Genomic DNA, 165,491 nt, shown 5'->3' on the forward strand with positions numbered 1-165,491 from the left:
CCCCGCTTTTCTATTTCTCGGACGCAACTCCCCTCGCCTCCGGCCGAACGGAGACACGCCATGTCTGTTTCTCGCGTACTTCTAGCCTTTCGCTTGATCACGCTCTGCTCGGCAGGGCCGGGTTAAAGTGCGACGAGGCCTTCGCTGATCGTCGGATGCGTCAGAACCATATCGCGGAGGTTCGTACAGGACGGCCTCGGGGTCATTGCGGTTTGCATGAGGGCCATCACCTCGCCGGCCCCACACCGAACGTCGTGAAGCCGAGAATGCGACTACCGTCGGTCGCGACCAGCGCTTTGAGGGACCCGCGTTCTTCGGAACGTGTTCGGCTGCGCGGCACGGCCGTCATAGGAATCTTTGCGAGTCGGTCGTCGAACCCGCGTTCCTTCGCCGCGTGCCCGTTCAGAGCGATCCGAGCCAGTTCGGGATCGGTGCACATGCACGACGGCACCTGCCGCCCGGTTGTGGTGCGATTGCCGCCGGGGATGTTGTCGCGGACGATGCGGAAGTCATCGAACGCGATGTGCGTGAACTGCGGGCGACCCGCGCAGCCGCTCGCCCACGCACCTTCGGCCTTGGATTGGAGGCGCTCGTTCACCGTCACGAAGTCGCGCGCGTCGCGTTCGATGCCTGCGGTTTCGAGGCCGAAGCCGTCCGTGTTCGGCGTGCGCCCGGCCGCGACCAGCAAATGCGAGCCTTCGATCTCGACCGCCGAACCGACCTGCCTCCCCCGCAGACGCACCGACTCGCCCGAGGTGCCCGATCGAGGACCGTGCCGGTCAAAACACCATTGCCCTCACCCGCGAGCAGCTGCGCTATCGCTTCGGACACGTCCGGGCCTTCGCGGTGAACGAGCGATTGGTTCCGCTCGACGACCGTGACGCGAGTCCCGAACCGCGGAACGCCTGCACCAGTTCCAACCCGATGTACCCGCCACCGAGCTCTCACTCGTGGCCGCGTGAAGTACAGAAAGGTGCTGCCAGTCGCGCCACACCCGATGGCGCGTCGCCGGGGCGAGTGGTTCCAGTGCAAGCGAAGGCTCCAGAAGCGGTCTCTGTGATCCGATGGAACTGACTCTAAATGAAACTCCTTGCAAAAACGCAAAAGCTGACCGATACTCCTTTTGTCAGGGAATCCCGACATAAGCCTGCATCATACCTTGACTTGCCGGCAGTAAGATAATGTCGCAAAAGTTAACTGTTAAGTGATAGTGATTATGATTAAATATTATTTTACTGTATAATTAATGTAAGAAAAAAGTTTTTGTTAATTTAATTTTGCGATATGGCGTGCGTGTTCCGCTCTGCAGGGCCTATCGGGGCAACCGCCGATTTTGTCGCTATCGTTTTGTTTCTTGTGTTTGGGCAAAAAAATACTAATGTTTCAGTCGTTTGCGGTTGAAACCCGTTTTGATTTGAGGCGAGGTCGCGTATGAAATCGCCCCTGTGTGAGCCAAATTCGATACTGGTTCGGCTGAGGGAGGAGACGCGTGCCGAGCACAGCGCCGCGGCGCGCGCGATCGACCTTCTCAATGCAACACTAGATATCGTCTATTATCGGAAAGTTCTAGATATTTTTTACGGATACTATCGTTCGCTCGAAAATGTGATCTGCGAGTTCGGCGACTGGTCAGAACCTAGTCTGTCACCGCACGACAGGACCAAATCGCACCTACTCGCGGAAGATATCAGCGCGCTCGGGGGCGCAAGTGCCGAACTGCCTCTGTGTGCCGACGTACCACACATCGCGCACACGGCAGACGGGCTGGGGTGCCTGTATGTGCTTGAGGGGGCAACCCTCGGCGGTCAAATCATTTGCCGGCACGCACGCGACGTACTCAGGCTGACCCCTGCGACCGGGTGCCGGTTCTTCCACGGGTACGGCGAGCGGACCGGCGATATGTGGCGCGCGTTCGGCACCACTCTGACTGGGTACGCGCGGGATGGAGCGACCCAGGACCGAGTCGTTGCTGCTGCGCGCGACACGTTCGTCACGTTGCGGCAGTGGTGCGAGCGAGGAGGCATAGTGTGAGTCCGTACCACTCGCCCGAATCGTTACCGTGGGCCGGCCAGCCGTACAGCATCAAGCGGCACGGGGTGACCGTCCAGAACTGCGACAGCGAGCCGGTCCAGACCCCCGGGTGCATCCAAGGTCACGGCGCGCTTCTGGCGCTGCGCCCGACGGACCTCACGGTCCTCCAGGCGAGTGAGAACACGGATCGGATCCTCGGGCGCTCGGCGGGGAATCTGATCGGGCTTCCGGTGAGCGACCTAATCGGCGCACCGGCCGAAGCCGCGGTCCGAGCGACACTGGCGAACGAATCGACCGAGCGTAGCCCTCACTTCGTGTTTACGCACCCCGCGCCGGCGGGGGCGCTCGACGCCACCGTGCACACCGCCGGTGGGGTGGCCGTGATCGAGTTCGAGGCCACCGGCCGCTCCGCGGGGGCGGAACCGGACTACGTCGCCGCGATCAAAAAAGCGCTGACCTTGTTCCAATCGGCTCCGACGCTGAAAGCGTTCGGCGATCTGGTGGCCGAGGAGGTGCGCCGGCTCACCAAGTTCGATCGGGTGATGGTGTACCGATTCCATTCCGACGGCAACGGCGAGGTACTGGCCGAGAGCCGCCGGGCCGACCTGACCGCTTGGCTCGGGCTCCACTTCCCGGCGAGCGACTTCCCACGGCCCGCCCGCGAGGTGTTCCGCAAGTTGTGGGTGCGCCCGATCTCGGACGTTTCCGAGCCGCTCGCCGAGATGGTACCGTTGACGAACCCGCACGGCGGCGGGCCTTTAGACATGACCGCGTGCGCGCTCCGCGGCGTGTCCTTGATGCACACCGAGTACCTGCGCAATATGGGGGTGACGGCGACCCTGACGATGCCGATCCGGAGCGGCCCGGACGTGTGGGGCTTGATCGCCTGCCACCACTACACCGGGCCGCACCATGTGTCGGCCCGGTGCCGGGACGCGTGCGCGTTCTTGGCCCAAGTGGTCTCCCTCCAGCACACCGCCGTCGGCGAGTGGGAGTACCTGGGGTACCGACTGGCTATCGATCGAGCGCACGAGCATTTGATAGCATGCGCTGTTGCGGTCGAGAGCTTGTCGCCCCTCACCGAGGGCTCCCCGAACCTGCTCGACGGGATCAGCTCGGACGGGGCGGCGGTGTTCCACCAGGGGCGCTGGTGGCGTGTTGGGGACACCCCGACGGAGCGCGAGCTCGACGAGCTCGACGACTGGCTGTCCGGGCGTGAGGAGCTCGAGTCCCTCACCCACCCGCTATTCGCCACGGACTGCCTGCCCCACGAGTACCCGCCGGCGGCGGGGTTCTCCCGGGTCGCCAGCGGCGTGCTGGTGGTGCCGCTGTCGCGGGCCGGGCTGCGGAACCGGATGTACTGGTTCCGGTCCGAGCGGGTGCGCACCGTCGAGTGGGCCGGGAATCCGTACGAAAAGCCGACGGTGGTCGGCCCGCACGGCCCGCGGCTCACGCCGCGGGCCAGTTTCGAGCTCTTCAAGGAGTCGGTCCGGGGGCGGTCCGCGCCGTGGCTCGCGGCCGAGATGGCCGCCGCGGCCCAGTTCCGGCTCATGGTGATGGAGCTCCTGGCCAGCGGGGCCGCGCGCCTGGCCGAGGAGAACGCGGAACTCAACCGCTCGATCCGCGAGCGCGAACGTGCCGAGAACCGGCTCCGGACCCAGTACGCTGTCGGCTGCGCGTTGGACTCGTCGGCGAGCCTGGCCGAGGCCGCGCAAAAGTTGCTCCGCCCGATCTGCGAGTTCAACGGGTGGGACCTCGGGGTGTTCTGGGAGCCGACCCGCGGCGGTCACGAGTTGACTTGCCTGGGCGTCTGGCACCGGGCCGGGCCGGACCTAGCCGCTCTCGCCCAGGAGGTGAGGGCGACCCTCCCGGCGCGCGGGCGCGGGCTCCCCGGGGTGGTGTGGGCCACCGGCCGGGCGTACTGGTCCCGGCCGGCGTCGGAAGACACGCCGCACGTGCGCGGGAAGCTGGCGGTCCCGTTCCGGCTCGGGGTCGAGGTGCTCGGGCTGGTGGAGCTCATGCGTCGCGCCGAGTGCGAGCCCGACCCCGAGATGGTGCGCCTGCTTGACACGGTCGGAGGGCAGGTCGCCCTGTTCGTCCAGCGGAAACGCGCCGAGGAACAGTTGATCGCCTCGCACCGCGAGAACAACCGGCTGCTCGACGCGATCTCCTCGATCCTGATCTCGGTCGACTTGGCCGGCCGGGTGACCCGGTGGAACGACACCGCGGCCGCGGTGTTCGGGGCGACCGCCGGCCAGGTGGTCGGCCGGGCCCTCGAGGCGTGCCCGTTCCGGTGGGCCCGCGACGGGGACCGCGAGCGGTTCCTCCAAGGGTGCCGCGGCTCGACCGAGCACAAGCTCGAAGACCTGCTGCTCGCCGCCAACGGGCGGGAGCGGGTGCTGTCGCTGACCGCCTACCCGATCACCGAGCGCAACGAGCACTGCGGGTGCCTCGTGCTGGGTCAGGACGTGACCGAGCGGAAGATGCTCGAGGAGGAGCTGCGGCGGGCGCACAAGCTCGAGTCGGTGGGCCAACTCGCGGCCGGGATCGCGCACGAGATCAACACCCCGATTCAGTACATCGGCGACAACACCGGGTTCATCGGCGACGCGCTCCGCGACCTGAGCCGGGTGATCGTCGCGTACCGGAGCGCCGGCGACGACCCGGGGGCGCGGGCGCTCGCCGACGCCGCCGCCGCGGACGCCGACCTGGACTACCTGCTGACCGAGGCACCGCGTGCCCTGGGGCAGACCCTGGAAGGGATCCGGCACGTGGCCCGGATCGTTAAGGCGATGAAGGAGTTCGCTCACCCCGGGGCGGTCGAGAAGGTGCCCCTGGACCTGAACCGGGCGCTCGAGACGGTCATCACCGTGGCCCGCAACGAGTGGAAGTACGTGGCCGAAGTGGAGACCCGCCTGGCCCCCGATTTGCCCCCAGTCCACGGGCTCCCCGGGGAGCTGAATCAGGTGTTTTTGAACCTCCTGGTGAACGCCGCGCACGCGGTCAAGGATGCGCACGGGGGGAGCGGTCGGAAGGGGCTCGTCACCGTCAGCACGCGGGCCGTGGGCAACGTGGTCGAGGTGCGCATCTCCGACACCGGGTGCGGGATCCCCGAGGGCATCCGGAACCGGGTCTTCGACCCGTTCTTCACCACCAAGCCGGTGGGACAGGGCACCGGGCAGGGGCTGAGCATCGCACACGCGGTGGTGGTGAAGCAGCACGGCGGGGCGGTCACGTTCGAGACCGAGGCGGGCAAGGGCACCACGTTCATCGTGCAGCTCCCGCGGGACGGCACCCGCCTGACTTCGGCCGAGCTGCTCGGCACGCGCGACGGGGGCCGCTCGCCCAGCGCATCGGGGGGGGGCACATGAGCTTGCAGGTTCTGTTCGTGGACGACGAGCCGAACGTGTTGGACGGGCTGCGGCGCACGCTCCGCGAGTTCCGCCGCGAGTGGGACATGCGGTTCGCCACCGGCGGCCCGGCCGCGCTGGCGGCCCTGGATCAGGCGCCGGCGGACGTGGTGGTGTCCGACATGCGGATGCCCGGCATGAACGGCGACGAACTGCTCGCCGAGGTCCGCGCCCGGCACCCGCAGACGGTCCGGATCGTGCTCAGCGGGGAGTGCACACGGGAGGCCATGGTTCGGGTCACCTCGCTCGCGCACCGGGTGCTCACCAAGCCGTGCGACCCGGTCGAGCTGCGGGTCGCCATCCAGCAGGCGTTCGCCCTCCGCGGGCTGCTACTGAGCCCCCGGCTGAGCGCCCTGGCCGGCCGGCTCCAGAGCGTGCCGAGCCGGCCCGACCTGTACGCCCGGATCCGTGCGGTGCTGGAGCAGCCGAACTACTCGCTCTCCGAACTGGCCGACATCTGTGCCCGGGACGCGGGGGTGTCCGCGAAGCTGATCCAGCTCGCCAACTCGGCCCTGTTCGGGAGCACCCGGCCCACCCACTGCGCGTTCGAGGCGGTGTCCCGGATCGGGGCCGAGATGGTCCGCGCGCTGATCCTCGCGGAGGGGGTACTGACCGCGTTCGACGCGCGCTCGATCCACCCGTTCAGCGTGAGCGACGTGTGGCCGCACAGCGAGTCGGTGGCGCTGCTCGCGGCCCGGATCGTGAACCGCGAGGCGCCCCGCGCGGCGTGGGGCGGGCTAGCCCCCGCGGCCGGCACGCTCCACGACATCGGGCGCCTGATCCTGGCCTGCGTCGAGCCGGCGGCGTACGTGGAGGTGCTCCGCCGGGTCCAGGCCGGGGCCATGCTGGTGTCGGCCGAGGCCGACGCGTTCGGGGCCACCCACGCGACCGTCGGGGCGTACCTGCTCGGGCTCTGGGGGGTGCCGTCGTCGATTGTCGAGGCGGTCGCCTGGCACCACAACCCGGGGGGGAGGCCGGCGGACCGGTTCGGGCTGGTCACCGCGGTACACGCCGCCGCGTCGCTGCTGTACCCGGATGATGGTGGCGGGCCGGACCTCGCGTACCTGAACCGGCTGGAGCTCGGCGACCGGCTCCCGGCGTGGGCGACCCTCTCCGCGGACTTGGGGGGGGGGCTGTGAGCGAAAAGATTCTGTTCGTGGACGACGAGCCGAACGTGCTGGCCGGTTTCACGCGCCAGTTGCGCAAGGCGTACTCGGTCGAGACCGCGGGCGGCGGGGCCGAGGGGCTCGACGTGCTCGCGGCGCGCGGCCCGTTCGCGGTCGTGGTGTCCGACATGCGGATGCCGAACATGGACGGGGCGCAGTTCCTCGCGCGGGTGCGGGAGCGCCACCCCGACACGGTGCGCGTGCTGCTCACCGGCTACGCCGACCTCCATAGCGCGATCGAGGCGGTGAACCGCGGAGGTATCTTCAGGTTTCTCACGAAGCCATGCCCGACCGACGCGCTCACCGGCGCCTTGGACAGCGCGACGGCCCAATACCGCCTGGTTACCGCGGAGCGGGAGCTGCTCGAGCGCACCCTGCGCGGGAGCGTGCAGGTGCTCGGCGAGGTGCTAGCGCTGGCGAATCCACTTGCGTTTGGGCGTGCCGTGCGGGTCCAGGGTCTTGTGCGCCGGCTCGCTGGCGAGATGCCCGAGGCCGGGAGCTGGCAGGTGGACGTGGCCGCGGTCCTGTCTCAGCTTGGGTGCGTCGCGGTGCCCGAAGCCGTGCTGAGCGCCGCCAGCCGGGGCGCATCACTCCCGCCGGAGGCTCAGAGCCAACTTGACGCGGTTCCAGAAACGACCCGACATCTTTTAAGGCACATCCCACGCTTGGACGTAGTCCAGGAGATCATCGCATACCTCGACAAAGAGTTCGATGCCCCGCCTGGGCCGACGTTGGAGAAGTGCGGGCCGGCGATCCCGTTCGGCGCGCGGATACTCACGGCTGCGTTTCAGCTCGACACGCTTCTGGGGCGGGGGCTGCCTGAGCGCGAAGCGATAGGCCATCTAGGCGCCGCGCCTGGGCGGTACGACCCCGAGGTGCTGTCTGCATTCCGAACTGTACTGTGTCGGACTGTGTGCCCGGAGGTGCGCGAGGTGCATGTGGGCGAGTTGATCGTGGGTGATGTTTTGGCCGAGGACCTGCACAGCAACGCGGGCGTCCTTCTGCTCAGCCGCGGGAATCCGATCACGGAGCCGCTCCGACACCGGCTCGCAGCGTCAGTGGCGTGCGGACACATCGCGAGCCGGCTCCGCGTGTTTACGTCCCTCAGCAGGCCCTGTTGATTCTCGAAAACGTTTTTGGAACAGGCCTCAAGAGCACAACTCGCCACTTAACCAGCCCTGCTGGGCAAGCAGGTGTGGGGCGCGAATCTTTCGGCACGCGAGCTGGCGGAGCGGCCCCGGGCCGTGCCGGTGTGGGCGAGGTGCTCGTCAGGTCGGCTGACCAGCGCCTGGAACGGGCGCCCGATAGCCCCGGCGCACATCATGACCAACTTGCTTCCCTACTTGGGCCGCCGACCGGGTAAAACTCTCATCAAAAAGGGGCCATTCACCCTGTAACGAAACGGCGCAAGTCAATCTCATATTCCCGCAATCCACGCGCCGGAACAGTTAACACATCTCTCACGTCACCGGATGTTCGACAGGAACCACCGCCCCACGGCCGCAAACGCCATCCGGCACCGCGATTGCTCCTATTGCTTATTCCGCACCACGGGGCACCGCCTTCACACACGGGAGAATCATCATGGCAGCCGCAACAGTTAATTACCCAACCGGCCGTGTCCAGACCCGTGGGGCCGAGAAGCAGTCCGAGGGCCGTGTAGCCCGCGGGATTGAGCATTATGCCGCGCAAGCGCCCTCCGACTGGTTTCTCTGGGCGGCCGGCGCGTCGGTCGTCGGGGCGCTCACGCTCCGCTGCCTCAGGCGCAAGGAGGGGGCGCAGTTCGTGAGCCAGTGGGTGGCCCCGTTCATGCTCCTCGGGGGCTACAACAAGATCGTTAAAGTCGCGGGCTCTGACCGCGTGCACTCCTCCTGACCGCCTCCCGGTCCGGTGCCGCTGTACCGGGCTTTTTACTTCTACCCACCCTGCAATGTCAGACACTCCCGATTACGACGCCTACCAGTCATCGTTTCATGAAGCGTTCCGCGCCGAACTGTACGGCATCGTGGACGCGCTCCCCGCCGGGGGGCGCGCGCTCGACGTGCCCTGCGGCAACGGGTTCTACTCGCGCCGGCTCGTGGAGCACTTCCGCGGGCGGTTGACGGCCGTTGATTCCAACGACGAGTACCTCCAGAGTACCCGAAACGCTGTCGGCGTCGGGGCCGAGGTGCTCAAGGCGGACGCTTACCAGCTCCCATTCGGGCGAGCCACGTTCGACTTGATATGGTGCGCGCAAAGCCTCATCAGTTTGGACCCCGAGCGTGCCGTCCGGGAGATGTTCCGGGTGGTCAAGCCCGGCGGGGTGGTGGCGATTCTGGAAGTGGACGAGTTCCATCGTGTGCTGCTGCCCTGGCCCGTCGAACTGGAAGCGGCGCTCCCGCTGGCGGTCCGCGCGGCGACCGAGCAGGAGTACGGCGACGCGGTGAAGATGTCCCCGGCCCGGCGGCTCCGCGGAGTGCTCAAAGAGGCCGGGTTCAAGTCGGTCCGGCGGGTCACGTACCCGTTCGACCGGACGGCAACTTTCGACTCGTCCACGGCCGCTTTTCTTACCCATCACTTCGGGTACCTGAGATCCTTCGTGCGCTCACACCTGCCACGCGATTTGCAAAAAGTGTTCGATCGGGTGACCAGCCCTGACAGCGATGATTCGCTGTACCGGGAGGATGTTGAGTTGGTTTGCCTGAATGCGGTCTATTTGGCCCGTCCGTCCGAGACAGCCTCACCGGTCGCGACGTAGAGTTCGGCCCCCGGCCGTGAATCGGATCGTCACCGCCGGAGCACCGGCCGCAAGGGCAACGTGGAGAAGCCCCGCGCTCAGCCGCGGTCGATCGAGCCGCCGGATCTCGGTCCGGCCCCTTGCAGCCGGTTCCGCCCCCGCCGATACCATTCCCCTTATATCGCGTTCCGTTGTAACGAAGCCTGCATGATCGGTCCGTAACGTTCGGTGCCGCCCGGCGCCGTCGGGAGATGTCGATGGGAAAAGTCCTGGTGCTGTACCACTCGGCCAGCGGGAACACGGCGGCAATGGCCCGCTTGGTTGCGGACGGGGCGGCCCTGATCCCCGGGACGGAGGTCCGGCTGCGCGAGGTGGACGCCGCCGCTCCGGAAGATGTGTACTGGTGCGACGGACTGGCCGTCGGCAGTCCGACCAACATGGGCGTGCTGTCGTGGAAGATGAAGCGGTTCTGGGACGAGACCATGTTCGACCACTGGGGCAAGGTCGACGGCAAGGTGGCGTGCGCGTTCTCGTCCAGCGGCGGGTGGGGCGGCGGGGCCGAGATCGCGTGCCAGTCGCTCCAGATGGTGCTGATGAACTTCGGCTTCCTCGTGTTCGGCGTTACCGACTACGCGGGGAAGATCACCACCTGCCACTACGGGGCGGTGGCCGCCCGCGAGCCGCGGGACGAAGAGGTGAAGAGCGGCTGCGTGCTGCTGGGGCGGCGGCTGGCCGAGTGGGTTGCGGTGGTGGCCGACGGGCGCAAAGAGCAGCACCCGCTCGCCAAGCCGGAATCACGGACGCTGCCGGGGTGAGCCCGGCAGCGTCGCGGGTCACTTCGTCGGTTGGAACAGCCGCGGGGCGAACTCGTGGAAGGCGTACCGCCACGTCTGCCACTCGTGCCCCAGGCCCTTCTTGTCGCCGAACGCCACGTTCTTGGCCCCGGCCGTCCGGAGGCCCTCGTACAGCGCCTCGGCGTTCTTGTGGATGCCCTCGTCCAGGCCGACGTCTCCCGAGTGGAGGTACAGCAGGGCGACCTTCTTGTCGAACGCGGCGGGGTCGGCGAACACGCCGCCGAACGATGTCTTGAGGTCCACCTTACCGACCCCACTGAACGCGCCGACTGCGGAGAACGTGTCGAGGTGCGTCAGGCCGGTCCGTAAGGCCTGCCCGGCGCCCATCGACAGCCCCGCGATGGCCCGCGACTCGCGCTCGGTTTTGGTGCGGTACGTCGCGTCGATCATCGGGACCAGGTCCTTCGTCACCACGTCGTCGAACACCCCGGGGTCGCCCTTGCCGGGGCCGGCCGGCTGGGGCGCGCCCGCCGCGCGGGTGGCGTACCCCTTTTCCATGACCACGATCATCGGCACGGCCTTCTTCTCGGCGATCAGGTTGTCCAGGATGAAGTTCATGTGCCCCTGCCTGACCCAGCCCGTTTCGTCCTCGCCGCCCCCGTGCTGGAGGTACAGCACCGGGTACCGCGTCTTCGCGTCGGCGTCGTAGCCGGGCGGGGTGTACACCAGGATGTGCCGCGTCTGGCCGGTGACCTTGGACGTGTACCAGCGCGAGCGGACCTCGCCGTGCGGCACGTCCTTGGCGTGGTAGAAGTCGACGCCCGCCTCCGGGATCTCGATCCCGCTCGTCGGCCGGCCGGTGCCGAAGAAGGTGTCGCTGCCGGGGTCGTTCACCCGCACGCCGTCCACGACGAGCGCGTAGTAGTGGAACCCGGGGACGACCGGGGGCGAGGTCAGCGCCCAGACCCCGTCGGCGCCGCGGGTCATGTCCCACGGCCCGCCGCTGCCCAGCCCGTAGCCGGTGAACACCTGGACCTTCTTGGCGTCCGGCGCCCTCAACTGGAACGTCACCCGCCCGTCGGCGTGGACCCGCGGGTAGGCGGCGTTGCCGGTGTTGGTGGCGGCGGGCCGCCCCTCGCCCGGCGCCTTCTTCTCGGGCTGCGGCTCCTTCTTCTCCTGCCCGCGGAACACCAGTTGCGCGAAGCGATACAGGTCGCTCTTCCACACCTTGAAGTCGTGCGCGCCGCCGGGGATCACGTGGTAGACGTGCGGCACCTTGTTCTCGTCGAGCATCTTGTGGACGCCCTCGCTCACCCGCAAGAGCCCGTCCTTGTCGCCGCACGCCACGTACAGCAGCTTCAGCTTCTTGGCCGCGTCGGCGGGGTCCTTGAGGAGGTCGCCCGGCTTCTTCGTGTTCGGCGCCGAGGAGAACCCGCCGACCCACGCGAACGTGTCCAGGTTGCCCAGCCCGAAGTTCAGCGACTGCCCGCCGCCCATCGACAGCCCGGCCAGCGCGCGGCCCTCCCGGTCCTTCTTCACCGGGTACGTCCTCTCGACGAACGGGATCACGTCCTTGAGCAGGTCGCCCTCGAAGGCCTCGAACGCCTTGGCGTGGGCGAACACGTTCCCCTCCGCCCGGTCGTTCGGCTGGGCCCGGCCGTTGGGCATGACGACGATCATGGGCGTCGCCTTTTTGTCCGCGTACAGGTTGTCGAGGATGACTTCCGGCGCGCCGCCCCGCTTCCACTCCGTCTCGTCGCCGCCGATGCCGTGCAGCAGGTACAGCACCGGGTACGAGCCGTCCTTTTTGTACCCGGGCGGGGTGTACACCAGCATCTTCCGCTTGTTGCCCACGGTCTTCGAGTCGTACTCGACCGTTTCCACCTTGCCCCGCTCGATCCCGTCCCGCTTCTTGTCGTACCCCTCCGGCGGCGCCAGGAGCTTCTCCGCGGCTGCGTCCCGCTTGCCATCGGGCGGCTGCGCCAGTGCCGGCACGGCCGCGCACGCCACTGCGGCCCACGCCGCGAGTGCCCAGATCCGTTCGTTCATTGTTGGTCCTCGGGAGAGTGAGAGATCGGGGGGCCGGGTGCCGCTTCGGGGGTCAGCCCCCGGGCGGCGCGGGTCAAGAATGCGACGAGTGTGCTCGCCTCTTCGGGCCGCAGCCCGCCGAGCATCTGCGCCCGGATCGACTCGCCCGCGGCCCAGAGCTGCCGGAGCACACTCTTCCCCTCCGCCGTGAGGGCCACCGTCCGCGCGCGAGCGTCGGTCGGGTGCGCGTCCCGTCCGACCAGCCCGCGCTGTTCCAGCAGCACGAGCATGGCCCGCACGGTGCTCGGGTCGGACGACATGCGGCGCGCCAGCTCCCGCTGGGTGAGGGCGTCCCCCCGGTCGAGCGCGGCCAGCAGGACGAACTGGTCGGCGGTGACGCCGAGTGCCGCAAACGCCGCCTCCGACCGACGGTGGAGGGCCAAGTACGCCGCGCGGAGAGCGATGGCGAGTTCGTGTCCGTCGGTCATGGTGACGACGAGGTTGAGAAACCGAATCCCGGGCGAACTCGGAGACCATTCCCCGTTTCTAAAGATTGAAACAGGGGAGAAGTCCGACTTCGTGCGTTTACGCACGATTGTGGGGATGTTAATTGGCTGCCAGAGGTCGCCGCCAATGAGAAAAAAGTGAGAGCGCGCCCCCGACGACTGCTGAACGGTCGCGTGCTGATGCTTCGGGTGCTTGCGCTGGTAGCTCCGGCTACAAATTTTCGCGCAGAAGATGGGACGCCCGGCTGCGGCTGCCTCCGCATTTCACTTCACCCCCGCGGGTAGGGCACCGTGAGCACACGGTTGCCGCCGGGGTTCAGCAGCACCACGGCGGCCCCGTCCGGCCACGTCACGGTCACGCGCTCCGCGGCGGTCGCGTCCCCCAACCCGAAGTGGGCGACCGGTTCCATCTGACACAAGTAGCCGCTCCCGCCGCAGATCCCCTTCACCCGCACGCGGCCGGCGTACTCCGCACGCACGACCGCCCCGCGGGCCGGCGCCCCGAACCGCGTTAACGGCCGCACCCGCAGCCAGTTCGGGTGCGCCGCCCGGGCTTTGAACACGCCCAGCGGCTGTGCGGCCTTTTCGCCGCGTGAAACGAGCAGTTCCAGCACCCCGTCCCCGTCGATGTCGGCAACGGCCGCCCCGGTGCCGTACCCGTCGGGGTCCAGGGCGGCGCCGGCGTCGAGCATCGTGACGCCGGGCGCCGGTCCGGATTCGGGTTGTGCCCACCCGCTCGCCACCCGGAACACGCGGTTCGGCTCGCACAGGTGGTTCATGAAGATCTCGTCGTTGCCGTCGTTGTCGAAATCGGCCGCGACCACCGTGCGCACCGCCGACGGGAACGCGAACCCGGGGGTGGCGAAGTCCTTCCAGTGGTCGCCGGCTCGCGCCATCAGGCGGTGCGGGCCGTCCCAGTTGCCCCAGGCGAGGCCGAACTCGCCGCCAGCGTCGAACGCGGTGAGCCCGCGGGCGTGCTCTTCGCAGTCGCGCAAGCGGAGCGGCGCCGCGAGCTCCTCGAACGTGCCGCCGCCCAGGTTGCGGAAGGCGAAGTTGGGGCCGCGCTCGTTCGCACAGAAGAGATCGACGTGGGGGCCGAAGAGGGGCAACGCTAGCGCCCCGCGCCCGCCCCCGATGCGCGCCAGCCCCAGCGCCGGCGCGAGATCGACCAGTGTGCCGGCGGGGTTCAGCTCGTACAGGCGCATCGGCCGCCCGTGGCTCGCCACGAAGAACCCGTACCGGCCCACCCCGCGCCGGTCCAGCACCGCGACGCTCCGGCCCGACGACAGGTTCCGCGTCGCCCGGTTCGCGGGCCAATCGAACAGGTCCTCCCAGGTGCCGTCCGGGCCGCGCTTGAACAGCCGGTCGGCGACCGCCTTGGCTCCGGAGAACGAATCGCAGTTGAGGACGTACAGCTCCTCCCGCCCGTCGCCGTCGAGGTCGCCGGCCGCCACCCCCACGGCCGGCCCGTCCGGGTCGGCCAGCTCGGCCGGAGCGGCGTCGCGCAGCGCCCCTCCGGACCACGAGAGCAACCGGTTCGGCCCCGCGAACCCCGCGACGACGAAGGAGAGCCGTCCGCGGTCGAGGTCCGCCACGGCCGCGCCGTAGTGGAACCCCGGCGGATTGTCGGCGATCAGGTGGGACACGTCCTCGAACATCGGAACCCGCGCGACGGAGTACGCAACACTTGTAACCGTAACTCATGAACTGCAAAGCGCAAGTGGGAAACGGGTTCTGGGGCGAACTGCGCCTCTCCGTTGGACTGCCGTCGCCCGTCGCCGGGCCGTTGCGGGTCGCTAAAACGTGAGAACCTCTCCCGGCCCTCCGCGACAGCTCGCGGTTCGGTACACTTCTCAGCACGCACCAGTCGGGAGAACGTTTCAATGACCCGGACCCTCGCCTTGCTGGCCGCACTCGCGGCGCCGGCGGCTGCCCGCGCGCAGGCGCTACAAACGGTCGCGGAGAAGACCGATTACAAGGCCACCTCGCGCGGCGCGGACGTGGTGGCCTTCTGCGAAGCGGTCGCGGCGCGCGGCCCGGTCGCCCGGCTCGGCTACTTCGGCGCCTCGCACGAGGGCCGCAAGCTGCCGTACCTCGTGCTGTCCGACACGCGGGTCGCGACCCCCGAGGACGCGAAGAAGTCGGGCAAGCTGGTCGCGCTGGCGTTCGCCAACATTCACGCCGGCGAGGTGGACGGCAAAGAGGCGCTACTCGCCCTCGCCCGCGACCTCACGGACCGCACCGACCACCCGCTGCTGAAGAACCTGGTGCTCGTGCTCGTCCCGAACCTGAACGCCGACGGGAACGAGAAGATCGACCCCAAGAACCGCCTGGGCGACAACGGCCCCATTGAGGGCGCGGGTACCCGGGCCAACGCACAAAAGCTCGACCTCAACCGGGACTTCGTGAAGCTGGAGTCGCCCGAGATCCGGGCGCTCATCAAGCTGGTGAACGAGTGGAACCCGGCGGTGGTGATCGACTGCCACACCACCAACGGCAGCAAGCACCGGTTCAAACTCACCTACGACGGCCCGCGCTACCCCTCGTCGTCCGACCTCGCGAAGTGGGCCGATGGCACCCTGTTCCCGGAAGTGACGAAGAAGGTGAAGGACGCGACCGGGTTCGACATCGCGCCCTACGGCAACTTCAGTCCCGACCGCACCCGCTGGGAGACGTACCCGGCCACGCCGCGGTACAGCATCCAGTACTTCGCGCTGTGCGGGCGGCTCGGCATCCTGAGCGAGTCCTACAGTTACGCCACGTTCAAGGAGCGCATCGACGCGACGCGGGCGTTCGTGACCGCGTGCCTGGAGGTGGTGGCCGAGAACCGCAAGGGCGTGGCGAAACTCGTCGCGCTCGAAAAGCCCGCCCGGGTCGCCGTGCGGACGAAGACCGAAGCGTTCCCGGAAAAGTTGCAGGTTCTGGGCTTCGAGGAAATCGAGAAGGACGGTAAGCGCGTGGCGACGGCCGCGCACAAAGCGTACCACCTCGACTACGCCGGCCGCGTGGAGCCGACCGAGTTTACGGACCTGCCGTTCGCGTACCTCGTGCCCGCGGACTGCGCCGCGGCGGTCGAGACGCTCCAGCGGCACGGCATTCAGGTCGAAGAGCTGCGCGAGGACGTGGACCTGGACGCGGAGCGGATGCTGGTCACGAGCGTCGAGAAGACGGGCCAACCGCAGTCCGCGACCGTGGCCAGTGTGAGCGGTCGGTGGGACCGCGAGACGCACCGGGTTCCGGCGGGCACGATCGTCGTGAAGACGGGGCAACCGCTCGGCGCGCTGGCCGGGTACCTGCTCGACCCGCGCTCCGAGGACGGCCTGACCACCTGGGGGCAACTGCCGGTCGGCGGCGCCCAGACGCACTTCCCGGTGCTGCGCCTCCCCGCCGCCGTTCCGCTCGCCCTGGGCGCCGCGCCGAAGCTGCCGGAGGCGCGCCGCACGAACCAGCCGATCACCGACGCCCAACTGACGGGGCGCGGCGGGATGTCCGCGTTCGGGTTCTCCGGCACGCCGCTCACCACCGGGGCGTGGATCGACGGTGAACACTTCTTACAGGTCAAGGACGGGGTGCTTCTGAAGGTGAAGGCGCGGACGGGCAAGGGTGAGCCGTTCACCGACCCGGCGAAGATCAAGAGTTCGCTCGACGCGGTCAAAGGGCTCGACAACGCCACCCGCGACCGGCTCGCGAAGGGCACCTCGTTCCGCACCAGCCCGGACCGGGCCGCGTTCCTGTTCGACATCGGGCCGGACATCGGGATCGGGTACTTTGACGGCAACCCGGGGGCGCGGCTCACCAAGAGCGACGGCGCGAAGGAGCACGTGACGTTCTCTCCGGACGGGAAGCGGGTGGCGTTCGTTCGCGGGGCGAACCTCTTCGCGGTGAGCGTGGAGAAGCCGCTCGAAGAGCACAAACTCACCGCCGACGGCGGCGGCGAGGTGTTCAACGCCAAAGGCGACTGGGTGTATGAGGAGGAGATCTTCAACCGCAACGGGAAGGCCTACTGGTGGTCGCCGGACGGTAAACAGCTCGCGTTCCTGCGGTTCGACGACGCCCCGGTGAAGAAGTTCAACCTCGTGGACCTGCAACCGGTCGGCGGGCGGCTGGAGAGCTATGCGTACCCGAAGCCCGGCGACCCGAACCCGCTGGTGAAGGTCGGTGTGGTGAGTGCCGACGGCGGGAAGCCGACCTTCCTCGACCTGGGCACCTACAAGCCCGAAGAGACGCTGATCTCCCGCGTGGGCTGGGGCGGCAAGTCGGGCACGGTGTTCGCCTACGTTCAGAACCGCACGCAGACGTGGCTCGACTTCGTGGTGTGGGAGTCGCCGACCGCGAAGCCCAAAACGCTCTTCCGCGAGACGACGCAAGCGTGGGTGGACGACGCGGGCGAGCCGCGCTGGCTGCCGGACGGCACCTTCCTGTTCCTCAGCGAGCGGACCGGCTGGAAGCACGTGTATCACTACTCCGCCGAGGGTAAACTGCTCGCGGCGGTCACCCAGGGCGACTGGGAGGTGAAGGACGTTCTGCGCGTGGACCCGAAGGAGAAAACGGTCTACTTCAGCGCGGCGCTCACCAGCCCCACCGGCACCGACCTGTGCCGCGTGACGTTCGGCTCCGACACCGAGTTGCTCACGGAGAAGGGCAAAACGCACCGCGTCGCGCTCGCACCGGAGGGGGCGCTCTTCGTGGACCGGTTCAGCGACCCGATGACGCCGACCCAGTCGAACCTGTGCGAGGTGGGGAAGGGCGTGGTGCGCAAACTCGACACCAACCCGGTGCGCGAGCGCGGCGAGTTCAAGTTCGGCAAGTACGAGCGGGTGAAGATCGCGCTGAAGGACGGGTTCGTGCTGGAAGGCGCGATCACCTACCCGCCGGACTTCGACCCGAAGAAGAAGTACCCGGTCTGGCTGTTCACCTACGCCGGCCCGCACAGCCCCACGCTGCGCGACGAGTTCGGCGGCGGGCGCGTCATGGAGCAGTCCCTCGGCACCTCCGGCATCATCACCTTCCGGGTGGACCCGCGGAGCGCGAGCGGGAAGGGGGCGAAGTCGGCGTGGGCGTGCTACAAGCAGCTCGGGGTGCAGGAGCTCAAAGACCTGGAAGAGGCGGTGGCGTGGCTCGCGGAGAAGCCGTACATCGACGCCAAGCGGGTCGGCATCAGCGGGCACAGCTACGGCGGGTTCATGGCCGCGTACGCGCTGACGCACTCCAAAACGTTTAGTGCCGGGACCGCGTCGGGGCCGGTGACGGACTGGAAGCTGTACGACTCCATCTACACCGAGCGCTACATGCTCACCCCGAAGGAGAACCCGGAGGGGTACGCGAAGTCGAGTTGTGTGGCCGCGGCGAAGAACCTCGCCGGGAAGCTCCTCATCGTTCACGGGATGATGGACGACAACGTCCATATGCAGAACAGCGTGCAACTCGTGGACGCGCTTCAGCGGGCCGGGAAGGACTTCGAGCTGATGCTGTACCCACAAGCCCGTCACGGGATCGGCGGCGGGCACTACTCGCGGCTGCAACTCGACTTCATCCGCCGCACGATGAAGGAGAAGTAATGCCGGTGGTTTAGGTCGTATGGACATCAGGTAGGTGGGTGGTTCGGGTAGTCGGCGGGCCACGTGTTAAACCATGCGGGCCGCCGGCGCTCCCGCGCCAAGCGATCTCGGACAGGTGCTTGGTTCGGTCCGTTGGCTGAAGGCGGGCACTTCGCGCGTGGCCGCCACATCCGCGCAAGTCGTTGGGGCGAAACGCCGCTGCGACTGAACCGCGAATAAGTGAAGACAGAGGGCCGCCGGCGCACATGCACCCGGTAAGGAAACCGTGCGCAGGGAGGATGCCAAGAGGGTGAGCCGAACCGTCTTGTTGGGCCGGGCGGCCGTGGGGGCGGATTGCGAGGCTGACACCGACCGCGAGTTACTCCGCCGGTTTGCGCGCGACGGCGACCAAACGGCGTTCGAGGCGCTCGTGAGGCGGCACGCCGGCATGGCGCTGGGCGTGTGCCGGACGGGATCAACAGGATTGAACAGGATCGAAGAGACAATTATCAATCGTGCTTGCTGCGATTGTTTGCCGTCCTGTCTGATCCTGTCAAACCCTGCTTCATAGCGTACACAGCCTGGCAGGCGTTTCTACACACGAAGCTCACCGAGCCGCCCTGCGATAAGAGGCACGCCGCGCCGTCCCGCCTCCCCGTGGTCGACTTGACACTCTCTGACGCAGGGAGGTAAAAGCCGTCGGGACCACTCCCTTCACGGTCCGAGCGCGTCTGCGCCCCTCTGTCGCTTCACCCAGGAAACCGATGCTCAGGACGCCCGCACTCGTGTTTGCCGTGTCAGCGCTCTGCGTGGCCGCGACGGCGCGTGCCGACGAGGCCGAGGACAAGGCCGCGAAGTACTTCGAAAAGATCGGTGCAAAGGTCGAACGCACCAGGACCGCGCCAAGTCAGGTCGTCGGTGTCGATTTAAGTTTTCGGAGGGTAACGGACGCGGATCTGAAAGGGCTGGCCGAGATCAAGACGCTCCGCCACGTCGGCATCAGCTCGTCGAAGGTGACAAGTGTCGGGATCAAGGAACTGGGGAAGCTCAAGAACCTCAGCAGCCTTTCCCTGCGTGTCCCGAAGTTAACGGGGGCGGATCTGAAAGAGTTGGGGGGCCTCAAGGACCTGGACATGCTGATGCTGTCCGGCGTGGATCTGACCAAGGAAGGGGTGAGGGAGCTGGCCGCGCTCAAGAACCTCACCACTCTCCTGCTACACGACGTGGACATAACGGACGCCGGGCTGAAGGAACTTGCAGCATTCAAGAGCCTTAACACCCTCGATTTGAGTAACACGAATGTGACGGACGCCGGGCTCAAAGAGCTGACAGGGATCAATAATCTTACCAAGATCGTTTTGGACTACACGGACGTGACGGACGCCGGGCTGAAGCAGCTCGCAAAACTCAAGAATCTCACCGCCATCTGGCTGCGCGGGACGAAGGTAACGGACGAGGGGGTGGCGAAGCTCCATGAGGCCCTGCCAATGTGCAATATCGACACGTGACAGCGGGTAGGACGACCCAGTCGTTTCAAGCTCAAGGCGAGAACAGGTGCGCGGTTGGTGAGTGCCTCCCTGGGGCCGCAGACGTTTCGTCCGTTGCTCTGGGGGTGAGAACGCTTAGCGGGCAGCCGCCACGCGACCCCCGGCGCCAACCGGCGGACGGGACGTCCGCGGTCCCAGGGAAGCAACCGTTCGATTTCCGCCGCCAGCTTGAAGCTACTGAAGTCCGATTGAAGAGTGCGGCCCGCGCTACGAAAACACACACACGCCGTCGCGCCAGTCGGCTGCGATCACCTTCCCGTCTGTGATCGGGTTCGCGAGCAGCCATCAATCCGGAACGCCCGCTACCTCACCACCGGCGCGGGTTGCGAGTGCCGGGAGCACGTTGTTGGCCGAGTACGAGAGGAACCGCACGCTGCCGTCCGCGAACGCGAAGTTCGCGCCCCCGTCGTGGAGCGACCAGAACTGGAGCACCGCACAATCGGGCTGCGCGTTCAGGTTCGGTTGCTGATATCGAAATGGCCCAGGTCCGCAGGCAAACTCGGGAAACCCCTTTTTAAACGGGTTCAAATCCGACACCCCGACCACGGAATCCAGCGCCCCGAACCCACCGACCCCCCACCCGACGTACAGCCAGCCGTGCAGCATGTTCGTGGGCGGCGGTCGCTCACCGAACGCAAGGGTATTCGAAGTCCCGTCCGCGATCCCGACCAGCGTCACCCCGCCCTCGGAGACCATCACTCCATCCCGTTGCTTGGCGCTTCCCCCCGCGCACCCCAGGTACGAGTTCAGCGCGAGCCGCTGGGTCATCTGCACGGCATACGGCCTGGCCAGGGAGTACCGGAACGTCACGTCCCACGGGACGGTGACGCGCGGATCGGCCGGGCACATGAACGGCTTCAGCGGTAGCGCCGCCCCGCGGTGCGCGGACGGCTGGAAGGGATCGGACGATCGGCCGAAGTCCTCGTCCGCCATCCGCTTGTTCGCGTCCAGTTCGAGGTACGAGGCGATCAGCAGGGGCCACTGGAGGTACGGAGCGGCGACGCCCGCTCCCTTCGAGCGGAACGCGGGCGGCAACTGGCCCGTCGTCGATTCATAGTTGTGAGCCGCGATCACTACCTGGCGCAAGTTCGATTGGCAGGAGGTGCGGGCTGCCGCCGCCCGCACCTTCTGGACGGCGGGCAGCAGCAACCCCAGGAGCAGGGCGCAAATGCTCACGACCACGAGCAGTTCCAACAGCCCGAACCCCGGGCGACGAGGGCATCGCATGATTATCCCTTCCGCCGTCGATAAATGGCCGCGAGGCCGAGGGCGGTCACGGACATGCCGCCGGACACAAGGCCCACGATCAGTGGCGTGCTACTTTGGACCGGGTACGCGGCCACGGGCGCGATCGGTTCCGGCTCCACGACCCCATTCTGAGCCGCACTGGCGGCTTGTGCTTGTGCAAACGCGCTCAGTGAAGGATCGGCGCGGCCACCCTTCCAAATCGGCCACTTGCCCGGTGTCAGGTCCGGGTAGCCGATCGGCTGGTTCTCGTTGAGATCCAGCCCAGCTAATGTAAAGATCGTGGGATCAATTTTGGTGTCAAAATCTGCATGCTGGACGGTGATAATTTCTTCGTAAGTGAGCGCGCCGTCCGTGTGCTCCGTATGCTTGATCTTTTCGGGGTACATGTTGCCCCCGGCAGTCTTCTGCCAACTCACCTCGGTAACGTGTTTCATCGCGCCTTTTTTTGATGCGTCCCCGGTGAACGTGTGGAGCACGGGACCGCTCTGCGTGCGAGCGTCGAACCAGATGCTACCCTCGTTCTTGTTTTTCTCAATCGTTGTCACCAAGTACGGCGTGCCGTTACGCTTCTGCTCGGACGTTTTCAGCAACGGGTCTGCCACCAACTGGCGGTAAGATTGCGCGATCGGGATCTTGGAGTAAACTGCCAGTCTCGCATTGCAAAAGCCGAGAAGTCGCCAGTCCATATCGTTTACAAAATAGTCCGTCGGCTGTGTCTTCGGGTCATGGAACTCAACCTGGTGCGTCACCTTGGGCGCACCAGGTAGCACAGTCGTAACGAGCAGGTAGTTCTGGCGCTCGCAGTTCCGACAGGTGACGTGCCGTCCGCGGGTGCTCGATTCATCACCGGCCGGGTCGGCTTCCCGGTCGAATACGTCCACCCGCAACTTGTCGCCGGAGCGCCAAATCGCTGCCGTGTAGGCCCACTTGCGGCGCGAACCCTCCGGCGCGGATGGCATCCGGGACTCGAAGCGGAAGCGGAGGGCGTAATCGCTCTTCATTTCCAGCTTCTGAGCGAGCATTTTTTCGATGTCGCCCAAGTCCTGTTGATGCAAAACCACCGTCAGGATTGGCAGCGCAAGCGTCGCTAACATTAACGCCTCTCCTCAAAAAAAAATGTGCTCGATTAATTTTATTAGATCCTGTTTCCGATAACGGAACTGCTTGTCGCCACTGGGCTTGTGGCGGCCTCGTTTATACGCCGTAAAGCCCTTGTTCAGGATGACTTAAGCGTAATTTCGTTATCGTGAACGGGATCTCTTCTTTACTATGGAACCACAGCTATACCAATGGCCACGCAGTCTGGAGCGTACATGTCAACTTTGAGCATCTTGGATAATATGGTAGGGTCGCCGCTACAGGTTACTCCTTCAGTGAGATCTGGTTTGATGAACCGAGTGGGTAGGCAAGCTCTCGTTATCGCGCATTGTGCGAGGTAACTCCCTTGTTCAGTACATAGCGACCGGTAGCTGTTGCCGCCGGAAGGAGAGGGCATGACGAAAGTGCCGGCCGGATAGCAGTCAAAATAAGCAATATTATAAGCAACTACATTGAGGCAGTTACCGCTTGCATCGGGAGTGTTGTCGCACGATGTGGCTTGTTTGACGGTCGGATACAGCGTGGAGATGGGGCACTGAACTTTGGTGCTCATCGACCCGTCGCAAACGGGGATCGGGGTAGGTGGGGCCGTTCCCGAGCCGGCTCGTAGTGTCATCCGCCCCGAAACACTTAATACCAGAACCGCAGCGAATAACGCCACCGCAAAACAGCTCTTGCGCATCAAAGATACCTCTTCGTTGTAACACGTACGAAATTACTCGACGCCTTTATTTTCGAACTCGCACGCCCACGCGAATGAACTCCTCGCCGATCACGGTTGTGTAGATGGAGCACTCCGTATTCAGCACCGATTCGTTCATCTGGTCGTTTAATTCCAACGTCACAACCGGCAATCGGCTGCCGTCAACCGTGATTCCTGGGTGCCTTGATTCGGCGCGGAGTACCTTTTTCAGCGCCTCTGGGTCTTCGGACCGCACGGTCACGGTGGCCCGCGGGTTGTCCTTTGTCAGAACCACATCGGAGGGGTCAACGTCGAGCAGCCCGGCGGGCGAAAAGAACACCTTAGCCACGATCGGACCACAGATCTCCCCTTCGCCGTTCAGAAATGTTACCCCGATGCTCTCCACACGTGGTCCGCGCAACCCGCTCGCGCGGACCGAAAACTTCACTTCCGTTCGGCCCCCTGCCGGAATCTCGCGTTTGCCGAGTTCCGCGGACGTGCATCCGCAGCTTTTCACGAGCTGATCAAGGGTTATGGTCCGATCGCTTTCGTTAATCACAAAGAATGAACCGGATGGGGTGTCGTGTAGTCCGATCCGACCATAGTTAATGATCTGTTCTGAAATGTACACCTGCCCGCGTCGGTCCGCCTGTGTGCGCGGGTTGATGGCAACGGGTGCCGGCTCTTCGACGGACTGGGGCGCAGGGCTTGCGGACGTTCGAGCCAGCGCCCAGTACCCCAGTGACCCGAGGGAAACGATCGCGCCCGTGAGCGCGGCGGCGATAAGTGACTTCACTCTCGCTGAAACGCCCTCTTACAAGGGCGCAACCCTGAGGGTTGAAGGCGGAGCCTTCGTGATGAACTGGCTTTTGCTAGACTAAAGTTTGAGTACTTTACTTGGTTCCGTTGGGGAAAGCAATGCAGCTGTTCAGAAAAACAAGCCCGGGGCTTGGCTCTCACATTCTGGGCGTGGTTTGCCACGTGCCACGATCCATTACGGGGCTTTACCCTCTCCGGGGTGAAACGAATGCTCCGGGCTGAGCGGACATATTTGTCAGAACCATCGCGGTGCTTACGAAAACACACACACGCCGTCGCGCCAGTCGGCTGCGATCGCTTTCCCGTCTGTGATCGGGTTCGCGAGCAGCCACCGGGCGAGCGGGGCGACTATCTCGCGCTCGATCGCGCGCTGGAGCGGTCGTGCCCCGTACCGCGGATCAAATCCCACCTCGGCAAGGCGCTCCACCAGTCGCTCCGACCACCGCACCGCGGTTCCGCTGCGCACCAGCCCCTCGCGGGCGGCAATGGACTCCAGTTCGCGCCGGGTGATGGCCCGCACGGACGCCGGGAGCAGCGACCGGAACGTCACCACGGCGTCCATCCGGTTGAAGAACTCCGGGCGGAAGAACTTCATTGCGGCGTCCTGGTACCGCACCCCCGAATCCGCACCGAACCCCACCGCGCGCGACTGCCCGGCCCCGAGGTTCGAGGTCATGATGATGATCGTGCTGCGGAAGTTGGTGACGCGGCCGTACTGGTCCGTCAGCCGGCCTTCATCGAACACGCCCATGAGCGTGTCGAACACGTCCGCAGCCGCCTTCTCGATCTCGTCCAGCAGCAGCACGCTGAACGGCTGCTGGCGCACCCGCTTCACCAGCTCGCCGGGCTCGCCGCGGGGCGGCCCGAGCAGCCGGTACACCGCGTCGAACCCGCCGTACTCGCTCATGTCCAGCCGGATCAACCGCCGATCCCGTGCGGAATGCGGAGTTCTGGGTTCGGAATGCGGAGAGGCGGTACCGCTGCTTCGTTGGTTTTCCTGCTGCAATTCCGCATTCCGAATTCCGCGTTCCGAATTACTTCCCCCGTGTCCGAAGAAGTAGTCGGCGAGCGCCTGAGCCATGTGCGTTTTGCCGACCCCCGTCGGGCCGCAGAACAGCATCACCGCGGGCGGCCGGTTCGGGTCGTTCAGCCCCGCCTTCACGGTCATCACGACGTTGGTGGCGGCCTCGCACGCCTCGGGCTGGTCGATGACGCGCGCCCGGAACCAGTTCCGCACGTCGTCGCGCTGGAGCGTGATCTCGTCGCGCAGGAACAGCTCCGGCAGCCCGGTCTGCCGGCGGAACCGGTCCACCACCGCGGTCGGGGTGACCGGCTTCTTGCCCTCCCGGACGTGTTCGTCCACGAGCTGCCGCGCGAACCCGGACGCCGGTCCCGGGAACGCGGCGTAGGGCATGAACCGCCGGAACAGTCGGACGATGCGCTCGCCGGTCCCGCGCTCGACCTCTACCCCGGGGCCGCTCGCGGACGCGTCGAGCTGCCGGTCGATGACCGACAGCGCCGTGGCACGGTCGAACGGTTCGACGCGGACGATCTGGAACAGGTCGGGAAGGCCCGGCATGAGCCGCCGGCACGCGTCCAGTTCGGCGGGCGTGACTTCGGCGATCATCCGCAGCTCGCCGCGGGCGAGGTACGGGACCAGGAACGCCGCGATGCTGTCGGTGGGGCCGAGTCCGCCCGTTCGCACGAGTTCCAGCAGCCGTTCCGCGCACAGTACGCCGTTGATTTCGCCGAGTTCCCCGATCACCGCCTCGACGCGCTCCTCCCACTGCCCGAGGTACCGCATCCCGGCGATGATCCGCCCCGCAGAGGTGAGCCAGAACTTTCGCTTCTGCTCCCGCGGCTCGTCGGCGTCGAGGCGTGCGCGGGTGGCCTCCGCGAGCGCCTTCTTTTCGGCCTCCCGGACCGCATCGACCATGAGGGTCGTTTTGCCCACCCCGGCGTCGCCCACGAGCAGCACGTTGGCCTTCTCGTGGTGCAGCTTCCGGACGAGCGCGGCGAGGTCGGCTTCGCGGCCCCAGGCGCGGGCGTAGCCCTTGCGCACCGCGCGGTCGCCGACCGGTTCGGCCACCTTCGCCAGCGTGGGCGGCGGGGGGACCGTGAGCGGCCCGCCCGGCGGTTCCTTCGGAACGGGAACGACCAGTTCGAGCAGCTCGGCCTCGACCGGCGGCAGGTACGCGCCCACTTCTTCCGGCGTTAGCCCTTCGAGCTTCTGTGAGACGTACCGCTCGACGAGCTTCTCGAGTTCGGTCCCGTTGGGGTAGTCGAACCGGAGCCCGAGCAGCGGCAGGTCCGCGGCGAACTGACCGCTCTTGCGGGTGCCGACGACGCACGGCACCCGCACCGGCACCTCGGCGTCCGTGGGGTAGAGCCGGTTCTTCCCCTTGTACTCGGGCCGCACGCTGACGGTGAACCAGCGCAGCTCGGGCTCGCCGAAGTCCGGCGCCTCGACATCCTGGTCCTTGCGGTGGAGCCAGCGCAGGTACTCCTTGAGGTCGTCGCGGGCGTCGTTGGCGGTCTTGCCGAACCCGGTGGTGCCGAGGTCCAGCGCGATCGCGGAGTGCCCGCCGGCGGCGTCGCGACAGAGCAGGGCGTGGTAGCGTGCGGTGGGCATGGCGATAAGGCAAAAGTGTGAAGGCAAAAGGCAAAACGAAAGGCGGGCTGCCTCACGAGTTGCTTCTTTTTGCCTTTTAACTTGCTCCTTTTTACTTGGTTGCCCGCGGCAGCGCGGCGAGGGCGAACGTTCGGAACACGTCGGCGAACTCGGCCCGCGACGGCAGCGGCGAGATGAGCCCGGTCCGCAGGTCCGCGACCGGTTGGCCGTCGGCGTACACGCGCAGGATCGGGCCGAACGCGAACGGGTCCGGCACCGCGCTGGGCCACTCGTCGAGCACGTCCACGCGCACCGGCACCGGCCCGCCGTGCTTCGGCAGGAACAGGTGCGTTCCGGCCTCGACCTGTGCCAGCGCGCGAGCGTGCAAGCCTTTCAGCCGCAGACCGAACGTTCCGCGCTGTTCCGGCGCGACTGGAACGTTCTCCAGTTCCAGCCCCAGGCCTTCCGCCCAGGTGCGCAGGTACCAGCCGTGCAGCGCGAACGCTCCGGGGCACGGCTCGCCCTCCGGGAACCCGCGGACCAGCAGGTACACCGGCCTCTCATCGACCGGCGCCGACACCATCAGGTTCAGCAGCGCGAGCCGGTTCTCCAGGTCGAACACGTCCTGGTCGTCGGGCAGCGGCTCGGCCGTCTCGAACAGCTCGCGCAGGGCACTCTCCATGTCTTCGGCCGAGGCCAGCGACCGCAGCGGCTGGGTGAGGTCGTGGTCCCGGCGGACGAGCTGGGGCTTCAGCGACCGGTACCGCGCGCGGCGCCCGGTCGATTCCGGGTGGGCCGCTTCGAGGTACGAGTTGCGCCGGGCTTCGAGCCGGGCCTCGTAGGCGTCGAGTGTGCCGGCGATGGCGTCCGCAAGCTCCTTCAGCGCGAAGTATCGCTCGTGGTCGCGCGTGACCCGCCCGGCGGTCAGAACGGTCCCGGGGCGGATGGCGTCGAGCACTTCGTCCACCTTGTCGAGCGCGTCCCATGCGGCCGAAATGCGGTCCCGGAGCGGCCGGGCGGCGCGCTCGTCGAGCGGGAGCTTGGCCGCCCATTCCGGTGCTTGCACATTAACGGCCAGTGTGCCGGCCGCGGCGCGCACTGTTACGATGGTGAGGTCGTTCACCGCGAGCGCCGCGAGCCGCGCGGCCGCGGGCTGCGTCAGTTCCCGCTCCACCGCGCGTTTCATGGCGCGGGCGCCGAGTGCGGGATCGTAGCCCGCCTGGATGACGCGGTCCAGCGCGTCGGGGGCGACGTTCAGCACACACTTCCGCTGGCTAAAGCCCTCGCGGGCGAGCACCTCACCCACCAGCCGCCGGGCGATCCGCGCCATCTCCTCGCGCGACAGCTTGCGGAACGGGATCACCCGGTCCAGGCGGTTGAAGAACTCGGGCCGGAAGAACTTCTCCGCCGCCCGCGTGTACGCGAACGACCGGTCCGCCTCGGTCACGAACCCGAGGTTCCCTTCGGCGTCGCGCACGCCCAGGTTCGAGGTCATGAGGACGAGCGCGGAGGTGAAGTCCGCGGTGCGGCCGAGCGAGTCCGTCAGCCGCCCCTCGCCCAGCAGTTGCAGGAGCAGGTCGAACACCTCGGGATCGGCCTTCTCGATCTCGTCCAGCAGCACCACCGCGAACGGCTGGCGGCGGATCGCGCTCGTGAGCAGCCCCTCGGGCTGCTGGAACGTGCCGACCAGTCGCGCCGCGGCGCCGGGCTGGTTGTACTCGTTCAGGTCGAAGCGCAGCAGCCGATCGGAATCGCCGAACAGCGTGCGGGCGATGGCCTTGGCGCACTCCGTCTTGCCGACGCCCGTGGGGCCGAGGAACAGGAACGCCGCGAGCGGCCGGTCCGGGTCGTTCAGCCGCGCCTTGGCGACGCTCACCACGTCGGCGAGGGCGTCCACCGCGTCGGGCTGGCCGATCACCTGTTCCTGGAGCTTGTCCCGGACGGCGTCGCGGTCCAGCCGCTGCTTCGGGTCGAGGAACGCGAGCGACAGCCCGCTCCGGGCGGCGAAGTCGTTCAGCACGTCGTCGCGGGTGATCTCGGGGCGCGGCGGGAACTCGTACCCGTCGGCCGGGCGCGTCGCGGTGCCCCCCACCTCCGCCGCGAGTTCGTCGGGGTTCGTGGTGGCGCGCACCGCCAGGCGCGTCAGCACCGCGGCGGCCTTGCCCGGGAACGCCGCGGTGCGGTCGTAGCGGCGCTGCTGGTCGATGACCGCGGGCAGCACGTCGAGCCCGAACACGCAGGCGTGCTTGCCTTCGAGCCGGCGCTGCTGGTCCACCAGGACGCGGAGCGTGTCGGCGTCGGTCGGCTGGCGCACCGGGATGATGTGGAACAGGTCGCTGAACCCGCGGTCCCGCTCCTGGAGCACGCGCAGGCTTTCGGGGGTGATCTCGGCGAGCACCCGCACGTCGCGCCGCTCGAGGTACGGCTTCAGGACCACCGCGGCGCTGAGCGACGACTGGCTCGTGACGCCCGCGAGGAACAGGCCGAGCAGGTCGTCGAAGTAGAGCACGTGGTCGCGCTTCTTGGCGTGCTTCAGGATCGCGAGCAGCCGGCCCTCCCACTGGCCCACGTATGACATGCCCGAGATGAGCCGCTGCGGCGACACCAGCCACGTGTTGAACCACTGCCGCTGGTTCGCCTTGCGCTCCGCGACGCGGCGGTACACGCACTCGTGGACGATGGCGGATTTGCCGACCAAACGGGGGCCGCACAGCAGCACCGGGCGCCGGTCGCTCAGCTCCAGGAGCCGGTGGAGTTCGTTCACCTCGCGGTCGCGCAGGACGGCGCGGTCGAGTTCGTCGGGGTACAGCCAGTCGAGGCACCGGCCGACGCGGCGCAGCTCGGTGGCGCCGTCCCCCGTTTCCCCGCCGCCGAGCGACAGGAAGTTGGCGGGCGGCTTCTTTGGCACCACCGCGGGCACGCTGGCGCTCAGGTCCAGCACCTGGACCCACGCCTTGCCCGACAGCGAGCCGAGTTCGGGGCGCACCTCCTCGTCAACGTCGGCGTCGCGCTCGACCCCGCGCCAGTGCTCCGTGTAAACCGCCTGTGCGCGGTCCTCCAGGGGCTCGCCGCGGGGCACCTCGAACCACAACTCGGGCACCGCGGGCGTGAACGCGAGCCGGCGGCCGAGGTGGTCGAACGCCAGCACGAGGTACTTGGTGCGCGCGACCCGGCGACGCAACTCGACATCGACGGTGGTGCGGTGCGCGGTGACGGCCGGGCAGAACGCCCAGGCCGCGAGTTCGTCGTGCCGCTCCTTGCGGCCGAGCGCTTCGAGGTGCTCGACCAGCTCCCGGGTGAGCTTCGTGAGCAGCCGGTTGAGGTTCCCGTCGGTGCGCTCGGGGCCGCCGAAGAACAGCGGGCGCGCGGTGTACCCGTTCTTGTGCTGGAAGACGTAAATCGGGACGCGGAAGTTCATGGCGAAAAAGGCCCATTCCCGATGCGAAAGACAACCCACCCCAACCCCTCCCGGCAGGGAGGGGCTTCAAACCACCACGCACCGATTTCGTGCCCGGGCGCGCGGGCGCGCTTTACTGCCCTTTCTCCAGGGAAAGGTTCTGCCCCGGCGCGCGCGACTTGCTACGGGACCAAAGCTTCCGGCGCCACCCCTCCCTGCAGGGAGGGGCCGGGGGTGGGTTGCTTTCCCCCCTATTCCGAGATCATCTTGAGCAGCGTGGACCGCACGTTCGCCGCCAGCGCCGGCGCCAGCCACCGGTCGAAGCTGCCGTACACGTTCGACCACACGCGCTCGACCACCGCGTCGTGCATCTCGTTGGTGCCGAAGTCGTACTGCCGGCGCACCGGCTCGTCGCTGAACCAGCCGCGCCGCACGACCGTCTCCGGCGGCAGGTACTCGCGCGCGGGGACGCTGCTCGTCCGCACCATTACGTCCGGGCTATCGCCGCTTTTGTCGTCGGGCCGTTTGATCTCGTGCCGCCCGGTTTCGCCCCAGAACCGCAGGTGCGCGCCCACGCCACTGATTTCCAGAACGAGGCCGATGGTGCCGGCGGTTGTGCCGGGGGCGTGTTCTGCCGGCGCCACCGCGACCCGCTTGAACAACAGCTTCTCCGGGTCCCTGAAAAAGTAGTTGTCGCTCACCCACACCGTTTTCGCCGCGTTCGGGTCCGCTGCACGGCCGAGTGGGGCGCGCTCGGGCGGCGTCGCGGGCGGGTCGTTCGGGGCCGGCAACGCGTAGCGGAACACGCGCACCGTCATCCCGTGTTCGTGCGCGATCGCGCGGTAGGCGGCGGCCACCTCCGCGAGGTGCCCGCGGTGCTCGGAGAACAGCGCGAGCGTGACGCGGTCCCCTTCTGGCGCGCTCAGGGCGTACAACCGAAGGAGCAACTTGTCCCAGTCGCGGTTCGCTTCGTCGAGCCGCTCCTGAATCTCCCGGGCGGGCGGTTCCGCCGTCTCGTGGAACGCGATCACTGTAGCGTCCTCGAGCGCGAACGCGGCGTCTCGCTGGCGCGCGACCTCGTCGGCCAGTTCCCGGAGCCGGCCGAGCTTCGCCAGCGCCTCGGCCTCCGCGGCGGTGATCTTCTTCTTGGCGGCCTGCCTCTTGAGGATGCGGACCTCTTGCTGCGCGAGCTGGTACACCTCGTTGTTCAGCTCGCGCACCGCGGACGACGCGGCCAGCACCTGGTGCCACCGGCGCATCACCTGCGCCCCGGCCGCGAGCTTCCCGCTCGGCCCGGACGGCTCACGCGCCGATTTCGCCCGCGCCCCCTGAAGGGCGCGCACGGCGACGGTCGGCGCGCCGCCGGCCACGCCCACCTCAACGGCCAGCGGCACGTCGCCGGCGTGCCGGTTCATCTGCCGGGCGAGCGGCGCGAGCAGCTCGCGCTCCATCGCCCGCTTCAGCGGGCGCGCGCCGTACCGCGGGTCGTAACCGACCGCCGCCAGGTGGTCCAGTAGCGCCGGGTCCGTCGCGAGCGACAGGTCACGGAACCGCACCCCGTCGCGGCTTTGCACTTTGTGCCACTCGCGGTCCGTGATGCCGCGGATCACCTCCGGCCCGAGCGGCGCGAAGGGCACGATCCGGTCGAGCCGGTTGAACATCTCGGGCCGCAGGAACTGCTCCACCGCCCGCGCGAAGTGCTCCTGCGATTCGGTTTTCCCCACGGCCCCCGTGAGGAACCCGGACGAGCCGCGGCGGAACGAGTCCGCGCCCAGGTTCGAGGTGAGGATGACGACGGTGTTGCGGAAGTCCGCGAGCCGGCCGCCGGCGTCCGTGAGGCGGGCCTCGCCGAGCGCCTGGAGCAAGAGGTCGAAGAACGAGTGGTCCGCCTTTTCCACCTCGTCGAGGAGCAGCACCGCGAACGGCTGCTCGCGCACCTTCGCGGTGAGCAGCCCCTCGCCCCCGAACGCGCCGCCGACGAGCCGGCGCACCGACACCGGGTCGGCGTACTCGCTCATGTCGAACCGCGTGAGCCGGTCCTTCGAGCCGAACAGGAACTCCGCCACCGCCTTCGCCATCTCGGTCTTGCCGACGCCCGTCGGGCCGATGAACAGCAGCGACGCGATGGGCCGGTTGGGGCGCGTCAGCCCCGCCTTCACGGTGGCGAGCAGGTCCGTCACCAGGCTCACGGCGTCGGGCTGGCCGATCACGCGCCGGGCGAACCAGTCGTGCGTGGCCGCCAGATCGAGCGGCACCGACGGGTCCAGGACGGCGCGCGGCAGCCCGGTTTCGCGCGTGAAGGTGTCGTACACCTCGGTTTCGGTGATCGGCGCGCCCTTGGCGCCGTCGCGGATCAGGTTTTCGAGGAACCGGAGCGGCCGGCCCGGGTACGCGGAGTACGTCGCGTACCGGCGGTGGAGGCGGTCCGTTGCGGCGAGCGCGGCCGGCTCGGTCACGCGGCGAGCGTTGTCGCGCGCGAAGCTCGCGAGGATCGCGCGCCCCTTGGCGGTGCCGGGCTCCTCGACCGTGATGTGCCGGAACGCGTCGAGCAACTGCGGGTCGAGCTTCTCAATGAGCGGCAGTTGCTCCGGGGTGCATTCCGCGATGCACAGCAGCTCGCCGCGGCCGATCGCCGGGCGCAGGAACGTGGCGAGTCCGGACGAGTTGTGCTCGCTCTTCCCCACCTCGAGCAGTTCCACCAGGGGGCCGAAGTGGATCACGGCCTTGCGCTTCGTCGCGTCCTTGATGAGGTCCTGACACCGCTCCTGCCACATGCCGAACCCGGTCTGGCCGGCGACGACGCGCGCGCCGCTGGTCTGGAAGACTGGGGCACGCGCCGACGCGCGCCAGCGGCGTGCGAGTTCGCGCACCGCGGCCGTCTTGCCGACCCCGCTCGGGCCGATCAGCAGAACGCTTTGCGTCGGGTTGCCCGTCAGCGCGCGGGTGAGTTCCGAGACCGTCTCGTCGGCCTCGTAGGTCTTTTCGTCGTCGCGCCCAAGAAGCGTGGCGATCTGTTGCAGGAGCGTGAGCTTTCCGTCCTGCTGATCGGTTTCGGCGCGGATCGCGCGGTCTTTGAGCGTCGGGATGCGAACAGCGAGCGCATGGGACTCCACGGCGAACCCGAGCGTGGTCTGAACGCCGGCGACCGACTTCAGGTTCACCGACAGGTTCAACCGCCGCAACGCCGCCAGTGTGTCCTTCTGAAGCAACCGCACCAGGTCGTCGGCCGGGTCCGCGATGACCTCGATCCCGAGTTCCAGAACACGGGCCAGGGTGTAGCCCTTGAATTGGGGCGCGCTGTGGCTCGCCGGGGCCGCGTCCGGGTCGGAGGGGCTATCCGAGACGCTTTGGTCCCACACCGCGGCGTGGAACGTGAGCACCAGCGGGTCGCGCCAGGCTTCGTTCGTGCGCGGCGGGGACAGTTCCAGCGTGAACGTGAGCTCTCGTGCCGCCCGGGAGCGGCGCCGCCGGAGCAGCGTTTCGGGATCGAGTTTGGGAATCAGTTCAGTGAGGTTTCGCCGCGCGGCCGTACCCGCAAGGGCGCGGTTCGCCCCGAGGCGAGCGAGTTCGGGGAAGAACAGCGGTTCCGCCAGCACCGCCCCGGGGCCGAGCTTGCGCAGGGCCAGGGAAACGGGGAACTCGATCTCAACCGCCATGAACGCTCCCGGAACAGGATCGCACAGTGTGACGCATCGGGACAGAGGGGGCAAGTGGGTGCCCGGTTCGGTGCGCCGGATCGGAACAAACGCGCGCCGAATTTGTTCCAATTCGTGTATGTGGTACGGGCCGAGCGGCTACTGAATGGGTAGGAGGGGGCCATGTCGCACCGCACCGCCCGTTTCGTCGCAGCACTCGTTCCCGAGCGCGAATTGCCGACCGATGCGGAACTGCTCGCTCGGTTCGCCGCCGGGCGCGACGCCGGCGCGTTCGAACTGTTGGTCTGGCGCCACGCCGGGCTTGTGCTTCGCGTGTGCCGCGCGGCCCTCCGCGACCGGCACGCCGCGGAGGACGCCGCTCAAGCCGTGTTTCTGGCCCTGGCCCGTCAGGCCGGCTCGGTCGGTCGGTCCGGGACCGCTGCCGGCTGGCTGTTTCGGGTGTCGCGTCGGGTGTCTGCCCGGGCGGCGCGGCGCCGAGTCGCGGTTCCTGTGCCAGCTTCCGATCTCGACGCGCTCCCCGCGCCTGACGCTCCTGAGCCGGACCGTGACGCCGAACGCGCGGTTCAGGAGGAGGTCGCGCGGCTGCCGGAATCGCATCGGGCGCCGGTGCTTCTGTGCTTCTTTGAAGGGCTGACCCACGCCGAAGCGGCCCGGCGGCTCGGTGTTCCCGTCGGCACCGTGGCGGGGCGGATCGCGCGGGCCAAAGAGGTTCTGGCCGTCCGGCTGACGCGGCGCGGCCTCTCGCTCGCCGTTCTCCCTTCAGCCGGTGTTCTGATCGTTCCGGCGTTCGTGTCGGCCACCGCCCACATCGCAGTCACCTTTGCGGCGGAAGGCCGCGTCGGTGTGCCCGGCCCCGTTCTCGAACTCGTCAATCAGGAGTTGCGCGTGATGGCCCTCAAGAGAGTGCTCGGCGGCGCTGCCGCGCTCGTGCTGGTCGTGGCTGGTGCGTGCCTGAGCTTCGGGATGAGCGGACCGCCCGAACCACCCGCCGCGACTACCCCGGCCCCGCACGTGGCGGCCGAAAAGCCGCCTGCTCCGAAGGTGCCGGCTCCGGTGATCGGCAAGGCGTTCGCTATCGCCCCGATCACCACCGACCTCCAGCGTCAGCTCATTCGCGGCGCCGGGGCCGACTCCGCGGTGCTTCTGATTGTGGACTCGCAAACGCTGCTAAAGGACGATAAGACACTCGATGTCGGCGCCCTTCAGATCGCCGAGATGCGGAAGGGCCTACGAGCATTCCGGCGAGCGAAAGGCCAATCTGTCGCCCACAGCGCGGTTCACTACCCGTTCGGTCGCGATATATCAGGTGACAGCGCGGACGCGCTCGATTTCGTGCTTGCCGGTGCGGCCCGGGCCGAAGAGTTCGCTCCGGTTACGCCGCTCGGGTATCACACTACACACAATCGGGCGTTCGATTTTGCCAAGTACATCGATCCGCTGAACGATGTGAAGGAAGCAGACGCGCCCGAGGTTGGCGTGGGAGATGAGCGGGTAGTTGCCTATCCGGTGCGCACGCCGCTCAGTAAAGTGCTGACCGATTCAGTCGGCGGGGTGTTCATCGTCAAAACGCCCATCATGTGTCACGGAGACGCGTGGCAGGCGGAGGGCTTGGAGGCATCGGTCCGGGCGGCACTCGCGAAGCTGAAATTGGCCAAGGGCAGCCGGGTCAATTTCTCGCTGAACGTGCGAGGCCGGAACGCCAAGGCGTTCGGACAATTGCGGCTCGACTGTGCGGCTTGGGCGAAAGACGCTGGGCTGGAGTTGTGGCAGACCAGCTACTGAGTGACCGTCCGGCTGGTTGCATTTGTCTTTGTGGCACAGACATTCCTGTCTGTGTGGATGCGACGTGTAAAGCCGCACAGACAGGAATGTCTGTGCCACAAGAACCAAAGCCAAATGGAGTTCGGCCCGCCTCAGGTGTATCGACCGGTCCACCGGTCCAATCCGTAACGACCGCTCGTTCGTCGTAACCGTGTGGCGCGTTTCACCTCACGGGAGTCGTCTCCGATGAACAAGCTCCTGCTGGCCGCTGCGGTCGCGGCGCTGGTCGGCGTGTGGGCGGTGCCCGCACCGGCCGCGGACGAGAAGAAGCCGCTCAAGCACCTCGAAGGGCAGATCTTCGACCAGATCCTGGCCAAGTACCAGGACCTGACGTTCGATCAACTCAAGGGCCGGGCGGTCAAACCGCGCGCGTATTCGGGGATCGATTTCGACCCGACCAAGACTGCGCACTTCGACACGGTGAAAACCAAACTCGGCCTGACCGACGACGAACTCGCTCTCTTCCAGAAAACCGGCTTCGTGTCGGTCGATCAGAACCGCCGGCACTCGTTCGCGTCCGCGTACTTCCAGATCTACTCGGCCGACCTGCCGGTGCTGGTCACCACGGATTCCGTTCTGCACGCTCTGCACAAGTCCTACGACGACATCCTGATGGAGATGGAACGCACCGTTTTCGTGCCGACGGTTCGCCAGATTCTGGCCGACACGCACGCGAAGCTCAGCGCGCCATACGCGGGCGGCGCGGCTCCCGAGGGCGTGGGGGACGTGGACCTGTACCTGACCGTCGCGCGGAACCTGCTCGAAGGCGCCGGGGCGCCGGCCGACGAGGTCGATTACGCCAAAAAACCGACGTGGGATGGCAAGCTGAAAGTCCGCTCGAACCACGGTCAGGACGAGGCCGTTCAGGCGCTGCTGGGCGAGGTGCGGGAACTCAAGCTCAAAGACCCCTACTCGGGCTCGGCGCCGACGAAGATTTACGGCGGCGAGCGGTATCCGGACTTCTCGCAGTTCCGGCCGCGCGGGCACTACACGAAGGCCCAGGAGCTGAAGAACTACTTCCGCTGCATGATGTGGCTCGGGCGGGTCGATTGCGGCTGGAACGTGCTCCCCACGGACGACACGCCGGGCGTCAAAGCGAACAGTGACCGCGAGCTGACCGCCGCCATCCTGTTCTGCGAGGCGCTGAAAGAGTCGGGGAGCCTGAAGGCGCTCAAGTCACTCGACGACATCATCGGGTTCATGGTCGGGCGCAGCGACAACCTCACCGTGTTCGCGCTGCTCGACGTTTGCGCGAAGCTGGAAACCGCTTCAGCGAAGGGAGCAGTGAAGGACCTCGACAAGGTGAAGGCGGAGCTGAAGAGCGGTAAGCTCGCGGCGCAGATGATTCGGTCGCAACTCGTGATTTCGGACATCGGTAGTACGATCAAGGTCCCGCCGCCGGCGGTGTTCCAGGTGTTCGGTCAGCGGTTCATCCTCGACTCGTTCGTGCTGTCGCAGGTCGTGTTCGACAGCATCCTTTTCAAAAATCAGAAGATGCGGCGGATGATGCCGACCGGGCTCGATGCCCTGGCCGCGCTCGGTAGCGACGAGGCCGTGCTGCTGCTCGAACCCGAACTGAAGCGGTGGAACTACTCGGCGAACCTGCTCGCGTGCCGCGACTTCGTGAACCTGCACCCGGAGATGTACTGGAAGAGCAACCTGTACGTTTTGTGGCTCGATTGCCTCCGCGCGCTGAACGCCGACATGACCGGGCACAAGCGGTTCCCGCAGGCGATGCGGTCGAAGGGGTGGGCCATGAAGCAACTCAACACCCAGCTCGGTTCCTGGGCGGAACTGCGCCACGACACGATCCTGTACGCGAAGCAGTCGTACACCGCGCGGCCCTCGTGCGAGTACCCGGCCGGGTACGTCGAGCCGTATCCCGAGTTCTACGCGAAGGTGAAGTTCTTCGCGGACGAGGCCGGCAAGCTGTTCACCGCGGCCGAGTTCCCCGGCGAGAACGCCGAAGCGAAGAAGCACTACGTTACGTTCTTCCAGCAGTTCAGCGCGACGGTGGGGCAACTGGAAACGCTCGCGAAGAAAGAACTGGCGGGCGAGGCGTTCACCGACGCCGAGAAGGCGTTCATCAAGAAAACGGTGGACGCCCGCGGCGGTGGGAGCGGCCCGCCGCGGTACGACGGCTGGTACCCGAACCTGTTCTTCAACCGCGGCGAGTGTGCGGAATGGGCGCCGGTGGTGGCCGACGTTCACACCGATCCCGAGTCGCAGAGCTGCCTGGAAGTGGCCGTGGGCGACACCATGTTCGGGGTGATCGCGGTCGATAACGACACGGACCGCATGACCTACGTCGGCCCGCTGTACTCGTACTACGAGTTCCGGCAGCCGGCCGAGAAGCGGCTCACCGACCCCGAGTGGCACCAGATGATCGCTCAGGGCAAGGTGCCCGCACGCCCGGAGTGGACCCGGGAGTTCGTGGCGCCTACCCGTAAGGCCAGGACGGGCCGGTGAGCGTCGCCGGCTACCGCAGGAAGAGGCGGTAGACGGGGTTCTCGGTTTCGTCGACCCACGGGTACCCCAGCGTGTCGGCGAACGCGCGGAACGCGGTCGCGTCGGGCACCTGGACGCCGACCAGGATGCGGCCGTAATCCGCCCCCTGGTTGCGGTAGTGGAACAGGCTGATGTTCCAGTCCGTGTGCATGCTCGTCAGGAACTTGACGAGGGCGCCGGGCCGCTCCGGGAACTGGAACCGGTACAGCCGCTCGCCGCTGGCCAGCGGGCTGGGGCCGCCGACCATGTGCCGGATGTGGTCCTTGGCCAGGTCGTCGTCCAGCAGGTCGAGGGCGGCGAAGCCGCTCTCGGTGAACGCCCGGCCGGTGGCCGCCGCTTCTCCCCGGTCCGTCACCGCCAGGCCGACGAACACGTGCGCCACCCGCTCGTCGGAGATGCGGTAGTTGAACTCGGTCACGTTCCGCCGCCCGATCACCTCACACAGCCGTCGGAAGCTCCCCCGCTCTTCCGGGATGGTGACCGCGAACAGCGCCTCCCGCCCCTCGCCCGCTTCGGCCCGCTCGGCCACGAACCGCAGGCGGTCGAAGTTCATGTTCGCCCCGCAGGTGACCGCCACCAGTGAGCCGGCGTGCGGGCCGCGGTCGGCCGCGTACTGCTTGACGGCGGCCACACCCATCGCCCCTGCCGGTTCGAGCACGGTGCGGGTGTCCTCGAACACGTCCTTGATCGCCGCACACACCGCGTCGGTGTCGACCTCGATGAACCCGTCGGCCAGTTCGCGGGCCAGCCGGAACGTCTCCTCGCCCACCTGCTTGACGGCCGTGCCGTCGGAGAACAGCCCCACGTCATGGAGCCGCACCCGCTCCCCCGAGCGGACGGAGCGGGCCATCGCGTCGGAGTCGGTCATCTGCACCCCGATCACCTTGATCTCGGGGCGCACCGCCTTGACGTAGGCCGCCACCCCGGCGAGCAGCCCGCCGCCGCCGACCGCGACGAAGATCGCGTGGATCGGGTCCTGGTGCTGGCGGAGGATTTCCATCCCGACGGTGCCCTGGCCGGCGATCACGTCCGGGTCGTCGAAGGGGTGGACAAAGGTGAGCCCGTTGGCGGCGCCCAGTTCGGCCGCGTGCTGGTAGGCGTCGGAGTAGCTGTCGCCGTGCAGCACGACCTCGGCCCCGAGCGCGCGGACGGCGTCGGATTTCAGCCGCGGGGTGGTGACCGGCATGACCACCACGGCCCGGCAGCCGAGCCGGCGGGCGCTCAGTGCGACGCCCTGGGCGTGGTTCCCGGCGGACGCGCAGACGACCCCGCGGGCCAACTGGTCGGCGGGCAGCCGAACCATCTTGTTGTACGCCCCGCGCAGCTTGAAGCTGAACACCGGCTGTGTGTCTTCCCGCTTGAGCCAGACGGGGGAGCCGAGCCGGGCCGAGAGCTTCTCCGCGCGCTCCAAAGGGGTCTCGACCGCGACATCGTACACGCGCGCGGTCAGAATCCGCTGCAAGTATTCCCAGAGGCGAACGTCCATCCCAGCTCTTCCGAAAGAGGCCCCGTCATCGCGGCGAGCGCCGCGTTCTGACCTAATAGGAAGGGCCGCGCTACGAACCACCCGCAAAGTCACTCGGCGGCAAAATAACGGGCCGGAGAGCCAGCACATAGCACGTTCGGCCCGTTCGCGCGGGGCGAACTGGCCGAGTCGTTGTTCACACGGGCGAGACGGCTTCAAACGTGGGCGCGAGGTATTCGGTCTCGGCTACCGCTGCGGCCCGCACGGAAGAGAACCGTGCTTCGGTGCCCGTTTTGGATTTGCCTTTGTGGCACAGACATTCCTGTCTGTGCGGCCTTCTCGCGCCGCACAGACAGGAATGTCTGTGCCACAAGAAACAGACACAACCAGCCGGACCGTGAATGAGGAGAACTGCGCTTCGGTGCCGGTGGCTACTTCTTCTTCTTGAGCGTGTCTACCTTCTTGTCGGCGTCTTCGAGTTCCAGCCCGTCTTCGCCCTTGAAGGTGACGGTCAGGTCCTGCTCGATCTTCTGCTCGTTCAGCGACAGCTTCAGGGCGATTTTTTTGCCCGTGAGCTTGTAGGTGCCGTCGAGCTTCAGGTCCTTGCCCTCGTTGTTGATCGTCACCAACAGCTTCCCGTCCTTGGCGAACTCGATCACCGTTCCGACGGGCGTGTCACTGGCGGATTTCGTCACCTCCCACTTGCCGAGCAGCTTGGGGGTGTCGTCGGCTTTCGCCGGGGCGGTCCCGGCGAGTCCGAGGGCCGCGAATGCGAACACGGCGGCCAGAAGGGTCTTCATTGTGGTCGTTCCTTGAGCACTGCGTTTGGCCCGCCCGGGCGCCGGATGCGGCCCGGGCGCGTTATGCTACGCGGCGGGTCAATGGCGCGTCATGATGAACGTGCGTGGTTACGCGGCCCGCGCCCGGCCGAGCATGAACTGAACCGCGTTCGCGATATCCGCGACCTCGGCCAGCGCGCCGGGGCCGGTGTCCCCGCAGGCGAGCTGCTTCGTCACCGGGGCCACCACCCGGAGCGTCGGGCTGCGGTCGTTGATCTGCTGGATCAGCGCGTCGTCGGCGAGGTGTGCCGGGATGTGGCCGGCGCCGGCATCGGCCGCGATGGCGCGCAGGTGCCGCCGCGTGAACGGGTGCTGCCACATGAGGGTGTTCATCGCCGGGGCCATGACCACCGGGCGGGCGAGGTCCCACGCGCGCCACACGCACGTCAGGCAGTTGTCGCACAGCCCGACCGCCAGCTTCGCCAAGGTGTTGGCGTCCAGCGGCGCGAGGGCGAAGACGTCCGCCCACTTCCGCAGCTCGATGTGTTGCACCGCGTCGCCGCGCTGGTAGAGCCGCCCTTCGTCGCGCCCCGGCCACTCGTCCTCGTCCAGGGACAGCACGCCCGCGGCGCGGAACGGGGCGGGGTCGAAGAAGTACGTTGCGGCGCTCGTGGCCACGATCTTGACCGCGTGCCCGGCGCCGGTGAGGGCGTCGTAAAGGGCGGGCACGCGCACCGCCGCCACGCTGCCGGTCGCCCCGAGGAGTACGTTCGCCATGTTGCTACGTCCGCTTCTGGTAAAGGTCTTCCAGGGCCAGCACCAGCCGGTCCGGCAGCTCGCGCCGCGTGACCCGCTCGTACCGGTCGCCGACCGGCCCCAGGTACGCCCAGTGCGCCTCCCCCTCGACCGTGTTGGCGACGATCACGTCGGCCGCGGACTGCTGCCGCGACGCTTCCGCGGCGTCCACGAGCTGCTGCTCGCTCAGCCCGGCCTCGGTCTCGCACTTGACCAGCAGCCCGGCGAAGCCCCACGGGTGCCGGATGCGGTCCGCCAGCTTGGGGGCGCGCAGGAGGCGGACCCACAGCTCCGGCTCCGCGCTGTTAATTTTATCGGCCGCCTGTTTCGCGAGGGTCGGCGCGCCGGTGCGGGCCTCCCACTGCCCGGTCCGGGCGTTGAAGAACGTCCCGGACGCCGGCGTGAACGCGCCCCCCGAAAGGTAGTCGCCGACCGACGCGGCATGACATACCACGTCGAAGGCGGTGACGCGAAGTTGGTTCTGCAAAATCGAGGTCAGTTCGTCGTAGGTGTGGTAGGGCAACACGGAGAACCGCTCGCCCGGGTCGCGCGGGTTGATCCCGTGCTCGAGGAGGGCGTCGGGCCGCGAGGTGACGAGCGTGACCGTGTGCCCGCGGCCCCACGCGGTGCGGGCGACCACGGTGCCGGCCCGCCCGGGGTGCGAGTTGGTGACGCAGCGGACCCGGTCGACGGGCGCGTGCGTGCTGCCGGCGGTGACGAGGAAGTTCATGGCGGGCGGCGCCGTGGGTGGGGGCGACACCGTTAGGTTAGCGGATTCGCCGCGCGAGCGCTAAGCGGCCCGGCGCACTTCGGCCGCGCCCTCCAGCCACCGCACCGTTTCGCGAACGCCGTCTTCCAGCGCGGTCGAGGGGGCGTCCCACCCGGCGCCCCGCAACTTCGACATGTCGGCCTGCGTGAAGTTCTGGTACTTGCCCGCGAGGTCGGCCGGCATGTCGATGAAGCCGATCCGCGGCGCCAGCCCCAGCGCGACGAACACCGCGTGGGCGAGGTCGTAGAAGGTCCGCGCCGCGCCGCTGCCGGAGTTGTACACCCCGCCGGGCGCCGCGTGCCGCCACAGCCACAGCATGTGGTTCACGCAGTCGCCCACGAACACGAAGTCGCGGCGCTGGCCGCCGTCGGTGAACGCCGGGTCGGTGGAGCGGAACAGCTTCATCTCGCCGGTCGCCTTCACCTGCTTGTGCGTCTGGAACACGACGCTGGCCATCCGGCCCTTGTGCGGCTCGCGCGGCCCGTACACGTTGAAGAACTTCAGCCCGGCCCACTGCGGGGGGGCCGCGCGCCCGGCGGCCACCTCCGCGAGCGCCCAGATGTCGAAGTCGTTCTTGCTCTTGCCGTAGAGGTTGAGCGGGCGGAGTTCGTGCGGCGGGGTGCGGTCGTTGAACCCGAGCGCGCCGTCGCCGTAGGTCGCGGCGCTCGAGGCGTAGAAGAACGGCCTCCGCCGTTCCGCGCACCAATTCCAGAGGTGCCGGGTGTACTCGACGTTGTTGCGGGACAGGTAGTCCCAGCTCGTCTCCGTTGTGGAGCTGCACGCGCCGAGGTGGAACACCGCGTCCGGCGCGACGCGCCCTGCGCTCAGGTCGTCCAGAAAGTGGTCGTGCCGGCTGAACCGGAACCGCGACAGCCCGGCCAGATTTGCGGCCTTCGCGGGCGTCAGCTCGTGATCGACGAGCAGGAGCGCGTGCCCTTCGGCCGCGAGCGCGTGCGCGAGGTTCGAGCCGATGAACCCGGCCGCGCCGGTGACGGCGATCATGGTGCCCCTCCGTGGTGCTTGAAAGAACCGGAGAGCGGCCACAAAAACGCACAAGACGCACAAAAAGAAACTAAGAGTAACTAACCCGTCTTTGGTTTCTTTTTGTGCGTCTTGTGCGTTTTTGCGGCCATTCTTGTATTCGGACTCACTTCGGCGCGCCGGCGCGTGCCCGGGTGCGCATCTTGGGTGCCTCCACCGTCCCCAGGTGGTCGGCCAGGGCCTGTTCCGGCACGTCCATCACCTCACGCAGCTTCGGCAGCAGCGGCCCGGGGGTCGGGTCGGCGCGTAGGGCCTGGAGGTAGTCGTGGAGCACCTTCTTGGGTCCGGGGCCGGACCGCAGCATCAGATGGACCCACGCCCATGCCTCCCGGTACTCGGGCTTCTGCATCTCGGCCACGTCCTTCAGCTTTTCCAGCCGCGCGAGGTCCGGCTGGAACGGTCCGCGCCGCAGTGTATCCAGGTGCTGGGTGTTCACGCCATCCTGATTCGGCGGCAGCTCGAAGTACCCGGCCAGACCCTCGTCGAGCCACAACGGCACGTCCTTCAGCACGCTCCGCAGGAGGGCGTGTGTCAGCTCGTGCCGCAGGTCGGTGCTGAGGTGGTCGCCGAGCCAAGTGAAGATCTTCAGCTCGTCGGCCCCGCCGGCCCGGGGCTCGGCGATGAAGTACGCGCGCCGCGGCGGCAGGTTCCGGTACTTGGCCCGCATGTACCGCTCGTACCGCTCCTGCGTGTCGAACAGGAACACCTGCACGATGCCGCTGCTCGGGGGCAGCCGCAGCTCCCCGAAGACCTGATCGGGTAGCGCTTCGAGTTCCGCGAACAGCGGGTCGGTCTTGTCGATCTCGAAGTCGTGGTACAGGACGTAGTAGCCGGCGCGGGTGTGCTTCTTGCCCGGCGGCGCGGTGGGCGCGGGTGCGGGCGGCGGCGCGGGCGGGACCGGAGCGACTTCGGCGTTCCGCGTGCTGTTGGTGCCCGGGTCGGTGCGCATCGTTTCGCACCCCGCGAGCACCCCGATCAGGGTCGCGAGAGTTGCGAAAGCAGAGAGGCGCAGCGGCGAACTCGGCATACACATCGCCCTGCGTGGCGTGAGACCGACGCGCCGGGTGGCGCGACCTGACAGTATTCGGCCGCGGGGCGGCCGGCACTTCACATTTCGCGGGTAATATCGATTATCCGATCGGGCGCCCGCGGCGCGCGTTCTTGGCCACCTTCGCTCGCGTCGCGCGGCAGATCGCGCCCCACCAGGTTTTCCAGCCCCGGCCGCCGGCCCCGGCGCCGAGGTACGCGCGCAGGAACCGCAGGCACTCGGTGCGCGTGACGTGCCGCACGGCCAGGAAGCTCGCGTTCAGTCGCGCGAGTTCTTTGGCGCACCGGGCGAAGGGCACCGCCCCCGTGCCGGCCCGCACGCCCACGAGGTCGATCAGAACGGGCGTCGCGGTCGCCGGGTCGCGGGCGGCCCCGGCGAGCATGATGTTGGGCGCCTTGAGGTCGCGGTGCGAGACGCCCCGGTCGTGCATCGCACGCACCACGCGGGCCAGTTTGTCCATCCACGCGCGGAGGACGGGCGCCTCGCGACACGCTTTCACCGCTTCCGGTAGTCCGACGGCATCGGGAACCTTCGCCGTGAGCAGATAGCCCTCGGCGGGAAGAAACCCGGCGCGGTACCGGTGAAACACCGCCAGCGGGCGCGGGGTCGGCAGGTGCCGCTCGCACAGCCCGTGCCCCAGCAGCCACGACCGCCGCACGCCTGACGCGCGGAACAGGTTTTTGAGCGCGCCGAACGTGTCCCGCGTGTTGACCCGCTTCAGAATGACGGCCCGTGTCCCGTCGGGCGTCGGAAGCTCGAGTTCCGCGACGGTCGAGCCGGCGCACTCTTTGAGCAACCGGGCGCCCGGCCGGGTGAACGCGGCGTCGGGGTCGGCGAGCAGCGTGCGGAGGAACTCGTCGGGCAGGTCGCGCACCGCGAGGCCGCGAACGTGACCCGCTCGCACCTTGCGGACGGTCCGGTGGGTGCCCTTGTACCGAGCGGTGCGGGCCACCCAGAACCGCCGGTTCGAGGCGAGCGTGGCCCGCTCCAAGTGTTTCGGGCCTTCGGGGCACACCAGCCCCGCGCGGGCCGTGCGGTAACTGAGCCAGAACCGCAACCGGTCCGCGCGGCTGGCGCGGAGCTGGAACCAGCGGTTGAACAGGACGAGGTTCTCGCGGCTCGCGGCCCAGGGAAGGGGAGGGCCGAACCGGATCGCGTGGACGTCGAGAAGGGCGAAGCGGAAGCCGTTCCGCACTGTTCCTCTCTCGGCGCGAGAACGGTCCTCTCCCTCCCACGCGACGAGCAGGTTCCCGGGGTGCGGGTCCGGGTGGGCGACGCCGTTCTCGTGGAGCTTCGCCAGGAACGTCCCGAGGTCGCGCGCGAGCACCTGCCGCTGGGACGCGGTGAGCGGGTGCGCTTCGAGGAAATCGGGAAGCGGCACCGCGGGGGCCAGATCGCGCGTGACGAGGTAGCTCTGCCCGGGCCACCGGGAGTCGGACGTGCCCCAGGCGAGGGGGGCCGCGGCCCCGATGCCCAGCGCGCGGAGCCGTGCGGCGTTCTCGAACTCCAGTTGCGCTTTCGGGAGCCGGAGCACCTCGCGCGCCCACGCCCGCGGGCCGTTGATCCGGCAGTGCTTCACGTAGATCGTGCCCGACGCCAGATCGACGCGGTAGACCGTCCGGTGCGGGCCGTGCTTCACCACCGCCGCCGAGCCGCCGGCAAGCCATTCGTCGAGCGCGGGGCCGGCCGCCCCGAACAGTGCCACGCCCTCGGGGGACAGGCGCCAGACGCGGCCGTTCGCGCGCACGCTTGAACCCGCCGCCGGGGCGACGAGCGAACCGCACTTGCGCAGAACGTCCGCGAGCATGGTTACTCCTAACCGGCCTTTCGTGTCGATGCGAGCCGTTCGAGCGCCTCGATCCACTGCCACGCCCCGGCCGCGACGCTGTACCGCGCCTGGACCTCGCGCCGGCCCGTTTCGCCCAACTGCTTCCGAAGCGCGGCGGCGCCGGCCAGCGCGCGCACGGCCCCGACCCACTCGTCGGTGGTGCTCGCGCAGAAGCCCGTTTCGTTGTCCCGCACGAAGTCGGCCTGCACGCCGACTGGGTTCGCCACCACCGGGAGCCCGGCGGCCTGGTACTGGAGCACCTTCAGCGCGCACTTGCCGCGGCTCCACGGGTCGTCGGGGACCCAGCCGATGCCGATGTCCGCGGCGGCGATCTCTTCCGCCTCGCGCGGCTCCGACCACACGCACCGCTCGACCGGCAGCGCCGGGAACTCCGTGAACCGGTCGCAGATGAGCTTGAGCCGCACGCCAGGGACGGCGCGCCCGATCGCGCTGAGGGTGGGGGCGAACCGCTCCAGGCCCTTCAGCGTGCTCGACGACCCGACCCACACGAGCCTGACGGCCCCGGTCGCGCGGTGCTCTGCGACCGGGTACCGGTCCACGTTAACGCACGTCGGGATCACGGTGACGCGATCGGCCGGGACGTACTTCTGTGCTTCTTCGGCGAGGAAGCGGTTGCCGGCGACGACGAGGTCACAGGCTTCCACGGTGGCGCGGAACCGGGCGGTCCGCTTGGGGTCGTTGAAGCCCTTCGCGGAGTACGAGTCGCGGAGGTAGACGGCGTCGTCGAAGTCGAACAGGAGCCGCCGGACCCGGTGGCGCAGGAGGGTGATGGTCCAGTGCGGGAGCAGCTTGCGCTGGAGAATGACGGCGTCGTATGAGGTGAGGTCGCGGCCCAGCGCGAGGCGCCCGGCCAGCGAATGTGGCAGCGCGCGGAATTCGAGGGAGTGGCCGACATCGGCCAGCGCGCGCTGGAACGCGGTGAGCCGGTACCGACAGCACACGTGTGACTCGGACTCCACCAGCGCAACCAGCCGCACCGCGACCCTCCTTGGCCGGGGTAAAAAAACTCACCACAAAGGCACCGCGATCGACACAACGGAGCACAGAGAAGACAGAGGCAACGGCAAGAGGGCGTTTTGATTGTTTTCTCTATATCTTTGCTTTCTCTGCGTTTCTTGGTGTTGATCTCGGTGCCTTTGTGGTGAACGCCTTTATCGTTTCCGCCGCGACGCCAGCGCCCGATCGATGTCGCGTTTCGCGTCGGCGGTCTTCATCGACTGCCGCTTGTCGTGGGCCTGCTTGCCCTTCGCCACCGCGATCTCCACCTTCGCCTTGCCGTCCCGGAAGTACATCTGAAGGGGCACGAGTGTGAGGCCCTTGTCGTCCGCTTTGGCCGCGAACTTCGTGATCTCCCGGCGGTGGAGCAGCAACTTCCGCGTGCGCTTCGGCTTGTGGTTCAGACGGTTCCCGTACAGGTACTCCGGGATCTCCGCGCCGATGAGCCACAACTCGTCGCCGTCGATGCGGGCGTAAGCGTCCTCGAGGTTCGCGTGCCCGTCGCGGAGGCTCTTCACCTCGGTGCCGACGAGTACGATGCCGCATTCGAGCCGGTCCGAGATTTCGTACTCGTGGAGCGCGCGCCGGTTCCGGCAAATGTTGACCGTGCCGTCCGCCGCCTCCTTCTTGTCTTTCTTGCCCGACTTCGCCATGATGTCCGTCTCAATGCGGTATCGCCCGGGGCATTCTACCGTTGCGCACCCACAGTTCGTAGGCCGATTTCCGTGACCCGGTTCGTCGTCCTCACCCACGATTGGCCCGAGCCGCACTTCGACCTGCTCGTTGAAGAGGCCGGCCGGCTCCGGGCGTGGCGGTTGTTGTGCGAACCGCAGGCCGGGTGCGACGTTCCGGCCGAGCCGAATTTCCCGCACCGGCTCGTGTATCTCGAATACGAGGGGCCGCTTTCAGGCGGTCGCGGGAGCGTATCGCGATGGGACGTGGGGACTTGCGTCTGGGAGGCGGACGAGCCACACCGCGTCCAGCTCTCGATTCGGGGAACCCGGTTGAGCGGCCGGGCCGTGATCGCTCGGCGCGGGGACACGTGGTTCTTTCGGCTCACGGGAGCTGGGCAACCGGGTTGACCCCGGCCGGCACCGCCGGTGCCGTCTCGAGGAACGACCGCCCCGCGATCGCCAGTTTGCCGTCTTTGACTTCGAGCGTGAGAATCTGGGACGTGGGCCGCGGTTGCTTCGCGAAGAACTTGAACACTCCCACCGGGTTGCTCTTGTTGCGGTACCACGTCACGCTCATGCTCGACTCACGGGCCACGTCGCCGATGCGGTCGAGGATGGACTGTGAGCCGAACGGTATCGCGCCGGCCTTTAGGTCGCACACCTCAACGGCCGCAACGTTCACCTGATCCGCCACCAGCCAGATTTTCGCTTCCAGCCAGATGACCCCGCTCCAGAACCCCTCGCGGTAACGCACGCCGATTTTGAGGCGGTCACCGTCAATAGCGATTCGCGGGGAGTGGAAGCCCTTCGGGAGCAACTCGCACAACCCGTCCTTCGCCCCCATGTTCTCGGCGAAGAAACAGTTCAGCTCCTCCGCGGTGAACGTGTCGCCCCAGGTCTCTTTCGCCCGAATATCGTTCTGAAGGTCGAGGACGCGGGTGAGGAGCTTCGCGGCCTTTTCGTGCGAGTCGTAATCGATCGGGCGGCTCGCGGCGGCGGTGTAGAAGGCCGGGTCGCGCTTTGCGGCGAAAAGGAGGGCGCTGGTCGCCAGGGCCGCGAACGCGGCCAGCATTGCCAGCGCCAGGAACATCGGCCGACGACGCCTCATGACTGATCCCTCCGGGCAGCGGGATACACGGGACGCGGAAACTGGTCAACTCCGACCGTCGGGCGCGGTTGCGCCGCGCCCGGCCGGTTGTGCGGGGGCGTAAAGGAAAATGGGAACTTGGCAAACGCCGATGTCCTGCGTTACGTTGGGGATGTGACAGTCAATTCGTGCTTTAGTATGAAGGGGCCGAGCATGACGCGCTTCCGGTACTGCCGCGAGCTTGGTGCGGGGGTGGTGGCTCTCGGGATGCTCACCCCTCCTGCCGCAGCCCAACCGACTCCGCCACCGGGGCCGCTCGAATCCAAACTCGCCGAGCAGAAAGCGAAAGCGAACGAGCAGAACGCTGAGCGCAACCTTGCCGAAGCGTTCAAGATCGCGGATTCCCAGTTGCGGCTCGGACAGCGGTCAAAGGCCACTGAGACGTTGAAGAAGGCCAAACAAGACATCCCGTCGGTCGGAATCACAGAGGCGACCCGAACCTATCTCACGAACCGGGTCGATGCCAAACTCGACGAGCTTGAAGGCCGGCGTTCGGCGGTAGCGAATCCCGCAACGGGCGTTAAACTCGATCCGAAGAGCCCCGAAGTCATTGCAGCCCAAAAGGCCGCTTTGGAGAAGGCCGCGCTCGAGTACAAGGACGTGGTCGAGGGGCTGAAGTCGATTCAGCGGGCCAACGATTCCAAGGATACGACCGTCGCCAGCGCCGAAATCGCGCGGCTCACGAAACTGTACCCGACCAACCCGTCCGTGCAGGCGCTGGGGTACACCGGGAGCATCGCCACCCGGCTCGAAGAGGCCATCGCGATTCAGGTGCAGATGCGTGCCCGGTGGGTCAAGAGCCAGCAGGATCTGACCCGGTCCGCGATGCCGGCGATCATGGACGTGGAGTACCCCTCGAACTGGAGGGAGATCTCGGCGCGCCGCCTGAAGCCGGTCGAGATGACCGCCAAAGAGAAGAAGATCCTCGAGGCGCTGGACAAGCCGGTCAGCGTGAACTTCCGCGAGCGGCCCTTCGAGGAAGCGCTGCAAGACCTGTCGAACATGCTCGACCAACCGCTGCTGCTCGACAAACAGTCCCTGCAAGACCTGGAAACGGACCTCAAGAAAGGGGCAACCCTCGAAGCCAAGGGGCTCGCGGGCCGCACCGTGCTGCGGTCGATACTCGCGGCTCAGGGGCTCACGTTCGTGGTGAAGGACGAGACGATTCAGATCGTCACCGTCGAACGCGCCCGCAACCTGCTGACCACGCGCGTGTACTACATCGGCGACCTGACCCTGGGTAAGGGGCCGTTCAGCGGTCCGGAGTGGGGGCCGGCGTTGAACGCGGACCAAGCGGCCCTGAACGCGCTGAACATCACCTCCATGATTACGAAGTCGATCGACCCGTTGTCGTGGCGCGATAATGGCAGCGGCCCGGGGACAGTAACGTACCATGCTCCGAGCGCCGCGATCATCGTGCGGGCGTCGGCGGAGGTCCATTTCTCATTGAGTCGCACGTTTGGCCCCGGGCGGTGATCGACCGTGCCCGCAGGGCTGCGGGCCATTAACGCCAGCGGCGGCCCGATGGGTGTTCTCACCCGTCGGGCCGCTAAAGTTTGAGCCGCGCGTCGTCGTTCTGGCCGTTGAGTGTGGTCCGCTCACTCCGTGAGCGGTCGCTGCGGGTATCGGATGAGCATTGCGGGCGGGTGGGGCCTGTCATTGCACGCCACACGTACCCGACACCCGGAGCGACCGCTCACGGAGTGAGCGGACCACACTCACCACGGCACGGGCGCCGTCGCTACCGCGTACCAACTCGAAACGACTTGACTTGGTATGATGCCCCAACGTGTTCGGGGCTCCCGCCCGGTCGCTCCGGCTACGCACACTTGAAACGACTGGTGCTGTTGAGCCAGACGCACATTCCCTGGGAGCGCCCCGTTTTCACCCTGTGGCCTGAACCGACCGGACCCGACATCAGCCGTGACGCGCCTAACGCGACTTCGATTCGTTGATCCGAGTCACCGCCGCGGCTGCGGCGTCTGATAGTACCGTTCCGGGTGCGTCGGCCGCCCACCGCTTGAGCAACTCGACCGCCGCGGGTGTTCCGGCCAGTTCCATCGCCACCACCGCCCGGCGACGGCGCCAGCTTTCGGGTGAGGTCGCCGCCTCGGTCCAACTCCGGATCAGGGCGTCCAGTCGGGTCCGGACCTCGGGCGATTCCGCGCCCGCGCGGGCGGTTCGGGCGAGGGCCAGCGCGGGCGGGCCGAATCGCGTCAGTTCCGCCTCGGCGGCCTCTCGGGTTTTGAAGTCTTCATCGGCCAACTGCCCCACGAGTTTCTGGAACCGCTTGGGGTCGGGCTTTCGGGGCGAGGGGAGCTTCTCGCCGAACACCGCCGGCGCCTTCGGGTCCGCCGCCGCGAGCCACACCGCCCGGAACGCCCCCTCCGGTTCGCCGAGCAAGTCGTCCCACAATTGGGCCGTTGTTCGGGGTGCCCCCGGAGCGGGTGCCGGGCGCACGTCCCAGACGTAACCGGTCAGATCCATAGAAGACGACAGAACGGTGCGGCCGTCCGGTGCAAAATCGACCGAGTACGCCCGGCTGGTGTGCCCCTCGAACCGGCGGAGCAGGGTGCCGGTGGCCACGTCCCAGATCGCCACGGTCCGGTCGCCCGCGGTCGCCAGCCAGATGCCCCCGGGGCCGAACGACGCGCCCCAGGCGACGTGCCCGTGCGTGTGCGCCTGCCACTCCTTCTGAACCGCGCCGGTAGCCGGGTTGCATAGGTAGACGATACCTTGGTGGCCAACCGTCGCCAGAACGCGACCGTCCGGCGAAACGACGATGTCGTCTACCACATCCGGCGAGGGCGCCGATACGCGCGATTTGCCGGTCGCCGCGTTCAGGAGGTGGAGCTGGCGGTCCCAACCTCCTACGGCGAGCGTTTGACCGTCGCCGTGGAACGCCACGGCCCCGTGTTTCGCCTCGGCCCAGAGACGCTTGCCGGTTGTCGTGTCGAACGCGACGGTTCCGAGCGATTGGCACGAACTGATTAACGTGCGCCCGTTCGGCGCAAACTTCAGGCCCGAGAACCAGACCGGTTGCTCCTTTGGGGCCGGGGCGAGTTCGATTTCTCGGGCGAGGCGACCGCTCTCAAGCTCCCAGATTCGGATCTTGGCGTCCCCGTGGGCCGCTGCGACGCTCTTCCCGTCCGGCCCGAACGCCAACCGGCTGGCCGCCGGACCCGTTGACTGAAGGGTTCGGACCAACTGCCCGGTCGCCGCGTCGAGCAGTTCCACACGGCCGCTGTCGTCTGCGGCGGCGATCCATTTTCCGTTGTGTGAGCGGTCTAATCTTAGATGTCCCGAATACCCGCCCGGATCACGGAGCGGTTGACCCGTCGCCAGATCGCAACGACCGATCCGGTGGTCCCAGCTCGTTGAGACCAGTGTTCGTCCCTCGTCGCTGAAGGCAAGGCCGGTTATCCAGCCCGTGTGCTGCCGGATGGGCGTGAGCGGTTTCCCGGCGCCGATATCGAACCGGTCGACGCTACCCCGTTTCGTGCCCACCAGAAGCGTCTTGCGGTCCGGGGTGATAACCAGGACGGTGATCGTGGTGTCTTCTTTATTCTTGCCGGCCACGGTGACGTTGTTGAGCACTTGACCGGTTGCCACGTCCCATACGCGGATATGACCTTTTGAACTGTCCGCTGCGGCCAGCGTCGTGCCCGCAGGGTCGAGCCCGATCGTCTCGGGCGGGGCTGTGTGCTCGAACTGGCGTACTTGTTTACCGTCCGCGTCGTAGGCCGTGATCGTGTTATTCGAGACTTCGTACAGGCGGAGCCCGTTCGGCGACGGCGACGCCACCTCCGCGGCGAACTCCAACGATCGAATTTCTTTTCCCGTGGATGGATCGATCAGGACAGTGCATTTTTGACGCACTGCGACCAGATGGGCCGAGCCGGTCGGGAACCACAGCCGGGTGTAGCCGTAGTCGAAGGCCTGGTTCGGGCCGCGGGGCGCGGGCGGCGGTTTGAAGGTGACGAGCTGTTTGCCGCTGGTCGGGTCGAACCCGGCAATCGAGCCGGTCGCCGCAACCGCTATTGCGCCACCGCCAGGGGCGTGGAGGGCATAGAGCGTCTTGCCGTCGGGTGCAAAGGCGACCAGCGAGCCGTTCGACTGGAACCCGTTTGGCACCCCGGAATCGCCGATCCAGAGGGTTCGGCGGCCGGTCGCGAGGTCGAAAAGGGTTGTGCCGGATTCGGACGTGGTAACAACGGTCTTTCCATCGGGTGACAGGGTGGCGTTGTTGGTGCCCCCGCCGTCCCGGTAGCGTAACGTGCCGATTCGCAGCCGCGCGCCGGCCGGCAGTGCGTCTCCGTGGGCGTCCGCGCTGGCCGTCGGGTTGGCACCCGGTTCGCGGTCTTTCGGTGCCGGGACGCCCGGCGTGGGTGGGTCCGCCGACACGCTGGCCCCAAGGGCCAGTGCGGCAGCCACGACGGCCGCGACCGCACACGCGCCGGCGCCGACCTTCGCGACCGGCCCGCTCGCGATCGGTCCTCGCGCGAGCGCGGCGACGGCGGTACGTGGGGGGCCGGCTACTGCCGCCAGGATTGCTTCGCACATCTGTGAGGCGATCGCGCCGGCCGGGTGCGCGGTTGCGACGGCGAGAATCGCGCCGCTCAGCGCCAGCCCGCGCCGGGTGAGGGCGGCGCGAAGTCGCGCGCGGCCGCGCTCGAGCCGAGTTTTGACGGTCGCAGTTGGGACACCAAGCCGGACCGCGATCTCGTCGCGGGTCAACTCCTCCAGGTGGTACAGCACGAGCGGCTCACGATACCGCGGCGGGAGCCGTTCCAGCTCTTCGTCCAGCGCCAGCAGGAATTCCCGGGCGCTGAGTTGGTCGAGCGCCGGGACCGCCTCCGGGACGGCCGAGCGGCGCTCCCGGCGGGTCCGCCGCTCGGCCGCCCTCCGGGCGTCCCTCGCGACTCGGCGGGCGGTGACGAAGAGCCAGTCCGCGACCGACTCGTGCCACCGCTCGGCCGCCCGCCGGGCCAGAACCAGGAACGTCGCCTGGCAGGCGTCTTCGGCGTCCTGCGCGGTCGGCAGCGCGCGCCGGCAAACCCGGAACACCATGCCCGCGTGCCGGCGGACCAACGCGGCGAAGGCGTCCTGAGTCCCTTCGGTCGCGAACCGGTGGAGGAGTTGCCGGTCCGTGTCGACTGCCCGCGGTATGAGAATGAGCCGGTTCGCAATGTGTGGCATTGCTGCGCCTCCCGCTTTCGGATCTTGCGTCCGTGACACCCTTGTACCCGAGTTATGGCCGCCGCGGAACGAGTGGCCTCACCGGGCCGGAGAAATGACAAAACGGTAATGCGAAGTGGAACTGTAACGGGAGGATCGGAGAGCCGTTAGCTTGGGCCGAAGCCTCCGAGTGGGTGGCGTTCGATTCGCTGCGGTATTGATGCGCGATCTATTTGCTGGTGTCTGCTTTGGTTTTGTCTTTGTGGCACAGACATTCCTGTCTGTGCGGCCTTCTCGCGCCGCACAGACAGGAATGTCTGTGCCACAAGAAGAAAACACCACCCGGACCGTGAACGAGGTTGAAAGAGATGGGCGCCAATTAGAGTGCTTCACGCGCCTGTCGGTCGACACCTGACGAGTCCAAGAGCGGTACTCACCGCGCCCAGACCGATACCACTTTCGAGCGGGCGATTCGAGACTATTGGACCCGGCACTGGGTGCGCAACGCGCCCGCTCGCGCGACCGGCACGGAACTCATACCCGGCTGAACGCCGGCTTTTTCTCTTCCGACTGTTCTTTTTCCTTCACAGCGGTTTCACTGGTCTCTTCTGTCTTCGGCGCCGGTACTTCCGGCTTTCGGAGCCGTTCCACGAACGCGGCCATGCGGTTCAGCCCCTCGCGCAACCGGCCGTCGTCCGTCGCGAAGCTCACGCGAACGTGACCGACTCCGCTCGGCCCGAACGCGACTCCGGGGCCGACCTGCACGCGCTCCTCGCGCAGCAGGCGCTCGGCGAAGGCGCGCCCGTCGAGGTTCAACCCGGTCACCGGGACCCACGTAAAGTAGCCGCCGCTCGGCGCTTCCGGTTCGAGCCCCATCGCCCGGAGCCGGTCGAGCGTGTACTGCCGCTTGGACCGAAACCGCTGCGCGGCTTCCGGTGCCATCGGTTCTGTAAGGAGCTTTGCGGCGGCCTGCTGGCACACGGGCGGTACGTAAGGCGCGCTGAGGTTCGCGGTGAGCTGGCAGGCGCGGACGAGGTGCCGCGGCCCGGCGAGCCAGCCCACCCGCATCCCGGCCTGTCCGAACTCTTGCGACACCGACCCGGCGGTGATCGTGACCCGGTCCGCACCGGGCATGGCGGCGAACGTGCGGGTCCGCTCGCCCCGGAACGCCGCGAACGACTCGTCCAGGTACACGAGGATGCCGTACCCGCCGGCGATCCAGGCGATGTGTTCGAGGTCTTCGTTCGCGAGGCTGGCGCCGGTCGGGTTGTTCGGGTCGCTGAGGACCAGCATCTTGGCGCCGCGCATCGCCCGCTCGAAGTCGCGTGCGATGTACCGGAGCCGGCCGTCCTCGACCCACGTCGGCACCCGGCTCACGTTCGCGTGCCGCGACCGCACGCCCAGGTTGAACAGCGACGAGCACGGGTCGAACAGCACCACCCGGTCGCCGGGGTTCACGAACGCATCAAGCGCCGCGGCCAGTGCGCTTGTTGCGCCGTGGGTGGCGAGAATATCGGTTGCCGGGTTTACGGTCCGCCCGGCCTGTTTGTAGCGGTCCGCGATAGCCTTACTCAGTTCGGGAAGCGTGACGGGAACGCGCCCGGGGGCACAGAGGGCGTCAGTGCGGCCGACGCTGACCGCACCGCGGGCCGCGGGCGCGTCGGGGGTGGGCTGGTTCAGATCGAGAACATCGAAGTTCGGCGCCGCGGGCACGAACGCCGGGTCGAGTAGTTCCTCCACCGGCGCGGCGAGGACACGGTCGGAGTAGTATTTGAGGTACGCGGCGCCGCCGTCGGTGAGGCGCCGGGCGCGCGGGGTGAACCGGGCGAGCCGGGTGCGGACGAGTAGCTTCGTGAGCCAGAAGGGAATCGCCACGCTGTTGCCTCCGTGCAGGGCGCGTTTTGCGGATTGTCGCAGAACGAACTGCGCCGTGTAAAGCCCGACTGAGCGGCGCAACGCTCTGTCATTCGGGTGCCACGGCTTCCAAGAGCTTGCGAACAGTTCCGCTCGCGAGTGTTGTGATCGCCGCAGCTTCGATTTGTCGCACACGCTCTCTTGTTAAATCGTATCGACTTGCGATCGCTTGAAGTGTTTCCGGTGGCAGGCCACCGAGGCCGAATCTTCTCCGCAGGATGTCTGCTTGGCGCTCGGTAATCTCCTGAAAAGCGATACGCAGCCTCGCGCCGCATGACCTGTCGGTCTCGGCGTTGCTGACGGCGTGAACGGGGTCCGGGCTTCGCGGGTCCGGAAGTGACTCTAGGTCTGGCGCATTCGGATCGGAAAAGTAGATAATCTGAGTTAGGCGCCGGTACTCAGTTGGGTGAAGCGATCGACCGTTGCGACAATGAGCCGGAAGACGGATCAAACGGTCTGTAAATGAGCGAGAGCGACCTACTGCTTGGCGAATCCACTGAAAAGCGTAAGTGGCAAGGGCTGTTCCGTGTGCTGGTTCAAACAGTTCAATTGCACGATCTAGCCCAAGTATGGCTTCGCCGAAAAGGTCTTCTTCTGTCATTGATAGGCAACGCTGCGGCCAGTTTCCTTCGCGCACCCAATGCAAACACAACCGCCAGTGGCCGAGAATGATTGCGTTCCGGAGATAGTGGTAGCGGTCCGCTTCCGCGGCCGAGCCGAACTGACGTTCACGTCGAGCCTTGCGCCCGTCGGATACTTCAACAACGGAGCCGAGAGTGGCGATTTCGGCGAGGAAGAGATTGGTCACTTCGGCCGGAAGTTGCGGGTGCCGCGCGAGGTCGCGTAAAAAAAGTTGCTTACATTCCAGCAATGGTTCATCTGGAAGCGGTTCGTCTCGTTCGTCCGGTTCGAGTTCCGTACCGCTCGTCCGCAAACGCTCAGCCAAACCGGGCGGAGCACTCAGCCGTCCACCAAACCAAGTTGTGGGTATAAGGCAAATGTGTGCGGTGGCGCCAAAGACCAGAATTGTAACGGGTTCGAATGGCTTCGCGATCACCGCGGAGCGGACCGCGGGGCGCAACGCCAAATTCGGTCCGACTTGAGCGGAAGGAAGGAGATTGGCGCTGGGCGCTGCCCCAGCTAAGGCGACAGGCATCGGTCCTGTGCGGACGGATACCGGGGTGAAACGGGCGAATAACTGGGCGACAGACCACACGGCTACACCGCCTTTGCGCGAGTTTCGTCCTGATGCACGTCCTGAATCGCGGTGAATACGCGCTGAAACGGTTCAAGAGGCGCGAGGATGGCAGCGAGTGGCGACATGACCGGCATGGCGAGGTCGAGATCCTCCGTGTGTTCGCGCGATGCACAGAGATAATGAGCCGGAGAAGAGGGCAACAGTCGGTGTTCCAGTTCGGGTTTGGGACTAACTAGGACTGTCGGTGCACCCGTGACAGCGCGGATGCCAAGGAGTTGCGAAACTCTCGCGAGTACAAGGTCAGGACGTGGATTCAGGCACTCGATAAGCGGTTTGCCGAACACGTGGCAGAATAAGTGGGCGGTCAGCCGCCTGCCCCAAAGGATCTTTTGGAGGGCGGTCGGTCGTACCGGGCTGGAGCAGCGGAACTCGATCGGATCAGTAAAGCGGTCCGTGACGAGGATTCCTGCTCGGTAATGGTCGGAATCGAATTTACAGATGTCGATGAAGGCGAGGCGATTCACGGTCGTCACATGACACGCATGGTGTGGTTGAGGATGTGGGATAGTGTAACGACCCTGGTCAATGGCCTCAAGCGCCGAGACATCTGGTTAATAGAGCGGTGCCGGCATCGCGCCGCGCAGTCACAGCAAAGAGGCGTACCGACATTGAGTCTCAACGCTTGGAACGCGCACAAATCCGGCGACATGACACGTGAGTTGGGGCGTTTCTGTCTGCAGCAGATTCGCTGATCGTTCCCAGCTTGCGTGACGCTGTAACGGCTGCCAAGGTGTCACGCCGATTCTGCCCGACGGGTGCGGCGACTGGCCATTCGCTACCAATCGACTGGTCGGGAGCTGGCGGTTCGCTGGGGGCGGCTACCACGCGAATCGCGTCCCAAACGCCCAATTTTGAAGCCGAATCACGGGAATTGCGTGCGGTGACATCAGAAGGGTAGGGGCGTTTTCGAGTCCGTTGCGACCGGCGGCAGTTTGAAAACGGTGTTAAGAACTCGCCGCTGTCGCGTGCCCCGCTACCATCGGCTCAGTCGCTCACCCGCTACCACGAGGCCGTCCATGTTCACTGCCACCATTGCGACCCTGTGCATGATGACTCACGCGCCCGACGCAACGCCGAAAGTCGAAATCGTCGCCCACCGCGGCGCGTCCTACGACGCGCCCGAAAACACCGTGGCCGCCCTCCGGCTGGCGTGGGACCAGAAGGCGGACGGGTCCGAGTTCGACATCTACCTGACGAAGGACGGAAAGCTTGCCGTCATTCACGACAAGGACACCAAGCGCACCGCTGGGGTGAGCAAGTCGGTCGCGGACAGCACCTTCGACGAATTGCACGCCCTCGACGTGGGCTCGTGGAAGGGGGCCAAGTTCAAGGGCGAGCCGCTGCCGTCGCTCGGCGACATGCTGGCCGTTGTGCCGGACGGCAAGCGGGTGTTCGTCGAGGTGAAGTGCGGCCCCGAGGCGGTGCCCGAACTGGTTCGCGCGCTGACGGCGTCGAAGCTGCTGCCCGAGCAGACCCCGGTGATCGCGTTCGACGCCGCGGTCGTCGCGGCACTGAAGAAGGCCCGGCCCGAGGTTCCGGCGTACTGGCTCGTCAGCCTAGCGCCGAGGAAGGGGGCGAAAGCGCCGACCGCCGCCGAGGTGATCGCCAAGGCGAAGGAGATCAAGGCGGACGGGGTGGACCTGTCCGCCTCCGCGGCTCTGGACGAGGCGTTCGCGAAGGCGGTGCGTGAGGCGGGGCTGAAGCTGTACGTGTGGACGGTGAACGACGTTGAAGTGGCGAAGCGGATGGTGCGGCTCGGGGTCGATGGGATCACCACCGACCGGCCGGGCTGGCTCCGCGAGCAACTCGCGAAGTGAGCCCGGCCCGCGGTCAAGCAGCGGCGCGACCGCTCAGCGGCTCAGTGTGGCGGTCACCGGGAAGTGGTCCGACGGCGTGCGGCCGGCCTTCTCGGTGCGGTCGATCTCGGCACCGATGACGGTCCAGTCCCGGGACACGCCGATCCAGTCGATCCGGTCGCCCTTGACCGGACCGGCTTTGAAGTCGGTGAACGTGCCTTCGTTCGGCTCGCGCTTCGGGTGCGCGGCGCGGAAGCTGTCCACCACCGGCGACTCATTCTTGTCGCGCGCGGCGAACAGTGCCCGGTACGGCTCGCTGTCCTCGCCGGAGTTGAAGTCGCCGGTCACGACCACCGAGCAACCGGCCCCGAGCGCTCCGATCCGGTCGCGGATCAGCTTGGCCCCTTCGATCCGGGCCTTCTTTCCGATGTGGTCGAAGTGCGTGTTCACGAACAGAACGGGTTTGGCGTCCGGCTTCGCAAGGTCCTTCAGCTTTACCCACGTCGCCATGCGCGGGAGCGAACTGTCCCAGCTCTTGCTGCCCGCCACGTTCGGGGTTTCGCTGAGCCAGAAGTGCCCGCCGTCGGTCTTCTCGAACCGCGCTTTGCGCCAGTACAGAGCCGTCGTCTCGCCCTTCTCCTTGCCGTCTTCCCGGCCGACCCCGAGGCCCTCGTACCCGGTCAGCTTTTGGCTCAGGAAGTCGCGCTGGAAGATGAGGGTTTCCTGGGTGCCGAGCAGGTCCGGGCCGAACGCCTTGACCGTGTCCGCGAGGAACTCCTTCCGCTTGTCCCAGTGGTTCTCGCCGTCCTTGGCGGTCCCGTAGCGGATGTTGAAGCTCATGACCCGCACTTCGCCTTTCGGGGGCTGTGCGTTGACTGCCGGGGCCAGACCGATGGCGGCGAGCAAGAGGTAAAGGAAGCGGGGCATCACTGGTTCCTGGCGGTGAGAGGTTCCCGTCCCTCGTAGCGTATGGGAAGCGGCCGGGGCGCCTCGTGTTCGGCGTGTGCGTGGAGGAGTGAATGGACGCGGACGAACGAGCGCTCCTCGACGCGATCATCGCCGAACCGGACGAAGACACGCCGCGCCTCGTGTACGCCGACTGGCTGGACGAGCACGGCGGGCACGAGCGGGCGGAACTGATCCGCGCACAAATTGGTTTGCTTCGCTCGAAAGATGACGGTGCCGCGATTCAGCAGCGGAACGCTTGGCAGGCTTGCGTTCGCGTTTTGCTCCGGGCGCATTCTGAGCGGTGGCGCAAAGAACTGCCGAAGGTACCGCGAGCCAGGTGGGGACCCTTCGAGCGCGGGATGGTCGAGTCGGTTACTCTGGCCATTAACTCCTGGTATTCGGATGCGGACCAGGTTTTCATGAGCCTGTTCGGGCACGCGCCTTTACGCACGCTTCGCGCCGATTTCTCTGGGTTTTCACCGCCGACGCCGGGAACTTGTGCCGGTCTGCTCGGCTGGAAGGGGCTAAGGCGATTCGCCGAACTGCGATTGGCCGTCCAATTCCATCCGTTCAACTTACGGTCTGGGGAAGATCCGATTAGCGTGTTTCTCGCGCCCCTGTGGACCCATGCCTGGGCCGACCGACCGCAGGTGATCGATCTGCGTGAGTGCGATTTGCGCGATGACGCCGTTCAGCCGCTGATGGCCGGTCCGCTCCATCGCCTCCCCGCGCTTGTGTTCGCCCAGAGGTCGTTCGGTGAGTCGGTGCGGGCGGTGCTGACCGCACGGCTCAAACACGGAGTGCGGTTTGTGTGACCGCTGGTGGTGGCGCGCAACCTTTCCTCCTGCAAGCGTTCAACAACAGTCCCGCTGCCTAAAATGACGCGCATGACCGACACCGTACTTATCGTTGACGACGAGGAATCCGTCCGCCGGACGTTCCGCGAGTGGCTCACCGGCGCCATGCCGGACGCCCGCGTGTTCGCCGTGGCGGACTCGGAGTCGGCGCTCCAGATCGCCAACGAGCAGCCGGTCGATCTCGCCATTCTCGACTGGAACCTCGGGTCGGGCAGCGACGGGCTGCGGCTCCTCGAAGACCTCGTGGAGTTCCGGCCGGATGTGGTCGCGATCCTCGTAACGGGCTTCGCTCACCAAGCGACGCCGCTCGACGCGCTCCGCATGGGCGTGCGCGACTACATCGACAAGAACCAGGACCTGAACCGCGACACGTTCGTCGCAGCCATCCGGCGGCAACTGGACCGCATCCGCCCCGCGAAGCAGCAGCGCGAAATCAACCAGCGCCTGGCGGCGTTCCGCGAGGCGGTCGAGAAGGTGCTGCCGATCGTGCAGACCTCGGCGGCGTTCAACGACCCGGTGCCGCTGCCCGCGGCGGTGAAGTCGCTGCTCCGGTTCGTGGTCCGCGGGACCCGCGCCGCCGACGGCGCGCTGATCGTCCGGCACACCGCCGCCGACGGGACCGAATCGACCGTCGCCTACGGCGCGGAGGGGCAACCGCTGCCCACGCCGACGGTGCCGTTCGCGCGGTCGCTCGCGGCCAGCGTCATCAGCTTTCAAGAGCCGGTCGCGATCAACGATTTCGACCCCCGCGCGCTCGGCCCGCTGGAACTCCTGCCGTTCGAGGCGAACCGCGCCTGCATCCTCGCGGCGCCGCTCCGGGTGGCCCCGGACACGGTCGTCGTGGTAGAACTGTTCGACAAAGCCGCGCCCGGCTTCACCGACGAAGACCGGCGGCTTGTAACGTCGGCGGCCGAGGTCGGTACGGACCTGTTGCGGCAGGCGGTCGCGGAGCGGCAAACGCACAAGCTGCTGTTCGACGCCGTCGGCGCCGCGCTCCAGGCGACGGCGCAACTCGGCGAGGCATCGGCGGCACCGGAGCCCGGACCGCCGCCGTCGGTCCTGGCGCGACTAAAGGAAGGGCTGAGTGCCGACTCGAACGCGATCGCCGACCCTGATACCACGTTGCGCCTGGTCGAAGCGGTTCGTGCCCTGGCCGTGAAGCACGGCCCGAGTGCGGTGAACCACTGCGTGAAGGTGGTCAACGACCTGCACAAACTGCTCGACGAACTCACCGGCCTGTGACGCCACCCGTTCGCAGGCGCGGACGGCGCAGAGGCCCCGTGATGCGCGCCCGCGTGCGGCAGCGCCCGTTGCTTCCCCCCGCACCCGCAGCGGTATTTTTCTGGGACTCAGATGACCGAGACGGCCTCGACGGTGTTCGACGAGATCTTCGCCCGGCTCACGCCGGACAGCATCCTTCGTGACCCCCGCGCGACCGGCGAAGGGATCGCGGTCGCGGTGATCGACTCCGGCGTCGAGCGGTCCGTGCTGGAAACGAAGTTCGCCGGCGCCGGCACGTCCATCAACACGATCGAGGGGGCGGTGTTCCGGCCCAGCGGCCCGCCGCTGCCGTACACCGGCCACCAGTCGTCGCCCCACGGCACCACCGTGGCGGACATCGTGCTCACGATCGCCCCGCGGGTGAAGCTCTACTCCGCCGATGTGTTCGGCCCGACCGGGTCGTGCGAGGTGGAAACGGTGATCGCGGCCCTGCGCCACGCGATCGACGTGTGGAAGGTGAAGGTGGTGAACCTGTCGCTCGGGGTGCCGGAGCACAAGCTCCAGCAGTTGCCCCGGCGGCACCAGTTGCAGCGGGCGATCGAGGAGGCGTACTTCCGCGACGTGCTGGTGTTCGCGGCGGCGCACAACGAGCACCCGCTGACGCGGAGCTACCCCGCCGCGTTCGCCCCGCCGCTCATCTCGGTCGATAAGGGGCTGTTTGACGACCCGCTACGCTTCGCGTACAAGCTGAGCGAACAGGTGGAATTTCAGGCGCACAGCCGGGGCTACCTGGGACCGTTCGCGCGCGAACCGGCCACGAGCTGGGCGACGCCGCACCTGGCCGGGATCGCGGCCCGCGTCCTGTCACTGAAGCCGGACCTGAAGCCGTTCGAGATCAAGACGATCCTGTACTGGCTGTTCCGCAGCGGGGCGCGGTGAGTGCCGGTGCGGCAAGCGCCTAGCGACGATAGGTCTCCGGAAACCGCTGGTAGAACCGCTCCTGTAGGTCCGTGCCTCGTGCGCGCCAGAGGAGGGGCCAGTCGATTCCGTCCACCGCAGCGAGCCTCGGCAGAGCAGGGGCGTTGATCAGATCGGCCAGCCCGTTTACCGTCAACCCGCCGGTGTTGATCTCCAGTTCCAGCCGGCGCAGGTTTGTGAGGCTCGTGGCGGTTGCGAGTGCCTGCACACCGGCATCCGTTGGGCGGGCGACGCTGAGGTCCAGGCGCTCTAATCGGCCGAGCGCGTCGGTGCGGGCCAGTGCCTCCATTCCGGACGTCCCGACTTCGCCCCACAGGCTCAGCCCTGCCAGCCGCCGTACCCACGGCCGCGTCAGCAGTGCCTCGACCATGAAGGGCCGCAACCCTTTTACCTGCACCCAATCAACAGGGGCCGCGGCCGTTACCATTTCCTCGAACGTCAGGACGGTGTGCATGCTCGCAAAGACGACCCCGTTGCGGAACCCGCGATGGTATCCCGCGGTCCACTCGACACCTTCGAGCACCGGAAGGTCCTTCGACCACCGTTTGACGCGTTTCCCGCGCCCGGCTTTCACCTCGCCCTTGCCCGGGTCGCCTTGCTTTCGCAACTCGGCAGCCCGTGCGGCCAGCGGATGGAGCCACTGCTCGGCGGGTGGAAGTTGCGCTAATGCCACCTGCACGCGAATGAACTCGGCGCGCACCGGGTTGCCGTTTTCTTCGAGCCAGTCGGCGTAAACGAGGCGCGGGGTGTCTTCCCACGGTTGTTCGCAGACCGCCCGAAATAGTGCCTGGCCATCGCTGCTCATGTCCGCACCACGCCGAGTAGACTCGGACCGCGTCCCAGCATACCAGAGGCGAAACATGAACCCAACCCGACGCGACGCCCTTGCCACGGCGCTGGCTGTGGCTGCAAACTCCGGCGGCTCGTACCTTCAGCCCGCTCGTGGCGAGGAGCGTAAGCTCACACTCGCGACGTTCGAAACCGATGTTACCATCCCCCTCGGGCACCCGTGCATGGGCGGCGGGATCGCGCCCGCGAAGGAGGTTCTCGACCCGCTGCTCGCCCACGGGTTCGTTCTGCTCGGCGCCGGGAAGCCGGTCGTGTTCGTCACCCTCGACTGGTGTGAGGTCCGGAACGGTGCTTATGAGATGTTCCGCGAAGTGATCGCGAAGGCCGTCGGCACGGAACCGGTGCGCGTGATGCTGTGCGCGGTTCACCAGCACGACGCGCCCGTCGCGGATCTCGAAGCACAACAATTGTTAGAGCGGTACAAGGCGAAAGGCGCGATTTGCGACCTGGCGTTTCTGGAGAAAGCCGTCGGGCGCGTTGCCGGTGCGGCGAAAGCGTGCCTCAAAGAGGCGAAGCCCGTCACACATCTTGGGACCGGAGAGGCGAAGGTCGAGAAGGTCGCGTCCAACCGCCGCTACCTCGATGCGGATGGCAAGGTTCGCTACGACCGCATGTCCGCGACGCGCGATCCGAAGATTCGCGACGCCGACGAGGGCACCGTGGACCCGCTGCTGAAGACGATCAGCTTTTGGAACGGCGATACGCCGCTCTGCGCGCTGTCCGCTTACGCCACACATCCCATGAGCTACTACGGGCGGGGCGGCGTCACCGCGGACTTCGTCGGGATCGCACGCCGTAAGCGGCAGGGCGAGACGAAGGGTGCGTTCCAGATGTACGCGAGTGGGTGCAGCGGGAACGTCACCGCCGGCAAGTACAACGACGGTTCCACCGACAACCGCGGGGCGCTCGCCGCTCGCATTCACGCCGCAATGGCCGCCGTGTGGCGGGCCACCAAAAAGGCTCCGGTGAAGGGGGCGAGCTTTCGGTCGGTGCCGCTGGTGCTGGAGCCGCGCTCGTCCGAAGGATTCTCCGAGGAGGCGCTGCTGAAGAAACTGAAGGACGACCCCAAGCCGTTCGGTCAGTGCCTCGCGGCTCTGGGCCTGAGCTGGAAAAGGCGGTGTGATTCCGGGAAACCGATCGACCTTCCCGTTCTGGATTTCGGCGGCGCTGCGGTCACGCTGCTCCCGGCGGAAAGCTACGTCGAGTACCAACTCGCGGCGCAAGAGGCGCGCCCGAACGGGTTCGTGTTGGTCGCGGGTTACGGCGAGTGCGGCCCGGGGTACATTCCGATTGAGCGGGCGTGGAAGGAAAACGACGGGAACCTCGCCGACTGGTGCTGGGTGAACCCCGGCAGCGAGAAACGCATGCGCGAGGCCATCAGCAAAGCCCTAGAACTGTGAAGGCTCTCACCGCACAGGCGCAAAGACCGATACGAAGGAGTACTGAAGAGGCGACATCGGTCATCACCCGGCCTCGTGCCCGGTGTCTTCAACTCCGGCTCTTGCGTGTTCGTTGTGCTCCTTCGTGTTGACGTTTGCACCTGTGCGATGGCGCCTTTTGCTACGCGACAACCACATGCGGCTTGCGGTCCTCGGGCACGTTAGCGCGGCGGATCAGCGTGTACACCATCCACGGTACGTTGCCGATGCCGAACAGCACGAAATGCAGGTTCGCCGTCACCGGGTTTTCGAGCGACCATCCGAAGTGGATCTCCGGCACCCCGCCGGTCTTTGACAACTCGAGTGCCGCCGCCGCCAGCGCGTGGGGGACCGAACAGCACCGGGTGATGTGGATCACTATCCGTCCGCTCTCGCGGGCGATGCGCACCAGCGGGCGCTGCTGGAAATTGCTCGGGTCCCCGAGTTCCGCGAGGATGAACAGCACCGGCAACGCGCCAGGGATTCGGTGCCGGGTGCGGATCTCGATCTCCTTATCGCGCAGGTCGTGTCGCCCGGGGCGCAGCGGGACGAGGACGGCGAGGTCCGAGGCCGCCAGATGACGCCACTCTCGTTCGCTCGATTCGTCGGCGAAGTCGAACGACTCGAACCGGAACTCGGTGCTCCGCCACGCCCGACTGAGCACGGACACCGCTAGCACCACCAGCACGAACGCGCCGGCGATCACGGCGCCGACGGGCCGGTTCCACGCGACCGATACCGCGCACGCGGTGAACGTCGCGAGCGCGAGCAGGAACAGTGGCGGGACACGAAACACTTTGCCCCAGTTGCGCTCGGCGCGCCGGTGCCACACGTCCACTGTTGCCGCGAGTGCGGCGAACGCGAACAGTGCCAGCACTGCGGTCAGGTACGCGGCCCGGTGCGCGTCCACGTCGGCCCCGTAGTAGGCCGTCACAGCGAACTTCGCGGCTAAAAACAGGTACGCCAGCACGCCGAGCTTCACGGACCAGTTGAACTCCATCCCGAGCCGGTTCAGGTACGGCGGTATCCACGACGCCAGCGTGAGTGCGAAGCTGAGCCCGGCGAGGGCCAAAATGGAGACCGTGGCCAGGTCATAGGCGGTGCCGAACGTCAGCCCGAAGTTCGGGTTCAGTGCGGTCGCCGGGCGGCCGTCGGCGAGCGTGCCGCCGTGGGCGAGGTACGCGAGCGCGCGGTACTTGGCCGCGCCACTCGCCTCCTGGGCGCCCGGCGGGATCAGAACGGTGGTCACGACCGTTGACGTGAGCAGGTACGCCGACATGGAACTCGCCGCGAGCGTCAGAAGAACGCGGGTGTTGCGGATCACGGCCCGCGGGCGGTTCGGGTCGTCGGTCGCTTCCCCGCGCACGAGCGGCATTGCCATGAGCGTCAGCTCGAACCCGCTCAGCCCCAAACACAGCGCCGGGACCAGCGGCACGCACAAGCCCAGCAGCGCGCCCCACGACCCCGCGGGGCGGGCAACGGCGTCGGGCTTCCAGTTCCCGGCCCACACGTCGCGCCACCATTCTTCCAGCAGTTGGGGGCGTTCGATCAGGTACGCGACCCCGCTGCCGACCACAACCAGGGTCAGCGCGAGGTACACCAGAACCGTGAGAGCGGCGAGCCGGACGAAGTTCCGGGTGTAACCCTTGAAGAAGATCAGCCCCGCGACCGTGCTGACCACCAGTAGCACCAGCGACACGGCGGTGGCACGGTTCCACACCCCCTCAGTGCGCCGCTTGGTCGCCTCCGGGAGCCGGTCGCGCAGTTGGTCGCCCTGTCGGGTGGCGTCGTCGAGCGCCTGCTGCCATTGGGGGTGCGGGTTGTGCGTCAGGTGCTCGGCGGCCGACGCGGTTGAGAAGGTGCGCGTGAACATGAGGTCCACGGCGCCGAAGGCGAGGAGCACCAAGAGGAGCAACTTCCCGAACCACCCGGGGACGACCCGTTCAAGTAACGCCGCGGACCCGCCTCCGAGCGGCGAGCGGCCGGCGATATAGCAGTAAACCGGTAAGGCAAAGAAAAATGTGACGAGGGCAATTAACACGGTCACGAGCGGCGCGAGCCGACCGGCGGCTCCGAACGCGACCGACGGCTGGTACGCCAGGGTGCTGAGGTAGTCCAAGCCGATGACGCACAGGACCCAGGGCCACGCCGCTCTGAACGGGGGCGGCGTCGCGGGGCTGCTGAGTTGTGGGGGAGTTCCGTGTTTCGGCTCCCCCGGCCTCGATGGAGGTTCGACGGACGTGTCGGACGGGGACTCGGGCGCGGGCATCTGCGGGCACTCCAAGACGGCCGGACTCGGCCGACTCGGGACATTTTATGTACTGACGGCCGCGACCTCTGATTCGCCGAGGTCGATTCGTGCCGTGCCGCACCGGCGTCCGCTGGAGGCGCGACCGCGACCGTGTGGGCCAGAAGACCGAACCCGCACGCGCGGTCGCGTGTCGTTTGTGCTCAGCCTTGGGGGAGCAGGCGACGGTTCGGGTCCACTTCGATCGGGCCGTAGGCCTGTTCGTGGCGCGCGACCACGACCCGCATGACATCGGCCAACTTTTTGGCTGTCACGAAGTTAATCACCGCCCGGTGGGTCAGGTTCACCGGTTCGGGGCCGGTGGGCGTCACGACCTGCGAGAACATCCCCAGGTCGAGCAGCACTTCGTCCGCGTTGCCGGTCACGCGGAAAAAGTTCACGTACATGACCTCAAGGTCGGTGTCACGGATCGTGACCTGGGTCGGCTGCGCGGGCGCCGGGGGGACGACTTCGGTGGACGGAACATCGGACATCGGAGCGCTCCACAAGGAGTGAATGGGGACTGTCTGGTGGCCGAACGGTCGGCGCGGACAGCGTGGGGGCCAGTTACGGCCAGGACAACAACTAAAATACCGATTAAGAGGACGTGAAAGAAGGTCGGGGTGAGAAGACATCATGAAATTGACGACGGTGCGGTACCGGTTTGCGCCGGCCAAAACTTGTGTTTCGACGGCGCCAGAACGTGTGGGGAGGGCCTTTCGATAGGGCGGCCGCGCGGGCGAACCGTCAGTAGATATTCATTCGATCAGCGCGCGGCGGCTGGGCATCGCTTATAATTGGAACCGGGTTTCCCGCGGAACCGATGTGTCGGCACGTACTGATACGTCGGCGAGCACCACGAGACAGCAGCTATGGCTTCGCCGATCCTGACGGGGCAGTCGCAAACCGTGTTCAGCCGGGCGTGGGATTCCGTCCGGCGCTGGTGGCTCGGGCGCGACTGGCGGGCGTTCCGGCCCGCTGCGCCCGCTGCGATTGTTGCGCTGGGCATCCTGTTCGTCGTGGTCGTGTGCGCCACACAGTCGCCCCGGGAACTCGAGGCCCGTTATCTCGCGCAGGGCAAGGCGGCGCTACAGGCCAAGGACTATCCACGCGCGCTGACGTGTTTCGAGAGGGTGTCGCCGACCGCCAACGACCCGGACGCGCATTACCGGCTGGCGCTCGCCGCCGCCGCCACCGGCGACTACGGCCGTGCGAGCGCGCTGATACACGGTCTCGCTCCCGACGGCCGGCCCGGGTACGCGCCCGCGCACTACTGGCGGGCGCGCCAACTGCTCGCCTCGTCGCCCGAACCGAACTTAGAAAAGATGTCACCCGCGCTCCGGGCGCGAGCCGAATCGCATTTGGTGCGCGCTCTCGACGGCGATCTCGGAGCGGATCGCCCAGCGGCCCTCGGACTGATGGGACAGTTGCACCTCGTTGCCGGGCGGCTTGAAGCTGCCGAACAGTGCCTCGTTTCGGCTGCGTCCGCTACCCCGATGAACCGGTTGTACCTCGCGCAGCTATACCTCAAGAAGACGCCACCCGATCTCGTTCGTGCTCGGAAAGAGGCCGACTTGGCCGTCGGCTACTTCCGCGACCGGACGAAAGACGATCTGAACAACTACCCCGCCCGGCTCTCGTGGGCCGCCGCGACAGCGTTCCTTGAAGACTTTTCAAGCGCGGTCGCCATCCTCGAAGAAGGCTTGAGTGCGACCGGCGCGCCGATTTTTCGTGCTGCGATCGCGAAGACGTATGTTGGATGGTACGACGTGCGCAAAAAGCAGAACGCGCCCGCCAACGAACTCATCGCGTTGCTCGCAAAAGGGATCGGCCATGAGCCCGGCAGCCGCGAGCTGCTGGACCGCATCTTGTATCATTTGCAGGTCGGTGGGGCGGACGCGGACCAAGCGCGTGGGGCGTTGCGCGACCTGCTCGCAAGCGGTACCCAAGCACTGGCGCACGTTCACTTCGCGCTGGCGGTCGACGCCCGAATGCGGAACGATCACGCCGCAGAAAAGATGCACCTCGAGTTGGCACTCGCCGCGGACCCGCAGGCGGCGGTCGTAGCGAACAATTTGGCCTGTGCCCTCATGGAGCCGCCTCACTCCGATCTGCCCCGTGCGCTGGCGACAGTGAACGTCGCGCTAGGGCGTGAGCCGGGTAACCCCGTGTTTCTCGATACTCGCGGCCGCATTTACCTGGGGCTGAAGCGCTGGCAGGATGCGATAACCGACCTTGATGCCGTCCTCACCCGCGCGCCCGGTACAGAAGGGGTCCACGCTGCCCTCGCAACAGCCTACGATGGGCTCGGCCAGACCGATTTGGCAGAGAAATATCGACGGCAGGTTCCTAATAAGTCGGCTCCAAAGCCCTAACCGTTTATTCTGGCCGTGTGTGTATGGGTTGATACTCGGGTCTATTACAAGTTCTGCCTTCACATTGAAGGCGAGGGCTTCTCTCGTTTAAATGGCAAGCCACAGCGGTTTCGTTTTCGTGCCGTATGTGGTCGTTCAGTAAATACTTATGATGAAATTTAATGCGATTTGTGTCACGCGCGGTCGCTACCCGGGATTAGCGGATCGAGTGGATGCTGGAAATTCGTAAACCGTCTCCTGGATGTGGCTTGCAGCAACTACTAACGGTTTTATCTCCGGTGCTTCATAAACGTAGCGGTTCACAGGGGATAATGTCCTGATTTCTAAAGAACTGGCGAGTTGATGATGACTGAAGTTTGGAGACACTCCATGCCACAGCAGCCTTGCTTTTTCAGCGCCTGGTAGCGTGAAAGGTTACATTTGGTTGAGATGTGCGCGTATTTTGAGCAATTCGCGGAACTAATACAGGTGAGATGCCATCTAACCGGGCGTTTCAACTGGGTAAACATACACAGATACCATCTGCCATTTGTTTCATATCTTCGGTGAAGCGTCATCGCTCTTTATTTTCCTTTGTCGAGCTACGCCTATGCTGACTGCGCCGCCTACCGCGACCATTTCTACCGGCCGGGCTCCTGCCTCAAGCTGGGCCGCAGCGGCGGCTGTGGCGGCGGTCGCTGCGGCGGTCGCGCCGTTTCTGGGGTGGCACGTGCGCTGGATGTCGGTTCGCGCGCACTACGAGGCGTTCCCGCTCGTTGTGCTCGGTGCCGCGGTGCTTGCGTGGGTCCGGTTCCGGGGCGCACCGGCCCGCGCGGGAAGCGGGCCGGCGGAGTCGTGGGCCGTGTGGGCCGGGCTGGCGGCCGGTTGGGCCGGGTTGGTTGCGGCCGAAGTGCTGAGCTCTTCGTGGCTGGCATGCGTGTCCGTAATGGTACTGATCCCTGCACTGGCGTACGGGATCGGGGGGCGCGAGGTGCTGCGACGGGTCCTCCCCGCGTGGGGGATGCTGTGGCTGCTCGTCCCGCCCCCAATGGACCTCGACCGGCTCTTGATTCTTCAGCTTCAAGGCCTCACGACCGCCTGGAGCAGTGCGGTTCTGGACGCGCTGGACGTGTTCCACTTGGCCGCCGGGAACGTGATCGAGATCGACGGGCGGTCGTTACTGGTCGAGCAGGCGTGCAGCGGCATCAATTCGTTGTTCTCACTGTTGGCCTGCACGCTGTTTCTCGTTTTGTTGACCCGGCGCGGGTGGGGGCGCGGGGTGTTTCTGATGCTTGCGGCCGTCGGTTGGGTGCTGGCGGCCAACGTGGCCCGTGTGGTGCTGGTCGCTCTGCTCGAGACTCGTTGGGGGGTCACCGCTGCGACCGGTTGGCGGCACGAGGCCATCGGGGTGGTGCTGTTCGTGCTGGCTGTTGGGCTCTTGCTGAGCACCGACAGGTTGCTTGAGTTCCTGACCCGCTCGGGCGCGGTTGGGGGCGACGTGCCGCGCCCGGTGTCGGGCGGGAACCCGGAACAGGGGCCGGCGCGCCCGAGTCGTGTCGGGCGGTTCGCAGCAATTGTTGTGCCCGCGTTCCTTGCGCTTGTTGGCTTGCACTGGGCGGCCCGGGGCGATCAACCGGTCCTCCCGGTGGCATCACCGTTACCACTCGCGACGAACCCTGAGTTGCTTCCGGTAAAAGTGGGGGCGTGGGAGCGGCGCGAGTTCGGGACTGAAACACGCGAGACGCACAGCTTCTTTGGTGAGTACTCGCAAAACTGGCTTTATGCGCTCCCGGAATTGGCAGTCAAGGCGTCCCTGGCCTATCCATTCCCCGGCTGGCACGACTTGACGTGGTGCTACCGCAGCACCGGTTGGCAAATCGACGGTCAGGAAGTAGTGGCTCCAGCCACGGTGCCGGGTGGGTTCGTGCAAGTGCGGATGTCGAAACCGGGTTTCCGTCACGGGTTTCTGGTGTTTTGCGAGTTCGACCGTTCGGGACGCCCGTTCATCGCGCGTCCAGGTGGGGCGCGCGAGCCGTTGTTTCGACACGAGGCCGCACTCGAGCGGTTCCGAAGCCGGCTCGAAGGGCGACCGGCCCCGCCTCTTGATCCAACCGGGGCCGCTTACCAGTTCCAGGTTTTCGTCGAAGGCGCGAGCGTGCTCACGCCTGAAGGCGAGGAGGCGGTACGGCAGTTGTTCGTGTCGCTTCAGTCGGCGGTGCGTGAGCGGTGGGCGGCGGAGCACGCCGTGAAGCCGTAAATCGTTACTGAGGATTGGCAGGCGGGATGTATTAGGCGAATTTCTTGCTTGGGAGCCGTAACCCGACGGCAGTAACTGCTGTTAATGTCATGGGGTTCTCAGCTAACCGTCGGGAGCCGCTTACAATCCCTCGTCGCGCGATGAGTGCCACTCATACACAGCAGGACAATGGAAGCCAATGTCGGTAATCGCGATTATGCTGCTACTGCAAATTGCGTTGATTCCATGAGAAAAATAAATTTTCCACATGCAATTTACTCATATATTGAGTAACTTGAGTCAAGCCCAAAGGCGGCTTGAACCGGACTCCTCCCGGCCCACCGAAACGCCGCAGCCCTGAGCTGTGCTTCTCGTTCGGGTAATTTCGAACGTCCGGTCCGGATCGGGGTTTCGCCGCGTATCGATCCGCTGCGGGCTTTACCTCTCCGCTGATGTGTACCGGGACGATCGTCTACCCCGGTTTGCGCCGCCCGACTCGACGAAGAGGGTGCCCATGGATTCGCCTGTCGGTTTCTTGGCTATGCTTTTTGCCCTGGGGCTCGTATGCTCCGTTACTTTCACAGGTTTGGCCCGCATCGCGGCTCACCGGATCGGGTTGGTGGATAAACCGGATGGCCGACGAAAGATGCACGGGCGTGTGGTGCCCGTGGCGGGCGGTATTGCCGTGTTCACTTCTACGGTGCTCGTGCTGGCTCCAGCGTCGCTGCTGCCAGGGCCAGTGGCGGAAGCGGTCGCCGGACACCTCGACGCGCTCCTGTCACTGTTAATCGCTTCTGCGATGATCTGCTTTGTCGGCGTTGTTGACGACGCACGCGGATTGCGTGGGCGTTACAAGCTTTGTGGTCAAATCGTTGCAGTTATGGTGGTTGTGGCGACCGGGCCGCAAATCACCTCGGTTTCTCTGTTCGGTTGGACCGTTGAACTGGGGTATTTAGCGATCCCTCTGACTGCGTTCTGGCTGCTTGGGGCGATCAACTCGCTCAACTTGTTGGACGGCATGGACGGGCTTCTGGGCACGGTCGGCACGATCATCTGCTTGGCCATTGCGGGGATGGCCGCGATGCACGGGCAGTACGTCGAAGCGTGCGTGGCAGTGACCTTGGCTGGTGCGCTCGTCGGTTTCCTGCGATACAACCTTCCGCCGGCAACCATTTTCTTGGGTGACGCGGGCAGCATGTTGATCGGCTTGGTGATCGGTGTGCTCGCCATTCGCTGCTCACTCAAGGGGCCGACGACCGTAGCTCTCGCGGCACCCGCCGCGCTGTTGGTGCTGCCCATTTTCGATACGCTTGCGGCCGTGGTTCGCCGCAAGCTCACCGGTCGCAGTATCTTCAGTACCGACCGCGGTCACCTGCACCACTGCCTGCTGCGCGGCGGCCTATCCCGCCCCCGGGTGTTGCTGTTGGTCGCCAGCTTGTGTTCGGTGGCGGTGCTCGGGGTGCTTGGCAGTATCGCGTGCCGAAACGAGATGTTGGCGGTCGCATCGGCCCTGACAGTCGTGGCGATCCTGGTCACGACCCGGCTGTTCGGGCACGCCGAGTTCGTGTTGCTCTTGCAATCCGCTCGCGCTCTGTCTCGCTCGGTCTTGGGAGGGGCGCCGCCGTGCGGCAAGCGACTGGAGGTGCGGCTCCAGGGGACTGCTCAATGGGGCGAGCTGTGGACGCGGCTCACCGATTGTGCCGGGCGACTTAACTTGCGCAGCGTGGCGCTCGATGTGAACGCGCCCGCGCACCACGAGGCGTACCACGCGCGCTGGTCTCGTCCGTTGGAGACTCGCGGCGAGGAGCCCGTCTGTTGGTCGGCGGTGCTGCTGCTGACGGCGTGGGGGCAAACGGTTGGGCAGGTAACGGTGAGCGGTCTGCCCGACGGTGAACCGGTGTGGCAAAAGCTGGCCGCGCTCGCGCGCGTGACCGATGCGGCCGAAACGGTTCTCGCGGAAGCCGCGCGGCCGGCTATTGTGGTGCCGGTTGTGGCAGCCGAAACCGTTTCTGCTTGAGCCACACTCCCCTTTTTCTTCGCCCCGCCCGAGCGCGCGCCATGGACGATCTCCTGCAGCAGCCCGATGCGCCTCCTGAAGCCTCTTCCGCCCGGAGTGGGCGGAACATGTTCCAGGTGTTTTGGCAGCACCGCGGGTTGCTGCTTCTGGGCCTTGTGGCTGGTTTGGTGCTCGGCGGGCTGAGCTTCTCCCGGCGGCAGCCGGTGTACCGCGCGTACGCGCAAGTTCTCGTCGTCAAAAAGCAATCGATCGGCTCCCTGATCGGCGATCGGAACGACCCGAACCGAACTCTTGTCGATGATTACATCGGCTCGCACCTGCTGGTGATTCGCAGCCCCCTCTTGATTGAAGAGGCGGTGCGGAAGCGAGACCTGGGTTCCCTTCGGTCGCTCCAGGGCGGGCACGCAGCCGTGATCATTCAGGCCGGGTTGCGGGCCGAGCGTGAGGTGAACAAGGACGCCCCCGTCGGCGCAAGTAGTAACATCATCAACTTGTCGTACAGTGGCAGCGATCCGGGCGATTGTGAGATCGTTATTAACGCGATCATCGAGAGCTATAAAGACTTTCTCGATCGCACGTACAAGACGACTGCTGAGAGCACGTTTGAGTTGGTTCAGGAGGAGGCGCGGAAGCTCACCAAGCAACTGAAAGAAAAGGATGACGCTTATGCCAAATTCCGCCAGGACAAGAACCTGCTGACGACCGCCGACGGGCTGCCGTTCAACGAGACTAAGATCCAGGAGTACGTGCGGCGGGAGGCGGTGAAGCGCGACGACGCGAAGGAGTTGCGCGACCGGCTCGCGTCGGTGCGAAAAGCGATTAGCGAGAACAAGCCGCTCCCGCTCATCTTGGCCTTGGCGGAAAAGAAGTACGACCGCGACGCGCCGGTGGCGAAAGCCAACGTGGCCGGGGCGGCGGCGCTAGAGGCGGCATTGTTCCCCCTTCAACAGCAAGAGTCCGACCTGACACAGTTTTACGGCGAAGATCACCCGGACGTTCAGCGAATCCGCCGAAAAATCGAAGCGACAAAAGTGTTTTACAAGGGCCTCGACGCCATCGTGGCGGAAGTGAAGGGGCCGAACGAGCAGAGCCCGGCGCAGGCGGCGGTCAACGCGCTCGAGATCGAACTGGTGCTCGCCGAAGGCAACCACCAGTACGCCAAATCCGTACTGGAAGAGGAGGTCAAACAGGCGAAGTCGCAGGAAGGGCTGCACGCGACCGACAAGCAATACCGTGAAGACATCAAACGCACCACAGTGTGGCTTGACGGGATCCTGAAGCGGCTTCAAGAGGTCGACACGAGCCGCGGTTCCGGCGGGTTCAACGCGCAGGCGATCGCGCCGCCCGGTCCCGGGCTGAAGGTGTCCCCGGTGTTGTGGCAGTTCATTTTTATCGGGTCGGCACTGGGTCTGGCTCTGGGGGCGGGTGGTGCGTACCTGCTGGACATGGCGGACAAGAGCTTCCGCACGCCGGAAGAGATCCGCCGGCGGCTGGGGCTGGCGCTGATCGGTCACGTGCCGTTCGTCCACAAACCCTCGTCCCCGGTGACCGTAACCGACGCGGCCGGTAACTCCGTCGAGTTGGACTCGGGCCTGGCGACGGTTCACAGCGCCACGTCGCCCGAGGCCGAGGCCTACCGCGGGGTCCGTACCGCACTCTTTTTCAGCACCCACGGCGAGCGGCACAAGGTCATTCAGGTGACCAGTCCTCACATGGGTGATGGCAAAACGACCCTGATCATTAATCTCGCCGTGTCGATCGCGCAGGCGGGGCGCAAGGTGCTGCTCTTGGACGCCGACCTGCGGCGCCCGCGGGTCCACCGCGCGTTCGGGCTAACCAGCCGAGTCGGGCTCGCGGAGGTGTTAACCGGCGCCGCCGAGTTGGACGAGGCGGTGCAAGTGACTGCGATCCCGAACCTATCCGTGCTGCCCTGCGGGCGGCGCCCCGGTAACCCGGCAGAACTGCTCACGTCGCCAGCGTTTGAGGACGTGCTCGACGACCTTCGCGCGGCTTACGACTACGTGCTGGTTGACAGCCCGCCGCTTCTGGCCGTGAGCGACCCGTGTGTCGTGGCCCCGCGGGTCGACGGGTTGATCCTGACCCTGCGGGTGACCAAGAACGGGCGCCCGGCGGCTGAACGTGCCCGCGACCTGCTCATCCGGTTGAAGGTGAATTGCTTGGGTGTGGTGGTGAACGGGGTCGGCAAACAAGGGGCGATGGCCGGGTACGGGTACGATTATTACAGACACGCGGACGACTACAGCTCGCCGTACACCACCGCCGACCACGATGCGCACGAGGAGCAAGGGGCGGACGGTGGCCTCCCGGCCCTTTCACCGGCGCCGCGGCCTGCCGGGCAAGGGGGTGGCCCTGTCGCGAGTGGCGGGCCGGTCGCGGGTGCTAACGGGCATTCCCGGCCCGCGGACGAATGACACGGGCACATTATGTCGCTTCGGCGGCTGCGTGCGGTGCGGCCCGCACGTAGTCGCGGTGCCGTGTAACGCGTTCCGAGGTGACGCCGTTCGGTTTCGATGGACGGGGCTGAAATCGTGTTTTCACTCGCTGACCTGCACGTTCATTTGCTCGCGGGTCTTGACGATGGTCCGCGCACTTGGGAAGACTCCCTGGCGATGTGCCGGATCGCGGTCAGCGAAGGCGTTCGGCACACGATCGCCCTTTCGCACCAGAGCGAACGCTGGCAAATCACGCCGTGTCAGATTCGCGCGGCGGCCGCGGAACTGCAAGGGCTGCTGGTTGAAAATGACATCCCGCTCGAGGTGTTTGCTGGCGCGGAGGTGATGGCCGCCCCGGACCTGATCGAGGCGTGGGACGCCGGGCGACTCCTGAGTGTCGGAGACCACCGGAAGTACATCCTGATCGAGATGCCGCACCGGCTGTTTGTCGACCTGCGGTCTGTGGTGCGGCAGTTCGCCGCTCGTGGCGTGCGCGTCATTTTAGCGCACCCCGAGCAGCATCCCGAGCTGCTCCACGAGCCAAAACGGCTCGAAGAGTTAATCGGGCTCGGGTGCTTGGTTCAGGTGTCGTCCGGCAACATCACGGGGCCGAAAACGCCCGCCGATGAGGCGGCACTCCAAGGCTGGTTCCGGCGGGGCTGTGTCCACCTTCTCGGCTCGGATGGGCACTCGCCGCGGAAACGCCGCCCGCTCGTTGCTACCGCCGCGGTCAAAGTACGGGAATGGGTCGGACGCGAGACCGCTGAACTCATTTGCGGGCGCAACGGTGAAACGGTGCTGCGGGGCGGGGTGCTAACCCCCGACCCGCCGCGGGTGGAGCGGCGCTGGTGGCCGCTCCGGGCGCTCTTTGGTAACTGAACTGACGCGACCGCGGTAAGGTGGTGCGCTCGTGGCCTCAACCGGCTGGACGACTACGGTAAGGTCACGGTACCGACACTGTTAAAGAACCGGCTCCGGATCGCTTGGTACGCCGAGTTGAACCGGAAGTTTGAGGTCAGGTACTGGGCGCCGGCCTCGCCGACAGTGGATTGGAGCAGCATGACGTCGCCCGCGCGCAGTGCGATTCGCTCTCGCGGGTCTTTCATCGCCCGGTTCAAGCTTACAATGATCGGTATTTGAGCACCCGATTTGAGGCGGCGCAGAATGGTCACTTGGCTCGGGGACGGGAACCCGAGACCGGTTTGCACGATCTGACCGGACAAGTTGTTGGTGTTCAACCCGCCGTTGATCAGTGGCCCGCCGACGAGAATGACCGCCTCAATCACATCGAGGTCGCGGTCCGCCGGGAGCGGGAACGCGCGTGGCGGCAGCAACCCGCCGGTGTAGAAGAGCTCTCCGGAACGAGCCTTGACTTGAACGATGTCGCCGTTCTGAAGCACGAGGTCTTCCGGACGGACGTTCAGAGGTTCGCCGGGGCGCAGACGAAGGGGAACGCGGATCGTCAGTGCCTTCTCCGTGCCGGCGGGCAGGGCGTCGGGCACTTGCCCGCCGGCTGCGGGTTGGTACGCCCCTCGGAGGATGAGTACCTCGTCCTGCGCTTCAGCGCCGGGCAACCCCCCCGAGCGCGTGAGCGCGTTCAAGAGGTTGTTTTCGTAAGCCGGCAGGTCGAGCGGGTAGCCGGCGGCGCGCCGGGTTTGCGAGAACGTGGCGCCGGTGCTGCCGAACCCGCCGAGCCCGCCGGCCGAGCCGAACGTGGTCCCGCCCGCGTCCTCACGAAGCACGAGCACGTGATACTGCCGGGGGCGGAGCAACGTAACGATGATTCGCGCCTTGTCCGAATCGGCGAGCAGTTTTTTGGGCTTGAGGTACGCCTCTCGCACGCGATCCTGAGCTTGTGGTAGTGTGAGGCCTTCGAGCTTGAGGGGGTCAATGAGGGGCAACGGGGCCGTCCCGTCCTCGCGGATCGGAATGGGGAAACCGATGCCTGGTGGCGCGCTGCCTTGCTCGGGAATGCGGACCGGCGGTTGACCGCCGCGCTCGCCGAGGACCCCCTCAATGAACACGCCGAGGGTGTCCCCGGGGCCGATCAGGTGGGCGGGCGGAGCGGGAGGCGTGAGCGCCGCTAACGGCACGGCGCTGAGGTCCGCTTTGCTCTCTCCGAACGCTTCCGGCGGGAGCCGGCGGACGGGGATGCCATCGGCCACCGGGTTGGTGACCGCGGCGCACCCGCTCGTCAGCGCGGTCACAAGGGCCGCCACGGCGGCGGCGATTCGGAGCGGGGAGCCGGGGCGGTTCATTGGTCGCTATCCTTTAGGTGTTCGAGGGGCGCCACCGGCGCCGGAATCGGGGTGGGGCGCAGACGAACTGCGGTTACGGGGCGGTTGCGCGTTCGATTCCGCCGGGCGCCACCAACCGAAGTCGCCTTCAGGTGCCGATCGGGCCGATGCGACAAATGCCGCTGTGCGTCCCGGTCACGGTGCAGCCGTCCCGAATTTAGACGGGGGCGGGACCGGTGATGGCATTTGCGGGGTGCGGTCCGGTACTTGACGTGGGACCGGCAGGGGCTCTGGTTTCAGGTCCGGCCCGGTTGACGTTGGCGGGGCCGCGATAACGGCCGGAGGCGCCAAAGGCGTTGGGAGCGCGGAGCCGCGCGTGTCGATCGGGATGGGCGGGCCGGGTAGCGGGATGCAGTTGAGCTCCCGCAACCCGCTCCCGCGGGCGACCGCGGCGCCGTGCCGGAACCCGGCGTACCACTCCTCGACCGCCCGGATGCCTTCGGGGGTGCGGTACTTGGTAAGGCGGTAGCGGAACGGGGGCAGGTAGGGCGGTTCGCCCGTCCCGCCCGCTTCGACGTAGTCGACGAAGCCCTCGCGGAACCCGTGCCCGTACGGGCCGCTGTGCCGCCACCCCGACGAGCCGCACACCTGCTCCCAGGCGTCCTTCGCGCGGCCCTCGACCATCCGGGTGAACTGGCGCTCGTCGTGGTTGGCGATCGGTTTCTCGGTCAGGTTGCGTGCCGCGTGGTGGTAGAACCAATCCGGGCCGGATAGTCGCGCGGTGAAGCACCCCGACCCGGTGAGCGTTGCGAGCCCGAGCAGTGCGGCGCGAACTGGGTTCATTGGGGCAGACCCGCGAACAAGTGAAACGGCTCGCGTGACGCGCGAGCGGACGGTTGCAACGAATATCGGCTGCCGAGGCGCCGAACTTGACGACGGGATCGGTTGTGCCGGCTGGGCGATTTGAGTGCCGCAATCGGGAGGTGCGTCGTGTTGGTGTGCTTCGTTGCGGTTGTGCTCGCGGGCGGTACCGGCGCGGAACCTACGGGTCCGTTCCCGGCCGCCGCTCGCGAGCGTGGGGTGAGCGCCACGGTTAAGGTGACCAGCGCGGCCGACGATAAGACCGGTAGCGGGGTGGTGATCCGGCGCACCAAGACACAAGCGTTCGTGCTGACGGCGGCCCACGTCGTCGAGAAGGCGAAGGTGGTGGAGGTGCAAGTAGCCGGAACGAAAGATAAACCCGGAACGACTCTCAAGGCCGAGGTGCTCGAACGGGGGGCGGCGGCTGACCTGGCGGTTCTGCGGTTGACCGCAGACGGGGTTCCTGAGGCCGTGCCGCTCGCGCCGGTTGGGGGCAAGCCGAAGCTGGTGCTGAGCGTCGGGTGGGAGAAGGGGGCCGCACCAGGGGCGCTCGACGAAGTGCTTAAAGGGCAAGTGCGTTTACGCAAGCCCGGCGCGGCGAACGTGGTCACGTGCTTCGAAACGGTTCGCAAACAGGCCGAGGGGCGTTCGGGCGGGCCGTTGCTGGACGAGTGCGGGCGGGTAATCGGGGTCGCGACCGGGCACGACGGCAAAACCGGTTATTATGTACACGCGGACGAGGTGCGGTCGTTCCTGAAGGCGAACGCGCTGGGGTGGATCATCGAAGAGGACCGGTGAACGCGGGCGGGCTGGTACGCCCCGTCGGCGGCCTTGCGATCGTTTCGCGGGCCGTACGGTTTGGCGAGTCTTTAATTCGGAGGGCTTGAACTGATGAACGCAGTGTCGAAGCTCGCAGGGGGGCCGTCGCGACGGGCCTCCTTGGGAGCGGTGCTCGTGCTGCTGGTGGCGCCGCTGGGCGCCGCGGTCGCACTGAACCCGTGGACGGGGGCCTCGGCCGCGCCGGCCGTCGCGCCGGCCGATGCTTTTGGTCTCAACGTGACCGAGCCGGCGGACAAGGCCAACGCGCCGGTGGCTCCGGTGGCGATGAGCAAGGCGGACGCCGAGCGCGCGGTTAGCGAGTGGAACCCGACCGGCGGTGGGAAGGGCGGCGGCGGCTCGCCCAAGGGGTAAACGTACCGGCGCCCCCGCACCGTCTCGTGCGGGGGCGCCTCTTTGAGGTTGAACTCCGAATGCCCCGGTTCCGGGTGCGATCGGGGTGGGCGACCGTTGTGCTACGGCGGGACTCGGATACGCCTGGGTGCAGACTGAGAACTTCTTGTGGCGCACTGATGTTTCGGAGCGAGATGACCTTACCGACCGACCAGTCCCTTTCCCCCGAACCGCGAACCCGGCTCCTGCGCGCGGCCATCGAAGTGGTTGTGCTGAGCGGGGCGGTGCTGTCCCCGTGGGCGTTCGCGGCCGTTCACCCGGTAGCCGTGTTCGGTCTGTTCGTTTTAGTTGCGCTCGCCCTCACGCTTTGGGCGCTGGCGCTACTGACCGAGCAGCGGTTTGCTGGCCGGGTGTGCCCTGTGCTCGTCTGCTTGGCCGGGCTCGTGGCGGTCGGCGTGTGGCAACTCGTTCCCTTGGGGCCTGCGGTTCTTTCGGCCCTCGCGCCGGCGACTGCCGATGCCCGTGCGGCGTTAGTCCCCGCAGAACCCGAATCACTGACCGGCGAGGCGCCGGTGGTCGAACCCGCCCGGATCAGCTTCGACCCCGGGGCGACCCGGCGGGAGGTCGCGAAGCTGCTCGCCGTGATGGCCCTGTTCGCGGTGGTTCGGTACGCCGTCGCCACTCCCTCGAGTTACCGCCGATTTGCGGTGGTGTGCGTGGCCAACGGGGTGGCACTGTCGGTGTTCGCGCTCGCCCAGCGGTTCAGTTCAGGGCCGCAAACCGTTTATTGGAGTTTCGAGACGCAAGGCAGCGTGTTCGGGCCGTTCGTGTGCAAAAACCACTTCCCGTATTACGTCAACGTGTGCTTCGGGCTGGGCCTGGGGCTGCTGCTGGGCGGGCGCGCGTTCCGCGAGCGGACCGTTGGCCTCTCGGAACGGCTTGCCGCGCTCGGGCGAGAGCCCAAGACGCTGTGGCTGCTGGCCGCCTTGGGGCTCATGCTGGCCGCGAACCTGTACAGCCTCTCACGGGGCGGGGTTGTCGCGCTGGTTGGTGCCGGGGTTGTGTGTGCCGCACTGGCCGCGCTAACCGGCCGGCGGGGCGGCGGGGCGGGCGGTGCGGTCCCCGTCGTCGCCCTGATCGCGTTATGCGCAGCAGGGCTGGTCGGGTGGTTCGGAACGGACGCGGTGAGTAAGCGGCTCGGTACCTTGGACGGGACGGACGCACTCGACGCCGGGCGCCGCGACCTGTGGTCACGCGCCGTGCCGCTGGCGGCGAAGTACCCGGTTTGGGGCACCGGTCAGGGGACGTTCGTATCGGTGGAGCCACAGCAGCGGCACCCGGGCGATACGCAACTGGTCACCTGGGAGCACGCGCACAACGATTACCTCGAAGCCCTCGTCGAGGGCGGTCTCGTTCAGTTCGTTTTGGTGCTGCTCGTGGCCGCGCTGGTGTTTCGCGCTGGTGTGCGTGCGGTCCGTTCAGCGGGCACCCGAGCGGACGCGGCGCTGCGGCTCGGCGGGCTGTTCGGGATCACCGCGGTTGCGCTCCACAGCCTCGCGGACTTCGGGCTCCATATGCCCGCGATCGTTCTGTTGGTGACGGTGTTGGCCGCGCATCTGACCGCCGCAGAGTCGCTCGGCGCGACTCGTGCGGACGGACCCGCGCCGCCGCGCTGGGTGGTTTTGCCGATCGCGGCGTGGTGCGTCCTCGTGGCGGTGGTGCTTCCGGCCGAAGGGTGGCGCCGGGCGCGGGCCGAGTATTACCGCCTCGCGGCGATCCGTGCTGAAAAGCGGCTTCCGGCGGGCGAGCGCGGGGTAGTGGTCGGGTACCTCGGCGCGGCGGTTGCATACTCCCCGGACGACGCGGACCTGTGGCTTCGCCTCGCGGACGTGCGGTACGAAGAGTACTTGGCGCTGCGGGATCGCGTGCCGGACGCCGAACGGGAGTACCTGCGGCCGGCGCTTCGGGACTACCTGCGGGTGCGGGCGCTGAACCCGCTGCTGGAGCGGCCGCACGTGCGGCTCGCCGGAGGCCGCGCGCACCTGACGAACGCGGCACCGACCGCGGTTTACCTGGACCGGGCGGCGGCCCTCCGTCCCTCCGACGCGGGGCTGTGGTACCTTGCGGGCCTCGCGCACCTCAACGCGGGTGAGGACGACCGCGCGTGGGAGTGCTGGGGCCGGTCGCTGGTGTGTTCGGACGCACAATTAGAAGGGATCGTCACGGCCGCGGCGCCGCGGCTCGGCGGGGCCGGGCTGCTCGATCGAGTTCTCCCACCTGATCCGAAATTACTGGTCGCCGCGTCACGCCTCCCGGTGCTGGCCGAGCGGCCGGCGGATCGGGTGGCGCTTCTGGATCGGGCGGGGCAATTGCTCGAGGCGGCCGGCGATCCGGAGGGGGCGTACCTGCGCGCCCGGGTGCTGCTCGATGCCGGGCGCCCGGCGGACGCGCTGCGGGCTTACGAGCGAGCGGTGCTGAAGGCCCCCGGCCGGGTCGGCTGGCGGTTCGAGCTGGCCGAGTTGTGCTTCGAGCAGGGTCAACTCGAGCCGGCCGCGGAGCACCTGCGACAGGTGCTCCGGGATCAACCGGACTGGCCCGGGGCGCGCGACCTGAGTGCGGCCGTTGTTCGTGCCCGAGCGGGGCTGCGGTGACCGGCCGGTCGTTGCCACGCCGGAGCGCGTCGAGTAATGGTGTAAGGCCTCGTGTTATTGGGGGCGCAAGATTTCTTGTGCCCCAGATTGTTCGCGCTTCATGGCGCGAGGCCGTCCGCTGGCGCGAGCCCGCCGCGGGCGGAGGCGAGCGGTTCCGGGATGGGACCGTTCGCCGCCCGTTCCTTCCCCCTCGGAGGATTTTGCCGATGTTGCGTTCCGCTCTGAAGAAGCTGTTGAGTCCGAAGCCGTGTGCCCCGGTCCGCTCTGCTCCGGCGGGGGCGCTGCGGGTCGAGGCGCTGGAAGACCGGAGCGTGCCCGCGACCTTCACGGTCGGCAACGGGTACGCCACCATCCAGGCGGCCCTCAACGCGGCGGCCGCGCGCACCGGGGCCGACACGGTGGTGGTGCCGGCCGGCACGTACACCGAGTCCGTGGTGATCAACGACACCTTCGGGGTGACGCTGCGGGCGAGCGGGAACGCGATCATCAAGGCCCCCACGACCGTCACGGCCCCGAGCGATCTGGCCGCCCTTGGTGGCGCGGTGATCGACGTGTACTCGAAGAACGTGACGATCACCGGGCTGACGGTGAACGCTGCCGGGAGCGACGTGAGCGCCGGCATTCGGGTGATCAAAGGCGGCGACGCGACCATCCGGAACAACACCGTAACCGGGGTTAAAGCTCCGGCCGATCCGGCGTTCGGGGTCGGGATCCAAGTCGGCTCCCGGCGGGTCGGAGCTGCTGGTGCGGGGAACGCGGTTCTGGAAAAGAACACGATCACCGATTACTTTGCGGCGGGCGTGCTGGTGGACGGGGCCAGTGCCTCGGCGACCGTCACCGGGAACACGATCATCGGCCGCCGGGGGCTGAACGGCGGGGTCACGCAGTACGGCGTGCAGATGAGCTTTGGGGCCTTCGGCAGCGTCGAGGACAACCGGATCAGCGGCAACGACACGGGCAACGCCGGTCAGGGCAGCGTGTCCGCCGGGGTGTTCCTGTACCAAGTCGGGGCGAAGGACGTTCTGGTCGACGCGAACAGGGTGTTCGGCAACGAGGACGGCATCCTCGTCCAGTCGAGCGCGGGCGGTCCGAGCAGCATCGTGCTCTCGGGCAATAAAGTGTACGCCAACACCGGGTTCGCCGGGATCACCGTCATCGATTCGTCTGACGTTTCGGTCCTGGACAACGATGTGTATAGCAACGACACGTCGAACGGAATTGCTCTGCTGGAATCGAGCCAGATCACGGTCGACGGAAACACCGTTTACGACAACGCGCTGGCGGACGGCATCTATGTGCAAGGCGGGAGCGGTAACGCGATCAGTAACAACGTTTCGCGCAACAACGGGTACAACGGCATTTTCCTCGACGGTTCGAGCGGTAACACCGTGACGAACAACACGACTCGCACGAACGGTGGTAACGGCGTCAAGGTGTTCGGCGGCGGTAGCAACATACTGACATCGGGCACCAGCAATTCGAATGCGTTCGATGGCATCCTTCTCGAAGAGACCGTCGGTAACACGGTGTCCAACTACACGCTCAAGAACAACGACGGTTACGGGCTCCACCTGTTGTCCGCGACCGGCACGGTGACCTCGAACAACACGTTCGGTGGGAACGACCGGGGCAGCGTTGGCTAATGAGCGCGGGGGCAGACTCTTGAGACCTTAACTCGACTCGCCGCCTTGTTCGGTTCCTGCTGAAGTCGCCCCGGTCGGATCGGTCCGACCGGGGCGACGCCTAGCGTTGCGGTGTTGTGGTTGTGGGGTAACGGCGCCGGACGCAAGGCGGTCGTTGCGCCGGGTTGCGAAGAGTCGTTGAACGATGTCGGATCATTTGCCGGCGCGACGCGGGCGGCTGCGGAGTGACCTTACGGTCTGCTAAACGCTGCCGAACGTGTATCGTTGCGTTATTGTAACCCGCAACCGCCTTACCGGATTCGCAAGCGTTCGTCGGTCTCACCGCGAAAAGTTTGTAAATTTTGCCTCAATTATGAAGACGACCCCGATGTCTCCGCTAAGATCACGGGCGGACGTGGCTTCGATCGGGTCGAACGGAATTCATTGAAGACTTGTGTCGGGCGCCCGACATAAGGCTCGCGGAGCGTTGCCCTGGACCAACTTGCCCCCCGTGCGGATCGGCTGCGGGTGATCCACCTCGGAAAGTATTACCCACCGTCGCCCGGTGGGATCGAGGGCCACACCCAATCTCTCGCCCGTGCCCAGGCGACGCTCGGGGCCGATGTGCGTGTGGTGGTGGTGAACCACGCGGCGCGCGACGGTCGCGACGCGACCTTTGAAAAATGGACCCGCACCCCCAAAGCCGAAACCACCGACGGCCCCGTGTCCGTCACGCGCGTCGGGCGACTGGCGAACGTGGCGAAGCTGGACGTGGCCCCGGGGCTGTCGGCCCGGCTCAACGAGCTGGCCCGGAACCCGCCGGACGTGTGGCACCTGCACACGCCGAACATTACGATGATGCTCGCGGTGCTCCGGTGCCCCCGGGTCGCGCCGCTGGTCATCACTCACCACAGCGACATTGTGCGGCAGAAGGTGCTGAAGCACCTCGTCCGGCCGCTGGAAGTGGCCGCGTACCGCCGGGCTGCACGCATCCTTCCCACCAGTGCCCCGTACGTTGACGGCTCCGACCTGCTCAAGCGGTTCGCGGACAAACTTACGCCGGTTCCGCTCGGGATGGACCTGTCGCCGTTTCAGACCCCCTCGGCCGCGGCCCGGGCCTGCGCCGAGCGGTTCCGGGAGCGGTTCACGGGTCCGGTGTGGCTCTGCGTCGGCCGGCTGATTTACTACAAGGGGCTGCATGTCGCCCTTGAGGCGCTGAAAGCGGTGCCGGGCACTTTGGTGGTCATCGGCACCGGCCCGCTCGGGGCCGAGCTCAAACGTAAATCGCAGGAGCTGGGCGTCGCGGACCGGGTCGCATGGTACGGGCATGCTTCGGCGGACGAACTGGTGGGCGCGTACCTCGCGGCTGCCGGGCTGTGGTTCCCGAGCGTGGCGCGGAGCGAGGGGTTCGGGTTGGTGCAGGTGGAGGCAATGGCGGCCGGGTGCCCTGTGATCAACACCGCCGTGCCGGCGAGCGGGGTCGCGTGGGTCGCGCGGCACGAGCGGGAGGCGCTCACGGTTCCTGTGGGCGACGCGCCGGCCCTGGCTGCGGCGGCGAACCGCTTGCTGACGGAGGCGGGGTTAAAGGAACGGCTCGTGGCGGCGGCACGCACTCGCGCGGCCGCCGAGTTCGACTGGCTGGTGATGGGCGGGCGGTGCCTGGACGTGTATCGCGGGGTTGTCGGTCGGTCGTAGCGGCTTGCGTCGGGCGGTCCGACGGCTTAAATTGGTCAGATCGAAAATCGCGGGTAACAGCCCGCGGAGCGGACTGACCAACGCGAGTGGCGGAACCGTCAACCGGGCCGACACGGGAGCTTGTTGGTCCGTTCGGGGGTGTCAGGCGTTTCGCTGAGGTGCCTTCTTCCGTTCCCCACGGAGTCCGCAATGCCGCCCTTTTTTCGCAACCCGTGGACATTCATTCTGTTGATGGCCTGCGCGACGGCCGCGGTCGCGGTCGCAGCGGACCCGACGCCGGAAGAGATCAAAGAAGGGGAGCGGCTTTTCCGCGACGTGTACGGCAAAGAGTACGATCGGGTCGGTAAGGGTAAGGCGGCCCTTCCCGCTGACCGGGTCGCGTTCGGGAAGAAGTTGTGGGACGCCGCCTGTGATTCCCGGAGCAACCCGGGACTGTTTCGGGTGTTGTTGAACAAATCGCTGCCGCTGACGCTGGCCGATCCGATCGGTTACCCGACCGCGATCAAAATCCGGCGGACGCAACTGACGGAGGGCAAAGAGCGGCCGGAACAGCTCGCCGCGCTCGCCACGGTCCTCGATCGTGCGGCCCGCGCCGAAAAGCCCGAGCAGCGGGCGAAGTACGGGGCGGAACTGGTGGAGGTGTATCGAGAAGCCGCGGACGCCTGCTACGATTTGGGGCGCGATGCCGATGCCGTCACGTTTTGGGGCAAGGCGAAAGCCGCAGCCGGCGCCCACTTGCCGCCTGCCGTGGCCGCCCCGCTCGTGAAAGAGATTGCGACCGACCAAGCCGAGTGCGAATCGCATCGCAAACACGCCGCCGACCTCAAACGCTTCACGCAGGCGCTTCAGGACCGGGCGGACGATCCGAAGGCGAACTTGGGAATGGGCCTCCTCCTCCTGCGGGACGGAAAAGAGGCGGCTGCCGCAAAGCACTTGGCCCTGGCGACGATACCGGACCTGAAAACCGCGGGTGAGCTGCTGACGGCACAGCCGGTTCCATTTGTGAAAGTGGGCGACGCGTTCCGGTCCGCTGGGGAGAACGTTGCCGGCGAGCGCGCGCTGCTCCTCGGCTGGGCGCGGCGCTGTTACGAGGCCGCGCTCGCGAGCGACCCGAGGCACCCTGATGCGGCCCGGCTGAAGCTCCTGATCAAGGAGCTCCCTTCGCTCAGGTCATTCACGCCAACCGGTATCGTTGCTGTTCTTGATGAAGAGAAGAGCGTCGCCGATGCGCTCGGGAAAAGCGAAGGGGTGGCAAAAATCCTCTGGAGCGGGAGCGGGTACGCCGGGAGCGGTTGCCTGGAGGTGCGGTCCGGAGTGCCGAAGCAGGCCGAGCAGCGGGGCGGGGCGGTGGAGGGGTGGAAGTTCGCGCTCGCCGAGTGGCCGAATCCCGGAGAGTACCGGTACCTGCGGTTCGCGATCCGGGTGACGGACGGAACCCACGCGTTCGTCAACTTCGGTCGCGTAACGTATACCGTTGGAAAGAGCGACCTTAATAACAGGGCTGCTTTCAGCGTCGCTGAAAAAGTTCCGGACACGTGGTTGGTCGTGACCCGTGACTTGGTGTTGGACGTAGGGGAGAGTTTTCCGCTGAGCGAGCTGCGCGTTGGCACCGACGGCGTGGTGCAAATCGACGCAGTGTACCTCGGCCGGACGCGGCGAGAGCTGGGCCGATACTACCCCAAGCCGGTCGAGCGAAAGTAAGACAGGCGGCCTGCCGAAAGGCACAACGGAACCGCCGCTCGTGGCGTAACGGGGTATCCATTGTGCCGTTGGCACTCACGGGCCGAGCGAGTATCGCCGAGTGCGGGCCGCGCCTGTAACCGCGGACGTGGCGGACGTGGGCGGACGTAGGACGTTCGGAGCCGTTCCGACCGGTGCGATTGCGGGCGCTGAAGTTAGATATTCTTAAAGGGCCAGTGATATCGTGCGGGTGCTTCACATTTACGCGGGCAACCTGTACGGCGGCATCGAGCGGCTGCTCGCCACGTTCGCCCGTGAGCGCCGTCTGGCGACCCAGATGGAGCCGGCGTTTGCCCTGTGCTTTCCCGGCCGTCTCGCCGACGAACTCACCGCCGCGGGCACCCCGGCGACCCTTATGGGCGGCGTCCGGTTCAGCCGCCCGTGGACCCTGTGGCGGGCACGCTGGCGGCTCGCCCGGTTGCTTCGGCGCCAAAAGTTCGATGTGGCCGTCACGCACGCCGCCTGGCCGCACGCCGCGTTCGCCGGCACGGTCCGGCGCTGCGGGGTGCCGCTCGTCTTCTGGGCGCACGACCCGCTGACCGGTGGTGCGGACGCGTTCGAGTCCCGTGCCGCGGCCGTCCCGCCGGCGCTGGTGATCGCCAACAGTCAGTTCACCGCGGCCACCTGCCCGAACGTGTTTCCGAAAACACGCACGGAAGTGGTCTACCTGCCCGTGTCGCCACACGAGCCGGTCGAGCCCACGGCCGCCCGTGCGGTTCGGGCCGAGCTGAACACCCCGGCCCAGGATGTGGTGTTTCTCCAGGCGTGCCGGCTGGAGCGCTGGAAGGGGCATTCGGTCCTGATCGAAGCGCTTGGGCGCTTGAAGCACGTCCCGGGTTGGACGGCGTGGGTCGCGGGCGGGGCTCAAAAGGCCGGCGAGGCCGAGTACCTCGCCGAACTGAGCGCCCGGGCGGCGGAGTTGGGGATCGCGGACCGCGTCCGCTTCCTCGGTCAGCGGTCCGACGTGCCGCGACTCCTCGCCGCCGCGGACGTGCTGTGCCAGCCGAACAGCGGGCCGGAGCCGTTCGGGATCGCGTTTGTGGAAGCCCTGTACGCCGGCCGGCCGGTTGTGACGTCCGACCTGGGTGGCGGGCGCGAGGTGGTCGATCCGAGCTGCGGGGTGCTCGTCCCGCCGGGCGAGCCTGCCGCGGTTGCTGCCGCGCTGGCGGAACTGATCTCCGACCCGGCCCGCCGCGCCGCCCTTGGTGCCGGCGGACCGAAGCGGGCTGAGGCGTTGTGTGCTCCGGCCCGGCAACTGGACCGAGTCGCGAATCTGTTACAGAAGGTGGTGTTGTGACGACTCTTGCCCGAGCCGAGCAAACACACGGCACCAGCGGTGCCGCCATTTACCAACTGGTCGCGCGGGTTCTGGCCGCGCGGCACTCCGGAGGGGGTACGGTCGTCGATGTGGGGTGCGGACGCGGGGAACTGTACGCGTACATCAAGGACCGGTTCGGGGCTTATGCCGGGACCGACGTGCTCCGCTACGACGGGTTCCCCGACGGGGCCGCGTTTCACCTCACCGATCTGGACAGCGGTCGCGTTGCGCTCCCGGACGCCGCCGCCGATTGCGTCGTCGCGGTCGAAACGATCGAGCACCTCGAGAACCCGCGGGCCTTCGCCCGCGAACTGGTGCGGCTGGTGAAGCCCGGCGGCTGGGTGGCCGTCACAACCCCGAACCAGTTGAGCCTGCTGAGCCTGATGACGCTGCTCGTTTTGGGGGAGTTCAACGGTTTCCGCGAGCGCCCGGGCTTGTACCCCGCGCACATCACGGCGCTTCTCGAGATCGACCTGCGGCGCATTTTCCGCGAGTGCGGGCTGGTGGACGTCGCGGTCGAGTACACCCAGAGCGGGCGCATCCCGGGGACCCGCTGGCACTGGCCCAAGTGGGCTTCGCGGTTGCTCCCGCGGCGGCTGTCGGACAACGTTTTGGTAGTGGGGCGCAGGCCGGCCGAGAACGGAGGGGGCACTTGAGCGACGACCGGATCGTTATTGTGAGCGGCGCCGATGAAGCCTACGCGCTGCCGCTCGCGGTCACACTCTTTTCTGTAGCCGAACGGCTGCGGCCGACGGAAGCGGCCGACATTTACGTCCTCGATGGCGGGTTCACGGAACGCTCGCGGGATCGGTTCCGGCGGGTGCTTGCTGCGACTGGCCGTGATGTGACGATAAAATTCTTGCAGCCACAGTTGAAATTGCTCGAAGGTGTGCCCCCAGGCCGAATGGGAGCGATGGCTTACCTCCGCGTTCTAATTCCGGACAGCTTGCCTCCGGAAATCACGCACGCCATTTATCTCGACAGTGACCTCCTCGTTCAAGACAGCCTCGCCGACCTTTGGCACGAGCGGTCGGAGGCGCACGCGATCGCCGCGGTGCCGGACTACGGTGGCCCTCAAGTATCTTCGCCGGCGTGCCTTCCCAACTGGTCGGAACTTGGTCTGCCGCCTGACGCCCCTTATATCAACACCGGGGTGCTCGTCATGAACTTAAAGTGGTGGCGGAGCGAAAACGTCGGTCGACGGATTTTGGACCACAGCATCCGTTTCCGAGAGCTCAACCGCTACGCCGATCAAGACGGGGTGAATGCCGTCCTCTGCCGGGAGTGCAAAACAATCGATTTGCGATGGAATGTTCCTGCGTACCTCGAGTTCGATTCCGTTTTTGCGATTACGGACGCGAGTTGGGTGAAAGATCTCGTCGCACCGCAACGGGAAGAGCGATTGGATCGTGGCGCAATTGTTCACTTCATCGGCAACCGTAAGCCGTGGAAACGCGGGTTGGCGTCCCGCATGCAGCGGCGGTGGCTCGCCGCGATGGCGAGAAGCGGTTGGTTCGCCGGCGATCCGTTCGGCCGGTTGCGGCTGTCGTTACCGATCTGGGCGGATTACCGGTTGCGTGGAGCTGTGCGACTGGCCCGCCGGCTTCGTCGCTAACCCGCGATCGCGTCGCCTTTCTCGCGCGGTGGGAAAATCATCGAATCGCGCTGTCGATCAATCAGTGAGATTTTGGAGTCGCCTGAGTGAACGTGGACGCCAGCCTCGCACCTTCAGCGCAGCCGACGCCGAGTCGCCCGGTTTCGGCGCACCTCGCTCCCCTGGACGGAATCCGGGCCGCCGCTGTCATACTGGTTCTGTTTTCGCATAGTGTCATTTTTGGCGAGTTCCCCGCTCTTCATGAGGTCGGCCTCATGAGCGGATACAACGGGATCTGCCTGTTCTTTGTTCTGAGCGGGTATCTGATTACGCGGTTGCTGATTCGGGAGGAGGACCGTTTCGGTGACGTGTCTCTAAAACTGTTCTACCTGCGCCGAGCGGTTCGCTTGTTTCCGGCTCTTTGGCTGTACTTGGCAGTCGTTGTGGTCATTTGGTCGCAAGGTCATATTCCTGATCATCCGGGCTATAGCTTTTTATCGTCGCTCTTGTATTTGCGGAACATCGTGGGCCGGGGCGTCGAGACGCACCACCTCTGGTCGCTCTCCGTCGAGGAGCAGTTTTATCTCCTCTGGCCGATCGTGTTCATCGCGCTAGCGCGGAAGCACTTGGCGCGGCTGGCGGTTTGTTTCGCCGTTGTGGTCCTGGTCGTGACGTGGCGGTGGTACGCGTGGCGGGAGCAGATGGCGAATGCCGGTCAGTTGTACATCCGAAGCGATTTCAGATTTGACTCCCCGCTCATCGGTTGCGCGATCGCACTCGTGGAGCGCGTGCGCCCGCGTGTCACCGCGGCCTTCAACAGCTCCCGCTGGCGCAGCGACATCTTTTGCTTACTTGGAGGTGCCGGGATTGCCGTGTGGACCGCCTACCAACTGCACTACGGACAGGTGCTGAGCGTGGACTCGACAATCGTGTCGCTGCTGAGTGGTATCATCGTCTGTTCGCAAATCGGCCCGGCCCGAGGGTGGGCGGGGCGCCTGCTGAGCTGCCGCCCGCTCGTGTTCCTCGGCAAGATTTCTTACGGCGTGTATCTGTGGCAGGGGCTGTTCGTGGGGCACGCGACGGGCATTTTTGCCCAGATACGGGTGCTCCCCTGGAACCTGACGGCGACATTTGCCGTCGCTCTCCTGTCTTATTACCTACTGGAACGGCCGCTGCTGCGTTACAAGGACCGCTCGCTGCACCGCCGGACGACGAATACGCCGGTGGGTGCGGGTTGATTTCTGTCGTTTTCTCCGACCAGTGTTAAACTGGTCGATGGCTCCCAAGTTGGTAGGTAACGAATCGGAGCCTGGAGGCCGCTCAAGCGGACGGGGCTGTAGGAGCCACTTGAGCAAAATTAGTTCGGCTTGGCGTGCCGCAGGGGGTAGTCGTTTCGGTGCCGTGCCGGAATCACGCGGCGACGCGTTCAAACGAGGGAAGGGAGTTGTGAAAAAGCTGCCTGCGCCGAAACGCACCAACGCGTCCGCCCGGCCGGCTACGGCCCAAAAGCCGACCGAGGAGGCTCAGGCTGGCCCCGGTTCTGCTATTTGGTTGCACGGGTTTCTGATTTTTCAGTTCGTTTGCCAGGTCGCGCTTATCGCACCACTTGGCCCGGCCCGGATCGGATTTCGGGTCGCCACGTTCGGCAGCAGCCTGCTCATGCTGGCGCTACTGCCGCGGCGCGGGCCGACGCTCCCGAACGCCCCTTGGGTGTGGTTGGTGATCGGCGCGACCGGACTCGGGGTTGCCCACCCGGAAACGAATTCGCGCCTCGCAGCCGTTGCGCAACTCACACTGACCATTGCGATTTGGGGACCCGTTTTTTGGGCCACGCGGTTTCGCCTTTCAAGGCAAGATTTCCGCATCGCAATGCTACTATTGTGGGGGTTTCAAACAATCGGCTCGGTCGTTGGGGTGTTGCAGGTAATGTACCCGGATCAATTCTCGCCGGACCCTCAGTTCGTTCAATCGATGCTCGGCGAGATGGCGGAAGGACTGAAAATTGAACTCGCCAACGGTGAGCGCGTGTGGCGGCCGTTCGGGCTGACCGATACGCCGGGCGGTGCCGCCAACTCCGGAATGTTTGCCGTGCTGGCCGGGCTGGTCATGATAACCACTGAACGTAGTCTAGCCCTCCGGCTAGCCGGTATCGTAGGTGCTGTTGTTGGCATGTTTTGCTTGTACCTTTGTCAGATTCGATCCTTGGTCGTTCTCACTGCTGTCGGTGTTGTCGTGTCCCTGGTTCTCGCCGTGGTCCGGGGGCGAATGGTTCAAGCGGCCTGGATCGGTGGTGGGGCCGCGGTGGTGGTCGTAGGCGGTTTCGCGTGGGCAACGACCGTCGGCGGCGCGGCTGTAACGGACCGGCTGGAGACGCTGACGGAGGACCGGGCCGATCAGGTCTATTACTCCAACCGTGGGCACTTTCTGGAGAGAACGTTTGAGGAGGTTCCCGAGTACCCACTTGGGGCGGGCGCCGGGCGCTGGGGAATGATGATGGGCTACTTCGGCGACCCGATGAACATTGCGTCCCCCGGCTTGTGGGCCGAAATTCAGCCGACGGGGTGGCTCTACGACGGTGGCCCGCTTCTCATCTTCGCAGGATACGGGGCCGCGCTCGCCGGGTGCTGGGCGTCGGTCCGGGTGGTGCTCCGGGCGAAGGAGCGGCTCGTCAGCGAGTGGGGCGGGCTGATCGTTGCCCTCAACGTCGCGGCCCTCGTGAACACGTTATCTTATCCGGTTTTTGCCAGCCAATCGGGAATGATGTGCTGGGTGCTCACGGGCGTGTTGTACGCCCGTGCGTTCCCGGGCGCACCGGACCGGTCAACGCCAGGGTGGCCCGCAGCGTGACATCATCCGACTCATTTGCAATCGTCACCGGCGACTTCGTTCCGACGGGCGGGATGGACCGGGCGAACTACGCCCTGGCGTCCTATCTGGCGCGGTCCGGTCACCCCGTCGAACTGGTCACGCACCGGGCGAGTCCGGAACTCTCCGCCCTGGCCGGGGTGCGCGTCCGCGCCGCCCGCAAGCCGCTCGGGTCGTACTTCCTTGGCCGCTGGCCGCTGCGGTGGGAGGCCGCCCGCTGCGCACGGGAGGCGCCGAAGCGAGTCGTGGCGAACGGCGGGAACTTTACGTCGAACGATGTCAACTGGGTCCATTACGTTCACGCGGCGTTCCGGCCGACCGCGTCGGCGTCGCTCGCCCGGCGGCTCAAGGGGCGGGTCGAGCGGTTCATCGAACTGCGGGCCGAGCGGGCCGCGTTGCACGCGGCGCGAATCGTGGTCTGCAACTCGGAGCGGACCCGGTCCGACGTGATCAACCTGTGCGGCGTCGACCCCGCGCGGGCGGTGGTCGTCTATTACGGCACCGACCCGGACCAGTTCCGGCCCGCACCGGAACACGAGCGAACCGAGCTGCGGGCCAAATTCGGCTGGCCGGCCGACCGGCCGGTGGTAATGTTCATCGGCGCCCTCGGTGACAGACGGAAGGGATTCGATACTCTCTTCACCGCGTGGTCGGCGCTGTGCCAGGAGCCGGGGTGGGACCCGGTGCTGGCCGTCGTCGGTCGCGGGGCGGAACTGCCCGCCTGGGAGGAACGCGTGCGAGAGGCCGGGTTGGTCGATCGCGTGCGGTTCCTGGGGTTCCGCAGCGACGTGCCGGAACTGCTCCGGGCCGCGGACGCGCTCGTCGCCCCGACGCGGTACGAGGCGTACGGCCTGGGGGTTCACGAGGCGCTGTGCTGCGGCCTGCCGGCGATCGTGTCGGCTTCCGCGGGCGTGGCCGAGCGGTACCCGCAAGGGCTGGCCGATCTACTGCTGCCCGACGCGGACGATGCGGCCGATCTCGCCGGCCGGCTGCGGCGGTGGCGGGCCGACCCGGCCGCCGTCCGAGACCGCGTGCGGGCGGTTTCGGACGCGCTCCGGGCGATCACCTGGGACGAAATGGGACGACGATTCCTCCAGGCGGTCAAGGTTGATCGCGCGTGAATGAGACCGCAAGGCCCAGAGATCGTATGGTCGCTGACCATGTGTTGTTTGTTGACGTGCCTTGCTCATCGAGTGTGGGCCGTCACAATTGACTTTAGATGTCAGTCCTGAATCGGCTTGGCGTGTGCTGCAATGATCGCCAAGTTTTATTCGTCGCAATCGTGTGTTTTTGATTTGCGAGTTGGCTTTCTAATATGTCTGGCGGTTTGTTGGTTATGTGTGCGGCGTAGATATGTTCGTAGCGTTCAAGAGTATCACGTGAAAATGGATCGAGTGAACGAGGATCGATCGAGGGAAAGGGGCCTTGCAACCCTGATGTCGTGCGCGGCGGCACCCGTTGACGAAATAACTGACACGGTACCGGAGCAGCGGAAATGAGTCGGGCGAGTCGAATTGCCCGCGCGCTGGCGCTCGGGACGGGCTTTCAGGCCCTCGTCATGGTCGTGGGGCTCGTGTTGACCCCGGTCCTGTTAGCGCGACTTGGTGGGGTGTGTTACGGGGAGTGGCTCATCGTCGGGCAAGCGCTCGCCCTCCTCGCCCTCCTCGATCTGGGGATCATCTCGCTGCTGCCGCGTGAGGTCGCTACGGCCGTTGGCGGGGACGCATCTGACCGAGGCGCGGCCGAGGTCGTCCGCCGGGCGACGTGGCTGGTTTGGCTCCAGACGCCGGTGGTGGCCGCTGTCACATTCGGTTCCTGGCTTGCGTTCACAAGTGCCCGCCCGGACTTGGCCGGGCCGCTCGGCGTCAGTCTGGGCGGGTTCGTCGCGTTGTTCCCGCTCCGGGTGTTTGGTGCCATCCTGACCGGGCTCCAAGACCTCGTGTTCGCCACCGGTCTGAACGCCTTGGGGTGGGCAATAACGACCGTCCTGTCGGTCGTGCTCGCGTTTTCGGACTGGGGGCTGTACGCCCTCGTGGTGGCGACGTTGGCCGGGCAACTGGTTGGGGCCGCTGTCGCGTACGTTCGGCTGCGGGTCCGCTTTCCGGAGGTACGCGCTTGGTCAGGGCGGCCCGACCGGCGAGACCTGTGGGCTTTACTCAAACCGAGCTTGTGGGCGAGCGTGTACCGACTGGCCTCGCTGCTCGGTTCCGGGAGCGATCTGATGGTGGTGGGGTGGTTTTCGGGGGCCGAGGCCGTTGTCGTGTACAGCTGTACGACGAAGCTGCCCGCGGTTATTCTGCAACCGCTCACCACCATCATGTTGACCTCGTTCCCGGCACTGGCCGAGTTGCGCACGAAGGACCGCGCGGGCTTCTGGCGGGCCGCTCGGGCCGTCGGCCTGTTCCTGGTCATAGCCGGCGGCTTGGCGGGGGTGGGGGTCGCGGCGCTGAACGCCGCATTCGTAACGAGTTGGGTGGGCGCGGACCGGTTCGGAGGGCAGGCCCTCTCGCTGATGGCCGCCGCCGTGTTGACCGTCCGGCTTGCCGTACTGAGCGTTTCGGGGCCGGCTTATACCCTCGGCTGGGAGCGCCGGCTCGCCGGCGCGTCGATCGCCGAGGGCGTTGTGATGCTGGCGACCGGCGTGGCCGGGACGGCCCTGTTCGGCCCGGTCGGGGTGATGTTTGGGGTGCTTGCCGGCCAGTTGCTCGTGTTGGGGCCGCTCAGCGTGATGATCCTGGCGCGCGAGGCCGGCGTACGCTACTGGGTGGTGCTCGGGTGGTTCGCCGGCTGGGGGGCGCGGTTCGCGGTGTCGTTCGCCGCGGTCGCGGTGGCGGCTGTCGCCTTGCCCGTTACCGACCGCTTGGTTGCGGCCGGGGTCGGGACCGCCGGCCTCGGTTTGTATGCCGTGCTGACGGCTCCGATGCTGTTCCGTGATCCGCTCCGCACCTACCAGCCTGCCGCACTGACCGCGCTGATCCGCCGGTTGCGCCGGAGCCGACCCCAACCGCACACGCTCCCGCCATCGTAAGATAGAAGCGTAACGGTCGGCAAATGGTCCGATGTCGGCAAACGTAGCCGCTTTCTTTGTCCCCATTGTCACCTATCCCGGTTTGGCATGCTTGACTTCGTCGCGCTCTGCTACGAGTTCCCGCCGTGGCTGCTGGCCGGAGCCATCTGGACCGAAAAACTGCTCGCCGGGCTTCGCGACCGTGGGTGGAAGTTCGAGGTCATCACCGCCGCCCCGAACGCGATGATGGACGGGGTGACCGTCCACCACGTGCCCAACCCCGGTCGGCCGGGCTGGGTCCGCGCGCTGAGCCGCATCAAGGCGGACAAGTTTGCGGGCTGGGCGGTGTGGCCCGACGATGCGATTTACTGGAACAACGGGGCCGTTCAGCGCGCCCGCGAACTGATCCGCGAGCGCAAGCCGCGCATGATCGTCAACTTCGTCATGCCCTACGGGGCCGGGATCGTCGGCGAGCGGCTCCGGGCGGAGACCGGGTTGCCGCTCGTCTACTGCTTCAGCGATTCGCACAGCTGCACCGACATGCACGAGCGGTTCCCGACCTACTTCCACTACCGTTACGCCCGGCGGCTGGAGGACCGTTGCGTTCGGGCCGCTGACGCCGCGATCTACGTGTCCCAGTTCAACGCCGACTTGGTTCGCCGCCGGCAACCGGCCGACCAGCGCGACAAGTTCCACACGGTCCGGCTCGGGGCCGAGTCGTCCGAGTTCGCCCCGGTCCCCGGCGTTGCCCCGGACCCCGACGGCCCCGTGCGGGTCGTCTACATCGGATCGATGGGCGGGTGGTACGAGTGGTACAATCGCCGGCCGACGCTCAGCCGGTTAAAGCGCACCTGGGACACGCTGGGCGAATACCGGGTGACGCGACTCGATCACCGCACGCACACGCCGGTGTTCGTCGGGCGGGCGGTCCAGAAAGTGCTTGCCGCACGCCCGGACTGGCGGGGGCGGGTGTTCGTGGATGTGTACGGCGGCCGGGTGGCCACCGAGGAACAGATCCGCAAGGTGCTCGAGGTGACCGCGCTGACCGACGTGGTGCGCGTTCACGGGCCGCAGGCCCGCGACGAGATCGCGCGCCAGACGCGGACCGCCGACCTCCTGTTCCAGTGCGTCCAGAACCGCACCGACGGCACCCCGGGCGGCCGGATCGCGTCGAAAACGTACGAGTACCTGATGACGGACCGGCCGATCCTGGCGGCGGTGCCGCGGGGCGAGAACTGGGACTACTACGCCGACAAGCCCGGCGTGTTCCTCGTCGCCCCGGACGACGCCGACGGGATGGCGCGGGCGATCACCGAGGTGTGCGAGGCCAAGTTCGACCGGCGCGCCCCGCTCGCCGCCGACCGCTCGGGGCTGCGGGCCGAGCTGAGCTACACGCACCGGGCCGAGGAACTCGACGCGGTGCTCCGCGGAGTGCTCCGCACCCGAGAGGGCGCCGCCCGATGATCGCCACCGTGTTCGCCGCCCGGGCGGGGGCCGGGGGGTTGGGGCTTCAAGCCGCGACCGCGGCCGTCGGCCTGAGCCTCGCGGGCCGAGAGGTTGTTGCCCTGGGGCCGGGGCGCGCCGCCGGGTGGCCGCTCACGCTCGCCGCGCCGTCCCTCCGCTGGGAGGACACGCCGGCCCGAGCCCCGTCGTGGTTCGCGCGCCAGATCGTCCGCCGGCTCCGCCCCGGGCGCCTCATCTGGGCCCACGACCGGTACATCGGGGCGTGGGCCGGCGCGCGGGTTGCAGACCTGCGCCCGAACTTGGTGTACGCGTTCACGCAGGTCGGGTTGGAGTCCCTCGAGTGGGCAAAGCGGCACGGCGTGCCGACCGTGCTCGATAACCCGAACGGGCACATCCGCGGGTTCGCCGAGGTGTACCGCGCCGAGTGGGCCAAGTGGGTCGGGGGGGCCTATCGCGGGCACCCGACCGAGGGCATGGTCCGGCGCGTCGAACGCGAGTACGAACTGGCCGACCGCATCCGGGTTTCGTCCGACTGGGCCAAGCGATCGATGGTGGCGCGAGGGGTGCCGGCCGACAAGGTGTTCGTTTGCCCGCAACCGATCGACACGGACCGGTTCCGCCCCCCGGCCGCCCGGCCGGCCCCGGCCGGGGCGCTGCGCGTCGTGTACGTCGGCTCGCTCGACGTGCGGAAGGGGTTCGCGTACCTGCTGCGAGCGGTTCGGCAGGTCGGCCCGGGCCGGGTCCAAATGGAACTCGTCGGCGGGACCGGTGACCGCGGCTCGCGCCGGCTGCTCGACCGCGAGCGCTCGGGGTTGAACGTGACCCTGAGACCCGGCGACCCGGTGCCCGCGTACCACCGGGCCGAGCTGTTCGTCCTGCCGTCGCTCGAAGACGGCTTCGGGTTTGTTGCCGCCGAGGCGCTCGCCTGCGGTTTGCCGGTTGTCGTGACGGACCAGTGCGGTGCGGCCGAATGGGTGCGGCCGGGCGAAACGGGGTGGGTCACGCCCGCGGGCTCGACGGACGCCCTCGCCACGGCGCTCAATGAGGCGCTGGCCCGGCGCGATCGGCTCGCCGAAATGGGGCGAGAGGCGCGACGAGCGATCGACGCGCGTGACCCAATGGCCGCATTTCGGCAACTAGCCGAGAAAGTAAGTTCTGCGCCGTGCGGATCCTAATTGCGACCAGCCACCGTGCCGTCGTTGGCGGCGTTGAAACCTACCTCCGGGCGGCGCTCCCGCTCCTCCGCGGCCGGGGCCACGAGGTCGGGCTGCTGTGCGCGAACCCGGCTCCCGCCGATGCGCCGGTGATCGACGCGGCTTGTCCCGGGCTTGTGGTTCAGTTCGCCCCGGACCCGGGGCGGGCGGTGGCGGTTGCCGCGGGCTGGCGGCCGGACGTGGTGTTTACCCATGAGCTGCCGGACCCGGCCGCCGACGCCGCGCTGGCCGAACGGTTCCCGACCGTGTACTTCGCCCACAACTACGCCGGGGCTTGCGTGAGCGGTACCAAGTGCCACGCCGCGCCGGCCCCGCAGCCGTGCGCCCGGGCGTTGGGGCCGATGTGCCTGGCGCTGTACGGCCCGCGTCGGTGCGGCGGCTTGAACCCGCTCACGGCGGTGCGGCTGTACCGCACGAACCGCCGGCGCCAGGCGACCTTCCCGCGCTACCGCGCCGTTCTGGTGGCCAGCGAGCACATGGCCCGCGAAGTCGTTCGCAACGGGGCGCCGACGGAGCGGGTCCATCTGGTGCCGCTGTTCCCGACCGGCACCTCTCCCGACGCGCGCCCGCCGGTCCCGAAGCCTCGAACCGGGCGGGTGCTGTTCGTCGGGCGCATCACGCGGCTGAAAGGCTGGAACGAACTTCTCGCCGCGGTGCCGGCGGCGTCCGCCCAACTCGGGCGCCCGCTCACCCTGGTGGTTGCCGGTGACGGGCCGGATCGCGCCGCTTTCGAGGCCGGCGCGCGGGCGCGGGGCGTTCCGGCCGAGTTCCTCGGGTGGGTCGGTCCCGAGCGACGCGAGGCGGAGATGCGGGCGGCAGACGTCCTCGCGGCCCCGAGCATCTGGCCCGAGCCGTTCGGCCTGGTGGGAATCGAAGCGGGGTGCGTCGGGCTCCCGGCGGTCGCCTTTGCCACGGGCGGGATCCCGGACTGGCTCCGGGCCGGGGTTTCCGGTGAGTTGGCGCCGAGCAGCCCGAACTCTGAAGCGCTCGCTGCGGCACTCGTTCGGGCCCTTTCCGACGAGGGCCACTGGCAGCGGTTGCGGATCGGGGCTTGGGAAGCCGCGAAGCGGTTCACCCCCGAAGCGCACCAGGAAAAACTCGTCACGATTTTGGAAGCCGCTGCGCAACGAGTCGCGCTGGAGCGGCTGAGGCCGGAACCGTGAGCGTCCTGCTGGGTGCGCCCGGGGCGCACGGCACAGCGGATAGTAGCAGGCGGCCGTCAGGCGAACCGGTGGAAGGCGCGGCCGGTCTCGTACAATGCTCGCGGCCACCCGAAGGGCGGGCCGGGGGCGAACGGACACTCGGCTTCGGCACTCGAAACGACGGCCCGCGATCCAACAAACCACAACCCGTTCATGACTCACTGGGCGATTTTAACGGGCGAGTACCCGCCGCAGTTCGGCGGGGTCGCGGATTACACCCAACTGGTGGCCCGCGGGCTGGCCGCGGCCGGGGATGCCGTGACCGTGTTCGCGCCGCGGTGCTCGGAGCGGGCGGCCGCGGACCCGGGGGTGGAGGTGGTGCGGCTGCCGGATCACTTCGGCCCGCGCGGGCTGCCCGCACTCGATGGGCTCCTGGCGCGGGCGCGACCGGATCGGATCCTGGTTCAGTACGTTCCCCACGCGTTCGGGTACAAAGCGCTGAACCTGCCGTTCGCGGCGTGGGTGGCGCTCCGGGCGCGCCGGGTGGCGCCCGTGTGGGTGATGTTTCACGAGGTCGCGTTCCCGTTCGCGTGGCGCTACCCGCACCTGATCCTCGGCACCGCGAACGCGGCTATGGCCCGGCTCGTCGCCGGCGCAGCGGACCGCGTGCTCGTGTCGGTGCCGCAGTGGGCCGGCCTGCTGCGGCGGCTGTGCCCGCGGGCGCGACCCGCCGAGTGGGTGCCGGTACCGAGCAACGTTCCGCAGGTTCCGGGGGAGCGGAAGCGAGGGGCCGACGGGCGCGTCACCGTCGGACACTTCGGGACGTACGGCCCGGCCGTTGCCCCGCTGCTCGAACCGGCCCTGGCGCGGCTGCTGGCGCCGCCGGGGCGGGCGGCGCTACTGCTCGGGCGCGGGGCCGGGGCGTTCGCCCGCGCCTTCGGAGAGCGGCACCCGGCTCTCGCCGGGCAGGTCGTTGCGCTTGGGGAGCTGCCGGGCCGCGAGGTCGCGGAGCAATTCTGCCGCTGTGACGTGCTGCTCCAGCCGTACATGGACGGATTGAGTTGCCGGCGCGGGAGCGTCATGGCCGGGCTCGCCAACGGGGTACCTGTCGTGTCAAACTGGGGAGAGGGCTCGGAGCCCCTTTGGGCGGCCGAAGGCGCGGGATGTGTCGCGCTTGCACCTTCTGCCAGTCCTGACGCCCTTGTCGTCGAGACGGAAGCCCTGCTCGCTCTGCCCACCGGCGCGCGGGAAGAGATCGGTCGCCGCGGCGCGGAACTGTATCGCAAGCGGTTCAGTTTAGCGAACACGCTCGAGGTGCTTCGCGCTCGCTGAACGGCGAGGCGGGATCCGGTTCGCTGTTGCCCAGTCCCGCCTTGCGAGACGGGCGCTGGTACCGCGGCTGGCCGCGGGCTGGCATCCCGCTGGTACGTCGCTACCCATAAGCAGCAGGGCTTTTTCACAGACTTTTCGCGCGAACACTTCTAAACCAGCCGCGTGACATCTGACGGGTGTGAGCGAACGCCCCGGGCGTGACTGCCAGTGAGCCGCCGCTGTTCGTAACATCGACAGTAGCGGTTAGAAGACCCGCGAGCGCCCCTGGTTGGCGCCGGATGGAGAGAGCATGAAGGTTCGGCGCCTGTTAACGATGGGTCACTCGTATGTGGTGGCGCTGAACCGCCGGCTAGCGCACGAGATGGCCCGTGCCGGGGGCGGGGCGTGGGAGGTGACCGCGGTCGCCCCGACGTTCGTGCACGGCGACCTTCGGCCGATCGAACTCGAACCCCATCCGGGTGAGGCGTGCCGGCTGGAACCGGTCCGCGCGTACCTGTCGCGGCGGGTTCATGTGATGGCCTACGGGCGGCGGGCGCGGGCGCTGTTCCGGGACCGCTGGGATTTGGTTCACTGCTGGGCGGAGCCGTACACGTTCTCCGGGTTCCAGGTGGCCCGCTGGACCCCCGCCGGGGTGCCGTTCGTGTTTTGGACCGCCCAGAACTTGGTAAAACGGTACCCGCCGCCGTTCGGGTGGATGGAGCGGTCCGTGCTGCGCCGGGCGAACGGCTGGCTCGCGTGCGGCCAGACGACCGTCGAGGCGCAGTTGGGCCGCGGCTACGGCGACAAGCCGTACCGGGTGATGCCGCTGGGCGTCGATCTCGACATGTTCCGGCCCGACCCCGCGTCCGGGGCGGCGGTCCGCCGACAGCTCGGCTGGGAGCCGGACGGCCCGCCGGTGGTCGGGTATCTGGGGCGGTTCGTCGCGGAGAAAGGGTTCCCGCTCCTGACCCGTGCGCTCGACGCGGTTGCGGCGCCGTGGCGGGCGCTGTTCGTCGGCGGCGGCCCGCTCGAGGGCGAACTCCGTGCCTGGGGGCAGAAGCACGGCGATCGGGTTCGTGTGGTGACCGGGGTGGCTCACGACCAGGTGCCGGCGCACCTGGCGGCGATGGACGTGCTCGCCGCGCCGAGCCAGACCACGCCGCGGTGGAAGGAGCAGCTCGGGCGGATGCTGCTGGAGGCGTTCGCGTGCGGTGTTGCGGTCGTCGGCAGTGACTCGGGGGAGATCCCCCACGTGATCGGCGACGCCGGCCGCGTGGTCCCCGAGTCCGATGAACGAGCTTGGACGACCGCCCTGGCCGAACTCATCGAGAACCGCGCCGCACGCGCCGAGCTGGCGGAACGCGGGCTGGGCCGGGTTCGGGCCGTTTTCGCCTGGCCGGTCATCGCCGGTCAGCACCTGGCTTTTTTCGACGAACTGATCGACCGCGCCGGGGCCGAACGCGGGTGACCGGTCGAGACGGGCTCGCACCGCTCGGGTGTTCGACGGATCAGGAAAGGCTGGGGCACGCGGCATGACCGACCGGACCGTTCGACTCGCCATCGTTCGCGACTTTCGCGCCGAGAAGTGGGCCAGCATGGACCTGTGCGCGGACCAGCTGGTGGCGCACCTGCCGGTTGGGGCGGTCGCGGCGACCGACCTCGACGTCCCGTTCCGGCGGCGCTTTCAGAAGCTGCCGGTGGTGGGCCGTAAGAACGCCGCGTTCAACGCGGACCGGCTCCTGAACCGGCACGTCACGATTCCGCGGGTTTTGCGGACGCGCGCCCGCGAGTTCGATTTTTTCCACATTGTCGATCACAGCTACGCGCACGCCGCGCTGGCGGTCCCGCCCGGCCGCGCCGGCGTGTACTGCCACGACCTCGACGCGTTCCGGTCGCTGCTCGAACCGGAGCGGGACCCGCGCCCGTGGTGGTTCCGGCGGCTGGCCCGGCGCACGCTGCGCGGGATGCAGGCCGCGGCGGTGGTGTTCCACAACTCGCGCGAGGTGGGGCGGCAGCTCGCCGACGCCGGCCTCGTGCCCGCGGACAAGCTGGTACACGCGCCCCTGGGCGTGTCGCACGAGTTCGTGCCCGGCGCGGGACCGGTCGAACTGCCCGCGCCCGGGGCTCCGCCCGCACCGTACCTGTTGCACGTCGGCAGTCACATCCCGCGGAAGCGCATCGACGTGCTGCTGGACGTGTTCGCGGCGGTGCTGAAGCGGCTCCCGGAGGTGCGGCTGGTGCAGGTCGGGCCGCCGTGGGCGCCGCCGCTCGCGGAGCGGATCGAGCGGCTCGGCGTCGCGGGCCGCATCGTGCGGTTCGCGAGCCTGTCGCGCGAGCAACTCGCCGAACTGTACCGGCGCGCGGGCGCGGTGCTGGTGCCGAGCGAGGCGGAAGGGTTCGGCCTGCCCGTGATCGAGGCGCTCGCCTGCGGCGCGGCGGTGGTGGCCAGCGACCTGCCGGTCCTGCGCGAGGTCGGCGGGGAAGCGGTGGTGTACCGGCCGGTCGCGGATGTGCCGGCGTGGGCCGATGCGGTGTCGCGCGTGCTGAGCGGTGCGGACTTAGCCCCGTCGCGCGAGGCCCGGCTGACGCGCGCGGCGTTGTATTCGTGGCGCGAACACGCGCGGGTCATCGCGGACGCGTACCTGCGCCTTGCGGGGGCGGGCTGATGCGGGTGCTCTTTTTGAGTCCGGTGGGGACGCTCGGCGGGGCCGAGCGGGTCCTCATCACGGCCGTCGCCGGCATCCGCCGGGCCGATCCGTCAGCGACGGTGGGCGTGCTGGCCTCGGGCGACGGCCCGCTGCTCGCCCAGGCGCACGCCCTCGGCGCAGAAGTTGTGGCGGTTCCGGTCCCCGGCGCCTTGGCCCAGCTCGGCGACAGCCAGTTGCGGTCGGGCGGGAAATGGGCCGGGCGGGTGGCACTGCTCGGGCGGGCCGCGCTGGCCGCACCGGCCGGTGCGGGGTACGTCGCGGCCCTCCGCGCGGCGGTTACAAAGTTCCGGCCCGATGTCGTCCACTCGAACGGCATCAAGACGCACCTGCTGTCCCGGTTCGCGGTCCCGCGCCGGGTGCCGGTGGTGTGGCACCTGCACGACTTCTACGGGTTGCGTCCGCTGGCCGCGCGGCTGCTGCGGTACGCGAGCGGGCGGGTGCGTGCCGGGGTGGCGATTTCCGAGGCCGTGGCCGCCGACACCGCGAAGGTGCTTCCGGGGGTGCCGCTTCGCACGGTGCTGAACGCGGTGGACCTGGCCCGGTTCGAGCCGACTGGCCGGAGCGCCGATCTCGACGCCTTGGCGGGAGTCGCGCCGGCGCCGGCGGGCACGGTGCGGGTGGGGCTGGTGGCGGCGTACGCGCGCTGGAAGGGGCACCTCGCGTTCCTCGACGCGGCGCAGCGGCTCGCACGCGAGGCGCCGCACCTGCCGGTGCGCTGGTACATCGTCGGGGGGCCGATCTACGCGACCGCGGCGCAGTTCTCGGAGCCGGAGCTGCGCGCCGCCGCCGCCGAGCGCGGGCTGGCAGACCGGGTCGCGTTCGTGCCGTTCCAGCCCGATCCGTCGGGCGTCTATCGGGCGCTCGATGTCATGGTCCACGCGTCCACGCTGCCCGAACCGTTCGGGCTAACGATCGCTGAAGCAATGGCGTGCGGCCGCGCGGTTGTCGTGTCTGCGGCGGGGGGAGCGGCCGAACTGTTTACCGACGGTGAGGACGCACTGGGCGCCGCCCCGGGCGACGTGCCGGCCATTGCCGGGGCGGTGAAGCGGCTCGCCGAGAGCGCGGACCTGCGATCGCGCCTCGGCGGGAACGCGCGGCGGACGGCCGAAGCGAAGTTTGACTCGCTCCGCTACGGGCCGCAGTTCTTGCAAATATACCGCGAGGTGCTCGCCCCGCGGTGATCGCGCGGCCGGTGCGCAACTCAACCCACAACCGGGCGGCAGGCGCGGCCCCGTGCCCGGCCGCCCTATCCCTCAACCCCCTTCGGCAGTTCGCCGCTGTAGCTGGCCCAGAGCGCGTCGACCGGGTGGGCGCACCACACGCCGGGTTCGAGCGCCTTCAGGTGCCGCGTGATCTGCATCAGGCACCCGACGTTGCCCGTGAACAGCGCCTTCGCGCCGGTCGCCGCGATGTTGGCCGTCTTGCGCTTCCCGAGCCGGTCGGCCATTTCGGGCTGCGTCAGGTTGTAGCTGCCCGCAGCGCCGCAGCACAGCTCGCTCTCCGCCAGCGGCACCAGCTCCAGACCCGGGATCATCTCCAGCAACTGCCGCGGCTGCTTGAAAATCTGCTGCGCGTGCCGGAGGTGGCAGGCGTCGTGGTACGTGGCCCGGATGTTGAGCGGGTGCTTGGGCCGCACCGGGCCGAGTTCCACGAGGAACTCGCTGATGTCGCGGACCTTGCCCTGGAGCCGCGCCGCCGCTTCCGCGTGCGGCGTGGCGTGCATCATGTGGGCGTAGTCCTTGAGCTGGTACCCGCACCCGGCCGCGTTGGTGATGATCGCATCGACATCTTTGAACGTCTCGGGGTTGGTCGCGCCGAAGGTATCGCAGTTCTGTGCCGCGAACTCCCGCGCCGGCCCTTCCTGTGCGGCGTGGTAGTGCAGCGCGCCGCAGCACCCCTGGTTCCGGGGGATCCACACCTCGCACCCGTTCGCCTGGAGCACCTTGGCCGTGGCGTAGTTCGTTTCGGGGTAGAGCGCGTCCGCGACGCAGCCCAGGAACAGCGCCACCCGCGCGCGCTTCGGGCCGATCGGCTCGAGTACCTCGGGGAGCTGTCCGTAGTGCGGCTTTAGGTCCGGGAGCATCCGCTTCATGTTGCGGAGCGACCCGGGCACCAGCTCCATGAGCCCGGTCTTTTCGGTGAGCCAGTCCAGTCCGGTCCACTGCATTAGCCGGGCCGGGGCCAGCGACGCCCGGTTGCGCCACCGGTACGGGAACACGTGGAACAGCAGGAACTTCTGGACCGCGTTGAGCGACTGCACCTGCCGCTCGGGTTCGAGCTCGTTCATGAACTCGCGGAACGGCTCGATGAGGCGCCCGTACTGCACGCCCGACGGGCACGCGGTCTCGCACGCCCGGCAGTTGAGGCACAGGTCGAGGTGCTGCTTCACGTCGTTGTCGAGCGCGAGCGTGCCGTCGATGACGCCCCGCATGAGGTAGATGCGCCCGCGGGGCGAGTCTGCCTCGTTCGCGGTTTCCATGTACGTGGGGCAGCTCGCGGTGCAAAGGCCGCAGTGGACGCAGTCGAGAACGAGCTCGTAATCGACGCGCGGGCCGTGCGAGCCGGTGCCGTGACCGTGCGGCGGGGCGGGGAGGGGAGCGCCGGTCGCGGTCGGGGCGGCGACGTTCGCGGAGAGGACCGGCAGCGCGGTCCGCTGCGCCTCGGAATCGGCCAGATTGGGAGTGGGTGTGGCCATGTCGTTCCGTGCGGGCTGGAGGGGCTTTGAGGCCGGGGCGCCGGGCCGTGAAAACCGTTACCGACTCGGCCGCGGAGCGCCCGCGGTTTGCGGCGCAAGCGATTGGGCCGTGGGCGTCATCATGGCAGGCCGGTTACGTGCCGGGTGTGAGAGAGCGAGCTCACGCGGGAGGGCGTCACACGTCGCCAAACAGGTGGCCGGGGTTGAACACGTTATCCGGGTCGAGTGTCTTCTTGATGTGCCGCATCAGCTCCCACCCGGGTGGCACGGCGCCCCAGATCGGGAGCCCCTTTTTCCGCTCCGGCGGGCACCGGTGCAGCACCGCCCCGTCGGGCCGCGCCTCGTCCGAATGAACCCAGATCACGCCCGACAGCGCGTGCGCGTGAACGGCCGCTCCGGCGGGCTGCCGCGCCAACGCCTCCGCGACCTTGCTCGGCAAGACCGAGAGCTTCGCGAGGAACCGCGACCCAGGGCGGCCTTGCAGTGCCGTCAGCGCGTCGAGAGCCGAGGTGTCGGGTAGCTCGGTCACGTGACGGATGGGGGCGGACTTCAGCTCGTTTAACAGCGCCGCCGCCTGCCACCGCACCGTGACCCCTTTCTCCTCGAAGCCGACAACGAACACCCAGGCGGCATCCGGTCCGGAGCTTGTGGCGCCGATCCCCGCCACCCGCCACGCGGCTTGGTTCAACAGCTCGACCGCCGCCGGTCGCGTCTTGCTCGCGGCAATCGTGTCGAGAACGCTCGCAAGCGCGTCGGTCGCGCAGCCGAACACAACGGCCGCACTCGCCTCGGGCTTCGGTTTCACCTTCAAGGTCAGTTGTGTCACCACGCCGAGCGTGCCGAGCGCGCCGATCTGCAGCTTCATCAGATCGTAGCCGGCCACGTTCTTCACGACGCGACCGCCGGCCTTCACCTCCACCCCGTCGTCCGTTACGAACGAGATGCCGATGACGTAGTCGCGGAGCGTGCCGTGCCCGAGCCGGCGCGGGCCGCTTGCGTTGACCGCCACCGCGCCGCCCAGCGTCGCCGTTTCGGGCGAGTGAACGTCGATCGGGAGCCACTGACCCTCTTTGGCCAGTTCCGCCCGAAGCGCCGCGAAGGTGGTGCCGGCGCGCGCGGTGATGGTCATGTCGCGGGCCGGGTAGTCGATCACGCCCGAAAGGGCCGTGGTGTCGCACGCGGCCCCGGGTTTGATCGGCGGCAGGCCGAAGTCGAGGGCGGTGCGCCCGCCGACCGGGTACAGGCCGTGCTTCCGAGCGCGGGTGCGGGTGACCAGCGCGCCGAGTTCGGCGACGGTGCCGGGCCGTTCGACCGGGAGCGGATCGAACTCATCAATGCGGATGAAGTCGGCCACGGTTGCGGGGGGAGGGTGGTGGGGTGCAACCGTGGTGTTGTATGGACCGCGCGCCGGGAAGTCGCCCCGGCCCGCCGGATCAGCCCCGGTTCGCGCCGGCCTTTTCGTGGACCGCGTCGCGGAGCGCGGCGAGCGCCGCGCCGGCCAGCGCCGCCCGCTCGCGGTCCAGCTCCTGGCGCGTGAGCGTGTGGAGCCCGGCTTCGGCGTCCCGCCGCTCCCGCGCCTCGCGCTCCAGGAGCGCTTCCAACTGGGGCCGGATGCGCGTGAACGCCTCCACGCACGCCGGGTCGAAGTGGGTGCCGGCCCCGGCCTGCAACTCGGCGAACGCTCGCGCGGCCGGCATGCCGGCCCGGTACGGGCGGTCCGATGTCATCGCGTCGAACGCGTCCGCCACCGCCACCACGCGGGCGGTCAGGGGGATCTCCTCGCCCTTCAGCGCGTCCGGGTACCCGCGCCCGTCCCACCGCTCGTGGTGCCCGCGGACGACCGGCAGCGCCCACGCGAGCCCGGGGATCATTTGGACGATCTCGGCCCCGCGCAGCACGTGCGTCTTCATCTGCGCGAACTCGGCGTCCGACAGCCGCCCGGGCTTCCGCAGGATCGCGTCGTCGATGCCGATCTTGCCGATGTCGTGGAGCAGCGTCGCCACCTGGAGCTGCTTCCGGTCCTCGTCGGGCAACCCCAACTCGTCGGCCAGCAGCAGCGCGTAGGTGGTGACCCGCTGGGTGTGGTTGCCGGTGTACTCGTCGCGCATCTCCACGGCCTGGGCCAGGGCTGTGACGGTCTGGACGAACATGGCCCGGTTCCGCTCGACGAGCTGCTGCCGGTCCAGCCCGAGGGCGACCGCGTCGGCCAGCGTGTCCGCCAGTTCCAGGTCCGCGGCGGTGAACGGCTCGGCGTCCATTCCGCGGTCCAGGTGCAGGGCGCCGAACGCCCGGTCCGGCGCCCGGAGGACCGCGCAGATGACAGAGTTCAGGTCGCCGGTGGTGCCGCTCTCGGCTTGGTGGCCGACGACCTCGGTGCGGTCCGCGAACAGCAGCGACTGCCGGCGCCGCAGCGCGACCGCGGCGAGCGTCTTGCCGGGCGGGCGCCCGCCGCGTGCAGCGAAGTGCCGTGCGCCGAGGTGGCCGGTCGCGTCGTCCACGAGGAACACCGCCGCCCGCCGCGCCCCGAAGCACACCCGCGCGTCGTCGACCAGCGCCTGGAGCGCGTCCGCCGCCCGGGCCGCTTCGGTCAGCCGGTGCGCCGCCCGGACCAGCCGCAGGAAGCCCGGCCGGCCCGGCCCGGCCCCGACCGGTGCGGTGGTGTCCACCGGGTCGGGGTGCCGCCGGGCCGCGGCCTCGACGTGAACCGTCTGGTTCCCGAGCCGCACCGCGATCGGCCGGACCCGGACCAGCTCCACCTTGAACGCCAGCGCACCGATCTGGATGGTGTCGCCGGCCCGCAGCGGCTGCGGGGTGCGGCCGATGCGCACGCCGTTCAGGACCGTGCCGTTGGAGCTGCCGCGGTCGCGGACCACCCACGCCTCGTCGAGCAGGTACACTTCGGCGTGCAACCGGCTCACGGACAGGTCGTCGAGGGCGACCTCGAGCTCCGGGAGCCGGCCGATGCGCAGGTGCCCGGACGCGGTCCAGGTGCGCGGCGCGGTGGCGTCGCCGGCGAGTGAGAGGGTAACGCAGGGCGACTCGGTGTTGGACGGTTCCATACGTCTTTCGGCGCTCCGGTGCGGAGGGGCGGGCCGAATGGGCGGTGCGGATCGATTCCAGTGACGCGAAAAGTCTAGAACACGGCCGCGACAAAAAGCGCCGCGCGTCAGGGTTTTGGAGCCACGGCTGTGCTACGCAGTAGCAAGGCCTGTTGCCGCGACGTGGCACGGCTATCTCGTATTGTCCTGACGTGCGACCAACCCGTTCATTCCGCTCGACGAAACGGCGGCGCCGGTCGGTTCGCCGCTGTCACCTACTCTGGTGCGCCCGTATTCCTACATTTCCACGGGCGTCTCGTTCCAAGCGGGTGGTGCGATGGAAGTGACCAAGGCGGTGATCACGGCCGCGGGCCGCAGCCAACGGGGGCTGCCGGTGCAGACCCTCGTGGACCGGGACGGCGCGGAAAAACGGGCGCTCGAGATCGTGCTCGACGAGGCGGTGGAGGCGGGCGCCGAAGAGGTGTGCCTGGTGATCGCCCCGGGCGACGCGGCCGCGTACCGGGCGGCGGCCGGCCCCCACGCGGGGCGGCTCACGTTCGTGGAGCAGCCCGAGCCGCTCGGCTACGGCCACGCCGTGCTGCTCGCCCGCGCGTTCACCGCCGGCCGCCCGTTCCTGCACATGGTCAGCGACCACCTGTTCGTTGCCCGCGGGGCCACCCGCTCGGCGAAGCAGGTCGCCGACCTGGCCCGGGCCGAGGGGTGCGCGGTCTCGGCCGTTCAGCCCACCCGGGAGCGCGCGCTGCGGTTCTACGGGGCCGTGGGCGGGCGCCGGGTGCCCCGCCGCCCGGACCTGTACGAGGTGCAGCAGGTGCTCGAGAAGCCGACCCCGAGCGAGGCCGAGCAGGTGCTCGCGGTGCCCGGGGTGCGGGCCGGGTTCTACCTGTGCTTCTTCGGCATCCACGTGCTCACCCCCGCGGTCATGGACCTGCTCGCCGAGCGGGCCGCGCAAGCCGGGGCGGGGCCGCTGGCCCTCTCCCCGGCGCTCGCCGAACTGGCCCGGCGCGAGCGGTACCTCGCGCTCGAGGTGGCCGGGCAGCGGTACGACACCGGGCTCAAGTACGGGCTGCTCACCGCGCAGCTCGCGCTCGCCCTCGACGGCGTGGACCGGGAGCGGATCCTGGCCCAGATCATCGACCTCCTGGCCCAGCGGGGCTGATCCGCCTATGCCGCTCAGCGACCTGATCACGTCCGCCGACCCGGCGGTGCGGAACACCCCCCTGGCCGCCGCGTGCCGGGCCCTCGGCTACCGCGAGCTGCTGGCCGAGCGGGACGCCCTGGACCGGTTCCGGCGCGACCGCGAGAACCTGTACGAGCGGGTCCGGGCGCTGTTCTTCCTGTACGCGATCGACCGGTTCCACCTGCCCGCCCGGGCCGAGCTGCCGGCCGCCGGCCGGGTGCCCTACGCGGGCGTCGAGCGGCTCATGGGCCGGCGGTTCGACGAGGCGGTGCGGCTGTTCCGCGCGGAGGAGGCCGCCCGCGGGCCGAGCGACCCGCTGTGCAGCGCCCTGGCCGCGGCGTACCACGCGCTCGCGTTCCAGACCCTCGCCGACCAGGTGCGGGCGAGCGTCCGCGGGGCCCCGGGCAACCGGTGGATGTTCCGCACCGGCTCGGCCGACGAGCACCCGCTCCGGGTGCGCCCCGAACTGCTCGCCCGGCCCGGCCCGGGCGCCCCGTTCCCGGTGCTCCGCGAGCGCACCCCCGTGCGCATGGACCTGTCCCACTCGTGCTGGAGCGACATCTTCTTCCTGGGCATGGACTACCCGGAAGGGGCGCGGGTGCTGAACGTGTCCATCGACCTGGGGGTGAACGGACGGGACGCGGCCCCGCGCCCGCCCATCGAAGTCTACCTGCGGGTCATCGACGAGCCGGTGCTCCGGCTGGTGAGCGTGGACCTGGACGCCGCGGCCGACGTGCGGTCGCTCGACGAGGTGTTCGACTTCGCCCGGGACTACCTGGGGCTGCTGAAGGCCGCGGTGATCGCGTCGGGGCTGATCCCGCCGGGCCTGGAGGGCGTGCGCCAGGAACTGGGGCAGGTGCTCGCGGCGCTGGTCGGCCCGGGGCTGGGGATCGAACTGGTCAGCGTGGTCAACGACATCCCGAAGGGGTCGCGGCTGGCGGTGTCCACCAACCTGCTGGCGGCCCTCATCGCGGTGTGCATGCGCGCCACCGGGCAGGCGAAGGCGCTCACCGGCGGGCTGAGCGAGCCCGAGCGCCGGCTGGTCGCGGCGCGGGCCATCCTCGGCGAGTGGATCGGCGGGTCCGGCGGCGGGTGGCAGGACTCGGGCGGGGTGTGGCCCGGGATCAAGCTCATCGAGGGCGCCGCCGCGGCCGAGGGCGACCCGGAGTTCGGCGTGAGCCGCGGGTGCCTGCTCCCGCGGCACACGGTGCTGGGGCCGGACCGCGTCCCGCCGGACGCGCGGCGGCGGCTGGAAGACAGCCTCGTGCTCGTCCACGGCGGCATGGCGCAGAACGTCGGCCCGGTGCTCGAGATGGTCACGGAGAAGTACCTGCTCCGCGAGGAGCGCGAGTGGGCCGCCCGCCAGGAGGCGCTCGGGTTCTTCGACGAGATTGTGGGGCGCCTGGAGCGGGGCGAGGTACGGGCGCTGGGCGCCGCCACCACGCGGAACTTCGCCGGGCCGATCCAGGCCATCATCCCGGCCGCGACCAACGCGTTCACCGAGGCGCTGATCGCCTCCACCCGCGCGCACTTCGGCGCGGACTTCTGGGGCTTCTGGATGCTGGGCGGGATGTCCGGCGGCGGGATGGGGTTCATCGTCGCGCCCGAGCGGAAGCCGGAGGCGCAGCGGTTCCTGCTCGCCGAGATGTCCCGGCTGCGGGGCGCGCTGCGCACGAGCCTGCCGTTCGCGATGGAGCCGGTCGTCTACGACTTCGCCATCAACCCGCACGGTACTGCCGCCGACCTGCTCCCCGCGGACGAGCCGCTGCTGCCCCGCGGGTACTACGCCCTGCTCGTCCCGCGGTGGCTCCGCGAGGACCCGCGCGCGGTGCCGGCGTCGAAGCGGGCCGAACTCGACCGCGTGGGCCGCGCCGCCCGCCGGGGCGCCGACCTGGCGGGGCTGGTGGAGTCGCTGTTCGACCGCATGCTGCCGAGCGCGCCGGCCGCGGCCGCCCGGAGCGGCACCCTGGCCGAACTGCTGGCGGCCAACGGGTTCGACCGCGAGCAGCACGAGCGCGTCCGCGCGGACCTGCGGCGCGGGCTCATCGGGCTGGCCCAGAACCGGCTCCCGGCGTCGACGGTGGTCGAGGACGTGCAACCCGGCGACGTGGCCGACGCCCGCGGCGGCATAAGCGCGGAGCACGTGGCCCGGGGCCGCGCGGCACTCGAGGCCGGTGAGGCCGCGGTGGTGACCCTCGCGGCCGGGGCCGGGAGCCGGTGGACGCAAGGGGCGGGCGTGGTGAAGGCGCTCCACCCGTTCGTGCGGCTCGCCGGCCGGCACCGCACGTTCCTCGAGATCCATTTGGCGAAGAGCCGGCGCGTGTCGGACCTCTTCGGGGCGCCGGTGCCGCACGTGTTCACCACCGGGTACCTGACGCACGAGCCGATCCGGGCGCACCTGGGCGGCAACCGCTCCTACGGCTACTCGGGGTCGGTGCGGCTCTCGCCCGGGGCGTCCGTCGGGCTGCGCCTGGTGCCGATGGAGCGGGACCTGCGGTTCGCGTGGGAGGAGACCGCGCACCAGGTGCTCGACGAGCGCAAGCAGCGGGTCCGCGACAGCGCCCACGCGGCGCTCATCGGCTGGGCCCGGGCGGCGGGCGAGGGGGCGGACTACACCGACAACGAGCCGTCCCAGTGCCTGCACCCGGTGGGCCACTGGTACGAGGTGCCGAACCTCCTGCTCAACGGGACGCTCCGCGACCTGCTGGCCGAGCGCCCGCAGCTCAAGTACCTGCTCGTTCACAACGTGGACACGCTCGGCGCGGCCCTCGACCCGGGGCTGCTGGGGCAGCACATCGCGTCCGGCCGGGCGCTCACCTACGAGGTGATCGGGCGGCGGATTGATGACCGCGGCGGCGGGTTGGCCCGCGTGGACGGGAAGGTGCGCATCGTTGAGGGGCTGGCCATGCCCCGCGAGGAGGAGGAGTTCAACCTCACCTTTTACAACACGCTCACCACCTGGGTGGACATCGACCAACTGCTCGCGTGGTTCGACCTGACGCGCGCCGATCTGGCGGACGCCGAAAAGGTGGGGGCGGCCATCGGCCGCATGGCGCCCCGGCTCCCGACGTATGTGACGCTCAAGGACGTGAAGAAGCGCTGGGGGCACGGGCAAGAGGACGTGTACCCGGTGTGTCAGTTCGAGAAGCTGTGGGGCGACATGTCGGCCGTCGGGGGCCTGGACTGCGGGTTCGTCGCGGTGCCCCGGCCGCGGGGGCAGCAGCTCAAGGACCCGGCGCAGCTCGACGGCTGGCTCCGCGACGGTTCCGCGGAGGCGATCGCGTCGCTGTGCGCCTTTTCCGACTGACCGGGCACGTGCCCGGAGCCGTAAGTTCCGCGCCGTGTTCGGTTTGTGTTCCGTAACGCGGCTCCTGCACCGGTCAACACCTCGCTGCGCTGTTTTGATTCTGGGGCCGCGTTCGTGGTTCGGTCGGCAGAACCGCTCGCCGGTTGTGCTGGTGACGAACCGGGATCGTGGGTAAAGGTGTGGCGTCCGCCGTTCCCGTCGCGGAAACTGGATGGCGGCCGACGGACCCCGCACCCCAATACCAAAACGCTTCCCTATGAAAGCCCCGTCGCTCACGATCGGCATCGAGGAAGAGTACCAGATCATCGACCCCGCGACGGGCGAGCTGAAGTCGTACATCACCCAGATCCTTGACGAGGGGAAGCTGATCCTCAAGGAGCAGATCAAGGCCGAGCTGCACCAGTCGATGGTGGAGGTCGGGACGGAGATCTGCCAGACGCCGGCCGACGCGCGCAACGAGCTGGTGAAGCTGCGCCGCAGCATCTCGGAGCTGGCCGGGCGGCACGGGCTGGTCATCGCGGCGGCCGGGACGCACCCGTTCTCGAACTGGGAGCAGCAGGAGATCACCCCGTTCGAGCGCTACCTCGGCGTGCAGAACGACATGCAGGACCTCGCCCGCCAGTTGCTCATCTTCGGCACGCACGTCCACATCGGGATCGAGGACCGCGACTTCCTCATCGACGCGATGAACGTGGCCCGGTACTTCGCGCCGCACATCCTCTGCCTCAGCACCTCGTCCCCGTTTTGGACCGGGCGCCGGACCGGGCTCAAGAGCTACCGCTCGATCATTTTTCGTCACTTCCCGCGGTCCGGGATGCCGCCGTTCTTCGACGGGTGGCCCGAGTACAACGGGATGGTGGAGGCGATGGTCCGCACCAACTGCATCCCGGACGGGTCCAAGATCTGGTACGACGTGCGCCCCAACCACCGGTACCCGACGCTCGAGTTCCGCATCTGCGACGTGTGCACAAAAGTGGACGAGGCGGTGTGCATCGCCGCCATCTTTCAGGCGATCATCGCCAAGCTGTGGAAGCTGCGGCGCGACAACCTGACGTTCCGCGTGTACCCCACGGAGCTGATCGAGGAGAACAAGTGGCGCGCGGTGCGGTACGGGCTCGACGGCAAGATGCTCGACCTCGGCAAGCAGAAGGAGGTGCCGGTCCGCGAGCTCATCCACGAGCTGATCGACTGGTTCCTGCGCGACGTGCTCGACGAGCTGGGCACGCGCGCCGAGGTGGAGTACGCGTATAAGATCATGGAGGGCGGCTCCAGCGCCGACCGGCAGTTGAAAACGTTCAACGAGGCCGGCAGCACCCGGGCCGTGGTGAGCCAGCTGGTGCGCGAGACGCAGGAAGGCGTTTCGTGACGCCGTCGGAAGTCGTCAGGTCGAACGTCGCCAAGTCGAAGACCGAGACGCTGACCGCTTTCGACTTCACGACTTCACGACCTTCGACTTTGCGACACGGGACATGCAGACGTTCGAGCGCGACCGCATCGCCATCCGGTACCCGGAATCGTGGGACATCGAGGAGGCCGAGGACGCCGAGAGCGGGGCGTGGACGGTCACCGTTTCCAGCCCGGAGACGGCGTTCCTGATGATGTCGCTCCAGCCGGAGGCGGACCACCCCGGCGACCTCGCGGACCAGACGCTGGAGGCGCTCCGCGCCGATTACCAGGAGCTCGACGCCGAGAACGTGGTCGAGACGATCTGCGGGCTGCCCGCGGTCGGGTTCAACGCGGACTTCATCACCGCGGACACCACGACCACCTGCCGCGTGCGGTGCGTGGCCACGGACGCGGGGCCGCTGCTGCTGATGGTCCAGGTGAGCGAGTACGACCGCGCCCGCAACGAGCCGGTGCTGGCCGCGATCGTGAAGTCGCTCGACGTGGACACCGACGACTGACGCCACGCCGGCCGATTCCGCACTGCACCTCGCGAGCGGGCCGCGTTCACGACGGAAGCACCCGCTCGACACGAACCCGTGAAGATTCCCATGCCCACCGACCCGTTCGCCGCGAAGCGCGCGGAGATGCGCGACGAGTTCTTCGCCAAGCTGTTTCTGCTCGGCGGCTGGCTCGGGGGCACGGACACCTACAAGCGCACCATGTGGGCCGCCGTGCCCGACATCGCGCTTCAGCCCGCGGCGTACACGCTGACGTTTCGCAAGGGGTTGCCCGAGCCGGGCGCGAACAACCGGCTGGTGATGGCGGGGCACGAGGCCGTGCTCGCGCAGTGGTTCCACCGCCCCCTGCGACGCCGCGACATCCTGTTGGCGCGCGACTGGTACGCCCGAGACTCCGCGACGAAGGCCTTTCCCGCCGAGGTCTGGGACGCGGTCCTCGCGCAGCCCGGGGAGGAGCTGACGCTCCCGGTTGACGTGTGGGGCCTGCCGGGCGGGCAGACGTTCCTCGCCGGCGTCCCGTGCCTCACGTTCGAGGGTCCGGGCGGGCTGATCTCCTACACCGAGCCCGCGATGTGCCGCTACTTCGCGCCGGTGATCCAGGCCACCAAGGCGCGGCTCATGCGCGCGGCCACCCCGCGCGACGCCGAGTTCGGGCTGCGGTCCGCGCCGGTCGAGGTGTGCAACCTCATCCTGCTGCTGGCGCGGTTCGTTGGCGGGGCCGGGGCCGAAGGGGCGGCGCAGCTCACCTCGAATGACACCGCGGAGTTCATGTGGCCCGATCTGTTCCGGTCGATCGGCACCATTGGCCACGAGATGATGTGCGCCGCCCAGTCGTTCGACCGGACGCTGGCCGCGGCCGAGTTCGAGATGATGGACCGGTTCGTGTCGAAGATGGGCGCCGCCTCGCTGCTGTGCGACCTCGTGGACGCCGAGACCGTCGGGCTGGAAAACGCCCTGCGGGTGATCCGGTCGCACCCCGAAACGGACCGCGTCGGGGTGCGGGTGGACAGCGGGGACATCGCGGGGCAGTGCGTGCTGTACTTCCAGAAGATGAAACAGCTCGGCATCCCGCCGCGGGTGATCGTCTTCGAGGACGAGGTCACGCCCGAGGGGGTGCGGCGGGTGTACGACACGTTCCGCGCGCAGACCGGCGTCGAACCGACGATGCTGTTCCCGGGGGCCGGCGGCTACTGGTGGAAGCTGGTCCACCGCGACACGGTCAGCGCCGCGTTCAAGCGCACCGCCACCGCCGACCGTCCCAACGTCAAGTTCTCCAACTCGCCCGGCAAGGAGACCGTCCCCGGGTACGTCCGCGTGTACGCCCGCGGCGACACGCTGGTGGTGGCGGACCGGAGCGAGCACATCGACGGGGAGCCGCTGTTCGTGAAGCTCGTCGATCAGGGGCGGGTGGTGTACGCCGAGGGCTTTCGCGAGCAGGCGGCCCGCGCCGAGCGGACCTGGGACCGGTACGCGCGGTGGGAGGTGTCGCCGCTGCTGCGGGACCACCTGGACCGGTTCGCCGCGATGCGGGCGGCCGAGGTGGCCGCGGCCCGGGAGCGGCTCGCGGCCGGGGCGGGGCCGACATGATCGTCATCCAGCCGCACGCCGCGTGCGTGAACGTCGCCTGCTTCAGCCCGGACGGGGCGCGGGTCGCGTCGGTGTCCGAGGACGGGTGGGCGAAGGTGTGGGACCCGGCCGAACTGCACGCCGGCGCCCCGGTGTGGCAGGTGAACGCGGAGGCCGACGACGAAGCCCCGGACCTCACCCCGGTGTTCGGCGGGCTGTCGCACGCGCAGTTCACCCCGGACGGGCGAACCCTGCTGACCGCCGGGTGGTGGCGCGACGTGCGGGCCTGGGACGCGGCCACCGGCGCGCCGGTGTGGAACGTGGTCAAGCCGGGCGGGTGGGGCGTCGGCACGCTGGTGGTGTCGCACGACGGCACACAGGTGGCGTTCGCCGGCGGGCAGTTGGGCGAGGCGGAACGCGTGTACCTGTTCGACCTGCCGGCACATGGGGCCGTGCGGTCGGTCCGCGGGCACGCCGACGCGTGCGGGGCGCTCGCCGCCGGGCCGGACGGGTTCGCCTCCGGCGGCGCCGACAAGCACGTGAAGTTCTGGAGCTGGACCTCCGGCCGCTGTTGCCACGACCTCGCGCTGCGCGGGATCGTGCGCGGCCTGGAGTTCTCGCCCGACGGGACCAAGTTCGCGGCGGCCGGCGGGGCGGTCGTGATGGTGTGGGAGATGGTACGGCCGGCGGGCACCCGCGGGCGGAGGCGGCCCGGCCCCCTGCGCCAGTTCCGCGGGCACGGCGCGCAAATCCAGAGCCTCGACTTTTCCCCGGACGGGTCCACCATCGCGTCGGCGGCGCACGACGGCACGGTGCGCATTTGGGACGCGGCGAGCGGGGCCGAGCGGCGCGCGTTCGCGCCGAAAATCGGGCCGCTCCACCACGTCGCGTTCTCCCCGGACGGGCTCACCCTCGCGTTCACCAGCGAGAAAGGGCACGTCGGCTTGCTCGACGTGGGCGACTGACACCGCGCGTGCCGTCCGCAGCACGAGCAGGGACCGGCGACCAACCGCTGCAATAATCGACATCACGGTCGTGTTGATTAATGGTGATCTTGTTCCGGCTCGCGTCTTGTGCTGCACAGCGCAAGGAATTATGAGATCTGCGCGCGTCGGGTTGCCTCGCCCGGCCCTTGCTGGATAATGACCACCTCTCTCTCGGTACCCGTTTCATCGATTCCTTCCTCAGTGGCCTGCCGCAACCTCTCCGCTCGCCCGATCTCTCATCACTCCGGAGGACTGTTGTGACCCAACAGAGCCGCAGTCGTCGCGCGTTCACGTTGATCGAACTGCTCGTCGTCATTGCAATCATCGCGATTTTGATCGGTCTGCTGCTGCCGGCGGTCCAGAAGGTGCGCGAGGCCGCCGCCCGCATGAAGTGCCAGAACAACCTCAAGCAGCTCGGCCTGGCGCTGCACAACTACCACGACGCGTACCAGTACTTCCCGTTCGGGTACCGCGACGTGGCCGGGAACCCGGCCGTCGAGCGGCGCCGGGAGAACTGGTTCCAGCTCTCGCTCCCGTACCTCGAGCAGCAGAACCTGTTCAACCAGTACATGGCCGACACGACCGGCTTCAACTCCGGCGCCCCTTACGACCAGTGGCTGCACCAGATGACCGGCTCCCAACTGACCACCGTGGTGACCACGCTGGCGTGCCCGTCCGACCCGAGCTCGCCGGGGCGCGGGGGGAACGGCGGCACCACCGCGTTCCAGGGTAACTACGCGGTCGGCGCGGGCGGCATGACGTGGAGCGGCACCACCCCGACGCAGGTGAGCATCGCGGGCGGGTTGGGCGCGGACACCGGCGGCATCTTCTACCACGGGTCGAAGACGCGGATGACGGACATCTCGGACGGCACGTCCAACACGCTGATGGCCAGCGAGAGCATCATCCGCGCGAACGGCACGGGCGGGTGGGGCGAGGTCGGCGGGTTCTGGGGCGGCGCGCCGCACGGCTCGTTCGGGATCTCCTCGTTCGAGGTGCCCAACACCACGGTGGCCGACCGGGTGTACAGTTGCAAGTCCACCACCTGGCCGCAGGCCCCGTGCGAGAACGGTAGCGCAGGCGGGCTGGCCGGGCGCTGGAACTACGCCCGCAGCAAGCACACCGGCGGCGTGAACGTGGCCCTCGGCGACGCCTCGGTGCGGTTCGTGACCAACGGCGTGAACCGGTTCTCGTGGCAGGCGCTGGGCACGAAGGCCGACGGCCAAGTGTTCACCCTCGATTGATCCGCGCCGCGGCGCGCGACCCTACTACGGCCCCGGCGCCCGTCGCGCCGGGGCCGGTTCTCATTACCAGGAGGTTTCTGGCGTGTTTGTCGATCAATCGGTGGCGGCTCGGTGGGCGGCGCTGGTGGTGCTGGCGGTCGCTTCGGTCGGCGCCCTCGGGTGCGGGTCGGGCAGCGGACTCACGAAGGTGAGCGGCAAGGTGACGTACAACGGCGAGCCGGTCAAGGAAGGGCGCATCCTGTTCCGCAACACCGGGGGCGATCAGAAGGCGTACTCCGGCGCGATCGCCGACGGCACCTACCAGTTGGAGTGCGAGCCGGGCCAGATGCGGGTCGAGGTCACGGCGAGCCGGGTCATCCCGGGCAAGTTCAAGAAGGGGGAGAACGGCGAGCCGGACCCGATCCCGGTGGCCGAGATGTACATCCCCGCCAAGTACAACTCGAACAGCACGCTCACCGCCGAGGTGTCGGGCTCGTCCAAGGAGATCCCGTTCGACCTCGCGAAGTGATTTGCCTCCGTGCGAACGCTCGGTTGCACAAAAATGATTGGGCCGGTGTTGACAGTTTGTGGCCGGGTATGAAACAATCGCACGCTCCTACAGCGGACCGGTGACCGAGACGTTCCCGCGGCTCGCACCGGTCCCGGCGTCCGCCCCCTATTTTCCTGCCGCTCGGAGTTCGGTGATGCTACCGTGCCCAAACCGTCGGCCCCGTCGTGCGTTTACGTTGATTGAGCTGCTCGTCGTCATTGCGATCATTGCGATTTTGATCGGTCTGCTGCTGCCCGCGGTCCAGAAGGTGCGCGAGGCCGCCGCCCGCATGTCCTGTCAGAACAAACTGAAACAGATCGGTCTGGCGCTGCACAACTATCACGACCAGAACGGGAGCTTCCCGCCGGGTCAGCCGCGCGGGTTCTTCACCGCGGCGCCGACCACGCCCACGTGGTACAACGACCCGCAGGCCGGCCAGGGGTTCGATTTCGACCGGAGCTGCTGGGTCGGGTACGCGCTCCCGTTCCTGGAGCAGACGGCGCTGTACACGCAGTACCAGGCGGGCCTCAGCGCCCGGCAGACGACGGTGACGGCCGCCTACTCCAAGATCGTGATGCCCTCGTTCGTGTGCCCGTCGGACCCCGGCGGCGGGAAGGTGTCGTCGCTCGGACAGGGGTTCCACACGAACTACGTCACCTGCGTCGGCAACAGCTACGCCACAGCTAGCGCGGACCCCACCGGCCGCGACCGCAACGGGCTGTTCTACGGCTTCTCGGCCGTCAAAATCGTCGGGATCACCGACGGCAGCAGCAACACCCTGATGGTGAGCGAGCTGCTGCTCAACCAGGACACCAGCAGCACCCACGACATCCGCGGGCGCATCTGGAACGCGATCCACGCCGGCACCGAGTTCTCGACCCTGTACCCGCCGAACTCCACGGTCGGCGACAACCCGATGGGGTACTGCGTGCCGACGCCCAGCGCCCCGTGCGCCTCGTCCTCGGTGCTGAACGCGTACACCCTGGCCCGGAGCAGCCACTCGGGCGGGGTGAACGCGTGCCTCGCGGACGGGTCGGTGCGGTTCTACACGAACGGCATCACCCCCTCGACCTGGCTGGCCCTGGGCAGCCGGGCCAGCGGCGAAGTGCTCACCAACGAGTAACCACCGGAGGGGCCACAATGCGGACCCGTTTTTCGGCCGCCGCCGGTGCGGTGGCGCTGCTGCTGATGTTCTGTTCGGGCTGCGGGGACAAGGTCTCGGAGGTGAGCGGGACCGTCACGTTCGACGGCAAGGCGGTTGCCGATGGCGACATCATCTTCGAGTCCCCGGACGGGAGCGTGACGCCGGCGGCCGGGAAGATCGCCAACGGGCAGTACTCGCTCGCCGTCGCACCCGGCCCGAAGAAGGTGCGGATCACCGCCCCGAAGCCGCCTACCAAGCCGGACCCGGTGATGGGAATGAACCCCATCGAGTCGCTCATCCCCAAAGAGTACAACGTCGAGACGAAGCTCACCGCGGACCTCAAGCCGGGTAAACGCGAGGGGCTCAACTTCGACCTCAAGGCGAAGCCCTAACGAGAGTCGCGCCGCCCCTGCCGAACGGCAGGGCGGCAACATGCCTCATACCAAATCCAGTAGTTTCCAGTTGGTGTAGCAGACCCATCCACAAGCCTTTGAGTGTGGTCCGCTCACTCCGTGAGCGGTTGCTCCGAGTATCGGATGCGCGTGGCGCGCAACGACGGGGCCGCACGCCCGCGGGGCGAGTCGGGGCCGCGGAACGACCGCTCACGGCGTGAGCGGACCACACTCAAAAATCAAAACCGCGCTGCTCGAACTTGAAACGACTGAAATCCGATTGATCGCCGATGCCACACCCGCGTGGCGAACGCGCCGGTGTTGCAGACCGGCACCCGGTTCGCCTGCCGCGCGGCGGTCTGACGGCTCGCCGGCCCGCTTCTGTCCGCTCGTGCGCTCGTAGAGTATGCCCGAGGACAACAGAAACAGTAGCGGAAATCATAATGCGGGTCTTCGTCTACGAGTACATGACGGCTCTCGGAATCGGGCGCGAACCGGGCACGCCGGAACACGGCATGTACCTCGAAGGCCGCGCGATGCGGGACGCGCTGCTGGCGGATTTCGGGCGCATTGAAGCGGTGGACGTGCTTGCGCTTCCGGATGACGCGGCGCCTGTTGAATCGGACGGTTTTGAGGATTTATGCCACGGTGCGGTTGCGGACTGGACGGTGGTGGTGGCGCCGGAGACGGACGAGATCCTGTTTCGCTACGCGCGGAAGGTCGAAGGAGAACCGCGGAGCGGGCGGCTCCTCGGGTGCTCACCCGGTGCCATCGGACTAACGTCGGACAAGCTCGCGCTGGCCGAGCACTGGCGCGCTCACGGGATCCGAACGCCCGCTACCAGCGAACGTGAGCCGACGCCGTGCGAGGCGTTCCCGGTGGTCTGGAAGCCGCGCGACGGGGCGGGATCGACGGACACGTTTCTGATCCGGGACCGCTTTGAGCTGGCTTCCGCGCTGGCCGGACGTGAGGCGGGGCGGCCGATGATCCTTCAGGAGTTTGTGTCGGGAACGCCCGCGAGTGTGGCGTTTCTGTGCGGCCCGCGTGCGCAGGTCGCTCTGGTCCCGGCCACTCAACGGTTAAGCACCGACGGGCGGTTCAAGTACGGAGGCGGCGAGCTGCCGGTCACTCCGGAACTCGCTTCCCGTGCGGTGACGCTGGCTCGTGCGGCTGTCGCGTGTGTGCCGGGACTTTTGGGGTACGTGGGGGTCGATCTCGTGCTCGGTAACGAAGCGGACGGTTCGAGCGATTTCGCCATCGAGATCAACCCGCGGCTCACGACCTCGTACATCGGGCTGCGCGCGCTCGCGGACTTCAACATGGCGGAAGCGATGCTCGCGGTCGCGAGCGGGCGAGAGATCGGGCCGTTGAAGTGGAAGCCTGGGCGTGTGCGGTTCGGAGCAGATGGAAGTGTGACGACACCGTGCTGACACCCGGCGGTGATACCACGCCGACTGGGCGCGCGATGGCTGACCGCTACCGTCCGGCTGGCGATTCGCTGGGGCATCGCTACCACCTCGCGCTCATGCCGGAGCTTGGGTGTGACGCTTCAGGGCAACCGATAACGGCTCAGGTGGCGGGAGGCTTGTGAGACGTAAAGACTTATGAAATCGATGATTATGTGAATTCGTTCGTGCGGGGAGGTGCGACTGCGTTCCGAGAATCGAGGCCGTTCGTTCCGTGTGATCGCAAAGCGCACGAACTTCTGGAAGCACCGCGAGAGGAAAATCAGGTGGGGAAATGCCTAATGTACCAGTGGTTGCTTCGCGAGGGGAGCCCGTCGTCCCGCCCCGACCTTGCCGTTATCGCGCACCGACCGGGCGACCTGCCGGTGCGCGGGGGGAACTACTTCTTCGCGGCGTTCAAAAGCTGTTCCGCACGAGCCGCGAGCGAACGGGCGTGTTCCACCCGGCCCGGGAACCCGGCGTGGGCGCTCGACTGCCCCTCGTAGGTGCGCCACGCGGAGAGTGCGGTCTGCCACTGGCTCGCGGCCTCCTGACGCAGCCGGGTGGCTTCCGGGCCGCTCGCCCGCTCCGCGCGGACCTGCGCTCGCTCCGCGATCTCATGCTTGCACAACGCCAGCAGCAGGGTTGCTTCGGCCAGGCCCACTTCCGACGCCGCCCGGTCCACGATGTACTGTGCCCCGGGCTGCTTCCACTGGGCCTCGATCTGGCCGAGCTTCTGGGCCACGAGTTCCTTGTTGTTCTGGATCTCCGCCCGGCGCGCTTCCGGGTACAGCTCGTTCATGGCGTCGACCCAGTCGCGGATCTGCTGGTCCGCGTCCTTGTTCAGCCGGAGCCGCTCCAGCCCCCTGGTGAACAGGTCTTGCTTGCTCACCAAGTCCGACGACGCGTCCTGGAACTGCCCGCGCTGGATCCGCTCGCGCGGGTTCGGGGGCTCGATGAACGAGCCCCCGATCGCCCCGGCCGCCATCGCCCAGAGCCGGCTCCGGGCCGGGGCGGCCTCTTCGATCAGAGTGTTCGGCACGCGGAACACGCCGAACGGGAGTTGGTCGCGCCGGAACGCATCGTACAGGCGCTGCCCGGTCTCGCCACGGTCGGAACCGCCGGCGTCCACCGGGAGCAGCGACCGCGCGACCCGTCCGTAAGCGAACGGCTCGTCGGGCGGGTTCCAGAACGCGGGCTTCGGGTCCGGGAACGCGGCCCGCAGCTTGGCGGCGTCGAACGCCAGGTTCACGTCCAGGTCGGCGCGAAGGCGGTCGCCGGCGGTCGCCATGCGCGGCGCCAGAGAGTTGACGGGCACGGCGAGGTAAACGGTGGCGGCCTTCGCGTCGGCGAGCGTCGCGCCCCCCGCGTTCGCCGGGTCCTCGAACCAGGCTTTCGCGGCGTCGGGGTTCGCGCGCAACTGCTTCAGGGTGAACGGAACCGCGGCCCCGCGCCACGGGTCGTACAGCCGCACGTCGTCGCCCGTTCGGACCCCGACCGCCCAGAACGGGCCGCGCGGGGCCAGCCCCGCGACGTTGGGGACGCCGGGGGCGTTGGCGGGCGCGGAGACCTGGAACACCACGTTCGCGGCGCCGGCGCCGGGGCGACCGACCAGACAGGCGTCGAGGTTCAACTGCTGGAGCAGGGCGAGCAGCACGTAGGCGCGCTCGAGCCCGGAGCCGGACCCGCGGCGCAGCACCGCGGTCGGCGCGACGGACGTTGTTCGGAAGGTGTGGACGACGGCGTTGCCGTTGAGCGGTTGGGCGCCGAGGTGCCACGCCCACGGCTGCAAGTACACTTGCCGGCACACCCACGCCAGGGCGATCTCGGCCCGGGCCTCGGGCGGCAGGGCGGCCAGCGCCAGCGACCGGGCCGCGTCCCGCAGGTACAGGCAGTCGGCGATGTAAACGCTGTCGTGGGCGGTGAAGGCCCCGGCACGCAGCTCCTCGCGGTCCTCCGGGGTGAGCGGCACGACCTCGGCGAGCTTCGCCAGGTCGGCTTCCGGCAGCGCCGGCAGTCGCTCCTTGTTTTCGGCGTTCAGCTCGGACCCCAGCGCCGTGAGCGCCACGCGGACGGTCGTCGGGTCGGTGTCCTTCTTGAGCCGCTGGGCGGCGTTGGCCCACGGGTTGACCTTCGGCCCCTCGGTTGCGGCGGGGCCGTCCACGTGGGCCGGGGGACGGCCGCACCCACCGGTGCCGGTGCCCGCGGCGAGGAGAAGGAGTATGAGTGTGGCTCGGGGCCGGCGGGCGCCGGGAGCGCGTTCGGTACGGTTCATGCGGGTCGGCTCAGGTGGCGGTGGCATCGTCGGGGCGGTTCAGTGCCGCGCGGACCCTCACGCACTCGGCGATCACGCGCGGCAGCACGTCGAGCGGGATCATGTTGGGGCCGTCGCTCTTGGCCTCGTCCGGGCGCGGGTGGGTTTCCAGGAACACCCCGTCGCACCCGGCGGCGACCGCGGCCCGGGTCACAACGGGGACCATCGCCCGGTCCCCGCCGGTGCGGTCCCCGAGCGCCCCTGGCTTCTGTACGCTGTGCGTGCCGTCAAAGATCACCGGCGCACCGGTTTCTTGCATCCACGGCACGGCCCGCATGTCGTTGACCAGCATCCCGTACCCGAACGTCGTGCCGCGTTCGGTGAGGAGGACGTTCCCGGTGCCGAACTCGGACAACTTCGCGACCACGTTCTTCATATCCCACGGGGCCATGAACTGCCCCTTTTTGACGTTCACCACCCGCCCGGTTCGGCCGCACGCCTCCAGCAGGTCCGTCTGGCGCGCGAGGAACGCCGGGACCTGGAGGATGTCGCACACCTCGGCGGCGGGCGCGGCCTGGGCGCACTCGTGGATGTCGGTGGTGACGGGGAGCCCGGTCGCGTCCTTCACCGCCGCGAGCGTTTTCAGCCCCTCCTGAAGTCCGGGGCCGCGGAACGACTTGCCCGAACTCCGGTTCGCCTTATCGAAGGACGCCTTGAACACCAACTGGAGGCCCAGCCGGTCCACGTAGCTCTTGAGGGTTTCGGCGATCCGCAGCGTGAGGTCGTGCGACTCGATCACGCACGGCCCGCAGATCCACAGCAGCGGCCCGCCCCCGCCGACGCGGTACGGACCCACCGTGACGGCTCGTTGCGGCTCCATTGGGGCAGTCCTCTCAATATTAAGGGAGAAAGCAACCGGTGCTGTACCGCCGAACGAAGGGCCCGTGCAACCCCAATGCGGGCGGGCGCGGATCGGAAAAAGTTGCTCTCGTTTTGTAAGAACGCAATTGGTACAGTCCGCCGCCTTCCCGGTCCCTGGCGGTTCCCACGGGGAGGGAAGGCCCCGCTCACGGACGGGCGGGTTACGGCAGGAGGTCGTCGCGTGGCTCGCCGTCGATTGCGCCACAAACTGATGCTGGGGCTGGTCCTCGTGGCCGTGAGCATCGGTCTGCTCGCCTGCGGCGCGGCGTACGGCCTGTACAACTACTACATCAGCTACAAGGTCACGCAGCGGAAGATCCAGGTATTTCAGGCCGTCGCCAAGCTTGTGGATGTTTTAAACAAGGTGGACCGGTCCAAGGATTCGAAACGGTACGAGCGGAACCTGATTCAAGTCGTCGAGGCGCAAAACCAGCTCAATGCTGTCAAGCAGCAAAACGAAGACGCAAGGAAAGCCGGTCTCGATCCTGACAATGCAGACATGGAGAACGGATTGGTGAGTCAGCTTGAGGGCGAGCTGGCTGCCTTGATGTCTGCGGTCGACAGCGACCTTAGGCCCACGGCGAGCTTGAACGGGGGAGACAACCCCGATCAGCTCATCCCGGTGCACAACAAGTGTGTGCAGATCGCCGAGGCACTCCGGCAGGCACAAGTTGACGACATCAAGCAGAGCTGCGACGAATCGAAGGCCGCCGTTTTCCGGGCGATTTGCCTGACGGGATTCGCAATGGGGTGGGCGCTGGCGCTCGTCGGCACCATGCTGTACTACTTCCGCGTGTGGATGTTCGCGCCCATCCGCGAACTGCAAGGCGGGGTGCAGCGGGTTCACAACGGCATCTTCAACCAGCCGATCGTGCTGGACTCCGGCGACGAGCTTCAGGAACTCGCGGACGAATTTAACGCGATGGTGGCGCGGCTCCATGCCGTTTACGCGGACCTGGCCCGACAGGTGACCGAGCGCAGCCGGCAGCTCGTGCGCTCGGAGCGGATGGTGTCCGTCGGGTTCCTGGCCGCCGGGGTCGCGCACGAGATCAACAACCCGCTCGCCAGCATCCTGTTCTGCTCCGAGGCGCTCGAACGCCGGCTCCAGGAAACACTTACGGCCCTGTCCGCCAACACCGCGGTCGCGCCGCCCGCCGACGCTGAGGTGCTGGCCCGTTACCTGAAGATGATTCAGCAGGAAGCGCTTCGCTGCAAGGACATCACCCAGAAGCTCCTCGACTTCAGCCGCACCGGCGATCGTAAGAAGGAACCCGCGGACCTCACGGGGCTCGTGAGCGGCGTGCTGGAAGTGGCGCGGCACCTGCCGTCCAGTCGCGGGAAGCTGGTGGCGTTCGAGCCGACCGGGTACATCGTGGCCCCGATCAACGCCCAGGACCTCAAGAGCGTGATTCTGAACCTGGTTGTGAACGCGCTCGACAGCATGGACGACGGGGGCCGGTTGGACATCACGCTGGGCACAGTCGCGGGGTACGCGGAACTGGCGTTCACCGACACCGGCTGCGGAATGGCGCCGGACGTGCTCGAGAACATCTTCGAGCCGTTCTACACGAAGAGCCGCACGGGCAAGGGGACCGGATTGGGGCTGTTCATCAGCCACCAGATTGTGGACCAGCACGGCGGCACCATCACCGCTTCCAGCCCCGGGCCGGGCGCCGGAAGCACGTTTACGGTTCGCATCCCGTTGCAAGTCGCGCCGGAAGTAGCGGACGCGCCGGCCGGGGACCCGGAAACCGATCCGGCACCCGCTGTACTGACGTTCCCTGGCGGGCGCAACGCGGCATAAGTGGGGTGCGAACGCGGCGAGTTCTGATTGACGATGGGCGGCGCGCAGGTCACGTCACTAATCGCACTCTCAACCTCACCGCTCGGGGACGACGAATCGGGGTTGTAAATACTGCAAGCCGGTTTATCTTCCCCTCCCGAACGAGACACCGGACGGACGAAACGGAGACCGCGAGTGGCTACCACACCCGCTCACAACCGACTGCGAATCCTGTTCGTCGACGACGAGACGCACCTGCGGGAGTTCATGCGATCGGAGCTGCCCCGCCTCGGGCACGAGGTCACCGTTTGCGCGGACAGCAAGGCCGGGATCGAGACCGTCAAGAAGCAGACGTTCGACGCGGCCATCCTCGACATGCGGATGGAGCACGATAAGGCCGGGCTCCAGGTGCTCGCCGCGCTCAAGCAGGTCGCCCCGGACACCGAAGCGGTCATCATGACCGGCTACGGCAGCACGGAGACCGCGGTCGAGGCGCTGCGCCTGGGAGCGTTCGACTACCTGACCAAGCCGTGCAAGCTGACCGACATCGAGGCGCTGCTCCTGCGCATCCAGGAGAAGCGGCGGCTGAAGCACAAGACCGCGGCGCTGGAGAGCCGGGTGCAGGCGGCCGAAGGGCCGGCCGGCCTGATCGGGGCCAGCGCGGCGATGGTGCCGGTCCAGCAGTTCATCCAGCGGGTCGGCCCGACCGACGGCCGGGTGCTCATCACCGGCGAGACCGGCACCGGTAAGGAAGTGGTCGCGCGGGCGCTGTACACGGCCAGCAAGCGCGCCGACATGCCGTTCGTGCCGGTGAACTGCGGCGCCCTCACGCAGTCCCTGGCCGAGAGCCAACTGTTCGGGCACAAGAAGGGCGCGTTCACCGGCGCCGACAAGGACCACAAAGGGTTCTTCGAGGTCGCCAACGGCGGCACCCTGTTCCTCGACGAGCTCGGGGAGCTCGACAAGAACCTTCAGGTGAAACTGCTCCGGTTCCTGGAGGCGGGCGAGATCCAGCGCCTGGGCGAGAGCCAGCCGATCACCGTGGACGTGCGGGTCATCAGCGCGACCAACAAGGACCTGCGGCAGATGGTCGCGGAGGGGCACTTCCGCGAGGACCTGCTGTACCGGCTGAACATGTTCCACGTCCACCTGCCCCCGCTGCGGGACCGGCGCGAGGACATTCCGGAACTGGCCCGGCACGCGCTGGCCCGGCACGCCAAGCGCCCGGTGGAGTCGGTCGCTCACCTGATTACGCCCGAGGCGTTTCAGGTGATGGTGAACCACGAGTTCAAGGGGAACGTGCGGGAGCTGGTGAACGCGATGGAGTACGCGTGGATCGTGTCGGGCGGCGGCGCGATCACCCCCGACTACCTGCCCCGCGAGATGGTGGCGCCCCGCGCCGCCGCGCCGGTCCCGATGGCGTACCCGGTGCCCGCGCCGGCGCCGGCCGCGTACCCCGTCGCCTACGCCGCGCCGCCGGCCCCGACGCTCCCGTTCCCGGGGGCGCCCGCGAACGATACAGGCACGGGCGGCCCGACGAAGTCGTTGGCGGACGTGGAAATGGAGTACATTCTTCAGGTGTACGCGAAGAACGGGATGAACAAGCAGAAGACCAGTGACGAACTCGGGATCAGCCTGAAGACGCTCTACAACAAGCTCCACAAGTACGAAGAGGAGCGCCAGCGCCGCGCCGGGTGAGGTGGGGGGCGGTTATGCGGTGAGCCACGGGACCGCGCGGCACGCCTGCCCGAGCGCGAAGCCCGTACCCGCGAGCACGACCATCCCGAGCGCGAGCCGCTGCCCGTGCCGGCGGTACGCGTCGCACTCGGCCGGGGCCGCGCAGACCCTCCACGGCCAGTGGACCCACGACACGTAGGTGAACAGCACGCAGGCGCCGAGCCACGCGGCGCCCTTCGCCGCCACCAGTGCGAGCCAGAGCGTGCTTGCGCCGTCCCACCGTAACCCCACGAGCGCGAACCCCGACAGCCCGCACGTCAGCAGCCCGGCGACGACGAAGTATCGCATGTTGTGGGCGAGGTGGGCTGAGAAGTGTTCGTACTCGGCCCGCGACCGGAAAAAGGCAAGCGCCTTTCCATCAACCACGAGCGTGCGGTAGAAGATCGCACCGAACCACGCCGCACCGGACAGCCCGTGTGTCCACACGAGCAGCATTTCGAGCGATTTCATGGCGACGGCTCCGGCGGGTAACCCCACCCCATTCACCGCCACACAGAGCGGTCGCACAACCGGAAACCGACTGTGTGTAATCGCGTTCCCGTTTGAGCGGCGTGTTCGCGCGAGCCGTGCGGGTGCGGTGTGGCCGGTGCGTCAGACGGTGCGGCTGAGTGCGACCGCGTGCGCTTTCGTCGCGTTCGGGTCATCGACTTGGTTGGTCCGCGCGATGATCGCGGTGATGTTGTCTTGCCCGCCCGCTTCATTGGCCGCTTCGATCAGCGTCTTGACCGCGAGGGCAGGGCTGCCGGACCGCTTCAGGATCGTTAACAGCTCTTCGTCGGTAAGCCGACGGGTGAGCCCGTCGGTGCAAAGTAACAACTCATCGCCGGCTTGGAGCGTGGTGTGGTGCAGTTCGGGCGTCACTTCTTTTTGGCCGGCGCCGATGCAGTTCCACAGGGCGTGACCCAGCCCCGCGGCTTCGGCCTGGGACGCCGTTAGCACGCCCTCATCGACGGCCCGCTGGGCCAGGGTGTGGTCGGTGGTCAGGCGGGTCAGCGTGTCGCCGCGGCGGATGTAACACCGGCTGTCACCGGCGTGGACCACGTAGAGCCGCGGCCACAGGAGGCACGCCAGGGTGAGTGTCGTGCCCATGCGCCGGAACCGCGAGTGCTCGGCAGCGTCCTTCACGGTGTCCTGGGTCACCTGCACGGCTTTTCGCAACTCGTGCTCCAGTTCCACTTCGCGGCCGTCTTGGTAGCGGTAGAACCAGGGCATCGTCTTGGCGACGTACCACGAGATCGTTTCGACCGCGAGGCCGCTCGCCACCTCGCCCCCGGACATCCCGCCCATCCCGTCGGCGACGACGAACAGGTGCCCCGTTACCCCTGACTTCCAACCGCCGTCCTCGGACGGGAGCAGGCTCGTCTGCGTCACCCGGAGCTGCTTCACGAGGTCGGCGATCAGGAAATGGTCCTCGTTGTTCTTGCGCACACGGCCGATATCGGTGGAGCCGGCGGATTCGACCGTCACTCTCATTGTGGCGACTCCCGCTGAGGTGCAGACACGCATTCCGATGAGCAACCGTCGTGCCTTGGGCTACCGTTTGAGCCCCAGCTGAATCAGTTCGCCGGTGAAGTTGGGCTTCGGGGTCACCCAGTTGCCGACTTTTCCGCCCCCGCCGTTCACCCCGGCCGCCAGCCCCCGCGTGAGTGCGAACCAGCAAAAGTAGCAGTGGTTCGTGGTCGCACCGGGCAGGGCATTCGGGTCGCGTTGGAGGATCTCGTCCCGGATCGCCGACAGGCCGTCGCGGAAGATCGTGCCGACAACCGGGTGCGCGCGGGCCGACCGGATGATCTCTTCCACGCTGTCGGTGTAGATGTTGCCGATGGTGAGCTGGTCGAGGTCGGACGCGAACCCGCAGCACGGCTTCACTTCACCCTTGGGGTTCACGATGAGTGCCTGTCCCGGCCCCTCGCAGTAATCCTCCTCGAACCAGGTGCCGTCCCACGGGTCGCCGGGGAGGTCTTCCGCCCGCTCCACCGTCGCGAGGTGGTTCCAGCACGCGGTCATCGTGAGGTCGTCGCTCACAACCAAGTACCGTCCGAGCAGCTTCGACCACTCCACCACGCCGTCCAGAGCCGCAGCCAGACGGCGGATCGGTTCCAGGCCCTTGTGCGGGTCGCGGCTCGCGTAACTCAGTGACAGAACGGTGTCACGCGCGAACACCCCGCGGGTGACCCGACAGAACTCGGCGAGCTTGCCGATGTCCATTCCGTGAAACTTATCGACGCTGAGGCCGATCTTGCCCGAGAAGCCGGCGTCGCGGAGCGCCGTGAGCACCCGTTCGGCGTGTGCGGCGTCGGCGTGCCATACGCCGTTCGTCATCAGCTTGTCGAACTTGAACCCGAGTTCCGCCGCGCGCGCCGTCAGGGCGTTGAGGAACGCGGGGTACAGGAACGGCTCGCCGCCCGTGAACCCGAGCGTCCCGATCCCCGCCTCGTGCGCCTGTTCGAGGAACCGCAGCGCGGTCGGGATGTCGAGCCGGTCGGTCCACTCGATCGGGACGCAGCAGTGCGGGCACGCGAGGTTGCACTGGTAGGTGCCCGCGAACGAGAGGTAGTTCGGCCGGAACGTGCGCTCGAGGGCGGGCGCTCGCTTGTCGCCGCGGCTCAGGGTCGGTTTCAGATCACGCATGGGAGCTTCCAGGGGGCACCCCGGGCCGGTGGGCCGCGCCGCGGTTAGGCGCGACACGCCGCCTCGTCGTACTTTATCAACCCCGCCGCGGTTGCGGGTAACGGGTTGTGCGGTGCGCAGTGATTCTCGCCCGTCACGGGGCGGGGATTTCTCCTTGTGAACTGCACCATCAGGTGACAAAATCGGCAAGGTGCGCGTGTTGTTCCCGGCACACCGGTCACGGACAGAAGTGGGTACCGCCATGCGTGGCTCCAAACTGCGGTTGTTGTCGGCCGGGGCGCTTGCGGCCCTGTTCGCGTGGCTCGTCACGTGGGCCGGGCACGTCGCGAACGGTCAACCGGCAGTGATCGGCGTCGCGCAAGCCAAAAAGGACGGCAAGGACGACAAAAACAAGAAGGAAGATCGCTCCGAACTCGACGAGAACTTGCCGTTCTCGGTCCCCTACGACCGCGACGCCAAGAACCAGCTCAAGGCGGCCCGCGACTACCTCGACTTCAAGGACCCGCCGTACAACACCATCTGCCCGCTCCTCCAGAACATCCTTGACGCCAAGAGCGACACGTTCTTCGATGTGAAGTACAAAGTCGGCGAGACGGTCCGCATCAACCGGATTAGCGTCAAAACCGAAGCCAACCGCATCATCGCGGAGTTCAAGCCCGAAGGGCTCCAATTCTATCAGCAGGCGTATGGGGCGACCGCGTCGGCGCTGCTCGACGACGCCATCAAGGCGAACTGCGACCTGGCGCTGCTGTCCGACGTGTCGCAGCGGTACTTCAACACCAAGGCCGGGGCCGAGGCCACCGTCCTGCTCGGAACCCTTCACCTCGAACGCGGGAACTACCTCGAGGCGGCGTATGCGTTCGAGCGCCTGTTGCCCCGCAAAGACGTTGAAGACATTCTGACGCCGCGGACCCTGTTCAAGACCGCACTGGCCTTCAAACGGAGCGGTGACCCGCGGCACGCGGACCTTTACAAGCCCACCGAAGAAAAGCTGTTCAAGGCCGCGCGGGACGGGATCAGGTTCGGTCGAACGCTGTACAGCCTTGACCGGCTGCGGTCGGAACTGGCCCGCCCGGTGGAACTGGTGCGCGCCACCACGGTCGTGGGCGAGTGGGCGCAGCGCGGCGGCAACCCCGGCCGCAACGCGGTCGTGGACGGCGGGCCGCCGTTTCTCGACAAGGTGTTCGGGTTCCCGATGTTCTACTCGGGCGACGATGAGGCCAACCTGTGGATCAAGGGCGAATTGGAGAAACTGTTCGCCCGCGACGCCCGCGCCCCCAACAGCACCCCGCTGCCGGGCACCTTCCCGGTGACCACCGGCGACACCATCGTGTTCCGCAGTTACGACGGCGTGTACGGGGTTGCTACCCGCGACCGGGTGCAGGGCGGGCGCGTCGTACGTGCCGGCGAAATCCTCTGGCGGTCCAAAACGACGGCGGGCTTGTACCAGCTCATCAAGAGCGACGAGACCCACGACGTGGACATGAGCCGGGACGCAAAGAGCTGGTGGGGCACGTACAACACCCGCACCGTCAAGGTCCACAACATCCTGCACGAGAACCCGCTGATCGGGTCGCTGTCGCACGACGGCCAGAACGTGTACTTCGTGGACGACCTCGCGATCACGCCGCCCCCCGTTTACAACAACCCGGAGTTCGGCATCAACGCCGGGCCGCAGTTCCGTCATTCGGGTGACCTGGCGGACATGGTGCGGGCCGGCCGGCTCGCCGCGGTCGACATCAAGAGCGGCAACATCCGCTGGGAACTCGGCCGCGTCAAGGCGCCGCCGCCGGAGAGCGACGGGAAGGCGGCGGTCCCCGCGGCGCTGCCGAGCCCACTCACCGAAGAAGAAGCCGACAAGAACACCGACGCGTTCCGGCTGTGCCTGGACGCGGTGTTCCTCGGCGCGCCGATGCCGCTCAACGGCAAGCTGTACGTGCTCATCGAGCAGGCCGGGGTGATGCGGCTCCTGTGCCTGGACCCGAGGAACTTGGTGAAGGTCCCGGGGCCGGACCCGACACCGAAGCCGGTCTTGGTCTGGACCCAGAAGCTCGGGAAACCGAACAGCACCCTGCCGACCGACTCGGTGCGGCGGTACCAGGGCTGCACGCTCGCCGCCAGCGACGGCATCATCATCTGCCCGACCAACTCCGGCGTGGTGGTGGCCGTGGATGTGATGTCGCGGAGTCTGCTGTGGGCGCACGGGTACCGGCAGGTGTCGCCGGCGCCGCCCCGATCGTTCGACCCGAACACCGGTATGCCGATCGTTCCGGAGCAGCTCCCCGACGACCGGTGGCGCTCGGCGGGGCCGATCGTGAGCGGCGGGCGCGTGATCCTGACCGCCTACGACTCGCGCAAGCTCGAGTGCCTCGACCTGCGCACCGGCAAGATCCTCTGGACCGTGAACCACGACGCCAGCGACCTCTACGTCGGCGGGGTCGCCAACGACCGCGTGATCGTGGTCGGCAAGAACCAGATGCGGGCCTACCGGCTCGGCGGCGAGGACACCGACAAGAAGGCCCCGAAGGTGGCGTGGGGGCCGGTCGCCATCCCGACCCCGACCGGGCACGGGGCGGTCGGCCGTAACGCGTTTTACGTACCGGTGCGCCAGGACGCCGCCGGCCGGGACGCCGTTCCGTCGGCCGAGATCTGGGCGATCAACATCGAGGACGGCAAGGTTCTCTCGAAGACCGGCGCCCGCAAGCGGAGCGGCACGGAGACCCTCGCCCGGTACGGGCTCGGGAACCTCGTGTTCCAGGACGGCATGGTGTACGCGCAGTCCCCCTGGGAGGTGACCGCGTACCCGCAACTGAAGCTCAAGATCGCGGAGATGAACAAGCTCCTCGACAAGAACCCGAAGGACCCGCTCGGCCTTCTGGCGCGCGGCGAGCTCCGGCTGGACGACGGCAAACTCAAGGACGCGATCGCGGACTTCAAGGACGCCGAGCGGAACAACCTGCCGGTCGAGAAGAAGCCGCTCCTCCGCGAGAAGCTCTACATCGCGTACACGGAACTGCTCCGGGCCGACTTCAACAGCGGCGAGAGCGTGTTGCCGGAGTACGAGGCGCTGTGCGACCTGCCGGCGCTCGGCGAAGAGTCGCCCGAGGACAAGGTGCGCCGCGAGGACGAGATCCGCCGCCGCAAGCGGCTGTACTACTACCTGCTCGCCCGCGGGCGCGAGACCCAGGAGCGGCTCGGCGAGGCGTTCGAGCACTACCTCGCCCTGGCGAACCTCGGCGAGGGCAAGCAGCTCCTCGACATGCCCGACGAGCCCAACGTGAAGATGCGCCCGGACGTGTGGGCGCGGGGGCGGCTCGAGGCCATGATCCGTCGTGCCGCGACGCCCGAGGCCAAAAAGTCGCTCGAGACGCGCGTCGAAAAGGAGTGGGACCTCGTGAAGGGCGGGACGGACCTGGGGCGGCTCCGCGAGTTCGTCGCGGTGTTCGGGCCGTTCTTCGCCTCCGGCATCGAGGCCCAGTTCAAACTGGCCGATGTGCTCCTCTCGACCAACAACGAGGCCGACGCGCGCGAAGCCCAGACGTGCTTGGCGCACCTCCGCGCCAGCTCCGAGGACGTTACGACCCGCGCCCGCGCCACCGAAGCGCTGGCACAAGTGATGATCAAGGGCCGCATGATGGAGGACGCGGTCGGGCTGTACCTCCAACTCGGTAAGGAGTACCCGAACGTCGTGGTCCGCGACGGCAAGACCGGGGCCGACTTCCTTACCAATCTGCTCACCGACAAGCGGTTGTTGCCGTTCCTGGAGCCGAGCTGCTACCCGCTGCCCACCCGGGTGAAGGCGGAAATGGCCGGCCCCTCCGCCAACATGAATAACGGCTCGCAGATCGAGATCGAATCCCCACCCGATCTGTTCCCGGCGTACCGGCGGCTCCGGTACACGCTCGACGGCAGCACCGGGCTGTTCGCGCTCCGCGCGTTCGACCGCTCCACCGGGGCCGTGCGGGCCACGTTCCCGCACATGCAGAGCCCGAACATTCTCTCGCGGAACGGGCAGCCGATTCCGTGGTCGCGGTTCGTGCAGGGGCACGGGCACCTGATGCTGGTGCAGATGGGGTTGACGCTGTACTGCTACGACCTCGCCGAGAAGAAGGTGCTATGGGACAAGAACCTGATGCCCGACAACCCGCTCCAGCCCGGGGGCAGCTATCAGATCGATGTCCTGCCCAACGGGGACTGTGAGCTGTACTTGCTGCCGAACGCCCAGAAAATACCTCTGGGCCGGTCGGCGGTGCTCCAAGCGGGGTACTGTGCCGTTCTCACGTCCGACGGGCTGGAAGCCGTCGAACCGGTCAGCCGGCGCGTGCTGTGGGTCCGCAAGAACGTTTCCGATCGCACGTCTCTGTTCGGGGACGGGCGGTACATCGCGCTGGTTGACGTGGACTCGAGCACGCGGAAGCCGGTGTCCGCAAAGCTGATCCGAGCGGTGGACGGGGTGCAGGTGGAGGGCTCGCCCGATTCCGGTGACGTGCTCAAGAACGCGCGGTCGTACCGCCTCTTCGGGCGGCACGCGCTGATCACCTCCGGCACGGACAACGAGCCCCGCGTGCTCCGGCTGTACGACCTCGCCACGGGCAAGGACGTTTGGAAGAAGGAGTACGATCCCAAGGCGGTGCCGATCACCGCGCCGCTCAACCCCGACTGGACCGGTGCCCTCAAGGCCGACGGCACCGCAGAGGTGCTCTCGATCCGCACCGGGGAGACGATCACGACGCTGAAGCTCGACCCCAAGAACTTCGAGGCCCACTTGGTGCCGTGTGTCGGTGCGCAGGTGCTGGCCGACGGTGATCGGTTTTACTTGATCCTGGACCGTGATCCGAATGCGGCGTCAACAACCGGTAACCGACCGGTGCAGGTGCAAAACAACGCGATGCTGCGCGCGCAAAAGGTCAACGGGCCGGTTTACGCTTTCGACCGCGTTTCCGGGAAGCGGTTGTGGCATTACGAGGGGGTGCTCGAGCACCAGTGGCTCGTGCTCGAACAGTTCGCCGAGTTGCCGGTGCTCATCGCGTCGGCGCCCGTGATGAACCAGAATAACGTTTACAGCCACGCGATTGTCGTCATCGAGAAGGAGCGCGGCCGGCTGATTCTCGAGACGTCGGTTGTATACAACGGCAACTTGTTCCAAAGTCTTGCCATTGACCCGAAGAACGGCACGATTCGGATGAGCCGGTTCGACACCAGCGTTCTGATCTCGCCCGATGAGAAGAAGCCGTAAGGCGGACCGGCGTGGGACGTGCGGCCGACGAGGCTGCTGTTGTGTTCTTTCTGCTGTTACGAGTGAGAGCTGCCCCCGCGTAATGCGTATTGCGCGGGGGCGGCTCACTCGTGGAATTCAGCACCTTCGATGTTCGGCGGCGGAGGTGCTGCGGATGGCCGGCGCGGAACTGCAAGCGATGTTCGACCGCGAGTTCCGCGGGCACATCGAGCGGTTGCGGGAGCCACTCGTGGCGGCTCTCCGCAAGCTGATCGCCACGCCCTTGCCCGCCGGCGAGTTCGAGGTGCTGTCGTTCGAGATGCAGGCCGACTGGCGTGACTTCCCGGTGTACGCATTCGCGATGGACCGTGAGGCCGTCAACGAGGAGTACTTCGAGCCGCCGTTCAAAGGCAACGTCCTTCCGAGGGCTGGCCCCCTGATACCGAAGGGAAGCATCGATCAGGATCGATACGAAGACAGCGGCGTAGCGACGTTCGAGAGCGGGGCGCGGGTGCTGGCCGAGTGGTTCGGGGAGTGCTGGCACGCGGCTGGCGGGGTGGGATTCCAACTGCCAGCGTACATCAGCCTGCACGATGGCTCTCGGTACTTCGACCTGCGCGCCCGTCGATGGGTGCGGGCCATTGAGCTCGGGGCGTAGCAAGACCCCGGAGCCGTCGCTGTGACGGACCAGCCCGCGTCGTTTGTTTCTCGCTACCCACCGGACGTCGTTATAGGCTGCGAGCGTCGCACCCGGGGCGATGGATCGTCTATTGGGTTGCTTAGTGCCGTGCGATCGGCGCGCAGTGCTTCGGCAGTTGTTGACGAACGTTTCCGTCTCTCGGCCGGCCTTTCTCGGTTTTGAGTGGGCATTTCCTATCCACCGGTGTTAACGTTTTTCTCGCCGTTCGTCTCTGACCTACCCTCCCAGGTTCGGCCCGTGCGGCAGCCACGGCACCGCCAATGGACTTTTTGTGGAGAAACTCATGCCCCGTAGCTGGTTGCTCGCAGCCCTCGCGGCGTGTGTGACGGTCGGCCTCGTCGCCGTTCCATCACCCCAACCCGTTACCGCCGCCGCGCCCCAAGACGACGCCAAGAAGAAGTTCAAGAAGGACGTCGAGGCGTCGATCGAGAAAGGGTTGGAGTACCTGAAAAAGATTCAGGCGCAGGACGGGCACTGGGAGGCCCAGGGGGGGCAGTACCCGACCAGCATGACGGCGCTGGCCGGGATGGCGTTCCTGATGGAGGGGAGCACGCTGAAGGAGGGCAAGTACTCGGACCAGGTGAAGAAGGCGGTGGACTGGTTCCTGGCGCCGGCCCGGCAGCAGCCCAACGGCATGATTGGCGACGTGCGCAACCCCACCGAGCAGACCCGGTACATGTACGGCCAGGGGTTCGGCACCATGTTCCTGGCGAGCGTGTACGGCGAGGAGGAGGACAAGGAGCAGCGGGAGAAACTGGAGAAGCTGCTCAAGAAGGCGGTCGAGTTCATCTGCAAGGCGCAGACGCTCAAGAAGCACCGCAAGGCCGAGGGCAAGGAGGTGGACATCGGCGGGTGGGGGTACGTGAGCGCCGCCGAGGGCAACAACTTCGACGAGGGGTCCGTCACCATCACCGCCCTCCAGGGGCTCCGCGCTGCCCGCAACGCCGGCATCCCCGTCCCCAAAGAGAACATCGACCGCGCCGTCAACTACCTCGAAGCCTGCACCACCCCGAAGGGGGGGATCATCTACAGCTACGCCGGCGGCGGCGGGGCGGTCGGCGAGAACGGGCGCCCGCCCCTCACCGCGGCGGCGGTCTGCTGCGGGTTCAGCGCCGGGCAGTACAAGAGCGAACTGCCGAAGCGGTGGATCAAGTACTGTAAGGACAACATTCCGGTTGGTAAGGGGCGGCAGAGCCACGACGAGTACCAGACCTACTACTTCTCGCAGGCCGTGTACGCCCTCGGGGACGACAAGTACCTGGAGATGTTCCCGCTCCTGAAGGCCGACGGGAAGACGCCGAAGGTGTACGGCGATCTGACGGCCGGCGAGAAGGACCAACTGCTGACCTGGAGCGGTTACAAGGACGCCACGTTCCAGACCATTCTCGACAACCAGGACAAAACCAACGGGTCGTGGAGCCAGGGGTACATCGGGCCGGTTTACACCACGAGCATCAATCTCTGCATCCTTCAGTTAGAAAAGGCGATCCTGCCCATCTATCAGAAGTAGCGCCGGGCGCCGGCGGTCGGGGTTGTAACGCCGACCGCCGCCGGCACGTGCCGGCGGCGGGGCAAAATCCGCAGTTCGCACGCGACGGCCCTCCCCGGCACACGGTACTTTTATCCCTAAACTCGACCCAAATTACCACCTCCGAGGGCGGTGACCGCGATGAGCAAGACACCCGAGATGGCCCCGAGCGATATGGACGCGATCCAGAAGCTCAAGACCGCGTTCGACAACATCAAGAAGCAGCTCACGCGGGTCATCGTCGGCCAGGACATGGTGATCGAGGAACTGCTCATCGCGCTCTTCAGCAAGGGCCACTGCATGCTCGAGGGCGTGCCGGGCCTTGCGAAGACGCTCATGATCAGCACCCTGTCGCGGTGCCTGTCGCTGGAGTTCAGCCGCATCCAGTTCACCCCGGACCTGATGCCGGCGGACATCACCGGCACGGACTTCATCGAGAAGAACCCGGCGACCGGCTCGTTCGAGCTGCTGTTCCGGCCCGGCCCGCTGTTCGCCAACATGGTGCTGGCCGACGAGATCAACCGGACCCCGCCCCGCACCCAGGCGGCGCTCCTCGAAGCGATGCAGGAGCGGCAGGTGTCCGTCGGCCGCGTCCGCCACAAGCTCGCCAACCCGTTCTTCGTGCTCGCGACCCAGAACCCGATCGAACAGGAAGGGACCTACCCGCTGCCCGAGGCGCAGCAGGACCGGTTCATGTTCAAGGTGTACGTGAAGTACCCGAAGTTCGAGGAGGAGTTCGAGATCGCCCGCCGCACCACCGGCGTGACCGCCGACGAGATCACCCCGGTGCTGACCGGCGAGCAGATCCAGGAGATCCAGCAGCTCGTCCGCAAGGTGCCGGTGACCGACCACGTCATCCACTACTGCCTCGCGCTGGTCCGGCAGACCCGCATCGGCGAGCCCGGCGTCCCGAAGTTCGTCAAGGACTGGCTGAGCTGGGGCGCTGGCCCGCGCGCCGTGCAGAACCTGATCCTGGCCGGCAAGGCCCGCGCGCTGCTGTACGGCCGCGGGCACGTCACGACCGAGGACATCAAGGAGCTGGCGCTGCCCGTGCTCCGGCACCGCATCCTGACCAACTTCACCGCCGCCTCCGAGGGCATCAACACCGACATGGTGGTCAAGAAGCTCATTGAGGAGACGCCGGACAAGGAGGGGTCGCTGATCAGCGACCCGCGGTTCCAGAAGATCTTCTCCTCGTGACCGGGGTCCCCAGTTCCAGGTTCCACGTTCCAAGTTGGGAACCCGGATCGGCCCCTCCGACGCGCAACTTGGAACGTGGAACCTGGAACTGGAACTTCCGATGGCCAAGCGCCGCCAAGAGCCCGAGAACCCGCGCCGGTTCCTCGACCCCAAGGTGATCGCCCGGGTCTCGCAGCTCGACCTGCGGGCCCGGTACGCGGTCGAGGGGTTCATCTCCGGGATGCACCGGAGCCCCGTGTACGGGCAGAGCGTCCAGTTCGTCCAGCACCGCGAGTATATGCCCGGCGACGACCTGCGCCGCATCGACTGGAAGGTGTGGTCGCGGTCCGACAAGTTCGTCATCAAGCAGTACGAGGCGGAGACGAACCTGCGCTCCTACGTCGTCGTGGACGCCAGCGAGTCCATGCTCTACGGGCGGGACAAGCACCGCCGCGCCGGCACGCTGTACAAGTACGACTATGTGGCCACCGCCGCGGCGTGCCTGGCGTACCTGACCATCAAGCAGCAGGACTCGTGCGGCCTGGTCACGTTCGACTCGGACGTGCGCGAGGCGATCCCGCCGCGCAGCTCGCAGCGGCACATGGACGCCGTCACCAAGGCGCTCCACGTGTCGGACCCGCGCGAGAAGACCGACATGGTCAAGATCATGCGGCAGGTCGCGGAGGCCATGCCGGCCCGCGGGCTGGTGCTGGTCTTCTCCGACTTCCTGTGCGACCGCGCGGAGCTGTTCAAAGGGCTGGAGATGCTGCGGCACCGCCGGCACGACGTGATGGCGTTCCACATCCTCGACGACGACGAGCTGCTGTTCCCGTTCGGCGGCATGACGAAGTTCGAGGGGCTGGAGGCGCAGCCCGACCTCCTGTGCGACCCGCGGGCGCTGCGCGACGGCTACCTGGAGGAGCTGGAGCTGTACCTGACCGAGGTGCGCCGCGGCTGCACCCGGATCGGCGTAGACTACACGCTGCTCCGCACCAGCGATTACATGGACGCGGTCCTGTCGAAGTTCCTGTTCGAGCGGATGTCCACCCGGGCCGCCCCCGCGCGGCGCTGATGTCGAACGCGGGGTGCGGGCCACGGCGTCCCTCGCCCCCGACCCCCTTCGGTTTTTCGTCCGCGGCCCGCGTTCCGAACTTCTGAGACTCCGATGCTGTCGCTGTTCCTCAACCCGTGGACGTTCCTCGCCGGCGCGGCGCTGATCGGCGCGCCGATCGTCATCCACCTCATCAACCGGATCCGGTTCCGGCGGGTGCAGTGGGCGGCGATGGAGTTCCTGCTGAAGGCGCAGAAGCGGATGCGCCGCCGCAAGATCCTCGAGCAGCTCCTGCTCCTGCTCCTGCGGTGCCTGATCGTGTTCCTCGTCGGGCTGCTGCTCGGGCGGTTCCTCGGGTGCAACTCCGGGCAGGGCAAGGAGACCCGCGCGACGACGCACCTCGTCATCCTCGACGACTCGCCCAGCATGGCGGACGTGTGGCGCGACGAGGGGGCGCAGACGGACGCCTTCGCCGTCGGCAAACGGCTGATCCACGAGAAGCTGATGCGGGCGGCGGGCGAGGCGGCCACGGCCCAGACGTTCCAGGTGATGCGCACCTCGGAACTCGGTAAGCCGTTCCCGGCGAAGGCCGAAGAGGCCAAGGTCAACGCCGCCGCGATCGAGGCGATGGAGGGGCACCTCGCCCAGTTCCAGGTGTCCACCGTCCGGCGGAGCCTGCGGGACGCCCTCGACGCCGCGAAGGCCCACATGGCCAACGTGCCGGCGGGCGAGGCGAAGGTGATTCACGTCCTGTCGGACCTCCGCAACGTGGACTGGGCCGAGGACGGGCAGGCCGTCAACGACAAGCTCACCGAGCTGAAAGACGGCGGCGCGACGGTCCACCTGATCGACGTGGCCCCCCCGGCGCGCAAGCCGGACCGCAAGTCGCCGCCGTTCACCGACAACGTGGCGATCGTGGAGGTGAAGCCCCGCAACCGCGTCGTGGCCGCCAACCAGCAGACCGAACTCGAGGTGCGGCTCAAGAACTACGGCAGCACCGACCTCAAGGAGGTGCGGGTCGAGTTCTACGTCAACGGCGAGATGCGCCGCGACATCTCGCTGGTGGTCCCGAGCCTGCCCGCGAACCAGGAGCGGGTGGCCACGTGCCAGGCGACGTTCACCCAGGTCGGCACCCGCGAGAAGCCGCTGGACCGGTTCAACCTCGTGACCGCGGTGCTCGCCGTCCCCGAGCCGGGCGGCCTCGCCATCGACAACGTCCGCCACGCCGTGGTCGAGGTGCGGCCGAAGCTCCAGGTGCTGGTGGTGGACGGCCGGGTGGACAAGCGCGACAAGCAGGACGGCGACAGCTTCTACCTGCGCCGCCTGTTCATCGACTCGTTCGGGGGCATCGAGTGGGTCACCACCGAACCCCCCAAACTGGACGGGCTGGACCTGCGCCCGTTCACGACGGTCTACCTGCTGAACGTGCCGACCCTGTCGCCGGGGGCGGTGACGAACCTGGAGCAGTTCGTCTCGAACGGCGGCGGGGTGGGCGTTTTCCTCGGCCCCGACGTTAAGCCCGACGAGTACACGGCCCGGATGTACAAGGGCGGGGCCGGGTTCTTCCCGGTGCCGCTGCCGGCGAAGTTCACAGACGAGCTGAAGCCCGAGCAGAAGACCGCGCGTGAACTGGCGTTCGGGAAGCGGGTGATCCTGCGCGACCCGGCGAACCGGCAGCACCCGGCGCTGTCCGCGATCTACACCAACGAGCGCGGCGGCACCGCCAAGGACAGCGAGGTGGAGCGGTACTTCCTGTTCACCAACATCGACTTCTACTGGCCGGTGGCCCGGCGCGGCGGCTGGCGCGAGGACAAGTTGGTGCGGGAGCTGTACTGCATGCCCAACGAGAAGCCGATCGCCGAGTTCGAGGAGCGGGCGCGGAACCTCGTGATTGAGGTGAAGAAGCGGTACAACGAGCCGAAGTTCGAGAAGGCCCGCAAGTACCTGGACCCGTTGCTCCGGCAGATCCAGGAGACGCCCGCGCAGGTGGGCATCCCGCTGTCGGTGCTGGCCCGGTACCTCGACCAGCTCCTGTGCGACCAGATCAACGACGGCGACGAGAGCGAGCCGGTGCTGCGCGACTTCTGGAGCCAGCCGGAACTGGCCGAGGTGCGCCCGCAGGCGACGGCCCTGCGCGACGAGGCCAAGTTCGGCGACCCGCTGTACATCGTGAAGGAGTTCGGGCGCGGGCGGGTGGCGGTGATGACCACCGACGCCGGCGGCACCCACAGCCCCGGGAACAAGCAGTGGACGGACTGGCCGTCGGGTAAGGGGAGCCCCGGCTGGGTCGTGGTCGTCAGCGAGATGCAGAAGTACCTGTCCGGCGGCGGCGCGGAAGGGAACCTGGCGCTGGGCGACCGGTTCTTCGCCGAGTTCGAGGCCACCCGGTACAAGCCGTTCGCGGCCCGGCACCTGCTGACCGCGGACGTGGCGAAGGCCGAGGGCGGGCGCGCCCTGCTCACCCTCAAGCCGCTGACCGATCAGGTGCTCGATCAGCCCGCGAACCCGCCCGACGCCGCACCGGACGCGCCGCGCCGGCCGCTCCAGCTCGCGTACACCGACGCCCGGGTGCCGGGCGCCTACCTCTTCTCCCTGACGCGCCTGAAGGGCGACAAGGACCCGCCGGGCACCCCCGCCGAGCAGCCCGATTACGCGGCGGTCGCGTTCAACGTGGACGCGATGCGCGAGGGCGACCTGCGGCGCGCGAACACCGACGACCTGGCGCAGTGGACCAACAAGGCCCCGATCCACAACACCGAGGACCTCTCGTGGCTCGACGACTTCAAGCAGAAGCCGTCGGACATGTCGAGCCGGCGGTGGCTGTACTTCCTGCTCCTGCTGGTGCTGATCGCCGAGCAGGCGTGGGCCGTCCGGATGAGCTACCACACCAAGCCGGAAGACCTGGAGGCGCTGGCCCCCAGCGCCGCCGCCGCGTTCCAGCCGCGGTCCACCCCGCTCCCGACCGAGGCCGCCGCGGACGAACCGGTCGGCGCCGGCGCGTGACGTGACCGCGCCGGTTCGGCCCTCGCCTGAGCGGTGAGGGCGACCGCACACAGGTAGGCAGGCATGCGGCCCCGACGCGCGGGCCGCGCCAGACCGCAGACGAACACAACGACCGCACCGGCGGGCAGGCAGATGAACGAAACCGCGACGACCCGAAAGACCGAGTACGTGTTCCGCCGGCTGGTCGATTCGTTCGACCAGTTCGGGCAGGACCTGCTCTCCGCGCTCGCGCTGAACGCCTTTTCGCTGGCGCTCATCGGCGCGCTCGCGCTGGTCGTGCTCGCGCGCGTCGGGTACCGCCTGGCGTCGCCCGGCCGCCCGCTCAAGACCGGCGTCTCGGACGCGTCCGCGTTCGGGGTGGTGTGGGGCGTGGTCGGCTCACTGGCCGTGTTCGCCGTCCTCGTCGAGTCCCTGGTGCTGCTCGCCGCAGCCCGCGGGGGCGACACCGACATGCCGCTCTGGCGGCTGCTCGTCTCCGTAGCGGTGGTGCCGCTGGGCGCGCTGACCGCGCTGGCCGCACTGTTCGCCGTGTTCAAAATCCTGTTCCCGCGGCGCACCGCGGCGTCCCCGCCGCGGGACCTCCCGGCCGTCGCGCTCGCCCTCCTGACGGGACTGCTCGTCGGCACGCTCGTCGTGTGGTGGGTGGTATCGTACTTCGGGGTGGACGCCCAGCAGGCGAAGGGCGAGGCCGATTCGCTGGCCACCACCGGCGACCTGAACAAGGTCAAGTGGCTGGTGCTCGTCGCCTTCGTGTTCGGCGCCGGCGCGCTCTTCACGTTGTTCACTTACATCCTCGACATGCGGACCGCGCCGTGGTTCGTGGCGGTGCCGCTCGCGCTGGTCCGCACCTCCGTGTACGGCGCCCTTTGTGTCCTGTTCTTGCTGCCGGCCGAGCAGACGTGGGAGGAGACGAACAAGCAGTCCCGGGTGGTGATCCTGCTCGACATCACCCCGAGCGTGACCGCCGTGAGCGACGAGGCCGGCGCGACCGCCAAGAAGCGGATCGACGTGCTCATCGAGTTCCTGACCGACGAGAAGGTCGCGTTCCTGAAGAACCTACTCGACAAGAACCCGGTGGCGGTGTACGCGTTCGGCACCCGGCTCGACGAGGCGCCGGCGCTGATCCCGCGCGGCGCCCCGGTGTGGTCGAAGGGCGAGTGGGACTCGTTCCGCCGCTACGACTTCAAGCCGTTCGTCCTGAAAGGGCTGTCGGACGCCGGCCAGGCGCAGCTCCGGCAGTCGTCGAAGTGGGGCGACGGGCCGGGCACCGCGGACTGGGCGCAGGAGTGGTTCGCGCGGCGCGGCGACGGCGAACTGAAGGCGTTCACGAGCCTGGAGTCCGACGCCGACGTGGAGGCGCTCCGCAAGAACCTCGACAAGCTCGACAAGCGCATCGACGTGGCCCGCACCATCACGCTCGGCACCAACGTGCCCGACGCCGTGACCGCCGCGGTCACCCGCGAGGCGTCCAACATGGTGCAGGGGATCGTCGTCCTGTCGGACGGGCGCAGCAACCTGGGCTCGGAGTCGAGTTACGCCGAACTGCGGGACCGGGCGGGCAAGGAGAAGATTCCGGTGTTCACGGTCGTGGTCGGCGAGGACCGCGAGCGCGTCGCCATCAGCGTCACCGACATCCAGGCCCCCGACGCCGCGCCCATCGACGAGGCGTGGAAGTTCATCGTCGAGGCCGACGGCCAGAACCTCGCGAACAAGGAAGTCGAGGTGCTGCTCGACCTGTACGCCCCGGGCAACACCCCCGTGCCGGGCCGGGACGTGAAGGACCTCACCCCGAACGAGACGTTCCGGCAGAAGCTCGTGTTCGCGCCGGGGGACCCGCCGCACGGGCAGGTCGAGTTCGTCATCGACCCGGCGAAGCTCCCCGAGAAGCTCACCGAGCCGTCGAAGGACGCCGCGATCCCGAAGCCGGTTCTGAAGGAGGGCAAGTGGGCCGCGCGGGCGCGGATCGCCCGGGACCCGCAGGAGGCGTTCCCCGACCCCGAACACTTCAGCACGGTGCGCGAGGTCAGCGTGCTCCGGCAGAAGCTCAAGATCCTGCTCGTCGCGGGGGCGCCGAGCCGCGAGTTCACGTTCCTCCGCACGCTGCTCGCCCGTGAAGTTCAGGAGCAGCGGGCCACGCTCACCACGTTCGTGCAGAACGAGGCCGGCACCACCGGGAAGCTCACCGCGGAGCAGGACGAGGTCGTGATCCGCCGGTTCCCGACCCACTTCGACCTGCGGTCCAACAAGGGCGTGGACCCGGCCGACCGGCCGTACAACATGAACGAGTACGACGTGATGATCGCGTTCGACCCGGACTGGTCGGAGCTGTCGGCCCAGCAGGCCGAGGACCTGAGCCGGTGGGTGCGCGAGGGCGGCGGCGGGCTGATCTTCGTGGCCGGGCCGATCAACACGTTCCAGCTCGCCCGGGTGGAGGAGAACAGCAAGCACGACCCGCTGCTGAAGATCCTGCCGGTGCAGCCGGCGGACATCATCGCCCAGCGGATCAAGCCGATCCCGAAGTCCCCGCGGCGCCTGTACCTGAACCCGAAGGCCATTATCGGCTCGGACCTGCTGCGGCTCGACGACCGGGTGCAGGACGACCCGATCGCGGGGTGGGAGCGGTTCTTCACCGACCGGGACCGCCACGTCAAGGACCCGGACGACCGCGTCGAGCTGTACCCGACCCGCGGGTTCTTCTCCTGCTACCCCCTCAAGCCGGACGTGGGCATCGGCGGGGTGAAGGCGGGCAGCGCGGTGCTCGCGGAGTTCGCGGACGTGGGCGACAACAACGAGGTCGTGAAACTCCCGTATGTGGTGACCAACAACCCGTCCGCGGCGTACCGCACCTGCTACATCGGTTCGGGCGAGTTCCACAAGATGCGGTCCTACGAGCCGGGCGAGGGCACCGGCCGGGAGTTCTTCGAGCGCGTCTGGATCAAGATGATCAAGTACATGGGCGGGAAGCGCAACGTGAAGGCGCCCCGCGGCCGCTTACTGGTGGGCAAAGAGGCTGTCGCCGGGGCGCCGCTGCGGGTCCAGGCCCGCGTGCTCAACGAGAGCGCCAAGCCCTACGAGGTCACCGCGCCGCCGCCGAAGTTCCTGGTGGTGCAGGAGCCGAAGCAGGGCGACAAGCGGACGTTCGGCCCGTTCGACATGGCCGCGAAGCCCAACCCGGGCGGCGGGTTCGATGGATACTACGCCGGCCAAGTGCTGCTCGACCCCAAACAGTTCGCCGCGGACGACTCGAACTACCGGGTCGAGATCGAGATCCCCGACTCGGCCGGCGACAAGCTGACCGGCGAGTTCAAGATTCGCGCCGCGGACCCGGAGATGGACAACAAGCGCCCCGACTTCGGCGCGATGGTGCGGATGGCCAGCGAGTTCGACAAGGATTTCCAGGCCCGGCTCACCGACAAGGTGAAGAGCGAGTTGGGGACCAAACTGCCGAAAGAGGGCAACGTGCCCCGGCTCGCGTTCAAGGCCACCGACCACGAACTGCTGAAGCTGATCCCCGAGTGCATGAAGACCGAGACCCGCAACACCGAGGTCCGCGGGCCGGTCAACGACCTGTGGGACAAGCCGCTGCGGTTCAGCGTCGGCGGGCTGGAGGTGCGGCTGCTCGACTTCGACCTGACCGCCGAGCGGCTCGCGGTGGGGCTCAACATCGCCCTCGTGGCGGCGCTGGTGCTGATGGTGGCGCGCGGGGTGTGGGCCAGCGTGTACGAGCGCATCGGACGGACGCCGTGGCTGGTCGTGATGATCGCGGTGATGGCCGTTGAGGTCGTCGCGCTGGTCGGGCTCGGCGTGATGGTCGGGGTCGGAGAACTCGACTGGTGGTACTTCATGGTCGCCGTCGGGGTGTTCCTGACCCAGGTGCTCGCGTTCCGGGCCGACTGGGGCAGCGGGCTGCTGATCCTCGGGGCCGCGCTGCTCGCGGCCGTTGCTGTGAAGGTTGTGGCCCACCGCACGCAGTTTAGCGGCGACAACGTGCAGATCAGCTTCGCGCTGCTCGCCGTGGTGTCGCTGCTCTCGCTCGAGTGGCTCACCCGCAAAGTGTCCCGCTTGGCGTAACGGACAGGTTGGCGCGCCGCGCTCCGCGTGATGGGATGCGACCCCTCGGCGGGTCGCCCACCGGAGCCGCCCGGAATTCGACTCGCTACTGAGAGCCGCTGATATGGCGACCGCCGAAGGAACCCGCCGGACGAACGTGACGCCCCAGCACGTGGCGCGCGACCCCGCCGTGTTCAACCCGCTCAACCAGTTGCGCAGCACCATCCGCCGCTACATCCTGCTGGAGGGGGTGCTGTCGGCGTGTTTGTTCGCGGTCGCGTGGTTCGCGCTCGGGCTGGTGCTTGACTTCGTGTTCTTCAAGGTCACCGGCGTGGACTGGGTGCTCGCGGGGCACTGGTGCGCCCGGGTGTTTCTGGTCGTGGTCGCGTTCGCCGTGGTCACCGCGATCGTTGAGGGGGTGATCGCGGCGGCCGTGTTCTTCGGCGCCTCGCTGACCCTCGGGTTGGTGGAATACTTGTGCGTGTCGGCCTTCGGCTCCGGCGAATGGGTCGAGCACGCGCCGCTCTGGTTCCGCCTCGGCACCTTACTGTGGGTGTCGCTCCCCTTGGCGGCGGTCATCGGGTTCCGGCTGCTGCGGCGGCTCACCAAGGAACTCTCCTACGAGACGCTGGCGCTCGTGCTCGAGCGCCGGTTCCCCAAGCTCCTCGGCGACCGGCTCATCACCGCGGTCGAGATGGGGAACGTCAACAAAATGAAGGAGTTCGGGTACTCCGAAGAGATGCTCTTGGCGACCATCGTCGAGGCCCGGGAGCGGGTGGCGCAGGTGCCGGTGAGCAAGGTGTTTAACTGGCGCCGGCTGTGGCTCCTGGGGTTCGCGTCGGTGGCGCTGGTCCTGGGGACCGTGACCGTTGGCATCGCGTCCCACGCGCTCGCGGCCCGCTCCGTCCAGCCGGCCCGTGCGGGGTGGAAGCTCGCGCACGTGAGCGGGATCTTCTTGGAGCGGAACGTCGGGCTGATGAGCACCCCGTGGCCGCGCCGGGCGCACATCGAACTGGTCGGGTTCCCGGAGACCGAGGCCACCGTCAGCCGGGACGTAGCAACCGTGCCGATTACCGCGCGGGCGTACAAGTGGGTGGTCGCGGACCCGTCGGTCCGCGCGGGCTGGCGGCCGATGAAGTGGGGCGACGTGACCCCCGAACTGATCGGCCGCGACGTGCCCGCGATCGACGCCGCGGCGCTGCTCCGGACCGACGACACGGGTCTCCCGGCGCAACTCAACGACTGGTACGTCGACGCGGTCGAGGCCCGGCTCTTCGTGCCCGCCGACGCGCCGGATGACTCACTCCCTCCGGAGGCGCTGGCGTACCGGAACCGGCTGCGCGAAGGGCTCGGCAGCAATTTCGACGCGGCCCAACAGGTCTTTGCGGCGCTCAACGCCGCCGCCGAGCGGCCGAGTATGGAACGGACCTTACGGAAACTGGAGCTCACCCGCCCGGAGGCGCGAACCGACGAGAACGGCGCGCCGGTCGTGGTGCAGGCGCCGCTGAAGCTCCAGTCCTACTACCGCGGGCTCAAGTTCAAGGGGAAGGGCGACCTCACCCCCAAGCAGAACAACGAGTACGCTGGCGACGTGAGCGGGCTGAAAGAGGACGTGTACTTCTACGTCGAGGCGGACGACTTCCAGACGCCGGCGCAGCGCATCCGGCTGATCCCGCCCCCGACCCTGAAACGGCTCTACCGGGTTCAGGAGGAGCCGGCGTACCTGCACCACGCCCCGGCCACGGGAACCGGCTTCGAGGACCTGCGCGGCCGCCGGCAGGTGATGGGCGAGAAGAACCTCTCGCTGACCGGCGAGCGGTCCGTGTTCGTGGTGCCCGCGGGCACCCAGGTGACCATCCACGCCGACCCGTACACCGACGACGACGGTAACGTGTCCGACAACGACGCCGTAGTGTCTGCGGTCGCAATTCCGGTGGTTGGGAAGTTCCCCGGCGCCGTGTTCGGTGGCGACGGTAAGGTCACCCAGACCCCTGTCCCCCTCGCGGTGACGCCAGGGAAGGGCTGGACCGTTACGTTCCGTAACGGGTGGGACGACTACGACGCGCCGACCCGCGCCGCCCTGTCGGTGCTGAAAGGCATTTACCCCGAACGCGACGGGCGCGCGAACGTCGATTTCCGGCTCAAGGACCCGGTCGAGTTCAAGGTGACGTGGACAAACAAGTACAACGTCAGCACCACCCGGTCGATCCTGATCCAGGTAACGCAGGACCAGCCGCCGGTCGTCGAGGTCGGTGTGGACGTGATTCGCAAGCTCGGCAACACCTACCTCGTCACCCCGAAGGTCCGCATCCCGTTCAACCCCGACAGCTTCATCAAGGACGACCACGGGTTGAGTAAGGTCGAGTACACGTTCACCTACTCGGCCGAAGACTCGGACGTGGTCCGCGGGCTGCGCACCAAATACGCGCTGCGGTCGCTGTTGGACCTGCCCACCGGGGCACAGTTCCCCGCCGCGGTGCTCCCCCGGCTGCACGCCGACAACTTCCGGACCCTCGACAAGAACGACGACCGGCTGACCGCGTCGGTGTTCGTGAGCGAGTGGGCGAACCAGAACGGCCGGCTCCGCCGTGAGACCCCCGACCGGCTCGCCGAACTGCTGAAGACCCCGTCCGGGGACGACGTGAACCAGGAGGCGGTGCGGAAGGTCGAGCTGAAGAACTCCGACCGCGACTACTTCGACCTGAAGGAGTTGAACGACCTCGGGATCATCAAAATTCTGGCCCCACCGGGGGAGGCCCAGCAGAGCTACCGGATGGACCTGTTCGTGCAGGCCACGGACAACAACGCGGATCACGACGGCGGGCCGCGCGTCACCCGGGGTAGCGAGCCGATTCGGTTGCGGGTGGTGTCCGAGGGCGACCTGCTGTTGGAGATCAGCAAGGAGGAAGAGGCGCTCGGGCTGCGCCTGGACGAGGCCCTCGCTCAGCTCGCCGCCGCGAAGCGCGCTTACGAGTTCGTCCGCTCCTCGAACGGGTTCAAGGAGGAGACCCCCGAGGTCGTGGACACCGTGAAGGTGCGGTCGCAAACCGCCGTGAACGCGGTGGACAAGTCCCGCGACATCGTGAACACGGTGCTCCGCGAGTTCCGCCGAATCGCCCGCGAGTGCGAGGTGAACCGGGTCGTCGAGGTCACGACCAAGAACTACCAGAGCTACTGTGCGCGGCTCGACACGATCCTGAGCGAGGACCCGAACGCCTCGGTCGCGTTCCCCAAGACGCTCAACCTGCTCAACGTCGTCCAGGCGCCGCTGAACACCAGCCGCTGGGCGCCGCTCGCCGCGGTGACCGACGCCGAACAGTCCCTCTACGCACTGGAGCGCGAACTCCAGGCGATCCGCAAGGATCTGGGCGAGTCACTGAGCAAGGAGCAGTTCATCAAGAACCTGCGGAAGCTCCGCGACGACCAGCTCCGGGTGGAAAAAGACATCGAGGCGTTGAAGCGCCAGTTTGAAGACGAGCAGGGCGCGAAGACGGCGAAGGTCAGCCCGGTCGGTGCCATTGCCTTGACGAAGGGCGAGACCAAGAAGGTCCAGCACGCGATCACTTGGCGGCAGTACAAGGAGGATGAGCTGATCGTGAAGCTGACCTCTTCCGACCCCGCGGTCGTGGTCCCCGCCCAGCTCACACTCACCTATGAGAACAACCAGTTCCGGTTCGAGTACGAGGTGAAAGCCGGTTCCAAAGAAGGCACCTACAAGATCACCGTGACGCCGGGCGCGGGTGAGCCGGTCGAGGTCACAGTGATCGTGAAGTGACAGCCGTACCGTTGGGGGTTCCTGGTTCTGAAACGGCACGCGCGAGTGCCGATAGGTGTTCCTGCCATCAGTAACTTAGAGGGCCGAGCGGTTGGCTGTGGGCTCGCATCGAGGGTGCCGAGCGGGCGGGCGTCGGTCATAATTCACGGTCCGGTTGTAGGTGTCCGTTTATGGCTTGTGCCTTTGTGGCACAGACATTCCGGTCTGTGCGGCGCAAGAAGGCTGCACAGACCGGAATGTCTGCGCCACAAAAACAGACACAGCCAACCGGATCGTATCGAAGGGTCGTAACGGGGTGGCCACTCCGCCACAGCTTCAAGGCGGGCGGCAAGTGACTCTCCGAACCAGTTCCGCCGCGAGCCCCGCTTAACCGGTTGGCTCAAAGTGTTGCCGGTTTGGCGGGGTGCTTCAAACCGGAGTCGCGTCGGCGGTTCGGGCTGCCTTCTGAGATACCGGGTGTGATGGGGTAAGGCACTGCTGGTGGGTATGCTGAGGGCACAGAAGCGGGGGGTAGGACTGTCTGTTCGCTACCCATTCGCTGACAGTTCGCTCCCCATTCGCTGCCCGTGAATCACCCGTACAACCCGTAGATCCGGACCGATCTTACGATCAGAGATGGCCCAAGAGCTGCGGGAACCGTGGGGCAATCGCGTGAAGCCGTGGCTGTGTGGCGGCAAATTGTCACTGCCGAATGGCGCTCAAAGATTTGGTCGCTGAGTTCTGCCGGTAAGGGATGCCGGTCAATCGACCGGCATTTTGGGGCATCTCGGTTCCTGCCTGCTTTGCGGGCGAGGTTGCGATTGATGAAGGCTGTTGGTGTTGAAGTTGTGAGCAGGGGATTTTGTCGGGTGCGTAACAAAGTGTAACATTGGACTGATCGCTCTCGGATTTTTCCCTGTTGCGTGTTGGCGGCCCTCTGGCGGGTCGTCAGAATGGCAGACGAATCGACGCCCCGCGGCGCTCGCGAGCACCGCACCCCACGAGGGAGGCCGACCCATGATCCGCCGGTTGCCGTACCTGTCGCTGTCGCTGGCGGCGATGGTCGGCCTGTTCGCTCTCACATCCGCGCTCACGGCCCAGCCCACGAGCCCCACCGGGGCCGGCACCAAGCGGACCCAGGAAGAGAACCTGAAGTTCTACAAGAACTTTGCTGAGCAGATGTTGCGCCTCGCTCAGAAGTGGGAGAAGAGCGACAGCGTCGAGGACCGGGATCGCGCCAAGACGCTTCGCGCGGCGCTGAAGATCGCCGAGGAAAAGGGCGTCGAGAAGCTGTTCAAGGACCTGATCGAAGGGCTGAACAACAAGAACCTTGGCGGGAGCGATTTCGAAACGCTGCTGGGGAAAGACAAGAAGCTCATTGATGTCCTCACCGAGATCCTCGAACTCCTCGAAACCCAGGACGACGCGGCCCGGATTCGCATCGAGATCAAGAAGCTGGAAGCCGCCATCAAGGCTATCAACGAGTTGAAGCGCCGGCAGGAGAACATTCTGGGGCGGACGTTCAACCCGAAGAGCGATGCGGACCGGCTGGCCAAGGATCAGAGCGACCTGAAGAAGGACACCGCCGCCGTTGCCAAAGCGTTGGACCCCAACGCCAAACGCGGCGCACCGAACGCCGGCGCGAAGGAAGACCCGAAGTCGGAGAGCAAGTCCGAGCCGAAGCCCGGCGAAAACACGGCCGAGAACAAGCCCGACACCCAGGAAAACAAGTCCGAGAACAAGGGCGAACCGATGGGCGGGATGCCGACGGAGCCGAAGGGCGCCGCCGAAGGCAAACCGATGGGCGGGATGCCGATGGACGGCATGTCGGGCGGTGAGAAGTCGGCCCCGAAGGACGGGATGGGCGGCGAGCCGAAGGGGGGCGAGCCCAAGCCGATGGGTGCCGCCAACCCCATGAATCCGATGAACCCGATGGCCGGTGGTGAGCCCAAGCCGATGGGCGGCGAGGGCAAGCCGCAGGGCGCGGGCAAGGGCGAGAGTAAGCCGTCCGCGGGGCAGCAGGGCGGCGAGAGCAAGCCGATGGGCAGCGAGGGGATGAGTCCGCCAATGGGCGGCATGGGTCAGCCCAGCCCGGGCGGTTCGAAGGGCGGCGGCCAACCCCAACCGGGCGGCAACCCGCCCCCGCCGCAGGGGGGCAAGAAGGACCCGGCCGCGGAGAACGTGGAGCAGGCCGTTCCAAGCCAGCAGGAAGCTGAAAACAACATCAAGAAGAACGAGAACAAGGACGCGACCAAGAACCAGGACGACGCCATCAAGAAGCTGGAAGCCGCCATCAAAGACCTGGAGGCGCGCCTCAAACAGCTCCGCGAAAAGGAGCTGGCGAAGCTGCTCTCGAACCTGGAACAGCGTGTCTCCGCGATGATTAAGCTCCAGACCGAAGTGCGCGAGGCCACCAAGAACATTCACGGCACCGTGAAGGCACTCGGTGGTAAGGCGGCCGTGGCCGAGATCCAGAAGAGTCAGACGGAAGCCGAGAACGAGAACAAGATCATCGTGATCGCCGACTCCACCCTCAAACTGATGGAAGGGGAGGGGAGCGCGGTCGTGTTCGCCGGCGTGCTGAAAGAAGTTCGGGGCGACATGGAGGCGATCCAGCGGCGCCTCAACGAGACCCGCGTCGGCGAGGACACGCAGCAGATCGAACAGGACGTGATCGACCAGCTCAAGCTCATGCAGGAGGCGCTCAAGAAGGCCAAGCAGGATCTGGAGAACAAGCCGAGCGAGCCGAAACCCAACGACCCGAACGCGAACAAGCCGAACAACAAGCTGCTCGAACTCCTCGCGGAACTGAAGCTGATCAAGTCGCTTCAGGAGCAGGTGAACAAGCGGACCGTCATGCACAGCAAGGCGGACCCCGGCGAGCAAGCCAAGGACCCGTTGATCCAGACGGAGCTGCAACAGCTCGCCGCCCGGCAAAAGGTGCTCCAGGACATGCTCCACAAGATCGCGACCGAGGCCAACCAGTAAAGTCGTGAGCCCGCGATGAGGACGGTCGGGCCGGGCGCGAAAGTTGTTGTGTCCGTCCGAGTTAAAAGGTATGTTGCAGGTGCATCGGTCGCGTCGGCACCCGGATTGCTTCGATCTTTGAGGAAGCCGCACGCGACCGCCACCGAACGCAGGTTCTCCGGTCCAATTACCGCTTTCAAGGAGCCTGGAAGTGAAGATCCGCAAGCTGTTCGCCGCCGCCGCGGTCTCCGCGGGTTTGGCCGGAACCGTGACCCCTGCGTTCGCCGCCGAGCCGAGCTCGAAGCCGACGTTCGGGTTCAGCACGTTAAAGGCCACCCCGGCCGAGGCCGCGAAGGCGCGGGCCGAGGCGTGGCTCAAGGCGGCCGGCAAGTTCGACGAGAAGGCGTTCAACGCCGTTTGGGAGAACGACAAGCGTACCGTTCTCGACCGCACCGCCGACTCCCTCGCGCTGGGCAACGCCGAGGTGCAACAGCTCCTCGCCGACGCCCGCAAGAGCGACGCCCCGGCCCCGGCCGCGGTTCCCGCGATTCTGAAGGACGAAAAGCAGGACCCCTTCTTCCGCGCCAACGTCTCGCTGGCGTTCGCGAAAGCGGCGGCGGGCAAGAAGGTGTACGAAGAGGCCATCGACGCGCTGAAGACCGTGAACCCGGAGGTCGCGGTCGATCCGGCCAGCTTCTACTTCTTCAAGGCCGTCGCCCACCACGCGACCGCGATGAAGACCGGTGACAAGGAGCAGGCGACCTCCGCCATCGTGAAACTGCTCGACGACGTGGCCGATGCCCCGGACCGGTACAAGATCCTCGCCACGCTCATGTTCTTCGACATGCAGAACTGGGCCAGCGACCCGAAGGACCTGTCGAACATCGAGCGGCTGATGGACAACAGCGGCCGTCGGCTCGACCTCGCCCGGGGCGGCGAGAAGACCCAGGACATCCAAAAGAAGATCGTGTTCCGCCTGGACGAGGTCATCAAGGAACTCGAGGCCAAGGCCAAGGGCGACGGCCAGTGCAAGGGCGGCAACTGCCCGGGCGGCGGCGACAAGCCGGGCAGCAAGCCCGGCAACGGCAACAACCTGAACCCCAACCAGCCGGCCCCGGACAGCACGATCATGGGCGGCAGCGGCCAAGGCAAGGTGAACGAGCAGGAGCTGCGCAAGATCGCCGAGCAGTGGGGCAGCCTGCCGGCCGAGAAGCGCGCGAAAGTGGTGCAGGAGATCACCCGCGACCTCCCCGCCAAGTTCGAGCCGATGATCAAGAACTACTTCGAGTCGCTGGACAAGGTCCACGGCTACAAGAAGTAAGACCGACTTCCCGCGCCGGCCTCACCGGGCCGGCGCCAGAAGGGCTCAAATCCATGCGATTCGGTATGATCCCCGCGCCAGTTTGATACCTGATACGAGGGCGGTGGGTGCTTCTGGCGCCCACCGCCCCTTTCCGTTCAAGCCCGCACCCGCGAGGAGCACCTTTGATGCGCACCCCGACCCGTATCCCCGCGCTGCTGTTGGGCCTCGTGGGGCTCGCAACAGCGGGCACGCCAGCCGGTGCGGACGACCTCACAACCGCGGGCGGAAAGAAGCTCACCGGTAAGCTCGTTGCGGTCGAGGCCGACAACATCACCTTCGCGGTCGGCGACAGCAAGGCGGTGATCCCCGTTCGCGATGTCGTCGTCATCGACCTCGGGAACAAAGTGGGGCCGCTGCCGAAAGACGCGGGCACCTTCTCGGAAATCGAGCTGACCGACGGCTCGACCTTCCGCGTCGCCAAGTTCGCGCTCAAAGAGAAGGCGTTCACGGTCGATCAGTTCCCGGCCCCGGCGGGCGTCGAGCGGCCGAAACTGGAGATCCCGGTTTCGGCCGTGTTCTCGGCGATGAAGAAGGCCGACGACCAGAAGGTGCGCGACAACTGGAAGAAGATGCTGGGCACCCGGGGCAAACGGGACTTGTACGTGATCGCCCAGGAGACCGGGTTCACGTTCATCCAGGGTACCGTGCTCGGCGGCGGTGTGGACGAGAAGGGGCGCCCGGTCGTGAACTTTGAGAAGGAGGCCGGCGGGAAGGAAGACCTTTTGCTCACCCGGTCGGCGGGGCTCGTGTTCCACCAGCCGCAGCCCGCCTCGGTTCCCGCGACGCTGTGCAAAGTGACCGACGTGTTCGGTCACTCGTTGACCGCGGCTAACATCGCCCTCACGCCGGAAGGAGTCACGGTGATCACCGTGGCAGGCGTGAAGGTAACGTACCCCTCGACGGCCGCGCTGGTGCGGTTCGACTACGCGCTCGGGAACGTCGCGTACCTGTCGGACCTCGACCCGCAGCTCGAGGTGCCCGAACTCGCGCCGGAAGAAAAGGGCAAGCGCCTCAACCAGCCCGCGGCCTACCTCAAAGACCGCTCCTTCGCCAACGAGGCGATCAAGCTCGATAACCAGACCTTCCCGAAGGGGGTGGTGCTGGCGCCGGACACGGTCGCCACGTTTACCCTCAACGGTGACTACTCGCAGTTCAAGGCGATGGCCGGCATCGACGAGAACGGGGCGGACGCCGCCGCCGCCGCGCGGGTCACGATCGAGGGCGACGGGCAGGTGCTCTTTTCCGAACTGCTGAAGCGAAAAGACAAGCCGAAGGGGTTGGTTTTGGCCGTCAAGGGCGTCAAACAGTTGCGGGTCATTGTCGAGACCGACACGCCGCTGAACGGGAACTACGTCACGCTCGCGGACGCCCGTGTTCAGAAGTAACCGCGACGCGGTCGGCGGCGGACGCCGCACCGGCCGACTTACGCTTTGAGCCCCACGCGGGGCAACTGTCTGGCAGGGGCTCGCGCCCCTGATAGTTTTCCCGGGGCCGCACCACATGACCCGATTGCTCTCCGCGCTCCTGACCGCCCTCGCGGGGGCGGTTGTGTCCGTGTCGGTCGCGCCCGCCGCGCCGGTCGAGGTGGACCGGTCCGTCCTCGACGCGCAGAAGCAGCGCATCGCGGCCATCAAGAAAGTTCACCCGGCGGTCGTGGCGGTGTGCATGCCCGACGGCGGTGGGTGCGGGTCCGGGGTGCTGATCGACCCCGAGGGGTACGCGCTCACCAACTTCCACGTCGTCCAGCCGACCGGGCCGTTCCCCACCGCCGGGCTCGCCGATGGTGTGCTCTATCAGGCCGTCGTGTGCGGCATCGATAAGGTCGGGGACGTGGCGCTCATCAAGCTCGTGCCGAAGGAGAAGGGCAAGCCGTTCCCGTTCGTCCCGCTCGCCGACAGCGACAAAGTTAAGGCCGGCGACTGGTCGCTGGCGATGGGCAACCCGTTCTCCCTGGCGATGGACTTCACCCCCACGGTGACCTACGGCATCGTGAGCGGGGTGAACCGCTACCAGCCGCCCGAAGGGAAAGGGCTTCTGGAGTACACGGACTGCATCCAGATCGAGACATCGATCAACCCGGGCAACTCGGGCGGCCCGCTGTTCAACATGAACGGCGAATTGATCGGTATCAACGGACGCGGGTCGTTCGAGAAGCGCGGCCGCGTCAACTCCGGGGTCGGCTACGCGATCTCGATCAACCAGATCAAGAACTTCATGGGGCACCTGCGGGCGGGGATCGACTCCGACCACGCCACCCTCGGCGCCTCCGTCGGCTCCGGGAGCGACGAGGGGCAGATCCCGGCGATGGTGGTCAAGCAGATCCTGGAGGAGAGCGACGCGGCACGGCGCGGGATCGAGAACGGCGACCAGTTGCTGGACTTCGGGTTCGGCCGCCCGATGACCAGCGTAAACGCGTACAAGAACGCGCTGGGCATCTACCCCAAGGAGTGGCGCGTCCCGCTCACGGTCCGGCGCAACAACACGACCCAGGAGTACTTGGTGCGGCTGATGGGCAACCAGGAGAAGGAGCGGGAGCAACCGCCGGGGCCGGGCGGGCCGCCGATGCCGCCTCAACCGGCCCCGCGGCCCGCGGCCCCCGCTCCCAAGGGCGGAGATGCGGCCACTGCTGGTATGTACGTGGCCAAACCGGGCTACTCCAACTGGTACTTCAACGCCCTCGAACGCGACAAGGTGTTGGCGGCGTTCAAAAAGCAGGCCGGCGACTTCTCGGCGGTGCCGAACTCGCTGCTGATCGAGGGCGCGTTTAAAATGCCCGACCGCGAAGGGCCGATGCGGGCCGAAGTGGTCGAGGCGAAGGACGGGGCGAAGATCGCTCTCAAGTTGAACATCGAGACCACCTTGGAGCCGCTGAAGCAGAGCGACCTCACGCAGCAGAAAATGCCGCTCGGGAGCGGCGGGCTGATGATGGCGCTGTACCACTACCACCGGTTCCTGGCGCTTGGCGAGAAGGGGTTCGAGGGGCTGTTCGCGCACGGGGGGAACGAGCCGTTTTACCCGTACCCGGTGGACGGCAGTGTGCCGAAGTCACTCGCCGCACTGCGGGTCGACTGCGCGGTACTTCTGACCAAGCACGGATCGGTTCACGGTAAGTGGTACTTCTCACTCAAGGACAATACGCTCTTGGGCTTGGAGTGCTACGTTGCGAAGGACTCGAAGGACGGTCTCGAAGCCGACCCGTGCGAGTTGTACTTCTCGGGTTACAAAGACTTCGGCGGCCGGAAACTGCCGACGCGCATCGAGGTCCGTTCCAGCGACAAACGATACGCGGTTCTCGAGGCCGCGAAGTGGACCCTCAAGTAACCGGCGCCGGCAGACAACGGACGACCCGCCCGGCCCCGGGCGGGTGAGACGCTTACGCCGCGACTGATACCCGGTCTTGCTCGCTCGTCACAGGCACAACGATCACCCATGCTCACGCGATACTCAGCACTGCTCGCCGTTGTGACGGTTTTCGCGGCGCCGGCGGCCGGTCGGGCGTCCGACCCGTTCGCCGAGACCGTGGACAAGGCCAACCGGAAGCTCGTGAAGATCTTCGGGGCCGGCGGGTTCCAGCGGCTCAACAACTACGGCACCGGGATCGTCATCAGCAGCGAGGGACACATCCTCACCGTCGCGAGCCAGTTGCTCGACACGTCGGACCTCGTGGTCCACATGCACGACGGGCAGCGGCTCCGGGCGCAGGTGGTCGCGACCGAACCGCTGCTCGACGCCGCTCTCCTCAAGATCAAGGTCGAGGGCAAGAAGATCGACGAGCCGAACGGGCTCAACCTCGGCGAGAAGGAGTACTTCAACTTCGAGGAGGCGGTGAAGCGCGGCCCGGCGGCCCCGGGCGACTGGGTGCTGGCGCTGAGCAACACCTTCGAGATCGCGCTCCGCGAGGAGTCGCTCAGCGCGCAGCGCGGCGTGATCTCGGCGTACACGAAGATGGCCGGCCGCCGCGGCATTTTCGAGTTCCCGTACACCGGCGAGGTGTACGTCGTGGACGCGATCACCAACAACCCCGGTGCTGCCGGCGGCGCGCTGCTCACCCGCAAGGGCGAGCTGATCGGCATCATCGGCCGCGAGATCAAAAACACGCTCACTGAGACCTGGATGAACTACGCCATCCCGATCACCGGGAAGGTCGAGTTCCGAGACCGGGTCACGGTCAAGGACAAGGACGGGAAGGACGTTGAGGAAGAGAAGACCGTCGCGGTCACCATCCCGGACTTCGTCCGGGCCGCGATGAAGGGCGAGTACAAGACGCGCAAGCGGCCGGACATCGCCGCGGGGCAGGGCGGGTACCACGGCATCGTGTTCGTGCCCAACGTGCTCGAGCGCACGCCGGCGTTCGTCGAGGACGTGGTGCCCGGGTCGCCGGCGGACAAGGCCGGGTTGCGGCCCGACGACCTCGTCAGCTTTATCGACGGCGAACCGGTCGTCAGCATCAAGGCGTTCGGCGACTTCATGCGCAAGAACACCCGCGCCGGTACCGTGGTGCGGCTCGAGGTGCGCCGCGGGGAGGCGCTCCAGACGATCGAAATGACGCTCGGGCAGCACCCGGCCAAGCCGAAGCCCCCGACCACCCCGGCGCCTCCGCCGGTCGGCAAGAAGTGAACCGACCCGGCCCGGACGCGAACCGCAACTGGAAGACACACGGAAGAATACCGATGACGCATCTGGCCCTTGACCGCGCGCGCCTATGGGTGGCGCTGGCGGCACTCGCCCTGGCCGCGACGGCGGCCGTCGCGCAACCCGCGGCCGACGTTAACGAGGCGACCGAGAAGGCCATGAAGGCGGCCGTGACGAAGGTCGCGCCGGCCGTCGTCCAGGTCACCATGTCCGGGGGCACCGACTTCTTCAAGGAGCAGCCGAAGAAGGGGCCGCCCGGCGGCCCCCCGGCGCCGGGGATGCGCAAGGGCACCGGCCCGACTACCGGGCTGATCGTGTCCCCACAAGGGCACGTCATCACCAGTAGCTTCAACTTCGTGGGCAACAACCTCGCGGACGCCAAGCAGGTCACCGCCTGCGAGGTCGCGATCCCGGGGAAGGACCGCCGGTTCGTGTATCACGTGATCGGCCGGGACGAAACCCGGATGCTCACGCTCCTTGCGCCGGCGGACAAGACCAAAGCCCCCACGGGACTGACGCCGGCTCAACCGCTGCCGAAGGCGGACGTGGAGATCGGCCAGTGGGCGCTGGCGCTCGGTCGCGCGCTCGACACGAACGTGGAGAACTTGCCCGCGATGAGCGTCGGTATCGTCAGCGCGACGAACCGAATATGGGGCAAGGCGATTCAGACCGACGCCAAGACCTCGCCGGTCAACTACGGCGGCCCGCTCGTGAGCGTTGACGGGCGGGTGTACGGCGTGATCGTTCCCGCGTCGAGCCGGGCCGAAGGCGAGACCGCCGGCGTGGACGTGTACGACGGCGGCATCGGTTTCGCCGTGCCGCTGGAAGACGTGCTCAAGGTTCTGCCCAAACTGCAACAAGGCACCGGTGAGAAGCCGGTCATTCTGCGCCGCGGGCTCCTCGGGATCACGCAGCAGGGTACCGGAATGTACATCCCGCCGGTCGTCGGGTCCGTTCAGCCCGATTCTGCCGCCGCTCGCGCCGGGATCAAGGCCGGTGACACCATCACCGAGATCAACGGGACGAAGGTGCCGACGTACTCCTCGCTCCAGCACGTCATGGGGCCGCTTTACGAAGACGACGTGATTTCTCTGAAGGTCTCGCGCGGCGGTAAGGAGGTTGAATTTAAAGGCGTTAAGCTGCTCGGTACGAGTGCCGCGTTCGTGAGCGCGTACTTCGGCGTGCTGCCGATGCGAGACGACCCGGGTCCGGGGGTTGAGGTCCGCTTCGTGTACCCCAAGAGCCCCGCGGACACGGCGGGCATTAAGGCCGGCGACCGGATCATGAAGTTCGGCCCCGGTACACCGGTACCGGTTCAGAACCGCCAAACGCTCATGCAGGCCGCGCAGCGCCTCACACCCGGCACCGAGGTAAAGGTCGAGGTGAAGCGCAAGGACGGCGGGAAGGTCGAAACGCTCACCACCACGCTCACCCCGGCTCCGAACGAGGTGCCTGAGAAATTGCCGCTGCCCTCCAGCGCGGGGAAAGCCCTCGAAGGGCAGCCGAAGCCGAAGGAGAACCCGAAGGATCCGTTCCCCAAAAAGGATCCGTTTGGAAAGGGACCGTTCGCCGATGTGCGGGCGGAAACCCAAGACGAGAAGAAGGACGACCTGAAGAAGGACAAGCCGAAGGTCGAAACCGGCTTCCTGACCCGCAACGACCAAGCCTTGGGACGCGAGTACTGGCTGTACGTGCCGGACAACTACGACGCAAACGTGTCGCACGGGTTGGTCGTATGGTTCCACCCCGCCGGGCAAGGTGGCAAGGACGGCGAGAAGATGGCCAAGACGTTCCGCGACGTTGCCGGGGACAATCACTTGATCGTGATGGGGCCGAAAGCCGGTGCCGAGGCCGGCTGGCGCCCGGGCGAGACAGAACTCGTCGTGAACGACATCAAAGCCGTAATGGTGCAGTACACGATCGACAAGACTCGCGTGGTCGCTCACGGGCTGGGAAACGGCGGGGAAATGGCGTTCTACGTCGGGTTCAATGCCCGCGACGTTTTCCGCGGTGTCGCCCCGGTTGGTGCCGCGCTCGGCAACCCGCCCAAGGACAACATCCCCAACCAGCCGCTGTCGTTTTTCATAACCGCTGGTGATAAGGATCCACTGCTGAAGGACATTCAGGCTAGCCAAAAATTGCTGGCCGAAGAGAAGCGGTTCCCCGTGATTTTTCGCGAGATGAAGGAGTCAGGCAAGGAGTACTACGATCAGCGCACGTTCACCGATTTCCTGAACTGGATCGACTCGCTCGATCGGATCTAGAGTACTCTCAGTCGGAGGCAGTTGTGAGCTAACTATTTGCAGTGCCATTCTTTAGTGATATGGGCGAAGCACGATAAGAGCACATCGAGGGATGTGACGGACGACGAGCGGCCGGTCGCGGCCCCGTTCATTTGCACTCCGTTAGCGTAATGGACGGGTATTGGGGCTGGTCGTCATATTGCTGGGTTCCTATACCTCAATCTTCCCCGCAAATGCGAAGGTGCCGTGCTCATGGCCCGATAGCCGCGGGGAAGGTATGGCTGACGCGAAGGTCTGATAATTTCTTTTGCGGTGGTGGTTGACGAACGGGCCTCGCGAGCTAAGATGATCCGTGTGACGCAAACGCAACGCGGGTAACGAGTTGCGAGCGAAAGAGTGCTAAGTGGTTCGGGTCGCTCGACAGGGCGGCCGGACCAATCGGGTGCCGGAAGTTGCTTGCGAGAGTAGCGGACGGTGCTCAACAAGCCGGTCAGACGGCGAAGTGGCAGGTGGTGTGACCTCCTGCCGAGA

The 165,491-nt window shown here is 67.4% G+C and carries 108 protein-coding genes; 70 read left to right on the top strand and 38 right to left on the bottom strand.

Annotated elements, in window-relative coordinates; translation table 11 throughout:
* Positions 1 to 226: 226 nt before the first annotated feature.
* Entirely contained in the window at positions 227 to 742 is a 516-nt protein-coding gene (locus tag R5W23_RS03950; RefSeq protein ID WP_320685206.1) for an FAD-dependent oxidoreductase, read from the bottom strand.
* A 689-nt stretch (positions 743 to 1,431) separates the two neighbouring features.
* Between R5W23_RS03950 and R5W23_RS03955 the strand changes: the two genes are divergently transcribed.
* From R5W23_RS03955 to R5W23_RS03985, 7 genes are all read left to right on the top strand, one after another.
* A complete protein-coding gene (locus R5W23_RS03955) occupies positions 1,432 to 2,031 on the top strand; it encodes a biliverdin-producing heme oxygenase (protein WP_320685207.1) in 600 nt (199 codons plus the stop codon).
* Positions 2,028 to 5,402, top strand: a complete 3,375-nt coding sequence (locus tag R5W23_RS03960) for an ATP-binding protein (RefSeq protein WP_320685208.1) — start codon at positions 2,028 to 2,030, stop codon at positions 5,400 to 5,402. The genes R5W23_RS03955 and R5W23_RS03960 overlap by 4 nt, the downstream gene beginning before the upstream one ends.
* Positions 5,399 to 6,580: a response regulator gene (locus tag R5W23_RS03965; protein WP_261186258.1), complete on the top strand. Its 1,182-nt coding sequence runs from the start codon at positions 5,399 to 5,401 to the stop codon at positions 6,578 to 6,580. Before R5W23_RS03960 ends, R5W23_RS03965 begins: the two co-directional genes overlap by 4 nt.
* Positions 6,577 to 7,728 carry an HD domain-containing phosphohydrolase gene (locus tag R5W23_RS03970; RefSeq protein ID WP_261186259.1) on the top strand — a complete coding sequence of 384 codons (1,152 nt, stop codon included), beginning with the start codon at positions 6,577 to 6,579 and terminating at the stop codon, positions 7,726 to 7,728. The genes R5W23_RS03965 and R5W23_RS03970 overlap by 4 nt, the downstream gene beginning before the upstream one ends.
* 463 nt (positions 7,729 to 8,191) lie before the next feature.
* Positions 8,192 to 8,482, top strand: a complete 291-nt coding sequence (locus R5W23_RS03975; protein WP_320685209.1) for a hypothetical protein — start codon at positions 8,192 to 8,194, stop codon at positions 8,480 to 8,482.
* A gap of 55 nt (positions 8,483 to 8,537) precedes the next feature.
* Positions 8,538 to 9,344 (top strand): class I SAM-dependent methyltransferase, encoded by an 807-nt coding sequence (locus R5W23_RS03980; RefSeq protein ID WP_320685210.1) that lies wholly within the window; start codon positions 8,538 to 8,540, stop codon positions 9,342 to 9,344.
* A 236-nt stretch (positions 9,345 to 9,580) separates the two neighbouring features.
* On the top strand, positions 9,581 to 10,138 hold the full coding sequence (locus R5W23_RS03985) for a flavodoxin family protein (RefSeq protein ID WP_320685211.1): 558 nt from the start codon (positions 9,581 to 9,583) through the stop codon (positions 10,136 to 10,138).
* 18 nt (positions 10,139 to 10,156) lie between these two features.
* On the opposite strand, the gene R5W23_RS03990 is transcribed toward R5W23_RS03985, so the two are convergent.
* The 3 genes from R5W23_RS03990 to R5W23_RS04000 form a co-directional block, all read right to left on the bottom strand.
* Positions 10,157 to 12,166, bottom strand: coding sequence for an alpha/beta hydrolase (locus R5W23_RS03990; RefSeq protein WP_261186263.1), 2,010 nt, complete (start codon positions 12,164 to 12,166; stop codon positions 10,157 to 10,159).
* Positions 12,163 to 12,633, bottom strand: coding sequence for a MarR family winged helix-turn-helix transcriptional regulator (locus R5W23_RS03995; protein ID WP_320685212.1), 471 nt, complete (start codon positions 12,631 to 12,633; stop codon positions 12,163 to 12,165). The genes R5W23_RS03990 and R5W23_RS03995 overlap by 4 nt, the downstream gene beginning before the upstream one ends.
* A gap of 287 nt (positions 12,634 to 12,920) precedes the next feature.
* Positions 12,921 to 14,297, bottom strand: a complete 1,377-nt coding sequence (locus R5W23_RS04000; protein WP_320685213.1) for a CRTAC1 family protein — start codon at positions 14,295 to 14,297, stop codon at positions 12,921 to 12,923.
* A 237-nt stretch (positions 14,298 to 14,534) separates the two neighbouring features.
* Here R5W23_RS04000 and R5W23_RS04005 point away from each other — a divergent pair, with 237 nt between their 5' ends.
* Both R5W23_RS04005 and R5W23_RS04010 read left to right on the top strand, forming a co-directional pair.
* Positions 14,535 to 18,209 (top strand): DPP IV N-terminal domain-containing protein, encoded by a 3,675-nt coding sequence (locus R5W23_RS04005; protein WP_320685214.1) that lies wholly within the window; start codon positions 14,535 to 14,537, stop codon positions 18,207 to 18,209.
* Positions 18,210 to 18,982: 773 nt separating this feature from the next.
* Complete coding sequence (locus R5W23_RS04010) at positions 18,983 to 19,696, top strand: leucine-rich repeat domain-containing protein (protein WP_320685215.1); 714 nt, start codon at positions 18,983 to 18,985, stop codon at positions 19,694 to 19,696.
* Positions 19,697 to 20,020: 324 nt separating this feature from the next.
* On the opposite strand, the gene R5W23_RS04015 is transcribed toward R5W23_RS04010, so the two are convergent.
* The 6 genes from R5W23_RS04015 to R5W23_RS04040 form a co-directional block, all read right to left on the bottom strand.
* Positions 20,021 to 20,962 (bottom strand): DUF1559 family PulG-like putative transporter, encoded by a 942-nt coding sequence (locus R5W23_RS04015; protein WP_320685216.1) that lies wholly within the window; start codon positions 20,960 to 20,962, stop codon positions 20,021 to 20,023.
* Positions 20,963 to 20,964: 2 nt separating this feature from the next.
* Positions 20,965 to 22,077: a hypothetical protein gene (locus R5W23_RS04020; protein WP_320685217.1), complete on the bottom strand. Its 1,113-nt coding sequence runs from the start codon at positions 22,075 to 22,077 to the stop codon at positions 20,965 to 20,967.
* Positions 22,078 to 22,809: 732 nt separating this feature from the next.
* Entirely contained in the window at positions 22,810 to 23,559 is a 750-nt protein-coding gene (locus R5W23_RS04025; RefSeq protein WP_320685218.1) for a DUF1573 domain-containing protein, read from the bottom strand.
* A gap of 276 nt (positions 23,560 to 23,835) precedes the next feature.
* Positions 23,836 to 26,214: an AAA family ATPase gene (locus R5W23_RS04030; protein WP_320685219.1), complete on the bottom strand. Its 2,379-nt coding sequence runs from the start codon at positions 26,212 to 26,214 to the stop codon at positions 23,836 to 23,838.
* A gap of 91 nt (positions 26,215 to 26,305) precedes the next feature.
* On the bottom strand, positions 26,306 to 29,611 hold the full coding sequence (locus R5W23_RS04035; RefSeq protein WP_320685220.1) for an AAA family ATPase: 3,306 nt from the start codon (positions 29,609 to 29,611) through the stop codon (positions 26,306 to 26,308).
* Positions 29,612 to 29,841: 230 nt separating this feature from the next.
* Positions 29,842 to 33,246 carry an AAA family ATPase gene (locus tag R5W23_RS04040; RefSeq protein ID WP_320685221.1) on the bottom strand — a complete coding sequence of 1,135 codons (3,405 nt, stop codon included), beginning with the start codon at positions 33,244 to 33,246 and terminating at the stop codon, positions 29,842 to 29,844.
* Positions 33,247 to 33,408: 162 nt separating this feature from the next.
* Here R5W23_RS04040 and R5W23_RS04045 point away from each other — a divergent pair, with 162 nt between their 5' ends.
* Positions 33,409 to 35,028 (top strand): RNA polymerase sigma factor, encoded by a 1,620-nt coding sequence (locus tag R5W23_RS04045; protein ID WP_320685222.1) that lies wholly within the window; start codon positions 33,409 to 33,411, stop codon positions 35,026 to 35,028.
* 225 nt (positions 35,029 to 35,253) lie between these two features.
* The gene (locus R5W23_RS04050; RefSeq protein WP_320685223.1) at positions 35,254 to 37,536 is read left to right on the top strand and encodes a DUF3160 domain-containing protein; all 2,283 of its coding nucleotides are present in this window, start codon (positions 35,254 to 35,256) and stop codon (positions 37,534 to 37,536) included.
* A gap of 10 nt (positions 37,537 to 37,546) precedes the next feature.
* On the opposite strand, the gene ilvA is transcribed toward R5W23_RS04050, so the two are convergent.
* The 9 genes from ilvA to smpB all read right to left on the bottom strand — a co-directional run bounded on the left by ilvA (position 37,547) and on the right by smpB (position 46,970).
* Positions 37,547 to 39,061, bottom strand: a complete 1,515-nt coding sequence (gene ilvA, locus R5W23_RS04055; protein WP_320685224.1) for a threonine ammonia-lyase, biosynthetic — start codon at positions 39,059 to 39,061, stop codon at positions 37,547 to 37,549.
* A gap of 410 nt (positions 39,062 to 39,471) precedes the next feature.
* The gene (locus R5W23_RS04060) at positions 39,472 to 39,840 is read right to left on the bottom strand and encodes a TIGR03066 family protein (protein WP_320685225.1); all 369 of its coding nucleotides are present in this window, start codon (positions 39,838 to 39,840) and stop codon (positions 39,472 to 39,474) included.
* Positions 39,841 to 39,948: 108 nt separating this feature from the next.
* Positions 39,949 to 40,596 (bottom strand): flavoprotein, encoded by a 648-nt coding sequence (locus tag R5W23_RS04065; RefSeq protein WP_320685226.1) that lies wholly within the window; start codon positions 40,594 to 40,596, stop codon positions 39,949 to 39,951.
* A gap of 4 nt (positions 40,597 to 40,600) precedes the next feature.
* A complete protein-coding gene (locus tag R5W23_RS04070) occupies positions 40,601 to 41,344 on the bottom strand; it encodes a phosphopantothenoylcysteine decarboxylase domain-containing protein (protein ID WP_261185474.1) in 744 nt (247 codons plus the stop codon).
* Between the two features lie 60 nt (positions 41,345 to 41,404).
* Complete coding sequence (gene rfaD, locus R5W23_RS04075; protein WP_320685227.1) at positions 41,405 to 42,385, bottom strand: ADP-glyceromanno-heptose 6-epimerase; 981 nt, start codon at positions 42,383 to 42,385, stop codon at positions 41,405 to 41,407.
* Between the two features lie 145 nt (positions 42,386 to 42,530).
* Positions 42,531 to 43,451: a DUF1570 domain-containing protein gene (locus R5W23_RS04080; RefSeq protein ID WP_261185472.1), complete on the bottom strand. Its 921-nt coding sequence runs from the start codon at positions 43,449 to 43,451 to the stop codon at positions 42,531 to 42,533.
* Positions 43,452 to 43,554: 103 nt separating this feature from the next.
* Positions 43,555 to 45,279, bottom strand: coding sequence for a lipopolysaccharide kinase InaA family protein (locus tag R5W23_RS04085; RefSeq protein ID WP_320685228.1), 1,725 nt, complete (start codon positions 45,277 to 45,279; stop codon positions 43,555 to 43,557).
* A gap of 8 nt (positions 45,280 to 45,287) precedes the next feature.
* Positions 45,288 to 46,298, bottom strand: coding sequence for a glycosyltransferase family 4 protein (locus R5W23_RS04090; protein WP_320685229.1), 1,011 nt, complete (start codon positions 46,296 to 46,298; stop codon positions 45,288 to 45,290).
* Positions 46,299 to 46,472: 174 nt separating this feature from the next.
* Complete coding sequence (gene smpB, locus R5W23_RS04095) at positions 46,473 to 46,970, bottom strand: SsrA-binding protein SmpB (protein WP_261185469.1); 498 nt, start codon at positions 46,968 to 46,970, stop codon at positions 46,473 to 46,475.
* A gap of 72 nt (positions 46,971 to 47,042) precedes the next feature.
* Between smpB and R5W23_RS04100 the strand changes: the two genes are divergently transcribed.
* Entirely contained in the window at positions 47,043 to 47,399 is a 357-nt protein-coding gene (locus R5W23_RS04100) for a hypothetical protein (protein WP_320685230.1), read from the top strand.
* On the opposite strand, the gene R5W23_RS04105 is transcribed toward R5W23_RS04100, so the two are convergent.
* On the bottom strand, positions 47,374 to 48,099 hold the full coding sequence (locus tag R5W23_RS04105; RefSeq protein WP_320685231.1) for a hypothetical protein: 726 nt from the start codon (positions 48,097 to 48,099) through the stop codon (positions 47,374 to 47,376). The two genes, R5W23_RS04100 and R5W23_RS04105, sit on opposite strands and share 26 nt — an antisense overlap.
* Before the next feature lie 192 nt (positions 48,100 to 48,291).
* On the opposite strand from R5W23_RS04105, the gene R5W23_RS04110 reads away from it, so the two are divergent.
* Positions 48,292 to 49,614, top strand: a complete 1,323-nt coding sequence (locus tag R5W23_RS04110) for a hypothetical protein (protein ID WP_320685232.1) — start codon at positions 48,292 to 48,294, stop codon at positions 49,612 to 49,614.
* 456 nt (positions 49,615 to 50,070) lie between these two features.
* On the opposite strand, the gene R5W23_RS04115 is transcribed toward R5W23_RS04110, so the two are convergent.
* From R5W23_RS04115 to R5W23_RS04130, 4 genes are all read right to left on the bottom strand, one after another.
* The gene (locus tag R5W23_RS04115; RefSeq protein WP_320685233.1) at positions 50,071 to 53,337 is read right to left on the bottom strand and encodes a sigma-70 family RNA polymerase sigma factor; all 3,267 of its coding nucleotides are present in this window, start codon (positions 53,335 to 53,337) and stop codon (positions 50,071 to 50,073) included.
* A gap of 513 nt (positions 53,338 to 53,850) precedes the next feature.
* The gene (locus tag R5W23_RS04120) at positions 53,851 to 55,191 is read right to left on the bottom strand and encodes a pyridoxal phosphate-dependent aminotransferase (protein WP_320685234.1); all 1,341 of its coding nucleotides are present in this window, start codon (positions 55,189 to 55,191) and stop codon (positions 53,851 to 53,853) included.
* 88 nt (positions 55,192 to 55,279) lie between these two features.
* On the bottom strand, positions 55,280 to 56,311 hold the full coding sequence (locus R5W23_RS04125) for a sigma-70 family RNA polymerase sigma factor (protein ID WP_320685235.1): 1,032 nt from the start codon (positions 56,309 to 56,311) through the stop codon (positions 55,280 to 55,282).
* Between the two features lie 137 nt (positions 56,312 to 56,448).
* On the bottom strand, positions 56,449 to 56,952 hold the full coding sequence (locus R5W23_RS04130) for a hypothetical protein (protein ID WP_320685236.1): 504 nt from the start codon (positions 56,950 to 56,952) through the stop codon (positions 56,449 to 56,451).
* 552 nt (positions 56,953 to 57,504) lie between these two features.
* Here R5W23_RS04130 and R5W23_RS04135 point away from each other — a divergent pair.
* Positions 57,505 to 58,305, top strand: a complete 801-nt coding sequence (locus R5W23_RS04135) for a glycerophosphodiester phosphodiesterase (RefSeq protein WP_320685237.1) — start codon at positions 57,505 to 57,507, stop codon at positions 58,303 to 58,305.
* Positions 58,306 to 58,338: 33 nt separating this feature from the next.
* On the opposite strand, the gene R5W23_RS04140 is transcribed toward R5W23_RS04135, so the two are convergent.
* Positions 58,339 to 59,211 (bottom strand): endonuclease/exonuclease/phosphatase family protein, encoded by an 873-nt coding sequence (locus R5W23_RS04140; RefSeq protein WP_320685238.1) that lies wholly within the window; start codon positions 59,209 to 59,211, stop codon positions 58,339 to 58,341.
* 92 nt (positions 59,212 to 59,303) lie between these two features.
* On the opposite strand from R5W23_RS04140, the gene R5W23_RS04145 reads away from it, so the two are divergent.
* The 3 genes from R5W23_RS04145 to R5W23_RS04155 all read left to right on the top strand — a co-directional run bounded on the left by R5W23_RS04145 (position 59,304) and on the right by R5W23_RS04155 (position 62,249).
* Positions 59,304 to 60,047, top strand: a complete 744-nt coding sequence (locus R5W23_RS04145; protein WP_320685239.1) for a TIGR02996 domain-containing protein — start codon at positions 59,304 to 59,306, stop codon at positions 60,045 to 60,047.
* A gap of 72 nt (positions 60,048 to 60,119) precedes the next feature.
* Positions 60,120 to 61,331 carry a response regulator gene (locus R5W23_RS04150; RefSeq protein WP_261185462.1) on the top strand — a complete coding sequence of 404 codons (1,212 nt, stop codon included), beginning with the start codon at positions 60,120 to 60,122 and terminating at the stop codon, positions 61,329 to 61,331.
* Between the two features lie 111 nt (positions 61,332 to 61,442).
* Positions 61,443 to 62,249: a S8 family serine peptidase gene (locus R5W23_RS04155; RefSeq protein ID WP_261185461.1), complete on the top strand. Its 807-nt coding sequence runs from the start codon at positions 61,443 to 61,445 to the stop codon at positions 62,247 to 62,249.
* A 19-nt stretch (positions 62,250 to 62,268) separates the two neighbouring features.
* Here R5W23_RS04155 and R5W23_RS04160 read toward each other — a convergent pair whose 3' ends face one another.
* Positions 62,269 to 63,093: a TIGR02996 domain-containing protein gene (locus tag R5W23_RS04160; protein WP_320685240.1), complete on the bottom strand. Its 825-nt coding sequence runs from the start codon at positions 63,091 to 63,093 to the stop codon at positions 62,269 to 62,271.
* 55 nt (positions 63,094 to 63,148) lie between these two features.
* Here R5W23_RS04160 and R5W23_RS04165 point away from each other — a divergent pair, with 55 nt between their 5' ends.
* Entirely contained in the window at positions 63,149 to 64,537 is a 1,389-nt protein-coding gene (locus R5W23_RS04165; RefSeq protein WP_261185459.1) for a hypothetical protein, read from the top strand.
* A gap of 160 nt (positions 64,538 to 64,697) precedes the next feature.
* On the opposite strand, the gene R5W23_RS04170 is transcribed toward R5W23_RS04165, so the two are convergent.
* Positions 64,698 to 66,824, bottom strand: a complete 2,127-nt coding sequence (locus tag R5W23_RS04170) for an amino acid transporter (protein ID WP_320685241.1) — start codon at positions 66,822 to 66,824, stop codon at positions 64,698 to 64,700.
* Positions 66,825 to 67,006: 182 nt separating this feature from the next.
* The gene (locus R5W23_RS04175) at positions 67,007 to 67,336 is read right to left on the bottom strand and encodes a DUF3467 domain-containing protein (protein WP_320685242.1); all 330 of its coding nucleotides are present in this window, start codon (positions 67,334 to 67,336) and stop codon (positions 67,007 to 67,009) included.
* A 378-nt stretch (positions 67,337 to 67,714) separates the two neighbouring features.
* Between R5W23_RS04175 and R5W23_RS04180 the strand changes: the two genes are divergently transcribed.
* The 5 genes from R5W23_RS04180 to R5W23_RS04200 all read left to right on the top strand — a co-directional run bounded on the left by R5W23_RS04180 (position 67,715) and on the right by R5W23_RS04200 (position 76,781).
* On the top strand, positions 67,715 to 69,217 hold the full coding sequence (locus tag R5W23_RS04180) for a UDP-N-acetylglucosamine--peptide N-acetylglucosaminyltransferase SPINDLY family protein (RefSeq protein WP_320685243.1): 1,503 nt from the start codon (positions 67,715 to 67,717) through the stop codon (positions 69,215 to 69,217).
* 664 nt (positions 69,218 to 69,881) lie between these two features.
* Positions 69,882 to 71,453 (top strand): exosortase U, encoded by a 1,572-nt coding sequence (gene xrtU, locus R5W23_RS04185; protein ID WP_320685244.1) that lies wholly within the window; start codon positions 69,882 to 69,884, stop codon positions 71,451 to 71,453.
* 493 nt (positions 71,454 to 71,946) lie between these two features.
* A complete protein-coding gene (locus R5W23_RS04190) occupies positions 71,947 to 73,449 on the top strand; it encodes an MraY family glycosyltransferase (RefSeq protein ID WP_261185454.1) in 1,503 nt (500 codons plus the stop codon).
* A gap of 107 nt (positions 73,450 to 73,556) precedes the next feature.
* Complete coding sequence (locus R5W23_RS04195; RefSeq protein WP_320685245.1) at positions 73,557 to 75,881, top strand: polysaccharide biosynthesis tyrosine autokinase; 2,325 nt, start codon at positions 73,557 to 73,559, stop codon at positions 75,879 to 75,881.
* Between the two features lie 117 nt (positions 75,882 to 75,998).
* Positions 75,999 to 76,781, top strand: a complete 783-nt coding sequence (locus tag R5W23_RS04200) for a tyrosine-protein phosphatase (RefSeq protein ID WP_320685246.1) — start codon at positions 75,999 to 76,001, stop codon at positions 76,779 to 76,781.
* Positions 76,782 to 76,834: 53 nt separating this feature from the next.
* Here the strand turns inward: R5W23_RS04200 and R5W23_RS04205 are convergent, their stop codons facing one another.
* Positions 76,835 to 78,160, bottom strand: a complete 1,326-nt coding sequence (locus R5W23_RS04205) for a polysaccharide biosynthesis/export family protein (RefSeq protein ID WP_320685247.1) — start codon at positions 78,158 to 78,160, stop codon at positions 76,835 to 76,837.
* Between the two features lie 174 nt (positions 78,161 to 78,334).
* Positions 78,335 to 78,982: a hypothetical protein gene (locus R5W23_RS04210; RefSeq protein ID WP_320685248.1), complete on the bottom strand. Its 648-nt coding sequence runs from the start codon at positions 78,980 to 78,982 to the stop codon at positions 78,335 to 78,337.
* Between the two features lie 147 nt (positions 78,983 to 79,129).
* Between R5W23_RS04210 and R5W23_RS04215 the strand changes: the two genes are divergently transcribed.
* From R5W23_RS04215 to R5W23_RS04310, 20 genes are all read left to right on the top strand, one after another.
* Complete coding sequence (locus R5W23_RS04215) at positions 79,130 to 79,798, top strand: S1 family peptidase (RefSeq protein WP_314733564.1); 669 nt, start codon at positions 79,130 to 79,132, stop codon at positions 79,796 to 79,798.
* 93 nt (positions 79,799 to 79,891) lie between these two features.
* Complete coding sequence (locus R5W23_RS04220) at positions 79,892 to 80,191, top strand: hypothetical protein (protein WP_261185449.1); 300 nt, start codon at positions 79,892 to 79,894, stop codon at positions 80,189 to 80,191.
* Positions 80,192 to 80,364: 173 nt separating this feature from the next.
* Complete coding sequence (locus R5W23_RS04225) at positions 80,365 to 82,821, top strand: O-antigen ligase family protein (RefSeq protein ID WP_261185448.1); 2,457 nt, start codon at positions 80,365 to 80,367, stop codon at positions 82,819 to 82,821.
* A 206-nt stretch (positions 82,822 to 83,027) separates the two neighbouring features.
* Complete coding sequence (locus tag R5W23_RS04230; RefSeq protein ID WP_261185447.1) at positions 83,028 to 84,464, top strand: right-handed parallel beta-helix repeat-containing protein; 1,437 nt, start codon at positions 83,028 to 83,030, stop codon at positions 84,462 to 84,464.
* A 507-nt stretch (positions 84,465 to 84,971) separates the two neighbouring features.
* Positions 84,972 to 86,138, top strand: a complete 1,167-nt coding sequence (locus R5W23_RS04235; protein ID WP_320685249.1) for a glycosyltransferase — start codon at positions 84,972 to 84,974, stop codon at positions 86,136 to 86,138.
* Positions 86,139 to 86,327: 189 nt separating this feature from the next.
* Complete coding sequence (locus R5W23_RS04240; protein WP_320685250.1) at positions 86,328 to 87,839, top strand: tetratricopeptide repeat protein; 1,512 nt, start codon at positions 86,328 to 86,330, stop codon at positions 87,837 to 87,839.
* 223 nt (positions 87,840 to 88,062) lie between these two features.
* Complete coding sequence (locus tag R5W23_RS04245) at positions 88,063 to 89,175, top strand: glycosyltransferase family 4 protein (RefSeq protein WP_320685251.1); 1,113 nt, start codon at positions 88,063 to 88,065, stop codon at positions 89,173 to 89,175.
* A complete protein-coding gene (locus R5W23_RS04250; protein WP_320685252.1) occupies positions 89,172 to 89,852 on the top strand; it encodes a class I SAM-dependent methyltransferase in 681 nt (226 codons plus the stop codon). The genes R5W23_RS04245 and R5W23_RS04250 overlap by 4 nt, the downstream gene beginning before the upstream one ends.
* On the top strand, positions 89,849 to 90,811 hold the full coding sequence (locus R5W23_RS04255) for a glycosyltransferase family 8 protein (protein WP_320685253.1): 963 nt from the start codon (positions 89,849 to 89,851) through the stop codon (positions 90,809 to 90,811). Before R5W23_RS04250 ends, R5W23_RS04255 begins: the two co-directional genes overlap by 4 nt.
* Positions 90,812 to 90,897: 86 nt before the next feature.
* On the top strand, positions 90,898 to 92,028 hold the full coding sequence (locus R5W23_RS04260) for an acyltransferase family protein (protein WP_320685254.1): 1,131 nt from the start codon (positions 90,898 to 90,900) through the stop codon (positions 92,026 to 92,028).
* A 208-nt stretch (positions 92,029 to 92,236) separates the two neighbouring features.
* On the top strand, positions 92,237 to 93,637 hold the full coding sequence (locus R5W23_RS04265) for a hypothetical protein (protein WP_320685255.1): 1,401 nt from the start codon (positions 92,237 to 92,239) through the stop codon (positions 93,635 to 93,637).
* Complete coding sequence (locus R5W23_RS04270; RefSeq protein WP_320685256.1) at positions 93,634 to 94,776, top strand: glycosyltransferase family 4 protein; 1,143 nt, start codon at positions 93,634 to 93,636, stop codon at positions 94,774 to 94,776. The genes R5W23_RS04265 and R5W23_RS04270 overlap by 4 nt, the downstream gene beginning before the upstream one ends.
* A gap of 374 nt (positions 94,777 to 95,150) precedes the next feature.
* Positions 95,151 to 96,683, top strand: coding sequence for a lipopolysaccharide biosynthesis protein (locus R5W23_RS04275; protein ID WP_320685257.1), 1,533 nt, complete (start codon positions 95,151 to 95,153; stop codon positions 96,681 to 96,683).
* A gap of 87 nt (positions 96,684 to 96,770) precedes the next feature.
* A complete protein-coding gene (locus R5W23_RS04280) occupies positions 96,771 to 98,126 on the top strand; it encodes a glycosyltransferase (RefSeq protein ID WP_320685258.1) in 1,356 nt (451 codons plus the stop codon).
* Positions 98,123 to 99,301, top strand: coding sequence for a glycosyltransferase family 4 protein (locus R5W23_RS04285; RefSeq protein ID WP_320685259.1), 1,179 nt, complete (start codon positions 98,123 to 98,125; stop codon positions 99,299 to 99,301). Before R5W23_RS04280 ends, R5W23_RS04285 begins: the two co-directional genes overlap by 4 nt.
* Positions 99,289 to 100,503 (top strand): glycosyltransferase family 4 protein, encoded by a 1,215-nt coding sequence (locus R5W23_RS04290; RefSeq protein ID WP_320685260.1) that lies wholly within the window; start codon positions 99,289 to 99,291, stop codon positions 100,501 to 100,503. Before R5W23_RS04285 ends, R5W23_RS04290 begins: the two co-directional genes overlap by 13 nt.
* Positions 100,504 to 100,695: 192 nt before the next feature.
* Positions 100,696 to 101,814, top strand: coding sequence for a glycosyltransferase family 4 protein (locus tag R5W23_RS04295; protein ID WP_320685261.1), 1,119 nt, complete (start codon positions 100,696 to 100,698; stop codon positions 101,812 to 101,814).
* Between the two features lie 289 nt (positions 101,815 to 102,103).
* The gene (locus R5W23_RS04300; RefSeq protein WP_320685262.1) at positions 102,104 to 103,261 is read left to right on the top strand and encodes a glycosyltransferase family 4 protein; all 1,158 of its coding nucleotides are present in this window, start codon (positions 102,104 to 102,106) and stop codon (positions 103,259 to 103,261) included.
* 64 nt (positions 103,262 to 103,325) lie between these two features.
* Positions 103,326 to 104,459, top strand: coding sequence for a glycosyltransferase family 4 protein (locus R5W23_RS04305; protein WP_320685263.1), 1,134 nt, complete (start codon positions 103,326 to 103,328; stop codon positions 104,457 to 104,459).
* A complete protein-coding gene (locus R5W23_RS04310; RefSeq protein WP_320685264.1) occupies positions 104,459 to 105,682 on the top strand; it encodes a glycosyltransferase family 4 protein in 1,224 nt (407 codons plus the stop codon). The genes R5W23_RS04305 and R5W23_RS04310 overlap by 1 nt, the downstream gene beginning before the upstream one ends.
* Before the next feature lie 65 nt (positions 105,683 to 105,747).
* Here R5W23_RS04310 and R5W23_RS04315 read toward each other — a convergent pair whose 3' ends face one another.
* The 3 genes from R5W23_RS04315 to R5W23_RS04325 all read right to left on the bottom strand — a co-directional run bounded on the left by R5W23_RS04315 (position 105,748) and on the right by R5W23_RS04325 (position 110,255).
* Positions 105,748 to 107,196 (bottom strand): (Fe-S)-binding protein, encoded by a 1,449-nt coding sequence (locus R5W23_RS04315; protein WP_320685265.1) that lies wholly within the window; start codon positions 107,194 to 107,196, stop codon positions 105,748 to 105,750.
* Positions 107,197 to 107,371: 175 nt separating this feature from the next.
* Positions 107,372 to 108,550, bottom strand: a complete 1,179-nt coding sequence (locus R5W23_RS04320; RefSeq protein WP_320685266.1) for an FAD-binding oxidoreductase — start codon at positions 108,548 to 108,550, stop codon at positions 107,372 to 107,374.
* Positions 108,551 to 108,629: 79 nt separating this feature from the next.
* On the bottom strand, positions 108,630 to 110,255 hold the full coding sequence (locus R5W23_RS04325) for an HD domain-containing phosphohydrolase (protein ID WP_320685267.1): 1,626 nt from the start codon (positions 110,253 to 110,255) through the stop codon (positions 108,630 to 108,632).
* A gap of 316 nt (positions 110,256 to 110,571) precedes the next feature.
* Here R5W23_RS04325 and R5W23_RS04330 point away from each other — a divergent pair, with 316 nt between their 5' ends.
* From R5W23_RS04330 to R5W23_RS04380, 11 genes are all read left to right on the top strand, one after another.
* On the top strand, positions 110,572 to 111,411 hold the full coding sequence (locus tag R5W23_RS04330; RefSeq protein ID WP_320685268.1) for a sugar phosphate nucleotidyltransferase: 840 nt from the start codon (positions 110,572 to 110,574) through the stop codon (positions 111,409 to 111,411).
* A gap of 7 nt (positions 111,412 to 111,418) precedes the next feature.
* Complete coding sequence (locus R5W23_RS04335) at positions 111,419 to 114,739, top strand: UTP--glucose-1-phosphate uridylyltransferase (protein ID WP_320685269.1); 3,321 nt, start codon at positions 111,419 to 111,421, stop codon at positions 114,737 to 114,739.
* A 256-nt stretch (positions 114,740 to 114,995) separates the two neighbouring features.
* Positions 114,996 to 116,105 (top strand): carboxylate-amine ligase, encoded by a 1,110-nt coding sequence (locus R5W23_RS04340; protein WP_320685270.1) that lies wholly within the window; start codon positions 114,996 to 114,998, stop codon positions 116,103 to 116,105.
* Positions 116,106 to 116,208: 103 nt separating this feature from the next.
* Positions 116,209 to 116,643 (top strand): hypothetical protein, encoded by a 435-nt coding sequence (locus R5W23_RS04345; protein WP_261185427.1) that lies wholly within the window; start codon positions 116,209 to 116,211, stop codon positions 116,641 to 116,643.
* 90 nt (positions 116,644 to 116,733) lie between these two features.
* Complete coding sequence (locus tag R5W23_RS04350) at positions 116,734 to 118,230, top strand: hypothetical protein (RefSeq protein WP_320685271.1); 1,497 nt, start codon at positions 116,734 to 116,736, stop codon at positions 118,228 to 118,230.
* On the top strand, positions 118,227 to 119,174 hold the full coding sequence (locus R5W23_RS04355) for a WD40 repeat domain-containing protein (protein WP_320685272.1): 948 nt from the start codon (positions 118,227 to 118,229) through the stop codon (positions 119,172 to 119,174). The genes R5W23_RS04350 and R5W23_RS04355 overlap by 4 nt, the downstream gene beginning before the upstream one ends.
* A gap of 278 nt (positions 119,175 to 119,452) precedes the next feature.
* Entirely contained in the window at positions 119,453 to 120,439 is a 987-nt protein-coding gene (locus R5W23_RS04360) for a DUF1559 domain-containing protein (protein ID WP_320685273.1), read from the top strand.
* 82 nt (positions 120,440 to 120,521) lie between these two features.
* Positions 120,522 to 120,947 (top strand): hypothetical protein, encoded by a 426-nt coding sequence (locus R5W23_RS04365; protein WP_261185423.1) that lies wholly within the window; start codon positions 120,522 to 120,524, stop codon positions 120,945 to 120,947.
* Between the two features lie 175 nt (positions 120,948 to 121,122).
* Positions 121,123 to 122,091: a DUF1559 domain-containing protein gene (locus R5W23_RS04370; RefSeq protein ID WP_320685274.1), complete on the top strand. Its 969-nt coding sequence runs from the start codon at positions 121,123 to 121,125 to the stop codon at positions 122,089 to 122,091.
* 17 nt (positions 122,092 to 122,108) lie between these two features.
* Positions 122,109 to 122,504: a hypothetical protein gene (locus R5W23_RS04375; RefSeq protein WP_320685275.1), complete on the top strand. Its 396-nt coding sequence runs from the start codon at positions 122,109 to 122,111 to the stop codon at positions 122,502 to 122,504.
* 443 nt (positions 122,505 to 122,947) lie between these two features.
* Positions 122,948 to 123,934, top strand: coding sequence for an ATP-grasp domain-containing protein (locus tag R5W23_RS04380; RefSeq protein ID WP_320685276.1), 987 nt, complete (start codon positions 122,948 to 122,950; stop codon positions 123,932 to 123,934).
* 415 nt (positions 123,935 to 124,349) lie between these two features.
* Here the strand turns inward: R5W23_RS04380 and R5W23_RS04385 are convergent, their stop codons facing one another.
* Positions 124,350 to 126,224, bottom strand: coding sequence for a hypothetical protein (locus R5W23_RS04385; protein ID WP_320685277.1), 1,875 nt, complete (start codon positions 126,222 to 126,224; stop codon positions 124,350 to 124,352).
* A gap of 10 nt (positions 126,225 to 126,234) precedes the next feature.
* Positions 126,235 to 127,083 (bottom strand): 3-deoxy-8-phosphooctulonate synthase, encoded by an 849-nt coding sequence (kdsA, locus tag R5W23_RS04390; RefSeq protein ID WP_320685278.1) that lies wholly within the window; start codon positions 127,081 to 127,083, stop codon positions 126,235 to 126,237.
* A 222-nt stretch (positions 127,084 to 127,305) separates the two neighbouring features.
* Here kdsA and R5W23_RS04395 point away from each other — a divergent pair, with 222 nt between their 5' ends.
* Both R5W23_RS04395 and R5W23_RS04400 read left to right on the top strand, forming a co-directional pair.
* On the top strand, positions 127,306 to 128,928 hold the full coding sequence (locus tag R5W23_RS04395) for a HAMP domain-containing sensor histidine kinase (protein ID WP_320685279.1): 1,623 nt from the start codon (positions 127,306 to 127,308) through the stop codon (positions 128,926 to 128,928).
* A gap of 174 nt (positions 128,929 to 129,102) precedes the next feature.
* A complete protein-coding gene (locus R5W23_RS04400; RefSeq protein ID WP_320685280.1) occupies positions 129,103 to 130,605 on the top strand; it encodes a sigma-54-dependent transcriptional regulator in 1,503 nt (500 codons plus the stop codon).
* Between the two features lie 12 nt (positions 130,606 to 130,617).
* On the opposite strand, the gene R5W23_RS04405 is transcribed toward R5W23_RS04400, so the two are convergent.
* From R5W23_RS04405 to R5W23_RS04415, 3 genes are all read right to left on the bottom strand, one after another.
* Entirely contained in the window at positions 130,618 to 131,094 is a 477-nt protein-coding gene (locus R5W23_RS04405) for a hypothetical protein (protein ID WP_320685281.1), read from the bottom strand.
* A gap of 141 nt (positions 131,095 to 131,235) precedes the next feature.
* Positions 131,236 to 132,117 carry a PP2C family protein-serine/threonine phosphatase gene (locus R5W23_RS04410; protein WP_320685282.1) on the bottom strand — a complete coding sequence of 294 codons (882 nt, stop codon included), beginning with the start codon at positions 132,115 to 132,117 and terminating at the stop codon, positions 131,236 to 131,238.
* 60 nt (positions 132,118 to 132,177) lie between these two features.
* Positions 132,178 to 133,275 (bottom strand): radical SAM protein, encoded by a 1,098-nt coding sequence (locus R5W23_RS04415; protein WP_320685283.1) that lies wholly within the window; start codon positions 133,273 to 133,275, stop codon positions 132,178 to 132,180.
* A 241-nt stretch (positions 133,276 to 133,516) separates the two neighbouring features.
* Between R5W23_RS04415 and R5W23_RS04420 the strand changes: the two genes are divergently transcribed.
* The 14 genes from R5W23_RS04420 (at position 133,517) to R5W23_RS04485 (ending at position 164,981) form a co-directional block, all read left to right on the top strand.
* A complete protein-coding gene (locus R5W23_RS04420; RefSeq protein ID WP_320685284.1) occupies positions 133,517 to 138,511 on the top strand; it encodes an outer membrane protein assembly factor BamB family protein in 4,995 nt (1,664 codons plus the stop codon).
* Positions 138,512 to 138,665: 154 nt separating this feature from the next.
* A complete protein-coding gene (locus R5W23_RS04425) occupies positions 138,666 to 139,148 on the top strand; it encodes a hypothetical protein (protein WP_320685285.1) in 483 nt (160 codons plus the stop codon).
* Between the two features lie 325 nt (positions 139,149 to 139,473).
* The gene (locus tag R5W23_RS04430) at positions 139,474 to 140,700 is read left to right on the top strand and encodes a prenyltransferase/squalene oxidase repeat-containing protein (RefSeq protein ID WP_261185410.1); all 1,227 of its coding nucleotides are present in this window, start codon (positions 139,474 to 139,476) and stop codon (positions 140,698 to 140,700) included.
* Positions 140,701 to 140,859: 159 nt separating this feature from the next.
* Complete coding sequence (locus R5W23_RS04435) at positions 140,860 to 141,918, top strand: AAA family ATPase (RefSeq protein ID WP_261185409.1); 1,059 nt, start codon at positions 140,860 to 140,862, stop codon at positions 141,916 to 141,918.
* 100 nt (positions 141,919 to 142,018) lie between these two features.
* Positions 142,019 to 142,969, top strand: a complete 951-nt coding sequence (locus tag R5W23_RS04440) for a DUF58 domain-containing protein (protein WP_010042329.1) — start codon at positions 142,019 to 142,021, stop codon at positions 142,967 to 142,969.
* 93 nt (positions 142,970 to 143,062) lie between these two features.
* Entirely contained in the window at positions 143,063 to 145,951 is a 2,889-nt protein-coding gene (locus tag R5W23_RS04445; protein WP_320685286.1) for a BatA domain-containing protein, read from the top strand.
* A gap of 132 nt (positions 145,952 to 146,083) precedes the next feature.
* The gene (locus R5W23_RS04450; RefSeq protein WP_320685287.1) at positions 146,084 to 150,022 is read left to right on the top strand and encodes a hypothetical protein; all 3,939 of its coding nucleotides are present in this window, start codon (positions 146,084 to 146,086) and stop codon (positions 150,020 to 150,022) included.
* Between the two features lie 103 nt (positions 150,023 to 150,125).
* Positions 150,126 to 153,776, top strand: a complete 3,651-nt coding sequence (locus R5W23_RS04455) for a hypothetical protein (RefSeq protein WP_320685288.1) — start codon at positions 150,126 to 150,128, stop codon at positions 153,774 to 153,776.
* A 996-nt stretch (positions 153,777 to 154,772) separates the two neighbouring features.
* A complete protein-coding gene (locus R5W23_RS04460) occupies positions 154,773 to 156,743 on the top strand; it encodes a hypothetical protein (RefSeq protein ID WP_320685289.1) in 1,971 nt (656 codons plus the stop codon).
* A gap of 190 nt (positions 156,744 to 156,933) precedes the next feature.
* Positions 156,934 to 158,043 carry a hypothetical protein gene (locus tag R5W23_RS04465; protein WP_261185404.1) on the top strand — a complete coding sequence of 370 codons (1,110 nt, stop codon included), beginning with the start codon at positions 156,934 to 156,936 and terminating at the stop codon, positions 158,041 to 158,043.
* Positions 158,044 to 158,210: 167 nt separating this feature from the next.
* Positions 158,211 to 159,470, top strand: coding sequence for an NPCBM/NEW2 domain-containing protein (locus tag R5W23_RS04470; RefSeq protein WP_320685290.1), 1,260 nt, complete (start codon positions 158,211 to 158,213; stop codon positions 159,468 to 159,470).
* 115 nt (positions 159,471 to 159,585) lie between these two features.
* Entirely contained in the window at positions 159,586 to 161,406 is a 1,821-nt protein-coding gene (locus tag R5W23_RS04475; RefSeq protein WP_320685291.1) for a S1C family serine protease, read from the top strand.
* 108 nt (positions 161,407 to 161,514) lie between these two features.
* Positions 161,515 to 162,702: a S1C family serine protease gene (locus tag R5W23_RS04480; RefSeq protein ID WP_320685292.1), complete on the top strand. Its 1,188-nt coding sequence runs from the start codon at positions 161,515 to 161,517 to the stop codon at positions 162,700 to 162,702.
* A 53-nt stretch (positions 162,703 to 162,755) separates the two neighbouring features.
* Positions 162,756 to 164,981, top strand: coding sequence for a PDZ domain-containing protein (locus R5W23_RS04485; protein WP_320685293.1), 2,226 nt, complete (start codon positions 162,756 to 162,758; stop codon positions 164,979 to 164,981).
* Positions 164,982 to 165,491 lie beyond the last annotated feature (510 nt).

The sequence above is a fragment of the Gemmata algarum genome, assembly GCF_034097035.1.
GTDB lineage: Bacteria > Planctomycetota > Planctomycetia > Gemmatales > Gemmataceae > Gemmata > Gemmata algarum.

Excerpts from the sequence above, each read along its gene's own strand:
- R5W23_RS03955 (WP_320685207.1), top strand. The coding sequence starts at position 1,432 with ATGAAATCGCCCCTGTGTGAGCCAAATTCGATACTGGTTCGGCTGAGG.
- R5W23_RS03965 (WP_261186258.1), top strand. The coding sequence starts at position 5,399 with ATGAGCTTGCAGGTTCTGTTCGTGGACGACGAGCCGAACGTGTTGGAC.
- R5W23_RS03975 (WP_320685209.1), top strand. The coding sequence starts at position 8,192 with ATGGCAGCCGCAACAGTTAATTACCCAACCGGCCGTGTCCAGACCCGT.
- R5W23_RS03980 (WP_320685210.1), top strand. The coding sequence starts at position 8,538 with ATGTCAGACACTCCCGATTACGACGCCTACCAGTCATCGTTTCATGAA.
- R5W23_RS03985 (WP_320685211.1), top strand. The coding sequence starts at position 9,581 with ATGGGAAAAGTCCTGGTGCTGTACCACTCGGCCAGCGGGAACACGGCG.
- R5W23_RS03990 (WP_261186263.1), bottom strand. The coding sequence starts at position 12,166 with ATGAACGAACGGATCTGGGCACTCGCGGCGTGGGCCGCAGTGGCGTGC.
- R5W23_RS03995 (WP_320685212.1), bottom strand. The coding sequence starts at position 12,633 with ATGACCGACGGACACGAACTCGCCATCGCTCTCCGCGCGGCGTACTTG.
- R5W23_RS04005 (WP_320685214.1), top strand. The coding sequence starts at position 14,535 with ATGACCCGGACCCTCGCCTTGCTGGCCGCACTCGCGGCGCCGGCGGCT.
- R5W23_RS04015 (WP_320685216.1), bottom strand. The coding sequence starts at position 20,962 with ATGCGATGCCCTCGTCGCCCGGGGTTCGGGCTGTTGGAACTGCTCGTG.
- R5W23_RS04020 (WP_320685217.1), bottom strand. The coding sequence starts at position 22,077 with ATGTTAGCGACGCTTGCGCTGCCAATCCTGACGGTGGTTTTGCATCAA.
- R5W23_RS04030 (WP_320685219.1), bottom strand. The coding sequence starts at position 26,214 with ATGCCCACCGCACGCTACCACGCCCTGCTCTGTCGCGACGCCGCCGGC.
- R5W23_RS04035 (WP_320685220.1), bottom strand. The coding sequence starts at position 29,611 with ATGAACTTCCGCGTCCCGATTTACGTCTTCCAGCACAAGAACGGGTAC.
- R5W23_RS04040 (WP_320685221.1), bottom strand. The coding sequence starts at position 33,246 with ATGGCGGTTGAGATCGAGTTCCCCGTTTCCCTGGCCCTGCGCAAGCTC.
- R5W23_RS04045 (WP_320685222.1), top strand. The coding sequence starts at position 33,409 with ATGTCGCACCGCACCGCCCGTTTCGTCGCAGCACTCGTTCCCGAGCGC.
- R5W23_RS04050 (WP_320685223.1), top strand. The coding sequence starts at position 35,254 with ATGAACAAGCTCCTGCTGGCCGCTGCGGTCGCGGCGCTGGTCGGCGTG.
- ilvA (WP_320685224.1), bottom strand. The coding sequence starts at position 39,061 with ATGGACGTTCGCCTCTGGGAATACTTGCAGCGGATTCTGACCGCGCGC.
- R5W23_RS04060 (WP_320685225.1), bottom strand. The coding sequence starts at position 39,840 with ATGAAGACCCTTCTGGCCGCCGTGTTCGCATTCGCGGCCCTCGGACTC.
- R5W23_RS04065 (WP_320685226.1), bottom strand. The coding sequence starts at position 40,596 with ATGGCGAACGTACTCCTCGGGGCGACCGGCAGCGTGGCGGCGGTGCGC.
- R5W23_RS04070 (WP_261185474.1), bottom strand. The coding sequence starts at position 41,344 with ATGAACTTCCTCGTCACCGCCGGCAGCACGCACGCGCCCGTCGACCGG.
- rfaD (WP_320685227.1), bottom strand. The coding sequence starts at position 42,385 with ATGATCGCCGTCACCGGCGCGGCCGGGTTCATCGGCTCGAACCTCGCG.
- R5W23_RS04080 (WP_261185472.1), bottom strand. The coding sequence starts at position 43,451 with ATGCCGAGTTCGCCGCTGCGCCTCTCTGCTTTCGCAACTCTCGCGACC.
- R5W23_RS04085 (WP_320685228.1), bottom strand. The coding sequence starts at position 45,279 with ATGCTCGCGGACGTTCTGCGCAAGTGCGGTTCGCTCGTCGCCCCGGCG.
- smpB (WP_261185469.1), bottom strand. The coding sequence starts at position 46,970 with ATGGCGAAGTCGGGCAAGAAAGACAAGAAGGAGGCGGCGGACGGCACG.
- R5W23_RS04105 (WP_320685231.1), bottom strand. The coding sequence starts at position 48,099 with ATGAGGCGTCGTCGGCCGATGTTCCTGGCGCTGGCAATGCTGGCCGCG.
- R5W23_RS04110 (WP_320685232.1), top strand. The coding sequence starts at position 48,292 with ATGACGCGCTTCCGGTACTGCCGCGAGCTTGGTGCGGGGGTGGTGGCT.
- R5W23_RS04115 (WP_320685233.1), bottom strand. The coding sequence starts at position 53,337 with ATGCCACACATTGCGAACCGGCTCATTCTCATACCGCGGGCAGTCGAC.
- R5W23_RS04135 (WP_320685237.1), top strand. The coding sequence starts at position 57,505 with ATGTTCACTGCCACCATTGCGACCCTGTGCATGATGACTCACGCGCCC.
- R5W23_RS04140 (WP_320685238.1), bottom strand. The coding sequence starts at position 59,211 with ATGCCCCGCTTCCTTTACCTCTTGCTCGCCGCCATCGGTCTGGCCCCG.
- R5W23_RS04145 (WP_320685239.1), top strand. The coding sequence starts at position 59,304 with ATGGACGCGGACGAACGAGCGCTCCTCGACGCGATCATCGCCGAACCG.
- R5W23_RS04150 (WP_261185462.1), top strand. The coding sequence starts at position 60,120 with ATGACCGACACCGTACTTATCGTTGACGACGAGGAATCCGTCCGCCGG.
- R5W23_RS04155 (WP_261185461.1), top strand. The coding sequence starts at position 61,443 with ATGACCGAGACGGCCTCGACGGTGTTCGACGAGATCTTCGCCCGGCTC.
- R5W23_RS04160 (WP_320685240.1), bottom strand. The coding sequence starts at position 63,093 with ATGAGCAGCGATGGCCAGGCACTATTTCGGGCGGTCTGCGAACAACCG.
- R5W23_RS04165 (WP_261185459.1), top strand. The coding sequence starts at position 63,149 with ATGAACCCAACCCGACGCGACGCCCTTGCCACGGCGCTGGCTGTGGCT.
- R5W23_RS04170 (WP_320685241.1), bottom strand. The coding sequence starts at position 66,824 with ATGCCCGCGCCCGAGTCCCCGTCCGACACGTCCGTCGAACCTCCATCG.
- R5W23_RS04175 (WP_320685242.1), bottom strand. The coding sequence starts at position 67,336 with ATGTCCGATGTTCCGTCCACCGAAGTCGTCCCCCCGGCGCCCGCGCAG.
- R5W23_RS04180 (WP_320685243.1), top strand. The coding sequence starts at position 67,715 with ATGGCTTCGCCGATCCTGACGGGGCAGTCGCAAACCGTGTTCAGCCGG.
- R5W23_RS04190 (WP_261185454.1), top strand. The coding sequence starts at position 71,947 with ATGGATTCGCCTGTCGGTTTCTTGGCTATGCTTTTTGCCCTGGGGCTC.
- R5W23_RS04195 (WP_320685245.1), top strand. The coding sequence starts at position 73,557 with ATGTTCCAGGTGTTTTGGCAGCACCGCGGGTTGCTGCTTCTGGGCCTT.
- R5W23_RS04205 (WP_320685247.1), bottom strand. The coding sequence starts at position 78,160 with ATGAACCGCCCCGGCTCCCCGCTCCGAATCGCCGCCGCCGTGGCGGCC.
- R5W23_RS04210 (WP_320685248.1), bottom strand. The coding sequence starts at position 78,982 with ATGAACCCAGTTCGCGCCGCACTGCTCGGGCTCGCAACGCTCACCGGG.
- R5W23_RS04220 (WP_261185449.1), top strand. The coding sequence starts at position 79,892 with ATGAACGCAGTGTCGAAGCTCGCAGGGGGGCCGTCGCGACGGGCCTCC.
- R5W23_RS04225 (WP_261185448.1), top strand. The coding sequence starts at position 80,365 with ATGACCTTACCGACCGACCAGTCCCTTTCCCCCGAACCGCGAACCCGG.
- R5W23_RS04230 (WP_261185447.1), top strand. The coding sequence starts at position 83,028 with ATGTTGCGTTCCGCTCTGAAGAAGCTGTTGAGTCCGAAGCCGTGTGCC.
- R5W23_RS04240 (WP_320685250.1), top strand. The coding sequence starts at position 86,328 with ATGCCGCCCTTTTTTCGCAACCCGTGGACATTCATTCTGTTGATGGCC.
- R5W23_RS04275 (WP_320685257.1), top strand. The coding sequence starts at position 95,151 with ATGAGTCGGGCGAGTCGAATTGCCCGCGCGCTGGCGCTCGGGACGGGC.
- R5W23_RS04280 (WP_320685258.1), top strand. The coding sequence starts at position 96,771 with ATGCTTGACTTCGTCGCGCTCTGCTACGAGTTCCCGCCGTGGCTGCTG.
- R5W23_RS04285 (WP_320685259.1), top strand. The coding sequence starts at position 98,123 with ATGATCGCCACCGTGTTCGCCGCCCGGGCGGGGGCCGGGGGGTTGGGG.
- R5W23_RS04295 (WP_320685261.1), top strand. The coding sequence starts at position 100,696 with ATGACTCACTGGGCGATTTTAACGGGCGAGTACCCGCCGCAGTTCGGC.
- R5W23_RS04300 (WP_320685262.1), top strand. The coding sequence starts at position 102,104 with ATGAAGGTTCGGCGCCTGTTAACGATGGGTCACTCGTATGTGGTGGCG.
- R5W23_RS04305 (WP_320685263.1), top strand. The coding sequence starts at position 103,326 with ATGACCGACCGGACCGTTCGACTCGCCATCGTTCGCGACTTTCGCGCC.
- R5W23_RS04310 (WP_320685264.1), top strand. The coding sequence starts at position 104,459 with ATGCGGGTGCTCTTTTTGAGTCCGGTGGGGACGCTCGGCGGGGCCGAG.
- R5W23_RS04315 (WP_320685265.1), bottom strand. The coding sequence starts at position 107,196 with ATGGCCACACCCACTCCCAATCTGGCCGATTCCGAGGCGCAGCGGACC.
- R5W23_RS04325 (WP_320685267.1), bottom strand. The coding sequence starts at position 110,255 with ATGGAACCGTCCAACACCGAGTCGCCCTGCGTTACCCTCTCACTCGCC.
- R5W23_RS04330 (WP_320685268.1), top strand. The coding sequence starts at position 110,572 with ATGGAAGTGACCAAGGCGGTGATCACGGCCGCGGGCCGCAGCCAACGG.
- R5W23_RS04335 (WP_320685269.1), top strand. The coding sequence starts at position 111,419 with ATGCCGCTCAGCGACCTGATCACGTCCGCCGACCCGGCGGTGCGGAAC.
- R5W23_RS04340 (WP_320685270.1), top strand. The coding sequence starts at position 114,996 with ATGAAAGCCCCGTCGCTCACGATCGGCATCGAGGAAGAGTACCAGATC.
- R5W23_RS04345 (WP_261185427.1), top strand. The coding sequence starts at position 116,209 with ATGCAGACGTTCGAGCGCGACCGCATCGCCATCCGGTACCCGGAATCG.
- R5W23_RS04350 (WP_320685271.1), top strand. The coding sequence starts at position 116,734 with ATGCCCACCGACCCGTTCGCCGCGAAGCGCGCGGAGATGCGCGACGAG.
- R5W23_RS04355 (WP_320685272.1), top strand. The coding sequence starts at position 118,227 with ATGATCGTCATCCAGCCGCACGCCGCGTGCGTGAACGTCGCCTGCTTC.
- R5W23_RS04370 (WP_320685274.1), top strand. The coding sequence starts at position 121,123 with ATGCTACCGTGCCCAAACCGTCGGCCCCGTCGTGCGTTTACGTTGATT.
- R5W23_RS04375 (WP_320685275.1), top strand. The coding sequence starts at position 122,109 with ATGCGGACCCGTTTTTCGGCCGCCGCCGGTGCGGTGGCGCTGCTGCTG.
- R5W23_RS04380 (WP_320685276.1), top strand. The coding sequence starts at position 122,948 with ATGCGGGTCTTCGTCTACGAGTACATGACGGCTCTCGGAATCGGGCGC.
- R5W23_RS04385 (WP_320685277.1), bottom strand. The coding sequence starts at position 126,224 with ATGAACCGTACCGAACGCGCTCCCGGCGCCCGCCGGCCCCGAGCCACA.
- kdsA (WP_320685278.1), bottom strand. The coding sequence starts at position 127,083 with ATGGAGCCGCAACGAGCCGTCACGGTGGGTCCGTACCGCGTCGGCGGG.
- R5W23_RS04405 (WP_320685281.1), bottom strand. The coding sequence starts at position 131,094 with ATGAAATCGCTCGAAATGCTGCTCGTGTGGACACACGGGCTGTCCGGT.
- R5W23_RS04410 (WP_320685282.1), bottom strand. The coding sequence starts at position 132,117 with ATGAGAGTGACGGTCGAATCCGCCGGCTCCACCGATATCGGCCGTGTG.
- R5W23_RS04415 (WP_320685283.1), bottom strand. The coding sequence starts at position 133,275 with ATGCGTGATCTGAAACCGACCCTGAGCCGCGGCGACAAGCGAGCGCCC.
- R5W23_RS04420 (WP_320685284.1), top strand. The coding sequence starts at position 133,517 with ATGCGTGGCTCCAAACTGCGGTTGTTGTCGGCCGGGGCGCTTGCGGCC.
- R5W23_RS04425 (WP_320685285.1), top strand. The coding sequence starts at position 138,666 with ATGGCCGGCGCGGAACTGCAAGCGATGTTCGACCGCGAGTTCCGCGGG.
- R5W23_RS04430 (WP_261185410.1), top strand. The coding sequence starts at position 139,474 with ATGCCCCGTAGCTGGTTGCTCGCAGCCCTCGCGGCGTGTGTGACGGTC.
- R5W23_RS04435 (WP_261185409.1), top strand. The coding sequence starts at position 140,860 with ATGAGCAAGACACCCGAGATGGCCCCGAGCGATATGGACGCGATCCAG.
- R5W23_RS04440 (WP_010042329.1), top strand. The coding sequence starts at position 142,019 with ATGGCCAAGCGCCGCCAAGAGCCCGAGAACCCGCGCCGGTTCCTCGAC.
- R5W23_RS04445 (WP_320685286.1), top strand. The coding sequence starts at position 143,063 with ATGCTGTCGCTGTTCCTCAACCCGTGGACGTTCCTCGCCGGCGCGGCG.
- R5W23_RS04450 (WP_320685287.1), top strand. The coding sequence starts at position 146,084 with ATGAACGAAACCGCGACGACCCGAAAGACCGAGTACGTGTTCCGCCGG.
- R5W23_RS04455 (WP_320685288.1), top strand. The coding sequence starts at position 150,126 with ATGGCGACCGCCGAAGGAACCCGCCGGACGAACGTGACGCCCCAGCAC.
- R5W23_RS04460 (WP_320685289.1), top strand. The coding sequence starts at position 154,773 with ATGATCCGCCGGTTGCCGTACCTGTCGCTGTCGCTGGCGGCGATGGTC.
- R5W23_RS04470 (WP_320685290.1), top strand. The coding sequence starts at position 158,211 with ATGCGCACCCCGACCCGTATCCCCGCGCTGCTGTTGGGCCTCGTGGGG.
- R5W23_RS04475 (WP_320685291.1), top strand. The coding sequence starts at position 159,586 with ATGACCCGATTGCTCTCCGCGCTCCTGACCGCCCTCGCGGGGGCGGTT.
- R5W23_RS04480 (WP_320685292.1), top strand. The coding sequence starts at position 161,515 with ATGCTCACGCGATACTCAGCACTGCTCGCCGTTGTGACGGTTTTCGCG.
- R5W23_RS04485 (WP_320685293.1), top strand. The coding sequence starts at position 162,756 with ATGACGCATCTGGCCCTTGACCGCGCGCGCCTATGGGTGGCGCTGGCG.